The following is a 188,977-nucleotide window of genomic DNA, read 5'->3' as shown; positions in this document are numbered from 1 at the left end:
GGCCGTTTTGAGCACGATGGCGCTAAATCTGCACCGCAAGGCAGGCCACAACTCGATTACCGAGGGGCAACTAAAATTTGGCAGTAATGTCAAAGAACTCATCAAACTCATCAGAACTTAACACCCCTGCCCTGAAGGGGGCTTAAAAACCGGATGAGGAAGCCCCCTTCAGGGGGTTGGAGGTGAGTTGTCCTTTACTTCGGAAACTTCATTTTATAATCCGCCTTCACGTTGCCTTTCGTAATGTCGGCCAGTTTTTTCTTGAGCAACTGGCGTTTTAGCGGGGGCAGGTAATCGGTAAACAGCTTGCCTTCGAGGTGGTCGTACTCGTGCTGGATGATGCGGGCGGCCATGCCGTCGTATTCTTCGACGTGCTCGTTCCAGTCGGTATCGAAGTACTGAATCTTGACGATTTCGGGCCGGAACACCTCGCCCCGGATTTGCGGAATGCTTAGACAGCCCTCCTCAAAACCCCATTCGTCGCCGTCTTCTTCCAGAATCTGTGGATTGATGAACACTTTCTTGAAACCCTCCAGACTCGGGTCTTTGTCTTCTTCCGGCTCGTCTTCGTTGAGGGCCGTACCATCGACGACAAACATCCGGATGCTTTTGCCGACCTGGGGAGCCGCCAGCCCGATGCCTGAGGCATTGTACATCGTCTCGAACAGATCTTCACTGAATTTCTTTACATCGATGCTTCCTTTCTCGATGTCCTGGGCCCGTTTCCGCAAAACGGAATCACCGTAAGCTATTATGGGGTAGATCATTACCGTTTGGATTCCATAAAAGATTGCAAAATAATCACCGCACTTACCTTGTCGATGTTGCCTTTTTCGCGCCGGTCTTTCTTTTTGGTACCACCCGCAATCATGGCCTGCAACGCCATCGAAGAAGTAAACCGCTCGTCGTGCCACTGCACCGAAATAGCCGGAAAGGCGGTTTTCAGTTTCTCGACAAACGCCCGCACCCGGGGCGTGTTGTCAGTATCCGTCCCATCGAGCCGCGTGGGTAGTCCGACCACGAATGCTTCGACCGGTTCGTCCGAAACGTAGCGTTTCAGGTAGTCCAACAACTGATGCGTCGGAACGGTTTCCAACGCCGTGGCAATGAGTTGCAGCGGGTCGGTAACGGCCAGCCCGGTGCGTTTTGTTCCGTAATCGATGGCGAGTAATCTCGGCAAAGTAACTTTTGCTAAATGAGTTGCAAATATACGGAAATCCGAACGGGGCTATTTATCTTTCCCGGAATATCCTTCCGGGAACCGATGCCGAAGATGAATTATTGCCCCCAATGCGGGAATGTCTTAGTCGTTGGCGTGGCCGGTGGCCGCGAGCGGCTGCTGTGTTCGGCTGCCTGCGGTTACGTCTACTGGAACAATCCGCTGCCGGTGGTTGGGGCCATCGTCGAATACGAAAACGATACCGTCGTGCTGATTCAAAACCGGGGCTGGCCCGCCGACTGGTTCGGGCTGGTGACCGGTTTTTTAGAAGCGGGCGAACAACCCGATCAGGCGGTTTTGCGGGAAATCAAGGAAGAAACCGGGCTGGATGCCGAGATTGTGGAGCGGCTGGGGTTGTACACCTTCTACCAGCGCAACGAAATTATTGTTGTGTACCACGTCCGCGCCCGGGGTGAGATTCAACTGGACGAAGAAGAGCTTCAGGCGTATAAACTTGTGCCCATCAAGGAGCTAAAACCCTGGCCCTTCGGAACGGGGCCAGCGGTGCGGGACTATCTTGAACTCAGATTACACAGATTAAAGGATTAACTAAGATGGCTACCGCAATCTTTTAGATCCCAGTTAATCCCTTAATCCGTGTAATTCTAGTTCAAGACGGTTCAGCATATTTCACCACGTCAATCCCAATCCCATTCGGATCCACGATGGCGAAATGGCGATCGCCCCAGGGTTCGTCGCGGAGTTCAATTTCGATCGGTACGTTCAACGACCGGATATGGGCATATTCGGCATCTACATCGGGTACTTCGATGGTCAGATACATGCCTGCACCCGCGAACGGTTTTTGAAAGATCGGCCGTTGTGTCGGGTGGTTGGGCAGCAGGAAACTCAGTTCAGCCTGCTGATTGGGTGTGTGCATCAATACGTAAAACTCATTTTCGAAGGTGATGCCAAAGTTCAGGACGGACTCGTAAAACGCCTTGGTTTCGGCCAGTTTGTCGGTAATAATGCCTGCGTTCAGTTTCATGATGAGGGGTGTTCCAGAATTGGGAATGAATTGTTCCTCAAAGTAAATACCCCCCTGTGACAGCCGTGTGTCAGTAGTGTCGTCTTGAACCGGGATTACACGGATTAAAGGATTAAGAGAATATAAAAGATTGCGGTAGCCATTCTGTTTAATCCTTTAATCCGTGTAATCCCGGTTCAAGACGGTTTAATCCTTTAATCCGTGTAATCCCAGTTCAGGACGGTGACTTTCCACGGCAAGGTAATGCTCCTGGAGTTCCTGCGCCAGTTCTTTCATGGTGTCCTGCAGCAGATCGGGGCTGATAATCTGAACGCTATTGCCAAACATCAGCAGCCAGCGGCCGATCCCTTTGATACATTCGGTTACAAAACGAATCCGCACGCCATCGCCATCCGGCTCCTCCGACACGTACCCGTAGGTGTATTTGGCCTCCTGAATATACCGGGATGCAGTTTTATCAAATCGAATGACCACCTCGGTCAGGTTCTGGGTTTGCCGCATGCGTTCGAGGTAAGCCGGTAAGGAAAGCAGGTTCTGGCTCGAATACGTTTCATTCGAAAAGGTCAGTTTTCGGATGCGGTCGACGCGGAAATCGCGGTAATCCTGCCGCAACCGGCAAAACGCGATCAGATGCCATCCCGACCCGTAATGGTACAAGCCCACCGGCTCCACCTGCCGCTCGGTCGTCTCGTCGGTATAGCCCGCCCGGTAATCCAGTTGTAGCACATACCGCTGTCCGATGGCCCGCTGAATATCGGCCAGCAGCATGTCTGAAAAGGGCGGGGTGGCCGGGCGTTTGGCTACCTGCACGCGTGGTTCCAGGTCGTCGAGGTGCTCCTGGTCGGTGCGTTTCAGGACGGATTTGATCTTGAACAAAGCTGACTCAAATTCGGCCCGAATCGACTCATCGGCGAATTTTTCGATCACTTTGGCCCCGAATAGCAGCGCCGAGGCTTCTTCGCGCGTCAACATCACCGGCGGCAGGTGATAATCTTCCAGAAAGTAGCCGATGCCGGCTTCGGCCCCAATCGGCACGCCCGCTTCTTCCAGCGAGCGGATGTCGCGGTAAATCGTCCGCACGCTGGTTTTGAACCGTTTGGCTAGTTCCTGCGCCTTCACGACGCGCTTAGTCTGGAGGTGAATCAGGATGGCGGTCAGGCGGTCGATGCGGTTCATGGCGGGAAGCGGTTTTCTGCAAAAATAACGGACCGGCCGGTTTCAATAAACTTTTTTTCGGCATCGGATGGGGGTATTGTCCGGCACGGCGGTCTTAGGAGCAAATACGGGCACCAACGCCCATTCAGTCAACATCAACCTACAACAGTCAACCGTAAACAGCACGTACTACTATGAAAAAGGTATTCCTGATTGCCGCTGCGCTTTTTTGTACGACTATCCACACCTTTGCTCAGGACACCGACTTTTCGCGTGCCCAATTGAACGAAGCCCGGAAAAACCGGTATCCCATCCGCCCCGCCCAAATCGGTTTCATTCCGCCCCTGAGTACGAACGGCATCGACAATGCCATCGTTAGCAACCACCTGTCTATCAACATGCTGGGCGGTTTCGCGGCTGCACTCGACGGCGTTGAGTTCAGTGGTTTATTCAGTCTGGAAAAAGACTACGCCAAAGGCGCGCAGTTCTCCGGTATTTTGAACGGCGTTCGGCATGAAGTCGACGGTGCCCAATTTGCTGGCATTACCAACATCGCGGGCGGCCCGTTGTACGGCGCTCAATTTGGTGGAATTGCCAACCTGGTTGGGAAAGAAGTGAAGGGTTTCCAGGCTGCGGGAATTACCAACGTGGCCGGTCGGCATGTCAAAGGAGGCCAGGTTGCGGGCATTGCCAATGTGGCAGGTGACCACGTTCAGGGAGCACAAATTGCGGGCATTGCCAACGTGGCCGAATCGGTTCAGGGCGTTCAGATTGCCGGGATTGCCAACGTCGCCAAACGGGTGAAAGGAACGCAGATTGGCCTGATCAACATTGCCGAAACCGTCGACGGGGCGCAGATTGGTCTATTGAGCTTCTCCCGAAACGGCTACCACCGCGTCGAAGTTTGGGGCGGTGAAGCACTGCACGCTAACGTTGGGTACAAAATGGGCGGCAACCGCAAGTTTTATAACATTTTTGCCGTCGGAGCAGCCTGGCCAACGGGTGGTAACGCCCGCTGGAATACGCTCCGCTGGGGCTACGGCTACGGAATCGGCACTAACCACTTCATCGGCAAGCGTAACCAGATCAGTATTGAGGCCCTGGCTTACCACATTCAGGAAGAAGGCAACTACTGGGACGAACTCAATATGCTGAATCAGGCCCGCGTGAGCTTTATTTTCCCATTGCACAACCGCCTGGCGCTGACCGTCACGCCCACCTTCAACGTCCAGGTGACGGAGTTTGAAACCAGCGAGGGCATCGGCACGGAATGGGTCAAATGGGAGGTTTCAGACCGGACCTACGCCCGCCGACACGACGACGAGCAGGTGCGCGTCCGGATGTGGCCGGGTCTGAACGTGGGTATTCAATTTTAAGACGGACTGTTGTAGCAAACCCACCCAATCGGGTCCAACTTCGATCGGTTGAAGGCGCTGGCTTTCAACCGATTTTTTTATTCGTTGAAAAAACCGTTCCGGCCTGATCTGATCAGGATCGTTTTCCTTGAGAAAGCCTGGATTCGTTGAAGAAAAATTAGCAATTTTACCAAATCGTGAACCGGCTCGTCCGGTTATGCGTATTACTGTGGTAGAACTTTATCGCTTACGGTTTTTAGTTTACGGTTTACAGTTTTTTCAGGGGCTTTTTGTCATCCCGACGACAGGAGGGATCTCTGAGTGCCGGAGGAATGGCAGTCTCACCCGAAGATCCCTCCTGTCGTCGGGATGACAAAAAATACCATTGAACGAAACGTATTCGGTTTTCTCCGTCATCATTGACGACATCGGAAAACTGTAAACTAAAAACCGTAAACTATTTTTCTTCGAAAACCGACACCAAGCCATGGACCATAAATTCGTTGAAAAAGCATCCGGAGCCATCGCCGACAAATACCGGTTGCAAATTTTACTGGCCCTTTCCCAAAAAGGGACCTTGAACAATTCGGATATTCAGGAAATGACCGGGTTGTCGCAGCCCTGCGTGTCGCACCATGTCAAAACGCTGATTGACAGCGGCTTGGTTAGTTCCCACAAAGAAGGTCGTAACCAGAACCTCAGCTTGAATAAAGACGGATTGAAAGACCTGTCCGGTTTTCTCGATAAGCTGACCTAAATTTTTTTTCAAATACATCCAAACTTTTAAATGTATCGATGCGTTACCCAGCCGAACCAAGACATAAAAATCCAATGAGTCTGCTTCTGTTTACACCAACCCAACTCGGCACCCTTCCGCTTACGAACCGCATCGTGATGGCCCCGATGACTCGCAGCCGCGCCTTCAACAACATCCCGAACGACCTGATCGCCACCTATTACGGCCAACGGGCCACCGCAGGACTGATCATTACGGAAGGGGTTGCGCCTTCGCCCAACGCCCTGGGTTACTCCCGGATTCCCGGTCTTTTCAGCGCCGAACAAGTTGAAGGCTGGAAGAAAGTAACGCAAACCGTTCACGAAAAAGGGGGCCATATTTTTGCGCAACTGATGCACACGGGCCGCATTGGCCACGCGCTCAATCTGCCCACCGGAGCCGAAGTACTTGCTCCCTCGGCCATCCAGGCCCAGGGCGCGATCTGGACCGATCAGGAAGGCATGCAGGAAAACGCAACGCCCCGCGAAATGACCGCAGCGGATATCAAACAAGCCATTCAGGAATTTGTCCAGGCGGCTAAAAATGCCGTAGAAGCCGGTTTTGACGGTATCGAACTGCACGGCGCTAACGGATATCTGCTCGAACAGTTTCTGAACCCCAACAGCAACCAGCGAACCGACGAATACGGCGGCAGCGTCGAAAACCGCGCCCGGTTTGTGCTGGAAGTGGCCGAACAAGTCGCCCAGGCCATCGGGAAAGAGCGCGTCGGTATCCGGTTTTCGCCGTATGGTATCTATAACGATATGCCGAACTACCCGGAAATCAACGAAACCTATATCTACCTGGCCGAAAAACTCAACAGCCTCGGTCTTGTTTACATTCACCTGGTCGATACGGCGGCTCCCAACGGCGAAGAAACCACGCGCCCGCTAATCCAAACCATCCGGTCTAAATTCAGCAACACGCTGATTCTGAACAATCAATACACCGCTGAGAAAGGCGAAGCAGACCTGCAAAGCGGTTTGGCCGATTTGATTGCTTTTGGTAGTCCCTTTGTTTCCAACCCGGATTTGGTCGAACGCCTGAGCACGGGTGCCGAACTGGCTCCTGCCGATCCCGCAACCTTCTTTGCCGGTGGCGAAAAAGGCTTCATCGATTACCCGGCCCTGGTTGCTGCGGAAGCGTGATCGAGACAGGAGAGGTTAGACAAGAGACAGGAGATAAAAGGAACGAGAGGTCATCGCTCCCATCTTTTGTCTCTTGTCTACTGTCTTCTGTCTATCGTCTTTTCCGCAAAATCGAGAAACTGCTCCCAGTCGTAGCGTTTGACGTCGTGTTCGCCGGTTCGGAGGTGGTAGCGGACAGTTTCACCGACGGGTTGATGCACCGACGGCCAGGTGTCGATCCCGATGCCTTTTTTGCCGTAAAGCTGGTAAACCGGATCGGTGTGCCGCGCACTCAGGAACTCGCCTTTCGGATCGGCCCAGCGGTCGCCCTCGGCGCTCGCGACGTAGAGCGGACGCGGGGCAATCAGGGCCAGAAGTTCGTGCTGATCCACCGGTAAGGCTTCGGGCCGGTTTACATACGACCGGTATTGCGGACAAAACCAGTGTGGAAAACTGCTGTTCAGGCGCTCAATGGTTTCTCCGTAAATCCGGCGCGACAACGCGGCCCCGCCTTCGCCGGATTCATTTGCAATCACGGCGGCAAACCGCTGATCCTGCGCCCCGGCCCACAAAGCGGCTTTTCCCTGCCGCGAATGCCCAATGACAATCGCCCGTTTGGCATCCACCAACCCGTCTGTTTCCAGGTAATCCAGCATCCGGCTCATGCCCCAGGCCCAGACGCCGATGGCCTGCCAGCTATCCGGGCGCGCGGTCGTGGGCGGATCGAGCACCGACCGGATGCCGGTTTTCCAGCCTTCCGGATGATCGGGTTCGAGATCACCGTAATAGGCCGTGGCTACCGCATAGCCTTTCGAGATGATGAGTTCGAGCGGCCACCGGGATTGCTGCACACCCCGGGCGGCTTCGGTGGCGCGGTTGTTGACCACCTTGCCATCGGGCCGGTTCGGGAGCCAGTGCGTCGAAAGGGCAATGCCGGGTTCGGTTGTGATGCTGTGGTTGCCCATGTAATTCAGGCCCACAAAAACCGGTGGGCGGTTGTTGCCGACCCGGTTTTTAGGCACATAGAGCAACAATTCGAGGGAAGGTAAGTCGGGGTATTCGGTCCAGACGACGGAAATCTGTTTCCGGATGGCCGTACCGCCCAGGGCCGAGGAGTCCACCGACCGAACTTCGTAGCGGGTTTTCAACCGCCGTTCGGGCGTGCGGCCATAGAGGTTATCGGCGAATAGTTTTAGCAACTCGGGTCGTCGCCCGGTTTCCCACTGCCGGACGGTCGTGACCTTTTTACCAGCTTTAGTCACAAGCGGGTCCGGCAAGGTGTACGGCGGCACCTTGCTCTCGTCGTAGTTGATGTCGGGCGTCTGACCATAACTGAGCAGTGACGTGAACAGAAGGCCTGAAAAAAGGAGTGGTTTGAATAGAAGCGTCGGCATAGCGTATCAAAAACCGGCAGAAGAGCCTGTAGGCTTAAAAGACCGTGCGGCTTCTGTTTTACCAGCTACCCGACAAATTATAGAACAGGTATTTGCTCAAGGCGCTTCAACTTGAATTTCGAGATGCCCGCCTTTCGCCGTGATGGGCTGGTACACCACCGAAAACCGTTCGTAGGTAAAGGCTCGGGATAACTCCCGTCTGACATGCCCTTTGTCTAATCGGATTGCATAATCCTCATCAATAATCCGGGATCCGTTCGGAATGTACACCACCGCCTTGCCATCCAGATACCCGGTTAACCGCACTGTTACCAGTGGATCAATGTAAGGCAATGGCGACATTTTTTTAATGACGAAGGTCTCTTTCTGGTCAATGTCGTTCACCAGAAAGCTCCGATGCTGGCAGGTCGCCAGCACACCAGCCACGGCAAGTACAATGAAGAATTTCCGGATCATGTGTTCAAATAATACAGTTTTACCGGAATAAGCAACTTGCCTCAAACCGGTTTTTGCCCACCCGTTTCCTTTTTTCGTCAGTTATTCACGAGCTGCCGCCAGTTACCGACTCGCGCTGGCCGACCGGGCAGGCGATGATATATCTTTGTTGCAAGCAAACAACAAAGAACCATGAACCACCTGACTAAATTGAGCGCCCTGGCGCTGGGGACACTGCTGCTCACTTCATCCTGCGAAAACCAGCAACTGACCCCCTCGGCTCCTTTCGGCTCCAGCGCCGACCAATCGACGCAATCCGGCAGCCTGCTGTTTGATGATGTTACCGTAACGTTGGCGAAAAAATACACGCTGGTCAAAGATGGCAACGCCACCCTGGTGTATAATTCCGACGGAACGTTGCAGAAAGTCATGGAAGGAAACCGGGTGACGACTTATGGCTACAGCCCCGGCAAAATTACCACCCTGACGCTGGTCGATGGAATCAAAACCGAGGATGGCACGTATCACCTGGATGCCAGCGGCCGTTGCACGAAGGCCGAACTACGTGCTTATTCGAAGCTGGAAAACGGAATTCCGCTTACGACACTCTACTATTATTATTATCAGTACGATGCAAAAGGACGGTTGACCAAACGGTACGGCCAGATTGATCCGGATAGCCGGACCGAGTTCACTTACAATGCGGATAATAACCTGGTCGAAACAAAAAAGTACGACCACGCCAACAACCTGCTCCAGAAAAACACCTACGAATATCAGACGGTGCGGGGAGGCTCGCTGATTGCAGACAAATACCGGCTCAATCCGATGGGCATTGAGAATATGGACCCGTATCTGCGCATCTTCGGAAAAACCAGCAAAAACCTGGTGTTGAGGCTCATAACAACGCAACCTGTCTACGGGGGCATTAATTCCGATTATCGGTTTTCGTACAGCCTGAACGAGGATGGGTACGTGACAACCCGTAAAAAATATGCAAACACCAGCGGTTTTTTGCTGGAAACCAAGCCTTACGACTATCTGGTATCTAACCCGATCATCAACCCCTAACCCGGTTTTTGCCCACTTTTTTACTAAACCAACGCATCATAGATTACGCAGACGGCCGTGTCGAAGGGTTTCTGCCGTCGGGCAGCGAATCACAACCCGGCCAGCCGTCTCGTTAACAGAAAAGCCTCCCACTCAGGAGGCTTTTCTGTTAACGCCGAACCGTATCGACTTTGGTAGCGCCACCCCGCCGAAGCGAATCGGAGAGCAGTTGTTTGGGGTCACCGGTCGGTCGGCGGTCGTCGATCTGCCCCCGGCGCATGCGGTCGCTCTGCCGCATGCGGTTTGTATCTTTCCGGACGGTGTCCTGGGATGCTGCGGGTTGCTGCTCAGCCTGTGTTTGCATCGGAATCGATACTGTGTTCAGGGCAATCCCCAGGAAACCGGCAATCAGTAGCTTTTTCATAGCGGTAGAGAGAAAAAAGCAGACGTCTTTTCAGGCATCTGCTTTTTATCAAGTATCTAACTTATTCCTTACTGATTTCCGCGAAGCGTGTCGCGGCCCATCGACGAATTGTTCCGGTTGCGGTTGCGCCGGTTTTTCCGGTCGTTCGTGTTGGTATTCGTACCGCTTGAGTTCATCGTGTTTCCTGACGACGAATTCATGGTGCCGCTGGTCGTACCGGTCGGGTTGGTTGAGGTCGAACCCTGAACCGAATCGGTCTGATTAGACGTAGCATCGGTTGAACGGCGTTCGCGGTTCATTTGTCCCTGCTGCGATTGCGGATAGGTCGTCGTACCGGTTGTTCCGGATTGCTGCATCTGCGGGTTAGCCGTTGATCCTGTAGGCGACTGAGTTCCCAGCGGAGTCTGTCCCTGCGGATACGTCGTTGTGCCCGTACCTACGGTTCCGGTTGTACCGGTCGACTGCCCGCTCATGCCCTGAGTTTGGGGGTTCGTGGTTTGGGTTTGCGGGTCAACGGTTGTGCCCGTTGTGGTACCCGTCGTTGTTCCTGTTGTCGTACCTGAACTGGTTGTACCAGTTGTGTTTTGTGCCTTGGCGTTGAGGGCAACCGCCACTAACATAGCCCCCATCATCACTAGCTTTTTCATCGTTGAGTTTGTTTTTTGATGGCTGTTATTCAAACCAATTACCAACCAAACTCCCCTAAGAATGAAGTTGTTTAAGAAAAGTTGATTTTTTTCAGGCAATGATAAAAAAAATTGTTCATATGTCTGGATTCCACCGTAATCCAACAACCAGGCCATAGCTGTAAGGCCTTACACTGAAATCCCGGGAGTGATCGCTCATGGCCATCAGGTTGTACACCAGTCCCGGTTCGACCTGCAAGCTAAGCTGATTCGTCAGTCGGCGCTCGATGCCGTAGGAAGCCTGCAAAAACGGTTGCCAGCGCTGGGCAGACTGCCCCTGCACCAGGTAGCCGAGGCTCCCTCCAGCCGTCAGGTAGTGCCGCATGGCAGTTTGACGCCGGTTTAGCTGCCAACGTCCTTCGGCGCTCAATGCTACATATCGCCAGGTGTTGTTGACCTGCCGTTCCTCAGACTTGTACAAGGGCGTCAGCTTAACCGTCTGCCCGTCCACCCATTCAATTTTTGTCGAATCCGAGCGTAGCGCGCGGGCTTTGTACGTCATCTGTTGCTGCACCTGCTGATAGGCTACGCCAACCCGGATACCAAACCGCTGACTCACGGGCCACTCGGCGCCCACCTGCATCCGCCAGCCTGTTCGGGCCGAAAGACTTGTGGCGGGCCGGATTTCTTCCATCACAATTTCATCCTGCCGCGCGGGGGTTAGTTGCCGGAATGTATACAAAGGCATGACACTGCCTACCCACGAAGGACGACGAACGACCCGTTCGGGTTCGATGGCAGCGGTTTGATAATACGTTTCGAACGATGGCGCTGGCAAACTCGAAACCGGCCACAAAAGCCGGGTTGCCCGGTTTCGGATGGTTTCGAAACGGAGTTCAGCGGCCGAAAAGGTGATGTCCTGGCCGTTCGTCAGGACATTGGAAGAAGCGTTCGTAGCGTTTTCTATTGCATACCGTTCGTTTTCGCCCGTGTTCCGGACCCGATTGCTCCGGCCCGAGCTTCCTGCATTTTGTTTATCAATAACCGTTGAAAGTCGTTTTGTATCCAGATTCTGCGTTTCGTTTGCCGGTTTCACCAACTTGTTCTCCCGAACCGCCAGCAATTCCGCCGGTTTTGGGGCTAGCCGGTTTTCCTCCGCATGTCGGTTTAGCTCGTTTAAAGATACCGTCTTCTGTAGATCATCTGTTCCGACTGGTGATGTGTTTTGACGGTTGTGAGCGGGTTTGCTGCGGGTGGCCAAAGCCGGTTTTGTTTCGGACTGTTCCTCCCGGCTTTGCCAGACGCCGATCAGAAACAGGCCCAAAACACTCAGTACGGCCAGGCTAGCGGCAACCCGGCGAGTGCGGTTTCGGATCGGCTTCGGGGGCGGTTTGAAGTCGCTCAGAATCCGCTCCAGGGCGTCTTCCTCCGGCTCCGACTCGTAGTTTTCCAGCCGTTGCCGGAAGAGCCGTTCCCATTCATCTTCAGTAGCTGCCATAACTGACAATGCCTATTCGTTTCAATTTTTGCTTTAGAACATCCTTGGCCCGGGCGAGCTGCGACTTCGATGTACCTTCCGAAATCCCCATCATGCGGGCGATTTCCTGATGCGTGTAGCCATCAATGACGTACAGGTTGAATACCATGCGGTAGCCGTCGGCCAGTTCCTGCACCAACAGCAGCAATTCGTCGGTGCTGATGCGGGCCAGCAGGTCGAGGTGGTCGCTATTGCTGGTTTCCCAGGCTTCTTCGTAATCGGTTTCGGAGTGTTCGTGGTGGTGTTTGTGGTACCAGTTGATGGCTGTGTTGACCATGACCCGTTTCATCCAGTGGAGAAGCCGGTCGGGTTGCTCAATGGTGTGTATCTGTTGGAAGATGCGAATAAACCCTTCGTGAAACATGTCTTCCGCTTCCTGCCGCGAACGGGCATACCGACGGCAAAGGCCCATCATCCGGCTTTTGTGACGTTCGTACAAAGCCGTCTGAGCCCGCACATCCTGGCGCTGGCACGCCCGCAACAATTCTATTTCTGACAAAGGGCCTCCTTCTGGTCGACAGTATTCTTACGAATTACGGTTTTTTCGTTGAGTGAACAAATGCGTAGTTTGTAATTTATTTTATGGTAAGATTCACTGTCGCCGACGATTTCCGGTTTGTGATATCCGTCAATTCATAGGTAAATGTTAAAACACCCTTGAAATCCTGTGGAGGCCGGTAAACCAGCACACCATTCGGAAACACCTGCAAATCGGCCCCGGAAGGATTTTCTGTAATGGTCAGGTGTTGCAACGGCGTACATACCCGGTCATTGCCCAGCGGATAAATGTACACCAGACGTTTCGCCGGATCGGTTGGGAGCACGGCTGCCGCGATCTGTCCATTATCGTTCCGGGCGGTCAGTTCGCAACCGGCCTCCGGGGCGGTAATCGAAATCCGGGCCGTCGCTTCCAGGCATTCACCCGAATCGCAACGCCGGTACGTCAGTTGGTCCTCACCGGTGTAACCGCCCGTCGGGTAATAGACAATGGTGTTGTATTTCGAGACTTTGGCTACACCATGACCGGGCGTTTTCGTGATCGTAACCGGCAAATCATACCGGGAGCGACAAAGCTGATCGTTGCTCAACACCGGAATTCGCAACGAATCCGTCACAAACCACTGCTTCCAGTACACTTCGTCATCTTTTAACGTAATCTTGCAGTCTTTGTACGGATCGCCAACGCCAATCCGAACCGGCGCTAAAAACGTACGCTCCCGCTGGGGAAATACCGCCTTCACTTTGTAGAAGAAAAAATCAAACCCGTTAAAACCGGCAGCGGGCGTATACCGAATCATCCCGTTCTCGACCGACAGGGTTCCGTGTTCGGGTTGCTGCCCCACTTCAAGGGTCGCCAGATCAACCTTCGCATCGCAAAACCGGTCGTTTTTCAGCACATCCATCGTGATGGCCTGGTCTTCCGGGGTGCGGTACCAGTCCGGAATCGGCCCGGCATTACAGGGAATCCGGCTACTGTCGGCGGCCATGCTAATCCGGAAGGATCGGGTTAGTTTCGTTTCCTGGGTGGCACTGACCGCAAACTGGTCTTCGCCGACGACAAACGTCGATTGGGGCGTGTAAATCAGTAACCCGCTCCCGCTGAATTTAGCCCAGCCCAGCCGGGGGGTCTGCGTTATGCGGAGAGTCGTCGTGGCACTCAGGCCGGAAATAGACTTGAGGTCGATCGCAACCTGTTGGTCCGGCAAGGTATAGTATTCGATTTCTTCGGCATTGACGGAAGCCGAATCCGGCGCGGCATCCTGCTCAATTCGATCGCAGGCTACCGTGCTCAGCAGCAAAACCGTCAGGGCCGTACTATAGAATCGGGACTTAATCATACCATCGTCGAAACCATACGCTGAAAGGTATGACAATGCTACTCACGAAAGGGTTGCAAAAGGGAGTTATGAGTTAAGAATTAAGAGTTGCTCCGCCACATTATCAGGAAACGGCGGAGCCAACTCATAACTCCTAACTCTTAACTCCTAACTCCTTACAGGTTTTGCCGCTTGAGTTCCTGGACGGCGTAGTTGACTGCGCGGGCGGTCATGGCCATGTAGGTGAGCGACGGGTTCACGCAGGACGCCGAGACCATAAAACCGCCATCGGTATTGAACACGTTCTTCACTGTGTGAACCTGGTTAAATTTATTCAGCACCGACTGCTTCGGATCGTTGCCCATCCGGATGGTGCCCATTTCGTGGATACCCAGCCCTGGCCACGAGCCGTTGTCGTTGATGGTCACGTTTTTCAACCCGGCGGCTTCGAGCATTTCGGCGGCATCGTTGCCCATGTCTTTCCGCATCTTCATCTCGTTTTCCTTGAACTCGGCATCGAAACGAAGCACCGGCAGACCGTATTTGTCTTTCTTCGACTTGTCGATCACGACTTTGTTCTCGTAGTACGGCAGACACTCGCCAAAACCGCCCAGGTTCATCACCCACGGACCCGGTTTGGTCATTTCGTCTTTGAACGACGCACCGAAGCCTTCCGTCGAGTTGCCGCGCGCCCAGTTCATGCGCGATGCCCCGCCCTGGTAGCCAAAACCGCGCAGGTAGTCACGTTTTTCCTGGCCGGGCAGGTTCCGGAAACGGGGCACGTAAATCCCATTAGCCCGACGGCCGTAGTAGTATTTATCTTCGAAGCCTTCGTACATGCCGCTGGCACCCACCCGGAAATGGTGGTCCATCACATAATGCCCCAGCACCCCGCTGTCGTTCCCCAACCCGTTCGGGAAGCGGTTTGAGATGGAGTTCATCAGGATGTAGGTCGACGCCATCGACGACGCACACAGGAAGATGATCTTGGCGTTGAACGTCAGTTCTTCGTTCGTCAACTGATCGACCACCCGCACACCCGTCGCCTTTTTCTTGGTTTCATCGTAAATGACCGACGTAACAATCGAATGCGGCCGTAACGTCAGTCGTTTGGTTTTCATAGCCGCAGGCAACGTGGCCGACTGCGTGCTGAAATACGCCCCGAACGGACAGCCCCGGCTACACAGGTTCCGGTATTGGCACTGGGCCCGGCCCAAAGCGGTTTGCTGGGCGGTCGGCTTCGTGATGTGGGCCACGCGGCCAATCGTGATGACCCGGTCTTTGAATTTCTTCTCGACAGCACCTTTTACGTGTTTTTCGAGGCAGTACATCTCCATCGGCGGCTGAAACTGACCGTCGGGCAACTGCATCAAACCGTCGCGCGAGCCACTGACGCCGATGAATTTCTCGACATAGTCGTACCAGGGCGAAATGTCCTTGTACCGTATCGGCCAGTCGGCCCCGACGCCTTCTTTTACGTTCGCTTCAAAGTCCAGGTCGCCCAGCCGGTAGCTCTGACGACCCCACATCAACGAACGCCCGCCGGTGTGGTAGCCCCGCATCCAGTCGAACCGCTTGTCTTCCAGGTACGGGTTTTCTTTGTCGTTCACGAACAGATAAGCGGTTGCTTCCGAAATCGTATAGCCTGTCCGGGCCTGCACGGCCTGTTCTTCGGCAATCTGAGTCGGTACCCGGCCCCGGTGCGGAAACTGCCAGGGGTCGGTCATGGCGGTTTTGTACCCTTCAATGTGCTTGATGTCTTCGCCCCGTTCAAGCATCAGGACTTTCAACCCCTTCTCGGTCAGCTCTTTGGCAGCCCATCCGCCACTAATCCCCGAACCCACCACAATGGCGTCGTAGGTCGTGGCTTTTATACTATCAATGTTAAGATTCATGCTGATTGAAATGAAGAATGGAAAATGAACAATGAACAATGCCGCTCAGCGGCTTCGAACGAACAATGAAAACAGAATGACCCGGTTCTTACCCTCCCGTTGGGGCAACCCCTTCATTATTCATTATGAATTGTTCATTACAAACTAGGTTGCCCAGGCTTTCTGCCCCGGTTTCAGGTCAGTGCAACCCTCAAACCGGCCCGGAACCGCCACGTACGACAGCGCCTGCGTCGCGCCGATTTCGGACGTAAAATACCCGTTCAGTGTCAGCGACTTCAGCATGTTAAAGAACGGCGTATACCGCTTGTCGGCGGGCATCGACGCCATGGCTTTGCGTTGCTCGGCGGCTTCCGACTGAAGTTTCGCCATAATATCCGTCCGCTGGGTTGAATCCAGGGCCACAAAATTCTTGCTGTAGGCCGCCTGACTCAGCTCATTGGTATGCGCCAAACCGTCCAGAAACTGCTTCTGATCTTTTTCGGGGTAGCAGTCTTTCAGGATGATATCAATGATTTCATTGACCTTGGCGGCCTTGGCACCGGGCGTATTGGTCGTCGGGATAATAACTTCGGTCATTTCAGCGACCATCGTATCCTGGTCGGCTGTAAACAACAGAGGTTTTCCGCTCAAGGCCCGCTTCGTGGCCGACGCTTCGAGCGTATCCGCGAGTGCAGGCAGGGCCAGGGATGTTCCCATCAAAGCCGCAACCCGCATCAAGGCATCTCTTCTGTTCATGTTGGATTAGTAAAAGATTAGTGAGATTCAAAAAACTAACGGAATAATCCATGACAAATATAGGCAATCGAGCGGCTATTTGTATGGCACCCGGTCCGTTTCGCCGTAAATAATACGGAGCGATGGTAGCAGAACGGAGATTGTAGCTAATCGGGGCTTAAATCTGCCAAAAATCTGCATTCAATCGAAACAAGTAGTCAACTTTCTTTTTTGAAACGAATGAGAAAAGACGAAGACAAAAAAACGTGCTGGTTGGAGTCTCAACCCTCGATTCCGGCCTTTCAACCTGGTTTATAGTCCCTTTATCCTTTTTCAACGGTTTCCCGCACCGCTCCTACAATATCCGCTGTTCTCATCCGACTTCCCTACTGTATGAGAAACGTTGCGCTGACGCCTATTCTGCAATCGGACGAATTGGAAAACGCCGGTTTCGATCCGGCTTCCTCCGGGAAGACCGCTCCGGGGGAGGCTGTCCGCATGGTTCAGCGCGAACGGCCGCGTCTGCTGGATTTTATCCGTCGACGGCTCCCGACGCGCGAGGATGCCGAAGACCTCCTGCAGGATGTGTTGATGGACTGGGCCGAAATTGACCGGCGAACCCAAACCGCCACCGACGAACTGACGCAGCCGATTGAACACCTGGCGGGCTGGTTGTTCGCCGTGGCCCGCCGGAAAATTATCGATTGGTACCGGAAAAAGCGGCCGGTTTCGCTCGAAGAACAACACCGCGCCCGGGCCGACGATGAGGGTGAACCGTTGCTGCTGGCGGCCCTGCTGCCCGCCGACGAGTTGAGCGCCGACGAAAGCCTGATGCGCGAAGCCGCTATGGAAGCCGTCATGCAGGCGGTTTCGGAGTTACCCGCCGACCAGCGCGAGGTGTTTGTCCGGCACGAGCTGGACGGCCAGAGCTTTCGGGAAATGGCCGACGAAACCGGTGTCCCGATCAACACACTGCTGTCGCGCAAACGATACGCGGTGCTGTACCTCCGCGACCGGCTGCGGGGCTTATACAACGAATGGATTAGCAATTAAACACCCATTACCATGGAAACGATGTGGATTTTAAAAGGATTGGGCTTTGCCGTCTGTCAGCCCTACGACCAACAGCCTTCCTCCAAAATGCAGAAGCTCCCGGAACAATAACCATTTAGCCATTCAACCATTAATTAAGTAATGAAACGATTTTGGATTAAACGCGGACTCGGTCGCGGACTCGGTTTTCTAGCCTTCGGTCTGCTGTTCATCACCCTGGCCGGTTTTGCGGTCATGAGTCTCTGGAACTGGCTGGTTCCGGTTTTATTCGCCGGGCCGTTGATCACCTTTTGGCAGGCGCTCGGGCTGCTGTTGCTGAGCCGGATTCTGGTCGGTTTTCGCGGGGGCTGGGGTGGTCGCGGCTGGGGACACTACGGCCATCCGCGCCATGCCTACTGGCAGCAACGCATGTCGGCCCGCTGGCAACAGATGACGCCCGAAGAACGCCAGCAATTTAAGCAGCAAATGAAAGAGCAATGGCGAAACCACTGCGGCCCGCGCGGTTTTGGCCGTAGCTGGGCACCGGAACCCGAGACAAACAACGGACCGGAACCGACCACCACGCGGATTTGACAACCAGCAACGCCCAGGTCGGCAGAACTTTTTCTGCCGACCTGGGCGCTTAGGTAGCACTTTCCAGGCCCTTTACAAATTTCGTCCATCAAACGATGCAACAGGTCACGGCAAAAAAGCGTAAATTCGTTATTTGCTTCTGCCAACTGACCGTATTGATGAACGAAAAGCTTGTGAAGTTGACGGGTTTGGCCCAACTTTTCTTCTTGTTACTCAACCCGTTAGCCTACCCGTTGTACGCCCAACCCGACCCATCGCCGGGGCGCGTGTTGCGGTATTCCATGAAAGAAGGGCTCTCGCTGGGTGTCGTCAACAGCATCACCCAGGACAACGAAGGGCTGATGTGGTTTGCCACGGGCGATGGCCTGAACCGCTTCGACGGAACGACCTTCACCGTTTTCAAACACCAGGCCGAAGATCCCCACAGCCTGTCGGGTAATTTTGTCAAAGCCATTTTTAAAGACCGCAACGGCACCCTCTGGGCGTCCGCCCGAAACGGCCTGAACGAGTTTGTACCTGCCAGCCAGCAGTTTAACCGCTACCAGCCTACCCCGCCCGGACGGAGCAGCGACGTAACCGACATTTCGCAGGGCCGCCACAACAACCTCTGGCTGACCGTCAACGGTGCCGGTTTTGCCTCCTTCGACCTGACGAGCCACCGGTTTACCTACTTTTCAAAAGCCAACAGCCCCGGCCTGACCACCAATTCCATCCTGACCGTCTACGAAGATTCGCGCGGCTGGCTCTGGCTCGGCACCCGCGATTCGGGCATCAATGTGCTGCAAAAAAACCGGGCGGGCCGGTGGACCCAAGCGCCGGTCGACCTGGCCGACCTGCCCAAAACCCGCATCCATGCGGTTTACGAGGACCACGCCCGAAACGTCTGGATTGCCTCGGCCAAGGGGCTGTTTTTTTACAAGCGTGCGGAAAACCGGTTTTACGGGCTGCACCTCCCGACGTTTTACCGCAGCGATATTTATCTGTCGCTGCTCGAAGACCATCGGGGGCATTTGCTGGTCGGGGTGCAGGACGGCGGGCTCTACCGCTTCAATCTGAAACAGGTCCAGAGCCGCCCGCCCGCCGACTTCTCGTTTGAACCCGTAAAACACCTTGATAACCAAGGCATTACGCAGCGATCCGTGCAGGCGCTGTTTCGCGACCGGGACCAGAACATCTGGCTCGGCACGTACGGCGAAGGCGTTTACCTGATCAGCAGCCTGCCCGAGTATTTTCGCAAGTTTGAAAAGCGCACCGCCGACACCCGCGCCGAAGGGTTCCAGCGGTTTTACGGCCTATGCGTCGACAAAGACGGTTTTTTGTGGCTCGGCACCGACGGCGACGGAATCTACAAGTCCAAACCGACGGGGGAGCTTGTCCGGCATTACGCCGTCGATGGAAAACCGGGTAGCCTGACCGACGGGGCTATATTAGCCGCCTACCGCGACAGCGGCAATCAGTTGTGGTTCGGGACGTATTCCAAAGGGCTTTTTCGGTACGACCCGGCCACCGACACCTTCCGGCGGTTTGGTCACGATCCGGCCAACCCGGCCAGTCTGGGGAAAAACGACGTGCGGGTGATTTTTGAAGATTCCCGCAAAACCCTCTGGATCGGCACCAACGGGGGCGGTTTGAGTCGCCTGAACCGGCAAACCGGCACGTTTACGAACTTCGTTCCGTCGAACAGTTCGATCAATTCCAACGATGTCCGGGCCATTGTGGAAGACCGGCGGGGCAATCTCTGGATCGGTACCTACGGGGGTGGCCTGAATTACCTGGATACGAAGACGATGCGGTTTACATCGTTTTTCAACCAACCGCAGCGGACGCCCTACCTTTCCAACCACATCGTCTTTTCGCTTCACCTCGACTCCCTCGACCGGCTGTTTGTCGGCTCCGAAGGAAACGGGCTGCTCGTGTATGATCTCCGAACGAAAACCACTCGCCTGTTCACTGACCAGAACGGGCTGGCGAATAACGTCATCAATGCCATTCAGGCCGACGAAACCGGCAAAATCTGGGTGAGCACCAACGCCGGACTGTCCCGAATCAACCTGGCAACGGGCCGCATCGACAATTTCGACCGCAGCAATGGCTTACAGGAAGGGCAGTTCAACCCCGGTTCGGCCCTGTTCAATCGGCAGGCGGGGTTCATGGTGTTTGGCGGCACGGGCGGCTGGAATCTCTTTTACCCAAAAACCGTCAAACCGTCTGACTATCAGCCCAGGGTGATGATTACGGGGCTACGTGTGTTTGGCCGGAACGGCAATGGAACCGCGCCGAACGAGGACCAAAAACCGGTCAGCGACCCCATCCAGCCCGAAACCCACCTGGTGCTGGAACCCAGCGAACCGGTGTTCTCGATTCACTACACCGCACTCAACTACGCCTATCCTGAGCGAAACGGGTTTGCGTATAAACTGGAAGGGCTGGACAAGGACTGGACCTACGTGGGCAACGAACACGTCGCGACGTACCGCTACCTGCCCGCCGGAAACTACACATTCAAGGTGAAAGCCGCCAACCACGACGGCGTCTGGTTCGACGCCTACGCCAGCGTGCCGGTCACCATTTTGCCGCCCTGGTACCAGACCTGGTGGGCCTATTTGCTGTACGCGATTTCGGGCGTGTCGCTGTTTTCATTCTACCAACGCTACAAACTCGACCAGCAACGGCTGAAGTACGACATCGAACTGGCCCGGATGGAACGGCAGAAGGACAAGGAACTGAACGAGAAAAAGCTGTCGTTTTTTACCAACATCGCCCACGAGTTCCGCTCGCCACTCACGCTGATCATCAACCCAGTACAGGAACTGCTGGCCGCCCAGCCGAACAAAACCGACGAAACCAACCTGAACAGCATTTACCGCAACGCCAAACGGCTGCTGAGCCTGGTCGACCAGTTGTTGCTGTTCCGGAAAGCCGAACAACAGACCGAGCGGCTAAAACCGGTCAGCCTGAACCTGCCCGAACTGGCACGGGAGGTCTACCACTGTTTTCTGCACCAGGCCGAACAGAAGCACATCCGGTATGAATTCAGGTGTGAATCGGAGGACTTGAAAATTCCCGGCGATTGGGAGCAGATCGAAATTGCCTTATTCAACCTGATTGCCAATGCGCTGAAATTCACGCCGGAACACGGTACGGTTTTGGTCAGCATTCAAGAAGACGGCGAGCGCGTGCGGATCACGGTCAGCGACACCGGGCCGGGCATCCCGGAGCAGGTCGGTGACCGGATTTTTGCGGTTTTTCACCAGTACAAAGACGACCGGTTTTTCTCAAAAGGCGGTTTTGGGATTGGGTTGCACCTGGCGAAGACGTTCGTGGAAAACCACTTCGGAACATTGACCTTCGAGTCCCGGCTGAACGAGGGGACGGTTTTTACGATGCGACTCTGGAAACAGCACCCCGAACTGGTGCCGCAGGCCGAGTTGGGCGACAAACCCACATCGGTGTTGCTGGAAGAGCTTTCGGGCGGTACGGCCCTGCCTGCTCCGAACCCCAAAGCGCCCCAGGGACGGGACATGCTCGACCAGCTCAATGCCGAAACCCATAGCCTGCTGCTGGTCGACGACGACCCCGAAATCCGGCAATACCTGCGGCTGCTGTTTGCCGGGCAATACAAACTCTTTGAAGCGGGCGATGGCCGGGAAGGGCTCGAACTCGTCCGAAAACACCAGCCGGATCTGGTGATCAGCGACTTGTTGATGACCGAAATGACGGGGCTGGACCTGTGTCGGCAGATCAAAACCGACGCGTCGCTGAGCCACATTCCAGTCGTGCTGCTCACGGCCAGCACCTCGCCCGAAAACCGCCTGCAGGGCATCGAGGGCGGGGCCGACGACTACATCAGCAAACCGTTCGACAAAGAGCTGCTGGTGGCCCGGGTGGCCGCGCTGCTCAAAAACCGGCAGGATTTGCAGAAGTATTTTTACAACGAAATCACGTTGCAGGCCAACGACCTGAAGATTTCGCCCGAATACACCGAGTTTCTGCGGGAATGTATCCGGATTGTGGAAAATCACCTGACCGACCCGGCTTTTTCGATCAAGGTGCTGGCGGCCGAAATCGGGATGAGCCACTCGACGCTGTACAGCCGGATCAAATCCATTTCGGGGCAATCGATGAACAGCTTCATCCGGTTTATCCGACTCCGGAAAGCCGCCCAGTTGCTGATCACGACCGACAATACGATCGTGGAAACCGCCTACCAGGTTGGCATCAACGACAGCCGGTATTTCCGCGAACAATTTCAGAAACTGTTCGGCATGAAACCGTCGGAGTATGTGAAAAAATACAGAAAACCGTTTCACCAAAACTCCACCGCCCACACCGACCTTTTCCTGTCGAAAACCGCTTGATCTCCCCAAAACATTGAAGTTTGAACAGGTAAAACGGGCCGATTCCAAGAAAATCGGCCCGTTTTGTTGATTTACCCCCTTTCAAATGCGAAAATGTCCCCTGCCCGGAACATTTGAATAATCCTACTTTTGATTGACCGATTTAAAGAAAACCGGGCCATCCAAATCCCGTTGGTATTTTTCCGGGACGACGCCCAAAGCCTACTTAACCAACCTAATTCCGCATTTTAAAACCAGTCTGTATGAACCAAACTTTTCGTAGAGAACCCTTCCGGCCTTGCCTGCTGACGGGTCTTCGCGGGAGCGCCCTGATCACGCTGCTCCTACTACTGGCAGTATCGCTACCGGCTTTTTCCCAGGCCACGTTTACGGTCAAAGGAACGATCACCGCCGACAATGGCGAACGGCTCCCGGGGGCCAGCGTCCTGTTGAAAGGAACTACCACCGGGGCGTCGACCGACGCGGAAGGCAACTACTCGCTGAACCTGCCCAACGGCAATGGCACGCTCGTGTTCTCGTACATCGGGTACGTTAACCAGGAAATCGAGGTGGGCAACCGGTCCCAGATTGATGTTAAGCTGGTGAGCAGCGACAAAACACTGGACGAAATTGTGGTGGTGGGCTACGGCACGCAGAAAAAAGCCACACTGACCGGTTCGGTTTCCGAAGTAAAAGGCACTGAGATTGTGAAAAGTCCGCAGCCCAACGTGTCGAACTCGCTGGCCGGGCGGTTTTCGGGTTTTGTCGCCAACAACCGGGGCGGAGAGCCGGGGTACGACGGTTCCAGCTTCACGGTGCGCGGTTTTGCCACGACCGGCAACAACGACGTGCTGATCGTCGTTGACGGGATTCCGGGGCAGGTCGGCGGGCTTGAACGACTCGATCCGAACGACATCGAAAGCATTTCCATTCTGAAAGATGCCTCAGCCGCCGTCTACGGAAGCCGGGCCGCCAACGGGGTCATCCTCGTGACGACCAAACGCGGCAGCAAGGGCAAACCGGTGATTTCGTACAGCTTCAACCAGGGCTTTACGTCGCCGACCCGACTGCCGAAACTGGCCGACGCACCGACGTTTGCCACAATCCTGAACGAGATCGATTACTACAACAACCCGGCGGGCGGCATGAATCAGTTCTACACCGCAGAGGAAATCGAGCGGTTTCGCAACGGGTCCGATCCGATCAACTACCCGAATACTGACTGGCAGAAGGCGACGCTGAAGCGGTCTGCGCTGCAAAACCAGCACAACCTCGGCGTCAATGGCGGAACGGACAACGTGAAATACTACGTTTCGCTCGGGACGATTTACCAGGACGGTTTGTACCGGAACGGGGCGACAAAATACAACCAGTACAATTTCCGCTCGAACGTCGACGCCAACATCACGCCGGACCTGAAAGTGAGCGTTTCGCTGTCGGGTCGGCAGGAAAACCGGCAGTTTCCGGTTTCGTCGGCCGGTACGGTGTTCCGGTCCATTTACCGCGCCTATCCGACGGTGATCGACCGCTATCCGAACGGCTATTATTCGACCGGTATCGAAAACAACAACCCGGTGGTGCTGGGCACGGATAGGGGCGGAACGACCCAGAACCCGGCCTCCATCTTCAACGGGATTCTGCGGGCGAGCTACAACCTGCCGTTCCTGGAAGGGCTTTCGATCGACGGTTTTTACTCAGCCGATAAGTCGTTCAACTTCAGCAAAACGTTCAGCATTCCGTACACGCTCTACAGCTACAACGACGCCACCGATTCGTACAACCCGACTGTCACGGGCGGTTCGGCCGGAAAACCGTCGCTGTCGCAAAGCCAGGTGAACCTGACGAACCTGACGCAGAACATCCGGCTGAGTTTCCTGCGGCAGTTCGGGAAGCACAACATTAACACGTTCGTGGCCTACGAACAGAACAAGCGGAACGAGATCACGTTCGGAGCTTCGCGGATCAACTTCCCCACAGCTTCGACGCCCGAACTTTCGCAGGGCGGGGCTGCAGCGACCGATAAAAACAACTCCGGCAGTAGCTACAACTTTACCCGGAAAAGCTTCATCGGGCGGTTTGCCTACGACTACGAGCAGAAGTACCTCGCGGAGGTGCAGGCCCGGGTCGATGGGTCGTCGATCTTCCCAAAAGGCAAGCAGTACGGTTTTTTCCCCTCGGTTTCGGCGGGCTACCGGATTTCGGAAGAGTCGTGGTTTAAAAACAGCGTGCGGTTTATCGATGACCTGAAATTCCGGGCGTCGTACGGAACACTCGGGAACGATAACGTCGGGCAGTTCCAGTTTTACAACAACTACACGTTCAACAACCAGTACGTGCTGGGTTCCAACGTGATCACGTCCGGCATCGACCTGACCAAACTGGCGAATCCGGGCATCACCTGGGAGACGTCCAGGAAGATGGACATTGGTCTGAATGCGGTTTTTCTGAAGAATTTCAACCTCGAGCTCATTTACTTCCAGCAGAAACGCTCAAACATTCTGGCCGCCCGCAATGCCTCGATTCCGAATACGTCGGGGATTGTGAATCCCTACGGGTCCGGCGCGCTGGTGCCCGACGAAAACCTCGGCGAAGTGCATAACCGCGGGTTTGAGGCCACGCTGGGTTACAGCCATTCGGGCGCGTTCCGATACTCGATTTCGGGGAATGCCACCTACGCCAAGAGCAACATCGTGTTCATCGACGAAGCGCCGGGCCTGCTCGACTACCAGCGCCAGACCGGTGGACCGCTGTACACGTACCTGCTGTACCGCACGCTCGGGATTTTCCGCACCCAGGCCGATCTCGACCGCTACCCGCACGTGCAAGGCGCGCAGGTGGGCGATCTGATTCTGGAAGATTACAACCAGGACGGCGTCATCACGGCCGATGATCAGGTTCGGACAAACTATGGCAACGTGCCGCTGCTGACGTACGGGCTGGTGTTCAACGGCGGCTACAAGGCGTTCGATCTGTCGATTGTTTTTGCGGGTCAGGGCATGGTGAGCCAGTACGTGCTGCCCGAATCCGGCCAGGTCGGAAACTTCTACAGTAGCTGGGCCGACAACCGCTGGAGCCCGACCAATCCGGACGGCAGCTATCCCCGGGTCGATACGCGGGCCTCGTCGTCGATCAACGGCGGGTTGTACCCGAACACGTTCTGGCTGAACAATGCCTCGTTTGTCCGGCTGAAAAACCTGGAGTTTGGCTACACGTTGCCCAAAACCGTCTTGTCGCGCATTCGGCTGAATTCCCTGCGGGTGTATGCCAGTGCGTTCAACCTGTTCACGATTACGGGCGTGAAAGATTTCGACCCGGAAGGCAACAGCAGCAGCGGCCAGTTTTACCCCCAACAGCGAATCCTGAACCTGGGTGTCAACATCAAGCTTTAATCGAATCACCATGAAGTTTCTGAAACATATTACCATTCCGTCGGTGTTGTCGGCAACCCTGTTGCTGGTGTCGGCCTGTCAGGAAAATTTGCTGGACGTCGTCCCGACCGACCGGGTTTCCGATGCCTCCATCCTGTCGGACTCCGTTCTTTTTGAAGCCTACGTCACCAACCGCTACCTGGGTACACGCCTGACCGAAAAGGAAGCGGAAGGCACGCTACCCGGTTTTGGGCGCGGTTTTGAGTACGCCATGTGGTCGTCGGTAACGGACGAATCCATTTACAACAACGACGACAACACCTGGCTGATCCAGCGCGGGCAACTGGCACCCGAAAACACCGGGATTGCCGGAACGTTCTGGGGCCGGAGTTACCGGAGCATTCGGGAAGTAAACTACGCGCTGGCGAACATCGGCGAAGTGCCCCTCAGCGAAAGCCGCCGGAAAGCCCTAAAAGGCGAGTTGCAGTTTATCCGGGCATTCCGCTACCACGACCTGATCCGGAACTACGGCCGGGTGGTGCTGCTGGGCGATAAGGTGTACGAAATCAGCGACAACCTGACCAGCCCCGAACTGTTTACGCGCTCGGACATCAAAGCAGGCATCGACTACGTGGTGGCGCAACTGGACGAAGCCATCGCCCAACTTCCGGCTACCAACGGCGGCTCCTGGGCGCTGGGCCGGGCGACAAAGAGCGCAGCGATGGCGCTGAAAGCCCGGATGCTGCTCTACGGCGCGAGTCCACTGTACAACGCGGCCACCTGGCAGGCGGCTGCGGCTGCGGCCAAAGCCGTGATGGACCTGAACCAGTACAGCCTGTATACGGGCGGTTACGGTAATATGTTCAGCGGTACCACTTATAATTCGGAAGTGATTTTCGGACGGCTGTATGCGCAGGGTGCCCGGCACGTTTGTCTGGAAATTGCCAACGGCCCCAACAGCTACAACGCCTGGGGCGGCAACGTCCCGCTGCAAAACATGGTCGATGCCTACGAAATGGCGGCTACCGGTTTGCCCATCACCAACCCGGCGTCGGGTTACAACGCGCAGGACCCGTATAAAGGCCGCGACCCACGCTTTTACGCCACGATTCTGTACAACGATGTCGCCTACCGGAACAGCACCATTCAGACGTTCATTCCAGGCGGCAAGGACAGCAAAGATGGCCCGTCGAACTGGAATACGTCGAAAACCGGCTACTACCTGAAGAAATTCATGAACGACAACCTGCCGATCGACAATCCGTGGGACATTGCCGGAACGCAGATCTGGATTTATTTCCGGCTGGCGGAGGTGATGCTGAACTACGCCGAAGCCCAGAACGAAGCCGTCGGGCCGGATGCGTCGGTGTATGCCGCCGTGAACGCCATCCGGCAGCGGGCCGGAATGCCTGCCCTGCCGACGGGCCTGACCCAGGCGCAGATGCGGGATCGAATTCGGAACGAACGTCGCGTCGAGCTGGCGTTCGAAGAGCACCGGTTTTATGATGTGCGTCGCTGGAAAATTGCGCCCCAGACCGAGAACGTTCCGGCTTATGGCATTGAAATTACCAAAACCGGCACTACGTATACCTACAAAACCAAGGAAGCGTTGACCGGGCGGAGTTTCGCCGAAAAACAATACTGGTTGCCCATTCCGCGCGCCGAGATTCAGGCGTCGAACAATCAGCTCGAACAAAATCCGGGGTATTGATTCCGAAATCGTATCTTGCCACAACGTGTCGGTTGGCTTCCCCGTTCGCCGGAAGCCAGCCGACCGGTTCTTTTCCAGCCCCGACGTTCTTCTAACCTTTGCGGGAGTTTTCATTTGTCATGACTGCCAAAAACCGCCCCTTCCTTTCCGTCTTTCTGCTCAGCCTGTTGACGATCACGGGCTGCAAAGCCGATCACACCGCCGAAAAACCGGAGCAACCCGCCGGGAATCAGGCTGTTACGCTCACCATTAATCCCCGAAAAACATACCAGACCATTGAGCACTTCGGCGCTTCGGATGCCTGGGCCTGTCAGTTTGTGGGCAACTGGCCCGACGAAGCCCGAAACGGAATTGCCGACCTGTTGTTCAGCCGCGACACCTTGCCAACCGGTCAGCCGAAAGGCATTGGCCTGTCGCTCTGGCGGTTTAACATCGGGGCCGGAACCGCCGAGCAGGGCGACGCCAGCGGCATCCGGGACGAGTGGCGCCGGGCCGAATCATTTCTGAACAACGACGGTACCTACAACTGGAACAAGCAAACCGGTCAGCTCTGGTTTTTGCAGGCTGCCAAACAGCGGGGCGTCGCCGAATTTCTGGCCTTTCCGAATAGCCCACCGGTTCAGTTGACGACCAACCGGAAAGGCTACGCCCACAACGGCCAGCCGAACCTCAACCCCGACCAGTTCGACCGCTATGCCGAGTTTCTGGCGAAGGTGGTAGCCGGTGTCCGCGACAAAACCGGGATTACTTTTCAGTATGTAAGCCCGGTCAACGAACCGCAGTGGGACTGGAGCGACGGCGGACAGGAGGGTACACCCTTTTACAACAACCAGATTGCCGGCTTAACCCGCTCGCTCAGTGCGGCTTTGCTAAAGCACAACCTACCGACCAAAATCAACATCGCCGAAGCCGGACAAATCGACTATCTCTACGCGGACCACAACCGACCGGGCCGCAGCAATCAGATTACGGATTTTTTTCAGAAATCGTCGCCGGATTATGTGGGCGATCTGCCGAACCTGACCCGGGCCATTTCCGGCCACAGTTATTTTACGACGTCTCCCCAGAAAACCGCCGTCGATAAACGAAAGCAGCTTGCGGCCGGTTTGGCAGCCCAGGCTGGGTTGAACTACTGGATGTCGGAATATTGCATCCTGGGCGATAACGACGGCGAGATTCAGGGCAACGGGCGCGATTTGGGCATCGACCCGGCGCTGTACGTAGCCTCGGTCATTCACAACGACCTGACGCAGGCCAATGCGTCGGCCTGGCACTGGTGGATTGCGCTTTCGCCCTACAATTACAAGGATGGGCTGGTGTACGTCGATAAAAATAAAACCGAAGGTCGTTACCAATCGTCGAAAATGCTCTGGGCGCTGGGTCACTATAGCCGGTTTATCCGCCCCGGTGCGGTGCGGGTCGAAACCGTGGCTCCGGCAAGAACCGAGGGTGTGCAAATCTCGTCGTTCCGCAACCCGGATGGGCAACTCGTCACGGTCATTGTCAATACCACCCAACGACCCATCGACGTTGCCACCCAACTGACGACCGGGACCATATCAGGCGTCCGGATTTACCAGACCTCATCCAAAACCGATCTGGCCCCCGTCGCCGAAACCTCGCGGGGACAGATTACCGCTGCCGCCCGGAGTATCACAACGGTGGTTGGGCGGTATCAGGAATAGAGCCTTGATCCGGTTCACGCCACAGCTCGTTTGGCCTCTGGTGATCACCAGGGGCTTTTTTCATCAGCAAACTGACCAGCCAGCCCAGCAGCAACAGATTCCGCAGGTTGAGCAGTCCGATGCCAATGGGCGTCGGATCGATCAGCTTGCTGTAAAAAACCGGGTAGATGAGGTTGGTTAGCATCAGGATACCAACGAACACTCCAAACTGACCGATCGACAAAAAGGGAACGAAAGGCAGCAGCCAGACCAGATACTGCGGAGAAAACACTTTATTGGCCCCGATAAAGACCAGCAGAGCCGCCACCAGAAACCGCAGCAGGTTTTCCGCCGAAATGGCCCCGGCCTGGCGGACTTCGCTTTGGAACCGTTTCGCGCAAAGAAGTAACAGGCCGCTAAACCCCGCCAGAAACAGCCCCGGCAACACCGTCAAAACCGCGTTGGTACCGGCAGCAATCAGGTGAAAAGCCCCATAATTGAATTCAGTGCTGACCGCCTTCAGGTCAGGCAGTTGCCATAAGAGCAGCAGCCCGGCGGCCACGCTCTCGATCTGTAAACCCCGTGCCTGATGGTAGGTCAGGAAGCGAAGTATCTGGTTGTCAGAAGCCCACAGGAGCGGCAGCAGAACGAGGCTCAGCGTCAACCCGGTTCCGGCCAGGAAGCGAATCCCGGCCCGGTATTGGTTGCTCAGCAGGTAGTACAGGCCCAAAACCGGTGCGAGGATAACCGGGTATAGTTTAGCCAAAACCGCCAATCCGAGCCAGAAACCAGCCCGCAACGGTTTTTGGTGAACAACCGCGCGAAAAGCAAGAAAAGTCAGCAAGGCCGGAAAAAGATCGTACCGCCAGAAAATAAAATCACGATTCAGCAACACCAGCAACAGATAGACCGTCAGAATTGGCCTGACCGAGCGTATTCCGGGCCACGTTTTTGCCAATAGCCACAGTAACCAGCCGAGTAACGCTACCGTCAGCAACCCGGTCACTGTATACAACCACACATAGGTCGGGTAACTCACCGGTTTTCCGGGTAAAATCAGGTGTGGGATGACTAGCGGAACCAGGACTAGTGGCGGATATTCCAGGGAAAAATCACGATACGGCAGCTTTCCCGCGACAAGTTGCCCGGAAACTGAATAGTACAAATGCAGATCGGCCCGTTGTGACACGGCTTTGCGCGGCCACATCCCGAGCGCGTAGACCAGCAGCAAGATACCCAGCACTACCGCTATGCCCACCCAAAAACGATCCCGAAGTTTGGTCAGCCCGGCGGTTTTGCCTATCATGGGCTCAATACGTCAACCCTTCGTCGTACTTGAACAATGCGTAGCCCGCGCCCTCCTGGTAGCCGGGCACGTCTTCCTTCTGGTTCTGGGCGGCTGCTTCGGAAACCGGGGTCGTAAACGGCATCTTTCCGGTCGGTTTAAACCGGCCGGTCACAATGTCCAGCAAGGCATCGGGCGTAGTACCGAACGTCGCCAGTACGCCTTTTATTCGGTTTTGCGCATCGGTTTTGTAAATTTCATCGATCACCCAGGGGTTTGAGTAGTTGAGGGCCAGCAGCGTCGGTTTTTTGGCGGTCAACTGGTTGATGTACCCCACATCGACCCCGTTTTTCGACAACGAAAGGGCAAGCGGAGAACCATCGGAGCCAAACAGCGACCGGCCGCCGGGCCGGATCCAGAGCAGAATCACATCGGCTTCTTCGGGCGTTTTGACAAAGTCGACGGAATACGGTTTTTCGGGCGTAACAACCTCACCCGGTCCGGTTTCGCCGGGGCGTTTCTGGTACACCTCAAAATACACCTTCGTTTTGGCCTTCAACGGCAGGGTTTTGGCTTCGTTTCGGAGCAGGACGATGGATTTGCGGTGCGCCAGATCGGCCCGGGCCTGAAAGCTGGCGTTCCCGACCAGCCGTTCGGCGGCTTCCACATCCACGTACGGATTCTCAAACAGCCCCAGCGCAAATTTTTCCATCAGCAACCGCAGCACCGAGTCGTCGACCAGCTTTATTTCCACCATTCCGCTTTTGACGGTTTCCAGCAACAGCGTGGGGTCGGCCGTTCCGGAATACAAGTTCACCCCGGCTTCCAGCGTCCGTTTGTAGCGTTCCTTGATCGACAGGTTCTCGGCTCCCCAGGGCATCATTTCGATGGGGCCGGTGTCGGAATTGATGATGCCTTTGAAACCGAGTTGCGTCCGGAGCAGATCGTGAATCACGGCGCGGTTGTAGGCGTAGGCAATAGGTTCGTATTTCGTCCCAACCGGCATGGAATAATAGGGCATGATGGCCGAAGTTCCGGCGGCAATGGCGGCTTTGAACGGGATCAGGTTGTTTTCCAGCATCCCACCCGGAAATACCTCTTCTTTGCCCCAGTCAAAGTGCGGGTCCTGTCCGCCTTTGCCCGCGCCCCCGCCCGGAAAATGCTTGGTCGTCAGCGCCACCGAACCCGGCCCTAATTTGGTTCCCTGAAAGCCCAGCACAATCTGCGTCATCATCTGCCCCGCCCAGTTGGCATTTTCGCCAAACGTGCCGTCGACGCGCTGCCAGCGGGGTTCGGTTGCCAGATCGGCCATGTACATGTAGCCTTTTCGCAGCCCCACGGCGGCCCATTCCTGCCGGGCGATGTCGGCAAACTCGCGGACCAGTTTCAAATCCCGCATCGCCGACAAGCCCAGTTCGCCCGGCCAGGCCGAGAAGACGGTTTTGCCCACACTCGTTCCGATCGCAGCGGCATTGGTGATGTGGTTGCGCGGGTTGGAGGCCACGATGGCCGGAATGCCCAGGCCGTCGCTTTCGCACAGCGTCTGGAGTTTGTTGGCCCATTCGGCCGTGGTCCGGGCGCTGGCATTGGCCCGAAGGATGAAATGCCGCAGGTGAAACTGCGTGACAGCTTTGGTGGTTCCGGCGGCATTCATGATCGGCGCGGGCAGCGGTTTTCGTGTAAACATATTTGTTTCCGCCACCAGGTCCTCCTCGTTAAAATCGCTCGTAATCGGTTCTTTACTCCGGGCGGCTTCAAACGACCGGTCATTTTTCATCCGGGTGGTGCTGATGAGCATGAAGCCTACTTTCTGCTCGACCGACATTTTCGACAGCAAATCCCGGCTGCGTTCTTCGGGCGACAATCGCCAGTCTTCGTAACGATCGACCTGCCCATTCCGGTTTAAATCCTTGAATTTCAATCCCTCTTTTTCAATGATTTTTGCCGAACGAGCCTGCAAAACGGGTTGTGTGACGGCCTTGTTTGCCTGCCCCAAAACCGGGTTGCTGACAGACACGACGGCGAGCAACAAAAAACTTATCAGCCATCTCCGGATACGGTCGGCGGGCGTGGTGGCTATTTTTTCGGGGGATAACGCGGTTCTTTCCAGCATGGCGTAATCGGTTTAGGTGTACGGTCGAGTGAAAACCGGCTCAGATAGTTCGTACTACGTTCCGGATTATTCATTCGCGTAAGCTTTCAACCGAACGAATCTACTTGTCTGCCAGGCAACTAGCGGGAAAGGGTAATGGGGGCGGTTTTTAGTACGTCTTAAATCTGCTTCTTCGAAACCAACTTGCTGATGGCCGTGCCGTTGATGGAGATAATTTCTTTCGCAGCCATCGCCGGTTCGAGGTCCAAGGCCCGGAGGTTGATGCTGATGCCGCCTTTCGGCCGGATCAACGCCACCAGCCGTTTCTCGCTGCCCGAACCCACCTCCCGAAACTCCCGGATGGTGGCGTATTTGTAGGCATAACCTTCTTCCAGGTAGGCGGCTTTTTGCCCAAATTTATCAAACGAGAGATAAATGTGCTGATAACCGCCCGATGGCAGGGTTCCTTCTCCAAACCGAACCTGATCGCCTTCTTTCAGTACAATCCCGCGTTTGGTGGTCACCGGACCGACAATCTTCTTCCCGGACGCAGGCAACTGCGCCCGGCCATTCAGCGAACTACAGACCAGAAGCAGCAAAAGGAACGGTTTCATAGCGGTTTGGGGGTTTATGGTTTTCGGTTTTCCGGTATACGGTTTACAACATCGTTATTCGATATTCAACATTCGATATTCGTTATTAAAACACTGACAATCAATCGGTAATTAATATCGAATAATGAATAACGAACACCGAACATCGAAGTTGGGGCGGTCAGGCTATCTTATCTGCGCAGCCAAAACGGCAATGCCTTCTTCGAAACTTTTTGGTTCATAGCCCAGCACCCGGCGCGGTTTGTCCAGAATAAAACCGGTGCGCGGGGGCCGACGGGCCGGTTGCGTAAAGGTCGAGGAGTCGGCCTGGGTGATGAGCGATTTGTCGAGCTGGAAGTAATCGGCGGTTTTAATCGCCATTTCGTAGGGCGTCAGAAAATCCTTCCCCGAAATGTTGAAAATGCCTTCCGCTTCCTGATCGGCAATCAGCCAGCAGCCCAGCGCGAGGTCTTCGGCCAGCGTCGGCGTCCGCCATTGGTCCGTCACGACCTTGATCGTCTTGCCCTCTTCCAGCGACTTTTTCACCCACAAAATGATGTTCGTCCGGCTCATGTCGTGCGCGATGCCGTAGACCAGCACCGTGCGGGCAATCGCCCATTGAATCCCTGAGTGAATAACGACTTTCTCGGCGGCATATTTGCTCCAGCCGTAGAAACTGATCGGGTTGGCCGGGGCTTCTTCGTCGTACGGCCCCGCCGACCCATCGAAAATAAAGTCGGTCGACACGTGTTCCAGAAACACCTCGTGGGCGCGGCAGGCTTCCACCAGGTACTCCACGGCCTTGACGTTCTGCGCCCAGCAAGCCTCTTTCTCCGACTCACACTGATCGACGTTGGTCATGGCCGCCGTGTGGATGATCACATCCGGTTTGGTCTGGCCCACCACATCAAGAACTTGCTTGCGGTCCGTAATGTCCAGCGATTGGTAGGTATACGTGTCCGACTCGGGCAGGCGATTGGCCCCGCGCGCCGTGGCAATCAGTTCGACATTGGGTTGTTGGGTCAGCAAGTCGACTAATTTCTGCCCGAGCAGCCCGTTGGAACCGGTAATGAGGATACGTTTTTTCATACGTTGTCCGGTAAACGCACCTATTTCTGGTACGTGTACCCAAATTGTTTCGTGATTTTTTTCTTTTTCATCCACTCGCCCGAAACCGTCATCCGAATGTCTTTCGTCGGTCGGTTGAGCGGGTTGGCGGGCTGGCTGGCAATGCTATCCACCACGGCTAAGCCATCAATAACCTCGCCAAAAACCGTGTAGTTGCCGTCCAGGTGGGGCGTTCCGCCCAGCGTTTTGTAGACCTGCTTCTGGGCGTCGGTCGGCTGACGGCCCTTCATCTGAGCAATGCGTTCGGTCTGTTTTTGAAAATTTTCGTCATCCCAAACCCGACCCTGAACGATGTAAAACTGGCAACCGCTCGACGCTTTTTCGGGATTGTTGTCGCGGGCAGCCGCCAGCGTGCCTTTTTTATGGAACAGTTCCGGCACAAACTCCGCCGGAATGGTGTAGCCTACGTCGCCGTTGCCTAGCACCTGGTCGGGCTGGGCCGTGCGGGAGTTGGGGTCGCCCCCCTGAATCATGAACTTTTCGATGATCCGGTGAAAGAGCAGCCCGTCGTAGAATTTCTCCTCCGTCAGTTTGATGAAATTGGTCTTGTGTTTCGGCGTCTGGTCGTACAGAATCAAACGCATGGTGCCAAAGGCCGTCGTAATCGTGACGAGGTAATCTTTTTTCCGGGACGGTTTCTTCGCCCAAACCGGCGCAACCATCCATAAGCTTAGCAGTAAAACGAGTATTCGCATGATTTCAAGTCTTTCTAAATTACCCCACCCCCTGAAGGGGGCTGAAACATCCGGATATTTAAGCCCCCTTCAGGGGGTTGGGGGTGAAAAATCCCGGAAATTGTCACTTTGTGTGCTCATCACTCGAGCACTTAACAGCCCTGCCCTTCAGGGGGTTGGGGGTAAAAATCACAATTTGAGCGCAAAATGGTGGCTAACGATGTTAAACCGCTTGTTCAGATAGAGCCGGTGGGCATCGTAGCGCTGGGGGTTCTGGCCCGAATCGAGCGTCACGGCAGCACATCCGGCTTTCCGGGCTTCGGCAATCACAAAATCGAGCAACTGGCTGGCGTAGCCGTTACCGCGCTGATCGGGCAGGGTCGATAAGTCGTCGATATAAAGCGTTGGGCCACTGAACAGCAGATTCATGTACCGGTACCCGATGGCCGCCGGAGACACGGTTTCGGCCGGATTCTGGTCGGTATTGTCGACGTAAGCCAGTACGTAGCGGTCGGTTTGCTGCAGCGACAGAATCCGTTCCAGGGCCTGTTCTTCGGTCAGGTGGGAGCGCAGCGCCACCATCGCGGGCAGGCAACGGCGGACTTCGGCTTCCGTTTGGGCAATTTTAATCATAGAAATTTAACAGTGGGAACTTCGGCCGACAAGTTACAAGTTTTGGCGTACTGCCCGCAAAATTTCGTCCCCACCTTTGGCTAAAATGCTTTCGGCCAGGCTGTGGCCTAACTGCTCGGCCTGCGCCGGGGGGCCGTTAAACCGGTCGCGGAGCAGTTCGCTGCCGTCGAGACTCACCACCCCGCCGGTTAAACTGATTTCGCCGTTTTCCCAGGTGGCCAGGCCAAAAACCGGGATGCTGCAACCGCCTTCCAGCCGACGCAGAAACGCCCGTTCGGCTTTCAGGCAGGCTTCGGTCGGCTCGTGGTTGGTGAGTTGCCGAATGGTATTCAATTTGTCGATGGCTAAGGTCGAAGCGGCTTCGATGGCGACGCTGCCCTGCCCCACGGCGGGCGTAAACTCCCGCGTCGGCAGGTGCTCGGCAATCAGGTCGTCGTACTCCATCCGGTGAACGCCCGCGTAGGCCAGCAGCAGGGCGTCGCACTGGCCTTCTTCCAGCTTCCGCAGCCGGGTCTGGAGGTTGCCCCGCATGTCGACGGTTTTGATGTGCGGACAAAAGTGCTTCAGCATCGCCACCCGGCGCGTCGACGACGTACCGACCACAAACTCACGGCCGCTGGTCAGCGACAGGCTTTTGTCGTGGCTCACCAGCACGTCGTTGACCCGCTCGCGCTCGGTGAAGGCAATGATCGACAGATCGCCGGGCAGCGACGATTGCAGGTCCTTGGCGCTGTGCACCGCAATGTCGATGGTTCCGGCCCGAAGCTGGTCTTCCAGTTCCTGCGTAAAAACGCCCTTGCTCCCGATTTTCGCCAGCGAACGATCCAGAATCTGATCGCCCTTGGTTTCAATCAATACCAGTTCCGATTCGACCCCGGCCGTTTTCAGCAAATCCTGAATGTAATACGCCTGCCACAGCGCCAGCCGACTGCCGCGCGTTCCAATTTTAATATTCATAACTCAAAATGAATTATGAATTATGAGTTATGAATTATGAATTGATCGCACGCGTAGTTTATGGCGGCAGCCCATTCATAATTCATCATTCATAATTCATCATTGTTTTAAACCCCCACCGTGTCCACTTCGTCCGTGGGGATTTTTTCTTCAATGTATTCAACAATCTGACCGGCGACGTCGATGCCGGTCGTTTTTTCGATGCCTTCCAAACCCGGCGAGGAGTTGACTTCGAGCACCAGCGGCCCCCGGTGCGACTGGAGCATATCGACCCCGGCCACCCGCAAACCGAGCGCTTTGGCGGCATTGACGGCTGTCCACTCTTCGTCGGGCGTGAGCAAAACCGCCTGGCCGGTGCCGCCCCGGTGCAGGTTCGAGCGAAACTCGCCTTCCTTGCCCTGCCGCTTCATGGCCCCCACCACCCGGCCGCCCACAACGAACGCCCGGACATCGGCTCCTTTTGCCTCGGCAATATACTCTTGAATGAGCACATTTGCTTTCAGCCCGTAAAAAGCCTCGATGGTCGACCGGGCGGTTTTGGCGGTTTCGGCCAGCACTACGCCCAGGCCCTGGGTACCTTCGAGGAGTTTGATCACCACCGGCGGACCACCCACCAGCGTCATCAGGTTCTCAACATCCTTGGGGTGCCGGGCAAACACGGTTTTGGGCAGGCCGACGCCCGCTTTCGACAGCACCTGCAAGCTCCGCAGTTTGTTGCGCGACCGCGTGATGGCCTGCGAGCGGGCCGTGGTGAACACCTTCATCATTTCAAACTGCCGGACCACCGCGCAGCCGTAATCGGTCACGGAAGCACCGATGCGGGGCACAATGGCGTCGATCTGTTCAAGCGGCTGGCCTTTGTACAAGACCTCCGGTTTGCCGCCTTCAATCATGACCTGGCACCGCAGGTGATCGATTACGAGGGGTTCGTGCCCGTGTTGCCCAGCTGCCTCCACCAACCGGCGCGTCGAATACAGTTCGGGCTTGCTCGACAAAATAGCAATACGCATATACGTTGTGTACGAAAAGTCGGTTGATCAGAAACGGGGAAGACCGAACCCGGGCTTTCAGGCAAACGTCAGGAAGCCGGGTTCTGTTGTTTCATCTGGTACGAAACGTTTTGGAGTGATACGTCAACAACAAATTTGTTACGCAATAGTTTGCGGCCCAGCAACACCGGAAACCGCATCGTGCCCCGGTTGGCCAGCGAAAATTCGGCCCGGATGAGCCGCCCCATGATCAGCACGCGGGTTTTGATGACAAACCGTTTCTCGGACTGACCAAAGGAATTTTTAATCGTTTTGTACTGAAATTGGTCGGTTACAAATTGTTTCTTCTTCCGGCCCCGCTCGCCCATCAGCGTAAACCGCAGTTGGGAACGGTCGCCCTTCGACACCAGTTTAACATCCGTACAATGCAGCGCGGAGGTGTAAGCCCCGGTGTCGATTTTCGACTCGACATCGGTCCAACCCAAATCCGGAAAATCGATCCGGTCCGAAAAACCGATCACCTGCCGGGGTCGTTCAGCCGCAACGGCTTGCTTGGAGCGCATCATTTTCCGTTGCGGATCAAACTGCTGAAACTGAGCGATAAATCCATCATGACCATTTTGGCCCGGACGTTTCGTTCGATGTGAAAAACCGCTTCGTTCAACTGACTGACCATGTTTTCGAGGTGGACCGGTTCGAGCACTTTGCTGAAATTCTCCACAAACGTACGTTCTTCGTCGGGGAGTCGCAAGAGTTCGGTGGCGCCGTGTTTCCACAAAAATAAATCCCGGCAGAGACTCAGGCTGTAATCGAGCAGTCCGCGCTGTTTTTCCTTGCCCAGGCTGTCGAACTGGTCGGCCTGCCGGATGAGCGCAATCAGGTCCTGCCGGTAACAGCAGCGCATCCATTCGGCAAACCAGCCGTGCCGGTCGGCAGTGGGTTCGCCTTCGGTCCGTTCGGGCTCTTCGCTCACCATCCGAATCGCTTCCGACAGGTTGCCGTCGGCCAGGTAAGCCAGTTGACGGGCGCGTTTTTCGGGCACATTCAGGTGCTGGCGCAGGTGCATCGCCACTTCCTCGTCGGTAAACGCCTGCACGGCCACCCGCTGCGTCCGCGACAGGATCGTGATCAGCAGTTTATCGGCCTGATTGGTCACCAGCAGAAAGAGCGTCCGGGCGGGCGGTTCTTCCAGCAGTTTCAACAGGGCGTTGGCCGTGGCGGTGTGCAGATTTTCGGCGCACCAGATCAGCACGATTTTGTATTCGCCTTCGTACGCTTTCAGCGACAGCTTGCCGACCAGTTCGCGCGCTTCCTCCACGGGAATGTTGCCCTGTTTCAGGTTGACGGCCGCCAGCCACTCGTCCAGCACGCGATACGGATGTTCACCGACAAATTTGCGCCATTCGGGCAGCAGCGTTTCGCTGGTTACTTTGCTCCCGGCCACGGGCATGATGATCGACAAATCCGGGTGAACCAGCTTTTGCATTTTGGTACAGGACGGGCAACGGCCGCAGGAATCCGCCAGTCCGTCGGCCCCGCTTTGCCGGTCTTCGCAGTTGACGAAGGTGGCAAAGGCCAGCGCTAGCGCCAGGTTGGCGCTGCCCGGTGGCCCGTCGAAAAGCTGGGCGTGGGCCAGGTGGTTGGTCTGCACGGCCCGCACAAGCGCCCGCTTCGTCTCCTCGTGTCCGATGATTTCGCTGAATTGCATACCTGCGCGTTCCGTTCGTGCATTACTGAATTTCTTTGGAAAACCGGTAAACGTCCCGCAGGATGTTTACCGCCACCTCGTCAAAGGCGACACCCCGGCGGCTGACGGTTTCGCGGGCCACCTGAATGGCTTTTTCGAGCCGGTAATCCGTGAAGCCCTCGGCCCCACCGCCCCACGAAAACGACGGAATGTGTTTGGGCTGAAAACCGGCCCCGAATACGTTGACATTCACGCCCACGACCGTGCCGGTGTTGAACATCGTGTTGATGCCCGCCTTCGTGTAGTCGCCCATCATCAGCCCGCAAAATAGCCGACCGGTATTTTCGAGCCGGTGGGTGGCATAACTGTAAAGCTGGACGTTGGTGTAGTCGTTTTTCAGGTTCGAATTATTGGTATTGGCCCCCAGGTTGCACCATTCACCGATGACCGAGTTGCCCAGAAAACCGTCGTGGCCTTTGTTGCTATAGCCGAAAAAAACCGAGTTGCTCACCTCCCCGCCCACTTTCGTGTACGGACCGATGGTGGTGTTGCTGCGCATTTTGCCGCCCCAGTTGACGGTTGCGTGGTCGCAGAGCGCGAACGGCCCGAGCATGACGGTTCCTTCCTGAATCACCGCGTTCCGACCGATGTAAATCGGTCCGTTTTCGGCGTTCAGCACAGCCGCGCGAATGACGGCCCCTTCTTCTACGAAAATGTTTTCGGGGGCGTAGCAACGGGTGTGGGGATCGGTAATCGGCTGGGAGATCCGGCCCGCCGTCAGAAGGTCAAAATCCGCCCGAATCTGCTCGCCGTTCTGCACAAAAATATCCGGCAGACTTTGGATGATTGTCAGCGGTTCGGCAAAAACCGCCAGCGTCTCCGCATCCTGCGCGGTCGGAGCTCCGGTGAGCGGTTTTTCGGTGCGCAAGGCCAGGAGCAAACCATCCGGGTTCACCAATCCCTGCCCGACATTCAATCCATTCAGCGCATCAATCAGTGCCTTAGTTGGGCAAACCGCACCGTTTACGAAAAACCTCTCAGCATCTGTCCGCATCGGGTATTTCCTTTGCAGGTATCCTTCGGTCAGAAACGAAGGACGGTTTTGAAGCCGCGCGGCCCATTTTTCCGTGATGGTGCAGATTCCAACCCGAATTTCGCTCACTGGCCGGGTGAAGGTAAACGGTAACAGGGCCGTGCGAATCGTCGGATCGTCAAACAGAATCAGGTTGTGCATACGTCACTCGACAGTCTGGCTGCAAATATCCGGGTTAATCGGGAAAGTGACAGCGCGTTTAGTGGCAAATAAATTTTTTCATGTGTCATTTAAACCATTTAGGCGTCTAAATGGTCAGTGTACATAAGAATGGCTAATCACCATCCATACCATCCATGAAGAACATTCTATTGCTGGCCTTAATCGGTTTTTTGCTGAATTGTGATAATAAGAAAATAGGCGTTCCCCAGCTTCCCAACTGCGGGAACTTCATGGCCCTGAAAAACAAGCAGGAATGGTCGGCGGCTTCAACGGCCACGTTTTTCCACCACGACAGTGTCAATGTTATGGTTGAGGAATGTGAACGATTCCACGCGGCCGGAGAGGTCGAATGGCTCAGTATCAACCAACTGCCCACTAAGCCCGGCAGTTATTCTCTGCAACCAACCCGCTGGGAATCCCTCAACGGCACCCCGCTTTCCGCCTGGGCGTATACCCGGATCGGTGACAAAGCCACCGGCGACCGGTACAATCTGTACGTAGCAAAAACCGAGAAGAACGAAGTAATTATTGACGCTTATAATCCCACAACCCGGCAACTGGAAGGTCATCTGAACGCGACGTTCGTGATCGATCCGGAAAGCGATTCGCCCGGCCGCACAGGTGCAGATACCATCCGGATTCGGGATGCCATTTTTTCGGTCGTGGTCAAAACCGCAATTTAAGTCATTCCGTAGCGGCTTTCCCGGTTTTGGTTGTAGCTTTGGGCAACCGATTTCAGCCACGCTATGCACCGTTACGGACTGATTGGGTACCCGCTGACCCATTCGTTTTCCCAGAAATATTTTACCGAAAAGTTTGAAAAAGAAGGCATTCCGGACAGCCGCTACGAGTTGTTCGAACTGCCGGACATTTCGGCTTTCCCGAACCTGATCGCGTCGACGCCCGACCTCGTCGGCCTGAACGTTACGATTCCGCACAAACAGGCCGTCGTTCCGTTTCTCGACGAACTTGATCCGGCCTCGGCCGGGCGCATCGGAGCCGTCAATACCATCCGGATTCTGCCCGATGGCCGGAAAATCGGTTATAACACCGACTATTACGGGTTTCGCTTATCGCTAGAAGACTGGCTTCGCTCCCTGGAAATAGGCCCGCAAACCCTTCATGCGTTGGTGTTGGGTAACGGCGGGGCCGCCAAAGCCGTCCTGACCGCCCTCGACGACCTGCAAATCCGATACCGGCTCATTTCACGCCGACAAACCGCCGAAGCACTGGCCTACGAATCGATCACGCCCGAAATCCTGGACGAATACCGCCTGATTATCAACACGTCGCCGGTTGGTATGTATCCAAACGTGGACGACAGCCCGGCGATTCCGTACGGGATGCTGACGAAGCGCCATCTGCTCTACGACCTGGTGTACAATCCGGTCGAAACCCGGTTTTTGCAACAGGGCCGTGAGCACGGCGCGGCCACACACAACGGACTGCCCATGCTGCATTTGCAGGCCGAAAAAGCCTGGGAAATCTGGAATCAATAGGCTTCCGTCATGCAGGAACTTACCCTCACCAACGCGATGGTTTTTACCGGAACCGGGGTGCTGACCGGGGCCTCGGTGCGCATCGCCAACGGCCTGATTCAGGAGGTAACGACGAGCCGGTTGGCTGATGCGAACGCGATGGATTTGCGGGGTCAATGGCTCGTACCGGGCTTGGTTGATTTGCAGGTGTACGGCGGCTCCGAGCAGTTTCTGAATGCAGCGCCCACGGCCCAAACCGTTTCTCATCTTTATGAAACACACCTGAAAAACGGCACGACTTCGGTGCTGCCCACGCTGTTTTCGTCCGCCCACGAAGCCGTTTTGCAAGCGATAGAAGCCGTTCGGGAAGTCCGACAAACCAATCCCGTGGGTGTGCTGGGCCTGCACCTTGAAGGGCCGTATGTCAATCCGGTCAAACGCGGGGTTCACAGCGCGTTGCACGTTCGGTCACCGATTGAGAGTGAATTGAACGATATTCTCAAAAAAGGGCGTGACGTGGTGCAAATTCTGACCCTCGCGCCCGAACTATTCCCTTCGGAGCAGCTTTCTGACCTTATCCGGCCAGCGTCCGACGCCGGAATCCGGCTGTCGCTGGGCCACAGTAACGCAACGTATCAGGAAGCCACGGCGGCTTTTCAGGCTGGTATTCCACTGGCAACGCACCTGTATAACGCCATGCGTCCGTTCGAGAGCCGGGAACCGGGCTGCGTCGGGGCCATTTTCGACCATCCAACGGTTCGGGCCAGCATCGTGGCCGACGGTTTTCACTGCGACTGGGCGACGATCCGGATCGCCAAACGCCTACTCGGCGACCGTCTGTTTCTGATCTCGGACGCGCTGTTTGCCAACCCACCCCGGGCTTCCTGCACCTTCGAAGACCTGGCGATTCGGTACGAAGACGGGCGCTATACGAACACGGCCGGGCAGTTGGCCGGTTCGTCCATTACCCTGCTCGACGCTGTTCGGAACGTCATCCGGCATGTCGGTATTGACCCGGCCGAAGCGTTTCGGATGGCATCCACCGTTCCGGCTGACATCCTGGGCCTAGGCAGTTCGCTGGGAAAAATCGAGCCCGGTTTTGTGGCCAATCTGGTCGTGCTGACGGATTCGCTGACCGTTTCGGATGTGATAGTGGGAGGTCGGCTCACGTCTCGTTGAGCGTCTGGAGTACCGTCAAAAATTAACCAGCAGTCCCACGGGCGTCACCTTGACCGAAATGGCGCGGTTGGCTTTCACGAGGGGATACAGGCGTACTACACTTTCAGCAAAGGCAATGCCCAGGGCCGTGCCCAAAAATACGTCGGAGAGCCAATGCGCGCCCACATAAATCCGGGACGCGCTCGTGATAATCGGTAAGGCATAAAAAACCACTTTCAGCGGCACATACGGGACCTGCTTCGCCAGCACCCAGAACGTCGCCGTCGCCAGGCTGGCGTGGCCCGACGGAAACGAGTGGTAAGCCGGTCCGCCGAAGGGCTTGAAGGCGACGTTTCCCAGCCCGGTATTGGGCCGGGGCCGACCGAAAATTTCCTTGGAAGCGGTTTGGATCAGTCCGGACGTGGTGACCGACGCAATCACCATGATGCCCGTATCCCGGAGCCAGTCGTTGTTCAACAGCACCCCACTGCCCCAGAGCGTGAGCATAATGGGGTAATTAAGCTGCGGTTGCCCAAGCCGAAACCCGACCCGTTCCAGCCGGTCAAGCGCCGGGGTTTGGTTTCGCTGAGTGAACGCATACAACTCTTTTTCAATTAATAACCCGGCGGCTGAGATTGCCAGGGCCCCGCCAAACCGGAGAACATCCCGTTTCTGCCAGTGCAGGGGCCGGGCGTAGGCCTTCACAATCGTGTGGAAGGTGTTGACACCGTCCTGCGCAACCCGGTGAAAAATTCCTGAGCGAACCGGTTTTTCCGCGACCGTCACGGCATTGGTATCGATGATCACCCGCGTACTGTCCTGCGCCAGCACGTTGCCGCAAAAAAGACTCAGAAAGGCTGCACTCCATACGAGTCTTCTACCAAATTTTTCCTTCCCAAAGAGGTGATTCATGAAGTATTCAATGAAGGACCAAAACTGATGCAAGCTAGTTAAACTCTTTTACTCGGCCGGAAAAACCGGATTGACTGGAACAAATTTTCCACCCAAAACCGGTTTTCTCGCCTTTTTCCCAAAAGTACCAGCGATTGACTCATTTGTGACAGCGTTTCCCCGGCCATCTCCCGACCTTTGACTCATCCAAAACGGATTAAACAAACCGACACAACACAAACAACATACGCCATGAAAACGCTCGTAAACACTCTCTTCGCTGCTTTCACCCTGACGGTTTTTAGTTTCACTGCCTCAGTAGCCGAACCCCACAAACCCATCGGTCGTCCGCAAAAAGCTGCGGCTTTTCAAAGTGGGATGTACCCCACCACGGACAGCAAACTTCATGTGGCCATCGACAAACAAATCGGCAGTCCGGTCGTGGTTCAATTGAAAAACAACGCAGGGACCACCTTGTTCGTGCAGCAGATTGGGAAAAATCAGGCCACGGCCAGGCTGCGGATGGATGTCAGCAACCTGCCCGATGGCGAGTATCAGGTGGTGATCAGCAACGGAGCCGAAACAACGACCCAGAACGTTACGCTGGCAACCCAAAAACCCGACCAACCCACCCGCCAGATTGCCATCCAGTAAATGGCGGTTTTGCCAAACAGTAAACAACAACTCGCTCTACAAATCAGAAAGGCGGATTTGAAAGGATTCGCCTTTTCGTTCTTAGCCGGCACTACCGATAGCCCGGTAGGTCATCAACCAATCCTCCCCTACCCGCTCCGTATCGACCAGCCGCCCGCGAACCGTCGGAGCAGCCAGCCCTTCGCCCAGTACCTTCGTGCTTTTAAAGACCCGGACCTCATCCCAAAGTCCCCGGCTCAGGAAGCTTTCCAGCAAAGCCGCCCCGCCTTCGATCACCACCGACTGGATTTTTTGCCGGTACAGATCGGCGATGAGTTGGGGAAGAAACGGGGCTTCGGGGTCTAGCTGGACATATTTTGTCATACTTCCTGAAATCGGTGCTTTTACCCCTAAAGTCGAGCGCGACCCCGGCCCTAAAGGGGACTTTGTGAATCCGGATTTTACTCTGTCCAAGTCCCCTTTAGGGCCGGGGTCGCGCTCGACTTTAGGAGTATTCATAACGGTTTCGTCCACTGGCGAAACCGTATATACCAATGTCGGCTGCGAACCGTCGAAAAGGTGCAGTGAGGGCGGCAGTTGCAACGCTTTATCGATGACAATCCGGACCGGATTCCGGCCGACCCACGACCGGACGTTCAGTTGCGGGTTGTCGTAGCGGGCGGTGTTGGTCCCGATCAGAAAAGCATCTTCTTCCGTCCGCCATTGGTGCACCCGCTGCCGCGAAAGCGCGCTGCTGATCGGAATGGGCTGAAAATCAGTCGGAGCCAGAAACCCGTCGGCGGTTTCGGCCCATTTCAGGATCAGATAGGGACGTTGCTGTTCGATGAAGGTAAAAAACCGGCGGTTCAGTTCCCGGCCTTCTTCGGTCAGCAGCCCGGTTTCTACCTCGATTCCGGCCGCCCGCAGTTTTGCCAACCCGCGACCGGCCACCAGCGGATTGGGGTCGTCGTTGCAGACCACCACTTTCTTCACCCGTTTTTCGATCAGCAGATCGGCGCAGGGCGGGGTTTTCCCGAAATGCGAACAAGGTTCGAGCGTCACGTAGACAGTCGATTCAGGCAACAGCGCTTCGTCGGCCACCGAGCGTATGGCGTTGACTTCGGCGTGTGGGCCGCCATACTGCCGGTGCCAGCCTTCGCCGATGATGCGGTTTTGGTAGACAATCACACAGCCCACCAGCGGGTTCGGGCTGACGTGCCCCCGGCCCAGACAGGCCAGTTGGAGGGCGCGGGACATAAAAATCAGGTCGTCGGTCACCGGTTTTTGGGGTCCGTTTGATGAAACCGCTGTAAAGAAATCGGTAAAATCCATAAAATCTGTCGGACGAAGGCTTAGATTTACGCAAATTTTCCGTCCGCATGATGACAGCCAAGTCGTTATTTGATTCGCTGGTGGGTCGTTTGGAAGGGTACCGCCCGGAAGAAGCCCGCGCAATCGTATTTTTGTTGCTCGAACACTACCTCCTGCTCCGCCGAACCGATGTGGTCGCCGGAAAACCGATTCCGGCCACGCCCCCGCAACCCGATTGGGACGAGTTGGTCCGTCGGCTGAACCAGCACGAACCCGTTCAGCACCTCATCGGGACAACGGAGTTTTGCGGACTGGAGTTTCAGGTTTCTCCGGCGGTGTTGATTCCGCGCCCCGAAACCGAGGAACTGATCCGGCTCATCGTGCGGGATTATGCCGAAACGACCGGCCAACTGAACATCATCGACATCGGCACCGGCAGCGGCTGCATCGCTGTCACGCTGGCGCGGTTTCTGCCCCAGGCGTCGGTTCTGGCCTGGGACGTGTCGCCCGAAGCCCTGGACGTAGCCCGGTTGAACGCCCGGACGCTGCTAGCGGAGGTTGATTTCGAGCAACGCGATATCCTGAATGTGGGCGAAGAAAACCGGCGGTTCGAGTGCGTGGTCAGCAATCCGCCGTACGTCACGTTGTCGGAAGCCGAACAAATGGAAACGAACGTGCTACGCTACGAGCCGCATCTGGCGTTGTTTGTCGAAGACCAGGATCCGTTATTGTTTTACAAGGCCGTCGCCGATTTCGGGCACCAGCATCTGACAGCAGGCGGAGCCTGTTACGTCGAAATCAACGAGCGGTTCGGCCCCCAGACGCAGCAGGTTTTCGAAGAACGCGACTACCATAACGTCCAGATTTTCAAGGATATTCACGGAAAAGAACGATTTGTTAAAGCGGTTAAATAATAACGAATATTGAATAACGAATAGCGAAGTAATTGGCCGTTTTTCGTTATTCAATATTCGTTATTCGATATTCGATATTGTATGACATCAGACATTACCTATCATACCAAAATCCGCCAGGTGTTCGACGAGATGGGCAAGGTGGTGGTGGGGCAGCAGGCACTGCTCAACCGGCTGCTCATTGGCTTGTTTACGGGCGGTCATATCCTGCTGGAAGGCGTACCCGGTTTGGCGAAAACGCTGACCATCAACACGCTGGCGAAGGCGCTGCAACTGGATTTTCAGCGGATTCAGTTTACGCCCGACCTGCTGCCCGCCGACCTGGTCGGTACGATGATTTTTAACCAGAAATCGGGTGATTTCGAGGTGAAGCAGGGGCCGATTTTTGCCAACCTCATTCTGGCCGACGAGGTCAACCGCTCGCCCGCCAAGGTGCAGTCGGCGCTGCTGGAAGCCATGCAGGAAAAGCAGGTCACGATTGGGGAAGAAACCTTCATTCTGGATAAGCCGTTTCTGGTGTTGGCGACGCAGAACCCGGTCGAGCAGGAAGGAACCTATCCACTGCCAGAAGCCCAGATCGACCGGTTTATGATGAAGGTGTTCGTCGGTTATCTGTCGAAAGACGAGGAACTGGAGGTGATGCGCCGGATGGCGAACCTGAATTTTGATTACGAAGTCCAGCCGGTGTTGGACAAGGAAGATATTGTTGCGATCAAGAACGAGATCAACAAAATCACGATTTCGGAAACGCTCGAACGCTATATCATCGAACTGGTGTTTGCTACCCGCCGACCGTTCGACTACAACCTGCGCGACGAAGCCCGGTACATCCAGTACGGCGTGTCGCCCCGCGCCAGCATCCACCTCAACCGGGCGGCCAAGGCCCTCGCCTATTTCGACCAGCGGGATTATGTCTTGCCGGAAGATATCAAGGAAGTAGCCCCGGACGTGTTCAACCACCGCATTCTGCTCAACTACGAAGCCGAAGCCGACGGTGTCACGACCCTGCAAATCATCGACTCAATTCTGCGAAAAGTAGCCATTGGGCGGTAGGCTTCAAAACCGCCCGATGGACTAATTGGTTGCCCAAACCGCCTTCCGAATGGCTTCACCCCAGAAAATGCCCAGCGTGGCCGAGCCTTGTTTGTTGGGATGCAGGAAAAACGTGCCCTGCTGGCCGGTTTCGTGCTGGAAGTCGGTCAGGTAATGGGTTTTGAAGTAGGCAAACCCCTGCGTATCGCCGATGTAAACCTGCCCCGGATGCGTCGTTCCGTACGCTGACACCAGCGCGTCAATCTTTGGGAAATACGTTTGCAAACGATCCAGGCCTTCCTGCAAGTATTTCGAGCGGTTATAGGTGGTCGGGCTGTACCAGATCGGGTGGTGAATGACCAGCTTGCAGCCCGGATAATCGGTCAGCAACCGGTCGGCGATGGTTTTGAGGTTGGCGCGGTAGGCTTCGGGCGAAACCGGCGCGCCGTTGGGTCCTTGGATGGCGCTGTCGTTGGTGCCCAGCACGATGGAAAACACCAGTTGTCCCACCGGATCGGTTTTAAAACCGTCAGCCGCCTGGATCACCTTGCCAAAAGCCTTGTTGGTTGCAGGCAGAAAATCGACGGTGGTGTAACCGCCCACGCCCTGGTTCGAAAACACTACGGAATCGATTCCGGCCTGCTGCTTCAGGTAGGCCGTCGCCGAAACCGGTGGCGCTTCCGTCTGCCGGTTCTGCAAGCCCGCACCCGCCGTGATGCTGTTGCCGATAAAAACGATGTTCAGTTTCACCGATTTGGGCGGAGCCAGGGCAGATGCCTGGAAGATTCCGGCAGCAACCCGTTCCTTTTGCAACTCGGCCAGATCCGGTTTTTCGCGCACCTGATCACCGGCTTCCAGCGCAGCCGTAATGACCGGAATCCAGCGCTGCTGTCCTTCCCGGTTCAGGTGCAGACCGTCGGCCATGAACAGTTCCTTTCGCGGTTTGCCGTCTTTTCCGTCCGTCAGCGGCACCACGTCGATGTAGTACAACCCGTCCAACTTTCCGGCCAGCGCTTTGACCTGGTCATTAAATCGGTTCGCTTGTTTCCAAACCGCGTGCCGGGCGGGCGAGTGTCGGTTTGCGACGAAATAGACCTCCGCCAGCGGATTTTCCTGCCAGAGTTTTGCCAGAAAGGCTTGGAAGTTTTTTACAACCGTTTCGGGCGCATCGCCGTTAGCCAGGTCGTTGCCCCCGCAGGAGAAGACGATGCGGGCGGGGTGGTGTGGCAGAATAATCCGGTCCATCACCCGCAGCACATCCGGGATGGTGGCTCCGCCGAAGCCCCGGTTGACCGGGCTAAACCGGCTGAAATCCTCTTCCAGCGTTGAACCCCACAACCGCCAGGTCGAACTGCCGACAAAGAACGTCGAACCGGGAATCGGCGGATCGTTGGCAGCTTTGGTTTCGTAAGCTTTAATTTCGGACTCGAAGCGGGGTTCCTGCGCCCTGACGCTAGCCGCCGTGACCAGCCCGATTAGAAAAAGAAGGAAAAAACTCGGAAATCGGAGTCTGTTAGCCACTGGCAGGGTCATTTCGGTGATCAGTTCTTTTCTCATCCGAAAGCAGCCCCGGCCCGGATCTTACTCGTTAGCGGACGTGAGCCGCCAGATCGAGCGTAAACTCCGGCAGCACCTCCTCGCCCTACAACGTTTTGTCAAAACCGGTTATGATCTGAATCTCCCCGTTGGCCCGGAAGAGGTACGTGGTTTCGGTTCTCGGATCGATCAGCCAGGCCAGCCGACAGCCGTTGGCGATCCAGACGCCGGTCATTTTCGCTTTGGCGGTTTTCAACGAGTCGGTGGAGGAGACCAGTTCGATGACAAAATCTGGGCATACGGGCGGAAACTGCTCCTGTTCGCGCTCCGACAGCTCGTTCCAGCGGGCCGAACTCACCCAGGCCACGTCCGGCGAGCGCGTGCTGCCGTCGGGTAGATGAAATGCCGTTGACGAGTCAAAGACCCGACCCAATTTTTTCTGGCGGTTCCAGATTGTCACATCGGTCGTCAGCTCCGAATTGAGCGACCCGGTTTTTCCTCCTGTATTCGGCATAAGCACAATGCGGCCGTCGGGTTCGCGCTCGAAGCGGTAGTCGGCGTTGTCCTGACAGAATTGATAAAATTCTTCCTGCGTTTTGATCTGCCAAATCCGGAAGGAAAGCGGAGCCTTCTCGTCCTCGGTCGACGGGGCGGCAGGAATTGACAGGGTTTCCATGTTTTTCGCGTTGATTTAATCAAAAATAACGATTTAAAACTGAAAGTAGATAAACTGATTCGAGGTGAAAATCCCGAACAGGTACGATAGGAAGCAGATCAGCGCGAACAGGATGAAAAACAGGACGGTATTGCGCGTCGGGATGGTCAGGAAGAATTTTTCCTTCACGGCCAAAACCGCCACCAGCAACACGCAGAACCAGAGTTCAGTAGTATTAAACGGCGTGACGAGCGGTCCGTCGAAAGGCGAAAAGATAATTTTTTCGAGAATCGTGAAGGCGTTGGCGACCGGCGCTTTGTGGTTGCGGAAAAACACCCAGGTCAGCATGACCAGGATGAACGTTAGGATCAGTTGCAGCAACTGGTAGGCCTTGTTTTCTTCCGGAAACCGGATGCCCCAGCGGTCGAACGCCCGGTCGCGCCAGCCCGCCATGAGTTGGTAGGCCCCGTGCAAACCGCCCCAGATCACGTAGTTCCAACTCGCGCCGTGCCACAGTCCGCTGACCAGAAAAACGATGAACACGTTCAGGTACCGCCGGGATTGACTCACCCGGTTTCCGCCCAGCGGAATGTAGAGGTAATCGCGAAACCAGGTGGAGAGCGAGATGTGCCAGCGTCGCCAGAACTCGGTGATGGAACGGGCAAAATAGGGCGTTTTGAAGTTTTCCATCAACGTGAAGCCCATCGACCGGGCCGCGCCGATGGCAATGTCGGAATACCCGGAAAAGTCGCAGTAAATCTGGATGCTGAAAGCCACCGTTGCCACCAGCAGCGTCAGGCCATTGTGTTCGGTCGGATTGGCGTAGGCATGACTAACGATTTCGGCCATGCGGTCGGCAATGACTACTTTCTTGAAAAAACCGAAGGCCATCCGCATCAACCCGGCTTTCAGGTTTTCGAAATCGAAGTGAAAATACGTGTGGAACTGGTGCAAAACGTTCTGCGGTCGTTCGATCGGACCGGCCACCAGTTGCGGGTAAAACATTACATACAGCGCATAAATCCCGAAATGCCGCTCGGCTTTCTGGTTGCCGCGATACACTTCGATGGTGTAACTCATGGCCTGAAAGGTGTGAAACGACAAACCGATGGGCAGAATGGAATCGACAATGCTGAACGAGGTGGTGCTCGGTTGTCCGAAGAGCAGCAGTACTTTGTTGAGCAGGCTGATAGCTTTTCGGTTAACAAGCTGAGCGGGGCCGTCGAGGTTCGCGTGTTCGAGCAGCCAGACGACACTATCCGTAAAAAATCCAAAATACTTGAAGAATGCCAGAATGCCAATGTTGGAAATCAAACTGACGATCAGCAGCCATTTTCGCGACGCGCCCGGTTTGGTTCGCTCTAGCCAGATCCCGGCGTAGTAGTCGATCACGATGGTCAGGAACAGGATTAGAATATACGCCGGTTTGAAGACCATGTAGAAGTAACAACTGGCGACCAACAGCAGAGCCCAACGGCCGCGCCAGGGCAGGCTGTAGTACGCCAGCGTTACGACGACAAAAAACAATACGAACTGGAGCGAATTAAAGAGCATCCCTTTTTTCAGTTAAGAGTTAAGTGTGATGAGTTAAGAGTTGGCTGACGCATTCTAATTCAATAGTGGCAGAGCAACCGCCGGGCGGCCCCGTCTTAACTCATCACTCTTAACTCTTAATTCTTAACTACGACTGTCGTTCTTTTTTTCGGATGATTTCCCGGACGATGTAGAGCGGGCGGCCTTTGCTTTGGAAGAAAATCCGCAGCACGTATTCTCCGATCAGACCCAGGCCAATGAGCTGAATACCCCCGAACAGAATAATGGTAAATAGCAAAGCCGTGAAGCCTTCCGGAACGCCCCCGAAGAAGTATTTCTTGATCAGCGTCTGGATAAAATACAAAACCGCAATGCCGATGGACATCATACCGAGGTTCGTCACGAACTTGATCGGAAACTCGCTGAAGTTGAAAATCCCATTGTAGGCCAGTCGGCGCAGCATTTTGAACGTGTATTTGGCCTCACCCGCCACCCGGGCATCGCGCTCGTATTCGACGCCGATCTGTTTGAAGCCAATCCAGCTTCGCATCCCGCGAATAAACCGGCTTTCTTCCGGCATCTGGTTCAGGACATTGGCCACCCGGCGGCTGACGAGCGAAAAATCTCCGCTGTCGAGCGGAATATCGACGTACGAAATGGATTTCATGAAGCGATAAAACAGGAAATAGGCGGTTTTCTTGAAAAAGCCTTCTTTCCGTTTTTTCCGGACGGCATACACCACATCATAACCTTCCTGAAATTTCGCGTAAAACTCACCCAGTAGTTCGGGCGGGTCCTGCAAATCACCATCGATGATAAAGAGGGCTTCGGTACCTTTGGCGGCTGCCATCCCGGCCGTCAGGGCAATCTGGTGGCCGTAGTTCCGGGCCAGAAACACGCAGTGGTAGCGGTCGTCGGTCAGGGCCAGTTGTTGCATGAGTTGGGCCGTGTTATCGCGGCTACCGTCGTCGATCAGCACCACTTCAATTGATAATGCCGAACTATCCATCAGGGCATTGAGCCGCGAAACAAGGTGTGGAAACGACTCCCGCTCGTTGTAAAGCGGGGCGACTATCGAAATCTGTGGATCGGATGATTGCATTTCAGTACTGGGTTACGTTTCGGAGTCAATACACGCGCTCTACCCGCTCCACAAAGTCCCCGTATTGTTTTGCCGGAATAAAGTGCGACTGCGTTCGGTAGGTCAGCACGATGAAAACCAGCAGGAGTGAGATTAAAAAAGCCTGAAGAATGACGATAAACAGGGAGAAAACCACGTAACTGGCCCAGCCTGGAATCATCCACTGGTCAGTAAAACGCAGCAGCACGACAAATGTAATGGCTACCGAGGAAATGGCTGCCGTAATGATGCAGAACAGAAAAATCCGAACCGCCGTAGCTTCCATCAGCACCGAGATGGCACTCAGCCCGTGCAGAATCAGCGACACGAAATTCATCTTCGACTCCCCCGCCAGCCGCGTCCCGCGCTCAATCGGAATCGAGCGGTAGGGAAGTCTCGAGCGAATGACCCCGCCGGGGTAGTTATTCCAGATTTCGGAGACATTGACCAACTTACGTAGCAACGTGGGCGGTATCACACTGAAATTCCCAAACGTAATGGCCTTACCCGTCAGGATTTTAAAAACCGTCTTGTAAATCAGATAGAAGGTCTTGAACAACTGACTCTCACTCCGCTTCGCCCGGTGCGCAAAAACAATCTGACCCGGTTTTTCCAGCGAAGCTTTCAGCAACCGGGGGATATCCTGTGGCTGATCTTCGCCATCGGAATCCATCACAATTGTCGTATATACATCCGGTTGCGCGGCCAGGTACGACAGCCCCAGCGCAATAGCTTTCTGATGACCTACATTTCGCCACAGCCGAAGAATCGACAATGAGCAGCCGGTATCCATCGGTAGCCGGTCGTAATTAGTCACCGAACAATCATCAACAATCAAAAAATGAACGTATTGCCGAATAGCGAAATCAACGGTTTCGCGGATTTTTTCCAGGAGCAGGCCCAGTGCCTCCCAATCGTTGAAGAGCGGAATAACAATGTATATTCTTTCAGGAGGTGCGGTAGCGTGGTCGGTCAACGTACAATCAAGTTATGAATGAAATACGGCGCAACAAAAATAGGAGATTATCCTACACTTGCGACATTTCCTACTTTGCACTTTATCCGGAAGACTTATTGAACGGTTACAAACCGATCTGTGTACCGGATGGTCGTAGGGCCATCGTCGGGAACCTCCAGCACACCCAACCGATACTGTCCGGGTTGCAGCATCGATTTGGGTAGGGACGACCGGAAACCGGCCGTAACGGCCAGCGGATTACGCCTGGAAGGGCGTCTTTTCTGACCCGTCCAGACGTACGTGCGGTTTTTCGATTTTAGAATGAGGAAGACGGTTCCGGCGTAATTCGGCGGATAGGCCGCATCCTGACTATCGACCGAGATAAAGCCTCCGGCCTCCGACACGGCCCAGTCGGGTTTGATGATTGTGCCTGAAACAGGCTCGAACAGCCGCTGCTCATCCTCCGAAAGACTGGGCCGGGGCAGTTCATACCAGCCCCGGTTTTTCATCAGATCGATGTTCATCGCGATAAAATCACCCAACTTTGAGTTATACGTACCGCCCAAACCGGTTTGATTGTAGTGTTGATCGAAGATTTTAGCCCGGTTCATATTCAGGTTATCCACGGCAATCGGTATCCCGAATACATAGGACAACCCGGCAATAGCCATCGCCGGAAGCAGAAAAACCGGCACTAACCTTTCTCGTCTGTTACCAGCGGCTGACCGGCTTCCGATAAAAATCAGGTACGTAATCGAAATCAACACCATGGCGTAGGCCCGGTACGATCCCCAGACCATCATCCCGAAGCCAAACCGGGTGCGAAATAGCGCCACAATGCCTGCGTTACAGATCAGAAACACCAGACATCCCAGGAAAAAAGCATTCCAATGGGTCGGCGGCTGGTTAGTTGTCCGGAACAACACCTGAAAGCTCCACACCGCCAGAAAACCGACCATTACGATCCCGGCAACAAACGGGAATATACTGCGCCAGGCAAGAGGCCATTGGGGCACCAGATCGAAGAAGCTCCCGATAAAAACAAAAAAGCCGCTGATAATCTGTAAGAAATGCTCCGCCAGAAACGCAAACCCTTCCTGGTTGCCCTGCTGCACCGGATAGCCGTAAAAGTACAGGTAGATTGCCAGCGCCATCAACCCCAGCCAGCCACCCAGCCGCAACCACTGCCGCTGATAGAACAGCACTACCGCACCTGCAGCCCATACCAGCATACCGTTACCCATACTGAACGTTGTCAGAAAAGCCAGTAAAATGGCCAGCCCAAACGACGAGGGAGCATTTTTGGCCAGTTGGTAGATCGACAGAAATACCAGCATGATGATGGCCAGGTATTGCAGGGTAAAGAGGGCTGTAAAGGTCAGAAGCTGGTTTTGGGCATTGAACAGCAGAAACGGCACCGGCAACAGGTACCAGGCAGGCAACCCGGCCCGGCGCAGGCTCTGGTAAAAGAGCGCCAGCACGACCAGAAAGGACGCATTCCCGATGAACATCAACGCCTTGAAGTTGATAGTGCCCGTCAGCAGGTAGTAGCCCCAGACCACCAGCCGGGCGTAAAGCACCCGGTGTTCGTTGTTGGGTCGCAGAAGTGCTTCGGCCTTGTCCCGCCAGCCTGGCAGATCCAAAAACCGTTGGAGAAAGTACGGAATGCTTTCAAAATCATCAAACCAGGGGACATTGGCACTATACCGAAAAAAGAATACCGCAAACGCCAGCAGGGGCACTAGAAACAGAAGGCCCGCAATTACCGGTCTGGCAAGCAGCGAAGAGACTTTTTCCATACGATCGTTAAAACACCCTGTTTTCAAATACGCTTTACCGGGCCTGGGTCCTAACCGAATCGGCCCGCAGTTGTACAGCTTTTTTGTGATAGTAGCTTGCCCAGTATTTATTCCAGAAACCGTCGGTATGGGGGTCCAGATCACCCAGAAACAACGAAACCGGACGTACCGGCAGCGGAGCCAGCGTAACGGTATCACGCGTACTGCGGCCCATTTCGGCAACCCTTTCGTCGATTGCATCATGAAACTCCTTTGCCCGCCCAGACCGCAGATCGTCGTAGGCCATGCGCAAATTCGTGTTTCGGACCGTTGTGTAGCCCAGCGCCAGCGTAACCAGCGCGACCACCGGCCACCGATAACGACTCAGAACCGACACGACGCCTACCTTTTGCCGGAATACCCGAACCCAAATGGTCAGGTTGTAAAACCAGCCGACAATCAGGACCAGGTTAATGGCGTTGAGCAAACGAGCCACCGGCTGAACCCCAACGGCCCAGAAATGCAACAGCGTCAGCACAAACAGCAACCCAACATAGGGTATCAGCGCCAGAATCGGATGTACCTCAAAATACCGCCGGGTCGGGTTACGGCTGTCGGTCAGTCGGTACGCAATGGGCAGAAAAAGCAGGGATAGTGGCAGTAGCGGAGACTGAAATAGCTGCTTCGGAAAATACGACAGGCTATACTTAAGGGTCTCCGTCACCGAAAAGACCAGATCCTGACTTTTGCTGTTTCCGCCCATGCGCACGGCATTGCCGGGTGCCTGAATCAGGAAAAAACAGCAAATACCGGCTATGGCAAATAATACCAGCATAGAAGCCGGGAGTTTTCGCCGGTAAATGAGCAGGGCCATCAAGATCGTTCCGAGCAGGGCCATCGCCATAATCATACTGGTTTCGCTGGACCCGATGATCACAGCCACCAGCAGGGATTCGATCAACAACAACGGCCCGTTGAGCCGAAACTGAAGCTGATCGTGCGCCATTAAGGCATCGATCAAGAACAAAAAGCACACGCAGGAAACCGAGTAACAGGCCAGACCCGCGTACCAGTAGAAAAACTCCGGAATCGAAACCAGTTGCGAGATAAACAGGAATGTGCCCGCCGAAGCGGCAACGATTTGTTCCGCGAGAGACAGTACAAACCGGGTTAAGCGACGAATAACCGCATAGAACCCTAGCCAGAGCACAATCAGCAACAGAATTGGAAAGAGCGTGTATGCATCGTACCACTCCCAGACCAAGGGTCCGGTATGGACCATCAGGTTGTGAAAATAGCGACCCGTCCAGCCGTCGTAATAAAACTTTTGGGCCGCCCAGACCCCATATTTCCGGGCTGTGTCGGCAAACGGATAGTCATCTACCGGTGAAGGCTGGTTGTAAAAAGCCAGTGCGATCAACGGAAGAGCTACCAGCAGAAAACAGCCCAAAAGCAGCAAAAAAACAAAACGGTCGGGTGTAATTCGTTTATTCATCCGTTTGGATACTTGTTACAAATTCTGCGGTGGGTATTTCGTACCGTATGATGCTCAGACCGAATACGATTTATCCTGTTTCCGACTCCATACCGGATAAGCCAGCACGGCTACCAGAATAACCAGCGTACCGATGTAAAAACCGGTGGTCATCCGCTCGCGGTCACCGAAAAACAGCCAGGCCAGCATAATCCCGTAAACCGGCTCGAGATTAACCGTCAGATTGATGGCAAAAGCCGAAAATTTACGCATCAGCACCACAGCCGCTGAATAGGCATACACCGTGCAGACCAACGCCAGAATGGAGATCCAGATCCAGTCGGTAGGCTGGGGCCATAAAGCCTGCGGCTTTTCCAAACCAAGCGCCAAATATAGGCCTAGAAACACCAGTGAACCACCAAACGCTCCGCACATTTCGTAAAAGGTTATGGTCAGGGCCGAATACCGCCGGGTAAACCGACTGTTGATGATCGTGAAAACGGCCGCCAGCATGGCCGAAAAAACCGCCATTAGCAAGCCCACGGCCCGGTCGAGTTCAAAGCGGAAAATTAGGTATAAACCAGCCATGACGACCAGCCCCAGCGTCACCTCGACCAGCCGCAGTCGCCGTCGGAAGAAAAGAGGTTCCAGCAAACTCGTCCATAACGAACCGGTGGCCATTCCGGCCAGACAGACCGACGCGTTGGCGACCCGGGCAGCTCCGAAAAACAACGCCCAGTGCAACGCAATGACCAGGCCCGTTGCCAGCAGTTTCAGCCGGTCGGCCGGTGCGATCGCAACCATCTTTTTCTGAACCATCAGCACCACAGCCAGACCGAGCGCGGCCAGCAACGTCCGGTAAGCCACCAGCGTCAGCGCTGAGACGGAAATCAATAGCCCCAGGATGGCCGTAAAGCCCCAGATCAGGACCAGAAAATGCAGGTGCAGGTAATCGGCGGTGGTGGTTTTTTGCATGGGGCAAAGGGCATGGGGTTCGGGGCAGAAGGCATGGGGCAGAGGGTTTGGGGACTTATTTTCCCTATGCCCTTTACCCCATGCCCTCTGCCCATTTAGCGCGGAATGGTGTGATACAACAACACCCCAATAGCGGTGAAAATGATATTCGGCAGCCAGACAGCCACGATCGGGTCCAGGTTGCCGGACTCGGCAATCCCTTTGGCCAGCATGAAAAAGAGCAGGTAGACAAACGCCAGAATGAAGCCCAGCGCCACCTGCCAACCTACCCCCCTTCGACTTTTCCGGGCTGACATAATGACGCCGATCGCTGTCAGAATGATGATGGCAAAGGGGCGCGTTTGCCGGGAATATTTTTCGAGCAAATACGTTTCGACCCCATCGGCCCCCCGGCTCATGAGCAGGTTGATGTAATTGTCGAGTTCGGGAAAGGTAAACGTCTCATACAGGCTAAAATCGCTGTCGAAATCCGATGGGTACAGGTTCAGCAGGGTATCGATCTTTTCCCCGTGGGTGAGCGTTTCTTCCAGGCCATTGATTTTCCGGACCGAATAATCATACACCGTCCACTTTTTCTTGGCGGGACTCCATTCGATGCGATCGCTCGCCAGTTTTTGCAGCAGTTGGTTACCTTTCACCTCTTCCAGCGTAAATTTGTAGCCGGTATTGCTCTGGTTGTTATAGCTTTCGAGGTAAGCGTAGACATTCGGCGCTACTTTGATGTGAATGTTATGGCCGGAGTAGGTGTACGGATCTTTTGTGTATTTCAGTTCGAACGCAATCCGGGTCTGGTTGGCTTTCGGCACCACCCAGCCCACCAGAAAATACGTCGCCACCCCCAGAATCAGCGCACCGAGCGCGTAGGGCACCATCAACCGCACAAAACTGATGCCGCTGCTCAGCATGGCAATAATCTCCGATTTGGCCGCCAGCCGCGACGTCATAAAAACCGTCGCGATGAATACCATCAGCGGACTGATGTAATTGGCCCAGTACGGAATAAAATTGAGGTAATAGTCGAAAAGGATTTTGTCGGCCGGGGCGTTGTGCTTGTAAAAGTCGTCCACTTTCTCCGTGTAATCGACCACACAGACCACCAGTACGATGACCATGACGACAAAGAAATACGTCAGCAGAAAGCGTTTTAAGATATACCAATCGAGAAGTTTCATGAAAGCGGTGTACAGTCGCTCGCTCCGGTTTCAGTTCACCAGGAGATTGCGGGCTACTTCGTTACTGACAAACAACGTTTTTTCGTGATTGATCTGTACAGAAACCGATTTATCAAACGCGTTGACATCCTGCACCCGGACACGACAGCCGAGGTTCAGACCCGTTTTATCGAGGTGTTGCAGAAATTCCGGTGAGTGTTCTAGCACCCCCATCACCTGCACCTCCGTACCCACCGAAACCTCCGACAGTTTGGCATACTCGATGGTCGGCATGTGCCCGGCCGGACTCGGAATCGGGTCACCGTGGGGGTCGAATTGCGGATACCCCAGAAAAGCATCAAGCTTTTCTACGAGTTCTTCGGAACGAATATGTTCGAGCTCCTCGGCCATTTCGTGGACCTCATCCCAGCCGAAACCCAACTTTTCAGCCAGAAAAACCTCCCAGATCCGGTGTCGCCGAATCACTTTCAGGGCCACTCGTTCGCCTTCTTCCGTCAGCCGGACGCCCTGGTATTTTTTATAGTGAATCAACTGTTTGTCGGCCAGTTTTCGCAGCATATCCGATACGGAGGCCGCTTTCGTAGCCGTCATTTCGGCCAGCGAATTGGTCGTCACCTCCCCCTCCTGACGCGTTGCCAGGTAGTAAATGGTCTTTAAATAATTTTCTTCCGTGAATGAATGCATAGGCACAGGGCGGCTTCGGTCCGTCCAATACTACTTCTGACAACGAACGGTACCGGATCGTGGCAACCCGCCAATTGTACTACACACAAATTTAGTTTTTTCTTGCGGTTCAAAAAATTTTTAGACTAGCCTAAATTTTTATTTAGAAACATTTGATATATTTGTTGCGTTACTAGGAATACAGAATCAATAGCGGTCTAAGGCTATGGTCAGAAAGAAAAATACAACCACGATGGCACCGGGATGGAAGTTGGAAAATGAGGTAAACTCGTTGCCGGAAGTGCACGGCAGCATTCCTGTACCCGAAACCGGCTCTTTTTTTAAACGGCTACTGGCTTTTGCCGGACCAGGGCTGATGGTAGCGGTGGGCTACATGGACCCCGGCAACTGGGCGACCGACATCGCCGGGGGTTCGCGGTTTGGTTACACCCTGCTATCCGTTATTTTGATTTCGAACCTCTTCGCGATGCTCCTGCAACATCTGTCGCTCAAGCTGGGCATTGCTACCGGCCGGGATCTGGCCCAGGCCTGCCGCGACCACTACAGCCGCCCGGTGGCCGTAGCCTTGTGGGTGTTGTGCGAAATTGCCATTGCAGCCTGTGATCTGGCCGAAGTAATCGGTTCGGCGCTGGCGCTGAATCTGCTGTTTGGGATTCCGCTGGCCGTCGGGGTTTGTATTACGGCGCTGGATGTGCTGCTGCTGCTCTACCTTCAACACAAGGGATTCCGCTGGCTGGAAAGCATTGTTGCCGCTCTGATTTTCGTGATTCTGCTTTGTTTTGCCTACGAAATTATCCTGGCCCGGCCCGAAGTTTCGGCGGTTTTGGGCGGACTGATTCCGCAAAAAGAAATCGTCACCAATCCGGGGATGCTGTACATCGCCATCGGGATTCTGGGCGCTACCGTAATGCCGCATAACCTGTACCTACATTCGAGCATCGTACAAACCCGGAATTTTTCCCGCACCGAAACCGGTCGCCGAAACGCCATTCGGTTTGCTACGATCGATTCTACGGTATCCCTTTTCCTGGCCTTTTTTATCAATGCTGCGATTCTGATCCTCTCGGCTGCGGCTTTCCACACGTCCGGGAACCATGACGTAGCCGACATCACCGATGCTCACCGCCTGCTTGATCCGATCCTGGGTGCCACGGCCGCCAGCATTATTTTTGCCATCGCACTCCTGGCATCGGGGCAGAATTCAACCCTGACCGGCACCCTCGCGGGCCAGATCGTGATGGAGGGATTTTTGAAAATCCGGCTGAAACCCTGGCTGCGTCGGCTCATCACCCGCCTGATTGCCATCGTTCCTGCCCTGGTAGTCACCATCCTATACGGCGAACGCGGAACCTCCGAGCTGCTGGTTTTCAGTCAGGTAGTGCTTTCTGTCCAGCTTAGCTTTGCCGTTGTACCCCTGGTTTTGTTCACCAGCAACCGGGCAAAAATGGGCAGCTTCGTGAACCCCCGCTGGCTGACCATCACTAGTTGGGCTGTTGCTGCCCTGATTATTATTCTTAATGTCTATTTATTGGCCGGAGCATTTTAAGTATCCGGCATAATACCAGGATTAACCGTTATAAAAACCGAAAAAAGAATCTGCCCGGGGCTTTGCGAGAGACAACCCGCCTTTTTCCTACCCGCTTTTCTCCATTCTCCTTTTTTCCCCTTATCTTTGCCCGGATTTCACCAGCCGTTTCTGTTAAAGGACGGCCTTTGTTGTCTATGGAAGATAAAAAACACCTGGACAAAGTAACCGCAGCCGGGCTGCTGGTTGCTCTAGGTATTATCTACGGCGATATAGGTACTTCTCCCCTCTACGTTCTACGGGCTGTAGTGGGTGTCGAACAGCCCATTCAGGAAGATATTGTTAGGGGTGCGCTCTCCTGCATTTTCTGGACCATTACCTTACAGACCACTATTAAATATGTCATTTTGATCTTGCGGGCCGACAACCGGGGTGAAGGCGGTATTTTCGCCCTTTACGCGCTGGTTCGGCGGCACGCTCCCTGGCTGACCATTCCCGCCATTGTTGGCGGTAGCTCGCTGCTGGCCGACAGCATTATTACGCCCCCTATCTCCGTTTCATCGGCCATTGAAGGGCTTCGCATTATTTACCCAGATATTCCCACGGTTCCGATTGTGATCGGCATTTTGGCCTTTCTGTTTCTGATCCAGACCTTTGGCACCAGCGTGGTCGGTACGGCATTCGGCCCCGTCATGTTGCTCTGGTTCACGATGCTGGGTACGCTGGGAATCCTGAAAATTGTGGATGATGTATCGATCCTTCAGGCTATCAATCCCCTGTACGCCTATCATTTTCTGAACGATTACCCCGGCGCTTTCTGGCTGCTGGGAGCCATATTCCTGTCGACCACCGGCGCCGAAGCTCTCTATGCCGACATGGGCCACTGTGGTCGGGGCAACATCCGGGTTAGCTGGGGCTTTGTCAAAAGCTGTCTGCTACTCAACTACTTTGGTCAGGGGGCATTTGTAGAAAGCCTGGCCGGGCAACCCCTCGGCGACCGGAACCCGTTTTACGGGTTGATGCCGGAATGGTTTCTGTTTGCCGGAATCGTCATCGCCACAGCCGCCACCGTGATTGCCAGCCAGGCCATGATTACGGGGGCCTTTACGCTCATCAGCGAAGCCATCCGGCTGAACTTCTGGCCGAAAGTCCGGTTGCGCTACCCGACCAATAAAAAAGGACAGTTATATGTTCCGAGCATCAACTGGCTGTTGTTCATGGGCTGTATCGGAGTGGTGTTGTATTTTCAGGAATCGTCCCGCATGGAGGCTGCGTATGGGCTGGCCATCACGCTCACGATGCTCATGAGCACGATTCTGTTCAGTTACTACATGTATTCGCACAAATACAACGCCTGGTTTGTGCTGTTTTTTCTGTCGTTTTACCTGTTTCTGGAAGGCTGCTTCCTGGTTGCCAACCTGGCTAAATTCGTACACGGCGGCTGGGTGTCAACCCTGATTGCGGGTGTGATGGCGGCTGTAATGATTATCTGGCTCAGCGCCAGCAAAATCAAACTCCGGCTGACCGAATACGTCAAACTGGATCAATATATCCAACCGCTGAAGGAGTTGAGCCGCGACATCAGCATTCCGAAATACGCCACGCACCTGGTGTTCATGAGCAACGCAGCGCGCGCGGCCGAAATCGAGTCGAAGATTATTTACTCCATTTTTCAGAAACGGCCCAAACGGGCGGATATTTACTGGTTTATCCACGTCGATACAACCGACGATCCGTATACGATGGAATACAAAGTGAATACCATTGCCCCCGACGACGTTTACAAGGTTACCTTCCGACTCGGTTTCCGGATTGAGCAGCGGATCAATCTGTTTTTCCGGCGGGTAATCGAAGACCTGGTGAAAAACAAAGAGGTGGATATCACCAGCCGGTATGAGTCGCTCAGCCGCCAGAACGTGATTGGGGATTTCCGGTTTGTGGTTTTGGAGAAATTTCTTTCCTACGAAAACGACCTTCCCTTCCGCGAGCGAATCGTGATGGATTTATATTTCTTTATCAAGGGCTTTACGACACCCGAAGACCGCTGGTTTGGCCTCGACAGCAGCGCCGTGAAAATCGAGAAAGTGCCGCTGGTGATCCGGCCGGTCGAGAATGTCAAACTCAAACGCATCAACGCTTAAATTCCGTACCGTTCTGCATCGGCAGAACCCGTATCAATTAACGCTTATCTGAATGAAAATACTGATCACCGGTGGAGCCGGATTCGTGGGGTCTTCCCTGGCTTTATCACTCAAAACGAGCTATCCCCAGTACGAAATTTACGTGCTCGACAACCTCAAGCGAAAAGGCTCCGAACTGAATGTGGCCCGACTGACGAAAGCCGGGATTCAGTTTGTCCACGGCGACATCCGAAATAAGGAAGATTTCGACCCCATTCCGCCCGTCGATGCGCTGATTGAAGCCTCCGCCGAACCCTCGGTGCTGGCCGGTTTGACCGGAACGCCCGACTACCTCATCAACACGAACCTGTTCGGAACCGTCAACTGCCTGAATTTTGCGCTGAAATCAAAGGCTAACGTCATCTTCCTGTCGACCAGCCGGGTGTACCCCATCAAAACCATTGAAACGCTGAATTTCGAGGAAAGCGACACCCGGTTTGTGCTCACCGACGACCAACCCGTGCCGGGCGTTTCGTCGAAAGGCATCGCCGAAAATTTCCCGCTCGACGGTGCCCGTTCACTCTACGGCACCACCAAACTGGCGTCCGAATTGATCATTCAGGAATACCAGGAGTTTTTTGGCCTGAAAACCGTCATCAACCGCTGCGGGGTGATTACCGGCCCGTGGCAGATGGGCAAGGTCGACCAGGGTGTGATGGTACTCTGGATTGCCAAACACTACTTCGAACAGCAACTGGCGTATATCGGCTACGGCGGAACCGGCAAACAAACCCGCGACATGCTGCACATCGCCGACCTCTACCGGCTGATCGACTGGGAGTTGCACCACATCGATCAGGTCAACGGCGAAATCCTGAACGCGGGCGGGGGCGTCGAAAGCAGTGCCTCGCTGCAGGAATTGACCAAGATTTGTCAGGAAATAACCGGCAAGACCATCCCGATCAGCCAGGTAACCGAAAACCGGGCCGCCGACATCCGGCTTTACGTAACCGACAACTCGAAAGTGACCAAACTGACCGGCTGGAAACCCGAACTGGGCATCAAAGAGATCGTGACCGACATTACGCAGTGGCTCGACGAAAACCGGACGGCTCTGGAGCCGATTCTGAAGTAAGCAGGAAGGGCGGGTCAGTGATCCGCCTTTTTCTTTTTCCGCTGGTACAGGTAGTAAACGAGGAAGAGCAGCACGCTGATGGCCGTCATCCAGATCAGTCCCTGCTTCAGCCGCTGCGTGTTTTCGCCGAAATAGCCGATGGCCAGCACCAATGGAAAAACGCCCAAAACCGTCGCGCCGATAAACCGCAGAAAACCGATCCGCGAAATACCGCCGATCAGGCTGACCGCATCGCCGGAAATAAACGGCGACGCCCGCGCAAACACCACGGCCCAAAAACCGTATCGTTCCATCCAGGCTTCTACCTTTTCTTCGGTTTTGTCGCCCACCAGCTTCCGAACGGCCACATCCCCCACGTATTTCCCAACCACATAACCGACGGAAGCGGCAATTGCCGAAGCTGCCAGCGACAAAACCGTTCCCCACACCGGTCCGTAGGCCAGCACCGAAACCACCATCAGGCCCCACGACGGAATGACGACAAGAAAAATCTGCGCAATCATCGCCACGATCAGCAACAACGGTCCGCGCCAGCCGAATGGCTCAACCCACTGCGTGATGCGCTGCTCGTCGTCGCTGGAGAGCACCTCGAACGCTTCGTGCAAAAACTGCCGGAAAGCAGGCGCCACGGCGTAGGCCACACCCAGCGACAAAACCAGCAAACCCGTAACGGCCAAAGGCAGGTGTTGTAACCAGGACGAAGCAGCAGTTGAAGGTCTGGATGGCGGCATTTCTTGGAGTTCTTTTACTTACCAACCCCGTAAAACCGGCTTGGTTCATTGTGAAGTAAAAAACATAGGGTAGCCTTGCAAAAACCGGCTCAAAACACGAAAGCCACCCGTTCGAGTGGCTTTCGGTTGCAGAAGTATTCCAACTACTAGACGGTGGTCACTTCTATTTCCTCACCCTGCTTGTTGTAGAACTTGAACTCGTTGATCCCAAACGAACTATCTTTGATCAACGTCACCCAGGTTTTGTACTTCCAGAACCACTGCATCTGTTTCGACCACCAGCCCGCCGTGTAGTAAGCGTAGAGGTACGGATGCATCATAATCTGGACGTTGCGCTCGTTCTGGCGCGTCAGGATATATTCTAAGTTCTGCTCAATGGCGTCGGTGATCAGGATACTGGCCTGAATCGTGCCGGTGCCGCCACAGGTAGGGCAAACTTCCTTGGTAACAATGTTGATCTCCGGACGCACCCGTTGCCGCGTAATCTGCATCAGCCCAAACTTCGTCAGGGGCAGAATCGTGAATTTCGAACGGTCGGTTTTCATTTCCTCCCGCATCACGTCGAAGATCATTTTCTTGTTGTCGGGCTTCTTCATGTCGATAAAATCGACGACGATGATACCGCCCATATCCCGCAGCCGAAGCTGGCGGGCAATTTCTTTGGCCGCTTCCCGGTTTACGCTGACAGCCGTGGCTTCCTGATCCTCTTCCGAGTTCGATTTGTTGCCGCTGTTAACGTCGATGACGTGGAGCGCTTCCGTGTGTTCGATAATCAGATAACCTCCTCCGGGCAGGCTAACCGATCGGCCGAAGAGCGATTTAATCTGTTTTTCCAGCCCGAATTGTTCGAAAACTTTCGTCTTGTTGTTGTTGTAAAACTTGACGATTTTTTCTTTTTCGGGGGCAATCGTGTGAATGTACGTTTTAATTTCATCATACATCTCCCGTGAATCGACGGTGATGCTGTCGAACGATTCGTTCAGCATGTCGCGGAGGATGGATGAAGCCCGGTTCATCTCGCCAATGATGCGGTCGCGGGGTTTGGCATCGCGCAGGGCCGCAATGCCTTTTTCCCACTTTTCGAGGGAATTGGTCAGATCGCGGTCCAGTTCTTCAACGTCCTTGCCCTGGGCTACCGTCCGAACGATTACGCCAAAATTTTGCGGTTTAATGGACGACATCAGACGCATCAGGCGCGTCCGTTCGGCTTTATCCGTAATTTTTTTGGACATATTGACCGTATTGGCAAAAGGCACCAATACCAGATACCGCCCTGCAATGGAGATATCGCAGGATAGGCGCGGCCCTTTGGTCGAGATGGGTTCTTTGACAACCTGCACCAGAATGGGTGCATTCTTATTCAATACCTTGTCGATCTTCCCGAGTTTGTCGATCTCAGGTTCCAGCTTGAAATTGTTCAGCTTGCCGGTATTGACCCGTTTCGCGATAACGTCCTTGGTAAATTTATTCAGCGAATTAATGTTGGAGCCCAGGTCCAGGTAATGCAGAAATGCATCCTTTTCATAACCAATGTCGACAAATGCCGCATTGAGGCCCGTCACTAACTTTTTAACTGTTCCAAGGTAAATATCGCCGACGGTAAAGCTGCTGTCCGACTCTTCAACGTGATATTCCAGCAGTCTTTTGTCTTGCAAAAGTGCTATCCGATCACCTTTCTGAGTCGAACTAATGACTAATTCGTTACTCACAAGATGAATGTGCGGTTAAGAGGCCCGAAAAATAAAGAAAAAGACCGGGCAATCGGTTCGTCGGCAGCCAGGGGAAATCCCTGTTGCACAAGCGAATAAGTCCTCCGATTGGCCGGCCCGTATGGTATCATGCCGCCCGCAGACGGCCTACCTTATTTTTTCTTGTGGCGATTCTTTCTCAGGCGCTTTTTCCGCTTGTGGGTAGCAATCTTGTGACGTTTTCTTTTCTTTCCGCAAGGCATAATGGTAAATGTGTTTAAATGGTTTAAAATTTCGTACCCACATCGTACCCACGGACTTTAGTCCGTGTTTGTGAGCTAAAAACCGAGTGGCTAACCAGAAAAACACGGGCTAAAGCCCGTGGGTACGGCCCAAGTACGGTTACAAATTCTGTTCCAGTTCCTTGATGGCCGCCTGAATATTCGGGTCTTTCTCCCGTTCTTTCACGTTGGCCAGCAATTTCCGGGCTTCTTCTTTCCGGCCCATTTCGCCTAAGCTGATGGCCAGATAAAACTGCGCTTTGGTGTTCTCCGGGTGGCTTTTCAGGATGGCCTGGAACCGCTCAACCGCCCGGTTATACTGACCGGAACGCATCGACAGCAGGCCCATGTTAAACAGGGCCAGTTCGTTGGTCGGATCTTCCTTCAAAACGTCCCGCAGCAACATGATTCCCTGCATAGGCGTTTCGGTGGTCACATACGTCATGGCCATGTTGGCCTTGGCCGCCAGCAGATTGGGGTTGTTGTCGAGGGCTTTCTGGTAGAATTCCCGGGTTTTTGACCCCAGGTTTGCCAGCTTCTGGTTATCAACGGCAAACCCGTACGCTTCGTAATACAAATCACCGGCCCGCAGCAGGTTGGCTTCGGTCGGCGCGAGTTGCACCAATTTTTCAGCGATGTAAGCCGCACTGTCATACCGGCTTACCTTCCGATACGCCTGAATCAGCTCGGCCCCGGCTACCGGTTTTTGGGCAGCGGCAGCCGATTCAAAACGGCGGTTGAGTCGGCTGAGTTCCTTCTGCTGATCGGGCGATAAAGTTGCGGTATGCAGATCGGTTCGGTCTGTACGCAACACAGCCGAATCGCGCACAGCAGTTGTTGCATCCGTCGTCTGTTCGTTGGTCAGCTTCCGGTCTTCGTTCCGTACGACTACCTTTGGCAGGCTGTACAAGCCCACCGTCAGCAAGGCCCCTACTCCGATGACGAGAAAAATTGACTTGTTCATGATAACAGACATGAGAAATCAGACAAGAGATCCGAGATGTTGTTCTCTTGTCTAACCTCTCATCTCGTTAGTCTTTCCTACCGATTAAGCCGAAACGTCTTCGTTCTTAACCTGTGCTTTTACTTGCTCGACAAACACCTTAGCTGGCTTGAAGCTGGGGATAAAATGTTCGTCGATGACCATCGCCGTGTTTTTGGAGATGTTCCGGGCCACTTTACGGGCTCTTTTCTTGTTAATGAAACTGCCGAACCCTCTCACGTAGATGTTCTCATTCTTCGCCAGGTTGTTCTTAATGACGGTGAAGAATGTCTCAATGGTGTGTTGAACATCTGCCTTGTCGATTCCTGTCTTCTCGGCAATTTCTGCGATTACGTCTGCTTTCGTCACGTTCGTACTAAACTTTAAGGTTCAATCAGTTGTTGAAAAAAAGTCTCTCCAAATTGGGAGCACAAAGGTAGATTTTTCCTGTTAGACAAAAAACACTATTCTTTGTTTTTTCTTCTCAACGACACCTAGTTACGTTTTGTTTTGGTTTCATTTTCAGACTCTGACGACCGGAGAGCCGGTTTTTCCGCAACCCTGACCCGGTGGTACAACCACCACAAACGAGATTTGCCCTGGCGCCATACCCGCGATCCGTATTTCATCTGGTTATCAGAGGTTATCCTGCAACAAACCCGGGTAGCCCAGGGCCGCCCGTACTACGAACGGTTTGTGACGACCTACCCGACTGTGCAGGCCCTGGCCGACGCCGACGAGCGCGACATTCTGCGGCTCTGGCAGGGGCTCGGCTATTATTCCCGCGCCCGGAACATGCACAAAACCGCCCGGTACGTCGCCGGTTCGCTGGCGGGGCGGTTTCCGGATTCTTATGCGGAATTGCTGAAACTTCCGGGCGTGGGGGCCTACACGGCAGCCGCCATTGCCTCGTTTGCCTTCAACGAAAAAGCCGCCGTGGTCGATGGCAACGTGTACCGGGTGCTGGCCCGGGTTTTTGGCATCACGGAAGATATCACGACCACCCAGGCCAAAAAGACCTTCACGACGCTGGCCAATGAACTGATTCAGGTTTCTGACGACCCGGCCGTTCATAACCAGGCCATTATGGAGTTTGGCGCGGTTCAGTGTACCCCGGTATCGCCCGATTGCCTGCTTTGTCCGTTTCAACAGCAGTGCCAGGCGTTTCTGACCGGTCGGCAGCGAACATTACCCGTCAAAAGCAAAAAAGCTGCCGTCCGCGACCGGTATTTTAATTACCTTGTCATCCGACAGGGTGATCGCATAGCAATGAAAGAGCGAACGCAGAAAGACATCTGGCAAAACCTGTATGATTTCTGTCTTGTCGAAACCGACGAGCCCATCGAAGCGTTCCGGGAATTACCGGAAGGAAACCTGCTGAACTGGGTCTTGCAGGAAGGTATTTTGAAGGGATTATCCAGCGAACGAACCCATGTTTTATCGCACCAGCGCATTCGCGCCCGGTTCTGGCTGATCGACGTTCCGGAGGGACGAGCGGTACGTTTGCCGGAAGGGTTAACTTTTTGTAAACCATCTGATATTGAGCGGTTACCAAAGCCAATTTTAGTCGCCGATTATTTGAAAAGTCTCCATTTTTAACTATTTTTACTTGCTTAGATAGTATCCACTTTTTATTTTATTTACGGTTTTATGGCAAGCATGAACAAAGTGATTCTGATTGGCAATGTTGGTAACGATCCGGAAGTACGTTATCTCGATGGAGGCTCGGTCGTTGCCCGATTTAGTGTTGCCACGAACGAACGCTACACCACCCGCACCGGAGAGCAAGTTGATCAAACTGAATGGTTTCGGGTTGAAGTCTGGAACGACCAGGCCAAAACCATTGAAAAATATGTCCGCAAAGGCAACCAGATTTACGTCGAGGGCCGTTTACGCACGGAAACCTACACCGACCGGGAAGGAAAAGAACGGTTTTCGTTAACGGTTCGAGCCACGACGTTCCAGTTTCTGGGCGGTCGGCAGGATGGTAGCGACGGTGGAGAGTCATACAGCGAACCAGCACCCCGGCAACAGGCAGCCCCTGCTCCGCGGGCCGAAGCTCCGGCTCGTCCGGCTCCGCAACCGCGGTCCGACGTATCGGCACCGGCTCCCGCACCGGCCCGTCAGGCCGCTCCGGCGCGGAAGCCCGAACCCGTGCCCGACGATTTTAACAACGCAGGCGACGACGATTTGCCGTTCTAAGCCCGCGTTCGTGTTCACTTAGAAACAATTACATGGACGATCCTTCCGGTAAGGTGCTCCAGGCAGAGGTCTGGAGCACCTATCTTGGTTTTTATGGCCCTTATGCCGCCATTCTGCTGGTCCTGCTGGCGCTGGCAGCCATCGTTTCGGCTTCCGAAGCCGCTTTTTTCTCCCTGTCATCCGATGATCGGGCTGTTTGCCGCGTGAGCGACAATTCCGCTGAACGCCGGATTATGCAACTGCTCGACCGCCCGCGTCGGCTGCTGGCATCTCTTCTTATTTTCAACAACTTACTTAATTTGGCGATCGTCGTGATCGTCACCTACCTGGTCTGGAAGCTCAGCCAGCTCGACCCAACGTCCGGCTGGGTGCTAGCCAGTGTAACCGTCATCGTTACCCTCACGATCGTGTTATTCGGCGAGATTATTCCAAAGGTATATGCCAGCCAGAACAGCTTGTCGGTAGCCCGGCGAACCGCTCCACTGGTCGCCCTGGCCTCGGCAGTTTTCCGGCCGCTGTCGGTGTTGCTGGTCAGCCTGACGAGTATAATCGACCAACGAATTCAGCGACGCGGCTACAAGGTTTCGATGGAAGAATTGAACCAGGCCGTTGAACTGACCAGCAGCGAATCGACCCAGGAAGAACGCGAACTGATCAAGGGCATCGTCAATTTCAGTAACCTAACAGCCCGGCAGGTCATGCGGGCACGGGTTGATATTACGGCTTTCCGGGAAGATCTCAATTTCAGCGCATTACTGGCTCAGATCAATCAAGCGGGCTACTCGCGGGTGCCGGTTTACAAGGAATCGCTGGATGAAATCGAAGGGATTCTGTACCTGAAAGACCTTTTGCCCCATCTGGATAGCGACGATTCGTTTCACTGGCAATCGCTGGTCCGACCGGTTTTTTTCATCCCGGAAACAAAAAAAATTGACGACCTGCTCCAGGATTTTCAGAAACGACGGGTTCACATGGCTATTGTGGTGGACGAATACGGTGGAACCCGTGGGCTTATTACCCTGGAAGACATTATTGAGGAAATTTTCGGCGATATCAACGATGAGTTCGACGAAGAAGAACCCCAGGCCTTTCAACGCGTCGATGAGCGAACCGTTGCGGTGGAAGGAAAAACACTTCTAACGGACGTCTGCCGCGTTTTGAACGTCGATATTACGTATTTTGACGACGTCAAAGGCGAAAGCGAATCTCTGGGTGGGTTGCTGCTCGAACTCTTTACCCGCGTTCCCCAAACCGGCGAGGAAGTCAGCTACCAGGATTTTACGTTCAAGGTCCTTTCGGCCGACGATAAACGTATTCAAAACGTCGAAATTGTCAGACAGGAAATAACCGCTTAGATGTCGGGCCTTAATCCGCCCGTTCCGGCTATGCAAACACCACCTCCACCACCTGATCAGTTCACGCTGACCTGCATAGTTGGCCCCGATGCCGGGAAAGTGATTGAATTACCTGTTCACCAGCCGCTGGTGCTCGGAAACGGTTTTCAAAGCAATTACCGGCTCAGCGACCCATACGTGGCCGATCAGCACCTGAGTCTGTATTTTGACGGACAACGGCTCCATTTCCAAACGCTTGACAACCAGTATGTTCGTTACAACGGGGAACCGGCAAGGGTCGGAGAACTCCGGCCGGAGTTCGACACACTCCAGATCGGCACCTCGCTCTGGCGGCTCTCCAAAATTGCCCCGGCCGGTTTTAGCCAAGCTCAGCACCAGTTTTCGGAACCTTATCAGCGTTTCTCCAACTTCGCGGGCGTCGATCAACTCGATAGCGATTTCAGCCTGAAAGCCATCTTTTCGCGCATTGGCGAAAAACGGACAGACGATGACATTGAGCAGGCCTTTACCGTCGGAACCCGCGACACGACGCCCCCGCTCGCCAGTCTTGCCGCCAACTGGCCCCAACCCTGGCTTTTTGGCCGCATCGCCAGTGCTTCGCTCCTGGTATTCTGGGGTTTATACATCGGAGCGGCTCAATTCAGTAATATCATCGTGATTCCCGGTTTGCTGTTTGTAGGAGCATTTGCCGTCCCGTTCGCCTGTCTGATTTTTTTCTGGGAGATGAACGCTCCGCAGAACGTTTCGTTGTACCAAACCGTCAAATTGCTATTTACGGGCGGTATTTTGTCCATTCTGATTTCGCTGCTTTTTTTCAGTAACATCAGCTTTCTGTCGAGCTGGCTGGGGGCGTCGAGCGCGGGCATTGTGGAAGAGTCCGGCAAACTGCTGACGGTACTGGCGCTCATGCGGAACAAACGAAAATACCCCTGGATTCTGAACGGTTTGCTGTTCGGTGCCGCCGTCGGCACCGGTTTTGCCGCTTTTGAGTCGGCCGGTTACGCCTTCGTTGCCTTGCTGGAATACGGCTCGGTCGAGGTGGCGCTGGCCAATATCGTTGCCCGGGGCATCATGGCGCCGTTCGCCCACATTATCTGGACGGCCATCACGGCGGCTGCCGTCTGGCGATTGAAAGGCTTCGGGCCATTCCGCTGGGAACTGTTGCGCGAAAAAGCCTTCATCCGGCTGTTCGTGCTGGTGATGGTCATGCACATGCTCTGGAATGCCGGGTTCGATTTCCCGCTCTTTCCGTCCATTTTCGGGATTCAGTTCAAACACATCCTCATCGGTTTGCTCGGCTGGACCATCGTCCTGAGTTTGATCCAGGAAGGTTTAAAACAAATTAAGAAAGCCCAGCAGGAAGCCGCCAGCGGCAGCAGTTGGTACTAAATGCATGAATAAATTCTAGGGCCGGTAAAAGCTTTTTTTAAACTGCCTGTCAGAAAACCGCCTTTTGAAATGGCGTCTTAGTTCTGCTGGTCTTTCTGAACCGGTCAAAACCGCCCCTCTCTCCTGGTCCGCTCCGCCGTTCCCCACAAACTTCAGGCGGTTGACCACAAACTAAGGCCGATACAGCATATTTTTTTGCCGGTTATCGAATTGATGTTTCCTTCGGGCAAATTTAGTCTAAACATCATATGAAACTTATTCTTTTATTCACCCTCCTGCTGGCTTGTCCGGTCCTGGGCCAGCAACCCGATTCATTGCCGGCACTGCCTGACAAAACCAATTTCAAATCCAGCGTCCTGATTGAGTGGGGCTTGTCCAGGTCATTGATCCGGCTTCCGGCCATACACGCTTTTTTTGAGAGCAATCAGATCGAGCGGCCAAAAGGGTTCAACGACTTTGCTACGCTTGCCATTGGTTACCGCCAGCAGCGCTTTAAAGCGCTCCTTCAATCGTTTTTTGGCATAGACAGCCGGTTATTGCCTCCCGATGAACCTGTTGACAAGCCCCTAATAGCCCGCCGGGTCAACAGTGGCAACTTAGGCTTGTTGCTGGGCTACGACGTGGCCAACCTGCGAAATCACCGCCTTTTTGTCCACGGCGGAGTCGGCACGATCCGGTATGAATACAGCGTTTTCAGGCCTTCTAATCAGCCTACCTCCTTTCAGCATGTTCTCCAAAACGACCCGACTGGCAGTGTGCCTTCGCTCATTTATACGAGCGGTTACTGGGAAACCGTGGTTGAAATGACGCAACGGGAAAAGCGCCCGATGGGTTTTGGATGGGCCGCCCGATTAGGCTACCGGAGGAGTCTGAAAGCCACGGCCTGGCGTTCGGATGCCTACACCTGGACCGATGCGCCGACGGATCGCATCAGCCAGTTTTATTTGCAGGTTGGGCTGTTCTTTTCCCATAACTTCCGCAACCGCCCGGACAGGTAGACCGATTTGCAGTTTATTTTGTACTTAACAAACATTCGTTGCGTCAGGCTAGCCTTCTGTTTATCAAATCATTACCTTAGTCATACAACCTAAACATCTTTTCCATGAAAAGGCGACTTCTTGTACTTTCGGCCCTGACGTTTTTTTCATTTGCATCCTTTGGTCAGAATGATCAGCCGGATCTGGCCGTGGTCAAAAAAATCCGGGACGAAGGGCTAAACCGCTCGAAAGTGATGGAAACCGCCTTTTACCTGACCGATGTCAACGGCCCGCGTTTGCAGGGACCCGGTTTCATGAAAGCCGCCAACTGGACCAAAAACAAACTGACGGAATGGGGTTTGCAAAACGCCCGGCTGGAGCCTTGGGGCGAATGGGGTAAAGGCTGGGCCATCGAGCGTTGCTACATTGCCATGACGGCACCGTATTACAAAACGATCATTGCCGTGCCGCGCGCCTGGAGCGGAAGCACCGACAAGCTCCAGCAGGCTGAAGTGCTGTACATCGACGAGTCGGATACGACGGCGCTGGAAGGCTACCGCGACAAGCTCAAAAACAAGGTTATTCTGCTCCACCAGCCGTTCGAAATCAAACCTTCGTTCAATCCCGACGCCCGGCGGTTTACGGAGGAAGACCTGGCCAAAATGGCGAAAGATGACGCGACCCCGCGCGACTCTTCGTACCGCAATATGCTCCTGGCCATGCGAACCCGCAACGCCTTTAACCAGAAAATGCGCAAGCTCGCCAAACAGGGCGGAGCACTGGCAATCCTGAATACCAGCCAGTTAAGCAAAGATGGAACGCTGTTTGTCAGTGGCGATTTTGCGAATGCCGCCAGCGGAACCGCCCACGACGACCTGGCCGATCTGACCATTTCGGTGGAAGATTACCTGTCGCTCAGCCGAATGGCCAAAGCAGGCGTACCGATCAAACTGGAACTGGATGTTAAAACCCGGTTTTACACGACGGATACGAAAGGCTACAATGTGCTGGCCGAAATCCCGGGTTCGGACCCCAAACTGAAGGAGGAAGTGGTGATGCTGGGCGCACACCTGGACTCCTGGCATGCGGCCACCGGAGCCACGGATAATGCCGCTGGAAGCGCCGTGATGATGGAAGCGGTCCGAATTTTGAAAACGCTGGGTCTGAAACCACGCCGGACCATCCGAATTGCACTCTGGAGCGGAGAAGAACAGGGTTTACACGGTTCCAAAAACTATGTCACGAAGCACTTTATCGACCCGACGACCAAAAAATTTACAAAAGAGGGCGAACAGTTGGCAGGCTACTTTAACGTCGACAACGGAACCGGGAAGATTCGTGGCATTTACCTGCAAAACAACACGGCGGCCGGACCGATTTTTGCGAAATGGCTTGAACCATTCCATGACCTGGGCGCAACGACCGTGGCACCGAAAAGCAGCGGAGGCACCGACCACGTTTCGTTCGACCGGGTGGGCCTGGCCGGTTTTGGCTTCATTCAGGACGGCATCGAGTACAGCACCCGCACCCACCACACCAACATGGACACGTACGACCACCTCATTGCCGACGATTTGAAACAGGCGTCAACCATTGTCGCATCGTTTGTCTACCATGCCGCCATGCGCGACCAGAAAATCCCGCTAAAACCGGCTGCGGCCGATTTAGGCCAATCGGGACGTTGAGGGTTTCGGGCTGTAGCCGTTTGTTACAGCCCAACCATCACGCTTTTAACCAATAAAATCAGGAAAGCGGCTGCCGACATGATCAGTCCCCACTCTTTAATGCGGGTCAGCAGTTGTTTTCGTTCGAGCTGGCCCTGAAAGAGACCGATGATGTGCTCGGCAATGTCGGCAGTGGCAAACAAACTACCAATTTGCAGCAGGTGCCAGGCATAATCAAAGCCGTCGACGCATTGCTTCCAAACCAGCGGCTGGAGAAAGAAATAAATAAAAAGAACCCATTCTTTCAGGCCAAAACGGGTGATTCGGCCCTGGACACGACCAGCAAGTAAAAGAAAAAATTGTCTGAACATAAGAAAAACCGTACGTGGGCAATTCAAATTTAGCAAATACCATGCTATTTGTCCAGGCCACTATCGCAAAAAAATACAAATTTTAAACAAAAACCGGTTTTAATCGATACTGTTTTTTGCGGATATTTATTCGTTCTGCCAGAACGCTGATTCATTTTTGCCCTGGCTGGTGCATCATCAGGGTTTCGATGAGTTCGGTCACCTGCGAAACCGGCATTTTTTCGGTCAGGTAATAATGTGGTCCCTTTGGATCGTCCTGCCAGGTGTTATTGCCCCCGCTGAGTACAATGCGACCGCGCTTCAGGCCATAATACGGTTCTGCGCCCCGAATCCCCACCAGGACCGCCGTCTGATCCCAGCTCATCCGCCCGTTATGGTCCTCTTTCGCTTTTGGCATACAATGCGCAAAGACCTCTTTGACAGGACTTTTCAAGTTCGGATCGGCCACCAGACGCGGCCCGGTTTTGATCTGTTTTCCAATTTCGAAACCGCTCAAAATGACGGGTGTCGGCCAGTTGGCGAAGGCTTTTTCCGACGCTACCGAATCTTTGAACACATTAAATTCCCGTCCTTTCGGAAAAGCACCCGCCATCGCCACCAGTTCCTTCACTTTTTGCTTCACCAGTTCTTTGCCGTCCAGTTTTGAATACTGATCCGGTTTCGACGCCAGCAAATCGGCCAGATTAGTCAGAAAACCGATCGTAATAATTGTCACACTGCCGTTGGGCTGCCGGGACAGGAGTTGACGATAAGTCGTTACGGCGTCGGGCGCTTCGGCGCTGGAGCGAAGGGTGTGCGGGTAGTTGGCAACGAGCATTTCGGGCCACTTTTGCCAGGCTCCGTCGGTCACGCCCGGGCCTTTCGGGGCACCCGTCGGCAGGTTTGGCCGCCCGAAGTACGTATTCAGGACATCGATCGTCGGCACCACCAACTCGTGCTTGTTGGACGAAACCACCGCCAGCGGACGGGCTTCTCCCCGATCCGCCAGCGCATGCAGAACGGCCATTGCGCCCACATCGTCGTAATCGGGGCCAATGTCGGTATCCAGGATAACGGATACAGGTCTTTTCGGGCGGTTTTGGGCGAATGAGCAAACACTTAGAAGCAGCAGGCAACAGATCAGGAAGGGTTTCATGGCAATCGCAGGGAGCTTACGTGTTTGCCGGAAGGAGTTCAAACCCCTTCGTTTCTACTGTTCCTCCATCGATTTCGTTGCTGTTTTTTGCACCAATTCAATGATGTTGTGTTCCATTCCCCACTGGTAAATCCTCTCCAGAATCGGAATAAAGGATTTGCCGAGGGTTGTCAGGGTGTATTCCGTCCGGGGCGGAATTTCGTTGTAGTCCTTCTTATCGACCCAGCCGCTGGCGACCAGCTCTTTCAACTGCTGGATCAGCATCTTTTCGGAAATGTTCGGGATAGCTTTCCGGATTTCATTGTACCGCAGGGGGCCATCGTTGAGCCGCCACAAAATGATGATCTTCCATCGACCGCCAATGGCCACCACGGTCGACGTAATGGGGCAGTTGTTCGTGATTGCCATTTCGTTCAGGCGGTTGGTTGAGTTTTCTTTTCGCATGGGATACATACTAAATTGTAGGTACTAGCTTTTTTTTCAGTGCAAATACGGCATTTTACCTTTGTCGCACAACAAACGAACCAAGAAAATGCTCGGGAAAAATTTAAAAGACAAAACCGTCATCATCATCGGCGGTAGCTCCGGAATTGGTTTGTCGGTGGCTACTCTGGCCCATGAACTCGGTGCCAACGTGACGCTTACGAGCCGCGACGGCAGCAAGGCCCTTCAGGTGGCAATTTCCATTGGACCGACCGTACTGGGACGGGCTCTGGAGGTAGACGATGAACAAGCCATAAATGCCTTCTTCGACTCGTTTTCGACCGTCGACCACGTTTACATCGCGGCCGGGAATACCAAACTCGGTGCGGTGACGGAAGGTGATCTGGATACAAACATGGCGGCATTCAACACCCGCCTGCTAGGCAGTCTGCGCATTGTCCGGGCGGTCGCCCAAAAAATGAATCCGCTGGGTTCCATTACGTTCACGGGCGGAGTGTCGACCGACCGGCCGATTGCCGGAGCCTGGGTTTCGGGTCTCGGAACGGCGTCGGCCGAGCAACTGGCCCGGGTGTTGGTGCTGGAGGTTCCGGCCATTCGCTTCAATGCCGTGTCGCCGGGGTATACCGATACGCCGATGTGGGACGCGATTATGGGCGAAAACAAAGCCTCCCTGTTGGCCAGTCTTGCCGAATCTTTGCCGGTTAAAAAGATTGCGACACCCGACGAAGTGGCGTCGGCGGTTTTGTTCCTGATGGATAATCCGTCCATCACGGGCGAAGTCATTCACGTCGACGGGGGTGCCCGGCTTATCTAATCTATCCAACTCATTTCCATCAATCAACCATACAACCATGTCAGAGCAACAAATTGCAACCGCAGTCAGTGAATTAGTTTCATTAGCCACCGCCGGAAACTGGGAAGCGGCTTTTGAAAAGTACTACCACGAAAAGCTGGAAAAAACAGATTTAGACGGTGTGCCAGTGCAAGGTAAAGCCCAAAATCTGGAAAACGGGCAGGTTTTTGCCTCAAAAATTTCCAATGTTCGGGATTTTTCATCGCCGGGCAGCATCGTGAAAGGCAACCGGAGTTTCGTAGTCTGGTCGTTTGATTTCGACATCGACGGTGCGCCGTTCCAAGTAGTTGAGGTCGCCATCCAGGATTGGGAAGACGGTCAGATTATCCGCGAACGGTTTAGCGCTTAATCGTTTCCTTGATAGGAACACGGCCGGGTCGCCGTCGCGATTAGACGGATTGAACGGATTTTAACGGATAAAAATCAGTTTGAATCCGTTTAATCCGTTCAATCTGTGTTCCTATCCATTTAAAACCGGTTTTATACCCACAACCCTTCGCCCCGCACATAACTTTTGCGAAGGGCTTTGATTTGCTTTACCGGCATATTGATCACCCCTTTTTGTTGCAACCGCCGGAGCTGTCGCCTTTCGGACGCTGACAAATAGCCATCAATGAGAATGCTGAACAGAAAGAGCCGCTCCAGGCCTTGCCGAACCGCTGCCGGGCCGGAAATCCATTGCTCGAGCACCTGGTCTTCCTGCAACACCGTCTCGGCATCGACCGGGAAACGGGATAACAGAGTTTCTGTCAGCAACAGATGAGGGTAGTTGCAGGGCCGGGCTGGTACATCGGCCTGGTGAAGCACGCCGGGCAGCAAACGCCGGAAAAGTGGTTCACGCCCAAACTCTTCGACCAGTTCATTGGTGAATTGCCGGACAGTCAACGGTACCATAATCCGAACCTGGACCTGTTGCAAAATCCGATGCGTGGCCCATCCCGTCCAGATAGCAACTACAAGCGTACTGGTCAGCACCATGACAAAGGGTGTGATGGGTCGTTCGGACCAGAACCGGATTAGCAACTGCAAAATACCGTCGCTCAGGAAGGCCAGCAGCAAAACCGTCATCAGGTAACTGTGCAGCGTCCAGGGCAACAGGGGCCGGGCGCTGAGTCGTAGTCGGATTAGCCCGCGCTGGGGGCTGTTTTCGGCCAACTGATTCAGATGGCGTCCGTAATTCGGATCGTGAAACCGTGGAAACTGGCACGTCATCTCGGTTAACCGAATGGCACCGTTATGAGCCAACAACAACCCGTGTAGCACCAGGTACAAGACCAGTAACGCAAACAGAATGCTGATCAGCGGCATATCCCCCATCGCGGTATGCGTTTCCGAAAACCACTGTTCCCAGAACACATGGGGCAGGTAAAAGGCCCAGATACCAAATACAACGAGAGCCGTCGCTATCAGCATGGTAGCTCCGTTAATCCGCTGCAAAGCCTGGCGTTCCGCGTGGCTCAGCACGAATGGTTCATCGGGCGGATGCTCGGTGTGCATGGCGCGAGCCAGATAACGCAGGGAACTCCGGCCTGCTGCGGCCTGGTCAAAATCACCAGAAGAGTCGGAGGAGTCGGACATAAACGTAAACAGCTTGCCCTTCTATAACCAGATTAAGGGGCAAGCTGTTTGATCCGTACCCCGTACCCACGGACTTTAGTCCGTGTGAATTATTCCAAATCCAGAAGTTAATATTAACTCACACGGACTAAAGTCCGTGGGTACGTTAGACCGGGTATTTCCATTCGCCCCGGTATTGGCGGCTCAGGAGCTTGTTGGCTTCATCATCGCCTTTAATTACTTCCTTCTCGCCGTCCCACTCGATGCTACGGCCCAATTTATACGACAACATGCCTAAAAGCGCCATATTCGTCGACCGGTGGCCGACTTCAATGTCGCTGACCGGGCGGCTCTTGGTTTTAATCGCTTTCAGAAAATCGTCCCAAAGCTGGGCAATGTTCTGATCGTCGGGTTTATTCAGTTGCGCATCCTGGTGAATAACCGGTTTTTTATCATCAGCCGGGTAAAACGTCCAGCCGTCGAGCCAGCCCATGTGAAACGTGCCTTCGGTTCCGTAAAAATACACCCCGACGGCCTGTTTCGGATGCGTTTTTTCGGCATTGTTCCCCGCAAATGTCCGGTGTTCCCAGACCGCCGTAAAACCTTCGAACTCGTACGTCGCTACCTGATGGTCGGGCGCGTCGGTGCTGTCGCGCTTGATGGACCGACCGCCGGTCGAGTAGACTTTTTTTGGAAATTTTTCTTCCGTCCACCACAGAATCTGGTCCATCCAGTGAATGCCCCAGTCGCCCAGTGTCCCGTTGGCGTAATCCAGATACTGCCGGAAACCGCGCGGGTGCATCGTCCGGTTGTAGGCCCGCATCGGGGCTGGTCCACACCAGAAATCCCAATCCATTTCTTTCGGGGCTTCCTCGTCGGGCACCGGTTGCCCCGGTCCGCCCGCGTAGTGGACAAATGCCCGCGCCATCCCGATTTTCCCGGCTTTTCCGGATTTCAGGAATTCCATGCCCGACACGTTGTGCGGAGAAACCCGCCGGTGTGTCCCAACCTGGCAGACCTTGCCGGTTTGCCGGGCGGTTTTGACCATCGCCTTGCCTTCGTTGATGGTGTGTCCAATTGGCTTTTCGACGTAAACGTGGGCGCCCTGCTTCATGGCTTCGATGGCGATGAGCGGGTGCCAGTGGTCGGGCGTGGCAACAATGACAATTTCGGGCTTTTCGCGGGCGAGCAATTCCCGGAAGTCGCGGTAGAGTTTCGGTTTATCGCTGGTCAGTTTGGAAAACTCGTCAGCGGTTTTGGTCAACTGGCGCTGGTCGACATCGCACATGGCTATGAGCTTTGACTGGCCCGACTGCATGGCGGCCCGCAGGATGTTACCGCCCCACCAGCCCGCTCCGATTAAGGCCGTACGGTACGCCGATTGCTGAGCCAGCGTAATCAACGGCCGGGAGACGACCGCAGCACCGGCTAGGGCCGATGTTTTCAGAAAGTCAGAACGATTCATAAGAAGCAAAGGGAAGAAATAGTTGGCGAAAACTACAGAATCTGCCTCCGAAACACAAACTTTCTGACCAAACCGCCCGTTTTGGGTGTAACTTTGCACCATCAAAATCAGTCGGTTGAAAACTGAATGGTTAAAATGGTTGGATGGTTAAATGGTTGAATGGTTAAAGAATTACCAGCCATTTTAACCATTACAACCATCCAGCCCTTCAATCCATTCTCACAAGTTATGTCCGTTGTTCCGTATAAAGACAAAACCAGCAGCAAACGAGAGCAGGTTGAGGAAATGTTCGACTCCATCTCGCCGAAATATGATCTGCTGAATCACCTGCTCAGCGCCGGTATCGACATTTCCTGGCGCAAAAAGGCGATCCGGTTGTTACAACCTGAAAAGCCCAAAACCGTGCTGGATATTGCCACCGGTACGGGCGATTTTGCCATCGAAGCTCTCAAGCTGAATCCCGACAAAATCACCGGCGTCGACATTTCGGAGGGAATGCTTTCGTTCGGGCGAGAGAAAATCCGCAAACTCGGCCTGGAAGACAAGATTGAATTGCGTTCCGGGGATTCGGAAAGATTGCCGTTTGCAGACAATGTTTTCGATGCTGTGATCGTTTCGTTTGGTGTACGCAACTTTGAAAATCTGCTGAAAGGATTGACCGATATGCACCGCGTGACGCGCCCGGGTGGTACGTGCCTGGTGCTGGAATTTTCAAAACCGCGCCGGTTTCCGTTCAAACAGTTTTTTGGTTTTTACACGAATCGCCTGCTCCCGTTGGTTGGCCGATTGGTTTCGAAAGACGCTTCGGCCTATACGTACCTGCCCGAGTCGATGCAGGCATTTCCCGACGGGCCCGACTTCATTCGGGTACTGGAACAGGCAGGCTTTACGCAAACACGATGGATACCTCTTACGTTTGGCATTTGTTCCATTTACATCGGAAAAAAACGCTAGTTATTGCCCTGTTGCTGACGTTGCTTGGCCCGGATCTGCGGGCGCAGTCGTCGATGCGCTACCGCCGGATTCACCTGGAAGACTACGAGGATAAAGCCATCCGGTACGGGTTTCTGTTTGCGGCCCCAGCCACGCGCTTCAACATCAACTACAGCGATGCCTACGTCAACACCGACTCGGCTTACCAGCTTTACTCCCCCCGGAAAGTCGGGTTTCGGGTCGGTTTTATCATGAACGCGATCTTAACCGAGCATTTTGACGTGCGGCTGACGCCCGCCGTATCGCTTTACTCGCGCTCGGTGGAGGCCAAATATCCCGGCGGCACCACCCGCAGCGAAGTGCGTGAATCGACCTGGGTAGAGTTTCCGGTTTTGCTTAAATACAAATCCAAACGCCGGATGAACTCGCGGATGTATCTGGTCGGCGGGGGTTCAATCGGCATCGAAACCAACGTCCGTAAACGTGAAGTGACAGGTTCGAGCCGATTGGTGACCAAAAACCGGGATTTTGCGGTGGAATACGGTATTGGATTTGAGCAATTTTTTGAGTTTTTCAAGTTTGCCCCCGAGATCCGGTTTTCGCACGGTCTGGTCAACCTGTTCGAACCGGTGCAGGGCAACACGGCCAATATTGGTCTCCAGAAATTGCGGACGCATACCGTCACGCTCTACCTGAATTTCGAGTAACGCCAGTGACAAACAGCCCCGAAACTGGACGGATCACCGGCCAAGGCCATTGACAGTGAATTAGTTGTAAAAAATATTCATTTTTTTTACCCGAAAGCTTGCAGAAACCCGCCCCAGGCGGCTATATTTGCACTCCCAAACGACGGAAACACGTTCGGGAAAAATAAAGAAAGGGAGTTTAGCTCAGCTGGTTCAGAGCATCTGCCTTACAAGCAGAGGGTCGGCGGTTCGAACCCGTCAACTCCCACGTTGAAAATCAAGAGGTTACAGCGAAAGCTGTGACCTTTTTTATATTAGTTTACACTCTGGTTTACAAATAACCGATCAAATCCCGATCAAATCCAAAACTTATGGAGAGCCTTGTATTTTTCTAGGTTTGTGCGTTTCATGGATCAAACCTAAAACTTGTGGAGGGTGTTGTATTTTTTTAGGTTTGTGCGTTTAATCAAACCGCGTTATTTTGGAGAGTTTCTTGGGATCAGTCGGAAAATTTGGGGGCGTGGAAAAAAGTAGTTTTTTTGCGCTGAATCAATTTTGAGTGCTTGCCAGAGTCTTATCAAGCCTTAGTCCGTTTTCTATTACCCGAGGGGATCTTAGATTACTTCAATCTGTCCAACGTCGTTGAAACTTCTACCGGTCTGCACATTTATCTGGACGAAAAGAACCTGCCTCCTGCGAAATACAACGATCAAAAATTAGAGTCCAAAGATTTTTTGCCGGAAATAGCCTTCAGGACTTTCCGATTCGTAATCAGTGGGTTCCGCTTTGTACCAAGCGCCGTCGGCGGGAAGTTAAAGAGACCGGGACGATCATCAGCAAGGATTGGAATGGAGTGCAACAGGGAACACGAATGACCAAAGAGTTCGCAAGGTCCGCCGTTGCGGGCTTTTTTAAAAGAAGTGTATCGATCATCAGCCCATTAGCTGCTCTCAACTGGGGGCCTATTTTCACCTGGACGGCAAACTACTTCAGCAGCAGTACAAAGATCATATTACTGATTACAAGAGTTGGGACCAGCGTGCGCATGCTGCCGAATGGCTCTTATATGCCGAAAACGTTAGTTCTTCCTGAGCATTGACCAGACATCTCTATCCAATATATACCCACAACTTTAACTTCTCCAGGTGGGAGCAGCTCAGTTTCCGGAAAACCGAAGTTGAGTACCTTAACAACGAAGCAGGAACGTCATCTACGCCCGAATCGTAAGCCAGCCTGTAACTCGGCCCCAATATCAAGTGGATTTTTCCGGCCGACATTAATGGTGGTTAAGATCCGGGGTTCCAGATAAACCGCCTTCTTTCGTCCCGGCAACCATTTATAGCCTATTTCCAGGCCACTGAGGTAACCCTGATGCTGGTTTGAGCGAGCACGTTTTAACGTAAAGCCGTTGATAAAACCGACATAAAGGCCGGACAGAGGATCTCGGACCGAAACGTAATACCGTACCGACAGTTGAAAAACAAACCGAGGATGTTCATGCCCATTGGGCTGAATGCGCTGCTGCGGGATAAGGTGTTCCGCAAAGGTAAAGACAGAAACCGGCCCGGTTACTTGCTGTTCGAAAGCCAGATTGGGCAAACCCAGGAATGGTTTATACGGATTGATGCCAAGAAACGCAGAGCGCGGTATAGTCGGTTCATCCGGAACAGCCTGGGCCTTGAGCAGGTGCGAGTACCCCAAACAACCCAGCACAAACAACAACCACAACCCGGCTTTCACCCGCCTGAAGGGTTTGTGTGTTTTCATTGAGTCCAAAACAAAACCGTCTGATTATAGGACGGTTTAGAAGGGCGTCTAAGAAAGCTGGACGTGTAACCAGTCGGCAACCCGGCTGCTGGCCGCCAACACGGTCGGTTCGGAGTCATAGAAGTCAAACTGCTGGCCGCTCATCCAGGTCAGGTTTCGGGAGGTCGTCGTGAGGGTATCGTAAAACTGCTGAACCCCCTGCGGAATGGCCGCTTCGTGGCTGTGAATCAGATAAACCGGACACTGAATGTCGGGGGCGCTACGAATGGGATCGAAGGTTAGCCAATCTTTCCAGCTCATAACATTGAATTCGTTCTTCCAGGCCGGAATAGCGCCCCGTCTCGGATTCAGGTAATAGTCCCATTGGCCGAACATCGGCGCCCGGTCATCGGTGGGGCTACAGGCCGGAACCAGCGTCGACTCGCCGGTTGCTTCCCAACGGGCCTGCGCCTGGTCGGCCTGGTCGATTCGTCCCTGCATGCCCGGCTCTCCCCCATAGATAGCCCCCGCGATGTCGTGGTTGTGGAGCCAGGGAGCCACAGCCGCAAACGCTTTCAGCCGCGTATCCGTTGCTGCGGCCACAGCCATGTATCCGGCGCTGGCGCAAACGGCAAGCCCGGCTAGCTGGTTGGCATCCACCTCGGGTAAGGATGCCAGAAAGGTGATGGCATTCCGGATATCGGCAACTTTTCGGGTCGCGCTTTCATACTGCCGTGGGGCGCCGTCGCTTTCTCCGAACCCCCTGAAATCGAACAGGAAAGCCGCAAAACCGCGTTGGGCCATCAGCCGGGCGTAGGTGGTCGGCATTTGCTCTTTCACCGTCGTCCAGGAGCCGGTCACGATTACGGCAGGTAGTTTTTCGCCGGGTTGGTAGGTTGGCGGCAACAGCAGCTGCCCGGCCAGTTGGTCGCCTTCACTGTCAAAAGAGAAGCTCCTGACGGTCGGGAAGTTACCGGCAGCTACCAGGACGTTCCGGTTGCCTTCTTCGTAGGTGGTGGTCAGTTTCATCAAGGTGATTTTCCAGCCGCCATCCAGGTTGATCAGGTGATGGGTGTAATAACCCATGACGAGCCATTGGCTTCCCCCTTCGGTGTAAGGCAGGTAGTGAAAACCCTGTACGTAGGAAGTACAGATAGCCTGATTACCCGAGACATCTACCCTAAAATTGCTGAGCGTATGCTGGGTCATTTGCAAGTTCGGCAAAAACCGGCTCCAGCGGTCGACCAGGCTTTGGGCGGAAAGTTGCTCCACATCTCCTCCAAACAGGGAGATATAATCCACGGTAACCAAATCGGCAAACTGGTCTTTGGCGAGGGCGAAATCGCGTCGGTCGACGGCCCAAATCAGGTTGGTTACAGTCTCGACGATGGCTTGTTTTTCGGCTGTCATGAGTATCGTTGTCTGAAAGGCATTCGTATGCTGGCACTCCATGCGGGGCACTTCTCCAAAAGTAGCCGGAAGCGGTCCGCCGGGAGTTGTCCAAAATTGCTTTTTTGTAAACAGCAGGTTTAGACAACCGGGATATAGAGGTGAAAAAGCGGTTCGAGAAAGGACGTCACGCCGAGGTGGATGGTGTTGCTACGGAGGTAAAACCAGCCATTTCTCCGAACAAGCTCAATGATGTCAAACGCCGAACGTGCTCCGAAAGAGGGTGGTAACGCAACCCGGGCTTTTACATAGTTCCCGCGCGGAAAGGGCAGTTCCCAAAAACCGTATCGCCGGAGCAACTGCGCCGACGGCTGATCTTCCACGAAAAATCCTACCCGGACCATCCTGTTACCAAGGGGAGTAGCAGGCAAAACAATCGACGAATTCTGAATAATCTCCAGCCGAAGTATTCCCGAAAGATGCAGCACTTCCCGAAGAACCGCCTGGGTTTCCAGTGCTTTTCCGATGGGCGTAAACCGATCCTTCGACTGAAGGAAAGCCAGGTGGTTTTCGGCCTTCTGAAAATGCTGGTAATCAGCGATAAGAAAAGGAATGATTTCGTAATATTTATAAAAAAACGTCCGTTCGGGCAGGGTCATTTCCTCCAGGGTTATTTGGGGGCTAAGGACGGCGGGAGGGGCCGCACCGGGCAGCGCAAACGTGTGCGGGAGGAGGTAGTCGGCGCTTTTCCGGAGGGCCAAAGGAGCTCGATGATAATAGTGCTGAAACGCTTTACTAAACGAATGATTGCTGGCAAAACCGACCAATTCGGCGATTTGGGAGACGCTATACGGAGCGTATTTCAAGTAACCGAAAGCGTTCTCCAGCCGGATTCGCTTGATGTAACGCCACACGGATTCTCCCTTTCTGGCCGAAAAATGGTGGATAAAGTGGTAATACGATATGTTTAGTTCCTGGCAGAGCTGCCGGACCGAAATCTCCTCCTGATAGCGGGATTCGATCAGATGAACGGCTTTTCGGTACGTAATCTGGTTCATCTCAATAGGCAACGCGTGACGACGAATGACCTTAAAGAACCGGTGATTCGAGTAACTAAAGGTAGCGGAAGGTGATGACATCCTGCCAGGGCAAGCCGTTCAAGAGGACCAATAAATGACTAGCGGTCAATTGGTTGGATAATTGGCTCCGGCCGGAATCGGGCCAGGTTCCAGCAGCGACCGATAGCGGTAATGCTGCGTCCTTTCCCGGTGCTCCTGCCGGATGGTCTGCTGCAACGCGGGATCCCGGACGTAGGTATCAATGACCACAGCCATGACTTTAGCTGCGTACAACAGCCCTTTGTGACCAATGGAATGCCCCGTAAAAACGGTAGCCGGCCAGGCGTGCATGGGCACGAATGGTTGGGTGCAGACGGTAAAATAAATCTCCGGAGCCAGCCAACTGGCATCACTGATGTCGCTGGCGTACCCGTTTAGCCCGTTTGTAACCGCTCGATCCGTAAACGGACGCAGGGGAGCCGCTAGTTCACTGACGGGTTGTTTCAGATAGGTCTGGAGCTGATTGGCGTAGGTGATTTCATCTGCCGTGTAGCGCAGATCGCCCAACACCGCCATCGTGTTGTGAACCAGCCGCATGGCGGTCCGGTTTGGAATAAATTCGTGTTTGGCCTGGAGCACCCGGCGCGAATAGGTGACCTGGTTCGATTGGGCAGCCTGGTCGGCAAAAACCGTCAGGCTGTCGAGGGCCCGCACGATGGCGGTTTGCTGGCTGCTTTGCATTCTGACCTCAACCGTAACCGTGTCCGGCACCCAGCGGAGGTCGGCACCGGGGGTCTTTACTACCCAGTGGATGCGGCCGGGAAGGGACCGGTTTTTCTGAAGGCGTCGAACGGCAGAAAGCCAGTCCAGAGCCGCTTCCAGCGGGTTTTCAGACAGGTCTGGTAGTCGCACAGGCCGTTTACGACCCGTAAATTGAAACGCTACATCCACGAGCGCGTCCCACCCTCCGGTATTGGCTTGGGTGACGGGGCTAGGATGCCAATACAGACTCAGGTCCAGGTCGTTAAAATAACCGTCCCGCGCCAGGTATGTTTTTCCGCCGAGGCCCCCCTCCGCTGTTGTGCCAAAATACCGGATCGTACACTGGAGTTTGCCCTGATCGATCAGGTGTTTGATCGCCAGCGCAGCTCCCAGGCTCCCCACCGCCAATAAGTTATGCCCGGCCCCATGACCATACGGGTTATCGGACCCGACCTGCCGGTAGGGGACAGCCAGGTTGGCGGCATTCCGGTCGGCGTCGTATTCACCGAACAGACCGATCACCGGTTTACCCCTCCCGTATGTGGCGACGAACATCGTGGGGGCTCCCGCCAAATTCTCCTCAACACGAAAACCTTCGGAACGCAGAATACCGGTCAGTAGTTTGACAGACCTGAATTCCTGAAAAGATGGCTCCGCCAGCTTCCAGAGCGAATCACTGTATTGGTACAATTGTTCAGCCTGAATGTCCAGAAAGCGCAGCATCGCCTGTTGATCGTCGGTCAGGGTGGGCTGGGCGAACGCAGACAGGCAGCAACTGCTCAGCAGACCAACCAGCCACCCTGTTACTCGTTTAGTCATCATTCTGATAGTTTTTAATTGGCTATTGAAATAGCGGACCATTAGCCTTTATTGACATTGACTTATAAAAGAAGGTCGGCAAGCTAAGTGGTCCAGCGCTTGAGTAGGCTGCGGAATCCCTGATATTATTCTTATTTTTGGCTGAGGCCATCCGCTGCACCGTTGTTTTCTATGAGGAAAGTTTTCCGGATTAATGCCCTTGAAGTCGATTGCTGGACGCTGGAACTTACCGGTCCAGACGGTGTTCGCCATAAGCTGGAACCCAAAATCATCGACGTGTTGCATTACCTGGCCCTCCACCAGGGCGAGCTGGTTAGCAAAGATGAACTCCTGCAACAGGTCTGGCCCGATGTCGTCGTCAGTGATGATACCTTACACCAGATTATATCGAAGATCCGCCGGCTGACCTCCGAGCGGTTTCCCGGTCTGATTCAAATCGAAACCGTTAAAAAACGGGGGTATCGCCTGGTTTCATCCGTTGACTGGAACAATCACGAGCCAACGCCCGAACCGATGGCGCCCACCCTTCCAGTCCCGCAGCCGCATAAACAGCCCTCCCGACTGTTCCCGACCCGGTTTCGGTGGTGGATATTGGGGTTACCGTGCCTCCTGGGCCTGACGATATGGGGAATAGCCATCTACCGGGAGCGGCCCACGCCCGGTCAAACGGAGGTCATCACCGCCGTTTCGCTGCCGGGCGAAGAACTGTGGGCCGACGCTTCGTCCGACGGGACCCGTCTGGTGTTTGCCAAAGACGGATACGGTGCCCGGCGTCCGGTGGGCAAGTCCTTGTACGTTGCCTCCTTTCCCGGCGGGGTGCCCACGCCAGTCACGCAGCCTGCTCCCGGTAGTAAAGATCTGTTTCCGGTTTGGAGTCCAGATGACCGGTTTGTGTATTTCATCCGCATCCTGTCCGAAAACGCTGCGGTTTTATGCCGGATGCCAGCCGGTCGCTGGCCGGATGTGCAGCAGCTTTATCACTTGTCCAGTCCTCACCTGATCGGGCTAGACATTCACCCTGACGGAAAAAAAGCCGTGTACGCCTATCGGGCAAGCCCCACTCAGCCGTACCGGATTTATTCGCTGACGCTCGACACGTTTGTCGAAGAGCAACTCTCCACTCCACCGGCCGGGATTATCGGTGACATGTCCCCCCGCTTTTCGCCGGATGGGACCCGGATTTCCTTCAAACAGCAGGTGACTGCCGGGAACGAACGCTTGTATACGCTGGAACTCACCAACCGGCAGGTTCGGCCACTGACACAACCGTACCCTAAAATCAGCGGTTTTTGCTGGCATCCCAATGGCAATCGGGTTCTGTTTGGCGCTTCCCTGACCGGAAAAAGCAATTTATGGTCGCTCGATGCCCCCCTGGCTTCCCCGACGCTGGTTCTTTCGACCGGCACCAACCTTTTCAATCCAATCGTCGCCGGATCGTGGATCGTCTTTGAGCAATACGAAGCCGACCGCAACCTACGACGGGTTTCGCTCGACCGGCCACTGGAAGTCCGGCTGTTATTTCCGCAACAACCCGGTCGGCAATACACCAAAGGGCGCTTCCTGAATGGAGGTCGGAAGGTGGTCTACGTCTCCGATCAGAATGACAGGCCCGAAGTCTGGATCTGGTCAACAACTGATGATTCGCCCCCCAGGCGGCTAACCGGTTTTCGGGATGAAACGATTCGGCACCTGACCCTTTCTCCGGATGAGCAATGGGCCTTAATTGCTGTACAAAGCCTTCGCCCCGGCAAAGTGGACTCTCGCTTTGTCCGGGTTCACCTGGTCAGTGGGGCCGTTGATACGCTGTATGCCGATCAGCAGTTGAACGCTCATCCAGCCATACATCCCTCAGGGCGATACCTGGTCTACAGTACGCTTCGAAACGGCCGCTGGGAATTGTTCCGATTACCGCTGGATAAAACCGCCCCCCCTGAAACATTGGGCATCGAAGGCTACGTGAGCCAGTTTTCGCCCGACGGGACTTACCTGCTGTTCACCCGAAAAGGCCAACCGGGTTTGTGGCGCGTCTCGGTGGGGCGTTGGAGCGCGGTAACACCGATATGCCCGGATCTTTCCCCGCTCGACGAAGCTGGCTGGGTGCCGACACCCAACGGTCTGGTCCGCATCCGACGGTCAGGAGGGCACTCCCAGTTAGTCCTGGAAACATCCAGCCCCCACCGCCAGCAGGTGCTGCTGGATACGGTAATCTACGAGTCCGGTGATGGTCTTTCTTACGACAAAACGACCCGTCAGGTGTTGCTTACCGTTCCCATGAATCCACAGTCGGACCTGAAAGCCATTGGGTTACCAAACTAAAGCAGCCTGGGCTTAGTCCCATTCGCAGGAAAAAGTGCGTCGTTGTGCTTCCGGCAGCGAATAGACCTCGGCTTTCAGAATGCCTTTCCACTCGTTGTACCATTGGGAAGAGTCCCGGGCGGTATTGTAGATGGCGATGAATTTGGTCATGCCCGGATTGAAACCGAAAATTATCCGTCCAATACCGTCCGGATCATCCCAGGTGCCGGTCAGTAAGCCCTGGTGCAGCGTCCCGCGAATGATGCCCCGCTTTCGGTCGGGCGTGACGGTGAGGAGGTAGCGGCCCGTCACAGAATCTCCTTTCAGGGTGAGGTCGACCGGGCCAACGGACGTACAAAACTGTAGCGTTCGCGAAGGGGCCGGTTTGGTCTGAGCCGCTACCGGATGGCTGAGCGCACCGGCCAAAAGAACGAAAAAAAACATTTTCATAGCAGAAGAAATGGTTCGGTAAAAAGAATCCGTTTGGGTGGACCCTTACCGACAAAGAAAAACACCCCCGCCGGAAGCAGGCTGAGCTTTTGCTAACCAAATGCTGATTTTACGCTGAATAAAGAAGGGACACCTGCTGTTGGTGTCACAACACCCGTCGAACCAATGCTGTCATAACGTATTCATCCAGGCCCGGAACTGGTTCACCTTGCTTTTGCTGACCAGGATTTTTTCCGAAGGAGCCGGTTCCACCTGCAGATAGAGACGCCCATTGAAGTAGTACCGAACCTCCCGGATGGCTTTTCGATTAAGTAAGAATTGCCGGTTGGCCCGGTAAAACTGAGCGGGGTGTAAGACATTGCTCAGTTCTTCCAAACTTTTCTCTTCCATCACCAGCGACACCTGGTCGAATTTCATCCCCCGAACCACTTCATAGCGGACTTCAAACCAGGCAAATTCGTCGGCGGTCACCGGAATCAGGCGGTCTTTGAACGGGATCAGAAAATTACGTTTGTATTTTTTCTCACCCTGGATAAGCTGGCTTAGTTCGGCCAACAGTCGATTATCCGGGGATGCTGGTCGGCGGTCGGTCAGGCGCGCGTATTTTTCCAGGGCACGTTGCAGTTGTTCCGGGCGAATGGGCTTGAGCAGGTAATCAAGGCTGTTGACCTCAAAGGCTTGAATCGCATATTGATCGTAGGCCGTGGTAAAAATGATGGGAACGTCGGTTTGCACCTGTTTAAAAATGCTGAACGAAATGCCATCGGCCAGGTAAATGTCCAGAAAGATGAGGTCGATGGCCGGTTGTGTGGACAGAAACGCAATGGCTTCCTCCGTATTGTCAATCACGCCCACAAACTCAATGGAATGGGGTAAGCCACGCAGCAACGTCATGAGCTGCGTGGCCGCGTGGGCTTCATCTTCAATGATCAATACGCGCATGGCTTAAGGCAGTAAAGGAACGGTCACGGAAAACGTGTCGGCGGTTTTTTGAATCCGGATTTCCCGGCCCGACAGGTAAAGACAGCGTTGATTCAGATTCGCCAGTCCCAGGCCGGTCGAAAGTTCGGGATCTTTTTTCACCTGAAGGCCATTGGTTACGGTTAATGTATGGTCGATGTTGGTCGCAAGCCTCACCCGGAGCGGCTGCCGGGACGAAGCCACGTTATGCTTGATGGCGTTCTCCACCAGCATCTGCAACGCCATGGGTGGTAGGCGACTGGTATGGCAAATCGGATTGATGGCCAGCTCAAACCGGACTTTTTCGCCGTAGCGCCCGGTCAGCATGGCCAGGTACGATTCCATAAACTGCATTTCCTCTTCCAATGTAACCAGATCCACCGTGCGGCTGGTCAGCGTATACCGGAAGACATCCGAAAGATGACTGACGAAGCGGGATGCGGCCACCGGGTCGTGCAGAATCAGGGCATTGACCGTATTGAGCGAGTTGAACAGAAAATGCGGATTGACCTGATTTTTCAAGAGCTCGTACCGGGTTTCCGCATTGACTTTCAGGAGACGCTCGTTGGCAATCCGGACTTGTTGATTATGGAATGTCAACCGAAAAAGGTACGCTACCAGGACGACCAGCAGCACCTCCAGAACCATCGAAATGCGGAAGAAAAACCGGAACAGTCGTTCGTTGAAGGGCGGCTCGAACAGGGAAAGATGCAGGCGGATGAACAGGGAATCAATCCCCGCCAGTAAGCCCGCATTGACCAGCCCCAGCATGAGGTGTCGATTGATTCCTTTCGGCAGGCCCGACACGCCGGACCAGCGCGGATGCAGGTTGACCAGCAGAAACAGAACGGCGATCAGAAACGAGTACAGCGACCGAATGCCAAACTCAGCCCAGGAAAAATCGATGCGCCCTCCCCGGCTGGCAAACGAAAGCAGGGCCAGCCGGGGCAGGGCAAACAGCAGGGTGATCGCCAGCGAACCGAGCAGAATGAACCTTCCCCGGAACGGAATCGAATAGGGGTGTACTGGATGCATGCGTTAAAGATAAACGATTTATCGGGTCCGAATGGGGTTCGGACCCGACGGAGACCGGTATGCCCTCACGGGAGTTGATAACGCGTGAAGAAATCCCAGATGATATCCGTTGCCTGGATCGCCGACGAGGGTTCGTCGGCCTGGGGCCGGGCCTTTTGACCGCCCGGCCAGGAGTGCCCGCCGTCTTTGGTAAGATAAGCCTGAATGACGGATTTGGGGGCGCAATCGGTCCACTCCCGCAGACTATACCCGGCATTGTCGACCCGTGTAACCGGCGCCGGACGGCAGGCGTTCAGCCCGGCCCAGACGCTTAGCACCGAATCGACGGGCGGAAAGCGATACCCGCCCAGCCCGATGCCGCCCTGGTAAGGCACGATGGTATCCCGTACGGAGTGAATGTGCAACAGGGGGACCGCCCGACCGGGTCGACACGGTTTGGCCACGATCATCGTACTACTCACGGCGGCCACGGCCGCGATCTTATCCGATAACTCACACGCCAGCCGGTAAGCCATCATGCCCCCGTTCGACATGCCGGTAACATACACCCGTTTGGGGTCAATCCGGTAGTCGGCCCCCAACCGATCGATCAGATTACGGATGAACCCGATGTCATCGATCTGATTTTCTTCCGCATACCCGCAACAGGCTCCGGCATTCCAGGTTCGCAGACCCAGCGGACCGTCGCTGGGTACCGCTTCCGGGTAGACAACCACGAAAGATGCCTGGTTGGCCTTTTGGGTGAACAAATAATCTTTTTCGAATTGCAGGGCGTTGCCGCCAAAACCGTGCAGCCCGATGACCAGGGCAAAGTCGGCGGTTTTATCGTAGTAGTCAGCCGGTAACTGAAGCACAAACGTTCGCTCCCGACCACCGACGGACAGGCTTCCGGTAAAGCGGTATTTCCGGTCTTCGGGAGGTTCGTTACGATCCCGGCAAGCGCCCATCCCGGACAAAAGCACGAGCAGGCACCATCTGATTACGTGTATCATACAAAACAGGTATCGGTCTGTGAAACAAAAGATAATCATTGCCGGGAGGAACGTCGGTTTTTGAAGTCTTTCTCCCGTTGTTCCTGCTGTTGTACATAGAGCTTGTATTGCTCCCGGGTCAAGACCTCTTTCATCTGTTGATTGCGCCGATCCCTTAGTTCTTTGAAGGTTCGGTATTTACTGAGCCGCGAGCCGGTTGCGTTTTTTAGTTCCGCCAGGCCCTGTCCGTACGTCTGGTGGATGGCTTCTACTTTGGGCTTCTGCTCTTCCGTGAGATTGAGGGCGGCCCAGTCCGCTTCCAGTTTAGCTTTTAGCTGCGTTTTTTGTTCAGTCGAGAGGGTAGTCTGAGCCTGAAGACTACCCGAAAGCAGCAGCACGATAACGGCGGAGATAAGAAAACGTAGCATATGAATAATGGTATGAAATGGTTGATGGCCCAAAACAAGTCGTCCCGCTGGCAACAAGCCAGCAAAAACAGGTCGAAAGCACCGATTTGACGGGCGAAGCTATTGGATAGCGGGTGGACACGCCCGCTGCGGAACGGCTGTAAAACCACTCCCTATCTGGAGGAAAAAGAAAAGGGTACGGATTCGGGATGAGAAAGCGACTCTCGGTTGCTTTCAGGCTCCGGGTTCAGTCTGTCCGGCTCACCGGCCGATTTGGCGACTTCGCTGCGTATTTGCTGGATCAACCCGGACTCCTTATCGAAATTTGGGTATCCGGTTGCCCGCAAAGGCCGGGGCAATCTTTGTACTTTTTTTTGATACGTCTTATGAAATCAACCTGCATTAGCATGGGGCTTTGGGCCGCATTGGCCCTGAGCCAGCCGACTTTCGGAGCGGCTCCCGAAACCGCTACATCCGCACGGATACAACGCCAGACGGTAGTCGTACACCATCGGTACCGGGCCTATCCCCGCTGGGGCTACCGAACGACGGTTATTCCACGATCAACCACCGTGATCTATCACGGGCGTGTCGGGTATCGCTATGTCGATGGCGTATTTTACAAACCGCTGGGCCGAACGTTCGTGGTGGTTCCTCCGCCGGTCGGATTGGTAATCCCGGTTTTGCCCGCCGGTTTTGTAACCATAACCATCGGTGGTGCCCCTTTCTTTTACCATTATGGTACCTACTACGTGAAGGTTTCGGGGCAAAATCAATATAGGGTGGTACCGCCCCCGGCGGGCGCGCAAGTGGATTCCCTACCGCAAGGGTACGAGAAAATCGTGCTCAATGGGCAGACGTATTATGTCCTCGATGGCATCTACTACCAGGCCCGTATCCGTGAGAACGGCGAGGTGGCCTATGAGGTCGTCGGCAACAAAACCCGGTCGGAAATTTAAACCCAAGTACATTCCGGCAAAAAAGCCCAAAACATGGACCGAATGTTTTGGGCTTTTTTGCGGTAAAACCAACCGGTTGGTTTTACGGTCGCATCAGGCCATAAGACAGCCCCACGTAAAAGCCATTGCTGTCGTGACCAGGGTTGCGTTCCTGGCTCGGGTGGTTGCCATTCGACACATGAACATGCCGGGCACCGACCATCAACGCCGTTCGGGCAGTCAGATTGACTTCAGCCCCCAGGCCATACCGGGGTGAGCCGTTGAGCCGGGTACCCGTTCGCGGTTCTGAAAATACGCCGTACCCGGTGGTAGGCTGCGGAAAAGGCTCGGCGAACAGGATGAGCCCGGCTCCCGCGTCGAAATACAACCGGAAACCGGGGCGGTTAATCGGATAAAACCGAAAAAATGGCCGCAGCCCGACGCCCCAGGTATGATTGAACGAATCCCTGGGAAGATAAAGATTTGCCTCCGCTCCCATCGACAGCCAACGCCGAGCCTGGAATACGACGCCGACATTGGTCTGGTGCATCGTGGTATACGGCGGAAAATATCCCCACGAACTTCCGCCTTCCGCGAACACCGAAAACCGGTTGCGGAGTGTTGTGTCTTTTTTCGTGAGCAGCAAACCGATCAGGGCCGCTCCGGCCGGTAAAATAATGGCGCTGGACGTATGGAGATTGATGGGTTCAAAACCCAGCGGATTTTGATACCATTTCGTGAAAGGCGGGTATTTCAACCCTTGTGCGCTGGCAAAAGTGGAGCAACCGACCAGCCACAACAGACATCCGAAGCGTAAGATTTTCATAGGCGTACAGAACAGTAGAGAATTTAGCGGATGGTCACGCCTTTTCGATCGACGGTATGGGCGCTGAAATAGCCCAGCGCACCACCGCTGAGGTTGCTCGGCGGATTAGTCGGCGAAACGCCCTGGTTGATGTTGTCGCCCTGAAGCTGAGCCAGGCCGTTGAAGTAGTCGAAAACCGCCTTTTCAATGCACTGCATTTCCACCACCATCGTGTCGCCGGTCTCAATCGTAATGTTTTCATCCCGGATCGTCTGCTCAATCCGATTGCCGTTGGTAAATACATCGGAACGAACAAAGTACGTCCGCGAAGGCAAGCCGTTCTGGTAATTGATGAATCGGTAATAATTGCCCGGCGTGGCCGGATCGGTGAAGGTGGCCACGGTCCGGATTGATGTTTCATGCAGGCGGTTATCCGTCGTGTAGCCAACTGCCTCCAGCGGCACTTTGGTCGGCATGGTAGCCTGGGCGGTGTACACCTGTTCATTCACGGTCACCCGAAGTCCATATCGATGGCCCGGCACCCCCCGAAGTTTCGAGGTCCGGTAAACACCCGGAAACGGCTGGGTTAAGGTGTCCCGAACGCCATCCGTCTGGTCTTCGAGCACCACCAGGGCGTTGGTGACGGGTGGGAATTCGTTCGTATTGTCGACATCGACCGTCTGCGTGATGCGGACTTCGCTTAGGCTGTCGAGGTCGTTGATCCGGCCTTCAATGACCAGCGCCGGAGCGGTTTCATTCAAATCCAGGTGAATCACATCGACGCAGGACACCAGACAACCGGCCAGCGTGATAAAAAGAAGCAAACGTACCATGGGGATTAAAATTTAAAGTTGTAGGTAACAGAAGGCACCATCTTGAAGAGCGTAATCCGCTGAATCTCGGTTTTGGAAGGATCGTACGAATCCTGTTCAAAGTTGATGGCGTAGGGATTGGCGCGGCCGTAGGCGTTGTACAGCCCAAACGCCAGGTCGGATTCGAAATTTTTCCGTTTTCTGAATTTGACCGTGGCCCCCAGATCCAGCCGGTGGTACGCGGGCATCCGGTAGCCGTTGCGCTCAGTGTAGTTGAAAACCACCCCGTCGTCGATCCGGTATTTGCCCGTGGGGAAACTCACGGCACTGCCGGTGTTGTAAACAAAGGTGGCCGAGAGCGTCCAGCGTCGGGAAACCGGGTAGATGCCTACCACCGACAAGTCATGGGTGCGGTCCTGCCGGGCGGCATACCAACTCCCATTGTTGATGCCTTCGATCTGCTTTTCCGTCCGGGAGAGCGTATAACCGACCCAGCCCGTCAACGTGCCGGTTTTTTTCCGCAGCAGCAACTCCAGTCCGTAGGCCCGGCCTTTGCCAAAAAGCAGTTGGGTTTCGAGGGCATCCGTAAACTGGAAGTCGGCGCCGTTTTTGTAATCGATCTGGTTCTGAAGCGCCTTGTAATACGTTTCGGCGCTGAATTCGTATTGGTTATCCCGGAAGTTGTGGAAAACGCCCACCGCCACCTGATCGGCAATTTCGGGCCGGATGAGGTTGCTGCTCTGCAACCAGCGGTCGTTGGGCGTCGAGGTGCCCGAGTTCGAAATCAGGTGCAGATTCTGCACATTGCGGGTGTAGGACGCCTTGATCGACAGGTTATCGTTCAGCACGTACGCGGCTGCCAGACGAGGTTCGGGGTTGAGGTAGTGTTTGACAACCTCTCCGGACGCGTACGACAAAGTATCTACGATGTTCTGCCGGTCGTCCAGCGTGTAGTAATCACTGCCGCCCAACACCAGAAACGAGGTCAGACGCAGGCCGTATTCGAGCGAAAACTTAGGCGAAATCTGCCACTTGTCGCTGACGAAAACCGCACTTTCCAGCGAATAGCGGCTTTTTTCGTTCGTGTCGTTCACGCTGGAATTCTCGCTGGTGGCCGTCCGGTTGCGCGGGGTGATGGTGTGGTGAATCACGTTGGCCCCAAAGCGCAGGGCGTGGGCCGGACTGGGGTAATAGCTGAACTCCTGTTTAAGGTTGTAATCCCGGATGGACGATTTCAGGCTGAAGTCATTGCTGCCGTTCTGGACGCCGACCTGGTAGTCGTACTGACTGTAAATCAGCGAGGTGTTGCTGAACAACTTCTCATTGAAAAGATGGTTCCAGCGCAGCGTACCGGTGGCGTTACCCCAGTCGATGTTGAACAGATCGCCCAGGCCGAATCGATCCCGGCCAAAATAGCCCGACGCAAACAAGCGGTCTTTGGCCGAAAGCGTGTAATTCAGTTTGGCATTCAGGTCGTAGAAGTACAGCGTGTTCTGGTTGATGTCCGGATCGTTCGACAATTTCAAAAAGGCATCGGCATAGGTCCGGCGACCCGTTATCAGAAACGAGCTTTTGTCCTTCGCCAGTGGGCCTTCCACGTACAATCGGGAAGCAATCAGCCCAATACCGCCCCCGGCGTGAAACGTCTGGTTGTTACCATCGTTCATCTTGACATCCAATACCGACGAAAGCCGTCCGCCATACTGCGCAGGCATGCCGCCTTTAAAAATGGACATATCTTTGATGGCGTCGGCGTTGAAGGTCGAAAAGAAACCCAGCAGGTGCGAGGCATTGTACACCGGCGCTTCGTCGAGCAGAATCAGGTTCTGGTCGCTGTTGCCGCCCCGGACGTGAAAACCGCTGTTTCCCTCGCCCGCCGATTTGACGCCCGGCAGCAGTTGGAGGACTTTCAACGGGTCGCGTTCGCCGAGCAAAACCGGGATCTGTTTGATGTCGGCCATTTGCAGCCGTTCGACGCCCATCGTCGGGTTGGTGATGTTTTCATTGTCCGCCCGGCTCCGAACGACCACTTCCTGCAGTTCGTTTGCCGATTCCGACAGCGCCAGATCCAGCCGGGTACTGGCCGTTAGGCTGACGGTTTTCGTGGCCGTCTGGTACCCCATCAGGCTGATTTGAAAGGTATAGTCGCCTTGTGGAAGTGTCAGGGAATAAAAACCGTATTCGTTGCTGACAGTCCCGACGGTCGGTTGTTGCTGGACCCGAACCGTTGCGCCGATGAGCACCTCGCCGGAGCGAGCGTCTTTTACCGTTCCGCTCAACGTAAACCGGGATTGCCCCCAGGCGGTGCCCCGGGCGGTGGTCAACGTACAAAGCAGATAAAAAAGAAAGAGGAGACGTTTATCAAAAACCATATGAATGTAAGTCGTTTACGGTTCCAAAGTGACAGGAAATGTGTGGAAGGGCCTACACGTTTAGACGTTAAACGGACAAAATGGAACCCGAAGCGGCCAGGAAATTGCCCGAAAAAATCACTGCAACCAAAAAAGCCACCGCGTCAACGGTGGCCTTCAGGATAGCACGATAGATACATGAACAGATTTACTTCACGAAGACAAGCAAGCGGATACTAAAAGTTGTTTAGGATTCATTCGAATTTCCCGGTTGCTTCAGGAAGGTATGCCGCAATAGCCCAATCAGTCCGCCAAACAGCAGTTTAAACGGATTGGGGCCCGTGTAAGCGCCGTCGACGCCATAGCGGACTTTTTCGCCTTCCGGTTCATACGTTCCCATCATCCGATCCCAGATAAGCAGAAAACCGCCCAGGTTTTTATCCACGTACCGGTCATTCCGGCCGTGATGCACCCGGTGGGCCGCCGGAGTGTTCAGAATCCCTTCCAGGAAACCAAGTTTGCCGATGGCTTCCGTATGCAGGAAAAATTGATAAAAAATGTTGAGAAAGACACAGGTAACCACCATCGACGGACTAAAGCCCAGCAGGACGCAGGGAACAAAAAAGAACACATTGAACAGCGAATACAACCAGTTCAGGCGGTAACTGGTGGTCAGGTTCATGCGTTCCGCCGAATGGTGGGTCACATGAAATGCCCAGAAAAAGGCGATTTTGTGCGAAGCAAAGTGAAACCAGAAGTACATAAAATCGACCAGTACAAAACAACCGATCCAGACCCAGCCGGTTTCGGGCAGGTGAACGGGCGCCAATCCGTAGAAAAAGTCCAGGATAATCAGTTGGTAGCCCAGCGTGACAAACTTGCGGGTCAGGACAAAACCGGTCAGTAAAAACAGGTTGGAGCAGGTTTCGCGGGTCTCGTACAATTTTCGGTTTTCGGCCCAGTTCCAGATCATCTCGGCCAGGACCGCCAGGACGAAAACGACGAGAAAAATGAGTCGGTAACTCCCCAAATGATCGTTTATAAGCATGGCAAAAGGTATTTAGCGTCCTACTCTTCACGAAAAAGTTTACGCTAAAAAAGCCCGGACGGGCCGACGACCCAAGCCAATTTTGCCCGGAACGGACAAATTCGGGGGCGAAAGAGCCCGTATAGGTGCTCAATAATGCCCTCGCTCCCGGTCAGCGGTTTTCCAGCCAATGCAAAAAACTGGTGGATTTTTCCCGGCTGATGAACACCGTTTCCGGTTTGATGCTCCGCAGTTTTACGGCCAGTTTACGGGCGAAATACGGTTCGACTTCCTTCACGGCCTCGAAGGCAATGATGTACTGGCGGTTGGCCCGGTAGAACTGGCGCGGGTCGAGTTGCTCTTCGATCACGTCCAGTGTTTGGGAAAGCGGCAGTTTGCGCCCGTCGAACGTGATCAGGAACGACAAACTGTCTTCGATGATGAAATAGGCAATGTCGCGGGTCTGAACCGGGAATAACTTTCCTTTGAAGGAAACCAGAAAACTGCTTTTTCCGCCGGATGCCGGGCGGTTTTGGCTAAACCAGTTGAGCAGCTTTTGGGGCCAGTCGCCAAATTGCTGACGCAGGAAGGCCAGTTTGTCGAGGCTCCGTTTAAGGTCGGCTTCTTCGAGCGGTTTCAGTAAATAGTCGATGCTGTTGACCCGAAACGCCTGTAGCGCATACTCATCGTAGGCTGTACAGAAAATAACCGGGCTGCTGATCTCGACTTCCCGCAATATTTCGAAACTCACGCCGTCGGCCAGTTGAATATCCATAAAAATCAGGTCGGGGGGCGTGTTCCGGCGCAGCCACTCGATGGCGGTTTCGACACTGTCGAGAAAGGCGCAGATCTGGATGGTCGGATCGATTTTCTGAAGCATGGCCGCCAGATCATGGGCTGCGTTGGCTTCGTCTTCAATAATGAGCGTTTTCATGCGTGGATTCGCGGGTGATGAGGGGAAGAATGACCCGAAACCGGTCGTCGGTTTGTTCCACCTGGATACCTTGTCCACCCAGGTACGCATAGCGGTTGTTGAGGCTGTGTAAACCAAATTGACCGGACGGTTCGGGCGTCCGTTTGAGCTGAAGGTTGTTCTCGACCCACAAAGCATCCGGCGGCTGGTGACGGATGCGGATGTGCAACGGGCGCGTCAGCGAAACGACGTTGTGTTTGACGGCATTTTCGACCAGTAATTGCAACGTGGCTGGCGGAATAGGGGTCGACAACAAGGCGTCCGGCACCTCAATCTCGATGCGTAAAGCGTCGGCAAAGCGTATTTCGAGCAGAAACTGATAGGCTTTCAGAAACTGAAGCTCCTCGTCGAGCGTCACCCAAGTCTGCTGCTGGAGCCGCAGCAGATAGCGGAACACGTTGGAAAGCTGCATAATATACGGCAACGCTTCCGGCTGGTTGTTTTTGACCAGCGTTTTCAGCGTGTTCAGCGTATTGAAAAAAAAGTGCGGATTGATCTGCTGCCGGATCGCTTCCAGTTGCGCGTTGAGGTTCTCCTGTTTCAGCCGTTCGTTTTCCAACTGCATCCGCTGTTTTTCGCTGAAGAGTTCCACCGTGTAGTGAATCAGCAGAATGGCCGTGATGAGCGTGAACGATCGTAACAGTTGAAGTTGTAACAGATAGTTCCCCACACCCGCCTGGGGTGACTGATTTCGAAAACCGGGTGGCTGAATTGGCAGGATAGCTTGCTGGGATAACTGATTGACCGTATACGCCACGATCGACATGAGCAAAAAACCAATGACATAAACCAGCACCACTTTTTGTAGCCTGGAGAAGTGTTTGCCCAGCCAGTCGGTCAGCCACCAAATCAACAGACTGAAGGTAAAATTGTGCACAAAGGCGTAACCGAGATTCAGCCACTCCGTTGACGTAAAGCCCACCAGTCGCTGCAAAAAACTGAATAGGCCCGTGGTCAGCGCAACGGCCAGCGGCAGTCTTTGTTGAATAAAAAATTGTCGTTTCAAGGGTCGATGGGTTAGATGATCAGGCCAAAACCCGGAAATGCCGGAAAGTTAGGCATTCGGCGGGATTCAGACGAATCGAACCCAACTCAACCGGACAAGCCCGGCCCTCAACCGGACGAATGGCCCTCTGAACAGGCCTAAAAGCCACTTCGCACGCCCTTTGAATCGAACGGCGTATCGCCTAAAACCGGACAACGGATCGACGGCCAGGGATGAACGGCTGGCTTCTTATTTTGTCCGCTTCGCTGAATTTCGGCTGTTTGCCGGTTCGGCTGCGCCCCATCTTTGGCTCGTCAATAATCAAACGCAGATACGCCATGATGAAAATCGTAATGCTAACCACCCTGCTATTTTTTGGATGGAATCGATGGCCCTGGCCAACGAACGATGGGGACCGGATTGTGGGCCAGTGGTACAGCGAAGACCGCAACCAAAAATACGAGATAAGCCGGAACGGGACTACCTACTCGGCCAAGCTCGTCTGGATGGCCGAACCCAACCACCCCGACGGCAGCCCGAAACGGGATGAAAACAACCCCGATCCGGCCAAACGCCAGCAACCTTTGCTGGGAATGACGGTTTTCTGGGGATTGACCTACCGAAATGGCAGTTGGATCGATGGAAAGACGTACAGCCCCAAACAAGGGCGTACGGTGGATTGCTCCCTGCGTCTCCGGTCGAACAACGAACTGGAACTGACCGGTTCGATCGGAATTGTCAAGCGCTCCCGCACCTGGAAACGGGCATGAAAACGTACCGAATTGTGCTGGGGGGATGGCTGGTTGCAATGGGATCGTTGCCCGGTATTGCCCAGTCGTCTTTCCAGCGTTTCGACGAAGTCTGGCAGTATGCCCAACAACACGCCCCGGATCTGCGGATCAAGGCGTTGGAGCAGCAGAAAGCGGAAGTTACCCGAAAAGCAGCCGACGGGCAGCGGTTGCCGCAGGTAGGGTTGTCGAGTATGGCGCAGAATAACCTGAATCTGCCGATTACGCCCGTTCCCGGCGAAATTCTTGGTCAGCCGGGCACGACGATTCCGCTGCAGTTTGGCAAAAAATACAACTACAACGCTGTCCTGAACGCCCAGGTGGATCTGCTCAACCTGACGAACCGGTTTAACCGGCAACAGGCCCGGCTTAGCCAGGAACTGGTCAGACATCAGGGAAATGTGGTATGGCAAACCTTGCGCGAAAACCTGGCGTCGGCGTATTACCAGCAACTGCTCGCCCAGCAAGCGGTCCGGGTTGCCGCCGAAAACCGGACCGCTTCGGATACGCTGGACCGGTTGGCGGAGCAAAAACTGACCGAGGGGCTCATCAGTGCGGTGGAACGAAACCAGTCGAAAGTGATTCGTCAGACGGCCTGGGATAGCTGGCGCGACAGCCAGCAACGACTCGAAGAAGCCCGGTGGGCGCTGGGGCAACTCATGGGTTTGCCGCCCGACCAGCCGCCCCAGCTCACCGAACCGGCAGAAAGCCTGCTCCCCGATAGCGCCCAAACCGGCCTGCCACTTCGGTCCGACCCGGCCATCGCGCTGGCTGAAGCACAGGCCCAATTGGCCCAAAGCCGCTGGGATCAGCAGCGTTGGAGTGCGGTACCCCGCGTGTCGCTCTACGGTAGCCTGGGCTACCAGCAGTTTCAGGACAGCTTCCGGCTCAGTTTCGGACCAGGTGCCTGGAACCCGAACTCGCTCATAGGCCTGCGGCTGGAAGTGCCCCTGTTTACCGGTTTCTCGCAGCAGAACAACCGACGAGCGGCTCAGATTGATCTTGAAATAGCCCGAAAACAGGCAGAAACCACCCGGCAACAGGCTCAGTTCGCGGAGTTGAAGCTGAAAGGTCAGGTGCGGTTTGGGGCTGAAGCCGTTGCCGGGGCTGCCACCACAGTGGCGTTGTACCAATCGACGCTGACGCTCACCCGGCAGCGTTTCGAGCAGGGCCTGGTGGGGCTGGAAGCCTACCAGACGGCTTTCCGTGATTACCTCAATGCCCAGATGAATTACCTCAACCGACTGGCGGATTACCAGGCAGCGCAGGCGGTTTTTGCATCACGACTACCTGAATGACCATGAAACCGTTTTTTTCTACCGTATTCGGACTTTGTTGGCTGGCCGGATTGACCGGATGCCGCCAGGAAACGGTGACCCAGCCGCAGCGACGTGATGTGATCGACGCCGTGTTTGCTTCCGGAACCCTGATGCCCCGCGATCAGTATACGCTGACGGCCCAGGTGGAAGGCTACCTGGAACATAAATACATTCAGGATGGCGATAGCGTTCGCCGGGGTCAACTCTTGTTTCGGATAACCGACGAAAGCGCCCGGGCCAACCTGACGAGCGCCCAGGCCAACTACGAACTCGCCCGCCAGAATGCCGCCGAGCAGTCGCCCCAACTGGCTGCGCTGAGAACGCAGCTTGATGCGGCCCGCCGGAAAATGCTCACCGACTCAGTCAACCGGAACCGATACGCAGTCCTGCTTCGTACGCAGGCGGTCTCCCGCGCCGATTTTGATCGAGCCGAGCTGGCCTATACAACCTCCCGGGCCGACTACCTCGCCACCCAGCATGATTTGCAAAACCTGCGGCAATCGCTCGACAATCAGCAGCAAACGGCCCGTGCCCAGTGGATCGGTCAGCAGGAGAACTACCGGAATTTCACCTTACGCAGTGAAGCCGATGGGCGGGTGCTCCAGACCCAGAAAGTGCCGGGCGAACTCGTCCGGAAAGGCGACGTACTGGCCACGATTGGCGCGGGGCCGCTGGAAGTCCGCCTTTTTGTGACCGAAGACGATGTGCAGAAAGTACGCGCCGGGCAGTCGGTATTGGTGGAACTGAACACCCAGCGGGGAACGATCTACCCGGCGACGATCACCCGGATCTATGCTTCTTTCGATACCAAAGAACAGGCGTTTCGGGTCGATGCGGTTTTTAAACGCCCCCCGGCCAGCCAGCTTGCCGGGACGCAGTTGCAGGCCAATATCATCGTGGCCCGCCAAGCCCGGGCGCTGGTCATTCCGAAAGAATACATCACGGACGACAACCGGGTGCGGCTCCGCGACGGCTCCGAACGGCGCGTTCAGGCGGGCATCCGGGGCGATACCTGGGTCGAAATCCGGTCGGGACTCACCGAGCAGGACGAATTGGTACCGGTCATCCCCAAAGCACAAAGTGTATGAAACGCGCCGTGTTAACGCAAATTGCCTGGACACACCTGACCGCAAGGGTGCGGCAAACCGTCGTGGCTTCGCTGGGCGTCACGTTTGGCATTTCGATGTACATTTTCATGAATAGCCTGGTTTCGGGGGTCAACGATTTGCAAACCGACCTGGCTTTCAGTACGACGGCCCATGTTCGGATGTTCAGCGGAGAGCCCCGGCCCCGGCAGTCGCTGGTACGCCAGTGGTTCGGGCCCCAGGCCGTCGTTCGGCTCACGCATGAACAGGCCCAGCCGACGCCCGACTACATCGCCAACCCGGATCAATGGTTAACCATTCTGCAACGCGACCCGATGGTGCAGGCCGTCACCCGGCAGGTCAACGCCAACGTTTTTTTTCGAAACGGGCCAACGCAGGCCAACGGAACCATTTCGGGGGTCGATATTCTGGCCGAAGATGCCCTGTTCGATGTGCGGTCGACAATGCGACAGGGTGACCTGGAAAGCATCCGGCAGCAACCCAATGCCCTGTTGCTCGGGAGCCAACTGGCCCGGAAACTGGGCGTTCGGCTGCACGATTACGTCAGCATCATGACCAGCGAGGGCGTCATCCGGCCGTACGAGGTCACGGGCATTTTTGAAACATCCGTTGCCGCCATCGATAAAACCAAAGCCTACGCCAGCATTCCGGCGGTGCAGCAGTTGCTCGGGAAAAACCGTAGTTACATTACCGAAATCAAAATCAATCTGCACGATTATCAGCAGGCTCCCGCGTTTGCCCGGCGTTACGCGCATCGGTCCGGCTACTCAGTGGAAGATTGGAAAACCGCCAACCAGCAGATGCAGGCAGCTTCGTTTCTGCGCGACATCATTTCGGCTTCCGTCGTTTTTACCATCCTGCTGGTCGCCGGTTTTGGTATCTATAATATTCTGAATATGACCATCTACGAAAAAATTAAAGACATTGCCATCCTGAAAGCGATGGGTTTCTCAGGCCGTGACGTGACGCTGATTTTTCTGCAACAGGCCCTTTTCATCGGCTTGCTGGGCGGATTGGCCGGGCTGGCTTTGGGGTGGGGAATTTCGGCCCTCGTTGATCAGGTACCGCTGCGAATGGCCAATGTCGACACGCTGCCCGTCAATTTTCGCCTGAAAGACTACGTGGCCGCCTTCAGTTTCGGACTGATTACAACGACACTGGCCGGTTATCTGCCCGCCCGAAAAGCGTCGCAGGTTGATCCTGTTACCATTATTCGCGGCTGATCCATGCACTCGTCCATTGTCTTACAAGCCGACTCCATCGTCAAGTACTTTCAGGAACCGCAACCGTTCCGGGTACTCCAGGACGTCAGTTTCACCGTCAGGCGAGGGGAATTTCTGTCGATGGTCGGGAAATCCGGCAGTGGCAAATCGACCCTGCTCTACATTCTCTCCACGATGGATACTGACTATGAAGGGAGTCTGACGCTGAACGGCCAGCGACTGACGGGGCAGCCCCAGAATGCGCTGGCTCGTTTCCGGAACGAGCACATTGGCTTCGTTTTTCAGTTTCACTACCTGCTGCCCGAATTTACCTGTCTGGAGAACGTGATGCTTCCGGCCCTGAAACTGGGCCAATACGCCACCGGGGAGATTGAACACCGGGCGATGGAAAAGCTCCGGTTGCTGGGCATCGACAGCCAGGCGATGAAACGGGCCAGCCGCCTGTCGGGTGGCCAACAACAGCGTGTAGCGATTGCGCGTGCCCTGATCAACGACCCGGCGATTATTATGGGCGACGAACCCACTGGTAACCTCGACACCTACAACACTCACATCGTTTTTGACATTTTTCGGCAACTGACGCACGAAGAAGGGCAAACCATCATCGCGGTGACACACGATGACGATTTTGCCCGCAACAGCGACCGGGTCCTGGAAATGTCGGACGGCCAACTCGTAAACGCATGAAAACCAGTCTCATTCTCCTCCTGTTTAGTACGGCTTTTTTTCCGCTCCGGGCACAGCGGGTATTTGTCGCCACCCCACGCCCGGTTCGTCCGCACCTGGCCTGGGAACTGCATGTCGGTACCCAGTTGCCGTTGCAAAACGTCGTCGGTTTGTCGTTACGGCCCCGGACCCGCTGGTCGGCGTTCTGGCAAATCGGTTTTTCCTCGACCTGGTATACCGGCCTGTTGCTACAACAACTGGAAAAACGCCGACCCGACCAGGCGCAATCCTACCAGTACCTGCGGGCCAACCTGCAATCGGTTTCGGGGATCGGTTTCGGCGGACGTTATCATCCGGGCAAATGGCGGTTGAGTCTCTGGATGCAGACGCTCAATTATGCCGTGAGCGGGACAGCGGCCGAACTGGTCAACAACCTGGCTCCGGACCAGGCCGAACGCATCAATGAACGGGTGGAAGACTACCGGGACCGCTTTCCGATTGTGGGCGATTTCTACGACGAGACCCGCCTGAAGCCTACGGCGAACCTGACCCAGCTCGGGCTCAATGTCGGGCGGCATTTCCGGGCCCCCCGGGTGGACCGGCTGGGGGTATCGCTGGATTTCGGTTTTCTGGCTACGATAGGGGTCAAAAGCCGCGTTCGGTCGGAAGGCGAAGGGCTGGTCGGCCGTTTCATTGCCGGCAACATTACGCCTACCGTCACCGAGCGTCTGCGGCAACGCTTTGAAGGCTTGCTGGTGCCCAACGTGTCGCTCTCGCTCTCCTACCGCCTAACCGGCCCGTTGCGATGAAAACCCGGTTCGGCTGGCTGATTGCCAATCTGGTCGTTACGCTGGCGCAGGCGCAGGATCGTTCGTTGGTATCGCTGGCGGTCAACCACTCGCCGGTGGATCATGCCCTCACCCACTCGCTGACGAAGTACACGTTCAACCTGAATGCCCCCATCCGACGGTCCGAACACCGGACCTGGCTTGCCGGACTCAGGACCGAATGGCTGCGGGCGGGTGGGTTGCCGGGCGGGGCCGAGTCGTTGTTTGGGTTATCCGCTCAGCTCATTCACCTGCATTCGTTCAACGAACGGGTGCAGGGCCAATTTCTGGCGGGTAGTGGACTCTATTCCGATTTGGCAGGCCGGGTCGGGGCGGCCTGGCGGTTCACAACGGCCTTTCGGGTACGCGTTCAGCGTTCCGACCGACTCAGCTATGCGGGCGGTTTGGGCTACATTGGGCAGTTCTACGGTCATATGCTGATACCGACGCTGGAAATCGACCAGAAAATAACGGAGAAATGGCAATGGCGGGCGATCCTGCCCGCTCGGTTGCAGGCGACGTATAAGCCCCGGCGTCGGCATGAGTTTTCAGCCTCCGTCGGGGGAAACAATGATTCGTACCGGTTGTCGGAAGAACGGCTGAGACGTTACGTCCAGATCAGACAGGTTGAAGCTGGCGTCGGTTGGGAATACCGGTTGCTGGCTTATCTGTCGCTGCAGGTGCGGTCGGGGTATTTCGTCCGTCGGCGGCTGGAGATTTACGAAGCCGACCAAAAAGGGGTAGTCAGCTTTGGCCCCTTCATTGACCTGGGCGACAACAAGCGAACCGCCACGTTTTCCATCGCCGATCCTGCGCCTTTTTTTCAGGTAACCGTGGCTGTGAAGTAACGCCTTCCCTTTTTCAACCGAAAACGGTTTTCGCTGAAAATTGGGCGATCCGGCTTTCGTAATTGTAGTTGTAACCATTTAAAATCACTTTTCAACCTATGCGTTTCTTTCGAAAAAAACCGTTCCAACGATGTATTCACGGCCTGGTGGGCTGGCTCCTGGTGGGTCTGATAAGCTGTCAGGTCGAGCCGGTTGATCCACCTGTCGATCCGTCAACGGTTCCCACCGATGCCGCCCGGGGCATCGTTTCGTTGTTTGATACCTACCAGACGGTCGCCCTTTCAGAACTGCATTACAACCAGGAAATCTGGGATATCGTCGAGCAGGTTCTGGATCATCCTGACTTTCAGCGGAAGGTTAGAACTATTGCTTTCGAGGGGGGCAACTCTTTGTATCAGAGCCTGATGGATGCCTATACGCAAGGCGGTGAAGTGTCTGAAGCCGAAATCAAGCAGGTTTGGCGGAACAATACGCAGGTCAACACAACCTACGATGCCCCGGTGTATTTACGAATGATTAACCACGTCAGAAGTCTCAATCAAGACCTACCGCATGACCAGCAAATCCGGATTCTGCTGTTGGATCCCCCCATCGACTGGGCGCTCGTCCAGGGGCCGACGGATTACCTGCCTTTTCTGACAGAGCGCGAGTCAAGCATGGTTCAGGTTCTGGAGAAAGAAGTGTATCAGGCAAACCAGAACGTTCTTTTTGTGGCCGGAGGGCCACACGTCGAACGCAGCAAAGCCGATAGCCGGACCAAAAGCGCCCTGACCCAACTGGAAGAGAGCCATCCGGGAACCACGTTTACAGTCGCCTTTTACAGCGGGTTTGGCGTGGAAGAAGAGGAACTTCCGACGGTGGAGAATTTGTTTGCAACCTGGCCCAAACCCGGTATTGGCCTGCTCGCAGACACGCCAATCGGAGAGCTCCCGGCGAGCATCAACACAGCCGCCAAAGGCCCCGACGGTCAACTGATTGATTTGTATCCCGGTATGCAGTTAGAGGAGATTTTTGATGCCATCATTTACGCCGGCAAGCGCGCCGAATTGTCGACTTCAAGTCCTTCGCTGGGCGTCTGTACCGGCAAACCCGAGGATGATGAATGGAAAACCGTTTTGCTGCAACGGCAAGTGCTGGTGGATGTTCCCCCTCCGCTTCGGGCCACGCCGGAAAGTATCTGTGAACCGCTGCCAGCTCGCTATTTTGATCAGGCTATTTTTAAATGACTTTTTCCGGCAATGGGGTAAGGCTGTCAATGCAAGGCAGTCCTTACCTTTGTCTAAAAAAGATCAATACCCTCACATGAACACGCAAGGCCGATGAAGTTCAACACCGTCATGCCAAAAGCGCTCCGACCCTTTTACAAACGGGAGCTACAGTTGTATCAGGTACACCTCAACGTCGGGAATCTCCCGCTGGCGTGGAGACACCTGGAAAGAGCGCACATCCTCGGACAGGCTTACCCGTACGAACATAGCTTCGTGCATTGGAAAATGCTTCTGTTCGGACTAAAAATCAAAAGCTTTTCCGAGGTGCTGGGCCAGATTCCGCGCCTGCTGGTGGGCGGAGTAAAATCGTTCGTCGGGGTCATTCCGGTTGGCAACCCCGGAGGCTCGAATGTCCCGGCTCTGAAACCGTTTCCTATTCAGGAGGATTTGCAGGTTATTTTCAGACAGGCAGGGATTGAGCCCGTGAATTGATTTGACCAGCGGAGCGTTATCGAATTCGTCTGGGCCATCTCCTCGAACCCGCGCACAGGCGTCCTTTCAACAGAAAAAGTCAACCGGGAGTCTTTCCATCTTTCTGTCAGCCATGCAGATTCATAATACGTTGCCTACGATGAACTCCAACCGGGTTCAACGGGTTAGCCAGTCCGAAACCTCTGTCCTGGTGAACGCACAGCTCAGGTCACCTTATTGCTTTCCCGAACACGAAGGCTTGACGGGGGTATTGCTCACCCTGAATGGCAACGTCCGCTACACGATTGATCAACAAACCTGGCGATTGCAAAGCCGGTACGGATTCCTGCTGAATCAAGGGAGTTCAATCGGTTTTGAAATCGAACCGGGCCGCGTCCCTACCCACGTTTGCCTGATTTTCTTTCACCGCGAATTGATGAAAAATGTCTTGTCGGCGCTGACCCACCCGAACGAACTACAGGACCCAACCCGGCCGGAATCCCTTGAGTTTGTGCAGCGACGGTATACGTACGGTGAACTGGCTCCCCAGGCTTTACTCAACTGGGCCGAACGTGAAAAACCGAACCAGAGAGACGGCGAAGAACAGGCCTATTTCTTCTTTGAGCGACTCGTCCGAGCCAACCGTCACCACCAGCGGCATAGGCAACAACTGCCCGTTGTAAAAGCCAGCACGCAGAAAGCATTGTATGCCCGGTTGTATGAAGCCCGTCACCTGATCGACGAGCAGTATGCCCAGCCCCTGACGCTTGAAACCATCGCCCAGCAGGTGGGTTTAAACGCCTTTCACCTGCTCCGGCGCTTTGCCGACCTGTTTCACCAGACTCCACATCAGTATCTCACACAGGTCCGGTTGCGTCAGGCCCGGCATCTCCTGCTTGCCACCGGTTTTTCGGTAGCCGAGGTAAGCTTTCTGGTTGGTTTCGAAAGCCTTGGTTCATTCTGTGGCCTCTTTAAACGGCATTTTTCCTGCAGCCCCGCCCAATTTAGAAAACGGTACAGACGGTAACCAAATTCTCAATTTTCGAGAAAATCAGGACAAAGCGGGCGGCTACCTTTGTGCCAGAACCATCCCGTGTAGTGCCATGACACTGACAACTCACCGGAGTTTATGTGATGAAACATTTCTCCTGGAATTCGAATCCACAACCCTCGATAAACATCTCTTTACGCATGAGGCCCACATACGGCTCGCCTGGTTGCAATTCCGGCAGGCGTCGGACTTCCAGCAGGGCCTGGACCGGATTACCACCCTGCTTCGCCTGTACGCAATAGCCCAGGGAGCTCCTGAAAAATACCATCAAACCATTACCGTCGCTTTCTGTCGGATCATTTACCACCGGATGCAGGAGAGCGCAGAAACGGGTTGGCTGGATTTTCTTTCGGCCAATGAGGACCTGGCAGATTCCCGGGAACTGCTAAGCCGTTATTACTCGGCCGAAAGATTGATGACCGCTACTGCCCGGGTTTCTTGCCTTGAGCCGGATTTGTCGCCTTTGCCTCACTTTTGAACCCAATCACGGCCGGGCGAGTTTCTCCGAATGGGCAGGTGTTGTTCCGACCGGAAGTTTAAATGAGGGTTGTTACACAGAGTTTATCAGGGTTAATCAGAGTAGACCAGAGGACTTCTCTGATAATCTCTGATTAACCCTGTGTAACAACATTTTGAAAAACATGAGTAAACCAGATTTTGACGCCGTCGTTGTGGGTTCCGGTCCGAATGGGCTGGCGGCCGCCATTACCCTGCAACAGGCCGGGCTTTCGGTGCTGGTGCTCGAAGGCAAGCCCGAGGTTGGCGGGGGACTGCGCTCGATGGATCTGACGCTGCCCGGTTTTTTGCACGACACCTGCTCGGCCATCCATCCGCTGGCGGTCAACTCCCCGTTTTTCCGCTCCTTACCCCTGGCCGACTACGGCCTGGAGTTCATCGAACCGCCCGTGGCTGCGGCCCACCCGTTCGACGATGGCACGGCCGCTCTCCTGACCCGGTCGGTGGAAGAAACCGCTCGCTTGCTGGGGCCGGATGAACGAGCGTATTTGAAATTGCTGGGGCCCGTCGTCGAGCAATGGCCCCGCATCGATGCCGATTTGCTGGGTCCGCTGACGTTTCCGAAACACCCGATTGATTTTGCCCAATTCGGCCTGAAAGCCCTGCCTCCCTCGACCTGGACGGCGAACCGGTTTCAAACCAAACAGGCACGGGGCCTGTGGGCGGGCATGGCAGCCCACTCGATTCAACCCCTGACGAACCTGGCGACTTCGGCCATCAGCCTCGTGCTGATGACGGCCGCCCACCGGATTGGCTGGCCCTTGCCGAAGGGCGGTTCACGGGAGATTGCCCGAGCGCTGGCGGCTCATTTTCAGGCCCTGGGCGGAAAAATTGAAACGAGCGTCTTCGTCCGTTCGCTCGCGCAACTTCCTTCTTCCAGGGCGGTTTTATTCGATGTAACGCCCCGCCAACTGCTGCAAATCGCCGGTCACCGGTTTTCGTCGTTGTACCGCTGGCAACTGGGGCGGTATCGCTACGGCATGGGCGTTTTCAAGGTCGACTGGGCGCTCGATGGCCCCATTCCGTTTACGAACGAAGCCTGCCGCCGGGCCGGAACCGTCCACCTGGGCAACACGCTCGAAGAAATCGCCGACTCGGAGCAACAGGCTGCCGACGGTCGCCATCCTGACAAACCGTATGTCCTGCTGGCGCAGCAAAGTCTGTTCGACCCAACCCGGGCACCCGCGGGCAAGCATACAGCCTGGGCGTACTGCCACCTTCCGAACGGCTCGCCGGTGGACATGACCGATGCCATCGAACGACAGGTGGAACGGTTTGCTCCCGGTTTTCGGGAGCGGATTCTGGCCCGGAACACGCTGAGTCCGGCGCAAATGGAGGAGCACAATCCCAACTACATCGGGGGCGACATCAACGGCGGCATCATCGACATCGGCCAGTTGTTCACGCGTCCGGCCCTGCGCTGGTCGCCCTACCGCACCTCGGCCAAAGGGCTGTACATCTGCTCTTCATCGACGCCCCCGGGCGGTGGCGTCCACGGGATGTGCGGCTACCATGCGGCCCGGCGGGCGTTGAAGGATGTTTGGCCCGGCATTGCTTTTGGCTGAAATTATCAATAAAGTTGCTTTTGATAAATTCCCTCCTAACTCCCTGATCGGGTATGAACTGTTTACGAACGGCCTTTGCGCTGGTCCTGGTTTTCGCTGGTTCGCTCCTGGCGCAACCAACAACCCCGATGTATCTGAATCAGAAACCACCCGGTATGGTTCCGGTTGTCTTCGCCCCGGATCTGGTTTCTCTGAAAGATCATTACGAATACGGGTCGGTTTTTTCGAAAGATGGGAAGGAGTTCTACTATGCGGTGATCATCAATAAAAAACCGCAGATTCGGTGCATCCGGTTTGAGCAAAACGCCTGGACAGCGCCGAAAACCGTCATCGGCAGCGACAAATACGAGTACAATGACCCCTTCCTGTCGCCGGATGAAAAGCGGTTGTATTTCATTTCGGACCGAGCGGTCGACGGGAAGGGCGAAAAGAAAGATTTTGACATCTGGTACATCGAGCGGACCAAAGACGGGTGGTCGAACGAGCCGATCACTGCCGGACCAGCCATCAATACCGACAAGAACGAGTACTATATGTCCTTTACGAAAACCGGCACGATGTACTTTTCATCGAACGGCGGCACGAACGCGACAACCGACAAGAATTACGACATCCGGTTTTCTCCGTACGCCGGGGGAAAATTCCAGCCGGGCCGGAAAGTAGCAGACGCCGTGAACACCGAACATTACGAAGCCGATGTCTTTGTATCGCCGGATGAGAACTACATTATTTTCTGCGCCGAACGCCCGGATGGTCTGGGAGCCGGTGATCTGTACATCAGCTTCAAAAGCAAAACCGGTGCGTGGCAAAAAGCCAAAAATATGGGCAAGGTCATCAATACCGATTCTTACGAGTTCTGCCCCTTTGTGACCCCTGACGGAAAGTACCTCTTCTTTTCCCGAAGCGGAGATATTTTTTGGGTGGATGCTGCGGTTATCAATTCGCTCCGGTGAACCTGAGTGCATGTCAAGGCCTTCTTATTCCGGCTTCTCAGATATTAATAGCTCCCTGGCCTGACGCCTGTAAATACGCATCTTTCATCGCTTCCGAATATGTGGGATGAGCGTACGAAATTCGGCCGAGTCCCTGATCCGTAAGCTCAAACTCCTGGGCAATAACCGCTTGCCCAATGACATCAGCGGCTCGTGGACCAAAAATGTGTACGCCCAAAACTTCGCCATACTTCGGGTCCGTGAGCACCTTCACAAATCCCTCCGTATCCATCGCGGCTCTCGCCCGTGCACTGGCCGAATAAGGAAATTTACCGAGGTGATAGACAATCCCCTTTTCGTTTAATTGTTCTTCCGTATAGCCCACCGAAGCTACTTCCGGCCACGTATACACAACATTGGGAATCCGCTCATACTGAAGGTGCAGTTTTTGCCCGTTAATTACCTCGGCAACGAAGCTGCCTTCATCTTCGGCCTTGTGGGCAAGCATGGGGCCCGCAACTACATCACCAATGGCATAGATGGTGGATACAGATGTCTGCAAAAACGCATTGACGGGAATTTTCCCATTCTTTTCCACGCGCAAACCGATGGCTTCCAGCTTAAGCCCTTCCGTATACGCTTTTCGTCCAACAGCCACGACACAGTAATCCGCCTGAAGTTCCTGCTGTTGACCTGCCTGATCCTGAAATGTGACAACGGCTTTATCAGCTCGTGGAGTTGCAGCCATCACCCGGCTTCCCAGTAGAATTGTAATCTTCAATCGAGTCAAGGACCGGGCCAGCGCCTTACCCAATTCCCTGTCCATCAATGGGATCAGTGAGTTCGCGTATTCAATGATGGTCACTTCAGTTCCTAAACGAGCATAAACGGATGCCAACTCCACCCCGATGACACCACCGCCTATGATTACCAGCTTCCTGGGTTGTTGCCCGAGTGAGAGAAGTTCGGTAGAGGTAATGACTCGCTTTTTGTCGATGAGTATACCGGGCAAGGTCGATGGTTTGGAGCCGGTTGCGATGATAAAATACCGGCTTTTCAAAACCGTATTCTGCTCATTGCTAACAACTTGCAGTGTTGTCGTATCTACGAAGCTGCCCGTTCCGTGGAAGACAGTAATCTTATTTTTTCTCATCAAATACACTAAGCCTGCCGTATTCTGCGCCACCACTTCCCGTTTTCGTTTCATGAACTGATCAAAATTCAGACTGATTGGTCCGACGTCAATACCGTGCGCCTGGAATTGGTGCATGGCCTGGTAGAAATGTTCGGAGCTATCCAACAGGGCTTTAGACGGAATACATCCGACATTGGTACACGTGCCGCCCAAGGTGGCATATTTCTCAATAATCGCAACCCGATACCCCAACTGGGCCGATCGAATGGCAGCCGTGTAGCCGCCTGGCCCCGAGCCAATTACAACAATATCAAAGCTGGTTTCCATAAAAAAGCGGTTTTAGAGGAATCAATTCACGACGACCGAAGCTGCGGTTACACCCCGGCGATACCCCATGGGTGCCTGCCGGTAATACCGTTTGAAGAGTTTGTTCAGGTGACAGATGTCGGTGAAACCAAATTCGTCGGCAATCTGGGAAACCGTCAGCGTACTCAGGCGCAGCCGTTTTTCGACCAGTTTGAGTTTATATTGGATGATGTATTGCTGAAGCGATGCGCCCACCTGCTGTTTAAACAGCGTGCTGAGGTGGCCCGGCGAATAATGAAACACCTCGGCTAGCTGCTCGATGCGCAACTGATCCGGCTCGGTAATATGCTGGCCGATGTGGGCTACAAGGGCCTGGATCAGATCGTTGGATGGCTTCGCGGGCAGCGCCTTCAGTTGCGCCTGGGTCAGTTGGCGTTCGAGCAGATTCAACAAAGCCCCCATCAGGGAAGCCATCACGGGCGAATGAGGGCTGCGCTCGGTCAGAATGATTGTTAGTAACGCGTCCAGGTGCTGCTGATCGGCCGGGTTGGTGATCAGGCTCCCCGTGAGGCCCTGCGTTGTATACAGGCTGGCATTCCGAATATGCTTCCAGATTGTATGGCGGGTGTTGAGCAGCCCCGCTAGATACGACTCGGTGAAGGATAACAAACAGAACTGACTTTTCTGTTCAATGCAAAAGCAGTGGTGGTCCGCAGGCCCCAGCAGGAAAATATCACCGGCCGAATACGAAAACCGGTTTCCGTTGATGGTGTGAAAACCGCTGCCCCGCCGAACGACGATGAGTTCGTAGAAGTCGTGGGTGTGCATGGGAACCGCCCATTGCGTCGTTTCAAGTTGCTGGATCAGCAGCGGTTCGAATTGGATATGGCGTTTCATGGGAGAGGGTGTACAGGAGATGAATAAGTAGTCATTCAATCCCTTGCGAATGAAGTGCCATCGCTTTACTTACGATTCTATCAGCCACATAAACCCATGACTGTCAATAATTTAAGTAAATTATTAAAAGAAGACGTTGTGGTTATCGGCTCCATTATTACGGACACCCTCCAACATATTGGAGGTTAATTTCTGGAGTTACACAACTGAGTAGGATATGCGTATCTTTGGCTACGTCCGGAATGACCTGATGAGCAAGCGGGTTGCCTGACCGCGAACCCTGTTCCCCGATGAAGACCCCGGAAGAAATGTCCGTCAAAGATGAGCCGATTCCCTCCCCGACCTTGCTGATTGTCGAGGACGAGTTTATGATTGCCAACGACCTCCGGCGAATTCTGGAAAAAGCGGGTTACCGGATTGTGGGGCTGGCGGGTTCCGTTCCGGAAGCGATGGAAATCGTTGAACAACACCAGCCTGACATTATTCTGCTGGATATTTTTCTGGATGGCGACCAAACCGGCCTCGATCTGGCTCACTGGCTCCGCGAGCGCAATACGCCCTTCGTCTACCTCTCGGCGAATCTGACAGACCGGGTTTTGACGGAAGCCAAGCAAACCCAGCCCTTCGGCTTTCTGACCAAGCCGTTTCGCGAGAAAGATGTGCTGACCACGCTGGAAATTGCCCGCTACCGGCATGCCCACGGTGAAGAAGCCAAATCACGGAAACAAAAGGCCCTGCAAATCGCCGTCAACAACGCCATCGTTACGCTTCAGGACCGCGAACAACTTTGCCGGGCCATTGCCGACCAGATCAATTCGCTGGTGCCCTTCTCCTTTTTCAACCTTCGCATCGTTCGGCCCGAAGAAGGGTCCGGGTACTGGCTGATGCTCCGGCGAACCGGTCCGGCCACGTTCGAACGACTCAACCTGACGACCCTGCTGCAACGCGAACTGGAGCAGGAAGAGATCGAGAAACTGGAGCATGAGTCCGTGAGTCAACTGGCCGAACCGGCCGGAATTTTTACCGGTCCGGACCTGGATCGCCTGTGTGACCGTTACCAGACGGTGCGCTCCTGCTACGATCATCTGGGCGTCCGCTCCCTGGCGATTTTTCCCATTCACCTCAACCAGCAGGTGTCCGCTTACCTGATTCTGGCCAATACCCGGGCGGATAGCTTTACGCAGAAAGACTACGAGTTGGTGAGCCTGATTATTCCGCAGATTGCCCTGGCACTGACCAATTTGCTGGCTTATGAAGAGCTGGACGCCCATCGGCTGATCAAAACGACCGAGTTGGCCATTGTCACGGCCTTTCGAAACGGAAAGAACCTGACGGAAAGCATCCCCCAGGTGGCCCAGGCGCTAAATAAGCTGTTGCCGTTTGATTGGCTGGTCCTGGGTCAGCCGGACAAAACCGCACCGGAGCTGGAAATGATCGTTCAGAAAAAGGACAATGCGTTCGAGTTGATCACCGATCCGGCTCTTCTGAAATGGGCATTGGTCGAAAACGTAGCAGACGATGAGTCGGAACAATCCAATTGGGCCGGGACAACGCGGGGCATTAAATCGTCGGTGCAGGTTCCGGTCTTCATAAAAGGTCAGTCGCCCGTCCGGTTGGTACTCCTTAGCCAGGCTGCGTATGCGTATACCGCCAAAGACCACCGGATTTTGCAGGAAATTAGCCAGCAGTTGGCCATGGCCGTGGAAAACAGCCTGGCCTACGTGCAGATCAAAGACCTCAGTGAGCGACTGGAACAGGAGAAGACGTACCTGACCGAAGAAATCAAAACCGGCGCGAATTTCGAAGAAATGATTGGGAACAGCCCGGCCATGACTGCCGTTTTTAAAAGCATCAGCCAGGTTGCCCCGACCGATTCAACGGTGCTCATCCTGGGCGAAACCGGCACCGGCAAAGAACTCATTGCGCGGGCTGTACACACGCTCTCCGGCCGCAAAAAGCGGGCTATGGTCAAAGTGAATTGCGCGGCCCTGCCCACCCAGTTGATTGAATCCGAACTGTTCGGTCACGAACGGGGCAGCTTTACGGGAGCGACTGAAAAGCGAATCGGGAAATTTGAGCTGGCCGACGGCGGCACCATCTTTCTGGACGAAATCGGCGAACTGCCCCTGGAATTACAAAGTAAACTGCTGCGGGTTATTCAGGAAAAAGAAATTGAGCGTCTGGGCGGAAAAGGACCGATCAAAATTAATGTGCGAATCATTGCAGCTACCAACCGGAATCTGGAGGAAGAAGTGGCCGCCAATCAGTTCCGTCCGGACCTGTACTACCGCCTGAATGTCTTCCCGATTCAGTTGCCGCCGTTGCGCGAACGAACGGAAGACCTGCTCCCGCTCTCGCTGCATTTCCTGCAAAAACTAGGCAAGAAGTTGGGAAAACCGCTGACCGGAATTGCCAATTCATCCCTGCAACAGATGCGAAAGTATGGGTGGCCGGGCAACATCCGGGAACTGGAGCATGTCCTGGAACGGGCGGCCATCCTGTCGAAAACGACTACGCTGGAAATTACAGAACCGCTGCAATCGGCGTTCATGCTTTCAAAAACCGCAAACACGCCTTCTCCCCTCGTGGAGCCCTTGCAGGATACGATGCGGGCGGCTATTCTGGCCGCGCTGGCCCAATCCGGCAACCGCATCCGGGGGCAGGGCGGAGCGGCCGAACTGCTCAACATCAAACCCACGACCCTGGAAGCGCGCATGAAAAAACTGAACATCAATCCGCGTTCTTAGCCGACTGCAAAACCGTTCGGGCGGTTTTCGCGGCAGTATTGAATTGCAAGCTGATTTCCAGGCCGTTGCACTGGGTGATGTCCAGCGTTCCCCGGATCTGTTTGCTCAGGCCCCGGATCATCGTCAAGCCCAGCGTGTTGCTGCGCGTGGCATCGAAACCGGCGGGCAGACCAACGCCGTCGTCGCTGATGATCAACTGGTAGCGTTGCTCCTCCCCACAACTCAGCCGAACGGCCACCGTACCCGGGCGGTTTTCCGGGAAGGCATACTTCAAGGAGTTCGTGACCGCTTCGTTGATTATTAACCCCAGCGGAGTCGCCAGCGAAACATCGAAGTGAACATCCGGAACCGTGATCTGAGGATGAATGGTCTGAAACCGGTCGAAAGACTCGATCAGGTAATCGACAATCTCGTGAACGTACTCGTTCATGTTGATCTGGCCCAAATTGTCGGACATGTAGAGTTTCTGGTGGATCAGGGCCATGACCTGCACACGGTTCTGGCTTTCGCGGATGGCCGAAAGGGCCGTCGGGTCGTTGAGAAAGTCGAACTGGGAGTTGAGCATGCTGGAGATGACCTGCAGGTTGTTCTTGACCCGGTGGTGAATCTCCTTGAGCATCCACTCCCGCTCTTCCAGAAGCTGTTCTTTCTCGCTGAGCACCTGCTGCAACGACTGGTTTTTCTGGTCGATGAGCCGTTGTTTGGCTTCCAGTTGCCGGTTGGTACGCTGTTTCAGCCGGTAGCGATTGTAGGTCAATCCCAGCAAAAGCATCAGCAAAACCGCTCCGGTAATAGCAAAATTCTGAGTGGCCTGTTGTGCGGCATTTTTACTGGTCAGCAGTTGAATATTTTTTTCATTGACTTTCAGTCGTTTATCCTTCTTTTCGGTTTCGTACGCAATCTGAATTTTGGCAATCTCTTTGTTTTTGGTTTCGGTTAAAACGGAATCCTTGAAAGCGGTATAACGTCGGAAGTGGACAATCGCCGAACGGTAATCTGATTGGGCCGAATCCAGTTTAAACCAGTAATAGTGCGATAGAGCAATTAATTCCTTGACCCCGGATTGCTTAGCCCATTCATTATATTCAGTGATTAAGGGACGAACCTGATGAAATTGCCGCGTATCGATGTAAAAATGAATGGCTCCGGGGTATAAAAAAGGCAGGTTGGGTTCTTCTTTTTTATTCTGTTCTGTAATAAGCTGCTGAAATTGATTACAATACTTCTTTGCCTGAGCGTATTGACGGAGCATCCGGTAATTTTCGATGAAATAACTGGCAGCCCGGACGCGGTTATACAGATCGGTATGCGGATATCGGTTGGATAAATCGACAAGCAGGTCTAGCGAATTCTGGTATTGGTTTGTACGGAAATAAGCACCCGCCAGATTGAGTCCAACTGTCCAGATGGCATTTACATCATTATGGCGAAGCGCAATCGGCAGCGATTTTTTGTAATACGTTATAGCGGTTTCATACTCTTTGATATAATAATGGGTGCGGCCAAGGCGGTTATAAATGGTGCACAACTGAAGCGTTGTATCCTTGCGCAATTCGGCCGTTTTGACCGCTAATAACCCATAGCTAATGGCGGCTTTAAAATCGTTTACTTCAGTACTAACATGCCCTAACAGGTCGTATAAACCCTGTAAATCTTTGTGTCCGATTTTTTGATAAATCGTCAGGGCCTGCTTCAGCAAGGCTAAAGCCCGGGCATGCTCCCAAAGTAACTGATAGAAATCGCCTAGTTCCTTTAACGTTACTGCCTGTCGTTCCAGATTGCCAACTTGCTGAAACAGTCGCAAAGCAGATTCATACTGCTTGACCTTTTGCCTCAACTCTTCGTTTGAATTACCAAACGTATTCCCCATTTCCATGTAAGCCGCAGCCAGTTCGGCGCTATGATGGTTTTTTACAAAACGGTTTATGGCAGTTTGCCCAAACCGGCGGGCTTGCTGCACCTCTCCCTTCTCCCGGTAAGCCTGCGCCCCGATCAAATAAGCGTTTCCTTCGCCTTTGGTAAAGTGAAAATACCGGCTGATCGAATAGCCCTGCCGCACCAGCAACAGCGCCGTGTCCAGATCAGCCGCCCGTTCACCCGGTTTCATGATGTAACTGCGGGCCAGTTCCAGCAGCAGCTTGGCGCGGTTGGTGTCGGGACGGCTCTGTTTCAACAACACCTTCAGGCTATCGATGGAATGTGCCTGCGGTTGAGCTAGTACACCAGCCAGCGGAGTCAACAACACTCCGACAAAGAACAGGAAACGGAACAAGTGGTGCATAGGAGACGACAAGTTAGCGTAAAACATCGTCAAGGCTAAATGTGAGCGGATTGCTGAGCGGTTTTAGCCGTTTTTTTCACTAAATCAAATTGCAGGCTGATTTCCAAGCCATTGCACTGGGTGATGTCCAGCGTCCCCCGAATCTGTTTGCTCAGCCCCCGAATCATCGTCAAACCCAGCGTGTTACTGCGCGTGGCATCAAAACCGGCGGGCAGGCCAACCCCATCGTCGCTGATGACCAACTGATAGCGTTGCCCTTCCCCGCTGCTCAGCCGCACGGCCACCGTGCCCGGACGGTTTTCCGGGAAGGCATACTTGAGCGAATTGGTCACCGCTTCGTTGATGATCAACCCCAGTGGCGTCGCCAGCGAGACATCCAGTTCCAGGGGAGCAATCTCGCACCGGGTACGCACCGTATGCTCCCGGTCGAAGGATTCAATCAGGTAATCGACAATCTCGTGAATGTATTGCTGCATGTCGATCCGGGCCAGGTTGTCCGACTGGTACAGCTTCTGGTGGATCAGGGCCATGACCTGTACCCGGTTCTGGCTCTCGCGGATGGCCGAAAGCGCAGTGGAATCTTTCAGAAAGTCAAACTGGGCGTTGAGCATGCTGGAGATGACCTGCAGGTTGTTCTTGACCCGGTGGTGAATCTCCTTAAGCATCCATTCCCGCTCTTCCAGCAGTTGTTGCAGGGATTCGTTTTTCTGGTCGATCAGGAGTTGCTTGGCTTCGAGTTGCTGGTTGCTGCGCTGTTTCAGCCGGTACCGGTTGTAGATCATTCCCAGCAGCCCCGCCAGCAAAACGGCTCCCGCAACCGTCACATTGCGCGTGGTTTGAGCGCTCCTGATCCGGGCCTGGCTCAGGCTTTTATCTTTCTGCAACAACTTGATTTCCTGCTCTTTCTTAGCGGTTTTGTACTGAAGATTGAGGCTGGCGATCTGCTGACTTCTGGTCTGATTAAAAACCGAATCGTTCAGAGCCTTGTAACGCTGGTAGTGGCGAATGGCCATCGGAAACTTCCCCTGTGCCGAATCGACTTTGAACATCATCAAATGTACCTGAGCAGTTTTCAACGAGGTTTCGCCCACCTGATAGGTAAAGCGGAGGGCTTTATTCAGAAAATCACGGGCCTGTTCATACTGCCGGGTAGCAATGTAGAGGTTACCCAGCGCCAGGTAGACATTCGCCTGGTCGGACTTTTCCCGGACACGGAGCATTTCCTGGTAATACGTCTCCGCCCGCGCATACTGCCTGAGAGCCAGGTAACAATCCCCTCCGATTTCGCCAGCGATCCCTTTGTAAAGATCATCGGCAGGAGGAAACTCCTTTTGAATCTGCCGGAAAAAACGCAGTGCCTGTTCGGGTTTGTTTTGAGCAATCAGGTTTTTACAGAGGTAGCCGGTAGCCCGCCAGACATCAAAGGTATTCTTTAGCGTCTTGGCCCGCTCCAATCCGATCCGGAAGTATTGATTCGATTCGTCCAATTGAGTAAGATCCAGGTAGCTTACCCCCAACTTCCAGTGAAAGTAATCGATGGCACTTGTGTCCGCACAAGCTTTGGCGTTATCCAGGGCCAGCAATCCATAGGAAAGGGCTTCTTTGTAAAACCCCATCGACCGATACACCGAACCCATCAGGTCATACGTATAATGCAGCTTCCGGTAGCCGATGGAGCGGTAAATGGCCAGCGCCTGAAGGAGTTTATTCAGCGATTCGGCGGGTTTTCCCTCCCAGAGGTTCACATCGGCGTTGAATTTAAGAATGTATGCTTCTTTCCGCCGGTCGTGGGTCTGCTGGTAAAGCACCCGCGCTCGTTGCAGGCATCGATTCTTTCCCGGATAGCCCGCTTCGTCCCACGGGAACGTTGCGCTGTAGTACAACCAGTTTTCCGCTTCCAGGTGTCGGTAGCCCATCTTCTGGCAAAGGGCAATGGACTTCTCGAACGGTATTTTGGCGGCTGGTCCCTGGCCGGTGATCACCAGCAAACGCCCCTTCATATGCAGGTGCCGGACCCGGCCTTCGGCATAGTGCAGTGCGGTATTTATTGTCTCTATTTCTTTTAAGTACTGCTCAATCTGCTTCTTATGGTCATAAAGGTGCTTAAAATCATTGAGGTAATGTTCGCACAGGAGCAGCAGCAGGTTGACCCGGTTGGTGTCGGGTTGACTCCGTCGAAGGAGCGTCTGTAAACTATCCACCGCAGCGGAAGGCAACGGCATGTCCGGCTCTTCGGCTTTAAGCGGATAGCCGACGGTCATGAGCAACAGAAAGCACGGAATGGTATAGGTTGACAATCGAAAAAAAAGATTCATTCGAATGCGGTTTTCGGAAATAGGCGGTTAATCAACACGTAAAGCAGTGCCTGAAACAGGACTGCTCTACGGAACTTGCGTACGGTGTGGATCGGCTTTTTTCTTAAAGATACCTTAATAATCAATTGTTAGTCAACTTGTTAATCACTTTTATTTCATTCCTGAACACAGGTTAACCCATGCATACCGGCCCGGGAAGAATGTGCTAAAAAAACCGCCCGGTTTTTTCGCCGGATTACGGCCCCGCATCACCCACCCTGTGCCCGTTGCCCCCCGACCCAAAACCACGCGACCACCAGCCCAACCAGAATCGTCAGTCCAACGACGCGCGGGAGGTAATAGGACGTGGGCGACGGCATCGAGACGATTCCGTCTTCATCGGTGATAGCCGGTTGTTTGACGTACCGACCGCGCGAGGGAATGGACAGGCGCTCAAACTGTTGTCCGAGCCGGTTCAGACCTTCGGCCAGCTCAGGGCCGCGCACAGAGACACCATGCCCCGCACCCAGCGCTTGGGGCCTGAGTTCGGCCAGCCGCTGCACGGATTCGCGGGCCGCTTCCCAATCGCAGGTGAAGTAGGCCGGTGGCCCGTGAAACTCCTGCCGTTGGGTGGCCACCGACAAGCCCGAGTTTTGGTTGGTCGTGATCAGGGCGTCGCCCGCCAGCAGCGTCCGGTCTTTGGGCCGGAAGAGCGACAGGTGCCCCGGCGAATGACCCGGTGTGTGGATGATCTGCCAGCCCGGTAACTCCGGAATCACGCCATTGGCCGGAACCGGTCGGACATGCCCCCGAAAATCCGTTGGGCCAATCGGGTAAAGCCAGGAGATGGTCGAAAACAGCCCACCGCCAATGCCCGGATCAGGGGGTGGATAGCTCGCTTTTCCCTCCAGGTAAGGCAATTCCAGCGGATGGGCGTACACCGGAACCGGCCAGTCAGGCAGCAGATCCGCCAATGAACCAACGTGGTCGATGTGCCCGTGGGTCAGCACGATGGCATCCGGCCAGGTCCCGGCACCAAAGAGTTCTTCGGCTTTTTTCCGGATACGGCCCGCGTAGCCCGGAAGACCGGCATCCACCAGCACCCAGGGATTTCCGACACCCGGTTTTCCGATAAAAAAGACATTGACAAAGAATGTTTTGATACCGGCCACATCGGCTACTACATCATAGCGCGATCCGGGTCTTTCGTAACGGTTGGTCTGTGCTTCCATAAACAATTCGTTGAAATCCGGACGTGCATAAAGTACCCTCTACCCCTTGCCCTCTGCCCCATGCCCTACGCCAAAAACTTCCGCAACTCAGCCGCAGCCTGGGTAATGTGCGAGCGGGTGCCCGGGACATTGCTCAGCGGGTTGAGCAGCCCCCAGTCGTGAATCATTCCCTGGTAGCGCACCAGCGTGACGGCGACGCCCGCTTCGTCCAGCTTGCGGGCGTAGGCTTCACCTTCATCACGCAGGACATCGTTCTCCGCCACCTGAACCAGCGTGGGCGGCAGGCCCTTCAATTGCTCGACGGTTGCCTGCAAAGGCGCTGCGTAATACGACCGCCGGTCTTCCGGATTGGGCGTGTAATTGTCCCAGAACCAGATCATCATGTTGCGGGTCAGAAACCGGTCGGTCGAGAATTGCTGGTAGGAAACCGTCTCGAAGTTGGCGTCCGTAACGGGCCAAAGCAGCACCTGCAAGCTGATTTTTGGCCCCTGCTTCTCGTTCGCCATCAGGGCCACGGCAGCCGTCAAATTGCCCCCGGCGCTGTTGCCGACCACGGCCAGCCGGGAACCATCCACATTCAGTTCAGCACTATTTTCGGCAACCCATTTGGTGGCGGCATACGCTTCATTGAGCGCCGTCGGAAACCGGGCTTCCGGCGAGCGGGTGTAGTTGACAAAAACCGCCACGGCACCCGACTCCACGACTAGATCGCGCACCAGCCGCTGGTGGGTCGGGAAGTCGCCCAACACCCAGCCTCCGCCGTGGAAGAACATAAAAACGGGCAAAGTGCCGGTGACGCCCGCCGGACGAACAATGTCCAGATCGATCGATAAACCGTCCTGAAGAATGGTCTGTTGGGCGAAATAGACGCCGGACAAATCCACTTCCACGGACTTTTGCGCGCCTTCCAACACGTGCCGGGCTTCGGCGGGACTCAGTTGCTCCATCGGTTTTCCGCCACCGCGGTTGAGCATGTTCAAAAACGCCTTGGTGCGGCTTTCAATGGCCGGATCGGTGGCCGGATTAATGGGTTCGATGGCGGGAATAACCTGTTCCATGCTATAGATTGAAAAAAGTGGGAAATGGCCTAATGTTGAGTCAAGGTTTGAAAACCGGGTAGGATCAGTTGATCTCCTTGAGAATGCTCACCAGTTCGTCGGGTTTGGCCCAATAGGGGCTGTGGCTCGTGTTCATCGTGAAGACTTTCACGACTTTTCCCGCGTAGGCATCCAGCATACGCTGTTGCAGGGCTGGCGTAACCCCCTCGTCTTTCAGGGTTTTGATGTAGTATTTGGGGATCTTGCCGAAGTTCGCTTCGGTCAACGTGACTTTGGCTCCAAAAACCGCCAGCGGTTCGGGCCGGGTTTTGGCCACGACCTTCTGAATTTCGGCTGAGGCATCGACGGCAAACACCTGCACCAGCACATTCGGGGGTAAAGAAGCCGTCACGCCACCCGCTTCGGGGTGCAGGTTTTTACCAATCAGGCTCTCGGTATCGGACGACGCCAGTTCGTACAGGGTCTGGTCACTTTTTGGCAGGAAAGCACACAAATAGACCAGCTTCTCAATTTTGGCCGGAATTTTCTCGGCGACGCCCGTCACCACCATCCCGCCCATGCTGTGGCCCAGCAAAACGACCTTGCCCGGAATGGCATTGATTTTCTCGATTACCGTGTTGACGTACAGATCATAGCTGGCTTTCTCAACGGGCGTTTGATCGTCACCGTGGGCGGGTAAACTAAACGCAACGACGCCGTAGCCTTCTTTTTCGAGTTTGGGTTTGATCAGGTGCCAGGCATACGCATCGGCAAAGGTGCCGTGCACAAACACGAAGGTCGGCTTGGCGGGCTCTGTGGATGGGCGGTCGTCGCAGGAAACCGCCAGAAAAGGACAAGCCAGGACCAGGAGAAGCAGTAAAAGTTTCATAGTACAGATGTGGTTATGGATAAAAAATGAACTTGAATTCGTGAGCCGGTTTAAACCCGGACGGCCTTGTCGACCAGCACTTTCGTATTGAGCCAGTCCAGAATGTAATCCGCGTCTTCCTGCCAGGTTGGAAGCCCCAGGACATAGTGATTACGGCCCGAAAAAAGCTTGTAGTCCAGCACGGAGCCGTTAAATTCGTAGGCCCGGTAATTGCGGATGTTGAGGTGGGCGGGCGTAATGTGATCCAGATCCCCCGCCGTCAGCAACAAGGGTGCGTGCGGTTTGGCGTAATCCACTTTGGCCACATTCGTGAGGGCGCCCCTCGCCACGGTTTTCGATTCCGGAATGATGTAGGTTTCGTAGGAGGCTTCCTGCTCGTCGAGTGGCATGCCGTTTACGAACGCGTACTGCCAGTCTTCGAACGACATCAGATAGGTTTCTTCCAAATCGGTGAAGATGCCCAATGATTTCCAGCCTGCTTTCAAAAACGAAAATTCGTACGGAAACACCCCCAGGGGCGGAATGGAGTGAATGGCCACACCGGCAGCCGCCAGATCCCGGTTTACCATAATCTGTGTCAGCATTCCACCGTAGGAATGTCCTATGACGATGGGCTTCTCGGGCAGCTTGGTGATGAAGTCCACGTAATGGTCGACCAGTTCGGCTAACGTCAGCAGGGCCAGCTTGGTGTCGTTTGGCTGACGCGCCCGGAGTTCCGCAGCCGGAGCATCCTTGTAAGGCCAGGGCGGTGCATGCGTCGTGAAGCCTTTGCTTTCAAAATACGTCCGCCAATTGTCCCAGCAGGTATGGCTGACAAAAGCGCCGGTAATGAACACGACGGTTCTTGAATTGGAAGTTTTCATACAGGTATGTTTGTAAAAATCGTGGAAAAGCAACAGAACAAAGGTCGTCCGGACGTACAGAGATTTACCGGTAAAAATCGACGGGAATGTGGTACGAATCCGGGAAAAACTGGATCATGAAATCAAGGGTTAGGCCGAAGCAGAACGGGCCTGAAAAAGAAACCAACCAACAGCAAGCCCGGCAGGACCACCACGCCCAAACCCAGCCCTTGTGCCGCGAACGCTCCCAGAAGGCAACCCGCCAAAAAGCCCAGAATCAGCACGATCTGCCGGTTCAGGCTTTCCCGTTTGGCCACCGAATCGACCTGTAAAATCAGGTCGATGCTATCCAGGGCTGCCTGCGTCACGTTGCCCGTCATGACGGTTGACGGTCCGTAAGTCTCCCGGCTGTACAGTTTCCCAAAGGTGTTTTGCAGCCCCATCGCAAAAACGATCTGTAGCGTAATCAGCGGCAGCATCCAGGCAACGTCCGTTGAATGGTCGGCCATAAAAGCCTGCATGCCGCTGCCAATGAGCAAAAAGCCTTCTAACCGCAGCAATCCGTAGGGCGTCGGTAGTTTCTGGTCGATCCAGCGCCCGATCATTACGGCCAGCACAAAAACCGGGAAGGTCAGCAGTTTCAGCCAGGCCTGGGTCTCCGACCGGTTGACCAGATCGTAGGCCAGCACGATGAAGTTGCCGGTTACGTGGGCGGAAAAGACTTCATCGGCAGCAATGAACGTAACCGTATCACAAAAACCGGCCACAAACGTGAGCAGGAAACTAACATACCGGACGGAGAGAACGGGTTGCATAGCCGTCAGCGTCGATGCGCCCGCAGCATCCAGGCCATCTTTTCGTGCGTTTCCATCAACCCGGTGATAAAATCACTGGTTCCGAGGTCTTTCAGTTCCTCGGCAAAGCGATTGATGTTTTCCCGCAACCGAATGATCAGGCTTTCGTGATCGGCCAGCAATTCCCGGATGAAGCCCAGGCCGTCGTTGTTTTCGTGCAGGCGTTCGCTCAGGTGCGTCAGCGCCAGAAATTCTTTGAGCGTGGACGGCGCGTAATGGCCCAGCATCCGAACGCGTTCGGCTACATCGTCCAGAATTTCGTCCAGTTGTTCATACTGAGCCTCAAAAAACCGGTGCTTGTCGTAAAAATCGGGGCTTTCCACGTTCCAGTGCGCCCGGCGGGTTTTTACGTACAGAATAAATTCATCCGCCAGAACCGTGTTGAGGAACTGAGCGATCTGGCTAAGATTTTCTTCTTTAATGCCAATGTGTGGGGTCATCGTGCGTTCGGTTAAAAATGGTAAGATCGGTTGAGAATCGACCAGAGGTACTGATCGACGGAGCGGGTTCCGGCACCCAGGAGCAACAGGAGCAGAAAACAGAGCGTATACATGAACGGAATGTCCCGGACCTGGGGCGAGTCGTGCCGGTGGACCACGGCGTAGCCGATGGCAGTCACCCCAATGACAGGCAGCACCACCAGGCGGGTCGCTACTCCAGCCATGACCAGAAACGGAACGACGGTGTCCGAAACCGTCGCAACCAGGTTGTTGAGGGTAGGCGGCAAGCCCAGCGGGTTCGGAATCGATTCCGGTACGCCATTCGTTTTCCGAAGCTTTTTTAACCCGTGAACCCAGAGTAACTCAACGGCCAGCAGCACCCGGAAGCCCAGCAACGCCCAGTTGTTGAGTTCGCTGCCGACGTCCGAATACAAAACCGCTTTGATCAGATCATTCATAACGCTCATCGGTATACGCTTCGTTAAAAAGCAAAGCAGGAACAGCCCAACGCGCCCCAGAACGCCGTGTAATTGGAAACGGGAACGGTGCTTTTCCGCGCCAGATCATGCTGGTGACCATGTACCCCGCAACTGCCCACGCACTGGTGAATGGCAGGACTCGTTGCCTGCGGAGCCGACGAAACCGGAGTCAGCGTAACCGGTTGCCCGGCGGGTGAGTAATACCCATTATAGCGTTTAGTGGGCGACCAGTCGGGCAGCACCGGAATCGACGGGGGCGCAAACGAGGAGAAGTCTCCTTTAGCATACACAATCCTGCCGCCCAAAACCGTCAATTCGGCTTCAATCTGCTTAATTTCCTCCTCCTCCACGCTGAAATAGTCGCGGTCCAGCACGGCCAGATCGGCCAGCATCCCGGTTTTGATCATGCCTTTTTTGTCCTGTTCCGACGAAAACCAGGCGCTGCCCCGCGTGTAGAGTTCAAGCGCCGTTTCGCGGCTTAGGCGGGTTGTTTCGTTATAAATCTGTAAACCACCGACGGTTTTGCCCGCCGACAACCAGTACAGGGTCACCCACGGGTTGTAGCTGCTAACCCGCGTGGCATCTGATCCGGCGCCTACCGGAACGCCCATATCCAGCATCCGTTTGACCGGCGGGGTGTGCCGGGCGGCTTCGGCCCCGTAGCGGTCGGTGAAGTATTCGCCCTGAAAGGCCATGCGACTCTGGATGGCAATTCCCCCGCCCAGGGCTTTGACCCGCTCGATGTTGCGTTCGTCGATGGTTTCGGCATGATCGAAGATCCAGGGCAGGCCGTCGAACGGAATGTCCCGGTTTACTTTTTCAAAAACAGTCAAAAACCGGGTGATGCTTTCGTTGTAGGTCGCGTGCAGCCGGAACGGCCATCGGTGCTCGACCAACAATCGGATGACCCGTTCCAGTTCGGCCTCCATTGTTTCGGGCAAGTTGGGCCGGGGTTGCACAAAGTCCTCAAAGTCAGCCGCCGAAAACACCAGCATTTCGCCCGCTCCGTTATGCCGGTACAGGTCATCGCCCTGATGGAGTTGAACGCTTTTTGTCCATTGTTCAAAATCTTCGTACTCCTGTTTGGGCCGCTGCGTGAAGAGGTTATAGGCGATGCGAACGGTTAGCTGCTCGTTTTGGTGCAGGTCGTGAATCACCCGGTAATCGTCCGGGAAGTTCTGAAAACCGCCCCCCGCGTCGATCACGCTGGTGATGCCGAAGCGGTTCAATTCCTTCATGAAATGCCGGGTCGAGTTGACCTGATGCTCATACGAGAGTTTGGGGCCTTTCGCCAGGGTCGAATACAGAATCAGGGCATTGGGCGTCGCCAGAATCAGGCCGGTGGGCTCGCCCCTGGCGTCTTTCTGAATCTGGCCACCGGGCGGGGCCGGGGTGTCGCGGGTATAGCCAACGGCCCGCAAGGCCGCCCGGTTCAGGAAAGCCCGGTCGTAAAGATGCAGAATAAAAACCGGCGTATCGGGCGCGATGGCGTTTATTTCGTCGAGCGTCGGCAGGCGTCGTTCGGCAAACTGAAACTCGGTCCAGCCCCCGACCACGCGCACCCACTGCGGAGAGGGCGTACGGTCCACCTGTTCTTTCAGCATCCGGAGGGCATCGGCCAGCGACGGAACGCCATCCCAGCGCAGTTCGAGGTTGTAGTTCAGGCCGCCCCGGATCAGGTGCGTATGCGAATCGTTCAGGCCGGGAATGACCCGCTTCTTTTTCAGATCGATGCAGGTTGTCTGATCGGACGTGAACTGGATGACCGTGGCATCGTCGCCCACGGCCAGAAATTTGCCGTCGCGGATGGCCACCGCCGTGGCCTGCGGGTTTTGCCGATCCACGGTATGGATCAGGCCGTTGAAAAAAATCAAATCAGCTTTCATCGCTTGTTGTCAGTCAAAAGAGGATACCGTCAAAAACCGGGTGGTTGCTAGAACCTGAACACGACCCGGCTATTGGTGAACAGGGCATTCGTAGCCGCCGGGATGAGGCTGCGGATGAAAGGGCCGGGTTGAAACCATTGCAGCCCGAAATCGGCGCTCAGAAACGGATTGAATTCGTAATTCAGTTTGCCCAGATAAGCCGTACCGATGTAGCGCTCGCGCGACCCTGAACCGGGCTGGTTAAAGGCCCCGCTGGGCTGGTAAATACCGTCCTGCAACGAAAACCGCCAGTTGAATACGGCGTCGCCCTGTACCTGAAGGCCACGACTGAGCTGCAAGGTCCCGTACGGATGCAGGTCAATCAGGTTGGCGGGGCCAATCTGGGGATCGAAGCCGAAATAACCGCCTTTCGGATAGAGTGGGTTGAACGTTTCCAGCCGCCCATCGTCCCGGTTTCGGTCCCCGCTGATGTAATCGTGCCGGATGCCGAGCAACGGTCGACGTTTTGCCGATCTGAACTGATAGCCCAGGTCCACTGAAACCGTCCAAGCCCGGATGGGGCTGTTGCCGAACCGCCCGAACTGGTAAGCCGCTTCCAGGTTGTAGACCAGCCCAATTCCGGTTTTCGCCAACCGTGTTCCGAGGGTATGGCGGACTTCGCGGGCAATACCGGTTTCGTAGGTCATCGCGTGTTGGCGAAAACCCAGATAGTAGTACTCCCAACACCGGTTTTTCCCCACCACCGACCGCGCATACAGGCCCCAGAGATTCGCCTGCCGACTCGCCCTGTTGTCGAACACGCCGGGTTTGACCGTATCGGCCATCATCAGAAAACCGTCTGCCGAGGTCTTTCGGCGCTGGTAGATAAGTCGGGGCCCGGTGAAATAAAGCCGGACATTCGGCAACTCGCGGACCGAGATCAGCCGTCCGCTTCCGTAGTTCAGTTCCTGCCGCCCCAGCCGAAGGGTAAGATGGCTTTGGTCGGCTCCGAACAGCGTTAAGTCTGCAAACAGGTTCTGAACGGCTAACTGGTCTTCATCGATCGGGCGCGGGCCGTTTTTGCGGCCCTGCTCCAGCGCACTTCGCAGTTGGGCAAACAGCCGAAACCGGTGGCCCAAATGTAGATCAGCGTGCAGGACGTAGCGTTGCAGGAGAAACCGGTTGATTCCAATGCTGGCTTTATCCCAGTCTTCGTGGTTGAAAACTGCATAGTTCAACCGGGCTTCTCCGCCCAACGAAGCGTACACTTTTCGGTCGCGGGACAGTGGGATAAACTTAAGCCGGTGGTAGCCTGTGGCGAGCGTATCCGGTGCGTAGTTTTCCTCGTACCGAAGCAATTGGAACGGCTGGGCCGTGACGCGGGGGCCGCTGACCAGAACCGTCAACCCGCTCAGGCAGGCAACCAGCAGGTTGATGACGTGCAGCGGAAGCTCACCTCGGTCGTTCCGGCTTTGGAAAACCGCTTCCGGTTCAGTGAACCAGCGCGTGGTGGGCGTACTGAATCCCGATCCCGTAGGCACCGCCGTATTTTTTGACCAGGTCGGTCACCGGGCCGTAGGTTTCCTGCCGCGCCCAATCGCGTTGCAGTTCCAGCAGGTACTGAATGGCCGTCATCGGCATGGCCCCGGCCTGAATCATCCGCTGAATGGCCCGCTCGTGCGCTTCGATGGACACATCTCCGCAGGCATCCGTGATGACGTACACTTCGTAGCCTTCCGTGATGGCCGACAGCGCCGGGTCCAGGATGCAGACGCTCGTCCATAACCCGGCCAGCACCAGTTTGTTTTTCCCCGTTCCGACAATGGCCTGATAGGCCCGTTCATCTTCCCAGGCGTTCATCGTGGAGCGATCAATGTAACCGGAAGTCGATTTAGGATAAAATTCTTCCACTTCCGGAAAAACCGGCCCGCTGAAGGAATCCTCGGCGACGGTCGACACCACAGTGGGCACGTTGAAGATTCGGGAGGCTCCGGCGATGATGGCCACGTTATTGCGGAATTCGCCGATATTGCTGCTTTTGAGCGGAAACAGCATCTGGCTTTCAAAGTCGACCAGCACCAGCACATGGTTATCGGGCGTCAACAGCAGCGGAGAGATTTTAGGAGCATACGACATGGTTTGAATTGGTTTTTGTGGATGGAATGGATGAATAAAGATGGTAGAAAGCCGTTGGGCAACCTGGACAAAGGTCGTTCGGAGTTACGGGAAGCTTCCGGTAAAAATCGACGGGAATGTGGTAAGAATCAGAGAAAAACGGTCGCAATGTCCACCCAGAACAACGGATCACAACGGTAGGACTGAGCAACAAAAAGGAGCAATCACCAGCTTACCGGCGACGATGGCCGATAAGCCGGTTTTGCCTGCGGCTGCGTTTCCAGCCAGTGCGCCACCAGCAATTGCGTTTCGGGCAGGGGTTGACACCCATACCAGCGGTGAATGATGTTCAGGTGCCGGTCGAACAGAACCCAACCCGGAACGCCGACGAAGACATTAAACAGGAACGTCAGCGGCACGCGCTCAAAACGCCGGATGAAGGCCCTGATTTCGGGTCGCTCTTCGGCCCGCAGGCGAACTTTGTTTTGGCAAAAAGACCATTGCTGGTGATCCCAGAACTCCGGCAGGTACTCCGTCTCAAATGCATCCTGGCTGACCAGGTAATCGAAACCGACCGGAAAATCAATGGATTGCAAACCTGCATCCTGCTCCCACAATGAAGACCCCACCGGACTGCCCAGCCTGTTCAACAGCAGCAGGCGGGTGTTCCGGGCGCTGTTAAAAGCCGGGTTGTCGTAGGCCGTTGACAAGCCCAGAACATTTAAGCCTTGGTCGTGAAACTGGCGATGCAGGGCGTTGGCCTGCGGAATGCCGTAGGAGTACAGTCCGGGGCAATCGAGTTGGAAGATGAACAGCAGGTTCAGCTCGTTCAGGCTGAAACTTCCCTGCAACATCTGATCAATGCGAAGAAATAATTTCCGGCGTTCCATGAGATTACTTAGGCTGAACGCCGGTGGACTGGGCTTGTGTGGATAAGCTGGCAAGCGTGCACGCTACCAGTAAAAGTCGTTCGCAGGTTCTCATGGATGTAATTGGTTAGACCTGCGACAAAGATTCCGGAATTGCGGGAGCGTTCCGTAGTAAAACTTAAGGGCTATTCGGTAAAAATCGAAGAAAAACCGGCTTCCGACCCGAAGCAGACTTATTCGTATAAAATGATTCACCCCGACCGGGGCCTGGTCGGGGTGAGTCAATAACAGATAATCGGTAGAACAGAGGATTAGATATACTGATTGATCAGACTTTCCAGCCACTCCTGCTTGCCGCTCCGCACCTGCGGTTCGCCGTTTTCGAGGGTATAGTTGCGTAAGTCTTCCAGCGTCAGTTGCCCTTCCCGGAATGCTTTGCCGGGACCTTCGTCATACGAAGCATAGCGCTCAGCCCGGAATTTGAGGTAATCCGATTCGCGCAACATCGTATCGGCCACGATGAAAGCCCGTGCAAAAGCGTCCATCCCGCTGATGTGGGCGATGAACAGATCGTCCACATCGGTGGACGGCCGACGTACTTTCGCATCGAAGTTGATCCCGCCCGGTTTGATACCACCGGCCTGCAAAATCACCAGGGCCGCTTCGGTCAGTTCATAGAGATTGATCGGGAACTGGTCGGTATCCCAGCCGTTCTGGTAATCGCCCCGGTTGGCGTCGATGCTCCCCAGCATGTCGGCATCAGCCGCTACCTGCAATTCGTGGTCGAAGGTGTGCCCGGCCAGCGTCGCGTGGTTGACTTCAATGTTTAGTTTGAAATCTTTGTCCAGCCCGTACTGACGCAGAAAACCGATCACCGTAGCTGCATCGTAATCATACTGGTGTTTAGTCGGCTCCATCGGTTTGGGTTCGATGAAGAACGTCCCTTTAAAGCCCTGTTTGCGGGCGTAATCGCGGGCGATGGTCAGAAATTGCGCCAGGTTTTCGATTTCGCGCTTCATGTTGGTGTTCAGCAGCGACATATAGCCTTCCCGACCACCCCAGAAAACGTAATTTTCGCCATCGAGGGCAATGGTCGCATCGATGGCGTTTTTGACCTGCGTACCAGCGTAGGCCAGCACTGCAAAATCCGGGTTGGTGGAGGCTCCGTTCATGTAACGCGGGTTGGAGAAGACGTTGGCCGTGCCCCACAGGAGTTTGACGCCGGTTTCGTTCTGTTTCTGGCGGGCGTAATCAACAATGGTTTGCAGGCGTTTTTCGTACTCCTGCACGCTGGAGCCTTCCTCAACCAGATCAATGTCGTGGAAGCAGTAGTAGGGTACACCCAGTTTGGTGATGAATTCAAAAGCCGCGTCCATCCGCATTTGGGCCCGGACATTGGCGTCCTGATGCTGATCCCAGGCAAACACGCGCGTACCGGGGCCAAACGGATCACCACCCGCACCGGTGAACGTGTGCCAGTAGCTGACCGCAAACCGCAACTGCTCCCGCAAGGTTTTTCCACCGACCACCAGATCGGGGTTGTACCATTTGAACGCCAGCGGATTTTTCGATTTCGGGCCTTCGTAGCCAATGGCCTCTATCCCTTTAAAGTATTTCGTTTCTCCCAAAGCAACAGTTGACATACGTGGTAAAAGGGTTATGTTATGGATGTGTTTTTCAATTTTAATTGTAAAGTTGACGCTTATTTTTTTAATTGTCAATGCGACAATTAAAATTTTTCTACAGGAAAACTTTCTTCTTCTAAAAAAGAATAGGATTATGCCGGGGAATTAGGACCGCCAGCTACACTTAATTGGGGATAAAATTCAGGAACGAGTCAGCCACCTGATGGTATTTCTCGGCATCGACCTTGTAGTAAAAAGCGCCCCGTTTGGAAAACCCCTTCTGTTTTTCCGTCAGCTTGATCAACAAATTGGTTGACAGGATCTTACGACTGAAGTTACGCTTGTCAAACTCGGTATTGTAGATGGCGTCGTAGAGCTTTTTAAGCTGGGGAAGGGTAAATTTTTCGTTCAGCAATTCAAAACCGATCGGGTGCTGGGCGGCTTTGTAGCGAAGCCGCTTGATGGCCAGGTCCACCATGTCACCGTGGTCGAACAGCAGCGGGGGCAAATCGTAGATCGAGAACCAATGTGCCTGAAAAGTGCCCGAAATTTTCGATTCGTAATCGACAATCTTGACGAGCGAAAAATAGGCGACGGAAACCGTCCGGACAATGGGGTCGCGGTCGGGATTGCCAAAGGCGTGCAATTGCTCCAGGTAGACGTTGGTAAGTCCGGTCAGATCAAACAGAATGCGGCTTGCGGCTTGTTCCAGACTTTCATCGGGTTGCAACCAGCCGCCCATCAGCGACCAGGTTTTTTCTTCTACGCCCCGTTTTACGAGTAACACTTTCAGGCTTTCTCCATCGAAACCAAAAATAATGGAATCCAGCGCCACCAGATACGGATGTTGCTGTTTGTATTGATCTAACATAAACTGTGCAGGAAGGTATCAAAAGCCCATTCGGCTCAGCGAATGTACTAATAAAGCCGAATGATTAGGTTACCAGCCCGAGAAAGCCGTCGAAAACAAGTTATTACGAACGAAAACCGCCCCGCCGGTCACGCCAGAATGCCCTTCACGAGCTTGCCTTCCACGTCGGTCAGCCGGAACCGACGGCCCTGAAACTCGTAGGTCAGCTTTTCGTGGTCGATGCCGAGGGCATACAGCAGCGTGGCCTGGAAATCGTGGACATGCACCGGATTCCGGACGATGTTGTAGCCGAACTCGTCGGTTTCACCGTAGGTGATGCCCGGTTTGATGCCGCCCCCGGCCATCCACATCGTGAAACAGCGCGGGTGGTGATCGCGGCCGTAGTTATCTTTCGTCAGTTTGCCCTGCGAGTAGTTGGTCCGGCCAAACTCACCGCCCCAGACCACCAGCGTGTCGTCGAGCAACCCGCGTTGTTTCAAGTCCTGCACCAGAGCCGCCGACGCCTGATCGGTGGCTTTGCACTGGCCCGCCAGTGCTTTCGGCAAATTGCCGTGCTGGTCCCAACCCTGGTGGTACAACTGCACAAACTTGACGCCCCGCTCCAGCAACCGACGGGCCATCAGGCAGTTGGCCGCGTAAGTCCCCGGCTCCCGGCTGTCGGCACCGTAGAGATCGAACACCCAGTCGGGTTCGTCGGACAGATCATTGACTTCCGGCACCGAGGTCTGCATCCGGAACGCCATTTCGTACTGCGCAATCCGGTTGCTCACGTCGGGATCGCCCGACCATTCGGCCTGCGCCAGATTCAGGTCACGGAGCGCGTCGAGCATGTCCCGGCGGTCGGTTTTTCCGTACCCTTCCGGATCGGTCAGGTACAAAACCGGGTCGGCCCCCGACCGAAACTGCACGCCCTGGTATTTCGACGGCAGAAAACCGTTGCCCCACAAGCGGGCGTAAAGCGGCTGATCCTGGGGTGCATTTTTGGACACCAGCACGATAAAGGCCGGTAGGTTTTCGTTTTCGGACCCCAGCCCGTAGCTCACCCACGAACCAATGCTCGGCCGACCCGCCAGTTGGTTACCGGTCTGGAAAAACGTCAGCGCCGGGTCGTGGTTAATCTGCTCGGTGTACATCGACTTGACGAAACACAGGTCGTCGACCACCTTACTTGTGTACGGCATCAGCTCGCTCACCCAGGCCCCGCTTTTGCCGTGCTGCGCAAACTGATACGGCGACCCGACCATCGGCAGCGACGACTGAAACGCCGACATGCTCGTCAGCCGCTGGCCCTGCCGCACCGAAGCCGGCAAATCCTGCCCGTGCATTTTGGTGAGCGTCGGTTTGTAATCGAATAGCTCCAACTGCGACGGCCCCCCGCTCTGGAACAGATATACGACGCGCTTGGCTTTCGGCACAAAGTGCGGAGCACCCAGCAACCCGGTGTCGGCGGGGGGCAGAGGGGTCGGGGCAGAGGGCTTGGGGCCGGAAATTAAGTGTTTAGGGAATAGTAAGGTTCCCAGGGCGAGGGAGCCCAGGCCGAGCGACGCTTTCGTCAGAAACGAGCGCCGGTTGAGCGCATCGACCCATTGTTGTTCGTTTTTCATACTCCTTATCGTTTCATTACAAAAGCGTCCGAATTCATAATCGTGCTGGCTACCACCGTCGTCGCCACCAGGTCCGGCGAGTCGGTAACGGTTTGAGAAACGTTCTCCCCTGCTTCCAGCCAGCCGCGCATTTTGGCCGGGTTTTCTTTGAATTTCCGGTACTCCTGTTCGTAAAGTTTTGCCAGAATCCCGAGTTCTTTGGCCGTGGGCTGGCGGGCGGTCAACAGCCGATATGCCTGCCGGAGCCGGTCGTTCCGGTTTTCTTTCTCCGAACAAACCCGCTCAGCCACATGGCGGGCGGCTTCGACAAACTGCGGATCGTTCAGCAACACCAGCGCCTGCAAGGGTGTACTCGTTTTTTGCCGCTGCACCACGCAATAACTCCGTGAGGGCGCATCGAAGGTGTTCATCGACGGGGGCGGGTTGGTGCGTCGCCAGAAGGTGTACAGGCTCCGGCGGTACAGGCTTTCGCCGTGGTCCTGCTCGTAGGTGGTGTTGTTGACGGCCCACAGCCCGTCCGGCTGATATGGTTTTACGCTCGGCCCACCGATTTTGGGAGACAGCAAGCCACTGCTCGCCAACGCATGATCCCGGACCAGTTCGGCCGGAAGCCGGTAGGCCGGACCACGCGCCAGCCAGACGTTTTCCGGGTCTTTTTGCAAGACCTCCGGCGTCGTGCGCGACGATTGCCGGTACGTGGCCGACAGTACGATCAGCCGCTGCAACGCTTTCATGTTCCACTTCAACTCCTGGCTGAACTGAACGGCCAGCCAGTCGAGCAGTTCGGGATGCGAGGGCAAACCGCCCTGATTCCCAAAATTGTTGGCGTTTTTATGCAAACCGGTGCCGAAATACGTCTGCCAAAACCGGTTGACCATCACCCGCGCCGTGAGCGGATGATCGGGGTGAAAGAGCCACTGTGCCAGTCCCAGCCGGTTTTTCGGCCAGCGCGGATCATAAGGCAGAATAGCCGCCGGAACGTTGGGCGACACTCGTTCGCCGGGCGCATCGTACACGCCCCGTTTCAGCAGGAAAGTCGGTCGGGGCGTTTTTAGTTCGTCCATCACCATCATTTCCGGAATGGTGTCAACCACCCGATTGCGCTCGGTGCGGAGTTGGGTCAACTGCGCCCGCTGCTGCTGCCAGCGGGTCGACTGAGTAGCCAAATAATGCGTAAAGAGGGCAGTTTCGTCGGAAACAGGGAGCGCCTGGGGCGTCATGATACCCGGTTTTTGGGCCAGCAAAGCCGCTTCGGGCGCGGTCAGTTCGCGTTCGTACACCAGCAGTTCATCGACCAGCCCGTTTTTAAAACCGGCCCCGCGCATATCGGCTCCGACCTGCAAACCGGGTTGCTTGCCGCCCAGGCTCTTGCCATCGCCCAGCAGAATGTCTTTGTACAGATTGTCTTTTTCCGTCACCATTGGGGCTTCCCGCCCGTCGATGTACAGCTTCAGGCCACTAGCCTTGCTCGATCCGTCGTAGGTCATCAGCAGATGCACCCATTGTTGTTTGGGCAAAACCGCCCGGCTCACTTTCGTGATGCAGTTGTAGGGCCAGGTGTGCGCCATGAGCAGTTCGGCCCGGCCGTCGCGCAGGTTCAGGAAATAGCCCCGGAAATTGAACAGAATGTCGCCCTGCCCTTTGTGAAAAATCACCCCTTTTTGCAACCCGTTCGGAATGTTAACCCAGGCCCCGACCGAAAACGGCTGCGCCCGGTGAAAAATCCCGACCGACCCCAGGTTCAGAATATCGTCGCCGTTCGAGCGAAACGCCTGCCCGAGTTTGCCCGGCGCCAGCACCGGATCGGCCACGTTCCCTTTGTCTTTCGCCGAAACCGCACTGACAAATTGCTTATCGACCAGTTGATCGAACGTAAACCGGGCCTGCAAGCCTTTTTTCGGCTCAAAAACCGCCGGGCGGTTTTGAGTTCGCCAGTGCGAAAAAGCCGGTTTTTCGGCCTGGGTCGTCGCGGCCAGTTGCTGCTCGGTGCTTTTCAGCTTCGTGTCGATAAAGGCCAGCAAACTGTCGTGCCGGGTTTCGGTGAGGAGCATCGTCGGCACCGGCATGGCGTCGTCCCAGGAGATTTGCCCGGCTTCGTCGACGTTGTTGAAAAAGCTGAACAGGCTGAAATAATCCTTCTGACTGATCGGGTCGTATTTGTGGTCGTGGCAGCGGGCGCACTCAACCGTCAACCCGAGCAGGGCGGTTCCGAGCGTGTTGGCCCGGTCGGCGACGTACTCCACCCGAAATTCTTCGTTCACAATGCCGCCCTCCATATTCTGCGCGTGCAGCCGGTTGAAGGCCGTCGCCAGCCGTTGTTCGCGGGTCGGCTTGGGCAGCAAATCTCCCGCCAGTTGCCAGGTGACAAACCGGTCGAACGGCATATTCTGGTTGAAGGCATTGATCACCCAGTCGCGGTACGGCCAGACGGCCCGGTAGCGGTCGACGGTGTAGCCGTGCGTATCGGCAAACCGGGCGGCATCGAGCCAGTCGACCGCCATTTTTTCGCCGTAATGGGGCGATTTCAGCAACCGGTCGACCACGCTTTCGTACGCATTCGGGCGTTGATCGGCCAGAAAGGCATCGATTTCGGCGGGCGTGGGCGGCAGGCCCGTCAGGTCGAGTGTCACCCGGCGCAGCAGCGTTTCACGGTCGGCTTCGGGGGCCGGTTTCAGCCCTTTGCTTTCCAGTTTTTGCAGGACAAAATAGTCGATGGCATTTTTTGGCCAGGCTTCATTTTTAACGGCGGGCCGATCTTTTTTCTCCGGTTTAATAAACGCCCAGTGCGGTTTGTACTCCGCGCCCTGTTCGATCCATTTGATCAAAACCGCCTTTTCGTAGGGCGTCAGATCGCGATTCGCCGATTTGGGTGGCATCACCATCTCCTCGTCCGTGCTGATCAGCCGGTGGTACACTTCCGAATCGTGCAGGTCGCCTGGTACGATGGCGTGTTTGTCCCGGTGTTTTTTCAAAGCCGCATAGGCACCTTCCGCCGTCGCCAGCTCAAGCCCGGCTTTCTGGCTTTTCTTGTCCGGACCGTGGCAAAAGAAGCATTTATCGGACAAAATCGGTTTGACATGCAGGTTGTAATCAATCTCCTCCGGCAACTGATCGTCGAGTTGGGCAATCTCAGCCGGTTTCTCCGGACCGCATCCCAGGAGAAAAGCGACGAGCGCCGTGGTCAGCACGATGATGAATACACGCAACTGAGTCATTCGGAATGTGATAATTTCGGGAAAGGATAGGTTCAAAAGTAGGCATTCGGGTGGTCGGTTAAAATACAGAAATCAGCAGTTTTTTTGCACAAATCCGACTTTTTGATCATTTTTCTGATAGGAACGCGACCCGGCCGCGTTCCTATCAAAAAACTATGCTTGATCCCATTAACCGGCTCCGGTTCAACATCCTGCACATCGGGCGCATCGCCGTCGGTTCGGAATGGCAGTTCGACGGCGTGGTCAGCCCGTTTTCGCGTTTGTACCTGATTCTGGACGGCGAAGCCTGGGTGTATCACCAGCAGCAGCGGTTCACGCTCAAACCGGGGCACCTTTATCTGATTCCGAGTTTTACCTACAGCCGCTACCACTGCGACACGCGCATGGAGCAGTACTACATTTCCTTTCTGGAAGAAACCGACAGCGGAATTTCGATTTTCCAGCAAACCGGTTTTCAGTACGAAACTCCGGCAAAACCGGTGGATACGGCTTTATTTGAACGTTTGCTGGCGTTGAACGAAGGCCGTTCGCTACGCAACATCGACCCCAAAGCGTACGACAACCGGCCCGATTTGCTCAGTTTCAACCAACCGCTATTGCCCAAATCCGACGGCCGAACGATGGAAATTCAGGGCATCATGCTTCAGTTGATTTCCCGGTTTATGTTACCATCTACCGAATCGATCCAGCAGCAAAACCGCGCCCACCACCAGTTGAGTGCCGTGCTGAGCTACATTCACACCCATCTGGACCAGAAGCTGACCGTCGAAGAACTGGCTGCCCGGCAGCATCAGAATGTCGATTATTTTTCCCGGCAGTTTCAGTCGCTGCTCGGCGTTCGACCCATCGACTATATCATCAACAAGCGGCTCGAACGGGCGCAATTGCTCATGACAACCTCCTCGCTCCCGCTTCAGGCCATCGCCGAGCAGGTCGGAATTGCCGACATTTATTATTTCTCCCGGCTTTTCAAACGCCGGTTTGGCATCCCGCCGGGCCAATACCGCAAAACCGTATGGTTGGTTTGATCCATGTCCGCAACTGATTCCGGTTTTTCGGCAATTCAGGTGTCTGTTTTCACTGTTGAATCGGGCGGTTTTTGACGATTCGATGCCCCGCGACTTATTTCGCAGCCACAACAAATACGCTAATGATCATGCTAAAAATTCGTTTTCTGGCGCTCCTGGCGCTGGTTCTCTTCTCTGTGGCCTGTAAAAAAGGCAGTTCTGACGTCATCGACCCGAGCAGCGATGGCGATTCATCCGGACCGAATCCGTCGGGTGGAAAAATACCGGCCGAACTCGTCGGCAAGTGGTCGTACGGAACATTCTCGCCCACCACGTTCTGGGATTACAATGGCAAATACGGCGGCAATGCGTATCAGCAGGCGCTGGTGTTTGTCTTTCATGCCAACGGAACCTATGAGGAATATGTCGTCAACTCCGTCATGAGCTACAATTGCCGGACAGAAGTCTACACGTATTTCAAAGGAACCGTGAAGGTAAATGAAACCAATCATTCGTTCGTCATCACGCCGACGAGCGGGAATTATCGCGGTTTTTATTCCTGTGCGCCCGGCAGCAACATCAATCGCGACGCCCGGAAGGACGAATTGAAGCAGGAAACCATGAACTATGAGGTGGAAAGCGGAAAAACCGCCCTCAAATTATCCGACGCGGAAGCTCCGCAGGGCGTCCGTCTGCAAGCTATTAGCTGGTAAGCTTCACCCCAACCCCCTGAAGGCCGGTCGGCCGCTGCCGGGCTGAAACATCCGGATTTCAAAAGCCCGGCAGCGGCCGACCGGCCTTTAGGGGGTTGGGGGTGATTACCAAGGGTTCTAAAACTTAGACAGTCTCCCAAAACGCGTTTTATTTCTTTTTCGTCTGATTTTCCAGCAGGATCAGCCCGGTTTTTGAGTTTCGCCAGCGGTCGAGCCATTCTTTGGGGGTGGGCGTCACCCGAAACGCAAACGAGCCCAGCAACAGGTCGTCGTCGCCATCCTGGTCCACATCGGCGGCCTCCATCGTCAGCCAGGCCCCTGCTTCCGAACCCGGAAAGGTCGCCGGTCGGAAACGATTGTTGCCCCGGTTTTCAAGGTAGACAAAGTTTTCGAGCGGTTTTTTCGAAAAATCCGGGAAGAAGGCAATGGCGGCCACATCCAGATCGCCGTCCCCGTCGAAGTCGCGGGCCAGGGCTTTCATCGCTCCGTTCATCGGGTAAAACCAGACCTGCCGAAACCGGAAATTGCCGTCGTTGCGAAACAGCCGAACACCGTGGTAGCGCTTCAGGGAGTAGGAATAATCGGCATTATCGCCGTTGGTGTACAGCAGATCCAGGTCGCCATCCTTGTCAAAATCAACCACATCCACGTAACTTGACCCATAAACCGGCGGAAAACGAAGCACGGTTTTCTTCCAGAATCGCCCCCCGCCCTCGTTGTTGTAAATAGCTACCTGCTCATCGCTCTGCGACAATAGGGCGATGATTTCGGGTCGGCTGTCGCCGTTCAGATCCGCCACAGCGGTATGGAGCGCACCCGGCACCGGCTCCAGGACATGCTCGATGTAGGCCGAACCGGTGTTTTCAAACCAGCTCAGTTGCCCCAGGTAAAAACCGAACTGGCACACCAGAATGTCTTCTCGCCCGTCGCCGTTCAGGTCGGCGTAGGTTGCTTCGACGGGCCGTTGCAGTTTTTTCAGGACAACAGAACGTTCCACCTTTTGCGTAGCCGGGTTGTGGGCAATGTGCAGCAGTTCGCCGGTCATCCGGTCGTTGGGGTCCATGTTGCCCATCGTCAGCACGTCCAGGCTGCCATCGGCCCGGCCCCGCAGGTGGGAAGGCGGATTGAACGTCACAGCCGAATCGACCACCTGGAGTTGGCTGTTCAGAAACCACACCCGCCCGCGCCGACTCCCGACGGCAATCCGTCGGCTCTGCGGTTCGTATTTCAGCAAGGTAATCAGCTTATCGATGGATTGAACGGGTTTCCGAACGAGAAACAACGGCAAGCGGTCCGCCGTGGCCGGTTTTTTTCCTTGCGGTAAGGGTTGATCCGGCGCATTTTCTACGTAATAATCGGTTATTTTCTGCCAATCGTCGGGGTGCAGCATGGGTGCATCGGCAAAGGCGTTGGAGTGCAGTACCCGTTCAATTTCGTCGGGATCGGTCATCTGGTTGAAGGGCGAAATCGAATCGGCCAGAAAACCCATCCGAAGGGCCATCTGCGGCAATACCTTGCGTTTCCAGGTGTCTTTTTCCAGTAAATCCGGTGTCGGCACGACATGGCAGTTGTTGCAGTACTTTTGGGCAAGCTCGCGACCGCTCAGGCCGGAGGGTTCGGTGGGCGTCGCCGATTGGGGGCGCTGCTGGCAGGCCGTCAGACCGACGGTGAAAGCCAAAACAACCAGCAACGAAATTGATTTATAAAAAGACATTGTATAAGAAAAGGAACAACAAACTTACCAAAAAACGGCCTGTTTTTCAAAAATTGAGGGAGCGTGTTTGCCCCGCAACCGGTTTTTCGCATTTCTTTGCACGGCATCCAGGCCATCCCCATCATGACGACTTGCATCCTCGGTGTCGACATCGGCACCACCAACGTGAAGACCCTTGCCTTTGAACCCGAAACCGGCGACATCATCGCCCACGCATCGGCCCCCCTGACCACGCTCCACCCGCAGGCCGGGTACGCCGAACAGGACCCGGAAGACGTTTGGAACAACCTGATTACGGTATTGGATGAAGTTTGCCGGGAAGTTCGGCAGCAAGACCGGACGATTGAAGCGCTTGGGTTTAGCGCAGCCATGCACAGCACCCTGGCGGTCGATTCGGCCGGTAAACCGCTTACGAACGCCATCCTGTGGTCGGACAACCGGGCCGAGAAACAGGCGGCTTCGCTCCGGCACGAGCAGGCCGAACTGGGGAAACGCATTTACCAGCAAACCGGTACGCCCCTGCATCCGATGATTCCGCTGTGTAAACTGGCCTGGTTTCGCGAAAACGACCTCCGGTTGCTGCGTCGGGCTACGGGCTGGATTTCTCTAAAGGAGTACATCTGGCACAAACTGACCGGCCAGTACCAGATCGACTACTCGATTGCCACGGCGACCGGTTTGTTCGATAGCCAACGGAAAGAATGGTTTTTGCCCGCACTCGAATTTGCCGGTGTCCGGCCCGAACAACTATCGGAACCGGTGCCGACAACCTACGCAGGCCGGTTGAGCGGGTCAGATCTTCCACCGGCAATATGCACGGAGCTATCCGACAGTAAGCTATACATCGGGGCCTCCGATGGCTGTCTGGCCAATCTGGGGGCTGGAGCTATCGAAGCCGGGATTACCACCATCACGATTGGCACAAGCGGAGCGATCCGCCGAACTATACAACGGCCCCTACGTGACGAAAAAGGCCGGTTGTTCAGCTACATTCTGAACATCGATGATTCCGTCGACCGGAATTATTACGTGGTGGGCGGTCCGACGAATAACGGGGCCAATGTGCTGCAATGGGTATCGGAGAAACTGACGCAGACCGAAACCGAAGCGGTTCTGGCCGAAGCCGCCACCGTCGAGCCGGGGTCCGACGACTTGTTGTTTTTGCCTTATTTACAGGGCGAGCGTGCCCCGCTCTGGGATGCCGGGGTGCGCGGTTCGTACCTGAATGTCGACTGGCACCACGGACGGGCGCATTTTGTCCGGGCAGCGCTGGAGGGCGTTTTGTTCAATCTGCTCCGGATTGAGCGGATTCTGTCGCGGCATACGGGGCCGACGCGGGTCATCCATGCCAATGGCGGTTTTGCCCAATCAGCTTTTTGGGTGCAAATGATGGCCGATATTTTCGGGGTGCCGGTGCGGCTCAACGAGAGCAACGAAAGTGGCTCCATCGGTGCGATCCTGCTGACGATGAAGGCCACCGGACGCGTTGCGTCGCTGGCGGAAGCGACCCACCACGTTGGTTTTGGCCAGACATTTGAACCTGACGCTGAACGGCACCGGCGCTACCGACAAGTCTATGAGCGGTTTGAAAAAGCCTTGCCGTAGCAACCTTTTGATCCGTTCCAACCAGATTCCTGACCGGTAAATCTGACCCAACCATCCACCTTAGGGGCTGGTTAGGTCTTTTATGTATCGTTCTGCCATTGACTTAATCCATCATAAATTGTTTATTGTATACGTCGATCACCTGGTCACGGGTACGTTTCAGGCGCATTTTCACGGCACTGTTGTTGATGTTATACTGCCGGGCAATTTCGGTAACATCAACATTTTCCACGTACTTGAGCTGAAGCAGGGCCAGTTTATCCGGTGACAGCTTTTCCATGACCATCGACAATTGATGGAGCATCGTGTGGACGGTGTCGCTGGTTTCGTGATCAGGCAGGTTTTCGATATCGATTTCGTCGATAGCTACCAAATCGAGCCGGTTGGCAACCCGAAGCTTTTGACGGCAGTAATTCTGCGCAATCGAATACAGCCAGGTTGAGAAAGCCGAACGCCCCTGAAACTGATCAATTTTGCTGAAGACTTGCAGAAAAATGTCGTGCGTGTAATCTTCGGCTTTGATGGGGTCCCGGGTAAATGTCAGACAACTTCCATATACTTTGTTTACATACCGCTTGTAAAGTGCGTCCAGACAATCTGCACGACGGGAGGTAAGATACGAACTGATCAGTTCTTCATCTCTTAAAACACGTTTCATCAGACAGAGAATTAAATTTTTAGTAATCTGTTAAGCTTCTGTTACCCTGAAAAGTACCTGTCATCAATTACTGGTCAATAGGGCTTGCGTGATCCTGGTGGGGGATTTGCCTTTATCAGACTGAAATCAGTAGCGATGTTACTGATTTTATATGATTATAAAGTACAATTTTCCCGCCACAGACTGGCGTTTATGACGATAACGTCATCAACGCTTAGATTAATCTCATGAACTGAAGCAACCAGAGTACAAACACTCAATTTTTACTAGGTAACTTGATTTTTTGGCACAGTTATAAGCGCAAATACCACGAATTTCACACTTTGGCTATTCAAAATGAGCTAATGATTGCATGAGCTAACAAAAATTAAGTATTTTTTACAAGCAAATACGATTAACCAGCATGTTCTTTGCGCAAGCAAAGTGTTTAGTTATCTTTACTGAATCATCAACAAATAGCAACCTGTCCTTCCCTTTTTAGCTATACCTTATGAAATCACGCCAATGCTTGATTGTAGATGATTCTGAATCTTCTGTAATTTTACTTCAGGAGTACCTTTCCCGGTTGCCTTTTTTCATGCCTCCACAGGTCTGCGGAACGGTAGCGGATGCGATGATCCTGCTACAACAGCAATATTTTGACCTTATCTTCCTGGATATCAACCTTCCTGATCATATCGGCCTTGATTTGCTGCGGAGCTTTCCAAAGCCCCTGCCGGTCATTGTCACCTCAGCGCACACGGAGTATGCGGTCGATAGTTTCGACCTGAATGTGAAAGATTATCTATTGAAACCATTCACATTCAACCGGTTTACGCGGGCGCTCAACCGGGCACTGGGTGTTCAGGTAACCCCCAACAGCCTGGCCGAAGAAAACTTCATTTTCCTGAAAGTGGGGCACTCGATGCAGCGCTTCGATTATAATACCATCGATTACATTCAGGCTTTTGGAACGTATTGCAAGGTTTATGTAGCGCAGAAAGTTATTGTCGTGAACGAGATTATTTCCCAACTGGAAAACCTGCTGCCACGCCAGCGGTTTCTCCGGATTCATAAATCGTACCTTATCAATCTTTCCAAAATCAACAGCTATACGTACCGCCATGCGGTGATTGGTGTGGCAAAAATCCCGTTGGGGGCCGCTTACCGTGAAAGGTTTGAAGACTTTTTGAGCCTGTTCGACAAAAAAACGGCCCTGTAGCTGACGGGAATTCTTAACTTGCGATCCCGTTTTCTATTTCCTAAGTATGTTTGTTGAAGCCATTGAGCGGGTCGACCCCTTTGTACGTCCTATTTTATCGATTGTCCGGCGGTATGGCAGCAGCGAAGTAATTCCGGCTTGTTCGACCATGTTTTTTGTCAACGAGCAGGCTTGCGCCGTCACCTGCAAGCACGTCGCCGAACAACTGGTCAATTCCGACAGCATTTACCAAAACTACCTGCGGTTTCTGGGCGAACGACGTGCTTTTCTGCGGGATCGGAACCTGGCCCGACGCCAGGAAGAACTCGAACAGAAATACAACCTGCGCCAGCAAAGCATTATTCGCATCCGCAACCAGTTCGTCAATTCCGTCGATCAGTTCACCGAAATTACCTATCACTTTCACCCGACGCAGGACCTGGCCGTGGTCCAGTTCAAAGGCTACAACCAGATCAAATACAACGCCTGTGCGGTTTTCCTGCGCGACAACAGCCGGATCAAACAGGGCCGAAGCCTGTGCCGCCTGGGCTACCCGTTCCCGGAATTTACCAATTACCGCTATAATCCCGACCTCGACGACATCGAGTGGACCACCGAAGGCCGCAGCAATACGCCGAGGTTTCCCATCGACGGGATCATTACCCGGCTTCGGGCCGAAAACAACGAGATCGTCGGCATCGAAATGAGTACACCCGGTTTGCGGGGGCAGAGCGGTGGGCCGCTTTTTGACACCAATGGCATTATCTTCGGGATGCAAAGTTCGACGCGCCACCTGCACCTGGGTTTCGACATCGAAGATCGGGAAGTGATTGTCAACGGTCGCCAGACCCGGGTTTCGAATTATCCGTTCCTGAACGTCGGGCAGTGCGTACACGTCGATATCATCAAGAAGTTTTTGCGGAGTTTGAATATTAAGTATTACGAAGGATGAGTGTTCAGTTTAAAATAGTTTAGAGTTTAAGGTTTATAGTATTTAAAGTAATCACCTAACAATTAGACGGTTACGCTCAACTATAAATACTAAATTATAAACGATAAACTATTTTAAAAACCTTCGTTTTTAGTTCGAGTGCCAATACCGTAACTGAGAAGAGAGAAGTAAAGATGATTTCACAATTAACGGCGTATTCGTTGGAAACACAGACCGAATCGGCGATTGAACTGCTTAAGCGACTCATTGCCACGCCCTCATTCAGCCGGGAAGAAGACCAAACGGCCCTGCTAATCGAGCAGTTTTTGCGGCAGCGGAACATTCCGTTTAAGCGGACGAAAAATAACATCTGGACGCATAACCGGTATTTTGATCCGGCAAAACCGTCGTTGCTGCTCAATTCGCACCACGATACCGTCAAGCCGAATGCGTCCTGGACGCTCGACCCGTTCCAGCCCCTCGAACGCGACGGCAAACTCTACGGCCTGGGCAGCAACGACGCCGGGGGCTGTCTGGTGTCGCTGATCGCCACGTTTTGCCATTTTTACGACAAAAAAGACCTGGCCTACAACATCGTGCTGGCGGCTACGGCCGAAGAAGAAATTTCGGGCCGTGAAGGGCTGGAACTGATTCTGCCCGAACTGCCACCCATCGACTTTGCGATTGTCGGCGAACCAACCCAAATGCACCTGGCCGTGGCCGAAAAGGGCCTTCTGGTACTCGACTGCACCGCCAAGGGCAGGTCGGGCCATGCTGCCCGCGACGAAGGCGACAACGCGATTTATTACGCCATCAAGGACATCGAATGGCTCCGGAGCAACCCGTTTCCGAAACTGTCGCCCACGCTGGGGCCGGTGAAGCTATCGGTGACGGTAATCAACGCCGGTTCGCAGCACAACGTCGTGCCCGACACCTGTACCTTTACGGTGGATGTACGTGTGACGGAACAGTATACGCTGGAGGAAGTGATTGAAGCGATTCGGAAAAACATCCGCTCGACGGTGCAGCCCCGTTCGATCCGCCTGAAACCGTCGAGCATCCCGCTCAACCACCCGATTGTGCGGGCCGGTCTGGCCTTAAACCGTGAAACCTACGGCTCGCCCACGACCTCCGACCAGGCACTGCTCGACTGTCCGTCGCTCAAATGCGGCCCCGGCCACTCCGAACGCTCGCACACCGCTGACGAATTTATTTATTTACGGGAGATTGAACAGGGAATCGAGTTGTATATTCGAATGTTGGAACAAATCCTGTAGCTCATGCTCTATCCTCTCACGTTTGAAACCATTTTTAAAGACAAAATCTGGGGCGGTCAGAAAATCAAAACCGTCTTGGGCAAAGACTTCGCTCCGCTGCCCAATTGCGGAGAAACCTGGGAAATTTCGGGTGTTTCGGGCAACATCTCCGTCGTTGCCGAAGGGCCGCTGAAAGGAAAAAGCTTGCAGGAATTGCTTGAAACGTACAAGGAGGAACTGGTGGGGCAGCATGTGTACGAACGGTTTGGCAACGAATTTCCGCTACTGGTCAAGTTCATCGACGCCAACGACGACCTCTCGATTCAGGTCCACCCGAACGACGAACTGGCCAGACAACGGCACAACAGTTTCGGCAAAACCGAGATGTGGTATATCATCGAAGCCGACGAGGGCGCGACGCTCAACTCCGGTTTTAACCGCGAAGTCTCGAAAGATGAATACGTGAAAGCCGTCGCGGACAATACGCTGATGGACATTCTGAACATCGAGAAGGTGGAAGCCGGGGATGTGTTTTTCCTGCCCGCCGGACGAGTTCACTACATCGGAAAAGGCATCCTGCTGGCCGAAATTCAGCAAACGTCCGACATTACGTACCGGATTTACGACTTCGACCGCACCGACGACAAGGGCCAGAAACGCGAACTGCATACCGAACTGGCCGTCGACGCGATCAACTACCAGCATTACGATCACTACAAAACGCAGTACGATCCGCAGCCCAACGAGAGCGTCAACGCCGTCACGAGCGATTACTTTGTGACAAACGTGCTGAACTTCGACCAGGAAGTGCTGCACGATTACACGCACCTCGATTCGTTCGTGGTTCTGGTCTGTGTGGGCGGTTCGCTGACCGTCGAAACCGGCGAAGGCTACCGGATTCCGCTCCAAATGGGCCAGTGCGCGCTGCTTCCGGCGTCAACCAAACAGGTTTCCCTCGTCCCCGACGGCGACATGACGGTTTTGGAATCATACGTACCCTGAAAAAGTTATGAGTTAAGAATTAAGAGTTGAAAGCTCTGCCAGAAACTAGTACTCCGCGAAGCTAAACCTTAACTCATAACTCTTAATTCTTAACCGCACGGGCGGCCCCGTCATAACTCTTTTATGAACTTTATCTATTTCCTTTTTGCCTTTCTGGTTGGAATTGCGACGAGTGTGCAGTCGGGCGTGAACTCGCAGTTGCGGCAGATGATGGCGCACCCGGTTTTGGCCGCGCTCATTTCGTTCGGTTCCGGTTTTCTGGTCTTGATCGTGATGAGTCTGATTTTCCGCGCACCACTGCCCGCCTGGGAAAACCTGCGTGAAATCAGTTGGTGGAAGTGGACCGGCGGATTGCTGGGCGCGATTTACGTCACGACGGTCATCATTACCGTTCCGCGGATCGGGGCTGGTAACCTTCTCAGTATCAGTGTAGCGGGGCAATTATTAGCGGCTGTGATACTGGATCATTACGGACTGCTCGGTTTCAAAGAACATGGATTGACGGTCTGGCGACTTCTGGGCGTTTTGTTGATCGTGTTGGGCGTTGTGCTGGTGGTAAAGAACTAAACGCGATGATCAAATACCGCTTTTATCCGACGTTGCTGAATGTGTTCTCCCGGTATCTGGGCGGGGGTAACCTCTCGATGCAACAACTGCTCGACACGATCAACCGCGTGCCGACGCCCACCACGGTGGCCCAGGAACGCGGGGTGCGGTTTGAAGATGCCGTCGTGAAAGGCGAGGAGGAGGAGCGATTTAACCCGGATATTCTCGAAAAATTCCGTCGGTACCTGCCCCGGCCCATCGTCGAAACGCAGGTGTATTGCCAGTACGAAATCGACGATGTGCTGTTTTATGGCTACGTCGACCTGATCGGCAAATTCAAAGCCGTCGACATCAAAACCACGGCTTCGTACCAACACCCACGCTACACGTTCAACCATCAGAACCTGTACCTGCACGCCCTGAAAAAACGCGGGATTCGGTTGATGGAATACCTGATTACGGATTTCAAGGATGTGTATGTGGAGAGTTATTCGCTGACGCATCCCATTGATAAACAGCTCGAAGAGATCCGGCTTTTCAAGCAGTTTCTGGAAGAACACCGCGAATTGATCTCCGACCCGAAGATTTTTGTGAATCCGGAGTGAGTAAAATTGTTGTTACATAGGGTTTATCAGAGAAAATCAGAGGTACACAGAGAAACCTGATTAACTCTGATCATCCCTGATAAACCCTGTGTAACAACAATCCCCAAACCCATGAAAAAAGCCGCCCTGCTCCTCTCCCTCTCGTTCACGCTCGTATTCTGTAGCTTTCAGAAAGAAAAATGGATCAAGCTGTTCAACGGCAAAGACTTTAGCGGCTGGACCATTCGCGGGGAGCAGGTCAAGAACGATTACCGGATCGAGAACGGCGAAATTGTGGGCACCTCGAAACCCAACTCCCAGAATACCTTCCTGTGTACCGATAAAAATTACGACGATTTCATTCTGGAACTGGAGGTCAAAGTCGATACCGGCATGAATTCGGGCATTCAGTTCCGCAGCGAAAGCCGCCCGGATTACCGCAACGGCCGGGTGCACGGCTACCAGGCCGAAATCGACCCCTCGGCCCGAGCCTGGAGTGGCGGTCTGTACGACGAAGCCCGGCGTGGCTGGCTGGTCGATCTGAAAAACAACCCCGAAGGGCAACGGGCTTTCCGGAAATCTGACTGGAACAAATACCGGATCGAAGCCATTGGCAAAACCGTTAAAATCTTTCTGAACGGCGTCCAGACCACCAATTATACCGACACGATGGCGACTAAAGGCTTCATTGCGCTCCAGGTTCACGGCACCAAGGTGCAGCGTCCGATGGAGGTTCGCTGGCGGAACGTCCGGTTGCAGGAACTGGCCCGAAAATAGACCTTACACGAAATCCTCCTTTGTTATTGCTCGCAAACCGCTGACCTTTGCGGCATGATTAGCCGCAGTTTACGTCTGTACCGGGATGCGTACCGGGGTCTGCCGCCCTCGGTCTGGCTGTTGGGGGGCGTGATGCTCATCAACCGCAGTGGCACGATGGTGCTGCCGTACCTGACCTTGTACTTGACGCAGCACCTGCATTACAGCGTAACCGAAGCGGGCATCGTCATGGCAGTTTATGGCACCGGTGCGCTGGCAGGCACCTTTCTGGGCGGGCGGCTCTCCGACCGGTTTGGCTTTTATCCGGTTCAGTTCCTGAGCCTGCTTATCTCTGGTTTCTTCCTGATACTGTTGCAGTTTGTGCAGGATTTTTACGGGCTATGCGCCGTAGTCTTTGTGTACACGCTGCTGGGCGAAACCTTCCGTCCGGCCATTTCGTCGGCGGTGGCCTACTATAGCGTTCCCGAAAACCGAACGCGGGCGTATTCGCTCAATCGGCTGGCGATCAACCTCGGCTGGTCGCTCGGGGGCGGTTTGGGTGGTTATCTGGCCGGAATCGACTACCAGTTGCTGTTCTGGGTTGATGGTGTCACCTGCATTGTGGCAGCGGTTTTTCTACGGGCGTATTTGCCGGTTCCCGACCGCTCCCAGCCGGTCGAAACGGAAAGCCGCGTACAAGTGTCTGAACATAACTCCCCCTACCGCGACCCGCTCTATCTGGTCTTTTTCGCAGCCACCACGCTGTTTGCCATCGGTTTCTGGCAATTGTTCAGCCTGGTGCCACTGTACTTCAAGCAGTTTCTGCACCTAAAAGAAACCCAAATTGGGCTCTTAATGACGATGAACGGCCTGATGATCGTGTTTATGGAAATGCCGCTGGTCTATACCGTCGAAAAGCGCTACAGCCGGTTTAAGCTGCTGATCATTGCCACCGGGGTGTTGCTGGTGGGCCTGTCGTACTGGCTTCTGAATACCGGCGTGTGGCCCGTTCTGGCCCTGGTATCAGTCTTTTTCAACACCCTGGGCGAGATGCTCGCCATGCCGTTCATGTTGTCGTTCACAGTCGAGCGGGCCAATGCCCAAAACCGGGGGCAGTATCTGGCGCTGTATTCGATGGCGTACGCTGTCGCTCAGATCTCGGCCCCGGCCCTGGGTTCGCAAGTGGTGGCCTGGGCCGGTTTTTCGGTTCTCTGGATCGCCGTGATGGGGCTTTCACTGGTGTCGGCGGGCGGATTTTGGTGGGTGTTTCGGCGCGTAAAAAACGCTTTCCCTGAAACTGCCTGACCCAATTTGATGTTACAAGAAGGGCGTTTTTTTGCTCCTGAAAGGCATTTTGCCTACTTTTCCGCCCGCAAACAACGCAATCCCAACAAACACATGGAAACCTTGAATCGAATTGGACTCGATACTGAAAAAAGCGAAGAATTAGCTACTTTGTTGAACGAACTGCTGGCGAATTATTCCGTTTTCTACCAGAACACCCGCGGCTACCACTGGAACATCAAAGGCGATAAGTTTTTTGAACTGCACCTCAAATTTGAAGAACTGTATACCAGCTCGCTGCTGAAAATCGACGAAATCGCGGAGCGGATTCTGACGCTGGGCCACACCCCGCTGCACAAGTATTCGGATTATGCCAAGCTATCAGGCATTGCCGAAAGCAACGAAGTATCGGACGGCCGGAAAGCCATCGCCGAGATTCTGGATGCGTTCAAAGTCCTGCTGCAAAAAGAACGGCACCTGCTGACGCTGTCGGCCAACATCGAAGACGAAGGGACCAACGCCCTGATGAGCGACTACATTCGGGAGCAGGAAAAACTGGTCTGGATGTATTCGGCCTTCCTGAACCGGTAATTCTTTCCTGATTCCCCGAACCCGTTTAGTCAGTTGACCCGTTTAGTCAGTTGAGGTGATTAGACGGGTTCGTGTTTTTAGCGAAATATCTCAGCCAGTTCCAGCGACAGATCCAGTTTTCCGTCCGTCAGCGTTCCTTCGATAAAATTTTTGTAGGTGTTCGGGCTGTGGATGACGTGAATAATCTTGAACAGAGGATTGACCAGCCAGTAGGATTGAATACCTGCCGCAAAATAGTGATTCGCTTTCTCCACCAACTCTTCCTGACTCTGGGACGACGACAAAATTTCGATCATGCCCAGCGGCAGTTGCGTCATCCGGATCTCGTCGTGCAGGGAGTCGAAAATCAGTTTAGGATAAACCGCAATGTCGGGAACCACCCATTTGCCGGACATATCAAGACTCACCTCCGATAAAAAATCGTATTGTTTCCCGTATTGGATGGACAAAGCCACCAGTAAGCGACTTTGAATTAAGGAATGGTTTTTACTGGGCATAGCTTTCCCGCGTTCCGCTTCATAGTCCGGACGAACTTGTTCCGGCTGCGTGATTACTGCTTCCATAACTCGCCTGTTTTTTAACAAATCTACGAAGAACCGCTTACTTTTGCCCCTTCCACTGACTTGATTGTCCCTTGAAACTCTGGCAAAAAGACAATACCGACCCTCAATCTACGGCAGCCGCTGCGAAAATCGAGCGGTTTACCGTCGGACGTGACCGCGAAATGGACCTTTACCTGGCGCCCTTCGACGTGCTCGGCAACCTTGCCCACGCCACCATGCTCGAAACCATCGGACTCATTTCGAATGATGAATTAGAAATGATGAATGATGAATTAAAAAATATCTATCAGCAAATTCAGAGGGGGGAGTTTATGATTGAAGAGGGTGTAGAGGATGTTCACTCGCAGGTCGAACTGATGCTAACCCGCAAGTTGGGCGATGTTGGCAAGAAAATTCACAGTGGGCGGTCGCGGAACGATCAGGTGCTGGTTGATCTGAAACTGTTTACCCGCGACCGGCTCTGGCAGGTGGCCGAAGCCGTCCGCCGGGTGTTCGACCGGCTGATTGCCCGTTCGGAGCAGCACAAAACCGACTTATTGCCGGGCTACACGCATTTGCAGATCGCCATGCCGTCGTCGTTCGGGCTGTGGTTCGGCGCTTACGCCGAGGCCCTGGCCGACGACATGCTGACGTTACAAACCGCCTACCGCCTGGCGAACCGCAATCCGCTGGGCTCGGGAGCCGGATACGGGTCGTCGTTTCCGCTCAATCGGACGCTGACCACCGAGCTACTCGGTTTTGAAGGCATGAACGTCAACGTGGTGTACGCCCAGATGAGCCGGGGCAAAACCGAGCAAACCGCCCTGACGGCCCTGGCCACCATTGCAGCTACGCTCTCGCGAATGGCGATGGATATTTGCCTCTATAACAGCCAGAACTTCGGTTTTCTAACCCTGCCCGATGCCCTGACGACCGGTTCGAGCATCATGCCGCACAAGAAAAACCCGGATGTAGCCGAACTGCTGCGTGCCAAAACCAACCGCCTGAAAGCCCTGCCCATGGAGGTCACGCTGGTGATGAGCAACCTGCCGTCCGGCTACCACCGCGATATGCAGCTCCTGAAAGAAATCCTGATGCCTGCCTTCGACGAACTGCTGGATTGCCTGGAAATCACGGATTTTATGCTCGAAAACATTCAGGTGAAAGCCCATCTGCTCGATGATCCGAAATATGATTTGCTGTTCAGCGTCGAGCGGGTCAATGCGCTGGTGCTGGAGGGTGTTCCGTTCCGGGAAGCCTACCGGATTATCAAAACCGAGGTGGAAGACGGAACCTACGTCGCCCCGCGCGACCTGCACCACACGCACGAAGGCAGCCTCGGCAACCTGGGCAACGAGCAAATTGCGGCCTACATGAACACGGTTTTCCAGGGCTTCGGAGCCGAAAACGTGCAGCAGGCGGTGAGTCGGCTGCTGGCGTAAGGCTTCTTTCGCCGGAACTAAATTGCTTGCAAAAAAAGTTTCGACTGACCGTTGTCAGGCTTGCAAGCCTGACAACGGTTTTTACTGCTTACTCCAGCCGATACGCCACCAGCTTGTTCTTGAAAAAGGTCGGCACCACGACCAGTTTTTTGCTGGGCACATAATCAATGTCCGCCGAATTGACTTTTTCGGTGCGCGTATCGATCAGCAGTTGTTTCTGCCCATCGGCGGTGATGTAAAACAGCCGACCGCTCCAGTCCGACACGATGTAATCCTTGCCAACGGCCACAATACCGTCGGTGTTCGCCATGCCGTCGGCAATTTTGGTCAGTTGCTTGGTTTCCACGTCCAGCGATTGCAAGGCCCCAATTTTGGTGCTGCCGACCATCATCTTTTTCGTGCCGACAGCCAGCAACCCGTTCGGATTATTCAGATCACCGCCATCAATCCAGACTTCCCATTTGCTGTCTTTCAGGCGGTAAATCTTGCTGTTGCGGCTGTCTGAGGCATAAACGGTTCCGTCTTTGTCCACGGTTACATCGTTCAAAAACGCCTTTTTGTCGACCGCATCCCAGGTCTGTTCGGCCTGCCCGTTCGACAAATTGATCGCGACCAGCCGATAGACGTCCGTCACATACAGGCGGTTTTTGTGAATTCCCATGCCTTTGGGCGCATTCAGCCCGGTAGTCCACTTGAGGTTTTCGATCTTGCCGTCCAGCGACACTTTCGAGATAAAACCGTCGCCATCCAGTGAATCCGACTTGCCGACAATGTTGGCGACATACAGCACATTTCCTTTCGTATCGTACAAAACCGATTCCGGCACGCTCAGCGTCGAATCGGTTTCCCAGACCTTGACGAGTTTCTTTTCTTTTTTCGGCGACTCAAACGCCGTGAGGGTAGTGGCCAGCAACACGCTGCCGCCCAGCAATACGGTTAGTAAACGCATGGTTCAAATGGAGAGGGTTTGCCTTTTTATGCTGTAAATAACGATACTGCCGCCGTTATTCCAACCCTTCGACCGGTTTGTTAGCAAAGAACCGGTTAACTTAACCGCACTGTAAAAAGCTCTTTGGATTTGGCATAGACATACGCCACCACCAACAGGGTAATCACTCCGCCCAGCGCCACCGATGGCACCACACCCAGCAACCGGGCCGCCACGCCGGACTCAAAAGCCCCAATCTCGTTGGAGGAACTGACAAAAATGCCATTGACAGCCGCCACCCGGCCGCGCATATGGTCGGGCGGAAAAATTTGCAGAATGGTGTTCCGGATGACCACGCTGACGCTATCAAACGCGCCGGTTAGCAACAGCGCGAGCGCCGACAGCCAGAAATGGGTAGAATACGCAAAGACCAGGGTGAAAACGCCAAAGCCGAGCACGGCGATGAGCATGTTCCGCCAGGCGTTGTGCGTAGGCGGAAACCGGGTCAGCAGCAACATGGTGCTAATGGCTCCCACGGCCGGAGCCGCCCGCAGTACGCCCAGCCCTTCGGCCCCAACCTTTAAAATATCTTCGGCAAAAATGGGCAGCATGGCGACGACGCCCCCGAACAGTACCGAGAACAAATCGAGCGAAATCGAATACAGAATAATCTTGGTTTTGAATACAAACCGGAAGCCTTCGCTAAGGCTGTACCACAGGCTGTCTGTCGGGCGATCCGTCGCCGGAACCGGTCGTTTTTTAATCATCGAAATCAGCACCAGGCACACCAATAGCAGGCCAATCACGACCAGCAAAGAATGGTCAAGTCCCAGCCAAACGTACAGAAAACCGGCCACACCCGGCCCAGCAATGGCCCCGGCCTGCCAGGCCGACCCACTCCAGGTCGATGAATTGGGGTACAACTCGCGGGGCACCAGAAACGGTTTCAGCGACGAACTCGTCGGCGAATAAAAACCTTTTGCCGTGCCGATCAGCACCAGAACCCCATAAATCACGGCCAGTTGAACGGTTTGCGATAAATGAGCGACCACCGAGGGCTGAAACACCAGGTACAGAATAACCGACCCCAGAATGATCACCGACAGACTGATTTGCAGAATGGACCGCTTCTCGCGCCGGTCGGCCAGGTGCCCGCCGAAGAGCGACATGGCGATGAACGGCAAGGCTTCGGCCAGCCCCACAAAGCCCAGCGCCAGCGGATCGTGCGTCATTTTGTAGAGCTCATAGCCCAGAATTACCTCCTGAATCAAAAGGGTAGCGGTGATCAGAAAGCTGTTGGCGGCAAAAAAACGGAATTCGGGATAACGAAGTGCAGCGTAGGGATCATTCGGGGTGTTCATGCCAAAAAATAAGGATTGGACCAGGTTTCTGCCGTTGATAAAGCCAAACTGTCCGTTCTATGTTCGTACTTTGCTTTTATAACCACCCAAACGGACGAATAAATTCGGTATGCACGTTAAAATTTGTTGCATCAGCAGCCCCGAAGAAGCCCGGCTAGCCATCCGCGCCGGGGCCTCGGCGGTCGGTTTAGTGGGCAAGATGCCCAGTGGGCCGGGCGTCATCGGTGATGAATTGATCCGAACGATTGCCCAAAGCGTCCCTCCGCCCATTGCTACGTTTCTCCTGACGAGTGAACCGACGGCCGAAGCCGTAATCGAACACCACCGCCGGGTCTATACGAATACGATTCAACTGGTCGATGCGCTACCTGCGGGAAGTTACCGCGTTTTGCGGGCAGCTTTACCGGGCGTTAAGCTGGTGCAGGTGATTCATGTGCTGGACGAACTTAGCATCGACGAAGCGCTGGCGTCGGCAGAAGAAGTAGACGCCTTGCTGCTGGATTCGGGCAACCCAAAGCTGGCCGTGAAGGAACTCGGCGGAACAGGCCGTCGGCACGACTGGGCGCTGAGCCGCCGGATTGTAGACCAAAGCCGGATACCGGTTTTTCTGGCCGGTGGGCTAAAACCGGAAAATGTCCGGGAAGCCATCGAAACCGTGCAGCCATTCGGACTGGACATTTGCAGCGGGGTCCGCACCAACGGCCACCTCGACCCCGCCAAACTGGAAGCGTTTTTCCACCGTACCCACGGACTTTAGTCCGTGTTTTTTGAGCTATAAATTCGAATAGCCTGGTAAAAAAACACGGACTAAAGTCCGTGGGTACGTAAACAAAAACCCCGGTCCGAACAGACCGGGGTTTCTTTCTATGCGTCTACTAACCTTACGCTACTGCAATTTGTTTGGGTTCGACCACCGGTTTTTCAACTTTCGGCAGGTCAATTTTCAGGATGCCGTCGGTGTAAGCGGCTTGGATTTGCTCCGTATTTACATTTTTCGGTAACCGGAAGCTCCGTTCGAATGAGCTGTAGCTAAATTCTTTGCGGGTATACTTCTCGGTTTTTTCTTCCGATTTTTGCTCCTGTTTTGCCGAGATCGTCAACTGGTTGTTGTTCAGTTTAATTTCGAAGTCCTCTTTCTTCAACCCGGGCGCAGCTAACTCAAGGTGGTAGGCGGTTTCATCCTCACTAATGTTGGCCGGTACGGTCGTGTATCCTTCTTTGCCAAACACCGGAGCGTTAAAGTGCCGGTTGAATTCGCGGTTTACGAATTGATCGAAGAAAGAAGGAAGCTGGTTGTATTGCACTAACGTTCTCATGGCTTTTCTATAATTATGTTCGTTGTTTCTGACTACACTATCCCTTTAATCAACTTGTGTACCAATCGAAAAATCGTATCAAAACCAGCCATTTTGACATATATTTTTGAAATGCCTAATATAATCAAGACAAAATGGCCGAATTTCGAAGCAAATTGTCAGATTTAACGTACCCACGGACTTTAGTCCGTGTTTTTAAGCTGAAAACTCGAATAAGCTGGTAAAAGAACACGGACTAAAGTCCGTGGGTACGGGAAAATTTATTGCAACCGCCAGTTGATGTATAGACAATCAAGCCCTATTTTTAGCGTTTGATTTTCCTCTACCGTAACCACATATATGCTTAAAATTTACCGACCTGTTTCCTTTCTGGTCTGTCTTTTATGGATCAGCAGCGCCTTACGTGCGCAACAATCAGCCGCCGGATTTTTTGAAGCCGGAATTTCCAAGAGTAAATCGGGCGATTTTGTCGGTGCGCTCCAGGCCTTCAGCATGGCGATCAGTGCGAACCCGGAAAATGCGCCCAGTTATTACAACCGGGGACTCGCCAAAGCCAACCTCAAAGACCACCGGGGCGCTATTCTGGATTATGACCGCGCCATCGAACTGAATGGAAAAGATGCGCTCGCCTACCTGAGCCGGGGCGTCAGTAAAAGCAAGCAGGACGACCACCGGGCCGCCCTGATGGACTTCAGTCGGGCCATCGAACTGGCCCCCGACGATGCACAGGCCTACTACCACCGGGGCGTCAGCCGGAGCCGCCTGGAGCAATACCGGGGCGCTTTGCAGGATTTTTCGAAAACCATCGAACTCGACCCAAGTAACATCCAGGCGCTGTATGCCCGGGGCATTACCAAACAGAAACTGGATGATTTTGCGGGTAGTCTGGCGGACTTCTCCAAAGTGATTGACCTGAACCCAAAGCGGGCGCAGGCGTATGCCGGTCGCGGAGCGTCGTTGATTCAATTGGCTCAATACCAGAAGGCCATCGACGACCTGAACAAAGCCGTGGAATTGGCCCCTGAAGACGGCGAATCCTTCTACAACCGGGGTTTTGCCAAAAGTAAACTGGACGATTACAAAGGCTCGATGGGCGATTACGACCGCGCCATTGCCATTGATGCTGCCAACTACCGGGCTTACTACGGCCGGGGTTTCAGCCGGGGTAAGATTGGCGACCAACGCGGGGCTATTCAGGATTTTAACACGGCCATCGAAACTAACAACGCCAACCTGACGGAAACGAAGGTGGTGTATTCGGGTAAAATCTCGAAAACCGTCCTCGACGGGCTGCGGAATGCCGTGCAGCAACGGAATAAAATCGACGCCCTCTCGGCCGACCGGGCCGAAGCCTACTTCAACCGGGCTGTCAGCAAGAGCAAAGTTAACGATATTAAAGGTGCCACCGCCGACCTCAACAAAGCCATCGAACTCAACCCCACCTATTCCGAAGCGTATTTCACGCGGGGACTGATCCGTTCGCAGCAGGGAGATCAGAAAGGGGCCATTCTGGACTGCAACAGCGCCCTTCAGCTTGATCTGAAGTACGCCGAAGTCTATTACGTCCGGGGTATTATCCGCCACAGCCTGGGCGACGAAAACGGTGGCTGCCTCGACCTCAGCAAAGCCGGCGAACTCGGCTACACCCCCTCCTACAAAGCCATCAGCGACTACTGTAATTGAATGAAGAGTTAAGAATTAAGACGGGGCCGCCCCGTCTTAATTCTTAACTCTTCATTCAAATCGTAGGTGTTTGACCGATTCGCCGGAGGTGGCGAGTTCCTGGAGGGCGTCGATGCCGATCTGGAGGTGTTTTTCCACGAACAGGCCCGTCACACGCTTGTCGCTTTCTTCGGTTTTGACGCCTTCGGGCACCATCGGGTTGTCGGACACCAGCAGGAGCGCGCCGTGCGGGATGGAGTTGGCAAAACCGACTGTGAAAATCGTGGCGGTTTCCATGTCAATCGCCATCGCCCGGATTTCGCGCAGGTACTCCTTGAACGTTTCGTCGTGTTCCCAGATGCGCCGGTTAGTGGTATAAACCGTGCCTGTCCAGTAGTCCAGCTCGTGTTTTTTGATCATCGACGAAACCGCCCGTTGCAACCGGAATGAGGGCAGGGCCGGTATTTCGGGCCTCAGGTAGTCGTTGCTGGTTCCCTCACCCCGAATGGCCGCAATCGGTAGAATCAGGTCGCCGATCAGCGTTTTTTTTAGCCCTCCGCATTTGCCCAGGAATAGCACGGCTTTCGGGTTTACGGCGGTCAGCAAATCCATGACCGTAGCTGCCATCGCGCTGCCCATGCCGAAGTTAATGATCGTGATGTTGTCGGCTGTGGCGGTTTGCATGGCCCGGCCCAGCCCATACATTTCGACATTAAACTTCTGGGCAAACAGTTCAACGTAGTTGATAAAATTGGTCAGCAGAATGTATTCGCCAAATTGCTCAATGGGTGTACCTGTGTAGCGGGGCAGCCAGTTCTGCACGATTTCGTCTTTCGTTTTCATGTTGCGAAGTGTTGTGGGTTGAAATCGACAATTGGAAAGCTGTCGGCGGATTCCCGTTTAATCCATCAGATTCCCTATTTTTGAGAAATGGAATCGTTAAACCTACCGGTTTTTGCGTACAATACGAAGCAGATCGACGGGAAACCGTACATTTTCGATGTACTCCGAAAGAAGTATGTGCTCATTACGCCGGAAGAATGGGTACGCCAGCACGTCGTTCATTTGCTGCTGAACCAGTATGGCTACCCCAAAGCCCTGATCCGAACCGAGGGCGGGTTAACGTTGAATCAATTGCGGAAGCGGACCGATATTCTCGTCTACGACCGGGCCGGAAAACCGTTTCTACTAGTGGAATGCAAAGCTCCGCACGTGGCCGTCACGCAGAGCGTCTTCGATCAGATTGCCCGCTACAACCATGTTCATCAGGCGCCTTACCTGGTAATAACCAACGGCCTGACGCATTTTTGCTGTTGCGTCGATCACCAGCTCCAAACCGTTGATTTTCTGGACGATTTGCCGAAGTTTCAGTAACGTACCCACGGACTTTAGTCCGTGTGAGTGATTCCAAATCCAGAAGTTGGTATTAACTCACACGGACTAAAGTCCGTGGGTACGAAAAAACCGCACCCTGGATGATTGGGATGCGGTTTTCGGCTTTATTTACGGAACGTACGGAATCTGCTTATTTCGCTTTGGCAGACGAAGCGTTGTCGGCCGTCGCAACGATGTTCATGTCGACAGTGAAATCATCATAAATCACTTTGTCGCCCAGGTTATCAAAGAACGACTTCGAGCCGTATTTGATATCGTATTTCGCCCGGTTGATGGTGGCTTTACCCGTTGCGGTCAAGGTGTTGCCCGATACCGAAACTGTTACCGGAAAAGTTACCGGATTCGTAATTCCTTTGATCGTCAGGTCACCGGTTACATCCGCCGTATTGCCGCTGTTCTGCTTCACTTTCGTGATTTTGAAAGTAGCCGTCGGGTGTTTGGCAACCGAGAAGAAATCGTCCGATTTCAGGTGATTGATCAGTTTGTCGTGGTACTCTTTATTGTCTTTCAGGTCGGTGCTGGTCATCGTCCGCAAGTCGATCGAGACCACACCGCCCGTCAGTTTACCGCCATTCACGGTCAGATAGCCTTTTTCGGCTTTAACCGGGCCGGTATGTTCGCCCGTTACTTTTTTACCATTCCAGGTCAGGACGCTTTTATCAACGTCGATGTTGTAGGTCGTGCTTTTCGCTACGGTTTTCTTGGCACCCGGATTGATGGTTCCGTTGGCGAATGAAGGCGTACTGACGGCCACTGCAATAGCGACAATTCCGGTCAAAATTTGCTTGTACATGAGAGTTAACTTTTGGTTGATTGTTTATTTAAAAAAGTAGATTAGGTTTCAAACGTAAAAAAGGCTACACCGAACCACGGAGTTTGTCGAGCAGGTGATTCAGTTCGTCGGCTTCGGCTTCAGACAAGTTATGAAACCGGTTTTCCCACTGACTCTGGTGCTGATCCAGAATTTTTAGCAACTCCAGCCCTTTGTCGGTGATCACGACATCCACCGCCCGGCGGTCATTCGGACATTCGGTCCGTTGTGCTAACTCCTTGGCCAGCAATTTATCGACCAGACGCGACGCGTTCGACATTTTGTCCAGCATTCGCTCGGTGATGTCGGCCACCTTGACCGGATTCGGATACTGGCCCCGCAGAATCCGCAGGACGTTGTATTGCTGAATCGTCAACCCGTACGGCTTCAGCAGGTGCATCTGCTCGTCGCAAAGCCAGCCATTGGTGTACATCAGGTTAACGATCATTCGTTGATACGACGACCTGAACGACGTGGTTTGTTTTATATCATTTTCGATCGGCATTGTGGTCATCAGGATAAAAGAGAGACAGCCTGCGCATTTTCTACAAAAGTATCATTTACCAGCTAACTGTCATGCTCTAGTAATGTTGCAAATATAATGTCTATACATTTAATGTAACAACACTATATTTCAAAAAAGTTTCACCGGAACGGAATTATTTCAGGAGCCGACGTGGCGAAGTCGCGGAAGCGGGCCGTTGGGACGCCCTCAAAAGCAGGTCGGAAAGGTTGTGAGTTGCCCGGAATGTTCGGATACCAGGCGATCCGGATCTGAAAACTATTGAAAGTGAGATTCTCATTCCGCAACCGAAACGCCACGCCGTATCCTTGGTAGAGCGGTCCCTGGAAAAGCCGACGGGTTTGGTAAGTAACCAGGCCGAGGTTCGCAAAGGTGACGATAGCAACCCGAAAACCGACAATGTTCAACCGGGAGAATAAAATATTTTCGATGTTGGTCAAGAGCAGTTTCGTGCCGCGCAGCCGGTCGTTGTTGATGCCCAGCCGGTCGCGGCCGCTCAGCGTAACAAACTCATTGTTAAACCGTTGCGAGCCCATCGTATACCGAAAATTAATAAAGTGCCGCCAGTTTCCCCAGCTAGTGGTTCGCAAAGGCGTGAAATAACTGGATTCCAGTGTCAGAACACCCTGCTCGATTCCCTGATTGTTTCGCAGGTAGCTTCCGATGTTCAAGGCCCCGTAAAGGTACCCGAACGATTCGAGGTAGTGTGCTTTGGAATAGCTGAATCCCAGGTATTTCCGCTGGCCCAGTTCGGCATTGTCGTGTCCCATTATAATAGCCGCCAGGCTTCCATACGGCACGTCTTCCGTTCGTCCGAAACCATAAATGAGGACATCACGCACGTAACGTCGGCGCGACAAACCGATGCTGAACAGGGTCGCGTTCGTGTTCTGAAACAACTGATTCGTATCGGACCGTACTTCCGGCCGGGTCGTGAAGGCCAGCCGCGTAAACCGGGCCGCCACGACCAGCCGCGTCCGGTCATCACCTTCACCCAGAAAACTAAAGAACGGTTTGAACGAATAACCGGCCCACATATCGTAATAGTTGTAGCTTAGTTTGGTAAACTGCACACTATCGGCCTCTTCCGAAAAAACCCGGTAGCGGGGAAACCGGTTGTGGCTGAGCTCCACCGAACCGGCCCAGCGGGTATCGGGCGTCAGAAAGGGTCGGTAAAACCGCAATGCATACTGTTTCAGATCGCGGGTTTCGACCAGGTCGGCCTGGCCCGTAAAAAACGTTTTCCCGATGTACGGAATCACATATCGGCCCCGGTATTCGAGTTTTTGAAAGGGGTCGTCGGCATTGTACAGCACCTGATTCGAGAACGTATGGGCCAGCCCCCGGAAGTTTCGCTGGTCGAGCCGCAGGTCGAATCGGTTGAATCCGCCAACGCTCCCCGACGGAATCAGTGACCAGACATCCTGCGTAATTACGTACACATCGACAAAGCCCCGGCTGCCGTTGTGCGGCACCACGATAATCCGGGCATCATGAAACACATTGGAGGTACGGAGCAGCCGCTCGTTGTCGCGCAGTGTATCCGGGCTGACCCGATCGCCTTCTTCAAAGAGCAGAAACGACCGGCGGATGACGCCCTCGCGCGTATCGGCATGAAGTTGGCTACCCGTTCGTTCCAGCCAGCTCCGGGGCTGGCGGAGCGTATCGTACACGCTCGGGCCAAACACCTTCAGCCGCCGAATAAAAATTTTGTTGATAATTCGTCCCCGATAAGCGGCAAAAGGATTGGCTTCAATTTCGTTGACGTCTTCATTCACCGTACCGGTTTTTTGCCGGCTGTTGTACATGTCGTGAAAAAGCAGCCGGTGGAGTTCGCGCGTGATTTTGCGCTTGTACATCTTCCTTTTCAGGCTCGTGTAAAAAACGCTGTCGCGAATGGCGAGCGCACTGTCCCGGCTGACTTTCGCCAGCGAATCAGACCGGCTGAGTGAATCGGTCTTCGTATTCGGAACGGGAATCTTAATTTCCTGAGCCATTGCAACTGAAGCCGCCAGCAGCAGCCAAAAGCCGGTCAGCCAACCTGTTCGCAGGAAGGGAAAATACGCAAAACCGTTTGGATAACCGCTGAAGGTATTCACACTACACCACGTCTTTTTTCATCCAAAAATCCCGTTGCCGCTCTGGACCAAATTGAAAATAATGCCACCCACACCGCTCGAAGCCCATCTGTTTGTAAAAACCGATGGCCCGCTCGTTCCGCTCCCAGACACCCAGCCAGACAACCGGATAGCCAGCCAACTGAGCCTCTTGCCAACAACGTTCCATCAACTGCCGCCCCAGCCCCCGGCCAATCTGGGTTTCTGCTACATATAAACGCTGAATTTCGATCGCCCGTTGCCCCTGGAGCTGACGCGGGGGCCGAATCCGGCGCAACTTCGCATACCCGATTAAACTCGAATCTGAGTCAACGGCCAGCAAAAAGGTATTTTTCGGATCATTCAGTTCCTGCTGCATCTGTTCGACCGAAAACGAATTTTTTATATACGCATCCACCACATCCGCCGGATTGTGAGGAGGTCCGAAAGCCGCCCGCATGGTCCGAATCGCCAGATCGGTCAGTGGAACGGCATCGTTTGGGGTGCCAATTCGGATTTCGATGGGTGTATTCACGACGGTTTAGGTGTTATGTTTGTACTCAGAAGATGCGATTGCATCCCAACTAGTTTAAAGTATACTATAAATTTTTAAGAATTCCATGCAATTGACCCGGCCCCTGGTACTGGCTTCCAACTCGCCCCGACGGCATCAACTGCTGCGGGAGATGGGCTGTACCTTCCGCGTAGAAGTTCGCCCGACCGACGAAACATTCCCGGCCAACCTGCCCATTCCGGAGGTCCCGGCGTTTCTGGCCCGGCAAAAAGCCGACCGGTTTCGCGACGATCTGAGCGATCAACTGGTGTTGTGTGCCGACACGATTGTGGTGGTCGATACCGATATTCTGAACAAACCGGCCGATGCCGACGAAGCTGTCCGAATGCTCCGGCGGCTCTCGGGCCGGGCACACCAGGTCATGACGGGCGTTTGCCTGCTGTCGGCTGAAGAAACCGTGTCGTTCACCGACATCGCCACGGTTTACTTCAACCCGCTCGACGACTACGAGATTCAAACGTATGTGGAACACTACCGCCCCTTCGACAAAGCCGGTGCTTACGGCGTTCAGGAACCCATCGGCATGATCGGCATCCAGCGCATCGAAGGCTCGTTCTACACCGTCATGGGCCTCCCCGCCCACCGCGTCTACCAAGCCTTAAGGAGTTATGAATTAAGAGTTAAGAGTTAAGAGTTGGCTCTGCTGGTTTTCCAAAATCCGTGCGGAGCCAACTCTTCACTCTTAACTCATATCCAGTTTTCACCCCGGGCAGCGCAACTCTTAACTCATAACTCTTAATTCTTAACTCAGCTATGTTTTCGCATCTTGATTCGAAAGGAAATCCGGCGATGGTCGATGTGGGCGACAAAGCGGTGACCCGGCGGGTGGCCCGCGCCCGGAGCATTGTGGTGCTCAACGACGCCATCATGCAGCAGTTGCAGGGCGAGGACATTCAGACGAAGAAAGGACCGGTTTTTCAAACGGCGATCATTGCCGGAACGATGGCCGCCAAGCGTACGTCCGACCTGATTCCGCTCTGCCATCCGCTCGGGTTGGACAGTTGTAAATTCAGCATTACGACCAACGGCAACGAGGTAAGCATCGAATGCACGACCGCCCTGGAAGCCAAAACCGGCGTAGAGATGGAAGCCCTGGTCGGTGCCTCGGTGGCCGCCCTGACCGTCTACGATATGTGCAAAGCGTTCTCGCACGACATTGTGATCAAAGAAACCCGGCTGCTCGACAAAACCGGCGGAAAGCATGACTTCCACAAAACCGACTGAGCCCACTCCGCCCCTATGGGGTCTGGTGCTGGCCGGAGGACGCAGCACCCGGATGGGCGTGGATAAAAGCACGCTTGCCTACCACGGCAAACCGCAGTTTGAATACCTGTACGACTTATTGTCAAGCTACTGCGACGACGTTTTTTTGTCGGTTAATGCTGAACAGGCTGCGCACCTGGCCGACAGCCGGTTTCAACTGCTGGTTGACGCAGCCCCAGTGGAAGGCCCGCTGGCCGGTATTCTGACGGCTTTTCAGTCCGGACCCGAAAACCCGGTGGCCTGGCTGGCCGTGGTATGCGATTTGCCATTGTTATCCGAAACATCCCTCCGGAAACTGGCGTTAAACCGTCAGCCCGACACGCTGGCAACGGCGTTTTGGGACAGCGACCATCAGTTTCCCGATCCCTCCGTGTGCATCTGGGAACCGGCGGCTTACCCGGCCATGCTTCAGGCGCTGGCAGACGGAAAACCGTATCCGCGCCTGATTCTGATGCAACACGATTGTACACTGCTGGACATCGACGATGTGAACGAACTCACGAACGTGAACACACCGGAGTTGGCCGCGAAGATTCAACAAAACCTGAATGTACCCCCAACCCCCTAAAGGGGACTCTCAAATCCAGATCTTTAAGCCCCCTTTAGGGGGTTGGGGGCAAATCAATCAACGGTTATGATGCAACAAGACGCTTATTTTTTGCGGGAAGCCATACAACTTGCCAAAGAAGGCATCCGGGCCGGTCAGGGTGGCCCGTTCGGTGCCCTGGTGGTCAAGGACGGTCGGATTGTCGGGCGGGGCTGCAACCAGGTCACCTCGACAAACGACCCGACGGCCCACGCCGAGGTGGTGGCCATCCGCGACGCCTGCCAGAATCTGAACACCTTCCAACTGGCGGGTTGCACGATTTATACCTCCTGCGAACCCTGCCCGATGTGTCTCGGAGCTATTTACTGGTCGCGGCCCGAGCGGATTGTGTATGGTTGCCTGCATTCCGACGCTGCCCAGGCCGGTTTCGACGATCACTTTATTTACCAGGAACTCAACAAACCGCGCGAAGCCCGGAGTATCCCGATGCACCAGCACCTGCGTGACGAAGCCTGGACGGTTTTCGCGGAATGGATTCAGAAAACAGACAAAACAACTTATTAATTAAGAGTTATGAGTTGGCTGACGCATTCTATTCCTGCGAAGCTAACTCTTAACTCTTAACTCTTAACCGCGCGGGCGGCCCCGTCCTAACTCCCCCCATGTCTTCCCATCATATTGTACGTGATAAACAGGAACCAGCCCTGCTGATTGCCAACGGCGCAAGCTGCGACCCGGAACTGCTCGGCCAACTGCTCGAATGGAACCCGTTTGTTCTGGTGCTCGACAACGCCATCTGGCGGGTGCTGGACCTGGACTTTAAAGTAGACGCCTGGCTGGGCGATTTCGATGATCAGCCGGATTTTGATTTGGTTCGGGAGCGGCAGTATCCGATTGAGATTATTCACACGCCCGATCAGAACAAAACCGACCTCGACAAAGGCATCGAATTTCTGATCGAACGCGGTTTTCCGGCGGTCAACATCGTCTGGGCCACCGGTCGCCGGGCCGACCACACGATCACGAACCTCACCAACATCATCCGGTACAAAGACCGCATCAAGCTGGTGATGATCGACGATCATTCGAAGATTGTGCCACTCAGCGGTTCGTTCGAGAAATGGTACGCCAAGGGAACACCGATTTCGCTCATTCCCGTGGGGGTGGTCGACGGGCTGATGACGGAAGGACTGAAATACAACCTGCACGACGAAGCCCTGACGCTCGGCTACCGGACCGGTAGCAGCAACGAAGCCGCCGAAGACGGTTTTGTCCGGATTCGGTACCGCACCGGCGATCTGCTCCTGATGGAATGCTGGGACTAAAGGTTAGTCCCGCTCCGCCACTTCGTTCATGGTGTACGATTGCAACCCGAGTTCCTGGGCGGTTTTGAACAAGTGCTCGATCAGTTCGACATCCGTGCCGAGCGGATGGGTGTTGTCGCCTTCGAATTCGGGTTTGTGGCCGTAAAACAACACGATTTCTCCTTTCTTCCTGGCCCGGTGGAGCGCCTGCGTGATGTGGTGTTTGGTCACGCCACTTTCGTTGTCGATGGTCAGCGCCCGAACGCGCTTTTTCGGTTGTCCGTCGCAGTAAATGGCGTCGGCCATCGTAATCGGCTCGTCCAGATGCAGGCCGAACAGGGTATGGCGCAGGGCGTAAATGTCGCGGGTGAGCACAAAATGCTGCTCCAAGTGCGGCTCGACCGACTCGTGATTGGCCCCGTAGGGATACGCAAATGTGCGAACCTGAAAACCCAGTTCGTTCAAATGCTCGACCGACGGGTGGATTTCGTGCTTCATGTACGCGTCCGGACTGTTCGTTTTCAAAAACTCAGTGGCATCGACGTGCCGAAAACCGTGGCTCCCGATTTCGCAGCCGTATTTTTGCAAATGCCGGAGTTTGTTGATTTCGTCGGAAGCCAGTTGGTCCGACTGCGTGACGTAAAAAGTGGCTTTGGCGTTGTACCGCTGGAACAAATCCCGGAGTTGGTACCACTCATGTACGGTTCGGTCGTCAAAGGAAAGGGCAAAACCGGGGCGGCTTAGCGGAATGGTCTTTGGACGGCTCAGTTGCCAGCCCGCTAAAGCCGTGGCGACCAACAGTGCAAAGACCGCCAGCCGGATGGCGTACATCCGTTTTTTCATGGGTATAGATTCTGGTTAGACAGGATGCTTCTTCAGTCACTCAGCGATGCAACACCGCCTTGCCGGTTTTTTGACGACCGTCGTCCAGCACGAGCCGAAACAAATACAAACCGTTCGGTAACGGACTTCCGTCCTGGTCGGCTCCGTCCCACTCCACCGTGTTTTCGCCCACCCGAACCGGTTGCCGCAACGTCCGGACCCACTGCCCGTTTGCACTCCGGATCTGAATCGTCCCCTCGCCCAGCGGCCCTTCGCCGGTCAGCGTAAACCGAAACCGAGTTTGGCTCGAAAACGGATTCGGGCTCATCCGCACGGCGGACAAACTGTCTTCGGTTTTGACCCGAAACGATATTTCGTACGGTTCGGGTCCGGGCCGGTTACCACTCACATCCGTCGCATGGACTTGCAGAATGTAGAGGCCGTCGGTCAGGTTCCGGGGAGAAAAATCCAGCACGAAACGGTTGTCGGCTCCGGCGGGTTGCCAACTCATCTCGGGGCTGCTCAACGCCACCCGCTCCAGGACGCAACCCCCGCAGGGTTTTTTCAGAAACACCTCAAGGCCAACGGTATCCTGCCGAATGCGGTATCGGTCTTCATCCTGCAAGATAATGCGGATCAACGGCTTAGGCGAAACCAAAGCTCCATCATTTAGTATATGGCGGTCGAATGTCACCTCCAGCAACGGATTCAAGCGGTCGGGCGGAAACCGTTGGCCCGAATCCGGGAGCACAACGTGGTAGCCGTCCAGGTCTGGTTTCAGGTCGAAAACGAGCAGGTTATTTGTTTCGTCCGATTCTTCAATCTGGTTTTCAGGATCGACCAGCAATTCAAACCGGCCGGGGATTTCGGCCTTCGTAGCGTTTTGCACCGAATCCGGTTTAAAAGCATAGTATAGCGTGTCTAGATACGCAACTGCCTGGTTGCCCTGTGTTCCGTATGACCGAATTTGCCCATCGGCCAGCCGCTGCCGTACCGCCAGTCCGACTCGCTGACGGGCCTCAAACCGTCCGGTATTCCGCACCACCACGCCCAGCCGCACCGAATCCTTTCCCGCTTTGACCGGAAACACCTCCGACGAACTCAGGCTAAAATCCGGTTTCTGAACCGGAAACAACCGCAAAACCGGGTCGCCCTGCAATACCATCTGGTGCGCGTTGGCAATGTCATAAGTACTTTGGTAAATCGCCAGTACGCGCCGGGTCGTTTCCTGCTGAATCAGGCCAATGGGTTTATTCCAAAGAGCGCTATCGGCAAAAAGCGTCTGATAAAATTGCCGGGTGTAGCTTTCAAGCGGCCCCGACAAACCCGAACCGCTGTGCGCCAGAATCGCAATGGCCCCTTTGTCGGGCGTCAGCATCCAGTCGGTCGACAGGTTGCCCGTAGAACCAAAAAAGATGTTTCCGATGCCGCAGCCATTGAAAAACATGAGGGGATAGCGGCCCTTGTTGCGGTAGCCATACGCCGGTTTTGAAGCATAACCGAAATCCAGATCCGTCACGATGGGCGACGAATGACCAAAAAACGTCAGCAGCGCAATGCCGTCGTTCACCGGTCCGCTGATGTCGATGCGCTCCACGGGTTCGTCGGTTTGTTTGGCTTTAAAAAGCACATTCGCGCCCAAAAACTGCTGCCGGGCGGTTTGGCCCACCTCCGCCAGAATCCGCCGGAACGTCTGCTGTTCGAGTACCGAATGTCCTCCGCTCAGGTGCAAAATTTCCTTCCGCCAGGGCGCGTTGTCCGGCGTTCGCTCAAACTCCTTTACTTTTTCAAGATACGTCAGGATGTCGGCCGGATGGAGGGTGTTGATTCGCCCGGTCGGGATGGCGGGTACGTTTTCCGGAAAACCGGCCAGCCCGGCGGTCAGCAACAGGTCGGAGCCAGGCACGTTGCCGATGGTCAGCACCAGATCGCGAAAATACTGGTCGGGATGCGTTCGGTTCGGGAAATAGGCATTGGCCCGCCCGATCAGCAGCAGGAATTTCGTGGTGTCGGCGGATGCGGTTTTTTGGGTCAGCATGTAATCCGCAAACCGACGGATGGCCAGCGGAGTCCGTTCGCCGTAGCTGAACTGGTTCATCAGTTGTTTCATCGTGACGACCAGCGTGTCGTACCCACCGCCCGCAGCGGAAGCTCGGTATCCCGCGTATTCATTGACGGGATCGGCCACGTTGCCGACCGGTTTTCTTAGCGCTTCGTGGCTTACGATCAGGTAGTTGTGCTTCGCCGGGTCGATTTTCCGAAAAACCGTTCGTTCCAGCCGGGGCGGGGTCAGCAGGGTTGCCTGCACCAGCAGGGGCCGGGCGATTTGGGTATCCGTTACGATCAGGTTCAGAAAACCATCCGCGCGAAACGGCACCAACCGGCGCGGCTGATCCGGGTTGGTTATATCGTACATCAGCGGAATACCCGAAGCATCCGACCAACGCAGCCAGGAATTGCCCGCAGGATTTGGCAGCAGATTCAGGGTTTGTCGGGTCAGATTCCCCAGGCTGAAGGCCTGCGGATAGCGCAGCCGGTAATAACTCACCGAATACCGGTCGGTTTCAAACGACCCGCGCGATTGAGTCGACAGCACCAGTTCATTCGTTTCCGAAATTTCCTCTGGATCAACCGAAAACGCCAGCCGGGCCGTACGGAACCATTCAAACCGGGCCGTCGCCCGGAGCACCCGGTTTTGTCCCGGTTGGCCCGTCAGCACATCCACCACGTGGCTGGTGTTATCGCGCCCGTTCAACAACAGTTCTACGTCGGGTGGTACGGGAGCCGACCGCACCCAGCCGTCGAGCCGGAACGTCCGGCTGACCACACTATCCTTTTTCAGCATCGGCCCGGTATACCCCTCCCCTTCTTCAAAAAACAACTCATTGGCCGTCGGGTAGGGCGACGGCCCGCCGTTGGCCTGGTTGGTGGAGATTTCGTTGGTCAAAACCGTCAGCGATTCGGCCAGGTGGTAGGGTTCGGGGGTCAGACCCGCCGGATCGGTTTCGGCCACAACAGCCATGCGTTGGCCCGGTTTACCGTCTAGCCGCCAGGTCAGGAAATAAGCTGCCGTGTCGGAATACATACTGTAGTAGGGATGCGGCTGGGCGTTCATCGGTCGGTACAACAGGGTGTCCTGCCGCCCGTCGTTCCGGTGACCCACAAATTCGAGGTAATCGTCGGCATCAAACCGGTGGTCGGCTTCCCCGGCCACGTAGATGGCTAGTTCGACACCCCGCCGGAAAAGCTGTACCGTGACGGGATCAATCGATGCTACCGGAACACCGGCCTTCTGTAAGTCCGTCGTCGTCAACCGGTAAACACCGTCCTGAACAATCGGAATGCGGTAATAGGTCTGGTCATACGCAATCCATTCGTTACCAAATTGTCCGAATTGGGCTAAAATTGCTTTACCAAACAACGTAAATAAGAAACAAAGTAACACGGTTTTCATGGCGGCTTGGTCACTAAGGGAAAGATAAACATACAACTTATTCTTTGATTATTACAACAGACTAAATTAACCATTCAACACGCAATTTTTTCCGCTCATCACACTGCTGTTCTTAATTTAGTAAAGTACCTTGCATTGCATAGTACCTTTGTGTACCTTTGAACTATCAAAACTGGAAAAGTCAGGAGCTGGTTGGGCACTTTAATACGTAAACAACAACTGATGAACTCTGAACACCACCCTAAAACCGGCCAGCTCCCCTTTCATCAACTTTTTTAACGTCATGCCGTACTATGAATATTGAAAACGCACAGGTGCAAATGCGGAAGGGTATCCTGGAATTCTGCATTCTGCACATCATTTCGAGGGGCGAAGTATACGCTTCCGACATGCTGGAGGAGCTGACATCCGCCCGGATCATGGTGGTGGAAGGAACGCTCTACCCGCTGCTCACCCGGCTCAAGAATGCCGGTTTGCTCGATTATAAATGGGTCGAATCGACTTCCGGCCCCCCGCGCAAGTACTACCTACTGACCGACCTCGGCCAAACGTCCCTGAAAGCGATGAACGACACCTGGCAGGAACTGTCAGACTCGGTCAACTCGATTGTCAGTAAAACAGAAACGCACAAAGGAGCCGCCAACGGAATCACCGCCGAACCGGCCGCCCCAACCCAGGAAAACTGACCTAAACTCCCTCTCGACTCTTTCACACGCTTTTTGCCATGAAGAAGACCATAAGCATAAATATAAGCGGAGTTATTTTCCACATCGAGGAAGATGGCTACGACAAATTAAAAGGGTACCTCACGTCGATTCAGCACTACTTTTCGACCTACGAGGACAGCCAGGAAATTATTACCGACATTGAAAACCGGATTGCCGAGAAACTGCTCAACAAGCTGAAAGCCGCCGAAAAGCAGGCCAATCCGCGCCAGGTGGTTACGCTTGAGGATGTCAACGAACTGATCCAGTCGATGGGCACCGTGGCCGATTTCGAAGCCATCGAGGAAGAAGACATGATTGGGGCCAGCACCACGGCCAGCGGTCGCCCACAACCAGCGTTCGAGCCAACCGGCCCGACCGGCGAAAGCCGTCAATCGGGTTCCGGTAATTACGCCGGAAGCGGCCCGGTGCCTCCACGCCCAAGCGATGCCCCCCCGCGCAAACTGTACCGCGACCTGCGCCGGAAGATTGCCGGTGGCGTCGCTTCGGGGATTGCGAATTATTTCAACATCGACCCGGTTTGGGTACGCTTGATCTTCGTGACGCTCATTCTGGCCCTGCCGCCCTTCGGCGGATCCATTTCCGACCGGGGAGGAGAGTTGTTCGGCGGCCTTTCGGGATTCACGGTGGTGTTGTACATCGCCATGTGGATTGCGTTTCCGGGTTCGATGACGCTGGAAGATGACAAGAGCGTCAAGAAGTTTTACCGCAATCCGGACAACAAGGTGCTGGGTGGCGTCGCATCCGGCATTGGGGCTTACTTCGGCATCGACTCCGGCGTGGTTCGGCTGCTGTTTGTGCTGGCCATCTTCCTGTTCGGGACCGGTTTTCTGGCCTACATCATTCTCTGGATCATCTCTCCGCAGGCCAATACGTTAACCGAAAAGATGGAAATGCAGGGGGAGCCCATTACGCTCTCGAACATCGAGAGCAATATCAAGCGCAGCCTTGATATCAGTGAAACCGCCGAAGAAAGTACGGTCGCCAAAATCCTGCTGTTTCCGTTTCGCCTGATTGCGACGGTTTTTAACGGGCTGGCCAGCGCCCTTGGCCCTGTAGCCCGCGGCTTCGTGTCGATTATTCGGGTGCTGGCCGGGGTGTTTCTGGTCGTGGTTGGCTTTGCGGTCATGATTGGGGCCCTGGGCGCACTTGGAACGGTTTTCGGCCTCCAGGGACTCCAGTTTGGCGACAGCGAGATTCCTTACCTGATTCAACGGGAAATTACGCCCCCGATGGTGCTATCGGCTTTTGTCACGGCCTTTCTGCCTGGGTTGGGGCTGGCCATTCTGGGTTTGATGGTCATCACGCAGCGGGCGCTGGTGACAACGGCCATTGCGCTGACGCTGCTGTCGATCTGGTTTATCGGGTTGATCGGGCTGGCAACGACGATTCCTCCGCTGGTCAATGAATTCAGCAAACGAAGTGTGGTGGAAGAAACCGAGGTGCTGCCCCTTCCGGCGGCTATCCCGACCCTGGATCTCAACGATGTTGATGAGAGCAATGACGATTTTCACACGTCTATCGAACTGGAAGGCATCGACGGCACCGCCTGGAAACTGACGAAGCGACTCGAAGCAAAAGGGCCGACCCGCCAGCAGGCGCAGCAGAATGCCCGGATGATTGTTTACAACTGGTTCGTCAAAGACTCGCTGGTCCGTTTCGACGACAGCTACGAACTAAAACCGGGATCACGGTTCCGGGATCAGGATGTTGACCTGACCGTCTACATCCCGTACGAGCGCCCGTTCCGGATGACCGAAGCGTTTGCCCGGCACATCCGCAACGAGTTTGGCAACCAGGAACTGGAACGGATGAAAAGCAGCCTTTGGAAATTCAGCAAAACTGACGGTCTGGTTTCGCTCAACTACCCCCGGGAACTGAACGAAGAAAGTTACCGCGATGATTTTGACACCAATGATGCCATTGACGAAACCCTGCGGACGGAATTGGGCGACGATTTCTTTAACCGGGGCGACTATACCCGCCAGTTCGAGGTCAGTAATTTCACCAAAATAGACATCGGGGGCGCCTTTGCGGTGCGGGTCAAGCAGGGAACGGCCTTTAAGGTGGTGGCCGACGGTCGCGAAGAAGACATTGACGATCTGCGGGTTCGGGTCGAGAACGGCGAATTGCACGTTGATTTCCGGAACGAAGGCGTTTTCAAATGGCGCAACCGCCGTCGGATCGGCCTCACCGTTACGATGCCGGACCTTGATGCCCTGCAATTCTCGGGCGCGACGCAATCGATCGTGACGGGTTTTGACAACATGGATAAGCTGGATGTTGCGTTGACCGGGGCCTGCAAAACCCTGCTCGATGTAAAAACCGACCAGCTTGATCTGGATCTGGAAGGGGCATCAAAAGCCACACTGCGGGGCCGCGCCAGCCGGGTTAGCGCCGAATTGACCGGAGCCTGCAAGCTCGACGCCACCGAGATGAATGTCAGCCGGGCGGATGTCGAAGCGGTTGGTGCCAGCAATGCTGAATTTGGGATCGTGGAAGACCTACGGTCCAAAACCAGCGGAGCCAGCAGCGTCAACGGCCAGACCCGCCAGCCCTAAGTACCCACGGACTTTAGTCCGTGTTTTTTGCTTTCTACTCAAAAAAGTTAGCTATAAAAACACGGACTAAAGTCCGTGGGTACGGGGACGGGATGCAACGTTTGGGTGCCTGACAGCATCTTTGGTTCACACTCTTCTAATCACGTTCTTATATGAAACGGTCATTGACCCTGCGTCTAGTCACGCCCCTTGTATTGGCAACAGCCGTTTTGTCGGTTGCCGCCATCAGCCCTTCCGGAAATCAGTTGGTGGAAATCATGAACACCCTGGCGTTTCAGGATGAAACCCGCACCTTCAACGTCAGCAATTTTGACCGATTGGATCTGGGTAGTGCGTTTACCATTCATGTGAACCGGGGCAGTAGCTACAAGGTCACCGCAGCCGGGCGGTCGTCGGATCTGGAAGACCTGGAAGCTAAGGTGGTGGGCGGCAAATTGCAGATTCGCTACAAGGATAAAATGGGCTGGAACCGCAACCGGCAACGGGTCACTGTCAACATTACCATGCCCGACCTGAAAGAAATTGATTTTGGGGGAGCCTCGCGGTCGGACGTAACCGGTTTTCGGGATCTGAAGGAACTGGGCATATCCATTTCCGGTGCATCGACCTCTACGATTGAAGTCGACGCGGAGCGGGTTCGGATTAACCTGTCGGGAGCCTCGAATGTGACGCTGACCGGCCAGGCAAAACGGTTGGAGGGGGATATCTCAGGAGCCACTACGCTGAAAGCGTACGACCTGAAAGTCGCCAATGCGTCGGTGGATGTATCGGGGGCCAGCAGTGCCCGGGTGCATGTTACGGACCGGCTTGAAGCGGAAGCCAGCGGAGCCAGCAGCCTGACCTACCGGGGATCGGCCTCAATCCGGTCGAACACCTCCGGTGCCAGTTCCGTGCGGAGTGTCGACTAACCTAATGACGTTATAATTGAGATTGGTAGAACGAAAAGCGCCCTCCGGTTTGGAGGGCGCTTTTTTTAGACGATCGGGTCGTGTGCCCGGTTTTTCACTCAACCTTCTCACCGCGTTTAAATGAGTTTTCGTACGCGGTCAGTTTTGGATCGGCAAAAACCGCTGCCCCATTGAACTCATGCCGCACGGGTTCGTTGACCAGGTCGTGGCGGTGCCGGAAATACCCCAGCGCCGACGAATAGTGGCACACGTATGATTTGCGGGTCAGGTTCTCGTTCCGGATTGGCTCGCCCCCGTGTACCAGTGCCGCGTGCCAGATCAGCACATCGCCTTTATTGATTAATAGTGTCTTTTTCTCGAAGCCCAAACGCTCGCATTCCGCGTTCAGGTAATGTCCAAAATCAGTCGGGTTTTTGGTGGATTCATTTGTGAAGAAGATGCCATTACCCCAGTTAAATTTCTTAATCTTATGCGACCCAACGTAGTAATGGAGTTCGCCGGAACCCGGTTTGATGTCTTCCAGCGCGATCCAGGCCGCAGCCAGGTGACTCGGCACCTGCGGCACAACGTACGGAAAATCCTGATGCGTCTCCTGTTGTGAACCGTACAAAAACGTCAGACTCTGCATAGCCACCACCTTTTCATTGAAAATGGCTTCCAAAAAAGAGACGATTGCCTTGTGAAGCATGACTTTTTTACCGGCTACCGAGGCATTATGGAAATCCATAATCTTGATATACTGCCCTTCGATGATTTCACGCGGCACATCCCGGATTTTCATCACCGGATGTTTTACATACTCAGGCCGGTCGATGCGGATGCTGATATCATACTCCTTATGTCTATCGATCAGTTCCTGCACATCGGCCAGATAAGCGTCGAGCAGTTCGTCCGAAATAACTTTTTCAAGAATTACATACCCATGTTCTTCCCAGAAATGGAGTTTTTCAGCCAGATCATAGGGTAGCTGAGCCGCTTTCGGAAACTGTTTGACAAATCCGTTAATGTCCGGGTTTGGCCGGTCGATCCAGGGTAAATTCTCGTCAGGAAAATCTTTTAATACAGGAGCAGGAAATAATTTATGGTAGGCTTCCCGGGCTTTAGCAACACTTCTCTTAACGATTGACATAATTCGGCTAACTGAATTTGACTTCCTACAAAGGTAACTTTATCAGATTTAAATGAAAGCCTTCCCCATCAAGGCCACCTGTTTACCCTCCCGCGCTTCCACTCATTATACAACTGATAATCAGAATGTTAATTCGCAAGAGCAATGTATTTGTCGATGGATAAATTTCCCATATAGCTCGTCTTGTTTCAAATTCTTCTCCAAAGCCAGCCAGTACATTACCGTATTTCGTTCAGGATCACAAAATCCATATCCGTAAAGGTGTAATTCTCACCGGCCATCGCCCAGATGAACGAATAACTGGACGTACCTGCACCCGCGTGAATTGACCAGGGGGGCGAGAGAATAGCCTGATCGGTGTCAACCAGCACATGCCGCGTTTCCTGCGGAGGCCCCATCAGGTGAAAAACCCGCTGATTTTCGGGAATATCGAAATAAATGTAGGCTTCCATCCGCCGGTCATGGACATGGGGCGGCATGGTATTCCAGATGCTTCCGGGCTTGAGCGTCGTCAGCCCCATGACCAACTGGCAACTTTTCAAACCGTCGGCATGAATGTATTTGTAAATAGTCCGCTGGTTGGCGGTTTCTGGAGCTCCCATATCCGTGGGCGAGGCTTCGGCCGAGGTCAGCCGGGCGGTCGGACAAACCCGGTGGGCCGGTGTCGACAGCAGGGCAAATTTAGCGGGCTGCTCCGCCCGGTTGCTGGCAAACACCACCTCCCGACTGCCTAATCCCACGTACAAGCAATCTTTCTTAGCCAGACTAAAAACCTGACCATCAACCGTAACGGTGCCTTCGCCACCAACATTGATAATTCCCAGTTCGCGCCGTTGCAGGAAAAAATCAGCTTTCAGTTCCTCATCCGTAGGCAGGGATTGGGGTTTTGTCAGCGGCATAATGCCGCCCACGATCATCCGGTCGTAATGCGAATACACCAGCTCGAACGCATCAGCCCGGAACAGGTTCTCGATCAGAAACTCCCGGCGAATCCGTTCGGTATCGTACTGTTTAAAATCGGTTGGATTGGTCGTGTAACGGGTTTGCATACAAACGAAGGCTGGTTCTCCACAAGAGGAACGGTTCCTGAATTTCTACTGACGGTTCTTATAAAATCGCCTTCCGGATTTGTAGTAGCTTTTTCAATAGTTCTTCGAGTTGATCCAGCGGAAGCATATTGGCCCCGTCAGACTTCGCTTCCGAGGGCCGGGGGTGCGTTTCGATGAATAAGCCATCTGCCCCGACCGCAATGGCGGCTTTGGCGATGGTGGCAATCAGGGCCGGTTTGCCCCCCGTCACGCCCGATGCCTGGTTGGGTTGCTGCAGTGAGTGCGTGCAGTCCATCACCACCGGAACACCGTGAGCCTGCATGGCCGGGAGGTTCCGGTAATCGACCACCAGGTCGCCGTAGCCGAATGAGTTGCCCCGGTCGGTCAGGAAAACGGGCGCTTCGGGATTGACCGACTGCACCTTTTCGACGGCAAACGCCATCGAATCCCCCGACATAAACTGCCCTTTTTTGATATTGACCACTTTCCCGGTTTGCGCAGCGGCTGTGAGCATATCGGTCTGGCGGCACAGAAAAGCCGGAATTTGCAGCACATCTACGTACTCGGCCGCCATGGCAGCCTCGTGGGCTTCGTGAAAGTCAGTCAGCGTCGGGACCATGAAACGTTCTCCGATTTCCCGCAGAATTTCCAGAGCGGGCAGGTCGCCGATCCCGGTGAAGGAATTGAGTTTGGTCCGGTTTGCTTTTCGGTACGATCCTTTAAAAATGAACGGTATTTCCAGCCGGTTCGTCACGTCCACCAGCTTTTCGGCAATTTCCAGCGCACCTTCACGGCTTTCAATGGCGCAGGGGCCCGCAATCAGGAAAAAATTGCGGGATTCGGTCTGTTTCAGCTTTGGAATATTCACAGGAATCGAAATTTTCGTGCAAAGCTACACAATTGCTGCTTCCGACCGTCTTCCTCTTCATCGGCGGATTGGTGGTTGCTCCGTCGGCTACCGCATTATCGGGCCCAAAACCGTCTTTTCCCCAACAACTCTCTGCCCCACTTTCGTGCACTCAAAAGCTTTTCAACAACCATTTTACGAATCACTGCCGACAAGATTTAGGACTTTTCAGACTGAACCGGTTTGTACTTCAACTAGCGGTTTTAGAATGCAATTATATTTTGTAAGAAGCTGTTAATCTGTCTTTTTACAAAAAAAACCAAGCCTTTTTTAACGATTTTCGATAGAAAAAATTATTTGACAATACTGTTTTAAATCTCTTTCTTTGCACAGTTTTTTAGAACCCCAAACGCATACAGAAATGTCAGAAATTGCAGACAAAGTAAAAGCAATCATTGTTGAAAAACTGGGTGTTGAGGAATCGGAGGTAACGCCGGAGGCCAGCTTCACCAACGATCTGGGCGCGGATTCGCTCGACACCGTCGAACTGATTATGGAATTTGAAAAAGAATTTAACATCTCTATTCCGGACGATCAGGCGGAGAATATCGGTACGGTAGGCCAGGCCATCACGTACCTGGAAGAGAATGTGAAATAAGCGTTTCGTTTTTTGAGTTCACTTTATGTCTTTTAAACGAGTAGTAATCACCGGCCTGGGCGCTCTTACGCCGATTGGTAATACAGTACAAGAGTTCTGGAACGGCTTATCTGCCGGTGTAAGTGGCGCCGGTCCGATTACTAAATTTAATGCCGAAAAATTTCGGACTAAATTTGCCTGCGAAGTTAAAAACCTGGACATCAACCAGTTTATTCCTCGTCAGGATGCTCGTAAAATGGACCCCTTCGCTCAATATGCCTTAATCGTGGCCGACGAAGCGGTAAAAGATGCCGGGCTTGATCTCGGAAAGCTGGATTTAAACAAAGCCGGAGTAATCTGGGGGTCCGGCATAGGAGGGCTCAAAACCTTCGAAGACGAAGTCAAAAACTACGCTACCGGCGATGGCTCACCCCGCTACAATCCCTTCTTTATCCCAAAAATGATTGCCGACAGCGCATCGGGCATGCTCTCCATTCGCTACGGGTTTCAGGGTGTCAATTACGTCACGGTTTCGGCCTGCGCTTCGGCCACCAACGCCATGATCGACGCCTTCAATTTCATTCGGTTGGGTCGCCTGAACATTGCGATTTCCGGCGGTTCGGAAGCCGCCGTCACCGAAGCCGGGGTAGGCGGTTTTAATGCCCTTCGCGCCCTCTCGGAACGGAATGACTCGCCCGAAACGGCCTCACGCCCTTTTGATAAAGATCGCGACGGTTTTGTCCTGGGTGAAGGCGCCGGGGCACTCATTCTGGAAGAATACGAACACGCCAAAGCCCGGGGTGCTAAGATTTATGCCGAACTCATCGGGGGCGGTATGTCGTCCGACGCTTACCACATTACGGCCCCCCACCCCGAAGGACTCGGGGCGCTCAATGTCATGAAAGACGCGCTCAATGATGCCCAGATCGGTCCGGAAGATGTCGATTACATCAACGTGCACGGAACTTCGACCCCGCTGGGCGATGTGAGTGAAGCGACCGCCATCGAGAAAGTTTTTGGTGAGCATGCCTACAAGCTGAACATCAGTTCGACGAAATCCATGACGGGGCATTTGCTGGGAGCCGCCGGAGCGATCGAAGCCATTGCGTGTCTGATGGCCATGCAACACGGCATTGTTCCTCCCACCATCAACCACTTTACGGACGACGAACAGTTTAACCCCAAGCTGAATTTTACCTTCAACGAAGCGCAGAAACGTCCGATTGCTATCGCTTTGAGTAACACATTCGGTTTTGGCGGTCACAATTTTTCTGTTATATTTCGCAAAATTGAGTCGTAATCAGCCGCGTGACAGCCGCTTTAGCTAATACTGTGTTTGGACCCATTCGTAGTCTTTTTCGGCTAGGATTAGGAAATGCTGAGCGTAAAAAATTTAAGCGTTCCGTCGAACACATCATTGGCGAAGCCCCCTCCAACCTGGGTTTGTACCAACTGGCTTTTCGGCACACGTCCGCGTCGAAAGAAACCGGCATCAAAGGTTTCAAAGAATCCAATGAACGGCTTGAGTACCTGGGCGATGCGGTGCTGGGCATGGTCATTGCCGAGTTTCTTTTCAAGAAATTTCCCTACAAAGACGAAGGCTTCCTGACCGAAATCCGCTCCCGAATCGTCAACCGCGAAACGCTCAACGGAATTGCCCGCAAAATTGGGCTCGAAAACCTGATCGAATACGATGGCAGCCGCAGCCGGGGCATAGTGCCCTCCCGCACGTCGATGTACGGTGACGCCCTCGAAGCACTGGTCGGGGCGATTTACCTCGACAAAGGATTCCGGTTTACCCGGCAGTTTATCCTTAAGGAATTGCTGGGTCATTACGACCTCGAAGCGCTCATCAGCAACAATGCCAACTACAAAAGCCGCCTGATTGAGTGGGCGCAGCGGGAAGGCAAGAAAGTGGAGTTCACGATTATTTCCGAGCGCGGGAACAACCACTTCCGGGAGTTTATTTCGCAGGTTACGGTCAACGACGAACCGTTTGCGCAGGGCAGCGGCTACAGCAAGAAAAAAGCCGAGCAGTCGGCCGCCGAGAAAGCCTGCGAGCAACTGCAAATGAAACCCGTCTCCAATTGATCATTTTTGGCGGGCTTTTCTCTGCGCCTGTAGAATCTTCGACTCTTCTCTGACCAACTCACCACCGAAGGAAACCTTGCCGGTTTGTCAGTCTGCCAAAGTATCTACGGTCGTTCGGGCCAATAGCTGCCAAAATGGCCATCATCCCCGCAGATTGGATGATTCTACCTCCGCCAGAATGGCATAAACTCCCACGAACAACAAGCTGGTACAGAAGTTGTCACTTGAACCGTGAGTTTGTTCTTAAAGGATTGAATAAAGCTCCGGAAAGCTGCCCGGTCTTCCAAAGAGCACTTCCTTTTTTTTGATAGCCCGGCCTGTCAACATTCGTTGTTAAATTTTGTTAATTGCAGTAAGAAATCGAATTTTCGGGAAAGTGGATTTCGTTATCTTGGTGAACTGAAGCAAAAGCAGTAAACGACCCATTTTAGAATCAAGTCATGAAAAACAACTGGAAATCTTTAGCCATCATCGCTCTCTTATCGAGCTTTGTCACGCTGGCCGCTTATAACTTCTTGGGCTTTAACAAGCAGGATGTTATTTTCAATGAAGCGACTCCGGCAAACGCCCCCATCGGCCGTCTGGCGGCTCTGACGGGCCCACAATCGGCTCCGGGTGATTTCGCCTATGCCGCTGAAGCTGCTACCCCGGCCGTCGTCCATATCAAAACCACCATGACGCGCACGGTTCGCCAACAACAGATTCCGGATATTTTCCGCGATTTCTTCGGCGATGAATTCGGCCGGGGTGGTGCTCCGCAACGGCAACGCGGTCAGGCATCCGGTTCTGGTGTCATCATCAGCCAGGACGGGTACATTGTAACCAATAACCACGTCGTTCAGGGCGCGGATGAAGTAGAAGTTATTCTGACCGACAAACGCAGCTTCAAAGCGAAAGTTGTCGGTACGGACCCGCTGACGGATCTGGCCGTCATTCAGGTCAATGCCAAAAACCTGCCTTCGATCACACTGGGTGATTCAGATGCTCTGAAACTGGGCGAATGGGTACTGGCCGTCGGCTATCCGCTGGATCTGGAATCAACCGTAACCGCCGGTATTGTGAGTGCCAAAAGCCGCCGGATTGGTATTCTGGACCAGAATATCAACCGGAACGAAGAGAAACCGGATTCGCCGGTCGAAGCCTTCATACAAACCGATGCGGCTATTAACCCCGGAAACTCCGGCGGTGCGCTGGTCAACCTGCGCGGTGAACTGGTCGGGATCAACTCGGCCATCGCTTCGGCAACAGGATACTATAGTGGGTACGGTTTTGCCGTACCGGTTTCGCTGGTCAAAAAAGTATCGGCCGACCTGGTGAAATACGGGAATGTACAACGCGGTTACCTGGGAATTATCCCGGTCGAACTAAACAGCCTGCGGGCACAGGAACTGGGCTCGAAAGTAGGTCGCGGGATCTACATCAACGAGGTGGTTGAAGGCGGAGCTTCTGCCGCTGCCGGTCTGAAAAAAGGCGATGTCATCGTGAAGATGGAAGGCCAGAACGTTGACTCCGACGCGCAGATGCGCGAAATCATCGGCCGTCGTCGTCCGGGTGATGTGATTGCCATGACCGTCAACCGCAACGGTGATCTGCGTGATTTCCGGGTCGAGTTGCGCAACCGCAACGGGGGCCGCGATATCATCAAGAAAAGCGAAACGATCTCGGCTTCGAATTCATCCGCCAGCCTGAGCTCGCTGGGCGCTGACTTCGAAGAACTGACGGCAACGGATGCCAAACGGCTGGGCGTTGATGGCGGTGTTCGGGTGAAACGGATCCGGGAGGGCAAAATGTCCGAAACCGATATTGAAGAAGGTTTCATCATTGTCAAAGCCAACGGAAAAGTAGTTCGCACCATGAAAGATCTGCAAACCGCCCTGAACAGCACGAAAGAAGGCGAAGGGCTGATGCTGATCGGGATGTACCCGAACAGCTCCCGGATGTACTACTACGCTGTACCG

The 188,977-nt window shown here is 54.4% G+C and carries 169 protein-coding genes, 1 tRNA gene and 1 pseudogene (1 of these 171 cut by a window edge); 76 read left to right on the top strand and 95 right to left on the bottom strand.

The genetic code is table 11. The annotated features are described in order from the left end of the window. Positions 1-194 precede the first annotated feature (194 nt). Complete coding sequence (gene def / locus ACO2Q8_RS13140) at positions 195-767, bottom strand: peptide deformylase (protein WP_423345274.1); 573 nt, start codon at positions 765-767, stop codon at positions 195-197. After that, the gene (ruvX, locus tag ACO2Q8_RS13135; RefSeq protein ID WP_423345273.1) at positions 767-1,180 is read right to left on the bottom strand and encodes a Holliday junction resolvase RuvX; all 414 of its coding nucleotides are present in this window, start codon (positions 1,178-1,180) and stop codon (positions 767-769) included. Before ruvX ends, def begins: the two co-directional genes overlap by 1 nt. Before the next feature lie 93 nt (positions 1,181-1,273). Here ruvX and ACO2Q8_RS13130 point away from each other — a divergent pair, with 93 nt between their 5' ends. After that, complete coding sequence (locus tag ACO2Q8_RS13130) at positions 1,274-1,768, top strand: NUDIX domain-containing protein (protein ID WP_423345272.1); 495 nt, start codon at positions 1,274-1,276, stop codon at positions 1,766-1,768. Positions 1,769-1,829: 61 nt separating this feature from the next. Here the strand turns inward: ACO2Q8_RS13130 and ACO2Q8_RS13125 are convergent, their stop codons facing one another. Further along, complete coding sequence (locus ACO2Q8_RS13125) at positions 1,830-2,207, bottom strand: VOC family protein (protein WP_423345271.1); 378 nt, start codon at positions 2,205-2,207, stop codon at positions 1,830-1,832. Positions 2,208-2,393: 186 nt separating this feature from the next. Further along, on the bottom strand, positions 2,394-3,383 hold the full coding sequence (locus ACO2Q8_RS13120) for a helix-turn-helix transcriptional regulator (protein ID WP_423345270.1): 990 nt from the start codon (positions 3,381-3,383) through the stop codon (positions 2,394-2,396). Between the two features lie 173 nt (positions 3,384-3,556). Between ACO2Q8_RS13120 and ACO2Q8_RS13115 the strand changes: the two genes are divergently transcribed. The 3 genes from ACO2Q8_RS13115 (at position 3,557) to ACO2Q8_RS13105 (ending at position 6,640) form a co-directional block, all read left to right on the top strand. Then, complete coding sequence (locus ACO2Q8_RS13115; protein ID WP_423345269.1) at positions 3,557-4,738, top strand: hypothetical protein; 1,182 nt, start codon at positions 3,557-3,559, stop codon at positions 4,736-4,738. 466 nt (positions 4,739-5,204) lie between these two features. Continuing rightward, positions 5,205-5,474: an ArsR/SmtB family transcription factor gene (locus tag ACO2Q8_RS13110; protein WP_423345268.1), complete on the top strand. Its 270-nt coding sequence runs from the start codon at positions 5,205-5,207 to the stop codon at positions 5,472-5,474. 74 nt (positions 5,475-5,548) lie between these two features. Beyond that, entirely contained in the window at positions 5,549-6,640 is a 1,092-nt protein-coding gene (locus tag ACO2Q8_RS13105) for an alkene reductase (protein WP_423345267.1), read from the top strand. A 77-nt stretch (positions 6,641-6,717) separates the two neighbouring features. Here ACO2Q8_RS13105 and ACO2Q8_RS13100 read toward each other — a convergent pair whose 3' ends face one another. Together ACO2Q8_RS13100 and ACO2Q8_RS13095 are read right to left on the bottom strand one after the other, a co-directional pair. Beyond that, positions 6,718-8,013: an acetylxylan esterase gene (locus ACO2Q8_RS13100; RefSeq protein ID WP_423345266.1), complete on the bottom strand. Its 1,296-nt coding sequence runs from the start codon at positions 8,011-8,013 to the stop codon at positions 6,718-6,720. A 96-nt stretch (positions 8,014-8,109) separates the two neighbouring features. Further along, positions 8,110-8,469: a hypothetical protein gene (locus tag ACO2Q8_RS13095; RefSeq protein ID WP_423345265.1), complete on the bottom strand. Its 360-nt coding sequence runs from the start codon at positions 8,467-8,469 to the stop codon at positions 8,110-8,112. 171 nt (positions 8,470-8,640) lie between these two features. Between ACO2Q8_RS13095 and ACO2Q8_RS13090 the strand changes: the two genes are divergently transcribed. Continuing rightward, entirely contained in the window at positions 8,641-9,519 is an 879-nt protein-coding gene (locus tag ACO2Q8_RS13090; protein WP_423345264.1) for a hypothetical protein, read from the top strand. 148 nt (positions 9,520-9,667) lie between these two features. Here ACO2Q8_RS13090 and ACO2Q8_RS13085 read toward each other — a convergent pair whose 3' ends face one another. From ACO2Q8_RS13085 to ACO2Q8_RS13055, 7 genes are all read right to left on the bottom strand, one after another. Continuing rightward, positions 9,668-9,922: a hypothetical protein gene (locus ACO2Q8_RS13085; protein ID WP_423345263.1), complete on the bottom strand. Its 255-nt coding sequence runs from the start codon at positions 9,920-9,922 to the stop codon at positions 9,668-9,670. 68 nt (positions 9,923-9,990) lie between these two features. Next, the gene (locus tag ACO2Q8_RS13080) at positions 9,991-10,569 is read right to left on the bottom strand and encodes a hypothetical protein (RefSeq protein ID WP_423345262.1); all 579 of its coding nucleotides are present in this window, start codon (positions 10,567-10,569) and stop codon (positions 9,991-9,993) included. Positions 10,570-10,684: 115 nt separating this feature from the next. Continuing rightward, complete coding sequence (locus tag ACO2Q8_RS13075; RefSeq protein WP_423345261.1) at positions 10,685-12,046, bottom strand: hypothetical protein; 1,362 nt, start codon at positions 12,044-12,046, stop codon at positions 10,685-10,687. Continuing rightward, complete coding sequence (locus tag ACO2Q8_RS13070; protein WP_423345260.1) at positions 12,033-12,584, bottom strand: RNA polymerase sigma factor; 552 nt, start codon at positions 12,582-12,584, stop codon at positions 12,033-12,035. Before ACO2Q8_RS13070 ends, ACO2Q8_RS13075 begins: the two co-directional genes overlap by 14 nt. A 76-nt stretch (positions 12,585-12,660) precedes the next feature. Then, on the bottom strand, positions 12,661-13,923 hold the full coding sequence (locus ACO2Q8_RS13065; protein ID WP_423345259.1) for an Ig-like domain-containing protein: 1,263 nt from the start codon (positions 13,921-13,923) through the stop codon (positions 12,661-12,663). Between the two features lie 155 nt (positions 13,924-14,078). After that, a complete protein-coding gene (locus tag ACO2Q8_RS13060) occupies positions 14,079-15,797 on the bottom strand; it encodes a GMC oxidoreductase (protein ID WP_423345258.1) in 1,719 nt (572 codons plus the stop codon). Between the two features lie 144 nt (positions 15,798-15,941). After that, positions 15,942-16,532, bottom strand: coding sequence for a gluconate 2-dehydrogenase subunit 3 family protein (locus tag ACO2Q8_RS13055; RefSeq protein ID WP_423345257.1), 591 nt, complete (start codon positions 16,530-16,532; stop codon positions 15,942-15,944). A 372-nt stretch (positions 16,533-16,904) separates the two neighbouring features. On the opposite strand from ACO2Q8_RS13055, the gene ACO2Q8_RS13050 reads away from it, so the two are divergent. From ACO2Q8_RS13050 to ACO2Q8_RS13025, 6 genes are all read left to right on the top strand, one after another. After that, on the top strand, positions 16,905-17,564 hold the full coding sequence (locus ACO2Q8_RS13050) for an RNA polymerase sigma factor (protein ID WP_423345256.1): 660 nt from the start codon (positions 16,905-16,907) through the stop codon (positions 17,562-17,564). Positions 17,565-17,705: 141 nt separating this feature from the next. Next, positions 17,706-18,137 (top strand): hypothetical protein, encoded by a 432-nt coding sequence (locus ACO2Q8_RS13045; protein WP_423345255.1) that lies wholly within the window; start codon positions 17,706-17,708, stop codon positions 18,135-18,137. 158 nt (positions 18,138-18,295) lie between these two features. After that, positions 18,296-22,495: a two-component regulator propeller domain-containing protein gene (locus ACO2Q8_RS13040; RefSeq protein WP_423345254.1), complete on the top strand. Its 4,200-nt coding sequence runs from the start codon at positions 18,296-18,298 to the stop codon at positions 22,493-22,495. Between the two features lie 242 nt (positions 22,496-22,737). Further along, a complete protein-coding gene (locus ACO2Q8_RS13035) occupies positions 22,738-25,863 on the top strand; it encodes a SusC/RagA family TonB-linked outer membrane protein (RefSeq protein ID WP_423345253.1) in 3,126 nt (1,041 codons plus the stop codon). A gap of 10 nt (positions 25,864-25,873) precedes the next feature. After that, positions 25,874-27,553 (top strand): RagB/SusD family nutrient uptake outer membrane protein, encoded by a 1,680-nt coding sequence (locus ACO2Q8_RS13030; protein ID WP_423345252.1) that lies wholly within the window; start codon positions 25,874-25,876, stop codon positions 27,551-27,553. Positions 27,554-27,672: 119 nt separating this feature from the next. Further along, complete coding sequence (locus ACO2Q8_RS13025; protein ID WP_423345251.1) at positions 27,673-29,238, top strand: glycoside hydrolase family 30 protein; 1,566 nt, start codon at positions 27,673-27,675, stop codon at positions 29,236-29,238. On the opposite strand, the gene ACO2Q8_RS13020 is transcribed toward ACO2Q8_RS13025, so the two are convergent. The 11 genes from ACO2Q8_RS13020 to ACO2Q8_RS12970 all read right to left on the bottom strand — a co-directional run bounded on the left by ACO2Q8_RS13020 (position 29,207) and on the right by ACO2Q8_RS12970 (position 40,489). Further along, positions 29,207-30,523 carry a glycosyltransferase 87 family protein gene (locus tag ACO2Q8_RS13020; RefSeq protein ID WP_423345250.1) on the bottom strand — a complete coding sequence of 439 codons (1,317 nt, stop codon included), beginning with the start codon at positions 30,521-30,523 and terminating at the stop codon, positions 29,207-29,209. The two genes, ACO2Q8_RS13025 and ACO2Q8_RS13020, sit on opposite strands and share 32 nt — an antisense overlap. Before the next feature lie 4 nt (positions 30,524-30,527). Then, on the bottom strand, positions 30,528-32,615 hold the full coding sequence (locus tag ACO2Q8_RS13015) for a glycoside hydrolase family 3 N-terminal domain-containing protein (protein ID WP_423345249.1): 2,088 nt from the start codon (positions 32,613-32,615) through the stop codon (positions 30,528-30,530). A gap of 158 nt (positions 32,616-32,773) precedes the next feature. Further along, positions 32,774-33,208 carry a hypothetical protein gene (locus tag ACO2Q8_RS13010; RefSeq protein ID WP_423345248.1) on the bottom strand — a complete coding sequence of 145 codons (435 nt, stop codon included), beginning with the start codon at positions 33,206-33,208 and terminating at the stop codon, positions 32,774-32,776. Between the two features lie 165 nt (positions 33,209-33,373). Then, positions 33,374-34,276: an SDR family oxidoreductase gene (locus tag ACO2Q8_RS13005; protein ID WP_423345247.1), complete on the bottom strand. Its 903-nt coding sequence runs from the start codon at positions 34,274-34,276 to the stop codon at positions 33,374-33,376. A 20-nt stretch (positions 34,277-34,296) separates the two neighbouring features. Next, the gene (locus tag ACO2Q8_RS13000) at positions 34,297-35,010 is read right to left on the bottom strand and encodes a peptidylprolyl isomerase (protein WP_423345246.1); all 714 of its coding nucleotides are present in this window, start codon (positions 35,008-35,010) and stop codon (positions 34,297-34,299) included. Positions 35,011-35,178: 168 nt separating this feature from the next. Beyond that, positions 35,179-35,622, bottom strand: coding sequence for a GNAT family N-acetyltransferase (locus tag ACO2Q8_RS12995; protein WP_423345245.1), 444 nt, complete (start codon positions 35,620-35,622; stop codon positions 35,179-35,181). 33 nt (positions 35,623-35,655) lie between these two features. Further along, positions 35,656-36,579, bottom strand: a complete 924-nt coding sequence (gene hemC, locus ACO2Q8_RS12990; RefSeq protein ID WP_423345244.1) for a hydroxymethylbilane synthase — start codon at positions 36,577-36,579, stop codon at positions 35,656-35,658. A 107-nt stretch (positions 36,580-36,686) separates the two neighbouring features. Then, the gene (gene rimK, locus ACO2Q8_RS12985) at positions 36,687-37,589 is read right to left on the bottom strand and encodes a 30S ribosomal protein S6--L-glutamate ligase (protein WP_423345243.1); all 903 of its coding nucleotides are present in this window, start codon (positions 37,587-37,589) and stop codon (positions 36,687-36,689) included. Between the two features lie 68 nt (positions 37,590-37,657). Next, positions 37,658-38,134, bottom strand: coding sequence for an ATP-dependent zinc protease (locus ACO2Q8_RS12980; RefSeq protein WP_423345242.1), 477 nt, complete (start codon positions 38,132-38,134; stop codon positions 37,658-37,660). Further along, entirely contained in the window at positions 38,131-39,276 is a 1,146-nt protein-coding gene (locus ACO2Q8_RS12975) for an ATP-binding protein (RefSeq protein WP_423345241.1), read from the bottom strand. Before ACO2Q8_RS12975 ends, ACO2Q8_RS12980 begins: the two co-directional genes overlap by 4 nt. A gap of 22 nt (positions 39,277-39,298) precedes the next feature. Next, positions 39,299-40,489: a putative sugar nucleotidyl transferase gene (locus ACO2Q8_RS12970; RefSeq protein WP_423345240.1), complete on the bottom strand. Its 1,191-nt coding sequence runs from the start codon at positions 40,487-40,489 to the stop codon at positions 39,299-39,301. A 155-nt stretch (positions 40,490-40,644) separates the two neighbouring features. On the opposite strand from ACO2Q8_RS12970, the gene ACO2Q8_RS12965 reads away from it, so the two are divergent. The 3 genes from ACO2Q8_RS12965 to nagA all read left to right on the top strand — a co-directional run bounded on the left by ACO2Q8_RS12965 (position 40,645) and on the right by nagA (position 43,167). Continuing rightward, positions 40,645-41,193: a hypothetical protein gene (locus ACO2Q8_RS12965; protein WP_423345239.1), complete on the top strand. Its 549-nt coding sequence runs from the start codon at positions 40,645-40,647 to the stop codon at positions 41,191-41,193. A gap of 63 nt (positions 41,194-41,256) precedes the next feature. Then, on the top strand, positions 41,257-42,009 hold the full coding sequence (locus ACO2Q8_RS12960) for a shikimate dehydrogenase family protein (RefSeq protein ID WP_423345238.1): 753 nt from the start codon (positions 41,257-41,259) through the stop codon (positions 42,007-42,009). Positions 42,010-42,018: 9 nt separating this feature from the next. Then, a complete protein-coding gene (nagA, locus tag ACO2Q8_RS12955) occupies positions 42,019-43,167 on the top strand; it encodes an N-acetylglucosamine-6-phosphate deacetylase (RefSeq protein ID WP_423345237.1) in 1,149 nt (382 codons plus the stop codon). A gap of 15 nt (positions 43,168-43,182) precedes the next feature. Here nagA and ACO2Q8_RS12950 read toward each other — a convergent pair whose 3' ends face one another. After that, complete coding sequence (locus ACO2Q8_RS12950; protein ID WP_423345236.1) at positions 43,183-44,058, bottom strand: phosphatase PAP2 family protein; 876 nt, start codon at positions 44,056-44,058, stop codon at positions 43,183-43,185. 231 nt (positions 44,059-44,289) lie between these two features. Between ACO2Q8_RS12950 and ACO2Q8_RS12945 the strand changes: the two genes are divergently transcribed. Continuing rightward, complete coding sequence (locus ACO2Q8_RS12945) at positions 44,290-44,691, top strand: hypothetical protein (RefSeq protein WP_423345235.1); 402 nt, start codon at positions 44,290-44,292, stop codon at positions 44,689-44,691. Between the two features lie 81 nt (positions 44,692-44,772). On the opposite strand, the gene ribD is transcribed toward ACO2Q8_RS12945, so the two are convergent. Continuing rightward, the gene (ribD, locus tag ACO2Q8_RS12940; protein ID WP_423345278.1) at positions 44,773-45,927 is read right to left on the bottom strand and encodes a bifunctional diaminohydroxyphosphoribosylaminopyrimidine deaminase/5-amino-6-(5-phosphoribosylamino)uracil reductase RibD; all 1,155 of its coding nucleotides are present in this window, start codon (positions 45,925-45,927) and stop codon (positions 44,773-44,775) included. Positions 45,928-46,049: 122 nt separating this feature from the next. Here ribD and prmC point away from each other — a divergent pair, with 122 nt between their 5' ends. Both prmC and ACO2Q8_RS12930 read left to right on the top strand, forming a co-directional pair. Beyond that, on the top strand, positions 46,050-46,895 hold the full coding sequence (gene prmC, locus ACO2Q8_RS12935; RefSeq protein ID WP_423345234.1) for a peptide chain release factor N(5)-glutamine methyltransferase: 846 nt from the start codon (positions 46,050-46,052) through the stop codon (positions 46,893-46,895). A gap of 81 nt (positions 46,896-46,976) precedes the next feature. Continuing rightward, complete coding sequence (locus ACO2Q8_RS12930) at positions 46,977-47,948, top strand: AAA family ATPase (protein ID WP_423345233.1); 972 nt, start codon at positions 46,977-46,979, stop codon at positions 47,946-47,948. Positions 47,949-47,969: 21 nt separating this feature from the next. Here ACO2Q8_RS12930 and ACO2Q8_RS12925 read toward each other — a convergent pair whose 3' ends face one another. The 10 genes from ACO2Q8_RS12925 to ACO2Q8_RS12880 all read right to left on the bottom strand — a co-directional run bounded on the left by ACO2Q8_RS12925 (position 47,970) and on the right by ACO2Q8_RS12880 (position 59,812). Continuing rightward, positions 47,970-49,448, bottom strand: a complete 1,479-nt coding sequence (locus ACO2Q8_RS12925) for a GDSL-type esterase/lipase family protein (RefSeq protein WP_423345232.1) — start codon at positions 49,446-49,448, stop codon at positions 47,970-47,972. A gap of 121 nt (positions 49,449-49,569) precedes the next feature. Further along, a complete protein-coding gene (locus tag ACO2Q8_RS12920) occupies positions 49,570-50,139 on the bottom strand; it encodes a Uma2 family endonuclease (protein ID WP_423345231.1) in 570 nt (189 codons plus the stop codon). A 33-nt stretch (positions 50,140-50,172) separates the two neighbouring features. Beyond that, entirely contained in the window at positions 50,173-51,672 is a 1,500-nt protein-coding gene (locus ACO2Q8_RS12915; protein ID WP_423345230.1) for an MBOAT family O-acyltransferase, read from the bottom strand. 127 nt (positions 51,673-51,799) lie between these two features. Next, a complete protein-coding gene (locus ACO2Q8_RS12910) occupies positions 51,800-52,753 on the bottom strand; it encodes a glycosyltransferase family 2 protein (protein WP_423345229.1) in 954 nt (317 codons plus the stop codon). A 25-nt stretch (positions 52,754-52,778) separates the two neighbouring features. Further along, positions 52,779-53,747, bottom strand: coding sequence for a glycosyltransferase (locus ACO2Q8_RS12905; protein ID WP_423345228.1), 969 nt, complete (start codon positions 53,745-53,747; stop codon positions 52,779-52,781). A gap of 95 nt (positions 53,748-53,842) precedes the next feature. After that, complete coding sequence (locus ACO2Q8_RS12900; protein ID WP_423345227.1) at positions 53,843-55,528, bottom strand: hypothetical protein; 1,686 nt, start codon at positions 55,526-55,528, stop codon at positions 53,843-53,845. Positions 55,529-55,562: 34 nt separating this feature from the next. Then, positions 55,563-57,002 carry a DUF6056 family protein gene (locus tag ACO2Q8_RS12895; RefSeq protein ID WP_423345226.1) on the bottom strand — a complete coding sequence of 480 codons (1,440 nt, stop codon included), beginning with the start codon at positions 57,000-57,002 and terminating at the stop codon, positions 55,563-55,565. 54 nt (positions 57,003-57,056) lie between these two features. After that, entirely contained in the window at positions 57,057-57,956 is a 900-nt protein-coding gene (locus ACO2Q8_RS12890; protein WP_423345225.1) for a DMT family transporter, read from the bottom strand. Positions 57,957-58,051: 95 nt separating this feature from the next. Beyond that, a complete protein-coding gene (locus tag ACO2Q8_RS12885) occupies positions 58,052-59,128 on the bottom strand; it encodes an LptF/LptG family permease (protein ID WP_423345224.1) in 1,077 nt (358 codons plus the stop codon). A 30-nt stretch (positions 59,129-59,158) separates the two neighbouring features. After that, complete coding sequence (locus tag ACO2Q8_RS12880; RefSeq protein WP_423345223.1) at positions 59,159-59,812, bottom strand: metal-dependent transcriptional regulator; 654 nt, start codon at positions 59,810-59,812, stop codon at positions 59,159-59,161. 232 nt (positions 59,813-60,044) lie between these two features. Here ACO2Q8_RS12880 and ACO2Q8_RS12875 point away from each other — a divergent pair, with 232 nt between their 5' ends. From ACO2Q8_RS12875 to ACO2Q8_RS12865, 3 genes are all read left to right on the top strand, one after another. Continuing rightward, complete coding sequence (locus tag ACO2Q8_RS12875; protein WP_423345222.1) at positions 60,045-61,358, top strand: Nramp family divalent metal transporter; 1,314 nt, start codon at positions 60,045-60,047, stop codon at positions 61,356-61,358. Between the two features lie 176 nt (positions 61,359-61,534). Then, positions 61,535-63,478, top strand: coding sequence for a KUP/HAK/KT family potassium transporter (locus ACO2Q8_RS12870; RefSeq protein ID WP_423345221.1), 1,944 nt, complete (start codon positions 61,535-61,537; stop codon positions 63,476-63,478). A gap of 52 nt (positions 63,479-63,530) precedes the next feature. Further along, a complete protein-coding gene (locus ACO2Q8_RS12865; RefSeq protein ID WP_423345220.1) occupies positions 63,531-64,592 on the top strand; it encodes an NAD-dependent epimerase/dehydratase family protein in 1,062 nt (353 codons plus the stop codon). Positions 64,593-64,606: 14 nt separating this feature from the next. Here the strand turns inward: ACO2Q8_RS12865 and ACO2Q8_RS12860 are convergent, their stop codons facing one another. The 4 genes from ACO2Q8_RS12860 to ACO2Q8_RS12845 form a co-directional block, all read right to left on the bottom strand. After that, on the bottom strand, positions 64,607-65,323 hold the full coding sequence (locus tag ACO2Q8_RS12860; protein ID WP_423345219.1) for a TVP38/TMEM64 family protein: 717 nt from the start codon (positions 65,321-65,323) through the stop codon (positions 64,607-64,609). 146 nt (positions 65,324-65,469) lie between these two features. Next, positions 65,470-67,032, bottom strand: coding sequence for an Rne/Rng family ribonuclease (locus ACO2Q8_RS12855; protein ID WP_423345218.1), 1,563 nt, complete (start codon positions 67,030-67,032; stop codon positions 65,470-65,472). 381 nt (positions 67,033-67,413) lie between these two features. After that, positions 67,414-68,256 carry a tetratricopeptide repeat protein gene (locus tag ACO2Q8_RS12850; RefSeq protein WP_423345217.1) on the bottom strand — a complete coding sequence of 281 codons (843 nt, stop codon included), beginning with the start codon at positions 68,254-68,256 and terminating at the stop codon, positions 67,414-67,416. An 84-nt stretch (positions 68,257-68,340) separates the two neighbouring features. Further along, complete coding sequence (locus ACO2Q8_RS12845; protein WP_423345216.1) at positions 68,341-68,643, bottom strand: HU family DNA-binding protein; 303 nt, start codon at positions 68,641-68,643, stop codon at positions 68,341-68,343. 141 nt (positions 68,644-68,784) lie between these two features. Between ACO2Q8_RS12845 and mutY the strand changes: the two genes are divergently transcribed. From mutY to ACO2Q8_RS12815, 6 genes are all read left to right on the top strand, one after another. After that, complete coding sequence (mutY, locus tag ACO2Q8_RS12840) at positions 68,785-69,873, top strand: A/G-specific adenine glycosylase (protein WP_423345215.1); 1,089 nt, start codon at positions 68,785-68,787, stop codon at positions 69,871-69,873. Between the two features lie 51 nt (positions 69,874-69,924). Next, a complete protein-coding gene (locus tag ACO2Q8_RS12835) occupies positions 69,925-70,476 on the top strand; it encodes a single-stranded DNA-binding protein (RefSeq protein WP_423345214.1) in 552 nt (183 codons plus the stop codon). A gap of 32 nt (positions 70,477-70,508) precedes the next feature. Beyond that, positions 70,509-71,831, top strand: coding sequence for a gliding motility-associated protein GldE (gene gldE, locus ACO2Q8_RS12830; protein WP_423345213.1), 1,323 nt, complete (start codon positions 70,509-70,511; stop codon positions 71,829-71,831). 30 nt (positions 71,832-71,861) lie between these two features. Then, complete coding sequence (locus ACO2Q8_RS12825) at positions 71,862-73,220, top strand: PrsW family glutamic-type intramembrane protease (protein WP_423345212.1); 1,359 nt, start codon at positions 71,862-71,864, stop codon at positions 73,218-73,220. Positions 73,221-73,468: 248 nt separating this feature from the next. After that, the gene (locus ACO2Q8_RS12820; protein ID WP_423345211.1) at positions 73,469-74,218 is read left to right on the top strand and encodes a hypothetical protein; all 750 of its coding nucleotides are present in this window, start codon (positions 73,469-73,471) and stop codon (positions 74,216-74,218) included. Between the two features lie 104 nt (positions 74,219-74,322). Next, positions 74,323-75,882 carry a M28 family metallopeptidase gene (locus ACO2Q8_RS12815; RefSeq protein ID WP_423345210.1) on the top strand — a complete coding sequence of 520 codons (1,560 nt, stop codon included), beginning with the start codon at positions 74,323-74,325 and terminating at the stop codon, positions 75,880-75,882. Between the two features lie 23 nt (positions 75,883-75,905). Here ACO2Q8_RS12815 and ACO2Q8_RS12810 read toward each other — a convergent pair whose 3' ends face one another. From ACO2Q8_RS12810 to ACO2Q8_RS12800, 3 genes are all read right to left on the bottom strand, one after another. Then, positions 75,906-76,232: a hypothetical protein gene (locus ACO2Q8_RS12810; protein ID WP_423345209.1), complete on the bottom strand. Its 327-nt coding sequence runs from the start codon at positions 76,230-76,232 to the stop codon at positions 75,906-75,908. Between the two features lie 151 nt (positions 76,233-76,383). Then, on the bottom strand, positions 76,384-77,367 hold the full coding sequence (locus ACO2Q8_RS12805; RefSeq protein ID WP_423345208.1) for a nucleoside hydrolase: 984 nt from the start codon (positions 77,365-77,367) through the stop codon (positions 76,384-76,386). A gap of 54 nt (positions 77,368-77,421) precedes the next feature. After that, a complete protein-coding gene (locus tag ACO2Q8_RS12800) occupies positions 77,422-77,811 on the bottom strand; it encodes a winged helix-turn-helix transcriptional regulator (protein ID WP_423345207.1) in 390 nt (129 codons plus the stop codon). Positions 77,812-77,899: 88 nt separating this feature from the next. On the opposite strand from ACO2Q8_RS12800, the gene ACO2Q8_RS12795 reads away from it, so the two are divergent. Beyond that, entirely contained in the window at positions 77,900-78,625 is a 726-nt protein-coding gene (locus tag ACO2Q8_RS12795) for an SDR family oxidoreductase (RefSeq protein ID WP_423345206.1), read from the top strand. Between the two features lie 37 nt (positions 78,626-78,662). Next, positions 78,663-79,013: a SnoaL-like domain-containing protein gene (locus tag ACO2Q8_RS12790; protein ID WP_423345205.1), complete on the top strand. Its 351-nt coding sequence runs from the start codon at positions 78,663-78,665 to the stop codon at positions 79,011-79,013. A 131-nt stretch (positions 79,014-79,144) separates the two neighbouring features. Here the strand turns inward: ACO2Q8_RS12790 and ACO2Q8_RS12785 are convergent, their stop codons facing one another. Next, complete coding sequence (locus tag ACO2Q8_RS12785) at positions 79,145-80,242, bottom strand: LBF_2804 family protein (RefSeq protein WP_423345204.1); 1,098 nt, start codon at positions 80,240-80,242, stop codon at positions 79,145-79,147. A 145-nt stretch (positions 80,243-80,387) separates the two neighbouring features. Next, positions 80,388-81,686 (bottom strand): Gfo/Idh/MocA family protein, encoded by a 1,299-nt coding sequence (locus tag ACO2Q8_RS12780; RefSeq protein ID WP_423345203.1) that lies wholly within the window; start codon positions 81,684-81,686, stop codon positions 80,388-80,390. Positions 81,687-81,914: 228 nt separating this feature from the next. Between ACO2Q8_RS12780 and ubiE the strand changes: the two genes are divergently transcribed. The 4 genes and pseudogenes from ubiE to ACO2Q8_RS12760 all read left to right on the top strand — a co-directional run bounded on the left by ubiE (position 81,915) and on the right by ACO2Q8_RS12760 (position 84,404). Next, positions 81,915-82,640, top strand: coding sequence for a bifunctional demethylmenaquinone methyltransferase/2-methoxy-6-polyprenyl-1,4-benzoquinol methylase UbiE (gene ubiE / locus ACO2Q8_RS12775; RefSeq protein WP_423345202.1), 726 nt, complete (start codon positions 81,915-81,917; stop codon positions 82,638-82,640). Continuing rightward, on the top strand, positions 82,586-83,326 hold the full coding sequence (locus tag ACO2Q8_RS12770; RefSeq protein ID WP_423345201.1) for a porin family protein: 741 nt from the start codon (positions 82,586-82,588) through the stop codon (positions 83,324-83,326). Before ubiE ends, ACO2Q8_RS12770 begins: the two co-directional genes overlap by 55 nt. 172 nt (positions 83,327-83,498) lie before the next feature. Further along, positions 83,499-83,573: transfer RNA gene (locus ACO2Q8_RS12765), tRNA-Val, on the top strand. 295 nt (positions 83,574-83,868) lie between these two features. Next, positions 83,869-84,404, top strand: a pseudogene (locus ACO2Q8_RS12760) (ISAon1 family transposase N-terminal region protein). A 107-nt stretch (positions 84,405-84,511) separates the two neighbouring features. On the opposite strand, the gene ACO2Q8_RS12755 reads toward ACO2Q8_RS12760, so the two are convergent. From ACO2Q8_RS12755 to ACO2Q8_RS12740, 4 genes are all read right to left on the bottom strand, one after another. Further along, positions 84,512-85,072, bottom strand: a complete 561-nt coding sequence (locus ACO2Q8_RS12755; protein ID WP_423345200.1) for a hypothetical protein — start codon at positions 85,070-85,072, stop codon at positions 84,512-84,514. Between the two features lie 48 nt (positions 85,073-85,120). Beyond that, positions 85,121-86,461, bottom strand: coding sequence for an alpha/beta fold hydrolase (locus tag ACO2Q8_RS12750; RefSeq protein ID WP_423345199.1), 1,341 nt, complete (start codon positions 86,459-86,461; stop codon positions 85,121-85,123). A 119-nt stretch (positions 86,462-86,580) separates the two neighbouring features. Next, the gene (locus ACO2Q8_RS12745) at positions 86,581-87,579 is read right to left on the bottom strand and encodes a helix-turn-helix transcriptional regulator (RefSeq protein ID WP_423345198.1); all 999 of its coding nucleotides are present in this window, start codon (positions 87,577-87,579) and stop codon (positions 86,581-86,583) included. Positions 87,580-87,624: 45 nt separating this feature from the next. Beyond that, positions 87,625-89,082, bottom strand: coding sequence for a hypothetical protein (locus ACO2Q8_RS12740; RefSeq protein WP_423345197.1), 1,458 nt, complete (start codon positions 89,080-89,082; stop codon positions 87,625-87,627). Between the two features lie 168 nt (positions 89,083-89,250). Here ACO2Q8_RS12740 and ACO2Q8_RS12735 point away from each other — a divergent pair, with 168 nt between their 5' ends. Continuing rightward, the gene (locus tag ACO2Q8_RS12735; RefSeq protein ID WP_423345196.1) at positions 89,251-91,395 is read left to right on the top strand and encodes a winged helix-turn-helix domain-containing protein; all 2,145 of its coding nucleotides are present in this window, start codon (positions 89,251-89,253) and stop codon (positions 91,393-91,395) included. Positions 91,396-91,407: 12 nt separating this feature from the next. On the opposite strand, the gene ACO2Q8_RS12730 is transcribed toward ACO2Q8_RS12735, so the two are convergent. The 5 genes from ACO2Q8_RS12730 to ACO2Q8_RS12710 form a co-directional block, all read right to left on the bottom strand. Then, positions 91,408-91,824, bottom strand: a complete 417-nt coding sequence (locus ACO2Q8_RS12730) for a hypothetical protein (RefSeq protein ID WP_423345195.1) — start codon at positions 91,822-91,824, stop codon at positions 91,408-91,410. Positions 91,825-91,995: 171 nt separating this feature from the next. After that, positions 91,996-92,766, bottom strand: a complete 771-nt coding sequence (locus tag ACO2Q8_RS12725; protein WP_423345194.1) for a LytR/AlgR family response regulator transcription factor — start codon at positions 92,764-92,766, stop codon at positions 91,996-91,998. Between the two features lie 3 nt (positions 92,767-92,769). Continuing rightward, positions 92,770-93,819: a sensor histidine kinase gene (locus ACO2Q8_RS12720; RefSeq protein ID WP_423345193.1), complete on the bottom strand. Its 1,050-nt coding sequence runs from the start codon at positions 93,817-93,819 to the stop codon at positions 92,770-92,772. 65 nt (positions 93,820-93,884) lie between these two features. Beyond that, positions 93,885-94,811 (bottom strand): alpha/beta hydrolase family esterase, encoded by a 927-nt coding sequence (locus ACO2Q8_RS12715; protein ID WP_423345192.1) that lies wholly within the window; start codon positions 94,809-94,811, stop codon positions 93,885-93,887. A gap of 35 nt (positions 94,812-94,846) precedes the next feature. Then, complete coding sequence (locus tag ACO2Q8_RS12710; protein ID WP_423345191.1) at positions 94,847-95,218, bottom strand: hypothetical protein; 372 nt, start codon at positions 95,216-95,218, stop codon at positions 94,847-94,849. Positions 95,219-95,583: 365 nt separating this feature from the next. On the opposite strand from ACO2Q8_RS12710, the gene ACO2Q8_RS12705 reads away from it, so the two are divergent. Beyond that, positions 95,584-96,156 (top strand): DUF6515 family protein, encoded by a 573-nt coding sequence (locus ACO2Q8_RS12705; RefSeq protein WP_423345190.1) that lies wholly within the window; start codon positions 95,584-95,586, stop codon positions 96,154-96,156. A gap of 82 nt (positions 96,157-96,238) precedes the next feature. On the opposite strand, the gene ACO2Q8_RS12700 is transcribed toward ACO2Q8_RS12705, so the two are convergent. The 6 genes from ACO2Q8_RS12700 to ACO2Q8_RS12675 form a co-directional block, all read right to left on the bottom strand. Beyond that, positions 96,239-96,961 (bottom strand): acyloxyacyl hydrolase, encoded by a 723-nt coding sequence (locus ACO2Q8_RS12700; RefSeq protein WP_423345189.1) that lies wholly within the window; start codon positions 96,959-96,961, stop codon positions 96,239-96,241. A gap of 23 nt (positions 96,962-96,984) precedes the next feature. Further along, positions 96,985-97,773 carry a DUF4249 domain-containing protein gene (locus ACO2Q8_RS12695; RefSeq protein ID WP_423345188.1) on the bottom strand — a complete coding sequence of 263 codons (789 nt, stop codon included), beginning with the start codon at positions 97,771-97,773 and terminating at the stop codon, positions 96,985-96,987. A gap of 5 nt (positions 97,774-97,778) precedes the next feature. Beyond that, positions 97,779-100,124 carry a TonB-dependent receptor gene (locus ACO2Q8_RS12690; RefSeq protein ID WP_423345187.1) on the bottom strand — a complete coding sequence of 782 codons (2,346 nt, stop codon included), beginning with the start codon at positions 100,122-100,124 and terminating at the stop codon, positions 97,779-97,781. A gap of 226 nt (positions 100,125-100,350) precedes the next feature. Beyond that, the gene (locus ACO2Q8_RS12685) at positions 100,351-101,151 is read right to left on the bottom strand and encodes a sterol desaturase family protein (RefSeq protein WP_423345186.1); all 801 of its coding nucleotides are present in this window, start codon (positions 101,149-101,151) and stop codon (positions 100,351-100,353) included. A 151-nt stretch (positions 101,152-101,302) separates the two neighbouring features. Further along, positions 101,303-102,064: a LytR/AlgR family response regulator transcription factor gene (locus ACO2Q8_RS12680; protein ID WP_423345185.1), complete on the bottom strand. Its 762-nt coding sequence runs from the start codon at positions 102,062-102,064 to the stop codon at positions 101,303-101,305. Beyond that, the gene (locus tag ACO2Q8_RS12675) at positions 102,045-103,109 is read right to left on the bottom strand and encodes a sensor histidine kinase (protein WP_423345184.1); all 1,065 of its coding nucleotides are present in this window, start codon (positions 103,107-103,109) and stop codon (positions 102,045-102,047) included. The genes ACO2Q8_RS12680 and ACO2Q8_RS12675 overlap by 20 nt, the downstream gene beginning before the upstream one ends. Before the next feature lie 317 nt (positions 103,110-103,426). Here ACO2Q8_RS12675 and ACO2Q8_RS12670 point away from each other — a divergent pair, with 317 nt between their 5' ends. From ACO2Q8_RS12670 to ACO2Q8_RS12610, 13 genes are all read left to right on the top strand, one after another. Beyond that, positions 103,427-103,858, top strand: a complete 432-nt coding sequence (locus ACO2Q8_RS12670; protein ID WP_423345183.1) for a DUF2147 domain-containing protein — start codon at positions 103,427-103,429, stop codon at positions 103,856-103,858. Beyond that, a complete protein-coding gene (locus ACO2Q8_RS12665) occupies positions 103,855-105,174 on the top strand; it encodes a TolC family protein (protein WP_423345182.1) in 1,320 nt (439 codons plus the stop codon). Before ACO2Q8_RS12670 ends, ACO2Q8_RS12665 begins: the two co-directional genes overlap by 4 nt. Before the next feature lie 2 nt (positions 105,175-105,176). After that, the gene (locus ACO2Q8_RS12660) at positions 105,177-106,283 is read left to right on the top strand and encodes an efflux RND transporter periplasmic adaptor subunit (RefSeq protein WP_423345181.1); all 1,107 of its coding nucleotides are present in this window, start codon (positions 105,177-105,179) and stop codon (positions 106,281-106,283) included. Beyond that, on the top strand, positions 106,280-107,524 hold the full coding sequence (locus ACO2Q8_RS12655) for an ABC transporter permease (protein WP_423345180.1): 1,245 nt from the start codon (positions 106,280-106,282) through the stop codon (positions 107,522-107,524). The genes ACO2Q8_RS12660 and ACO2Q8_RS12655 overlap by 4 nt, the downstream gene beginning before the upstream one ends. A gap of 3 nt (positions 107,525-107,527) precedes the next feature. Next, positions 107,528-108,211 (top strand): ABC transporter ATP-binding protein, encoded by a 684-nt coding sequence (locus ACO2Q8_RS12650; RefSeq protein ID WP_423345179.1) that lies wholly within the window; start codon positions 107,528-107,530, stop codon positions 108,209-108,211. Beyond that, on the top strand, positions 108,208-108,999 hold the full coding sequence (locus ACO2Q8_RS12645) for a hypothetical protein (protein WP_423345178.1): 792 nt from the start codon (positions 108,208-108,210) through the stop codon (positions 108,997-108,999). The genes ACO2Q8_RS12650 and ACO2Q8_RS12645 overlap by 4 nt, the downstream gene beginning before the upstream one ends. Then, complete coding sequence (locus tag ACO2Q8_RS12640) at positions 108,996-109,865, top strand: DUF6268 family outer membrane beta-barrel protein (protein ID WP_423345177.1); 870 nt, start codon at positions 108,996-108,998, stop codon at positions 109,863-109,865. Before ACO2Q8_RS12645 ends, ACO2Q8_RS12640 begins: the two co-directional genes overlap by 4 nt. A gap of 98 nt (positions 109,866-109,963) precedes the next feature. After that, complete coding sequence (locus ACO2Q8_RS12635) at positions 109,964-111,091, top strand: hypothetical protein (RefSeq protein WP_423345176.1); 1,128 nt, start codon at positions 109,964-109,966, stop codon at positions 111,089-111,091. 93 nt (positions 111,092-111,184) lie between these two features. Then, positions 111,185-111,565, top strand: coding sequence for a DUF3703 domain-containing protein (locus ACO2Q8_RS12630; RefSeq protein ID WP_423345175.1), 381 nt, complete (start codon positions 111,185-111,187; stop codon positions 111,563-111,565). A 112-nt stretch (positions 111,566-111,677) separates the two neighbouring features. Then, on the top strand, positions 111,678-112,571 hold the full coding sequence (locus ACO2Q8_RS12625; protein WP_423345174.1) for a helix-turn-helix domain-containing protein: 894 nt from the start codon (positions 111,678-111,680) through the stop codon (positions 112,569-112,571). 76 nt (positions 112,572-112,647) lie between these two features. Next, the gene (locus ACO2Q8_RS12620; RefSeq protein WP_423345173.1) at positions 112,648-113,073 is read left to right on the top strand and encodes a hypothetical protein; all 426 of its coding nucleotides are present in this window, start codon (positions 112,648-112,650) and stop codon (positions 113,071-113,073) included. Positions 113,074-113,236: 163 nt separating this feature from the next. Continuing rightward, positions 113,237-114,676, top strand: a complete 1,440-nt coding sequence (locus tag ACO2Q8_RS12615; RefSeq protein WP_423345172.1) for a phytoene desaturase family protein — start codon at positions 113,237-113,239, stop codon at positions 114,674-114,676. 53 nt (positions 114,677-114,729) lie between these two features. Continuing rightward, a complete protein-coding gene (locus ACO2Q8_RS12610; protein ID WP_423345171.1) occupies positions 114,730-115,629 on the top strand; it encodes a hypothetical protein in 900 nt (299 codons plus the stop codon). A gap of 37 nt (positions 115,630-115,666) precedes the next feature. Here ACO2Q8_RS12610 and lpdA read toward each other — a convergent pair whose 3' ends face one another. Together lpdA and ACO2Q8_RS12600 are read right to left on the bottom strand one after the other, a co-directional pair. After that, positions 115,667-117,070, bottom strand: coding sequence for a dihydrolipoyl dehydrogenase (gene lpdA, locus ACO2Q8_RS12605; RefSeq protein WP_423345170.1), 1,404 nt, complete (start codon positions 117,068-117,070; stop codon positions 115,667-115,669). 21 nt (positions 117,071-117,091) lie between these two features. Then, entirely contained in the window at positions 117,092-117,946 is an 855-nt protein-coding gene (locus tag ACO2Q8_RS12600; RefSeq protein ID WP_423345169.1) for a helix-turn-helix domain-containing protein, read from the bottom strand. 290 nt (positions 117,947-118,236) lie between these two features. Here ACO2Q8_RS12600 and ACO2Q8_RS12595 point away from each other — a divergent pair, with 290 nt between their 5' ends. Continuing rightward, positions 118,237-120,693, top strand: a complete 2,457-nt coding sequence (locus ACO2Q8_RS12595) for a sigma 54-interacting transcriptional regulator (protein WP_423345168.1) — start codon at positions 118,237-118,239, stop codon at positions 120,691-120,693. Here the strand turns inward: ACO2Q8_RS12595 and ACO2Q8_RS12590 are convergent. The 17 genes from ACO2Q8_RS12590 to ACO2Q8_RS12510 form a co-directional block, all read right to left on the bottom strand. Then, entirely contained in the window at positions 120,677-122,974 is a 2,298-nt protein-coding gene (locus ACO2Q8_RS12590; protein WP_423345167.1) for a histidine kinase dimerization/phosphoacceptor domain -containing protein, read from the bottom strand. The two genes, ACO2Q8_RS12595 and ACO2Q8_RS12590, sit on opposite strands and share 17 nt — an antisense overlap. A 35-nt stretch (positions 122,975-123,009) precedes the next feature. Then, positions 123,010-125,289, bottom strand: a complete 2,280-nt coding sequence (locus tag ACO2Q8_RS12585; RefSeq protein WP_423345166.1) for a tetratricopeptide repeat-containing sensor histidine kinase — start codon at positions 125,287-125,289, stop codon at positions 123,010-123,012. A 248-nt stretch (positions 125,290-125,537) separates the two neighbouring features. Continuing rightward, entirely contained in the window at positions 125,538-126,500 is a 963-nt protein-coding gene (locus ACO2Q8_RS12580) for an MBL fold metallo-hydrolase (protein WP_423345165.1), read from the bottom strand. A gap of 65 nt (positions 126,501-126,565) precedes the next feature. Continuing rightward, positions 126,566-127,558 carry an alpha/beta hydrolase gene (locus ACO2Q8_RS12575; RefSeq protein ID WP_423345164.1) on the bottom strand — a complete coding sequence of 331 codons (993 nt, stop codon included), beginning with the start codon at positions 127,556-127,558 and terminating at the stop codon, positions 126,566-126,568. A 64-nt stretch (positions 127,559-127,622) separates the two neighbouring features. Beyond that, positions 127,623-128,426 (bottom strand): alpha/beta fold hydrolase, encoded by an 804-nt coding sequence (locus ACO2Q8_RS12570; RefSeq protein ID WP_423345163.1) that lies wholly within the window; start codon positions 128,424-128,426, stop codon positions 127,623-127,625. Between the two features lie 50 nt (positions 128,427-128,476). Continuing rightward, positions 128,477-129,289 (bottom strand): alpha/beta hydrolase, encoded by an 813-nt coding sequence (locus tag ACO2Q8_RS12565; protein ID WP_423345162.1) that lies wholly within the window; start codon positions 129,287-129,289, stop codon positions 128,477-128,479. A 122-nt stretch (positions 129,290-129,411) separates the two neighbouring features. Beyond that, the gene (locus tag ACO2Q8_RS12560; RefSeq protein ID WP_423345161.1) at positions 129,412-130,083 is read right to left on the bottom strand and encodes a YoaK family protein; all 672 of its coding nucleotides are present in this window, start codon (positions 130,081-130,083) and stop codon (positions 129,412-129,414) included. 5 nt (positions 130,084-130,088) lie between these two features. After that, positions 130,089-130,562 carry a Dps family protein gene (locus ACO2Q8_RS12555; protein ID WP_423345160.1) on the bottom strand — a complete coding sequence of 158 codons (474 nt, stop codon included), beginning with the start codon at positions 130,560-130,562 and terminating at the stop codon, positions 130,089-130,091. Positions 130,563-130,573: 11 nt separating this feature from the next. Continuing rightward, a complete protein-coding gene (locus tag ACO2Q8_RS12550) occupies positions 130,574-131,020 on the bottom strand; it encodes a DoxX family protein (RefSeq protein ID WP_423345159.1) in 447 nt (148 codons plus the stop codon). 23 nt (positions 131,021-131,043) lie between these two features. After that, a complete protein-coding gene (locus tag ACO2Q8_RS12545) occupies positions 131,044-132,927 on the bottom strand; it encodes an amidohydrolase (protein ID WP_423345158.1) in 1,884 nt (627 codons plus the stop codon). 47 nt (positions 132,928-132,974) lie between these two features. Next, positions 132,975-134,447 carry an alginate export family protein gene (locus ACO2Q8_RS12540; protein ID WP_423345157.1) on the bottom strand — a complete coding sequence of 491 codons (1,473 nt, stop codon included), beginning with the start codon at positions 134,445-134,447 and terminating at the stop codon, positions 132,975-132,977. Then, positions 134,398-135,042, bottom strand: coding sequence for a hydrolase (locus tag ACO2Q8_RS12535; RefSeq protein ID WP_423345156.1), 645 nt, complete (start codon positions 135,040-135,042; stop codon positions 134,398-134,400). The genes ACO2Q8_RS12540 and ACO2Q8_RS12535 overlap by 50 nt, the downstream gene beginning before the upstream one ends. Positions 135,043-135,245: 203 nt before the next feature. Continuing rightward, the gene (locus ACO2Q8_RS12530; protein WP_423345155.1) at positions 135,246-135,911 is read right to left on the bottom strand and encodes a hypothetical protein; all 666 of its coding nucleotides are present in this window, start codon (positions 135,909-135,911) and stop codon (positions 135,246-135,248) included. 290 nt (positions 135,912-136,201) lie between these two features. Next, positions 136,202-137,533 (bottom strand): xylose isomerase, encoded by a 1,332-nt coding sequence (xylA, locus tag ACO2Q8_RS12525; RefSeq protein WP_423345154.1) that lies wholly within the window; start codon positions 137,531-137,533, stop codon positions 136,202-136,204. Positions 137,534-137,699: 166 nt separating this feature from the next. Beyond that, positions 137,700-138,386: an NUDIX hydrolase gene (locus ACO2Q8_RS12520; protein WP_423345153.1), complete on the bottom strand. Its 687-nt coding sequence runs from the start codon at positions 138,384-138,386 to the stop codon at positions 137,700-137,702. 128 nt (positions 138,387-138,514) lie between these two features. Further along, the gene (locus ACO2Q8_RS12515; RefSeq protein ID WP_423345152.1) at positions 138,515-139,990 is read right to left on the bottom strand and encodes a DUF1501 domain-containing protein; all 1,476 of its coding nucleotides are present in this window, start codon (positions 139,988-139,990) and stop codon (positions 138,515-138,517) included. Positions 139,991-139,995: 5 nt separating this feature from the next. After that, positions 139,996-143,205 (bottom strand): DUF1553 domain-containing protein, encoded by a 3,210-nt coding sequence (locus ACO2Q8_RS12510; protein ID WP_423345151.1) that lies wholly within the window; start codon positions 143,203-143,205, stop codon positions 139,996-139,998. A gap of 155 nt (positions 143,206-143,360) precedes the next feature. Between ACO2Q8_RS12510 and ACO2Q8_RS12505 the strand changes: the two genes are divergently transcribed. Continuing rightward, positions 143,361-144,233 carry a helix-turn-helix domain-containing protein gene (locus ACO2Q8_RS12505; RefSeq protein WP_423345150.1) on the top strand — a complete coding sequence of 291 codons (873 nt, stop codon included), beginning with the start codon at positions 143,361-143,363 and terminating at the stop codon, positions 144,231-144,233. 128 nt (positions 144,234-144,361) lie between these two features. Beyond that, complete coding sequence (locus tag ACO2Q8_RS12500) at positions 144,362-144,925, top strand: hypothetical protein (protein ID WP_423345149.1); 564 nt, start codon at positions 144,362-144,364, stop codon at positions 144,923-144,925. A gap of 148 nt (positions 144,926-145,073) precedes the next feature. Here ACO2Q8_RS12500 and ACO2Q8_RS12495 read toward each other — a convergent pair whose 3' ends face one another. Further along, positions 145,074-146,639, bottom strand: coding sequence for an FG-GAP repeat domain-containing protein (locus tag ACO2Q8_RS12495; protein ID WP_423345148.1), 1,566 nt, complete (start codon positions 146,637-146,639; stop codon positions 145,074-145,076). A 123-nt stretch (positions 146,640-146,762) separates the two neighbouring features. Between ACO2Q8_RS12495 and ACO2Q8_RS12490 the strand changes: the two genes are divergently transcribed. Next, complete coding sequence (locus ACO2Q8_RS12490) at positions 146,763-148,244, top strand: gluconokinase (RefSeq protein ID WP_423345147.1); 1,482 nt, start codon at positions 146,763-146,765, stop codon at positions 148,242-148,244. Positions 148,245-148,347: 103 nt separating this feature from the next. Here the strand turns inward: ACO2Q8_RS12490 and ACO2Q8_RS12485 are convergent, their stop codons facing one another. Further along, positions 148,348-148,902: an RNA polymerase sigma factor gene (locus tag ACO2Q8_RS12485; RefSeq protein WP_423345146.1), complete on the bottom strand. Its 555-nt coding sequence runs from the start codon at positions 148,900-148,902 to the stop codon at positions 148,348-148,350. A 490-nt stretch (positions 148,903-149,392) separates the two neighbouring features. Here ACO2Q8_RS12485 and ACO2Q8_RS12480 point away from each other — a divergent pair, with 490 nt between their 5' ends. The 9 genes from ACO2Q8_RS12480 (at position 149,393) to ACO2Q8_RS12440 (ending at position 157,032) form a co-directional block, all read left to right on the top strand. Continuing rightward, positions 149,393-150,103, top strand: coding sequence for a LytR/AlgR family response regulator transcription factor (locus ACO2Q8_RS12480; protein WP_423345145.1), 711 nt, complete (start codon positions 149,393-149,395; stop codon positions 150,101-150,103). A gap of 46 nt (positions 150,104-150,149) precedes the next feature. Continuing rightward, a complete protein-coding gene (locus tag ACO2Q8_RS12475) occupies positions 150,150-151,034 on the top strand; it encodes a trypsin-like peptidase domain-containing protein (protein WP_423345144.1) in 885 nt (294 codons plus the stop codon). Between the two features lie 173 nt (positions 151,035-151,207). After that, positions 151,208-152,290 carry a M20 family metallo-hydrolase gene (locus tag ACO2Q8_RS12470; protein WP_423345143.1) on the top strand — a complete coding sequence of 361 codons (1,083 nt, stop codon included), beginning with the start codon at positions 151,208-151,210 and terminating at the stop codon, positions 152,288-152,290. A gap of 3 nt (positions 152,291-152,293) precedes the next feature. Beyond that, on the top strand, positions 152,294-153,271 hold the full coding sequence (locus ACO2Q8_RS12465) for a type I phosphomannose isomerase catalytic subunit (RefSeq protein WP_423345142.1): 978 nt from the start codon (positions 152,294-152,296) through the stop codon (positions 153,269-153,271). A gap of 123 nt (positions 153,272-153,394) precedes the next feature. After that, positions 153,395-153,838 carry a DMT family transporter gene (locus ACO2Q8_RS12460; RefSeq protein ID WP_423345141.1) on the top strand — a complete coding sequence of 148 codons (444 nt, stop codon included), beginning with the start codon at positions 153,395-153,397 and terminating at the stop codon, positions 153,836-153,838. Positions 153,839-153,843: 5 nt separating this feature from the next. After that, positions 153,844-154,422, top strand: a complete 579-nt coding sequence (locus ACO2Q8_RS12455; protein WP_423345140.1) for a hypothetical protein — start codon at positions 153,844-153,846, stop codon at positions 154,420-154,422. Positions 154,423-154,533: 111 nt separating this feature from the next. Further along, positions 154,534-155,178 (top strand): 3-keto-disaccharide hydrolase, encoded by a 645-nt coding sequence (locus ACO2Q8_RS12450; protein WP_423345139.1) that lies wholly within the window; start codon positions 154,534-154,536, stop codon positions 155,176-155,178. A gap of 54 nt (positions 155,179-155,232) precedes the next feature. Further along, positions 155,233-156,462 carry an MFS transporter gene (locus tag ACO2Q8_RS12445; protein ID WP_423345138.1) on the top strand — a complete coding sequence of 410 codons (1,230 nt, stop codon included), beginning with the start codon at positions 155,233-155,235 and terminating at the stop codon, positions 156,460-156,462. A gap of 93 nt (positions 156,463-156,555) precedes the next feature. Beyond that, positions 156,556-157,032: a Dps family protein gene (locus ACO2Q8_RS12440; RefSeq protein ID WP_423345137.1), complete on the top strand. Its 477-nt coding sequence runs from the start codon at positions 156,556-156,558 to the stop codon at positions 157,030-157,032. Between the two features lie 77 nt (positions 157,033-157,109). On the opposite strand, the gene ACO2Q8_RS12435 is transcribed toward ACO2Q8_RS12440, so the two are convergent. Then, positions 157,110-157,595 (bottom strand): Uma2 family endonuclease, encoded by a 486-nt coding sequence (locus tag ACO2Q8_RS12435; RefSeq protein WP_423345136.1) that lies wholly within the window; start codon positions 157,593-157,595, stop codon positions 157,110-157,112. Positions 157,596-157,666: 71 nt separating this feature from the next. On the opposite strand from ACO2Q8_RS12435, the gene argH reads away from it, so the two are divergent. Beyond that, positions 157,667-159,016: an argininosuccinate lyase gene (gene argH, locus ACO2Q8_RS12430; protein WP_423345135.1), complete on the top strand. Its 1,350-nt coding sequence runs from the start codon at positions 157,667-157,669 to the stop codon at positions 159,014-159,016. A gap of 88 nt (positions 159,017-159,104) precedes the next feature. On the opposite strand, the gene ACO2Q8_RS12425 is transcribed toward argH, so the two are convergent. Then, complete coding sequence (locus ACO2Q8_RS12425) at positions 159,105-159,965, bottom strand: SMP-30/gluconolactonase/LRE family protein (protein WP_423345134.1); 861 nt, start codon at positions 159,963-159,965, stop codon at positions 159,105-159,107. Between the two features lie 95 nt (positions 159,966-160,060). Beyond that, positions 160,061-161,305 (bottom strand): MFS transporter, encoded by a 1,245-nt coding sequence (locus ACO2Q8_RS12420; RefSeq protein WP_423345133.1) that lies wholly within the window; start codon positions 161,303-161,305, stop codon positions 160,061-160,063. Positions 161,306-161,414: 109 nt separating this feature from the next. On the opposite strand from ACO2Q8_RS12420, the gene ACO2Q8_RS12415 reads away from it, so the two are divergent. Beyond that, entirely contained in the window at positions 161,415-162,062 is a 648-nt protein-coding gene (locus ACO2Q8_RS12415) for a phosphoribosylanthranilate isomerase (RefSeq protein ID WP_423345132.1), read from the top strand. A gap of 124 nt (positions 162,063-162,186) precedes the next feature. Here the strand turns inward: ACO2Q8_RS12415 and ACO2Q8_RS12410 are convergent, their stop codons facing one another. Continuing rightward, complete coding sequence (locus tag ACO2Q8_RS12410) at positions 162,187-162,621, bottom strand: Hsp20/alpha crystallin family protein (RefSeq protein WP_423345131.1); 435 nt, start codon at positions 162,619-162,621, stop codon at positions 162,187-162,189. Between the two features lie 339 nt (positions 162,622-162,960). On the opposite strand from ACO2Q8_RS12410, the gene ACO2Q8_RS12405 reads away from it, so the two are divergent. After that, positions 162,961-164,304: a tetratricopeptide repeat protein gene (locus tag ACO2Q8_RS12405; protein ID WP_423345130.1), complete on the top strand. Its 1,344-nt coding sequence runs from the start codon at positions 162,961-162,963 to the stop codon at positions 164,302-164,304. A 51-nt stretch (positions 164,305-164,355) separates the two neighbouring features. Here ACO2Q8_RS12405 and ACO2Q8_RS12400 read toward each other — a convergent pair whose 3' ends face one another. Further along, a complete protein-coding gene (locus ACO2Q8_RS12400) occupies positions 164,356-165,126 on the bottom strand; it encodes an AMP nucleosidase (RefSeq protein ID WP_423345129.1) in 771 nt (256 codons plus the stop codon). A gap of 87 nt (positions 165,127-165,213) precedes the next feature. Here ACO2Q8_RS12400 and ACO2Q8_RS12395 point away from each other — a divergent pair, with 87 nt between their 5' ends. Continuing rightward, positions 165,214-165,657, top strand: coding sequence for a type I restriction enzyme HsdR N-terminal domain-containing protein (locus ACO2Q8_RS12395; protein WP_423345128.1), 444 nt, complete (start codon positions 165,214-165,216; stop codon positions 165,655-165,657). Between the two features lie 151 nt (positions 165,658-165,808). Here the strand turns inward: ACO2Q8_RS12395 and ACO2Q8_RS12390 are convergent, their stop codons facing one another. The 4 genes from ACO2Q8_RS12390 to ACO2Q8_RS12375 all read right to left on the bottom strand — a co-directional run bounded on the left by ACO2Q8_RS12390 (position 165,809) and on the right by ACO2Q8_RS12375 (position 169,643). Then, complete coding sequence (locus ACO2Q8_RS12390) at positions 165,809-166,471, bottom strand: YceI family protein (RefSeq protein ID WP_423345127.1); 663 nt, start codon at positions 166,469-166,471, stop codon at positions 165,809-165,811. Between the two features lie 64 nt (positions 166,472-166,535). Next, positions 166,536-166,994 (bottom strand): MarR family winged helix-turn-helix transcriptional regulator, encoded by a 459-nt coding sequence (locus ACO2Q8_RS12385; protein ID WP_423345126.1) that lies wholly within the window; start codon positions 166,992-166,994, stop codon positions 166,536-166,538. Positions 166,995-167,134: 140 nt separating this feature from the next. Further along, positions 167,135-169,111, bottom strand: coding sequence for a hypothetical protein (locus tag ACO2Q8_RS12380; RefSeq protein ID WP_423345125.1), 1,977 nt, complete (start codon positions 169,109-169,111; stop codon positions 167,135-167,137). Between the two features lies 1 nt (position 169,112). Further along, positions 169,113-169,643 (bottom strand): GNAT family N-acetyltransferase, encoded by a 531-nt coding sequence (locus tag ACO2Q8_RS12375; RefSeq protein ID WP_423345124.1) that lies wholly within the window; start codon positions 169,641-169,643, stop codon positions 169,113-169,115. An 85-nt stretch (positions 169,644-169,728) separates the two neighbouring features. Between ACO2Q8_RS12375 and ACO2Q8_RS12370 the strand changes: the two genes are divergently transcribed. The 5 genes from ACO2Q8_RS12370 to ACO2Q8_RS12350 all read left to right on the top strand — a co-directional run bounded on the left by ACO2Q8_RS12370 (position 169,729) and on the right by ACO2Q8_RS12350 (position 172,817). Then, entirely contained in the window at positions 169,729-170,313 is a 585-nt protein-coding gene (locus ACO2Q8_RS12370; RefSeq protein WP_423345123.1) for a Maf family nucleotide pyrophosphatase, read from the top strand. A 122-nt stretch (positions 170,314-170,435) separates the two neighbouring features. After that, entirely contained in the window at positions 170,436-170,906 is a 471-nt protein-coding gene (moaC, locus tag ACO2Q8_RS12365) for a cyclic pyranopterin monophosphate synthase MoaC (RefSeq protein WP_423345122.1), read from the top strand. Next, the gene (gene mobA, locus ACO2Q8_RS12360; protein ID WP_423345121.1) at positions 170,884-171,513 is read left to right on the top strand and encodes a molybdenum cofactor guanylyltransferase; all 630 of its coding nucleotides are present in this window, start codon (positions 170,884-170,886) and stop codon (positions 171,511-171,513) included. Before moaC ends, mobA begins: the two co-directional genes overlap by 23 nt. Positions 171,514-171,579: 66 nt before the next feature. Continuing rightward, on the top strand, positions 171,580-172,056 hold the full coding sequence (locus ACO2Q8_RS12355) for a nucleoside deaminase (protein ID WP_423345120.1): 477 nt from the start codon (positions 171,580-171,582) through the stop codon (positions 172,054-172,056). Positions 172,057-172,154: 98 nt separating this feature from the next. After that, positions 172,155-172,817 (top strand): thiamine diphosphokinase, encoded by a 663-nt coding sequence (locus tag ACO2Q8_RS12350; RefSeq protein ID WP_423345119.1) that lies wholly within the window; start codon positions 172,155-172,157, stop codon positions 172,815-172,817. Between the two features lie 3 nt (positions 172,818-172,820). On the opposite strand, the gene ACO2Q8_RS12345 is transcribed toward ACO2Q8_RS12350, so the two are convergent. Together ACO2Q8_RS12345 and ACO2Q8_RS12340 are read right to left on the bottom strand one after the other, a co-directional pair. Beyond that, positions 172,821-173,639, bottom strand: a complete 819-nt coding sequence (locus tag ACO2Q8_RS12345; protein WP_423345118.1) for a polysaccharide deacetylase family protein — start codon at positions 173,637-173,639, stop codon at positions 172,821-172,823. 40 nt (positions 173,640-173,679) lie between these two features. Beyond that, complete coding sequence (locus tag ACO2Q8_RS12340; RefSeq protein ID WP_423345117.1) at positions 173,680-177,072, bottom strand: C25 family cysteine peptidase; 3,393 nt, start codon at positions 177,070-177,072, stop codon at positions 173,680-173,682. 293 nt (positions 177,073-177,365) lie between these two features. Here ACO2Q8_RS12340 and ACO2Q8_RS12335 point away from each other — a divergent pair, with 293 nt between their 5' ends. The 3 genes from ACO2Q8_RS12335 (at position 177,366) to ACO2Q8_RS12325 (ending at position 181,266) form a co-directional block, all read left to right on the top strand. After that, on the top strand, positions 177,366-177,758 hold the full coding sequence (locus ACO2Q8_RS12335; protein WP_423345116.1) for a PadR family transcriptional regulator: 393 nt from the start codon (positions 177,366-177,368) through the stop codon (positions 177,756-177,758). A gap of 38 nt (positions 177,759-177,796) precedes the next feature. After that, complete coding sequence (locus ACO2Q8_RS12330) at positions 177,797-180,358, top strand: PspC domain-containing protein (RefSeq protein WP_423345115.1); 2,562 nt, start codon at positions 177,797-177,799, stop codon at positions 180,356-180,358. A 152-nt stretch (positions 180,359-180,510) separates the two neighbouring features. Beyond that, on the top strand, positions 180,511-181,266 hold the full coding sequence (locus ACO2Q8_RS12325) for a head GIN domain-containing protein (protein ID WP_423345114.1): 756 nt from the start codon (positions 180,511-180,513) through the stop codon (positions 181,264-181,266). Positions 181,267-181,360: 94 nt separating this feature from the next. On the opposite strand, the gene ACO2Q8_RS12320 is transcribed toward ACO2Q8_RS12325, so the two are convergent. The 3 genes from ACO2Q8_RS12320 to kdsA form a co-directional block, all read right to left on the bottom strand. Beyond that, a complete protein-coding gene (locus tag ACO2Q8_RS12320) occupies positions 181,361-182,395 on the bottom strand; it encodes a phytanoyl-CoA dioxygenase family protein (RefSeq protein ID WP_423345113.1) in 1,035 nt (344 codons plus the stop codon). Between the two features lie 218 nt (positions 182,396-182,613). Then, positions 182,614-183,444, bottom strand: a complete 831-nt coding sequence (gene kduI, locus ACO2Q8_RS12315; protein ID WP_423345112.1) for a 5-dehydro-4-deoxy-D-glucuronate isomerase — start codon at positions 183,442-183,444, stop codon at positions 182,614-182,616. Positions 183,445-183,502: 58 nt separating this feature from the next. Continuing rightward, entirely contained in the window at positions 183,503-184,318 is an 816-nt protein-coding gene (kdsA, locus tag ACO2Q8_RS12310; protein WP_423345277.1) for a 3-deoxy-8-phosphooctulonate synthase, read from the bottom strand. Positions 184,319-184,712: 394 nt separating this feature from the next. On the opposite strand from kdsA, the gene ACO2Q8_RS12305 reads away from it, so the two are divergent. The 4 genes from ACO2Q8_RS12305 to ACO2Q8_RS12290 all read left to right on the top strand — a co-directional run. Then, positions 184,713-184,949: an acyl carrier protein gene (locus ACO2Q8_RS12305; RefSeq protein WP_038121612.1), complete on the top strand. Its 237-nt coding sequence runs from the start codon at positions 184,713-184,715 to the stop codon at positions 184,947-184,949. A gap of 25 nt (positions 184,950-184,974) precedes the next feature. Next, the gene (gene fabF / locus ACO2Q8_RS12300) at positions 184,975-186,228 is read left to right on the top strand and encodes a beta-ketoacyl-ACP synthase II (RefSeq protein ID WP_423345111.1); all 1,254 of its coding nucleotides are present in this window, start codon (positions 184,975-184,977) and stop codon (positions 186,226-186,228) included. 32 nt (positions 186,229-186,260) lie between these two features. Then, on the top strand, positions 186,261-187,019 hold the full coding sequence (gene rnc / locus ACO2Q8_RS12295) for a ribonuclease III (protein ID WP_423345110.1): 759 nt from the start codon (positions 186,261-186,263) through the stop codon (positions 187,017-187,019). 440 nt (positions 187,020-187,459) lie between these two features. Then, positions 187,460-188,977 carry the 5' portion of a Do family serine endopeptidase gene (locus ACO2Q8_RS12290; RefSeq protein WP_423345109.1) on the top strand. Its footprint extends 6 nt past the window's final position, so only the first 1,518 of its 1,524 coding nucleotides appear in the window; it begins with the start codon at positions 187,460-187,462; its stop codon lies off the right edge, out of view.

This window comes from Larkinella sp. VNQ87 (genome assembly GCF_049445795.1).
In the GTDB taxonomy this organism is placed as follows: Bacteria; Bacteroidota; Bacteroidia; order Cytophagales; family Spirosomataceae; genus Larkinella.
Note: the sequence above shows the minus strand (reverse complement) of the source record. Positions and strands in the feature narration are given on the sequence as shown.

Bases quoted from the DNA above. Each gene is read 5' to 3' on its own strand.
- ACO2Q8_RS12580 (WP_423345165.1), bottom strand. From the start codon at position 126,500: ATGGAAGCACAGACCAACCGTTACGAAAGACCCGGATCGCGCTATGAT.
- ACO2Q8_RS12390 (WP_423345127.1), bottom strand. From the start codon at position 166,471: ATGTACAAGCAAATTTTGACCGGAATTGTCGCTATTGCAGTGGCCGTC.
- ACO2Q8_RS13080 (WP_423345262.1), bottom strand. From the start codon at position 10,569: ATGAAAAAGCTAGTGATGATGGGGGCTATGTTAGTGGCGGTTGCCCTC.
- ACO2Q8_RS13110 (WP_423345268.1), top strand. From the start codon at position 5,205: ATGGACCATAAATTCGTTGAAAAAGCATCCGGAGCCATCGCCGACAAA.
- ACO2Q8_RS12535 (WP_423345156.1), bottom strand. From the start codon at position 135,042: ATGTCGTATGCTCCTAAAATCTCTCCGCTGCTGTTGACGCCCGATAAC.
- ACO2Q8_RS12410 (WP_423345131.1), bottom strand. From the start codon at position 162,621: ATGAGAACGTTAGTGCAATACAACCAGCTTCCTTCTTTCTTCGATCAA.
- ACO2Q8_RS12885 (WP_423345224.1), bottom strand. From the start codon at position 59,128: ATGAAACTTCTCGATTGGTATATCTTAAAACGCTTTCTGCTGACGTAT.
- ACO2Q8_RS13015 (WP_423345249.1), bottom strand. From the start codon at position 32,615: ATGCTGGAAAGAACCGCGTTATCCCCCGAAAAAATAGCCACCACGCCC.
- ACO2Q8_RS12590 (WP_423345167.1), bottom strand. From the start codon at position 122,974: ATGCACCACTTGTTCCGTTTCCTGTTCTTTGTCGGAGTGTTGTTGACT.
- ACO2Q8_RS12320 (WP_423345113.1), bottom strand. From the start codon at position 182,395: ATGTCAATCGTTAAGAGAAGTGTTGCTAAAGCCCGGGAAGCCTACCAT.
- ACO2Q8_RS12860 (WP_423345219.1), bottom strand. From the start codon at position 65,323: ATGCCGCCATCCAGACCTTCAACTGCTGCTTCGTCCTGGTTACAACAC.
- ACO2Q8_RS13020 (WP_423345250.1), bottom strand. From the start codon at position 30,523: ATGATAGGCAAAACCGCCGGGCTGACCAAACTTCGGGATCGTTTTTGG.
- ACO2Q8_RS12750 (WP_423345199.1), bottom strand. From the start codon at position 86,461: ATGACAGCCGAAAAACAAGCCATCGTCGAGACTGTAACCAACCTGATT.
- ACO2Q8_RS12440 (WP_423345137.1), top strand. From the start codon at position 156,556: ATGGAAACCTTGAATCGAATTGGACTCGATACTGAAAAAAGCGAAGAA.
- ACO2Q8_RS12445 (WP_423345138.1), top strand. From the start codon at position 155,233: ATGATTAGCCGCAGTTTACGTCTGTACCGGGATGCGTACCGGGGTCTG.
- ACO2Q8_RS13085 (WP_423345263.1), bottom strand. From the start codon at position 9,922: ATGAAAAAGCTACTGATTGCCGGTTTCCTGGGGATTGCCCTGAACACA.
- ACO2Q8_RS12415 (WP_423345132.1), top strand. From the start codon at position 161,415: ATGCACGTTAAAATTTGTTGCATCAGCAGCCCCGAAGAAGCCCGGCTA.
- ACO2Q8_RS12335 (WP_423345116.1), top strand. From the start codon at position 177,366: ATGAATATTGAAAACGCACAGGTGCAAATGCGGAAGGGTATCCTGGAA.
- ACO2Q8_RS13030 (WP_423345252.1), top strand. From the start codon at position 25,874: ATGAAGTTTCTGAAACATATTACCATTCCGTCGGTGTTGTCGGCAACC.
- ACO2Q8_RS12815 (WP_423345210.1), top strand. From the start codon at position 74,323: ATGAAAAGGCGACTTCTTGTACTTTCGGCCCTGACGTTTTTTTCATTT.
- ACO2Q8_RS12805 (WP_423345208.1), bottom strand. From the start codon at position 77,367: ATGAAACCCTTCCTGATCTGTTGCCTGCTGCTTCTAAGTGTTTGCTCA.
- ACO2Q8_RS12705 (WP_423345190.1), top strand. From the start codon at position 95,584: ATGAAATCAACCTGCATTAGCATGGGGCTTTGGGCCGCATTGGCCCTG.
- ACO2Q8_RS13035 (WP_423345253.1), top strand. From the start codon at position 22,738: ATGAACCAAACTTTTCGTAGAGAACCCTTCCGGCCTTGCCTGCTGACG.
- ACO2Q8_RS13060 (WP_423345258.1), bottom strand. From the start codon at position 15,797: ATGAATCTTAACATTGATAGTATAAAAGCCACGACCTACGACGCCATT.
- ACO2Q8_RS12800 (WP_423345207.1), bottom strand. From the start codon at position 77,811: ATGCGAAAAGAAAACTCAACCAACCGCCTGAACGAAATGGCAATCACG.
- ACO2Q8_RS12645 (WP_423345178.1), top strand. From the start codon at position 108,208: ATGAAAACCAGTCTCATTCTCCTCCTGTTTAGTACGGCTTTTTTTCCG.
- ACO2Q8_RS12405 (WP_423345130.1), top strand. From the start codon at position 162,961: ATGCTTAAAATTTACCGACCTGTTTCCTTTCTGGTCTGTCTTTTATGG.
- ACO2Q8_RS12810 (WP_423345209.1), bottom strand. From the start codon at position 76,232: ATGTTCAGACAATTTTTTCTTTTACTTGCTGGTCGTGTCCAGGGCCGA.
- ACO2Q8_RS13010 (WP_423345248.1), bottom strand. From the start codon at position 33,208: ATGAAACCGTTCCTTTTGCTGCTTCTGGTCTGTAGTTCGCTGAATGGC.
- ACO2Q8_RS12665 (WP_423345182.1), top strand. From the start codon at position 103,855: ATGAAAACGTACCGAATTGTGCTGGGGGGATGGCTGGTTGCAATGGGA.
- ACO2Q8_RS12610 (WP_423345171.1), top strand. From the start codon at position 114,730: ATGAACTGTTTACGAACGGCCTTTGCGCTGGTCCTGGTTTTCGCTGGT.
- rimK (WP_423345243.1), bottom strand. From the start codon at position 37,589: ATGCGTATTGCTATTTTGTCGAGCAAGCCCGAACTGTATTCGACGCGC.
- ACO2Q8_RS12460 (WP_423345141.1), top strand. From the start codon at position 153,395: ATGAACTTTATCTATTTCCTTTTTGCCTTTCTGGTTGGAATTGCGACG.
- ACO2Q8_RS13005 (WP_423345247.1), bottom strand. From the start codon at position 34,276: ATGAAAAAACGTATCCTCATTACCGGTTCCAACGGGCTGCTCGGGCAG.
- ACO2Q8_RS12865 (WP_423345220.1), top strand. From the start codon at position 63,531: ATGAAAATACTGATCACCGGTGGAGCCGGATTCGTGGGGTCTTCCCTG.
- ACO2Q8_RS12545 (WP_423345158.1), bottom strand. From the start codon at position 132,927: ATGAAAGCTGATTTGATTTTTTTCAACGGCCTGATCCATACCGTGGAT.
- ACO2Q8_RS12880 (WP_423345223.1), bottom strand. From the start codon at position 59,812: ATGCATTCATTCACGGAAGAAAATTATTTAAAGACCATTTACTACCTG.
- ACO2Q8_RS12640 (WP_423345177.1), top strand. From the start codon at position 108,996: ATGAAAACCCGGTTCGGCTGGCTGATTGCCAATCTGGTCGTTACGCTG.
- ACO2Q8_RS12555 (WP_423345160.1), bottom strand. From the start codon at position 130,562: ATGACCCCACACATTGGCATTAAAGAAGAAAATCTTAGCCAGATCGCT.
- ribD (WP_423345278.1), bottom strand. From the start codon at position 45,927: ATGTCCCGCGCCCTCCAACTGGCCTGTCTGGGCCGGGGGCACGTCAGC.
- ACO2Q8_RS12340 (WP_423345117.1), bottom strand. From the start codon at position 177,072: ATGAAAACCGTGTTACTTTGTTTCTTATTTACGTTGTTTGGTAAAGCA.
- kduI (WP_423345112.1), bottom strand. From the start codon at position 183,444: ATGCAAACCCGTTACACGACCAATCCAACCGATTTTAAACAGTACGAT.
- ACO2Q8_RS12480 (WP_423345145.1), top strand. From the start codon at position 149,393: ATGAAATCACGCCAATGCTTGATTGTAGATGATTCTGAATCTTCTGTA.
- ACO2Q8_RS12565 (WP_423345162.1), bottom strand. From the start codon at position 129,289: ATGAAAACTTCCAATTCAAGAACCGTCGTGTTCATTACCGGCGCTTTT.
- ACO2Q8_RS12900 (WP_423345227.1), bottom strand. From the start codon at position 55,528: ATGGAAAAAGTCTCTTCGCTGCTTGCCAGACCGGTAATTGCGGGCCTT.
- ACO2Q8_RS12720 (WP_423345193.1), bottom strand. From the start codon at position 93,819: ATGCATCCAGTACACCCCTATTCGATTCCGTTCCGGGGAAGGTTCATT.
- ACO2Q8_RS12495 (WP_423345148.1), bottom strand. From the start codon at position 146,639: ATGTCTTTTTATAAATCAATTTCGTTGCTGGTTGTTTTGGCTTTCACC.
- ACO2Q8_RS12620 (WP_423345173.1), top strand. From the start codon at position 112,648: ATGACACTGACAACTCACCGGAGTTTATGTGATGAAACATTTCTCCTG.
- ACO2Q8_RS12395 (WP_423345128.1), top strand. From the start codon at position 165,214: ATGGAATCGTTAAACCTACCGGTTTTTGCGTACAATACGAAGCAGATC.
- ACO2Q8_RS12715 (WP_423345192.1), bottom strand. From the start codon at position 94,811: ATGATACACGTAATCAGATGGTGCCTGCTCGTGCTTTTGTCCGGGATG.
- ACO2Q8_RS12490 (WP_423345147.1), top strand. From the start codon at position 146,763: ATGACGACTTGCATCCTCGGTGTCGACATCGGCACCACCAACGTGAAG.
- ACO2Q8_RS12930 (WP_423345233.1), top strand. From the start codon at position 46,977: ATGACATCAGACATTACCTATCATACCAAAATCCGCCAGGTGTTCGAC.
- ACO2Q8_RS13045 (WP_423345255.1), top strand. From the start codon at position 17,706: ATGAAACGATTTTGGATTAAACGCGGACTCGGTCGCGGACTCGGTTTT.
- ACO2Q8_RS12795 (WP_423345206.1), top strand. From the start codon at position 77,900: ATGCTCGGGAAAAATTTAAAAGACAAAACCGTCATCATCATCGGCGGT.
- ACO2Q8_RS12615 (WP_423345172.1), top strand. From the start codon at position 113,237: ATGAGTAAACCAGATTTTGACGCCGTCGTTGTGGGTTCCGGTCCGAAT.
- ACO2Q8_RS12475 (WP_423345144.1), top strand. From the start codon at position 150,150: ATGTTTGTTGAAGCCATTGAGCGGGTCGACCCCTTTGTACGTCCTATT.
- ACO2Q8_RS12500 (WP_423345149.1), top strand. From the start codon at position 144,362: ATGCTAAAAATTCGTTTTCTGGCGCTCCTGGCGCTGGTTCTCTTCTCT.
- ACO2Q8_RS13125 (WP_423345271.1), bottom strand. From the start codon at position 2,207: ATGAAACTGAACGCAGGCATTATTACCGACAAACTGGCCGAAACCAAG.
- ACO2Q8_RS12875 (WP_423345222.1), top strand. From the start codon at position 60,045: ATGGCACCGGGATGGAAGTTGGAAAATGAGGTAAACTCGTTGCCGGAA.
- ACO2Q8_RS13055 (WP_423345257.1), bottom strand. From the start codon at position 16,532: ATGAACAGAAGAGATGCCTTGATGCGGGTTGCGGCTTTGATGGGAACA.
- ACO2Q8_RS12625 (WP_423345174.1), top strand. From the start codon at position 111,678: ATGCAGATTCATAATACGTTGCCTACGATGAACTCCAACCGGGTTCAA.
- ACO2Q8_RS12585 (WP_423345166.1), bottom strand. From the start codon at position 125,289: ATGAATCTTTTTTTTCGATTGTCAACCTATACCATTCCGTGCTTTCTG.
- ACO2Q8_RS12965 (WP_423345239.1), top strand. From the start codon at position 40,645: ATGAAGAACATTCTATTGCTGGCCTTAATCGGTTTTTTGCTGAATTGT.
- ACO2Q8_RS12370 (WP_423345123.1), top strand. From the start codon at position 169,729: ATGCAATTGACCCGGCCCCTGGTACTGGCTTCCAACTCGCCCCGACGG.
- ACO2Q8_RS12730 (WP_423345195.1), bottom strand. From the start codon at position 91,824: ATGAAAATGTTTTTTTTCGTTCTTTTGGCCGGTGCGCTCAGCCATCCG.
- ACO2Q8_RS12515 (WP_423345152.1), bottom strand. From the start codon at position 139,990: ATGAAAAACGAACAACAATGGGTCGATGCGCTCAACCGGCGCTCGTTT.
- ACO2Q8_RS13000 (WP_423345246.1), bottom strand. From the start codon at position 35,010: ATGCGAATACTCGTTTTACTGCTAAGCTTATGGATGGTTGCGCCGGTT.
- ACO2Q8_RS12355 (WP_423345120.1), top strand. From the start codon at position 171,580: ATGATGCAACAAGACGCTTATTTTTTGCGGGAAGCCATACAACTTGCC.
- ACO2Q8_RS12630 (WP_423345175.1), top strand. From the start codon at position 111,185: ATGAAGTTCAACACCGTCATGCCAAAAGCGCTCCGACCCTTTTACAAA.
- ACO2Q8_RS12980 (WP_423345242.1), bottom strand. From the start codon at position 38,134: ATGATGCGCTCCAAGCAAGCCGTTGCGGCTGAACGACCCCGGCAGGTG.
- ACO2Q8_RS12600 (WP_423345169.1), bottom strand. From the start codon at position 117,946: ATGAAACGCCATATCCAATTCGAACCGCTGCTGATCCAGCAACTTGAA.
- ACO2Q8_RS12945 (WP_423345235.1), top strand. From the start codon at position 44,290: ATGAAAACGCTCGTAAACACTCTCTTCGCTGCTTTCACCCTGACGGTT.
- ACO2Q8_RS12520 (WP_423345153.1), bottom strand. From the start codon at position 138,386: ATGTTAGATCAATACAAACAGCAACATCCGTATCTGGTGGCGCTGGAT.
- ACO2Q8_RS12790 (WP_423345205.1), top strand. From the start codon at position 78,663: ATGTCAGAGCAACAAATTGCAACCGCAGTCAGTGAATTAGTTTCATTA.
- ACO2Q8_RS12400 (WP_423345129.1), bottom strand. From the start codon at position 165,126: ATGAAAACGAAAGACGAAATCGTGCAGAACTGGCTGCCCCGCTACACA.
- mobA (WP_423345121.1), top strand. From the start codon at position 170,884: ATGACTTCCACAAAACCGACTGAGCCCACTCCGCCCCTATGGGGTCTG.
- ACO2Q8_RS12505 (WP_423345150.1), top strand. From the start codon at position 143,361: ATGCTTGATCCCATTAACCGGCTCCGGTTCAACATCCTGCACATCGGG.
- ACO2Q8_RS12420 (WP_423345133.1), bottom strand. From the start codon at position 161,305: ATGAACACCCCGAATGATCCCTACGCTGCACTTCGTTATCCCGAATTC.
- ACO2Q8_RS12575 (WP_423345164.1), bottom strand. From the start codon at position 127,558: ATGGAACAGGTTATTCCCGCCATCGAACCCATTAATCCGGCCACCGAT.
- ACO2Q8_RS12680 (WP_423345185.1), bottom strand. From the start codon at position 102,064: ATGAAAACGCTCATTATTGAAGACGAAGCCAACGCAGCCCATGATCTG.
- ACO2Q8_RS12920 (WP_423345231.1), bottom strand. From the start codon at position 50,139: ATGGAAACCCTGTCAATTCCTGCCGCCCCGTCGACCGAGGACGAGAAG.
- ACO2Q8_RS12825 (WP_423345212.1), top strand. From the start codon at position 71,862: ATGCAAACACCACCTCCACCACCTGATCAGTTCACGCTGACCTGCATA.
- ACO2Q8_RS13065 (WP_423345259.1), bottom strand. From the start codon at position 13,923: ATGATTAAGTCCCGATTCTATAGTACGGCCCTGACGGTTTTGCTGCTG.
- ACO2Q8_RS12735 (WP_423345196.1), top strand. From the start codon at position 89,251: ATGAGGAAAGTTTTCCGGATTAATGCCCTTGAAGTCGATTGCTGGACG.
- ACO2Q8_RS12435 (WP_423345136.1), bottom strand. From the start codon at position 157,595: ATGGAAGCAGTAATCACGCAGCCGGAACAAGTTCGTCCGGACTATGAA.
- ACO2Q8_RS12970 (WP_423345240.1), bottom strand. From the start codon at position 40,489: ATGCACAACCTGATTCTGTTTGACGATCCGACGATTCGCACGGCCCTG.
- ACO2Q8_RS12450 (WP_423345139.1), top strand. From the start codon at position 154,534: ATGAAAAAAGCCGCCCTGCTCCTCTCCCTCTCGTTCACGCTCGTATTC.
- ACO2Q8_RS12455 (WP_423345140.1), top strand. From the start codon at position 153,844: ATGATCAAATACCGCTTTTATCCGACGTTGCTGAATGTGTTCTCCCGG.
- ACO2Q8_RS12550 (WP_423345159.1), bottom strand. From the start codon at position 131,020: ATGAATGATCTGATCAAAGCGGTTTTGTATTCGGACGTCGGCAGCGAA.
- ACO2Q8_RS13075 (WP_423345261.1), bottom strand. From the start codon at position 12,046: ATGGCAGCTACTGAAGATGAATGGGAACGGCTCTTCCGGCAACGGCTG.
- lpdA (WP_423345170.1), bottom strand. From the start codon at position 117,070: ATGGAAACCAGCTTTGATATTGTTGTAATTGGCTCGGGGCCAGGCGGC.
- ACO2Q8_RS12975 (WP_423345241.1), bottom strand. From the start codon at position 39,276: ATGCAATTCAGCGAAATCATCGGACACGAGGAGACGAAGCGGGCGCTT.
- ACO2Q8_RS12915 (WP_423345230.1), bottom strand. From the start codon at position 51,672: ATGCTCTTTAATTCGCTCCAGTTCGTATTGTTTTTTGTCGTCGTAACG.
- ACO2Q8_RS13120 (WP_423345270.1), bottom strand. From the start codon at position 3,383: ATGAACCGCATCGACCGCCTGACCGCCATCCTGATTCACCTCCAGACT.
- ACO2Q8_RS12510 (WP_423345151.1), bottom strand. From the start codon at position 143,205: ATGACTCAGTTGCGTGTATTCATCATCGTGCTGACCACGGCGCTCGTC.
- def (WP_423345274.1), bottom strand. From the start codon at position 767: ATGATCTACCCCATAATAGCTTACGGTGATTCCGTTTTGCGGAAACGG.
- ubiE (WP_423345202.1), top strand. From the start codon at position 81,915: ATGTCCGTTGTTCCGTATAAAGACAAAACCAGCAGCAAACGAGAGCAG.
- ACO2Q8_RS12385 (WP_423345126.1), bottom strand. From the start codon at position 166,994: ATGCCGATCGAAAATGATATAAAACAAACCACGTCGTTCAGGTCGTCG.
- ACO2Q8_RS12770 (WP_423345201.1), top strand. From the start codon at position 82,586: ATGGATACCTCTTACGTTTGGCATTTGTTCCATTTACATCGGAAAAAA.
- ACO2Q8_RS13090 (WP_423345264.1), top strand. From the start codon at position 8,641: ATGAACCACCTGACTAAATTGAGCGCCCTGGCGCTGGGGACACTGCTG.
- ACO2Q8_RS12950 (WP_423345236.1), bottom strand. From the start codon at position 44,058: ATGAATCACCTCTTTGGGAAGGAAAAATTTGGTAGAAGACTCGTATGG.
- ACO2Q8_RS12700 (WP_423345189.1), bottom strand. From the start codon at position 96,961: ATGAAAATCTTACGCTTCGGATGTCTGTTGTGGCTGGTCGGTTGCTCC.
- ACO2Q8_RS12425 (WP_423345134.1), bottom strand. From the start codon at position 159,965: ATGCGTTTACTAACCGTATTGCTGGGCGGCAGCGTGTTGCTGGCCACT.
- ACO2Q8_RS12785 (WP_423345204.1), bottom strand. From the start codon at position 80,242: ATGTCCGACTCCTCCGACTCTTCTGGTGATTTTGACCAGGCCGCAGCA.
- ACO2Q8_RS12330 (WP_423345115.1), top strand. From the start codon at position 177,797: ATGAAGAAGACCATAAGCATAAATATAAGCGGAGTTATTTTCCACATC.
- ACO2Q8_RS13105 (WP_423345267.1), top strand. From the start codon at position 5,549: ATGAGTCTGCTTCTGTTTACACCAACCCAACTCGGCACCCTTCCGCTT.
- ACO2Q8_RS13115 (WP_423345269.1), top strand. From the start codon at position 3,557: ATGAAAAAGGTATTCCTGATTGCCGCTGCGCTTTTTTGTACGACTATC.
- ACO2Q8_RS12870 (WP_423345221.1), top strand. From the start codon at position 61,535: ATGGAAGATAAAAAACACCTGGACAAAGTAACCGCAGCCGGGCTGCTG.
- ACO2Q8_RS12780 (WP_423345203.1), bottom strand. From the start codon at position 81,686: ATGAATCGTTCTGACTTTCTGAAAACATCGGCCCTAGCCGGTGCTGCG.
- ACO2Q8_RS12635 (WP_423345176.1), top strand. From the start codon at position 109,964: ATGCGTTTCTTTCGAAAAAAACCGTTCCAACGATGTATTCACGGCCTG.
- ACO2Q8_RS12850 (WP_423345217.1), bottom strand. From the start codon at position 68,256: ATGAACAAGTCAATTTTTCTCGTCATCGGAGTAGGGGCCTTGCTGACG.
- ACO2Q8_RS12350 (WP_423345119.1), top strand. From the start codon at position 172,155: ATGTCTTCCCATCATATTGTACGTGATAAACAGGAACCAGCCCTGCTG.
- ACO2Q8_RS12560 (WP_423345161.1), bottom strand. From the start codon at position 130,083: ATGCAACCCGTTCTCTCCGTCCGGTATGTTAGTTTCCTGCTCACGTTT.
- ACO2Q8_RS12690 (WP_423345187.1), bottom strand. From the start codon at position 100,124: ATGGTTTTTGATAAACGTCTCCTCTTTCTTTTTTATCTGCTTTGTACG.
- ACO2Q8_RS12685 (WP_423345186.1), bottom strand. From the start codon at position 101,151: ATGCTTATAAACGATCATTTGGGGAGTTACCGACTCATTTTTCTCGTC.
- xylA (WP_423345154.1), bottom strand. From the start codon at position 137,533: ATGTCAACTGTTGCTTTGGGAGAAACGAAATACTTTAAAGGGATAGAG.
- gldE (WP_423345213.1), top strand. From the start codon at position 70,509: ATGGACGATCCTTCCGGTAAGGTGCTCCAGGCAGAGGTCTGGAGCACC.
- moaC (WP_423345122.1), top strand. From the start codon at position 170,436: ATGTTTTCGCATCTTGATTCGAAAGGAAATCCGGCGATGGTCGATGTG.
- ACO2Q8_RS12530 (WP_423345155.1), bottom strand. From the start codon at position 135,911: ATGGAACGCCGGAAATTATTTCTTCGCATTGATCAGATGTTGCAGGGA.
- hemC (WP_423345244.1), bottom strand. From the start codon at position 36,579: ATGAATATTAAAATTGGAACGCGCGGCAGTCGGCTGGCGCTGTGGCAG.
- ACO2Q8_RS12570 (WP_423345163.1), bottom strand. From the start codon at position 128,426: ATGAAACTTTTACTGCTTCTCCTGGTCCTGGCTTGTCCTTTTCTGGCG.
- ACO2Q8_RS12835 (WP_423345214.1), top strand. From the start codon at position 69,925: ATGGCAAGCATGAACAAAGTGATTCTGATTGGCAATGTTGGTAACGAT.
- ACO2Q8_RS12910 (WP_423345229.1), bottom strand. From the start codon at position 52,753: ATGCAATCATCCGATCCACAGATTTCGATAGTCGCCCCGCTTTACAAC.
- ACO2Q8_RS12745 (WP_423345198.1), bottom strand. From the start codon at position 87,579: ATGTCATCACCTTCCGCTACCTTTAGTTACTCGAATCACCGGTTCTTT.
- ACO2Q8_RS12740 (WP_423345197.1), bottom strand. From the start codon at position 89,082: ATGATGACTAAACGAGTAACAGGGTGGCTGGTTGGTCTGCTGAGCAGT.
- ACO2Q8_RS12325 (WP_423345114.1), top strand. From the start codon at position 180,511: ATGAAACGGTCATTGACCCTGCGTCTAGTCACGCCCCTTGTATTGGCA.
- ACO2Q8_RS12345 (WP_423345118.1), bottom strand. From the start codon at position 173,639: ATGAAAAAACGGATGTACGCCATCCGGCTGGCGGTCTTTGCACTGTTG.
- prmC (WP_423345234.1), top strand. From the start codon at position 46,050: ATGATGACAGCCAAGTCGTTATTTGATTCGCTGGTGGGTCGTTTGGAA.
- fabF (WP_423345111.1), top strand. From the start codon at position 184,975: ATGTCTTTTAAACGAGTAGTAATCACCGGCCTGGGCGCTCTTACGCCG.
- ACO2Q8_RS12710 (WP_423345191.1), bottom strand. From the start codon at position 95,218: ATGCTACGTTTTCTTATCTCCGCCGTTATCGTGCTGCTGCTTTCGGGT.
- ACO2Q8_RS12485 (WP_423345146.1), bottom strand. From the start codon at position 148,902: ATGAAACGTGTTTTAAGAGATGAAGAACTGATCAGTTCGTATCTTACC.
- ACO2Q8_RS13100 (WP_423345266.1), bottom strand. From the start codon at position 8,013: ATGCCGACGCTTCTATTCAAACCACTCCTTTTTTCAGGCCTTCTGTTC.
- ACO2Q8_RS12655 (WP_423345180.1), top strand. From the start codon at position 106,280: ATGAAACGCGCCGTGTTAACGCAAATTGCCTGGACACACCTGACCGCA.
- ACO2Q8_RS12470 (WP_423345143.1), top strand. From the start codon at position 151,208: ATGATTTCACAATTAACGGCGTATTCGTTGGAAACACAGACCGAATCG.
- ACO2Q8_RS13050 (WP_423345256.1), top strand. From the start codon at position 16,905: ATGAGAAACGTTGCGCTGACGCCTATTCTGCAATCGGACGAATTGGAA.
- ACO2Q8_RS12895 (WP_423345226.1), bottom strand. From the start codon at position 57,002: ATGAATAAACGAATTACACCCGACCGTTTTGTTTTTTTGCTGCTTTTG.
- ACO2Q8_RS12725 (WP_423345194.1), bottom strand. From the start codon at position 92,766: ATGCGCGTATTGATCATTGAAGATGAAGCCCACGCGGCCACGCAGCTC.
- ACO2Q8_RS13130 (WP_423345272.1), top strand. From the start codon at position 1,274: ATGAATTATTGCCCCCAATGCGGGAATGTCTTAGTCGTTGGCGTGGCC.
- ACO2Q8_RS12695 (WP_423345188.1), bottom strand. From the start codon at position 97,773: ATGGTACGTTTGCTTCTTTTTATCACGCTGGCCGGTTGTCTGGTGTCC.
- ACO2Q8_RS12960 (WP_423345238.1), top strand. From the start codon at position 41,257: ATGCACCGTTACGGACTGATTGGGTACCCGCTGACCCATTCGTTTTCC.
- ACO2Q8_RS13095 (WP_423345265.1), bottom strand. From the start codon at position 8,469: ATGATCCGGAAATTCTTCATTGTACTTGCCGTGGCTGGTGTGCTGGCG.
- ACO2Q8_RS12465 (WP_423345142.1), top strand. From the start codon at position 152,294: ATGCTCTATCCTCTCACGTTTGAAACCATTTTTAAAGACAAAATCTGG.
- ACO2Q8_RS12660 (WP_423345181.1), top strand. From the start codon at position 105,177: ATGAAACCGTTTTTTTCTACCGTATTCGGACTTTGTTGGCTGGCCGGA.
- ACO2Q8_RS13025 (WP_423345251.1), top strand. From the start codon at position 27,673: ATGACTGCCAAAAACCGCCCCTTCCTTTCCGTCTTTCTGCTCAGCCTG.
- ACO2Q8_RS12890 (WP_423345225.1), bottom strand. From the start codon at position 57,956: ATGCAAAAAACCACCACCGCCGATTACCTGCACCTGCATTTTCTGGTC.
- ACO2Q8_RS12305 (WP_038121612.1), top strand. From the start codon at position 184,713: ATGTCAGAAATTGCAGACAAAGTAAAAGCAATCATTGTTGAAAAACTG.
- ACO2Q8_RS12650 (WP_423345179.1), top strand. From the start codon at position 107,528: ATGCACTCGTCCATTGTCTTACAAGCCGACTCCATCGTCAAGTACTTT.
- ACO2Q8_RS12670 (WP_423345183.1), top strand. From the start codon at position 103,427: ATGATGAAAATCGTAATGCTAACCACCCTGCTATTTTTTGGATGGAAT.
- ACO2Q8_RS13040 (WP_423345254.1), top strand. From the start codon at position 18,296: ATGAACGAAAAGCTTGTGAAGTTGACGGGTTTGGCCCAACTTTTCTTC.
- ACO2Q8_RS12595 (WP_423345168.1), top strand. From the start codon at position 118,237: ATGAAGACCCCGGAAGAAATGTCCGTCAAAGATGAGCCGATTCCCTCC.
- nagA (WP_423345237.1), top strand. From the start codon at position 42,019: ATGCAGGAACTTACCCTCACCAACGCGATGGTTTTTACCGGAACCGGG.
- ACO2Q8_RS12995 (WP_423345245.1), bottom strand. From the start codon at position 35,622: ATGATTAAAATTGCCCAAACGGAAGCCGAAGTCCGCCGTTGCCTGCCC.
- ACO2Q8_RS12755 (WP_423345200.1), bottom strand. From the start codon at position 85,072: ATGAAAACACACAAACCCTTCAGGCGGGTGAAAGCCGGGTTGTGGTTG.
- ACO2Q8_RS12820 (WP_423345211.1), top strand. From the start codon at position 73,469: ATGAAACTTATTCTTTTATTCACCCTCCTGCTGGCTTGTCCGGTCCTG.